This window comes from Streptomyces sp. NPDC051684 (assembly GCF_044453445.1).
Lineage (GTDB): Bacteria > Actinomycetota > Actinomycetes > Streptomycetales > Streptomycetaceae > Streptomyces.
Genome location: NZ_JBITCS010000005.1, coordinates 1 through 226,892 on the forward strand (window position 1 = coordinate 1; position 226,892 = coordinate 226,892).

Here is a 226,892-nt window from a genome sequence, read left to right on the forward strand (position 1 = left end):
GTCACCGTCACGGCGGCCGGTCACCTTGCCGCCCTCCACGGCGACCTCGGACAGCAGCGTCACCTGCGGCACACCCAGCCGCTCGGCGACCAGCGTCGGCACGATCCCGGCGGTGCCGTCCGTGGAGGCCATACCGGAGACGACCAGGTCGTAGCCGGCCTTCTCGATCGCCTTCGCCAGCACCAGCGAGGTACCGATCGCGTCCGTGCCGTGCAGGTCGTCGTCCTCCACATGGATCGCCTTGTCCGCGCCCATCGACAGCGCCTTGCGCAGCGCGTCCTTCGCGTCCTCGGGGCCCACGGTCAAGACCGTGACCTCCACGTCGTCATCGGAGTTCTCCGAGATCTGCAGCGCCTGCTCCACCGCGTACTCGTCCAGCTCCGACAGCAGACCATCGACATCGTCACGGTCCAACGTCAGGTCATCGGCGAAACCCCGGTCGCCCGTGGCGTCCGGCACGTACTTCACGGTGACAACGATCCTCAAGCTCACGCCGACTCCTCCACTGCCTGCTGTCCTACGCAGTCGTCCAACTACTTCCGCCAACGTATGGCACTCAGTTCCCTCTGTAAAGGTACCTAGTGCCAAGAGCGGCGATCCGGTGTTACGTTCCCGGCATGAGCGAGGCGCGCGAGGTCAACGGGTCACAGAAGAAGGCACCCATGCGGGAGGTGCTGGCCGAGGCGGCGTTCCAGCTGTTCACGGAGCACGGGTTCGAGCGGACGACCGTCGACGACATCGTGGCGCGGGCCGGGGTCGGGCGGCGGTCGTTCTTCCGCTACTTCCCGTCCAAGGAGGACGCGGTCTTCCCGGACCACGAGAGCTGCCTCGCCGACATGACGGCGTTCCTGGACGCCGCGAGCGACGAGAGCGACGCCGTGGACGTGGTGTGCGACGCCGCGTCCTTGGTGCTGCGCGTCTACTCCACGAACCCTGAATTCTCCGTGCAGCGCTACAAGTTGACCCGTGAGGTGCCGGGGCTTCGGACGTATGAACTGTCCGTCGTGCGGCGCTACGAGCGGACGCTCGCCGGGTATCTGCGGCGGCGCTGGGCCGATGCCGCCGACGGTTCGCTGCGGGCCGAGGTGGTGGCCGCCTCCGTCGTCGCCGCGCACAACAACGGGCTGCGCTCGTGGCTGCGTTCGGGCGGCGAGGGCGACGCCGAGGACGCGGTCGACCGAGCGCTGCGGCTCGTGCGGCGGACTTGGGGGGAAGGTGAGGGCGGTGGCGCCGCGCCCGAGTCCCCGCAGGAGGACGTCGTCGTCATGGTGGCGACCAAGGGGGCCCCGATGTGGCGGGTCATCCAGCGGGTGGAATCCGCGCTGCGGGACGACTGAGAACGGGGCCCGAAGCAAGCTGATGGTACTCAGTGTCTTTACCGGCTGGCACTGAGTGTCATACGCTGAGAGTGCGTCGAGGCACCGCCGCCCGGCGCGCGCCGGCGAGAGCGGGAGGCCGAAGGATGTCAGTGATGTCAGGGACGTTCACGAGCGGCATTGGTGTCATGGCGCCGCACGGTGCCGAGGCCGTCAAGGGAGCCGCGGGCGACGCGGACGCCGACGCGGGATTCCCCTACCAGCGCTGCCGTTGGTGCCGCACACCGTCGTTCCGGCGGCTGTTGTGTCCGGTCTGCGCGTCGAGCGAGCTGAAGACGGAGCACAGTGCGGGTCCCGGCGTCGTGGTCCAGTCCCGCGTCGTCCACCGCGGTACCGGCGTCGCGCGCAACGAGGCGCTGGTCCGCTTCCCCGAGGACTTCATCGTGCCCTGCCGCATCGTGGGCACCGCGCCGCACATGGTCTGGCTCGGCGCCAGCGTGCGCCCCGTGGCCAACGCGGCCGCCGACTCCGGCGAGGTCCTCTTCGAGCTCGAGGACGACTTCACCGTCGACTACGACCTGCGCTGACCCCGGCGACCCGCACCGGGCCCGGCCGCGCGGGCCGCCTCACCATGGAGATGGCACGTTCCTCGCCGTCGGCCCACAGGATCGTCACACTTGCCGCGAATGCCGCTCAGGAACCGTCGGCCCGCGCCGCCTCATCGGCGATCCGGTCGAACTGCGCGCCCATCGCCTCGGCCAGTGCCTGCGCCGCGGACAGCGGGCGCACCATCACCATGAAGTCGTCGATCAGGCCGCCCTCGTCGAAGTGCAGAAAGTCCGCGCCGGTGATCTTCCGGTCGCCGACCCGCGCCTCGAAGACGAGCACATGGTCCCGCCCGTCGGCGTCGCCGATCTCCCGCACGTAGCGGAAGTCCTCGAAGACGCGGGTGACGCCGCGCAGGATCGCCGCGGTGATCGCCTTGCCCGGGTACGGCTTGAACACGACCGGGCTGGTGAAGACCACGTTCTCGGCCAGCATGGCCTCGACCGCGTCGAGATCGTCCTTCTCCACGGCCGCACGGAAGGGATGCATGGGTGCCACCTCGATTCCTCGCCCACAGCTTTATAGGCAACAAGTTGAATAGGTGCGGGTGACAGTAATCGCATCGCTGTATGGTGTCCACATGTCGCTCAAGTACGCCGTCCTGTCCGCACTCCTTGAGGGCGAGGCCTCCGGGTACGACCTGGCGAAGATCTTCGACGTCTCGGTGTCGAACTTCTGGGCGGCGACGCCCCAGCAGCTCTACCGGGAGCTGGACCGGCTGACCGCCGACGGACTGATCGATGCCCGGGTGGTGCCGCAGGAACGCAGGCCGAACAAGCGGATGTTCACGCTGTCCGGGGCCGGCCGCGCCGACCTGGCCGCGTTCACGCGGCGGCAGCCCAAACCGCTCGCGCTGCGCGACGAACTGATGGTGAAGGTGCAGGCCGTCGACGTCGGCGAACTCGACGCCGTGCGCGCGCACATCGAGGAGCGCATGGACTGGGCGCGCGGGAAACTGGCCCGCTACGAGCGGGTGCGGCGGCATCTGCTCGGCGAACTCGGCGAGGAGGACTTCCTCGCCGACGGGGGGCGGATCGGCCCCTATCTGACCTTGCTGCGCGGCATCTCCTTCGAGGAGGAGAACCTGCGCTGGGGGCGGCGCGTCCTGGAGATCCTGGAACGGCGCGCCGCCCGCGCCGCTCAGCCCTCCGGCTCCCCGGAGGACGCGGGCTCCTTGAGCTGAAGCCCGTTCTCCCAGATCTTGTTGAGCGTCGTCACCAGCTTCTCGTACGGGATGCGTTGGCCGAGGACGAACACCAGGTACGCCATGCGGCTCACCATGACCGACAGGGCGTGCGCCGTCACCAGCGGATCGAGCTCCGGGTCGGCCGCGCCCGCGTCCTGCAGCGAGCGGATCAGCTTGGCGTTGCGGCGCGCGAACGCGTTGCCCCGCTCGATGCGCAGCTGCTTGAACGTCTCGTCGACCTGCGCGACCTGCTCGAAGAGCGCCATGAGGCGGGCGTTCTTCTTGTAGGCGCGCAGATATTCGCGGTTCGACGCGTCGATCATCTCGCGCGGATCGGTGATGCCGGTGCGCTCGCGCAGATGCGGGTGGAGCATCTCCTCCTGCACCTGCGCGACGAGCGCCTGGAAGATCTCTTCCTTGCTGTTGAAGTACGTGTAGAACGAGCCGGACGCGACATGTGCGGCCTTGGAGATGTCCGTGATCCGGGCGTCGAGATACCCGTCGCGCTCGAACACCTCACGGGCGGCGACGACCAGCGCGTTGCGCGTGCGGACGCCGCGGGCGCTGCGCGGTGTGATGGGTTGCTTCTGTCCGCCGTCTGCGGCCGGGGCGTGGGCAGCCAACGCGGGTCCCTCCGTTCGTGTTTCCACTGGTGGGCGAAGATTCCTCAAGGGTGTGCAGCACCCACCGGTGGCTGCGGATCGTATCAGCCGACACCCGCGAGGAACTCCAGGAGAGCGGCGCTGACTGCGCCGGCCCGCTCCTGCTGGATCCAGTGCCCCGCCCCGTCGAGCACGATGTGCCCGCGCAGATCGGTGAGCACCTCCTCAAGGCGGTCGGCGGGCATGAACCGGCCCACCGGGTCGGCGGATCCGGTGACGAACAGCGAGGGGCAGTCGACGGTGCGTCCGGCGAGGTGCTCCGTCAGCTCCCAGGTGCGGTCCAGGTTGCGGTAGTAGTTGAGGCCGCCCGTGAAGCCGGTGCGCTCGAACTCATCGACGTAGTAGGCGAGTTCCTCCTCGCTCAGCCACGGCGGCGGCGGGAACTTCTCGTCCGGGCGCTCGGCCCACTCGGCCGACCAGATCTCCCGCGTCACCAGTGTCCTGCGCACGTTCTGCGCGAGGGCGCGGTCGGCGACACCCGGCTCCTGGAACCACACCATGTAGAAGGCGTCGCCGAGCCGCCGCTGCATCACGGGCAGGGGCGCCACGGGGGAGCGGGGTGCCACCGGCACGCTCATGCCCACCACGCCGCGCACCCGCTCCGGGTGCGACAGGGCCAGCTGCCACACCACCTGCGCGCCCCAGTCGTGCCCCACGAACACCGCGTCGTCCGCGCCCACGGCGTCGAGCAGCCCGACGAGGTCCGCGCAGACGGTGAGTGTGTCGTACGCGTCGACGTCCGCGGGCCGCGAGCTGCCGCCGAACCCGCGCATGTCCGGCGCGAGCACCCGGTACCCCGCCTCGGCGAGTGCGAACACCTGATGGCGCCACGAGAAGGCCAGCTCGGGAAAACCGTGGCAGAGCACCACCAGTGGCTTGTCGGAATCGGCCGGGCCGTGCTCGAAGACGCGCAGCGAGATCCCGTTCGCTTCGACCTGCCGCGAAGCCACGCGCTTCCACTCGGTCACGGGGGCGGGGGTGGTCATCTGGGCAACTCCTCGAACTCGACGCCGGGTGACAACTTGAACAGTCCCTGTTCAAGGGCGTGTTCAAGGTATTGAAGTTGACGTTGGGTTCAAATATACAGGGGGCGGCCGCAGGGCCGCAGCGGTCGTGACATGTTCGGACGACGGAGGAGCCCCGCACGTGAATCCGCCCACCGCACAGCCCCGAAAAGGCTCCGAGCAGGCAGCCGCCGGGACACCTCCGGCGCGCGCCTCGGGCAAACTGCTCGCCGCGGGACTCATCGGCAGTTCCATCGAGTGGTACGACTTCTTTCTCTACGGGACGGCCGCCGCGCTGGTCTTCCCGCAGGTGTTCTTCCCCGACTCCTCGGCGCTGACCGGCACCCTGCTGTCGTTCAGCACCTTCTGGGCGGGCTTCGTCGCCCGGCCGATCGGCGGAGTCGTCGCGGGACACCTCGGCGACCGGCACGGCCGCAAGGCGATGGTCGTCCTGTCCATGGCGCTGATGGGCGCCTGTACGTTCCTCATTGGCTGCCTGCCGGGCGCCGGGGTCATGGGCGCCGCCGCGCCGCTGCTCCTCGTGCTGCTCCGCTTCGTGCAGGGCCTCGCCTGCGGCGCCCAGTGGGGCGGCATCGCGCTGCTGCTCACCGAGTCCGCGTCGCCCAAACGCAAGGGGTACGCGGGCACCTTCGGTCAGATGGGTGTCTCGCTCGGTGTGTTCCTCGGCAACGGGGTCTTCCTCCTCGCGAGCACCGTCACCTCGGACGAGGCGTTCATGAGCTGGGGGTGGCGCATCCCGTTCCTGGTGAGCGCCGTGCTGCTGCCCGTCGTGATGTACGTGCAGAACAAGGTCGAGGACTCGCCCGAGTTCCGGGCCATGGCCGAGCAGGCCGCCGCGAAGAGCGAGAAGGAGAAGGTCGCCCGCGCGCCCGTCATCGAGGTCGTGCGCAGCAAGTGGCGCACCGTGCTGCTCGCGGCCGGACTCCTCGCCGGTACCAACTGCCTCTTCTACATCAGCATCGCCGGTGTCATCAGCTACGCCGCGGAGCATCTCGGCCTCGACAAGGACGACATCCTGCTGGTCGCCATGCCGGTGACCGCGGTCGGTGCCCTGTTCGTGCTCTGGGCGGGCTGGCTGTCCGACCGGGTGGGGCGGCGGCCCGCCGTGCTCGTCGGGGCGGCGATCATCGTGCTCTGGGCGTTCCCGTACTTTTGGCTGGTCAACACCGGTTCGCTGCTGTGGCTCGGCGTCGCCGTCCTGATCGGCGGATTCGGCCAGTCCCTGACGTACGGTCCGCTCGCCGCCTACATCGGGGAACTCTTCGAGCCGCGGGTGCGCTACTCCGGTGCCTCGCTGGCCTACCAGATCGCCGCGCTCACCATCAGCGGCGGCACCCCGCTCATCATGACCGCGATCATCGGCGGCACCGGGGGCACCACCTGGGTGTCCGTGTTCGTCGCGGTGATGGGCGCGCTCACCTTCGGCTGTGCCTGGGTGCTGCGTGAGACCAACCCGCGTGAGGTGCGCGAGGACCCGACAGCGGTTCCGGGCGCCGTGGAAGGAGCGCGAACGTGACGACGACCGAACAGGACCTGGCGTACGCCGAGCGGCACGGGGCGGTGACCGTGGTGACGCTCAACCGCCCCGACCGGCTCAACGCCTGGACCAACGACCTGGAGGACCGCTACTTCGCGCTCCTCGACGAGGCGGAGGCCGACCCCGAGGTGCGCGCGGTCGTCGTGACCGGCGCGGGTCGCGGGTTCTGCGCCGGCGCCGACATGGCCGAACTGGAGCGGATCGGCTCCGCCGACGCGGCGAGCGAGGAGCGGCCGAAGAGGGAGCGGCCCCGCTGGTTCCCGCTGAGCCTGCGCAAGCCGCTGATCGGCGCGATCAACGGGGCGGCGGCGGGGCTCGGCCTCGTCGAGGCCCTCTACTGCGACATCCGGTTCGCGACGCCGGAGGCCAAGTTCACGACGTCGTTCGCGCGCCGCGGGTTGATCGCCGAGTACGGGATCGCGTGGCTGCTGCCCCGGATCGTCGGCCCGGCGCGCGCGGCGGACCTGCTGTTCTCGGGGCGGGTGGTGCGCGGCACGGAGGCGTACGAGATGGGGCTCGTGAACCGGGTCGTCGAGCGGGACGAGCTGCTCGACGAGGCGGTCGCCTACGCCACGGAGCTGGCGACGTGGTCGTCGCCGACGTCGATGAGTGTGATGAAGCAGCAGCTGGCCGAGGCGTTCGAGACGGACTTCGAGGGGGCGGCGCGGCGGGCCGAGACGCTCATGGAGGAGTCGTTCGGGCGGGCCGACGCGGCGGAGGGTGTGCGGAGCTATTTGGAGGGGCGGGTGCCGGCGTTTCGGCCGTTGGGTCCGGCCTGACCGTTTCGTTGCGGTCACCCCGGCGCGAGGTCGCGGGGCTCTGCCCGGGGCCCCGCGCCTCAATCGCCGGCGGGGCTTGATTTTGCTGGTCCCGCTCTGGAGCCCGTGTCGGGTTCCGAACGACACAGGGAAGGTTCCTCATGGCCAACGCCTCCGCATCCGTCTGGTCCCACGCGGCCGCCGCTCCGGACCGTGTCGCGCTCCGTGGATCGGGGTCGGTCGCCTGGACCTACGGGGAGCTTCGCGAACGTGCTGCTACGGTAAGGGAGTTGCTCGACACCCACCGCATTCGGCCCGGTGACCGGGTGCTGCTCGTCGCGCCGTCCGTGCCCGAGTTCGTCATGGCGTACTACGGGATCCTCGCCGCGGGCGCCGTCGCGGTCACCGCGAACACCATGGCCACCGAGCGTGAGTTGACGTACATGGGGCGGGACGCGGGCGTGCGGCTCGTCCTGGCGTGGCATGCGCTCGCCCCGGTGGCGCATCGCACGGCCGATGAACTGGGCGTGGCAGTCCGGGAGGTGGGGGAGGGGCTGGGTGGTTTCGGGCCCGCCGACTCCGCCCCCGAGCCGCTTCCGGTCGACGGCCGCGACACCGGCGCCCTCCTCTACACCTCCGGCACCACGGGCAGGCCCAAGGGGGCCCAGCTCACCCACGGCAATCTCGCCTCGTGTGCCGCCATCTTCCGCGACATCCACTCGATCGGCGCCGACGACCGCGCGGTCACCGGGCTCCCGCTTTTCCATGTGTTCGGGCAGGCCTGCGTGATGGGCACGACCATGCTCGCGGGCGGCTCGCTCACGTTGCTCGAACGGTTCGACGCCGGGGCGATGACCGCGCTCATCCGGCGCGACCGGCCCACCTTCATCGCGGGCGTGCCGACCATGTGGAACGCTCTGCTGAGGGCCACCGAGGAGGGGGACGTCGACTTCGCGGGCCTGCGGCTCGCCTCCTCCGGTGGGGCCTCCCTGCCCGTCGAGGTCATGCGGGCCTTCGAGGAACGGTTCGGGTGCACCATCGTGGAGGGGTACGGGCTCACCGAGACCACCGGCGCCGGCACCTGCCACCTCGCGGGCGAACCGGCCGCGCCGGGGACCGTGGGCCGCGCCCTGCCGGGCTGCGCGGTCGCCGTGCGCGACGACACGGGCGCGGACCTGCCGCCGGGCGAGGTGGGCGAGGTGCACATCAAGGGGCCCGTGGTCATGAAGGGGTACTGGAACCGGCCCGACGCGACCGGTGAGGCCCTCGACGCCGACGGCTGGCTGCGCACCGGCGACCTCGGCTCCCTCGACGCCGAAGGCGACCTGCGGATCGTCGACCGCAAGAAGGACCTCGTGATCCGCGGCGGCTACAACGTGTACCCGCGCGAGGTCGAGGAGGTGCTGTACGAGCACCCCGACATCGTCGAGGCCGCCGTCATCGGGGTGCCCGACCCGCACTACGGCGAGGAGGTCGCGGCCGTGGTCGCCCTGCGCGCCGGTGCCACCCTCGACGTGCGGGAGCTGCGGTCCTGGGCCAAGGAACGGCTGTCCGCCTACAAGGTGCCCCATCTGCTCGCTGTGGTCGACGAGTTGCCGAAGGGGGCCACCGGAAAGATCCTCAAACGCGCCATCGACCCGGCCGCCGTCAGGGCTCTCTAGAACTTGACGTCGGATTCAAGTACGGTGAGTGGCACGCACCGGGTGGGACGTAGGCAAGCGAAGGAGCGGACAGCGGGATGTTGATCAACGACAAGGTCGCGATCGTGACCGGAGCCGCCGGGGGCATCGGCGCCGCCGTGGCCCAGCGCCTCCTGGAGGCCGGCGCCCGAGGTGTGCTGCTCACCGACCTCGACGCGGCCCGCCTGGACGAGACCGTGCGGCGGCTCGCCGAGAGTCACGGGGAGCGCGTCGCGGGCCGGGCCGGGGACGCGGGTGACACCGAGCACCTGCGCGGGCTCATCGCGGCGGCCGAGGAGGGCTTCGGGCCCGTCGACCTGTACTTCGCCAACGCCGGGATCAGCGGCGGCAAGGGTCTCGAGGCGAGCGAGGAGGAGTGGGACCGCGCGCTGAACATCAACACCATGGCGCATGTGCGCGCCGCGAAGCTCCTCGTGCCGGGCTGGGTGGAGCGCGGCGAGGGCTACTTCTTCTCCACCGCGTCGGCCGCCGGCCTGCTCACACAGATCGGCTCGGCGACGTACGCCGTCAGCAAGCACGCCGCCGTCGCGTTCTCCGAGTGGCTCTCGGTCACGTACGGGGACGAGGGTGTGCGCGTGAGTTGCCTGTGCCCGCAGGGCGTCGAGACCGAGCTGCTCATGGCGGGCACCCGCTCCTCCGATCCCACGGAGCAGGCCGCGGCCCGTGCCGTCCTCGACGCGGGGAACCTGCTCAAGCCGCTCGACGTCGCCGACGAGGTGATCGCGGCCGTCGGCGACGAGCGCTTCCTCGTCCTGCCGCACCCGCAAGTGCTCGACTTCTACCGGCACAAGGGCAGCGATTACGACCGCTGGCTGCGCGGCATGCGCCGCTACCAGAAGTCCGTACGGTGACCGCGCGTAGCGCCGTCCTCTTCGACTTCGGCGGCGTCCTCACCACCAGCCTCATCGACGCCTTCGAGGACCTCGGGCGCGAACTCACCGGTGAACCCGGCCTGTTGCTGCGCCTGCTGACGCACGACGAGGAGTCCAGCGCTCTGCTCGTCGAGCACGAGAAGGGGCTCATCGGACAGCGCGCGTTCGAGGAGGGGTTCGCCGCGCGGCTGCGCGCCCACGGCGCCGACGTCGAGGCGTCCGGACTCGTGACCCGCATGCAGGCCGGGCTGCGTCCCGACCCGGACACGGTCGCGCTCGTCGCGAAGCTGCGCGCCGACGGGCACCGTGTCGGACTGCTCTCCAACTCCCTCGGCGACGACTGCTACGCGGGCTTCGACCTGCCCGCGCTCTTCGACGCCGTCACCATCTCCGGCGAGATCGGCGTGCGCAAACCCTCGCGGCGCGCCTACGCCATCGCCTGCGAACGCCTCGGCGTCGCACCCGAACAGACCGTCATGGTCGACGACCTGGAACAGAACATCACGTCCGCGGCCCGCATCGGCATCGCCGGGGTCGTGCACCGCGACGCCGCCACGACCGCCGCCGAACTCGACCGCCTGCTGGGCGTGTCGGGCCGCGTGTGACACCGTACGCAATGACTTGGGAGGAACCACTCGTGTACGAACAGTCCGCCAGGGGCAAGGAGTACCAGGACAAGCTGCTCGCCTTCATGGACGAGCACATCTACCCCGCGGAGGCGGTCTACGCCGCGCAGATGGCCGAGTCCGGTGACCCGCACTTCCACCCGCCGGTCATCGAGGAGCTGAAGACCGAGGCGAAGAAGCGCGGCCTGTGGAACCTCTTCCACCCGCACCCCGAGTGGGGCCCCGGACTCACCAACCTCGAGTACGCGCCGCTCGCCGAGATCATGGGCCGCAGCGCGGGTCTCGCCCCCGAGGCCACCAACTGCAACGCGCCGGACACCGGCAACATGGAGGTCCTCACCCTCTTCGGCACCGAGGAGCACAAGGAGAAGTGGCTCAAGCCGCTCCTCAACGGTGAGATCGCCTCCGCGTTCGCCATGACCGAGCCCGCCGTGGCCAGTTCGGACGCCAGTAACATCCAGATGCGGATGGAGCGCGACGGCGACGACTACGTGCTCAACGGCCGCAAGTGGTGGACCTCCAACGCCCTGCACCCCAACTGCAAGGTCCTCATCGTCATGGGCAAGACGGACCCCGACGGGCCCGCCTTCCACCAGCAGTCGATGATGGTCGTGCCGATCGACACCCCCGGTGTCACGATCGTGCGTGGCCTGCCCGTCTTCGGCTACCAGGACCGCGAGGGCCACGCCGAGGTCCTCTTCGAGAACGTCCGGGTCCCGGCCACCGCCCTGCTCTCCGGCGAGGGTGACGGCTTCATGATCAGCCAGGCCCGGCTCGGCCCGGGGCGCATCCACCACTGCATGCGCGCCGTCGGCATGGCCGAGCGCGCCCTCGACCTGATGATCGACCGCGCCCAGTCCCGCACGACCTTCGGCTCCCCGGTCGCCGACCGCGGCAACATCCAGGACTGGATCGCCGAGGCCCGTATCGAGATTGACATGGCGCGGCTGCTCACCCTCAAGGCCGCCCACCTGATGGACACCGTGGGCAACAAGGAGGCGCGCACCGAGATCGCCGCGATCAAGGTCGCCGCGCCGAACGTCGCGCTCAAGGTCGTCGACCGCGCCATCCAGGTGCACGGCGGTGGCGGCGTCTCCGACGACTTCCCGCTCGCCAGCATGTACGCGCACCTGCGCACCCTGCGCCTCGCGGACGGCCCCGACGAGGTGCACAAGCGGACGATCGCCCGGCGCGAGCTGCGCCGTCGGCAGAAGGAACGGGGTGAGAAGTGACCTCTTCCCTGCAAGGGAAGGTCGCCGTGGTGACCGGCGCGTCGCGGGGCATCGGCCTCGCGGCCGCCGGCGCCCTGCGCGACCGCGGCGCCCGCGTCGTGGTGACCTCGCGCGACGAGGAGCGAGCGAAGGAGGCGGCCCGTCAACTCGGCGGCGACGTCGAGGGGTTCGGGGCGCACGCCACCGACGAGGACGCCGCGCGCGCCTGCGTCGAGCACGTCGTGGAGACGTACGGCCGCCTCGACATCCTCGTCAACAACGCCGGTACGAACCCGGCGTACGGCCCGATCGTCGACCAGGACCACGCGCGCTTCGCCAAGACCATGGACGTCAACCTGTGGGCGCCGATCCTGTGGACGTCGCTCGCGGTGCGGGCCTGGATGGGCGAAAACGGCGGCGCCGTGGTCAACACGGCCTCCATCGGCGGGTTCTCGGTCGCCAAGGACGTCGGGATCTACCACGTCTCGAAGGCCGCCCTGATCCACCTCACCAAGCACCTCGCCCTCGAACTGGGCCCGAAGGTACGGGTGAACGCCATCGCCCCCGGCGTCGTGCGCACCCGTCTCGCCGAGGCGCTGTGGCAGGACAACGAGGACGCGGTCGCGGGCGCGACGCCGCTCGGCCGGATCGGCGAACCCGAGGACATCGGCGAGGCGGTCGCCTTCCTCGCCGGCGAGGGCGCGCGCTGGATCACCGGGGAGACCCTCGTCGTCGACGGCGGACAACTCGTCGGCTCGGGCCCGCTGTAACGGCGTGATGGATGGGGGTGGTCCTCCAGGTGAAGCGTGCGCGAGGATGGAGGCATGACCGCGGCCCAGCGCGCCATGACCGAACTCGGAACATGGCCGACCCTGGTAAGTGGCCCGCCCCAGTGCTCGGTTGGGCACGCGTTCCGCGCGGCGGGCCACGACCTTGTGCACTTCCATGCCGACGACTGCGCCGATCTGTACCTGACGTCGTCGGCCGTGCAGCGCCTGCTGCCCCAACTGCGGCACAACAGTGCCATCAGGGTGCAACCGGGGGCCTCCTGGATTACCGTGCTTCTCGAATGCGACACGGATGTGCAGCTGTTGCTGAGCCTGGTGAGCGTCGCACTGAAGGAACACGATGCGCACGCCTGCCCCTCACCTCCGTGTGACTGGGAGCGCTGTTAGCGACGAGAGGCGAGCGCCGATGCGCAAGATCGTTTTCATGATGGGCATCTCCCTCGACGGCTATATGGAGGGCCCCGACCGGGAGATCGACTGGCACCGGGTCGACGAGGAACTGCTCCAGCACATGAACGTCGTGTCCCGCACCTTCGGCGGCATCCTCAGCGGACGCGTGACGCACGAGCTCATGGCCGGATACTGGCCCACGGCCGACCAGGACCCCGAGGCCTCGCCGACCACCGTCGAGTTCGCGGGCATCTGGCGCGAGGTGCCGAAGATCGTGTTCTCCCGGACGTTGAAGCCGGGGCCGGGGGAGTGGCACACCACCGTCATGCCGGAAGTGGCGCCCGAGGCGATCCGCGCGCTCAAGGAGCAGCCCGGCGGCGATCTGGTGATCGACGGGGCGAACCTGGCGACGACGTTCCTCGAACACGACCTCGTGGACGAGTTCCGGGTCTACGTGCACCCGGTCCTGGTCGGCACGGGCAACCGTATGTTCCACCCCGGCAAGACCTTCGCCGACCGTCCCCTGCGCCTCATCGAGACCCACACGTTCGGGAACGGGGTCGTCCTGCTGCGGCACGAGCGGGACCGCGGATGAGGGGCTGACGGCCGAGCGACCGGGCGCGGGGATATCGCCGTGGGCGAAGCCCCGGGCGGGCCGCCGCGTGCGCTCGTACGGTGGGCGGATGAGCATCCAGGAGAGTCGCCGCCCCCGTCCCGCTCCGGCCCAGGAGCCCTTGTGGCGTGATGTCGTCGGCCTGGTGCTGCGGCGGCGCAGGCGGGCGCAGGGGCGGACGCTGCAGGACGTGGCGGACGTCGCCGGGATCTCGATGCCCTACCTGTCCGAGATGGAGCGCGGACGCAAGGAGGCGTCGTCGGAGATGCTGGCCGCCGTGGCAGGCGCGCTCGGACTCGGGCTCGTCGACGTACTCCTCCTCGCACAGGGCGAGTTGGCGCAGGCGGTGCGGCCGGTCCGGCTGGTCTCCCGCACCGGCCCCGGCGCACCGGGCCGGGGCGCGCAGGGCACCGTCTGCCTCGCCGCCTGAGCGGTCGGGCTCAGCTCTCTTCGAGGTGGCGCCGCAGCACCGGCACATGGCTGTGCTCGATGTCCTTCACCGACGTCACGAGCGTCACCCGCCCGTGCTCGGCGAGCCCGCGCACACGGTCGACGAGTTCCGCGCGCTCCGGTTCGTCCAGTTCCGCCGCGTAGCGCTCGGCGAACGCGTCGTACCGGTCCGCCTTGTCCTCGTGGTACCAGGAACGCAGCTCCTTCGACGGCGCGATGTCCTTGAGCCATTCGTCGATGTCGGCGCGCTCCTTGGAGACACCGCGCGGCCAGAGCCGGTCGACCAGCAGACGGGTGCCGTCGGCCGGGGCGGCGGGATCGTAGACCCGGCGGACGGCGAAGGATCCGGTGCCATGGTGTGCGGTCATGGCCCCATTGTGCTGCTTTCCTCCGGGGTGCGCCGTGGGTGCGGCGGCGCACCGGCGGTCGCCCGCCGTCAGCCGTTCGGCCCACGCGCGATGGCGGAGCCCGGTGTTCCGTAGGGACAGTCGAGCATGACCCAAGCACCGTACGACCCGCAGACTCCCCACCGGACGCCCGGCGGCGACGCCCCGCAGGGGCAGGGGCCGCTCGGCAGACTCGCCCAATCCGCCTGGCAGGCCGTGCTGCTCATGGGCGTCGCCTCGGTGATTCTGGGGGTGCTCGTCCTGGCCTGGCCGGGCGCCTCGCTGCGTGTGGCGGGTGTCCTGTTCGGCGTGTACCTGCTGGTGAGCGGCATCTTCCAGCTCGTCGCCGCGTTCGGTACGCACGCCACGGCCGGGATGCGTGTCATCGGCTTCATCAGCGGCGCCCTGTCGGTGCTGCTGGGCCTGTTCTGCTTCCGTGACGCGATGGAATCGACGCTGCTGCTCGCCCTGTGGATCGGCATCGGCTGGCTGTTCCGCGGCATCACGCAGACCGTCGCCGCTGCCTCCGACCCCGCCATGCCCACGCGTGGCTGGCAGATCTTCCTCGGCGTCATCACCGCGCTCGCCGGAATCGTCCTGATCGTGTCGCCGTTCGAGACCCTGGCGGTCCTCACGCTCGTCACCGGCATCTGGCTGCTCGTGGTCGGCGTCGTCGAGATCGGCACGTCGTTCGCGGTCCGCAAGCGGGCGAAGGACATCCCCGCCGGCGTGTGACCGGAGCCGACGGCACACAGCGCATACGGCGAGGGCCCCGCTGCTCCAGCGGGGCCCTCGCCGTACGCGTGCGTCTCGGGGGACGGCCCGGTCAGACGCCGACCGCCTCCTCCATCTCCTCTTCCTCTTCCTGGTCGCGCACGGACTCCCGCTTGTGCTTGTGCGCGGGGGCCGCCTCGGCGACGGCCGGAGTGCCGCGTCGGCGCTCGGCGAGGGCCGCCACGGCGATCATCGCCGCGCCCACGAGCAGCCAGGCCACCAGCGTCCAGATGTTGCGGGCGAGGTCGTGCTGCCCGAAGTAGAGCAGGCTGCGGGCGCCCTCGACGTAGCCCGCGCCGTTCCAGAAGCTGTGCAGGCCGGCGAAGAAGCCGTTCTGCAGCTCGGGCCGGAAGATCCCGCCGGAGCTGGTGAAGTTCAGCATCACGAACAGCACCATCACGCCGAGTGTCGTCCACTTCTTCAGGAACGTGTGCAGTCCCACGCCGATCAGCAGCACGCCCGCCGAATACAGCCACGTCATGCCCCACAGGCCCCACAGATGGCTGTGCGCGAGGTGGAAGACGGGCCCAGCGAACGCCGCGCCGATCAGGCTGACCACGCCGGAGGCGCCGACGACGAGCAGGGCGCGGGTGCGCATCCGCAGCGCGGCGCCCGCCCCGCCGATCACCGCCACCGAGGCGTACGAGCCGATGCTGACCGCCACGAGCAGGAAGAACAGGCCCTGGCCCGTCGGGTCGTCGTCCACCGTGGGCGCCACGTCGGTGACCTTCAGCGGCGCGCCCTGCTGGGCGGCGACCGGGGTGAAGATCTTCTCGACGGCGGAGACGGTGGTGTCGGAGCCCGCGGAGGCCACGATCAGCTCGGGCTTGCCGCCGAGGACGTAGGCGCCGTCGATGTCCCGCGCCTCGAGCTGGTCGACGGCGGCCGAGCGGGACGCCAGCGTGCGGACGTCGAGGGCGTCGCCCGCCTTGTCCTTGACCGTCTGCGCGAAGACCTTCGCCTGCGGGCCCGAGCCGACGACGGCGATCGGCATGTGGTGCGGCTCGGGCGAGGCGAAGGCGCCGAGGTAGGCGAGGCCCATGCCGACGCATATCAGAAGCGGGGTGAGCAGATGCGTCAGGACGTGGCGCAGCGCAGGCTCGCGCGTGCCGCTCATGGGCAGGACCTCCACGGATCGAATCGGTTGGCTTATACAACTCCTGGTGCAGTTGTACTTTACAACCGTGGAGGAGGTCGGAAGTCCCCGAGTGGGTGTGACCATGGCCACCCGGCGGCGAAGCGCCAGGTCAGGCGGGGCGGGGCAGCGGGCGGTCCGCAGCGGCGTGCGCCGGTGGCGCGAGCCTGCTGTCGCCGCCGTTCTCGTACGTCCGAAGACGCTCGCGCAGCGCGTTCATGCGTAGGCTCGTCTCGTACAGATAGCGGACCTTCGTCCGCATCACCCAGGGCTCGATCGGCTTGGACACGTAGTCGGCGACGCCGAGTTCGAAGGCCTTGGCGGCGAGCTTGGTGTCCTGGCCCGCGCCGGTGATCAGCATGATGGGGATGTCCTGGGTCTGTTCGAGGCGCGTCATGTAGTGCGCGACCTCCAGGCCGCTGACATCGGGCATCAGCACGTCGAGCAGGACCAGGCCGATGCCGCCGCGCAGCACCGCCTTGAGGGCGTCGTCGCCGGTGGTGGCCCGGTCGACCGGGTAGCCCAGCGGCGCCAGGGCGCTCTCCATCGCGAAAAGTGTGTCGTCGCGGTCGTCGACGACGAGGATCCTCGGCCGTGCAGCGGTGGGCATCGCCAAGCGCCTCCCCTCGTCGGCACGGCCAGCATATGCCGGAATCAACGGGAGGGAAGAGGTCGCTCAGTCCTCTCCGCGCACCAAATTCCAGTCGCTGTCACGGTCGTTGGCGCCACCGACGGGCTCGCGTGTGTCGCGTCGGGCGGCCGTGCAGGTGCGGATCCGGCCCTTGACCTCGCGCTTGGTCTCTGCGGGATGCGGGGCACGTTCCTTTGTGTTCATGATCCGATCCTTCTTCGACCGAAAATTGAGTGAGTTCGGTCGAGTTCGTTTGTAGACGGGTTTGTAGACGCCTTCGTTCGAGACCGCTGCCCGGTGGCCCGTCGGGGTCCGCCGGGGCCTGCCCGGACGTGCTCAGGCGGTCTTCGGCGCCGGCTGCTTCGCGCAGTGCGTCGCGAACGGGTGGCCCGCCGGGTCGGAGTAGAGCCGCATCTCGTTCGGGCCGCGCGCGCCACGGGTCTCCAGCGGCCGGGCGCCCAGGCCGATCAGCCGGCGCTCCACCTCGTCGAGATCCTCCTGGGCCACCAGGAAGTCGAGATGGGCCTGCTGCGAGTCGTCGGGGCGCGGCCAGCTGGGCGGGGCGGCGTTCAGGTCGCGGCGGAAGGACATCCGCATGCCCTGCTCGCCGACGACGTCGATGCGGTTGCTGCCGGGCGACGCCTCGATCTCGCCGTCCAGCAACGTCCGGTAGAACTCGGCCAGTTCCTCGGGCTCCGCGCAGTCCAGGACCAGTACTCCCGCCCGCACCAGGCTCATGTCTCCTCCTCCGTCGCACCCCCGTGGTGCGCATCGTGGCGCCGAGTACCCAGCGCGCGCGGCGCCAACCCGGGTTTCCCCGCCCCCTGGCTGGTCACCCGGCCCTCGGCAGTCCTCCCTGAACCGAGCGAAAGGGTCCCGGCATGAGCACCAAGGTCGCCGATCACGTCCTCGACCGGCTGCGCGCCTGGGGCGTGGAGCAGGTCTTCGGCTATCCGGGCGACGGCATCAACGGCCTGCTCGCCGCCTGGGGCAGGGCCGACAATCGGCCCGAGTTCGTCCAGGCCCGGCACGAGGAGATGGCGGCCTTCGAAGCGGTCGGCTACGCGAAGTTCAGCGGCCGCGTCGGCGTCTGCGCCGCCACCTCGGGTCCCGGCGCGATCCACCTCCTCAACGGCCTGTACGACGCCAAGCTCGACCATGTCCCGGTCGTCGCGATCGTCGGCCAGACCGCCCGCAGCGCCATGGGCGGCTCGTACCAGCAGGAGGTCGACCTGCACACGCTCTACAAGGACGTCGCCTCCGATTTCGTGGAGACCGTCAACGTCCCCGAGCAGCTGCCCAACGTCCTCGACCGGGCGATGCGCACCGCCACCGCGCGCCGCGCCCCCACCGCCGTGATCATCCCGGGGGACGTGCAGGAACTCGACCACACACCGCCCCCGCACGCGTTCAAGATGGTGCCCTCCAGCCTCGACCGCAGCTCGTGGACCGCCGAACCGGCGCAGGAGGCGGTGGAGCGGGCCGCCGAGGTGCTCAACGCCGGAGACAAGGTGGCGATCCTCGTCGGCCGGGGCGCGGCCGGCGCGAGGGCCGAGGTGTGCGAGCTCGCCGAACTCCTCGGAGCCGGAGTGGCCAAGGCACTGCTGGGCAAGGACGTGCTCTCCGACGAACTCCCGTACGTGACCGGGGCCTCGGGCCTGCTCGGCACCCGCCCCTCCTACGAGCTGATGCGGGACTGCGACACCCTGCTCACCATCGGCTCCAGCTTCCCGTACGCGCAGTTCCTGCCCGACTTCGGCAAGGCGTGCGGCGTCCAGATCGACATCGACCCGCACATGATCGGCATGCGCTACCCGTACGAGGTGAACCTCGTCGGCGACGCCCGCGCCACACTGCGCCGTCTGCTGCCGCTGCTGCGCCGCAACGAGGGCCGCGACTGGTTCGACGAGACCTGTGCGAGCGTGCGGCGCTGGCACGAGGTCATGGACCGCCGCGCCGCCCTGAGCGCCGACCCGATCAACCCCGAGCACGTGGCCCGCGCCCTCGACCCGCTGCTCCCGGACGACACCATCCTGACCTCGGACTCCGGCTCCGCCGCCAACTGGTACGCCCGGCACATCACCATGCGCGGAACGATGCGCGGCTCCCTGTCCGGCACCCTCGCCACCATGGGCTGCGGCGTCCCCTACGCCATCGGCGCCAAGTACGCGCACCCCGACCGGCCCGTCGTGGCGCTCGTCGGCGACGGCGCGATGCAGATGAACGGGCTCGCCGAACTCATCACCGCCGCCAAGTACCAGCACCGCTGGAGCGATCGGCGGCTCGTCGTCGGCGTGTTCAACAACCGTGACCTCAACCAGGTGACCTGGGAGCTGCGTGCCATGGGCGGCTCGCCCTCCTTCGTGCCCTCCCAGGAGCTCCCCGACGTCGACTACGCCGCGTTCGCAGGGCAGTTGGGGCTCACCGGCATCCGCGTCGAGAAACCCGGCGACGTCACCGAGGCCTGGCGCGCCGCCCTCGCCGCCGACGGGCCCGCCGTCGTCGACTTCCGCACCGACCCGTCCGTCCCGCCGATCCCGCCGCACGCGACGTGGGAGCAGATGGAGTCCACGGCGGAGGCGATCCTCAAGGGCGACCCGCAGAGCACCGACGTGGTGAAGCAGGGGTTCAAGGCCAAGGTGCAGGAGTTCATGCCGGGCGTCGGCAAGCGCGGTGACCGCTGAGAGGCACCACTGACGTAGTTTGGGGTCCGATCCGACATCGGTGGGGCCTTGCGGGCAGGGGGAGCGGCAGTGGAGACGCGGGACGACACGGGCGAGCGCTTGCGCGCGATCTGCGGCGAACTGTCGGAGCGCTTCTACGAACGGACCGATGTCGTACGGACGTTGGTGACGGCCCTGCTTGCCGGGCAGCACTCCCTCGTGCTCGGGCCACCTGGCACCGCGAAGTCCGAGCTGGCCCGCGAGCTGACCGGGCGGGTCGAGGGGGCGGCGTACTGGGAGATCCTGCTCTCCAAGTTCACGGCGCCGACCCGCATGTTCGGCCCCATCGATGTCGCCGCCCTGGCCCGCGGCGAGTACCGGCAGGTGTACGACGGCCGGGCCACGACCGCGCACATCGCGTTCATCGACGAGATCTTCAAGTGCTCGACCGCCGCACTCAACGAGACGCTGGGCTACCTGAACGAGCGGATCTACCACCCCGAGAACGGCGGCGCCCCGATCCACTGCCCGCTCATCGGCGCCATCACGGCCAGCAACGAACTGCCCGAGGGCGAGGACACCGCCGCGATCTACGACCGGCTCCTCGTACGGATCGAGGTCGGCTATCTGGAGGACCCCTCGAACTTCGCCGCCCTCGTCCGCTCGGCCGTCGGCGGCCGCGCCGAGCCGCCGGCCCGGACCACCGTCCAACTGGCCGAGCTGCGGCGGGCCGTGGCCGAGACCGTGCCCGCCGTGGAGGTCCCCGACGCCGTCGTCGACGCGGTGTGCACGCTGCGGGCCGCGCTGCGCCGCAAGGAACTCGTCGCCTCCGACCGGCGCTGGCGGCAGGCGGTCGGGCTGCTCCAGGCCTCCGCGTACCTCGACGGCAGGAACGAGGTCGCCGAGACCGATCTGTCGGTGCTCACCCACGTCCTGTGGGACTCGCCCGCCCAGCGCCCGACCGTCGAGCGGGAGGTGCTGCACCTGGTCAACCCCGACGCCAAGGAGGCGCTCGACCTGGCCGACACCATCGAGGAACTGGAGACCCAGCTCGACTCCATGGCCGGGCAGTCCCGCGAGGCACTGAGCGACTGGGTCATCAAGAAGGCCCACCATCAGCTCGCCACGGCCGGGCAGCGCCTGGAGAAGCTCCGCGAGGAGGCGGCGGGCGCGGGCCGCTCCACCGCCGCCATCGACCGGGTCACGGGACGCCGGCGCGCCGTCCGTGCCCGCATCCTCACCGAGGCGCTCGGCGTGGACGCGAGCATGGTGCGGGAGCGGGCTTGAACGGTGCCGTGGTCGCGGACCACTTCGACCGCCTGACGTGGCGCGACACCTATGAACAGGCAGCAGGTATAAGGGAGTTGGCGGTCGAGCTGACCGCGCGCCACGCGTGTGCGCAGGACCTGCTCGCCGATGTGTTCCTCGCCGCGTACAAGAAGCGGGTGCGGCTGCGCGAGCGCACCGGAACGGCGCGCTCGCGGCTGCTCAACCACGCGTTCGTCACCGCGCTCGTCGAGTCGCCGCAGTTCGTGGAGGCGCGCCGGGAGACCGTCGGCGACCCGTACGCCGCCGCGATGGCACTCCTCGCGCAGGGGCCCGCGCTGCGCGGGCTGCTGGATCGGGAGGCGGCCGAGGAGCGGACGGACGAGGCGTCGCGGCGCGAGGGCCGGGACGTCGCCGAGACAGAGCCCGGCGAGCCGACCGACCCGGGCGCTCCGGGGGCCCCAGGCGCTCCCGGTGTGCGTGCCGCCGCCCGCGCAGCCGCCGCGAAGGCCTCACGCGCCGTCCGCCAAGAGGCGTCCCTGATGCGCGCCTGGGGGCTCGGCCCCGGCGAACCGGAACGGCTGCCGTACGAGGAGCGGGCCGGGCTCGCCGAACGGCTGCGCACCGGCCGCCTCGCCGAATGGGCCGAACTCATCGGCCGTTTCCGGCAGATGGCCGCCGGTGAACGGGCCCGCAAGGTGGAGAACACCACCGGCGAACTCGTCGGCGTCACCCTCGGCGACGACTTGTCCCGCCTCGTCCCCTCCGAACTCGCGGGGCTCGGTGTGCCCGCCCTGCGCGCGGTGTTCGCCGCCCGGTACGCCGCCGGGGAGCTGATGCTCTACGACAGCCGGGGCGAGCGGCCCACCGGGCGCGGCGCCGTCATCGCGTGCGTGGACACCTCGCACTCCATGTACGAGGCGGGGCCCGGCGGCGTCACGCGTGAGGTGTGGGCGAAGGCGTGCGCGCTCGCGCTGCTCGACCAGGCCCACGCGGGCGGGCGGGACTTCGTCGGCATCCTGTTCTCCGCCGCGGACAAGGTGCGGGTCTTCCGGTTCCCCGCCGACCGGAGCGCGGGCCTTGAGGCGACTCTTGAGTTCGCGGAGACGTTCCTGGGCGGCGGCACCAGTTACCAGGCCCCGCTGGGTGCCGCCCGGGACCTTCTTGAGCGGGAGTTCGACGACGCGGCCCGCGCCCGCGGCGACATCGTGCTGCTCACCGACGACGACTGCGGTGTCACCGAGGAGTGGATGCGCGACTGGAACGCGGCCAAGCACCGCCTCGGATTCCGTGTCTTCGGTGTGGCCGTCGGTGCCCCGCGCGCCGCCGAGGCCGATTCCGTCCTGGCCGCGCTGTGCGACAACCTCCGCTCGGTGGCGGACTTCACCGACGTGCACGCCGCCGCCGACCTGTTCCGCGTGATCTGACCGGCCGGGCCGGACCGCCGGGCCGAAACCGCCGGCCCGGCAGTGATCACCGCTCACCCACCGGCTTCGGCGCGTTCACCACGTCCAGGAACACCTGGTCCGCCTCGGGCCAGCGCTCCCGCACCGCCCGCTTGATGCGCTCCAGCACGAGTTCGAGGCGCTCGCTCTCGATGCCGGGCGCCAGGTCGACGCGCGCCGCGACCAGCGTCGAGTCCGTGCCCAGCTGCATCGTGTGCAGCGCCGCCACGCAGTCGATCTCGGGCTGCGCCGCGAGGAGTTCACGGATGCCGCGGTGCAGCTCCGGATCGCCCGCCTCGCCGATCAACTGGGCACGGGCGCTTCGGCCGAGCCGGTACGCCACGTACACGAGCAGCAGGCCGATGCAGAAGGACGCGGCCGCCTCCCACTCGATCCGGCCCGTCACCATGTGCAGCACCATCCCGCCCGCCGCGAGGAGCACGCCGATCACCGCCGTGCCGTCCTCGGCGAGGACCGTGCGCAGCGCAGGGTCCGAACCGATGCCGTCGCCCGGCTGCGCGCGCACCTGGTGCACGGCCCGGGCCAGGGAACTGCCCTCCGCGACCAGTGCCACCCCGAGGACCACCAGCCCGGCGACGTAGCCGCTGCGGGACTCCTCCTGGCCGCCCGACGTCAGCGCCTCGAACGCCTGGAAGAAGGAGAAGCAGCCGCCCATCACGAAGATGCCGACGGCGGCGAGCAACGACCAGAAGAACCGCTCCTTGCCGTAGCCGAACGGATGCCTCTGGTCGGCCGGCCGCCGGCTGCGGCGCAGCGCGGCCAGCAGGAACACCTCGTTGAGGCTGTCGGCCACCGAGTGCGCGGCCTCCGAGAGCAGCGCCGGCGACGCGGCGATGAGACCGCCGACGGCCTTGGCCACGGCGATCAGCAGATTGGCGGCGAGCGCCACCAGGACGGTGATTCGGGTCCTTCGGTCGTCTTCCTCGGAATTCTTCGCGGTCACGTCAACTCGCAGGGGGTGAGTGGAGTACGGGGGGAATTCTCGGGAACTCGGCGCCTCAAGGAGGTATTCACCGTGATTCCTGTTCTGCTGGTCCTGCTGCTCGCGCTGTTGCTTTTCGGCGCGGGATTCGCCGTGAAACTGCTGTGGTGGGTGGCCATTGCCGTGCTGGTTGTGTGGCTGCTCGGGTTTGTGATGCGCAGTACGACGGCGGGTGGATCGAGGTCACGCTGGTATCGGTGGTGAGTAACCGAACCAGGTACCGATAAACCCGGGAACGAACCTTTGAAGTGCCGTCCGGGCCGCTGGGAATGATCTGCGGGAATGATCCGCGAAATCCCCGCCCGGGCGGCACTCGCGTCGTGCGATGGCGGGTTTCCCCGGCCGGGGCCTGGGTTACTCGGAAGCCCTGGAAGAACACCCATCCCCGGGAGGACGGCATGCCCGAGTTCGGCTATTTTCTGGCATCGGAGGAATTCGGGCCGCGCGAGCTCGTCGAGCAGGCCCGGATGGCGGAACAGGCGGGCTTCGACTGCCTGTGGATCTCGGACCACTACCACCCGTGGAACGAGGCCCAGGGGCAGAGCCCCTTCGTCTGGAACGTCATCGGCGCCCTGGCGGAGGCCGTGTCGCTGCCCGTCGAGACGGCGGTGACCTGCCCGACCGTCCGCATCCACCCCGCCGTGCTCGCCCAGGCCGTCGCCACCAGCGCCGTGCAGCTGGAGGGCCGCTTCCGCTTCGGCGTCGGCACCGGCGAGGCGCTCAACGAACACATCCTCGGCGGCCCCTGGCCCTCGGCCCACGTCCGCATGGAAATGCTCGAAGAGGCCGTCACCGTGATCCGAAGGCTCCTCGAAGGCGGCGAGGTCACTCACCGCGGCGAGCACTACACCGCGGAGAACGCCCGCGTGTACACGCTGCCCGAGGACCCCGTCCCGATCGACATCTCCGGCTTCGGCCCGCAGGCCACCGCGCTCGCCGCCCGCATCGGGGACGGCTACATCACCATGAGCCCCGACGAGGAGCTGCTCACCCAGTTCCGCAAGGGCGGAGGCGGCGCGAAGCCCGCCGCCGGCGGCCTCAAGGTCTGCTACGGACCCGACAGGGCGGAGGCCGTGCGCCGGGTGCACGGACTGTGGGCCAACCAGCTGTTGCCCGGCGAACTCGGCCAAGTGCTGCCCACGCCCCGCCACTTCGAGCAGGCCGAAACCCTCGTCACCGAGCGGATGGTCGACGGCGCGATGCCCTGCGGACCCGACGTCGACGAGCACGTGAGCGCCCTCGACGCCTTCGTCCGGGCCGGCTTCGACCGCGTCTACGTGAACCAGATCGGCCCGGACCAGCGGGAGTTCTTCGACTTCTACCGGACGAAGGTGCTGCCGCGGCTCAGGGACGACGTGCCGCACGGCGCGAGCAGCGGCTCGGCAGGGTGAGGCACGGCGGACGACCATGACGACCAGCGCCCCGACCTCCCCGAGCACCTGCCTTCCCGTCGAACACCTCGACGTCAGCGCCTACACGGTGCCCACCGACGCCCCCGAAGCCGACGCCACCCTCGCCTGGGACAGCACGACCGTCGTCTTCGTCGAGGCCAAGGCCTGCGGCCTGACCGGCGTCGGCTGGACCTACGCGCCGCCGGCCGCCGCCGATCTCGTCCGCCACCAACTCGCCCCGCTCGTCGAGGGTCGCGACGTCTTCGACACGCCCGCCGCGCATGTGGCGTTGTGCCAGGGCGTCCGCAATGCGGGCCGGCCCGGCATCGCGTCCTGCGCGATCTCCGCCGTCGACCTCGCCCTGTGGGACCTCAAGGCCCGCCTCATGGACCTCCCGCTCGTGCGGCTCCTCGGCGCGGCGCGGGACACCGTCCCCGTCTACGGCAGCGGCGGCTTCACCACGTACCACGACAGCCACCTGGCGGCGCAGCTCAGCGGCTGGGTGCACGGACAGCACATCCCGCGGGTCAAGATCAGGATCGGGGAGGCCTGCGGGCGCTCCGTGCCCAGGGACCTCCAAAGGGTCCGCCGTGCCCGGCAGGTCATCGGCGAGGACGCCGAGCTGTACGTCGACGCGGGCGGTGGCTACAACCGCAAGCAGGCCGTCCGCGTCGGAGAGGTGCTCGTCACCCAGGGCGTCGGCTGGTTCGAGGAACCCGTCTCCTCCGACGACCTCACCGGGCTCCGCCTCGTCCGCGACGCCCTCGTGTGCGACATCGCCGCGGGCGAATACGGCTACGACCTCCCGTGCTTCGCCCGGATGATCGCCGCGGGCGCCGTCGACTGCCTCCAGGTCGACGTCACCCGCTGCGGCGGCGTCACAGAGTTCCTGCGCGCCGCCGCCCTCGCCCACGCCCACGGCCTGGAGGTCTCGGCACACGGCGCCCCGCACGCCCACGCGGACGCGGCGGCGTCGGTCCCGAACCTCCGCCACGTCGAGTGGTTCCACGACCACGTACGCATCGAGTCGATGTTCTTCGCGGGCGTCCTGGACCCCTCGGGCGGCACGATCCGCCCGGGCGGGAACGGCCCCGGCAACGGCCTCACGCTGCGCAGCGAAGAGGTGGAGGAATACCGGGTCTCCTGAGGAGTCCTGAGATGTCTGTGGATGTCTCGATGTGTTCGGCATGGGTGCGTAACGGCCGACGCCCCGGGTACCCGGCTCGCTCCGCACCCGAGACACAGAATCCCGAGGACACGACATGCCCCAGACCAAGGGCACGAAGGACCCCAACGACGTGGTGCAGCTTCTTCTGCAGCAGCACGTCAGGATCCGCACACTGTTCGAGGAGGTGGCCACCACCAAGGGCGAGGAGCGCAAGGAGCGCTTCCACGAACTGGTGCGGCTGCTCGCGGTGCACGAGACCGCCGAGGAAGAGGTCGTGCACCCCTTCGCGCGCAAGAACATCCAGGGCGGCGAACACGTCGTCAAGGACCGGATCGACGAGGAGGAGAAGGCGAAGCGGGCCCTGTCGGCACTCGACGACATGGACCCGGACTCGCCGGAGTTCCTCGACCGGTTCGCCGCGCTGCGCCAGGACGTCCTCGCGCACGCGGACGCCGAGGAGCGCCACGAGTTCGCCCACTTCAACGAGGTCGCGGACCGCTCCAAGCTGGAGAGGCTGGGCCGCGCCGTGAAGGCGGCCGAGGCCCTCGCGCCGACCCGCCCGCACCCGGGCACGGACTCGGCGGCGAAGAACATCGCCGCGGGCCCCGTCGCCGCGGTCGTCGACCGCACCCGCGACGCGATCCGCAAGGTGACCGGCACCACCTGATCGACCACGGAGGAGGGGCACGGGGCGGCAGGATCGCGCCCCGCGCCCCTCCTCCCGTGCCTGCCACCACAACGGCGCCCCATGGCATGCGGTTTGGCGCACCGCGATCCGGCTACTCGCCCGGGGGTCCGTACGTCCTCTGGAAAGGAGCCGGGCCGGTGACCTCCCTGGCGAAGTACCCGCACGCATACGCCGAGGACTCCACGGGCGCCGACCGTGCCCTGATGACCGAACCGCCGAAGGACGATCTCGTGCGCTTCCTCGAGGACCGTTTCGCCTGCGCGCAGTCCTGTACGGAGTGCGCCCGCGCCTGCGCCCTGCTGGTCAGCTCCACCGACCTGGGGCCCGTCGCCCCGCAGACGCACGGGCCCGTGCGCACGGGCCCGTCCGAGGGCCGGGGACAGCCCGAGGCGCCGCACGGCCTGCGGCGCGCGCTGCTGCTGTGCGTCGAGGTGTGCGACGCGACCTGCCGGCTGCTGTCGGAGGAGGCACACCAGGACGAGTACGGGCTGCGGCTCCAGGTCGAGTGGTGCCGGGCCGTCGCCCTGGAGTGCGCGCACGTCTGCGACCGCACCCGCGACGCGGCCGACTGCGCCGAGCGGTGCCGGGCCTGCGCGCGGGCCTGCACGAACTTCCTCGCGACCCTCGGCTGACCCCTCTTGGCTCTCGTGGCGCTCCCGAGGTTTCTGACGTTCCATCAGTTGGCGCGGTCCCCGGCATTCCCTATTTCTGGAACGCGTTCTACTGTGTGCGCCGTCAGGCTGGCGCAAGCCGGCTCCCGGACCATGCAGTCGACCGCCAGGAGGGGCCGTGCACCTCGAATACACGCCTGAGCAACAGCAGTTGCGCACCGAGCTGCGCGCCTACTTCGCCGAGCTCGTACCTGAGAACGCGTACGCGCGCTACGAGGACCCGGCCGCGCAGAAGCGGTTCTACCGGGAGACGGTGCGCCGGCTCGGCGGCGACGGCTGGCTCGGCGTGGGCTGGCCGAAGGAGTACGGGGGCCGCGGTCTGTCCCCGATGGAGCAGTTCATCTTCTTCGACGAGGCGGCGCAGGCGGGCGTACCGCTCCCGCTGATGGCGCTCAACACCGTCGGGCCGACCATCATGCAGTTCGGGACCGACGAGCAGAAGGATTACTTCCTCCCGAAGATCCTCTCCGGCGAGCTCGACTTCGCGATCGGCTACAGCGAGCCCGATGCCGGCACGGACCTCGCCGCGCTGAAGACCCGCGCGGTCCGCGAGGACGACACGTATGTCGTGAACGGCCAGAAGATCTGGACGACCAACGGCGACACCGCCGACTGGGTCTGGCTCGCCGTGCGCACCGACCCGGACGCGCCCCCGCACAAGGGCATCACGATGCTGCTCGTGCCGACGACCGACCCCGGCTACTCCTGCACCGTCATCAACACCCTGGCCTCGCACGACACCACGGCCAGCTACTACGAGAACATCCGTGTCCCGGTCTCGCGCCGGGTCGGCGAGGAGAACAAGGGCTGGCGCCTGATCACCAACCAGCTCAACCACGAACGCGTCACCCTCGCCGCCCACGGCACCATGGCGATCCGCGCCCTTCACGACGTGCAGCGCTGGGCCATGGACACCAAGCTCGCCGACGGCCGCAGGGTCATCGACCTCGGCTGGGTCAGGAAGCGGCTCGCCCAGACCCACACCAAGCTCGACGCGATGAAGCTCCTCAACTGGCAGATGGTGAACGCCGTCCAGCAGGGCACCCTCCTTCCGCAGGACGCCTCCGCCGTCAAGGTCTACGGCTCCGAGGCACGCCGCGACGCGTACGCGTGGCTGATGGAGGTCGTGGGCGCGGCGGGCGCGCTCAAGGAGGGCAGCGCGGGGACGGTCCTGCACGGCGAGCTGGAGCGCGGCTACCGCTCCGCCGTCATCTTCACCTTCGGCGGCGGCAACAACGAGATCCAGCGCGAGATCATCTCGTGGATCGGCCTGGGGATGCCCCGGGTGCGGCGCTGACCGGGTCGTCGAAGGTGATCCGCGCGAGCACGGGAAGGTGGTCGCTGCCGGTGGCGGGCAGGGTGCGGATGCGGCCCACGTTCGCCGAGCGGGCCATGATCTGGTCGATCCGGGCCACGGGGAACGCGGCGGGGTAACTGAACGCCAACCCGCGGTCCGGCACGTCCAGCCGTGAGGTCAGCGGGGCGAGGCCGCGGTCGTCCACGGTGCCGTTGAGGTCGCCGAGGACGAGCACCGTGTCCGTTCGCTCGGCGGCTACCTCCGCGCCGAGCCTCCGGGCGCTCTCGTCCCGCCACCGCGACGCGAGGCCGCTCACGCCGATCCGGATCGAGGGCAGATGGGCGACGTACACGGCGACGTCGCGCCGCGGGGTCTCGACCACCGCGCGCAGGCCGCGGTTCCACGGCTCCGTGATCCCGGCCGGTCTGATGTCCGCCGCCCGGACGCCGGTGAGCGGGTACGTCGACCAGAGCCCGACCGTGCCGATCACCGCGTGGTGCGGATGGCTCGCGGACAGGGTGCGCTCGTACTGGGCCCGGGCCTTCGGCAGCAGTTCCTCCAGGGCGATGAGGTCGGGGAAGCGCCCGGACAGCTTGCTCGCCGTGCCCCGCGGATCGGTGTTCTCGTCACTGGCGTTGTGCTGCACCACAGTGAGGTCGTGTCGGCCGGGGCGGGGCTCGGGGAGCAGCACACCGTATTGATACGCCCAGACCGCCGTCGCCAACAGCACGACCACCATCGGGAGGCGAGCCCGGCGCAACAGTGCGAGGCCGAACAGGACGACCAGGATCACCCAGCACCACGGCAGGAACGACTCCACCAGGCTGCCCAACCGGCCCGGTGTGTTCGGTATCCACCCGTGGAAGAGCAGGACCAGCCCGGTCAGGGCGGCGAGCGCGACCAGCACCCGGCCGCGCCGCCCGGGCGCCCGTCTCTCGCCCGCAGCATCCGCCGCCGTCGCGTTGGCCCGCTCGCTCATGTCGCCCCGTTCCCTTGTCCGTTGTCCCTGCCCACCAGGACGAACCAGCCGTTGATCGAGTTCCGCGACGGCCCGGGTGCGTACCCTGCGAGCAGGAGGTGCTGTGCGACATGAGCGAAGCGGACCCCGGGCTCTTCGGACCCGACTCGGTGACCTGGCAGATGCACGCCGACCCCATGATGTGGATCGCGGGCGTGCGCGCCCTGTACTTCCAGGCGCTGCACCCGCGCGCCGTGCGCGGCGTCATGCAGAACTCCGACTTCCGGCGCGACGCCTGGGGCCGGCTCATGCGCACCGCGAGCTTCGTCGGCACCACGACGTACGGGACGAGCGAGGCCGCCGAGAAGGCCGGAGCGCGCGTACGGCGGATCCACCGCCACCTGGGCGCGACCGACCCGGACACGGGGGAGCGGTACGGCGTCGACGAACCCGAACTGCTGCTGTGGGTGCACTGCGCCGAGATCGACTCCTATCTGCACGTCACGCGCCGCTCCGGGTTCCGGCTCACCGGGGCGCAGGCCGACCGGTACATCGCCGAACACCGGACCAGCGCCCGGCTCGTCGGCCTCGACCCGCAGCAGGTACCCGGCAGCCAGGCGCAGTTGGCGGAATACTTCGCGTCCGTACGGTCGCGGCTGGCCGCCGGGCCGGAGGCGCGCGAAGTCGACGACTTCCTGCAACGGCCGCCCACCCACCTGCTGCTGATTCCCGCGCGCGAAGCCCTCTGGCGGCGCGTGGCCAACCTGGCGTACGCCTCCCTGCCGCCGTACGCCCATGAGCTGTACGGCAGACGGGCCCCGGAACCGGCCGCCGTCACGCGCCGGCTGCGCGCCACGGGCACCGCGCTGCGCCTGATTCCCGCCCGCGTGCGCTGGCAACTCCCGCCCAAACACATCCTGCGGGCCATGGGGAGACTCGGTGTCGACGCCCGTCCCGCCCCGTACAAAGTCGACAGAGGGGAAGCCATACTGGACGGGCCGGGGAGGGCGTAGCGACGCGACGGGGGCGACGGTCTCAGATGCCAGGTGTGGGGGAGACGCGGGACGGCAGGCTGATCCACGGGCGGTATCGGCTGCTCGACCTGATCGGCCGGGGCGGCATGGGCGAGGTCTGGCGGGCGCGCGACGAGTCGCTCGGCCGGCACGTCGCCGTGAAGTGCCTCAAGCCGCTCGGTCCCGAGCGGGACGAGACCTTCACGGGCGTCCTGCGGGAGCGTTTCCGCAGGGAGGCGCGGGTCGCCGCCGCGCTCCAGCACCGTGGCATCACCGTCGTCCACGACTTCGGCGAGGACGAGGGGACCCTCTATCTCGTCATGGAGCTGCTCGACGGCAAGAACCTCAGCCAGCTCCTCGACGACAACAGGAACCACCCCCTTCCCGTCGACGACATCGTCGACATGGCCGAACAGGTCGCCTCCGCCCTCGCCTACACCCACGAACAGGGCGTCGTGCACCGCGACCTGAAGCCGGCGAACATCGTGCGGCTCGGCGACGGCACGGCCAAGATCTGCGACTTCGGCATCGCCCGTCTGGGCCACGACATCGGGTTCACCGCCCGGCTCACCGGCACCGGCATCGCCATGGGAACCCCGCACTACATGTCGCCCGAACAGATCGGCGGTGATCCGGTCGACGAGCGCAGCGACCTGTACTCGCTGGGGTGCGTGCTCTACGAGGTCTCCACGGGCGCCCCGCCGTTCGACCTGGAGGACGCCTGGTCCGTGCTCGTCGGGCATCGCGACACCGAGCCCGAGGCGCCGCGCGGGCACCGGCCCGAACTGCCCGGCTATCTCGACCGGATCATCCTGGACCTGCTCGCCAAGGAGCCCGAACAACGGCCGCGCGACGCGCGGGAGCTGGCGCGGCGGATCACCGAGGGCGCGCGGTCCGGGCGCGGGACGTACGTGCCGACGGTGCGGGCGGCGCAGCTCGAGCCACGTACGGGCGCGCCCCTGGGGGAGGTGCCCGAACCTCGCGAGCCCCGGCTGCCCTCCTGGACCCGCGGCATGACCACAGGGCACAAGGCCACCGGCGGCCCCGGCCCGCGCGTCACACCCCCGGACACCGCGGCCGGGCTCTCCGGCGAGTGGATCGCGCGCGATGCCGACCGCACCCCCGCCGCTCCGGAGGCGACGGGACGCCCCACACCCGCCCCCGAACTGCTCGCCACCCTCGCCTCCCGGCACAACGCGGGGCTCAGCCTCGGCCGGCTCGGACGCTGGGCCGAGGCGGGCGAGGTGCACCGCGCAGTGGCCGCCGAGCGGGAGTTCGCCCTCGGCCCCGACCACCCCGACACCCTCGCCAGCCGCTACGAGGTCGCCTTCACCCTCAGCCGCACCGGCCGGGCCGCCGACGCGCTGCGCGAGTACCACGGCGTCGTCGAGGGGCGCGAGAGCGTCCTCGGGCCCGAGCACCCCGACACGCTCGGCGCCCGGCAGGAGGTCGCGTACGTCCTCGGAAAGCTGGGGCGGCACTTCGAGGCGCACCAGGTGTACAGCGCCGTGCTCGCCGCCAGGGAGCGGGCCATGGGCCCCGAGCATCCGGACACGCTGCGCTGCCGCCACAACCTCGCCTTCAACCTCAGCAGGCTCGGCCGACTCGAGGACTCCTACCGGATGGCCGACGAGGTCGCCGACGCGCGCGCCCGCGTGCTCGGCGCCGACCACCCCGACACACTCGTGACACGCTGCGAAGTCGGTTACGCGCTCGGCCAGTTGGGGCGGTGGAGCGCGGCTCTGCGGACGTACCAGGAGGTCGCGCAGGCCAGGGCGGGGGCCCTCGGCGGCGACCACCCGGACACCCTCGCCGCCCGCTACGAAGTGGGCATCAGTCTCGGCCGCCTCGGCCGCAGCGCGGAGGCCCTGACGCTCTACCGCGACCTGATCGACGACCGGGCGCGGGTCAGCGGGCCGCAGCACCCCGAGACGCTGCGCGCCCGGCACGGGCTCGGCGTGAACCTCGGCCGCCTTGCCCGCTGGGAGGAGGCCCTCGCGGAGGCCCGCGACGTGTGCGCGATCCGAGCCCGGGTGCTCGGCGCCGACCATCCGGACACGCTCGTCAGCCGCCGTGAGGTCGCCGTGGGCCTGGGCTGGCTCGGCCGCTGGCAGGACGCCCTCGGCGAGTACCGCGCGGTGTCCACCGCCCGCGAACGGGTCCTCGGCGAGGCCCACCCCAGCACCCTCGCCAGCCGCAACGACGAGGCCCACTGCCTGGAGCAGCTCGGTCGCACGGCGGACGCGGTCGCCCTGTACCGCAGAGTGGCGGCATTGCGGCAACAGGGCGCGCCCGGCTGACCGGCGGGACCGCCCTCTGGTCCACCGTGCGCGGCCCGTGTTACCAAGGGCCATGCCCGCACATGATCTCCGCGCCCGCTACGACACGGTCGTCGTCGGCGGTGGCCACAACGGCCTGGTGGCCGCCGCCTATCTCGCCCGCGCAGGACAGTCCGTCGCCGTCGTCGAACGCCTCGGCACGACCGGCGGGGCCGCCGTGTCCACCCGCCCGTTCGCCGGCGTCGACGCCCGGCTCTCCCGCTACTCGTATCTCGTCAGCCTGCTCCCCAAGAAGATCGTGGCCGACCTGGGCCTGCGCTTCGCGACCGCAGGACGCGACGTCTCCTCGTACACCCCGACCGTCCGCGACGGCCGCCCGACGGGACTCCTCGTGGGCGGCGGCGAGCGGCGCACTCGCGCCGCGTTTCGCGAACTCACCGGCAGCGACCGGGAGTACGAGGCGTGGACCCGCTTCTACGAGACGACGCGGCGGGTCGCCGAACGGGTCTTCCCGACGCTCACCGAACCGCTGCCCGCACGGGACGCGCTGCGCGAGCGGGTCGGTGACGAGGACGCCTGGCGGCTGCTGTTCGAGGACCCCATCGGCGTCGGCATCGAGGAGTACTTCACCGACGACCTGGTGCGCGGCGTCGTCCTCACCGACGCCCTGATCGGCACCTTCGCCGACGCCCACGACGCGTCCCTCGCCCAGAACCGCTGCTTCCTGTACCACGTGATCGGCAACGGCACGGGCGACTGGGACGTGCCCGTCGGCGGCATGGGAGCCCTCACGGACGCGCTCGCCGCCGCGGCCCGCTCGGCCGGCGCCGACCTGGTCACCGGGCACGAGGTGACCCGCATCGAGACGGACGGCGCCGAGGCCGAGGTCACGTACAGGACCGCCGACGCCGAGGGCACCGTCGCCGCCCGCAACGTTCTCGTCAACGCCTCCCCGCAGGACCTCGCCCGGCTCCTGGGCGATGCCCCGCCCGCGCCCGCGGAGGGAGCCCAGCTCAAGGTCAACATGTTGCTGAAGCGGCTGCCGCGCCTGAAGGACACCTCCGTGGACCCGCGCGAGGCGTTCGCCGGAACCTTCCACGTCGCCGAGGGGTACGGCCAGTTGGCGACCGCGCACGCCGAGGCGGCGGCCGGTTCACTGCCGAGTGCGCCGCCCTGCGAGATCTACTGCCACTCGCTGACCGACCCGACGATCCTCGCCCCGGACCTGGTCGAACGCGGCTACCAGACGCTCACCCTGTTCGGCCTGCACACCCCGGCCAGGCTCTTCGCCGCCGACAACGACACGGCTCGCGCGGATCTGCTGAAGGCCACCCTCGCCCAACTCGACACGCACCTCGCCGAACCCATCGAGGACTGCCTCGCGCTCGATGACGACGGGCGGCCCTGCATCGAGGCGAAGACCCCGCTCGACCTGGAGCGGGATCTGCGGCTGCCCGGCGGCAACATCTTCCACCGGGAGCTCTCGTTCCCGTACGCCTCCGAGACCACCGGCCGCTGGGGCGTGGAGACCGGGCACGCCAATGTGCTGCTGTGCGGGGCGGGCGCGGTGCGCGGCGGCGGGGTCAGCGGGATTCCCGGGCACAACGCCGCGATGGCGGTGCTCGGCCACTGACCCCACCCGCATGCGCGGATACATCAATCCCGCGAGGCCGTCCAGCCCTTCGCCTCGATGCGGGACGAGTCGGCCGGGCGTGCCTCGTCGAACGCCACCTCGTCCCCGTCGAGGACGCGGATGCCGTCGACGTAGGCGCCCCGGCCGACGTACAGCTGGTCCGTCGCGTAGCGCCAGCGGAGCCGGAGCGACGCCTTGGTGAAGGGGCCCAGGTCGGCGGTGAGGCGGTGCCAGGTGCGGTCGGCGTAGCCGTCGACCGAGCCCGACGGGTGGGTGTCGGCGCGGCCCGTGGTGAACGGCAGCGGTGTCCAGTTCCTGCCGCCGTCCGCCGACGTCTCCAGGAACAGGAAGTCGGAGTGCGGCTCCGTGTCCCACCACAGCTCGCACGAGAGCCGCGCCTCGTCCGAGGCGAGTCTGAGGTCCGGCAGGGTCAGCGTCGCCGACGTGGCACTCGCCATGCCCGAGAACCAGGCGGTGCGGCCGTGTTTGGGCCGCACGGCGACCGCGCGCGCCATGTTGTTGCCCGCGGCGACCCGGGGGGCGGAACCGGACCGCCAACTGCGCACCGGGTGCACCGAGTTGCCGAGGACGATGAGGAACGAGTCGGTCGTCGGGTCGAGCACGAGCGAGGTGCCGGTGAAGCCGGTGTGGCCCGCGGTGCTCGGTGTCGCCATCGCGCCCATGTACCAGTGCTGGTAGAGCTCGAAGCCGAGGCCGTGCTCGTCACCGGGGAAGTCGGTGTTGAAGTTGGTGAACATCAGGTCGACCGACTTCTGGGACAGGATGCGGGCCTTGCCGTAGCTCCCGCCGTTCAGCAGCGTGCGGCCGAGCACCGCCATGTCCCAGGCGCAGGAGAAGACGCCCGCGTGCCCCGCGACACCGCCGAACGCGTACGCGTTCTCGTCGTGCACCTCGCCCCACACCAGGCCGCGGTCCAGGCCCGACCACGGCGCGCGGGCGTCCTCGGTGGCCGCGACCTTGGGCTTCCAGGAGGCGGGCGGGTTGTAGCGGGTGCGGGTCATGCCGAGCGGCCCCGTGATCCGCTCGGGCAGCAGCACGTCCAGACGCTTGCCGGTGAGCTTCTCGACGACGAGCTGGAGCGTGATGAGGTTGAGGTCCGAGTACAGGTACGTGGTGCCCGCCGGATTGAGCAGCGCCTCCTTCCACAGGAGGGCGAGCTGCGCCTCGTGCTCGGACTCCTTGTAGAAGGCGATGTCGGGCCTGAACCCCGAGGTGTGGGTGAGGAGCTGGCGGACCGTCACGTCCTGCTTGCCGCCGCCCGTGAACTGCGGGAGGTACGAGACGACCTTCGCCTCCAGGTCCAGCGCGCCGCGCTCCACCTCCTGCACGGCCAGGATCGACGTGAACAGCTTGGAGATCGAGGCGAGGTCGAAGACGGTGTCGTCGGCCATGTCGATCTGCTGGTCCGCCGGGAACTCGACGCCCGTGTCCGTCTTGTCGTCGTAGTGGGAGTAGCGCACCGCCTTGCCGATCGGCTGGTGCAGCGCGACCGTGCCGCCGCGGCCGGCGAGCAGCACCGCGCCCGCGTACCAGGGGTGCTTCGGCGAGGGGGCGAGGAACTTCTCGGCGTCGGCGACCAGTTGGCGCAGATGGCCCGCGAGGAGCCCGGCGCGCTCGGGGGAGCCGCGCCGCAGGGTCGGCCGGGCCGCCGCGGCCTCGGTGGCGGCCGCGGCGGGCCCGGCGGGGAACGGGGCGAGGGCCAGGGCGCCGCCCAGCGCGAGCCCGGCCGCGCCGAACTGACGCCGGGTCGGGCCGGGGCCCGTGGCGCCTCTGTGTGGTCTGTCCGCTGCTTCGAGTGCTCCGCTCATGGACGAGGCCCTTCTGAAAAATACTTTCGGGATCTACCGAGTCGGATGAAATTTCTCTGTCAGCGCTGCCTCGTGTCAACACTCGTGCGGCACGACCGGCGGTGAAGAATCTGACGCTGCATCAGAAAAGGTCTTCCGTCGTCCGCCGTGCTGCGGCATCCTGCGCGCATGCAGACGGAGCTGAGCAAGAAACTGGGGATCGAGCACGCCGTCTTCGGCTTCACGCCGTTCCCTGCGGTGGCCGCGGCCATCAGCAGGGCCGGGGGCTTCGGCGTGCTCGGTGCGGTCCGCTACGCGGCCCCCGACGAACTCAAACGCGACCTCGACTGGCTCGACGGCCACGCCGACGGCATGCCCTACGGGCTCGACGTCGTCATGCCCGCGAAGAAGGTCGAAGGCGTCACCGAGGCCGACATCGAGGCCATGATCCCGCCGGAGCACCGGGCGTTCGTCCAGGAGACCCTCGCCAAGTACGGCGTCCCGGAGCTCGCCGAGGGCGAGGCGTCCGGCTGGCGCATCACCGGCTGGATGGAACAGGTCGCCCGCAGCCAACTCGACGTCGCCTTCGACTATCCGATCAAACTCCTCGCCAACGCGCTCGGTTCACCGCCCGCCGACGTCATCGCCCGCGCCCACGAGCACGACATCCTCGTCGCCGCGCTCGCGGGCAGCGCCCGGCACGCCCGCAAGCACGCGGACGCGGGCATCGACGTCGTCGTCGCGCAGGGCTACGAGGCCGGCGGCCACACCGGTGAGATCGCCTCCATGGTGCTCACCCCGGAGGCCGTGGAGGCCGTCGACCCGCTGCCGGTGCTGGCCGCCGGCGGCATCGGCAGCGGTCAGCAGGTCGCGGCGGCGCTCGCGCTGGGCGCGCAGGGCGTGTGGCTGGGCTCGGTGTGGCTGACGACGACCGAGGCCGACATGCACTCGCCGGCCGTCACCCGCAAGCTGCTCGCCGCGGGCTCCGGCGACACGGTGCGCTCGCGCGCGCTGACCGGGAAGCCCGCGCGCCAGCTGCGTACGGAGTGGACGGACGCCTGGGACGACCCGGCGGGCCCCGGGACGCTGCCGATGCCGTTGCAGGGCCTGCTCGTCGCCGAGGCCGTGTCCCGGATCCAGAAGTACGAGGTTGAGCCCCTGCTCGGCACGCCCGTCGGACAGATCGTGGGGCGGATGAACGAGGAACGCAGCGTCCAGGCCGTCTTCGACGACCTGACACGCGGCTTCGAGAAGGCGATCGACCGCATCAACAAGATCGCAGGACGGTGAGTGACCAGCATGAGTACACCCCCCAACGGCTTTTGGGCGCAGGCCACCGCGGACCCCGACCGGACGGTCATGGTGGCGCCCGACGGTGCGGAATGGACCGCGGGACGGCTGCACGCCGCCTCCAACAAGATGGTGCACGGCCTGCGCGCGGCCGGCCTCGAACGCGGCGACGCCTTCGCCGTCGTCCTCCCCAACAGCGTCGAGTTCTTCACGGCCTACCTCGCCGCCTCGCAGGCCGGCTTCTACCTCGTACCGGTCAACCACCACCTCGTGGGCCCGGAGATCGCCTGGATCGTCTCCGACTCCGGCGCCAAGGTGCTGATCGCGCACGAGCGGTTCGCCGACGCGGCCAAATCCGCCGCCGACGAGGCGGGCCTGCCCGACAGCCACCGGTACGCGGTGGGCGACGTGGCGAGCTTCCGCCCGTACACCGAACTCCTCGACGGCCAGAGCGGATCGGCGCCCGAGGACCGCACCCTCGGCTGGGTCATGAACTACACGTCCGGGACGACCGGCCGCCCCCGGGGCATCCGCCGACCGCTCCAGGGCAAGCTCCCCGAGGAGGCCTACCTCGGTGGCTTCCTGGGCATTTTCGGCATCAAGCCGTTCGACGACAACGTCGCGCTCGTCTGCTCACCGCTGTACCACACGGCGGTCCTCCAGTTCGCGGGCGCCGCCCTGAACATCGGGCACCCCGTCGTCCTCATGGACAAGTGGACGCCCGAGGACATGCTCCGCCTCATCGACACCCACAGGTGCACGCACACGCACATGGTCCCCACCCAGTTCCACCGCCTGCTCGCGATCCCGCAGGAGGTCAAGGACCGCTACGACGTGACGTCCATGCGGCACGCGATCCACGGCGCCGCGCCGTGCCCCGACCACGTCAAGCGGGCCATGATCGACTGGTGGGGGACCTGCGTCGAGGAGTACTACGCGGCCAGCGAGGGCGGCGGCGCGTTCGCCACGGCCGAGGACTGGCTGAAGAAGCCGGGGACCGTCGGAAAGGCCTGGCCGATCAGCGAGTTGGCGGTCTACGACGACGACGGGAAGCTGCTGCCCGCCGGTGAACTCGGCACCGTCTACATGAAGATGAAGACCGGCGGATTCTCATACCACAAGGACGAGGGCAAGACGAAGAAGAACCGCATCGGCGACTTCTTCACCGTCGGCGACCTCGGCGTGCTCGACGAGGACGGCTATCTCTTCCTGCGCGACCGCAAGATCGACATGATCATCTCGGGCGGCGTCAACATCTATCCCGCCGAGATCGAGTCCGCGCTCCTCACTCACCCCGCCGTCGCCGACGCCGCCGCGTTCGGCATCCCGCACGACGACTGGGGTGAGGAGGTCAAGGCGGTCGTCGAGGTCGCCGAGGGCCGCGAAGGCGGCGACGCGCTCGCGGCCGAGATACTCGCCCACTGCGAGACCCAACTCGCGGGCTACAAGCGGCCCAAGAGCGTCGACTTCATCGAGACGATGCCCCGCGACCCCAACGGAAAGCTCTACAAGCGCCGTCTGCGCGACCCGTACTGGGAGGGGCGGACCAGGGCGGTCTGAGACCGCCCCGGCCCGCGCCGTCCGTCAGCCGCGCACCCGCACCACCTTCAGAGCGGGCGACCTGAGGATGTCCTTCTCGCAGAAGCGCTCCGTGACCCACTTCTTCTTCGCGAAGAGGTGGGTCTGGTCGCTGTAGTGCGGCGAATTCGGGTTCGAGGACTGGGAGTACGTGAGGAGGGTGCGGGCCACCGGGCAGCGCCCGCCGTCCCAGCCGACGGCCTGGATGTAGCTCGACCCGGTGGTGACCTCGGTGTAGCCGCCGCCCGCCGGGTCCCACACCGGCTCGACCTTGTTCCACACGCCGAGCGACTCCGTGCCGCCGTGCACCGGGATGCGGTCGCCGCCGCGCGTCACGAACTGATGGTCGCCGAGCCGCGCGTCCGAGGGGATGTCCGCGGCCTTCAGTTCGGCCACCGCGTCGGCGAGCGCCGTCGCGAAACCGGGCGCCCCGGTGTTCAGCGTGTTCGGCGTCCGTACCGGATCCGCCGCAGAGAACGGCACCTTCCACAGCTGCGCCGCGGGCACCGCCGCCGTCAGCTTCCGCCAGACCCGGTCGAAGAGCAGGGCGCCCCGGCTGTCGGTGTTCATGGTGCGGTCCCACGCGCCGAGCACGGCACATGCCTTCGAGACGTCGACCGCCGTGCCGTCGCTGCCCGTTGCCGTACCGCCGGGCAGCGCCGCGCACGCCTTCGCCGTGTCGGCCGCCGCCAGATCACCGGCCGGCACCCGGTCGGCGAACTGCTGCCGTTGCAGGTCGGCGACCGTCAGCCTGCCCTTTTCCGCCATCCCCGCGACGTCCTCGACGGCGCCGCGCGTGCGCATCGAGCGCTGCGTGCCGATGGTGCCGAAGACCCGTTCGTAGCCGGTGATCGGCTTGTCCGCGTTGGCGAGCCAGGCGCTGTCGTTGGAGTTCTCCGCGTACGGGGCGTCCCTGAGCACCGGCATCTTCGACGGGCCGAAGATCCCCGCCTGCACCGCGTCCTTGTCCCTGCCGAGCGCGCAGTCGCTCTTCGAGCCGTCGAGGACGGCGACACCCGAGGCCGGATACGTCGCCTTGCCGAGTGGCGTCGAGCACGTCGCGGCCAGTTCGTCGGTGATCCGCGGCAGCACCTGCGACTGCGTGAACAGCGAATGGCCCGATGAGTCCGCGGCGATCGTGTTCACCCACGGCAGCCCCTGCGTGCGCCGCAGCGAGCCGAGGACGTCGGCCGTCGAACGGGCCTTGGCGAAACCGAGCGCCGTGTCGGAGGCCCGCAGGTTGACCGCGTTCGGATCGGCAAGCGCGTAGGCCGTCGTCGTGGTCCAGGGGAGCGGGAGCTGTGAGCCGAGGTTCGTGACGACCGGGCCGTAGCGGGTCCACCACTGGCTGCGGGTCACGTCGCCGCCGCCCTTCACGGGCACGGTCACGGACCGCTTCGTCATCCGCTCCTTCTTGCCGTCGACCACGTACGTCGTCGGGTCCGACGGGTCGAGGGTCAGCTGATGGAGGTTGAGCGTGACGCCTGTCGCGACCGTGTGGCTCCACGCGATGTGCGCGTTGTGGCCGATCGAGATGCCGGTGCTGCCGAGCAGTGTGCCGCCCATGACGTTCAGTTCGCCGGGGATCGTCTGCTGCGACTGCCAGAAGCGGCGGCCGCCCTGCCAGGGGTAGTGCGGGTTGCCGAGCAGCAGGCCCCGCTTGTTGGCCGTGGTCGCGCCGCTGAACGCCACCGCGTTGGAGCCCATGTCGGAGTCGTCCTGGGCGAACAACTCCCCGGCGGCGCGGGCGGCATCGGCCTTGTCGGGCTGCGGCGCGGGGCTGCCGGTCGTCGGCGGCTGCGCCGCCGTGATGCCCTCGATGCCGCGCCCCTGCCCGCCGAGCACCGCGAGCGCGAAGCCCCGCGTCGCCACGTCGAGCGAGGTCACCGGCTTCACCCAGTGCGCGCCCCTGCACGCCGGGTCGGTGATCCGGTTCTGCTTCAGCCACGCGTTGTACCCGGCCGCCCAGCCGCGCATGGAGTCCTTGACGGCGCGGCTCGGACCCGCGGGCGCGGGGGTGTCGAGCAGCTTCTCCACGGTGTGTGCCTCACGAACCCCCTTGAAGTACAGGTCACTTGAGAGATTCTTCGTCGCCGACGACAGTGATCCGTCGGGCGCCGCGTCCGGACCGAAGACGCGCGAGCGCTCGCCGCGCAGCGTCACGAACCCGTCGGCGAGCGTGCACACCTGGTCGGCGGCCTGCGCCCACCCGGTGCCGAAGCCGAGGTTCGCGTAGTCCTTGGCGACGATGTGCGGGATCCCGTACTCGGTGTAGCGGATGGTGGCGGACAGGCCGCCGCCGTGCGGACGTGCGTCACGGTCGGCCGCGGCGGACGACACCGAGGCGGTGCCGCTGAGCGCGGTCAACAGGGCGACCCAGAGGGCCGCGAGGCGTCTGTGTCCCGGGCGTGTGCGCATCGTGCTCCCAACTGCGGTGCAGACAGAGTCGGTTGAGCTGGATGAGGCGCCGTTGAGCGTATCAACAGCAGTGGTGCGGGCCACCGGGACGGCGCATCACGAACAGGCCCCGACATGGCGCGCGCAGTGCAGACGCAGCCGCCCGCACATGCGATGCTGCCCTTCCTGAAACGCTCCACAACGGCTCCCCACGGTGAGGGTGTTGCGCGTGCGTCTGACAGGCCGTGCCCGAGAGCATGGGCAGCTCGAACGCCTCCTCGCCGATCTGCGCCGCGGGCTCAGCGGTGTCCTCGTGCTGCGGGGCGACGCCGGGATCGGCAAGACCGCGCTGCTCGCCCATGTGGCCGACGAGGCCGCCGATCTGCAGGTGCTGCGCGTGGCGGGCGTGGAGGCGGAGGCGGGATTCGCCTTCGCGGCCCTGCAACGGCTGCTCGTGCCGTTCCTCGACGAACTGAAACGGCCCGGTGTGCTGCCCCCGGCCCAGCACCAGGCGCTGCGGGTCGCCTGCGGACTGGCCGACGGACCGCCGGCGGACCGGTTCCTCGTGGGGCTCGCGGTCCTCACCGTCCTGGCACAGGCCGCGAAACAGCGCGCCGTGCTGGCCTGCGTCGACGACCTCCAGTGGCTGGACCGCGACTCCTTCGACGTCCTCGCGTTCGTCGGCCGCCGCCTGCACGCCGAGAGCGTCGGCCTCGTCCTCGCCGCCCGCACCGGCGCCGACACCCCGGCGGGCCTGCCGGTCACCGAGGTCGCCGGCCTCGCGGACCCGGCCGCGCTGGAACTGCTGCGTGCGGTGGCCGCCGGGCCGCTGGACACCGGGGTCGGGCTGCGGATTGCGGCGGCGACCGGCGGGAATCCCCTCGCGCTGACCGACCTCGGCCGCGAACTGTCCGAGGAACAGCTCTCCGGCGTGTTCGCGCTGCCCGAACCGCTCCCCGTGGGCAGCGGCCTCCAGGAGCACTACCTGCGCCAGATCCGCGGCCTCCCGGCGCCGACCCGCACCTGGCTGCTGCTCGCGGCGGCCGAACCGGCCGGCGCGCCCGGCTACGTCGCGACGGCCGCCGAACGACTCGGAGTCGGCCCGGACGCCTCGGGACCGGCCGAGGCCGCGCGGCTCGTCGTGGTGCGGGCGGGCATCGAGTTCCGCCACCCACTGGTGCGTTCCGCGGTGTACGCGGGCGCCACCAGCGTCGAGCGGCGCCGCGCGCACCACGCGCTCGCCGAGGCGACCGACCGCCCCGACGACAGCGACCGGCGCGCCTGGCACCGCGCCGCCGCCGCGCCCGGACCCGACGCGGCCGTCGCCGACCAGGTGGAGCTGGCCGCCGACCTGGCCGGCGCACGCGGCGGCCACGCGGCCCGAGCCACCTTCCTGACCCGGGCCGCCGAACTCACGCCGCACGACGGGGCACGCGCCGCGAGGCTCCTCGCCGCGGCCGAGGCGGCCTTCACGGCCGGCGCGCCGCTGCAGACGAAGGTGCTGCTGGACACCGTCGACCTCGGACTGCTGGACGGCGTGGCCCAGGGCCGGGCCCTTCTGGTGCGCGCGGGTGCGCTCCACGGGCTGGCCGAGCCCGACGCGTACGCCAGGGCGGCGGAGCTGTGCCTGGCCGCGTCGGCCGCGGTCGGGGACCGGGCTCCCGAGCTGACCCGTGAGGCGCTCCTGCGGGCCGCCCAATGGACGTTGACGGCGCGGCACCGGGCGCCCGCGACGACGGCCGCCGAGGTCGCGAAGGCGGTGCTCGAACGGGTCAGGACCGAGGGTCCCGCCGACCCCCTTGACCACCTCCTGGACGCCTTCGCCGTGCTCGCGTCGGACGGCCACGAGCGGGCGGTTCCCCAACTGCGGACCGCCCTCGACGCGCTGCTGGCGGCCGACACCACCGACGACGCGATCCTGCGCGGCTACCAACTGGGCGTCTGGTACTCCAGCCTGATCTGGGACCACGAGGCCCGCGAGCGATTACTCCGGCGCGCCGACGCCGTCGCCCGCCGCGACGGTGCCCTGTGGCACCTCGACGGCATCCTGTTGTGCGCCACCATGGCCGAGACCACCCTCGGCCACCTGGCCGCGGCCGACAGCCTGGTCGCCGAGAATCAGCAGATCCGGATGGCGATGGGACTGAGCGCGGCGCAATGGCGGATCTGCCGGAACCCGGAACTCCTCGCCTGGCACGCCGACCCCGACGCCGAACCGGTGGACGACGAACTGCGGCGCTCACTGCGCAACGCCGCCGACCTCGGCAACGGCGCAATGGAGTCTCTGGTGCGCGCCGGCGTGCTGGTCCTGGCGCTCGGCCGCGGCGACTGTGCGGACGCCCGCCCCGTGGCGCACGAACTGGCCCGGCACGACGTGCTCGGGCTGCACTCCCGCCTCCTCCCGTCCGTGATCGAGGTCGGCGTCCGCAGCGGCGACCGGGCGCTGGCCACCGCGGCCCTGCGCACGCTCACGCACCGCGCCACCGCGGCCGGCACCCCCTGGGCGCTCGGCGTGCTGGCGCGCTCCCGGGCCCTGGTCGCCCCGGCCGACGCCGCCGAGCCGCTGCACCGCCGGGCCGTCGAGCTGCTGTCCCGCGCGGACACCGACGCGGACCTCGCCGTCGCGCACCTGCTCTACGGGGAGTGGCTGCGGCGGCGCAGGCGCCGCAAGGACGCACGCGAGCAACTGCGGTCCGCCCTGCGCCTGTTCCGGGACATGCGCGCCGTGGGCTACGAGGCACGCGCAGCCCGGGAGCTGGAGGCCACCGGGGAGCGCGTCGCCGAGACCCGCGCCGGGACCCCGAACCCGCTCACCCCGCAGGAACGGGCCGTCGCCCGGCTCGCCGCGGACGGCTCGACCAACGCCGAGATCGCCGCCCAACTGTTCATCAGCGCCAACACCGTCGACTACCACCTGCGCAAGGTGTTCCGGAAGCTGGACGTGACGTCCAGGCGACAACTCGGCCGGGCGCGGCCCTGAGGAACCGGCTCAGGGGTCCTGAGGAAAAGGCTCAGGACTACGCACCGCTCGTGGTCCGCGCGGCCCGGCCGCCGATGAACGATCGGGCTCCCGCACCAACCCTGCGATCGGGAGTCCCCGCATGCCCTTCGTCACCGCAGTGGACGGAACCCGGATCCACTACAAGGACTGGGGCACCGGCCGCCCCGTCGTCCTGAGTCACGGCTGGCCGCTGAACGCCGACAGCTGGGAGGCCCAGCAACTCTTCCTCGCCACCCACGGGTTCCGCGCCATCGCCCACGACCGGCGCGGCCACGGCCGCTCCGACCAGCCGTGGCACGGCAACGAGATGAACACCTACGCCGACGACCTCGCGACCCTCGTCGACACCCTCGACCTGCGCGACGTCACCCTCGTCGGCTTCTCCACCGGCGGCGGCGAGGTCGTCCGCTACATCGCACGGCACGGCACCGCCCGCCTCGCACAGCTCGTGCTGGTCTCCGCGGTGCCGCCGTTCATGCTCAGGACCGACGACAACCCGGGCGGCGTCCCGGTCGAGGTCTTCGACGCGATCCGTGCCGGTTCCCTCGCCGACCGCTCGCAGCTGTACCGCGACCTGGCCGACGGACCGTTCTTCGGTAACAACCGGTCCGGCGCCGACGTCTCCTCGGGCATCCGCGACGCGTTCTGGCACCAGGGGCTGCAGGCCGGACACCGGGGCGCCTACGAGTGCGTCGCCGCCTTCTCCGCCACCGACTTCCGCCCCGACCTGGACGCGGTGGACGTACCCACGCTCGTCATCCACGGAGACGACGACCAGGTCGTGCCGTTCGACGTGGGCGGCAAGGCCTCGGCGGCCCGGATCAAGAACGCGACGCTGAAGGTCTATCCGGGCGCTCCGCACGGCATCACGGACACGCACAAGGAGCAACTCAACGCCGACCTGCTCGAGTTCCTCGACTCCTGAGTCCCGGCTCCCGAGCCGACCACTCACCGACCCGCGCTGGGAGAAGCCATGAGCGACCCCGACACCATCGTCCTCGTCCACGGGTTCTGGGTGACCCCGAGGAGCTGGGAGCACTGGGTCACCCACTACGAAAAGCGCGGATTCCGCGTCCTCGCACCCGCCTACCCCGGCTTCGAAGCGGAGGTCGAGTCCCTCAACGCCGACACCGGGCCGATCGAGAAGGTCACCGTCCCGCAGATCATGGAGAGCCTGGAGACCCTCATCGGCGGCCTCGACAAGCCGCCCGTCCTCATCGGCCACTCCGCCGGCGGCGTCTTCGTACAGTTGCTGCTCGACCGGGGCCACGGCGCCGCGGGCGTGGCCATCTGCTCCGCGCCGACGGAAGGCGTCGCGGTGCTGCCGCTGACCCAGCTCAAGTCCGCTTTCCCGGTGCTGAAGAACCCCGCGAACCGGCACCGCCCGGTCGGCCTGACCTTCGAGCAGTGGCACTACGCGTTCACCAACACGTTCCCCGAGGAGGAGTCCAGGGCGCTGTACGAGCGGTACGCGATCCCGGCCTCCGGCGCCATCTTCTGGGAGAGCGCCCTGGCCACGCTGCGCCCCGGCCACCAGAGCACCCACGTCGACTACCACAACGGCTCCCGCGCCCCGCTGCTGTTCATGTCCGCGGAGAAGGACCATCTGATGCCGCCCAAGGTGCAGCAGTCCAACGCCCGGCACTACAAGTCGGCCGCGCTCACCGAGATCAGGGAGTTCCCCGGCATGCCTCACCTGCTGCCCGCCGCACCCGGCTGGGAGGACGTCGCCGACCAGGCCCTCGACTGGGCGCTCGCACACGCCCGTTAGCGCGCCCGCCGCGGCGGCGCGACCCGCCGCCCCGGCCCCGGTGAGCGACCCGGCACCCCGCGGATCGTCTCGGACCACCGCCTTGACCCGGCGCCCGTCACCGCACAGGATCACGCCATGACGAGGTCACCTTTCCCCAAGTTCTCGGCTCCGCTCGAGCAGGGGAGGCCCCCTTCCGAGGCTGCCGGCAGCACCGTCGACGGAGTCCTGCGCCGCAGCGCGCGCCGCACCCCGGCGCGCGTCGCCCTGCGCTACGGGCCGCGCGCGTGGACGTACGAGGAACTGGACGACGCCGTCTCCCGCGCGGCCGGCGCCCTGCGCGCCGAGGGCCTCGCGACCGGGGACCGGGTCGGCGCCTACGGGCACAACTCGGACGCGTATCTGATCGGTTTCCTCGCCTGCGCCCGCGCGGGCCTCGTGCACGTCCCCGTCAACCAGAACCTGACCGGCGACGACCTCGCGTACATCGTGCGGCAGTCCGGCACCACGCTCGTCCTCGCCGACCCCGACATCGCGGACCGGCTCCCCGGCGACGTACCGTTGCTGGCGCTGCGCGACGCGGAGGACACGCTGCTCACGCGGCTCGCGGGGAGTGCTCCGTGGGACGGGGCGGCGCCGGCCGCCGACGACCTGGTGCAACTGCTCTACACCTCGGGGACCACCGCGCTCCCCAAGGGCGCCCGGATGACGCACCGCGCGCTCGTGCACGAGTACGTGAGCGCCATCCACGCCCTCGACCTCAAGGAGACGGACCGGCCGGTGCACGCGCTGCCGCTGTACCACTCGGCGCAGATGCACGTGTTCCTGCTGCCGTACCTGGCGGTGGGCGCCACGAACACGATCCTCGACGCGCCGGCGGCCGGGCCGGTCTTCGACCTCGTGGAGGCGGGGGATGCGGACAGCCTGTTCGCGCCGCCGACGGTGTGGATCGGGCTCTCCCAGCACCCGGAGTTCGCCGACCGCGACCTGAGCGGCCTGCGCAAGGCGTACTACGGCGCCTCGATCATGCCGGTCCCGGTCCTCGAACGGCTGCGTGCCCGGCTTCCGGGGCTCGCCTTCTACAACTGCTTCGGGCAGAGCGAGATCGGTCCGCTCGCCACCGTCCTCGGGCCCGACGAGCACGAGGGGCGGATGGACTCGTGCGGTCGGCCGGTGTTGTTCGTCGAGGCGAAGATCGTCGACGACGAGGGCAAGGACGTGCCCGACGGGACGCCCGGTGAGGTCGTCTACCGCTCTCCGCAGCTGTGCGACGGCTACTGGGACAAGCCGGAGGAGACCGAACAGGCCTTCAGGGGCGGCTGGTTCAGGTCGGGCGACCTCGCGGTGCGCGACGGTGAGGGCTACTTCACGGTCGTCGACCGGGTGAAGGACGTCATCAACTCCGGCGGCGTGCTCGTCGCCTCGCGCCAGGTCGAGGACGCCCTCTACACCCACCCGGCCGTCGCCGAGACCGCCGTCGTCGGGCTGCCCGACGAGCGCTGGATCGAGGCCGTCACCGCGGTCGTGGTGCGCGGCGACGCGGAGGTCACCGAGGAGGACCTCATCGCCCACGCCCGCGAACAGCTCGCCCACTTCAAGGCGCCCAAGCGGGTCGTCTTCGTGGACGAGCTGCCGCGCAACGCCTCCGGCAAGATCCTCAAGCGGGAGCTGCGGGACCGGTTCGCGTGAGCGGTGAGCCGTGAGCGGCGTGGGTTCTTCCGCGGCTCAGCCCGTACTCATCCGCCAGCCGCGCTCCATGCGCGTCAGCTCCCGGAACCCGGCGGCGCGCATCAGCTCGAGCCGCCGGCCGTCCTCGGCGTTCTCGTAGGCGAGAAGGCGGTCCACGCCGCTCAGTCGCAGCCACTCGGCGGCCTGGGCGAGCAATTGATGCGCCAGGTCCCCGCCGTCGACGGCCGCGTCGATGTGCAGGTTGCCGATGTCGGCGAGACCGGGTGACCGGCCGATCCGTTCGGGCCGCCCGAGCGCCGTGTCCACCTCGATGAAGGCGACGGCGCGTTCACGGAAGTACGCCGTGATGCGCGTGCCGCACTCGCCCAAGGTGCGCTCGAAGGCGAACTCCCGGCACGGTCGCGGTCGGGGCAGCTCGTCGACCGGTGCGAGCAGCAGCACCTCGGTGCCGCCGGTGTGCCGGAAACCGGCGCGTCGGTGGGCCTCGCGGATGTGCGGCCACGGCCGGGGCAGTCCGCAGACGGCCGGAGCTGGGAGCGCCCCGTCGGCATGGCAGACGCGGGGCCGCGAGCGGGTGAGCTGCGCAAGGCAGGCGGCCATCAGCAGATCCGCGGCCTTCTCGGCGTCGGGCCAGAACGAGGCCGCAGGCCGGTGCACGAACCAGCTGATCTCGGCGGCATCCCGGTAGTCGGCGCCGACGGTGGCGTCGTCCCGGTAACGCAGCAGATGGGCCGCGGCGGCGACATGACGTCGTTGTTCGGCGACGAGCGTGACTCGCTCGACGACCCACGGGTCGGTGATGAACTCGTCGGGCTGCCGCTCCAGACTGCTCAGCACGGTGTTGACGGAGAGGGCGAGGCCGGGGACGACGGCGCCGACATGCGCGTTGATCAGCGCGGTCAGCTGGTCGCGGTCGGCGCGGCGAAAGGGGCGTACCTCGAGCTCGGGGATGCGAATCCTCCGGATACGGAGTGAGGTCGGAGCCCGCCGTGCGATGCGGTACGCACACCACGGTAGTGCGTCGCGCCCCCGCGGGCCACCCTTTGTCGCGGTACCGGCTCAAGGCTTCCGCTCGTCCACGATCCGCTTGATCTTTCCCACCGAGCGCTCCAGGGTCTCCGGCTCGACGATCTCCACGGACACCGTCACGCCCACCCCGTCCTTCATCCCGGCGGCGATGGCGCGCGCCGCCGCCTCCCGCTCCCGCGGTGTCGCGTCGGGCCGGGCCTCGGCGCGCACCGTGAGCGCGTCCATGCGGCCCTCGCTGGTCAGGCGGAGCTGGAAGTGCGGCGCGACGCCCGGTGTGCGCAGCACGATCTCCTCGACCTGCGTCGGAAACAGGTTCACGCCCCGCAGGATCACCATGTCGTCGCTGCGCCCGGTGACCTTCTCCATGCGCCGGAAGGCGGGGCGTGCCGTGCCCGGCAGCAGCCGGGTCAGGTCCCGCGTCCGGTACCGGATCACCGGCATCGCCTCCTTGGTCAGCGAGGTGAACACCAGCTCGCCGTGCTCGCCGTCGGGCAGCACCTCACCCGTGACCGGGTCGACGACCTCCGGGAGGAACTGGTCCTCCCAGATGTGCAGCCCGTCCTTCGTCTCGACGCACTCCTGTGCCACGCCGGGACCCATGACCTCCGACAGGCCGTAGATGTCGACCGCGTCGATCCCCGCCCGCTCCTCGATCTCGCGCCGCATCTCCTCGGTCCACGGCTCGGCGCCGAAGATGCCGACCTTCAGGGAACTGGTGCGCGCGTCGACTCCCTGGCGCTCGAACTCGTCGAGGAGCGTGAGCATGTACGAGGGCGTCACCATGATGATCTCGGGCTTCAGGTCCTGGATCAGCCGCACCTGCCGCGAGGTCATGCCCCCCGACGCCGGAATCACCGTGCACCCGAGCCGCTCCGCCCCGTAGTGCGCGCCGAGTCCGCCGGTGAACAGGCCGTACCCGTACGCCACATGGACCTTGTGCCCCGGCCTGCCGCCCGCCGCCCGGATGGCTCGCGCCACCATGTCCGACCACATCGACAGGTCGGCCTCGGTGTACCCGACGACCGTCGGGACCCCGGTCGTGCCGCTCGACGCGTGCAGGCGCCGCACCTCGGACTGGTCCACGGCGAACATCCCGAAGGGATAGTTGTCCCGCAGGTCCGCCTTGGTCGTGAACGGGAAGCGTGCCAGGTCCGCCAGGGTGCGGCAGTCCTCGGACCGCACGCCCGCCTTGTCGAACGCCTCGCGGTAGAACGGCACCCGCTCGTACACCCGGTGCAGCGTCCCGCGCAGCCGCTCCAGCTGAAGCGCCCGCAGCTCCTCCGCGCCGAGCCGCTCGCCCTCGTCCCACCAGTCCGTCGCCGTCGACGCCATCGCACGCACTCCCGAAACTCCCGACCGATCATTCGGTTGTCCTGCTGTCGATCAGTAAGGCAAGGAGTGGCCGCGGTCGTCAAGACGTACGACGCGCCGGTTGCGTCGTCAGCGGCCGACAGGGGGCTCCCAGACGTACGGCGTGGTGGTCCCGAGCGCCACGAACCCCAGGCGTTCAAGGATCGGCCGGCTGTGCGCGGACGCGTCCACCTGGACGTACGCGAAGCCGTGCTCGGCCGCGATCCGGACGCGGAAGGCGACGAGCGAGCGGTAGATCCCGCGGCCTCGCCACTCCGGGACCGTCCCGCCGCCCCACAGGCTCGCGAAGGCCGTCCCCGGATGCAGCTCCATACGGGCGGCGCTCACCGGCTCGTCGCCGTGCAGCGCCACGACCGCGGGCACGGTGGCCGGGTCCTGCGCCAACTGGCCCCGCAACTGGTGGCCGATGGCCGAGCGGTCGGAGCCGAAGGCCCGCTCGTGCACCCGCTCGACCAGCTCGATCCGTGTCTCATCGGAGACCGGGAGCAGCCGGATCCCTTCCGGCGGTGCGGAGTCGACGGGCAGCGCGGCCGTCTCCGCGACGAGCAGCGTCTCCGTCGCCTCCGACACGAACCCGGCAGCCGTGAGCCGGTCGGGAAGGTCGGCCGGGCGGTCGTGCCCGTACGTCTTCCACTCGAAGGCCCGGCCGAGCCCGCCGAAGAAGCGGACCTGCTCGGCGATCGCGGCGTCGGCACCCCGCTCGTCGAGCTTCGACCACAGCACCCCGTTCCAGCCCGCCGCCGGGCCGATATGGCGCACCACGTCACCGACGTGCTCGACGCGCGCCCCGGTCTCGTCGGGGCGTGCCCCGCGCCGCAGTTGCTCGTCGAACAGGTCCCGTACCGCCGCATGATCCATGCGAGGAACTCCAGCACCGGGTGAGAGGCACGGCAACCGAAAATCCCTGCCGCGGACCAGAACACCCTTGCTATGGTGCGCCGATGACCACGATCAAGAAGGTTCAGATCACCTTCGACTGCGCCGAGCCCGTGCGGGTCGCCCGCTTCTGGTGCGAGGTGCTCGGATACGTCATGCCGCCCGGCGCCGACCAGGACGAGGCATGGTCCCTCGCCGCCGACCCCTCGGGTGAGGGGCCGCGGCTGTACTTCCAGCGCGTCCCCGAGGGGAAGGTCGTCAAGAACCGGGTTCATCTCGACGTGCGGGCCGGGACCGGGCTGGTCGGCGACGAGCGGCTCGCGGCGCTCGAAGCCGAGGCCGAGCGCCTCTACAAGCTCGGCGCCACGCATGTCCTGACGCAGCGCGCCGACGACGAGAACGAGTCGTGCATCACGTTGCAGGACATCGAGGGCAACGAGTTCTGCCTCGACTGAGCGCGTGACCTTCTGGGCCCGCGCTCCCGTCGCGGAGGGGGGTTATCCGTTCCCCTCCGCGGCCACCTGCCGCGCCCACCGGTAGTCCGCCTTCCCGCTCGGCGAACGCTGGATGGTGTCCGTCAGCACCAGCTGCCGGGGGATCTTGTAGCCGGCGAGATGGCTGCGGCAGTGCGTCTGCACGGTGTCCAGGGTCAGTGCGTCCGCGCCGTCCATGAGCTGGACGACCGCCGCCACATGGTTCCCCCACTTCTCGTCCGGCACACCGGCCACCAGCGCGTCGTAGATGTCCGGATGGGATTTGAGGGCCTGCTCGACCTCCTCCGGGTACACCTTCTCGCCGCCCGTGTTGATGCACTGCGAGCCGCGGCCCAGGACCGTGACGATGCCACCCTCGTCGACCGTCGCCATGTCACCGAGCAGCACCCAGCGCTCGTCACCCTTCTGGAAGAACGTCTCGGCGGTCTTCGCGGGGTCGTTGTAGTAGCCGAGCGGGACGTGCCCGCGCTGTGCGATCCGGCCCACCTCGCCCACCGCGACCGGCTCGTACGTCGTCGGATCCACCACCTGCGTACGGGAGTTGACCTGGACGTGGAAGCCGGCGCCCGCGCCGGACCCGGCCGTCGCCGTGCCGTTGAAGCCGGACTCGGACGAGCCGAAGTTGTTGAGCAGCATGGTGTTCGGGACCAGTTCCTGGAACTGGGCGCGCACCGTGTCCGACATGATCGCGCCCGAGGACGAGACACTGAACATCGACGAGCAGTCCGTGCCCTTCAGTGGCCCCTTGAGTGCGTCGATGAGCGGGCGCAGCATCGCGTCGCCGACCAGGGACATGCTCGTCACCTTCTCCTTCTCGATGGTGCGCAGCACCTCCTCCGGGGCGAACTTGCGGTGGATGACCACGCGCTGGCCGAAGTTGAAGCCGATGAACGCCGTGAGCGTCGAGGTGCCGTGCATCAGCGGGGGAGTGGGGAAGAACGTGATGCCGTCACCGCCTGCCGCCACCCGCTCGGCCAGCTCCTCGGGCCGTGACACCGGCTCGCCCGTGGGGGCGCCGCCGCCCAACCCTGCGAAGAACAGGTCTTCCTGACGCCACATCACACCCTTGGGCATGCCTGTCGTGCCGCCTGTGTAGATGATGAACTGGTCGTCGGGGGAGCGCGGCGGGAAGCCGCGTTCGGCGGAGGACTGTCCGGTCGCCTCCTCGAAGTCCACCGCCTTCAGCGGTGGCGCGTCCGCCTCGGGGGCGCCCACCCGCACCAGGTGGCGCAGCTTCTCGGCGCGCGGCAGCGCCGCCGCCACGCGCGGTGTGAACTCCGTGTCGAAGACGAGTGCCGCGAGATCGGCGTCCTGGTAGAGGTAGGCCAACTCCTCCTCCACGTAACGGTAGTTCACGTTCACCGGGACGACCCGCGCCTTGACGCAGCCGAGCGCCGTCTGCAGGTACTCGATGCCGTTGTAGAGGTGCATGCCCAGGTGTTCACCGGGGCGCAGTCCGGCCGCGATCAGGTGGTGTGCGACCCGGTTGGCCGCCGCGTCCAGCTGGGCGTACGTGAGCCGGCGCTCCGCGCCCGTACCGGGGTGATCCACGTAGACGAGCGCCTCGCGGTCAGGGACCACGTCGACGACCGACTCGAACAGGTCGGCAAGGTTGTACTCCACCGCGCTCCTCCTGATCCAGGCCACATCTCCTCTTGGAGCGTCATCAGAACAGAACGGGGAGTAAGGGGGAAGGGGCTCCGCACAAGAAAACTGACTGAGTGTCAGAAAACTCTTGAACTGGCACGTGCGCTACTGCAACCTGTTCCAGGTCCGAGGCTGCGGCTGACTGGAGGACCCCTCATGGGTGGGACCGAACATCTCGACGTCCGGCGCGAGGGCGCCACGCTCGTACTCACGCTCAACAGGCCCGAGGCCAAGAACGCGCTGTCACTGCCGATGCTCGTCGGCCTCTACGACGGGTGGCTGGAGGCCGACGCGGACGACTCGATCCGCTCCATCGTGCTCACCGGGGCGGGTGGTGTGTTCTGCGCCGGCATGGACCTCAAGGCGCTCGCGGGCAAGGGGATGGAGGGCGAGCACTACCGGGACCGGCTCAAGGCCGACCCCGATCTGCACTGGAAGGCGATGCTGCGCCACCACCGGCCGCGCAAGCCCGTCGTCGCCGCGGTCGAGGGACACTGCGTCGCGGGCGGCACCGAGATCCTCCAGGGCACGGACATCCGGGTGGCGGGGGAGTCGGCGACGTTCGGGCTCTTCGAGGTCAAGCGCGGCCTGTTCCCCATCGGCGGCTCGACGGTCCGGCTGCCGCGCCAGGTGCCCCGTACCCACGCCCTGGAGATGCTGCTGACCGGGCGGCCCTACCCGGCGCCCGAGGCCGCAGCCATCGGCCTCGTCGGACGCGTGGTGCCCGACGGCGCCGCGCTCGATGCTGCCCTGGAGATCGCCGAACAGATCAACGCCTGCGGCCCGTTGGCCGTCGAAGCGGTCAAGGCATCCGTGTACGAGACCGCCGAGATGACCGAAACGGACGGTCTCGCCTCGGAGTTGAAGCGCGGCTGGCCCATCTTCGACACCGCCGACGCGAAGGAAGGCGCCCGCGCCTTCGCGGAGAAGCGGCCCGCCGAGTTTCGGCGTGCATGAGGCCCGCGACCGCGCCGTCCCGTCCCGTACGCCCATCCGTCAAGGAGGCCTCATGACATCTACCGCCCAACCAGAGGTGCTGCGCGCGCCGTTGGTCGTGGAGTTCCCGTTCACCCGCTCCCTCGGCCCCGTCCAGTCCGCCTTCCTCAGCGGTCTGCGCGACCGCACGGTCCTCGGTGTGCGGACCGGCGACGGGAAGGTCATGGTGCCACCCGTCGAGTACGACCCGGTGACCGCAGAGGAGATCCGCGACCTCGTCGAGGTCGGCGCCACCGGAACCGTCACCACCTGGTCCTGGAACCCCGAGGCGCGGCGCGGCCAGCCCCTCGGCACCTCCTTCGCCTGGGTCCTCGTCAAGCTGGACGGCGCGGACACTGCCCTGCTGCACGCCCTCGACGTTCCCGGCCCCGACGCCGTGCACTCCGGCATGCGCGTTCGCGTCCGCTGGGCCGAGGAGCGTGAGGGCGCCATCACCGACATCGCGTGCTTCGAACCGTACGACGGCGACGACACGCCCTCCCAACTCGTCCCGCACAACGGCGAGTTCGAGGACGCCGTCACCGGCATCGTCGCCCCCGCCCGCCTCGACTACACCTACAGCCCCGGCGGCGCCCAGACCCGCTACATCAACGCCCTCGCCGACAACCGCACCGTCGGCGAACGCTGCCCCTCCTGCCACAAGGTCTACATCCCGCCCCGCGGCGCCTGCCCGACCTGCGGCGTCGCCACCACCGACCAGGTGGAGGTCGGCCCCGGCGGCACCGTCACCACGTACTGCATCGTGAACATCAAGGCGAAGAACCTCGACATCGAAGTCCCCTACGTCTACGCCCACATCGCCCTCGACGGCGCCGACCTCGCCCTGCACGGCCGCATCGGCGGCATCCCGTACGACCAGGTGCGGATGGGGCTGCGCGTCGAACCCGTGTGGACGGAGGGCGGACGCTACCCGGACCACTACCGGCCCACCGGTGAACCCGACGCCGATTACGAGACGTACAAGGAGATGATCTGATGCGGCCGCCGATCCGGGACATCGCCGTCGTCGCCTTCGGGCAGACCGACCACACACGTACCTCCGACGAACAGTCGGAGGTCGAGATGCTGATGCCCGTCCTGCACCAGGTCCTCGCCAGCACCGGCCTGAAGACCAGTGACATCGGGTTCACCTGCTCGGGATCGAGCGACTACCTCGCCGGGCGCGCCTTCTCCTTCACCATGGCGCTCGACGGCGTCGGCGCCTGGCCGCCGATCTCCGAGTCGCACGTCGAGATGGACGGCGCCTGGGCCCTGTACGAGGCGTGGACCAAACTCCTCACCGGCGAGGCCGACACCGCGCTCGTCTACTCGTACGGCAAGTCCTCACCGGGCTCCGTCCGTGACGTCCTGACGCGCCAGCTCGACCCGTACTACGTCGCCCCGCTGTGGCCCGACTCCGTCGCGCTCGCCGCCCTCCAGGCGCAGGCGCTGATCGACGAGGGGCACACGGACGAGCCCGCGCTCGCCGGGGTCGCCGCCCGCAGCCGCAAGTCCGCCACCGGAAATCCGCACGCCCAACTGCGCGGGAACGTCCCGCACGGCGATTACGTCGTAAATCCGCTGCGCACCGGGGACTGCCCGCCGATCGGGGACGGCGCCGCCGCCGTGATCCTCGCCGCGGGCGACCGCGCCAGGGAGCTGTGCGAGCGACCCGCGTGGATCCGCGGCATCGACCACCGCATCGAGGCTCACAGCCTCGGGGTGCGCGACCTCACCGACTCGCCCTCCACGCGGCTCGCCGCCGAGAAGGCCGGCGCCTTCGAACGGCCCGTGGACACCGCCGAGTTGCACGCCCCGTTCACCTCGCAGGAGGTCGTCCTGCGCCGCGCGCTGGACCTCGGGGACGAGGTCGACATCAACCCGTCCGGGGGCGCGCTCGCCGCCAACCCGGTGATGGCCGCCGGGCTCATCCGTATCGGCGAGGCCGCCGCCCGCATCCACGGCGGGAACTCGCGGCGCGCGCTCGCCCACGCCACCTCCGGGCCCTGCCTCCAGCAGAACCTGGTCGCCGTACTCGAAGGGGAGGACCAGTGATGAGCAAGGCAGTCGCCAAGGAGCCGGTGGCGGTCGTCGGGATCGGGCAGACCAAGCACGTCGCCGCCCGCCGGGACGTCTCGATCGCCGGACTCGTCCGCGAAGCGGCCCAACGTGCCCTGGAAGACGCCGAGTTGACCTGGGCCGACATCGACGCCGTCGTCATCGGCAAGGCGCCCGACTTCTTCGAGGGCGTCATGATGCCGGAGCTGTACCTCGCGGACGCGCTCGGCGCCGTCGGCAAGCCGATGATGCGCGTGCACACCGCCGGATCCGTCGGAGGCTCCACCGCGCTCGTCGCCTCGAACCTCGTCGCGGGCCGCGTCCACGGCACCGTACTCACCCTCGCCTTCGAAAAGCAGTCGGAATCCAACGCCATGTGGGGGCTCTCGCTGCCCATCCCGTTCCAGCAGCCGCTGCTGGCCGGGGCCGGCGGCTTCTTCGCACCGCACGTGCGCGCGTACATGCGGCGCACCGGCGCTCCCGACGGCGTCGGCTCCCTCGTCGCCTACAAGGACCGCCGCAACGCCCTCAAGAACCCCTACGCCCACCTCCACGAGCACGACATCACCCTGGAGAAGGTCCAGGCGTCCCCCATGTTGTGGGACCCGGTCCGCTACTCCGAGACCTGCCCCTCCTCCGACGGCGCCTGCGCGATGATCCTCACCGACCGGGCGGGAGCGGCGCGCTCGTCGAAGCCGCCCGCCTGGATGCACGGCGGCGCCATGCGCAGCGAGCCGACCCTCTTCGCGGGCAAGGACTTCGTCTCCCCGCAGGCCGGCAAGGACTGCGCCGCCGACGTGTACCGGCAGGCGGGCATCGCCGACCCGCGCCGCGAGATCGACGCCGTCGAGATGTACGTGCCGTTCTCCTGGTACGAGCCGATGTGGCTGGAGAACCTCGGGTTCGCGGACGAGGGCGAGGGCTGGAAACTCACCGAGTCCGGCGTCACGGAGCTCGACGGCGACCTCCCCGTCAACATGTCGGGCGGCGTCCTGTCCACCAACCCCATCGGAGCCTCCGGCATGATCCGCTTCGCCGAGGCCGCCCTCCAGGTGCGCGGGCAGGCCGGAGAGCACCAGGTGGACGGCGCGCGAAAGGTCCTCGGGCACGCTTACGGAGGCGGCTCGCAGTTCTTCTCCATGTGGCTCGTCGGCGCCGAACCACCCACCGGATGAACGCGCGTTGACCTTCATCCCCTTCGCGGCCTGTGCGCGGCACGGACCGATCGCTAGGCTGGCGCACGGACGACGAACCGGGAGGAGCACGGACGTGGCCGAGAGCACCATCGACCAGCACCCGCTCATGGGGTGGCAGAAGCCGGACCTGGACCTCAGCAAGGCGGACTGGCGGTCCAGCAGCGGGGGCCAGGGCGATGTCCAGATCGCCTTCGTCGAAGGCTTCATCGCGATGCGCAACGGCGGACACCCAGAGAGCCCGTCCCTGATCTTCACGCCGGCCGAGTGGGGGGCGTTCGTGAGCGGTGCCCGAGAGGGCGAGTTCGACCTCACGTAGTCGTTTCACGGCTCTTTGTTCACGCAGTTCCGACGCGGGACGAACGCCCCTGTCCTGTGGCCCCCGCATTTGCGAGCCTGGCCACAGGAACAGCCGGTCAATGAGGGCGCGGCGACGCGCCCAGTGTCGGAGGCGAAGAGATCATGCCCAACCCGCACCAGCAGCCCGTCCTCGCCGCGGTCGACGGCTCCGACGACAGCCTCCGCGCCCTGGAATGGGCGCTCGCCGAGGCGGACCGGCGCGGCGCCGAGCTGCGCGTCGTACATGTACGCCAGTACGCGCCGTTCCTCCAGGCCGAAGTGCTCGTGGCGGACTTCGACGAGGAGCCGGAGAACGACACCGTCCTCGCGGAGCTGCGCAAGGACCTGGAGGGGCGCGAGGGGCTGCCGCCGCTCGAGTTCATCAGCCGCGCCGGGCTCCCGGCCGTGGTGCTGTCCGAGATGAGCACCGAGGCCCAACTCCTGGTCGTCGGCTCGCGCGGGCGCGGCGGCTTCGCCGGCCTGGTGCTCGGCTCGAACAGCGTGTCGGCGGCGCGTGACGCCGTGTGCCCGGTCGTCGTGGTGCCGAGGCCCGACCGCGAGGTGCACGGCGACGCGGCGGCGCCGGGGCCGCGCGTCGTGGTCGGCCTCAAGGCGGACGCGCCGGACCACGCGACCCTCGCGTTCGCGTTCGAGCACGCGGCCGGCGCGGGTGTCCGGCTGCAGGTCGTCGTCGCGTATCCGTGGCCGGTCCTGGCCTGGACGGCGTACGGGGACTTCACGCCCACGGCCGTCGACCAGGAGGCGACGGAGCGCGACACGCTTCGAGTGGCCGATGAGACCCTCGCGGAACTCCGTGACTCTCACCCTAAAGTCGAGGTTGAGATTTTGGTGGTGCCGGGCGACGCGGCGGGCCATCTCGTCGAGCAGTCGAGGGGCGCGGAGCTGGTTGTCGTCGGCCGCCACCGCCGCCGCTTCACCCGCCCTGCCGCGATGCTCGGCTCGGTCACGCACGCGGCGCTGCTGCACGCCGCGAGCCCCGTCGCGGTGGTCCCGCCGGACGCGGACTGAGCCCTTCAGCGCAGAACGACGCAGCCCCGCCCGGCCAGCGCGTCGAACAGGCCGGGCGCGAGGCACAGGTCGTTCCAGCGCAGATCGAGCTTCTCCAGGCAGGGCAGCTTCACCACCCACTCCGGTACCTCGCGCAGCTGGTTGCCGCGCAGGTCGAGCCGGCGCAGGCGCGGGAGTCCGCGCAGCGCGTCGGGCACGGCGGTGAACGCGTTGTCCCGCAGCTCCATCTCCCGCAGCTCGGCCAGCTCCGCCACGGACGCGGGCAGCTCGGACAGCCGATTCCCCCGCAGCCACAGCTCCCGGAGTGCGGTGAGCCCGCCGATGCCGTCCGGCAGTGCGTCGAGCCGGTTGTGCTGGGCGCGCAGCTCCACCAGTCCGGTCATGGCACCGAGCGTGGAATGCAGCGCCGTGAGCCGGTTCTCGCCGACATTCAGATACGCGAGCCGGTCGAGAGAGCCGAGTGCCTCCGGCAGCTCGGTGAGCCGGTTGTCGTGCAGATACAGGAACCGGCTCAGACCGGTGAGGTCGCCGAGCTCCGCCGGGACCGAGGTGAGCCGGTTGTGCCCGAGGTCCAGGGTGTGCAGGCCGGTCAGTGTGCCGATGCGCTCGGACAGGTGTGCGAGCCGATTGTCGGCGAGCAGCAGCACCCGCAGCTCGGGATGGCGCCACACCTCATCGGGTACGGCGTCCAGATCGCCCCGCCAGTAGTCGAGCACCCTCACGGTCATGGACGCGTACCTTAGCGCCACCGGAATCCGCACGGTTTTCGTACCGAGAATGGCGCATCACGCTCCGGCGGGGGCGCCCCGGCGTACGCTGAGGTCCCTGGAAACCGTGGTGCGCGACCGTGCCGCGGGTGGGGGTGCGCCATGGTGCGGAGCGATGGCAGGGGCCGGCGGCGGCTGTTCGAGCGGGACAGCGAACTCGCCGTCGTGGACGCGGTGTTGAACGAGCTGACCGGAATCCCGCGGGACGGCGGCGAGCCACCGGACCGGCCGCACGGCGCGCTGCTCGCCGTCGCCGCGACCGCCGGACTCGGCAAGACCAGCCTCCTCGCGGAAGTCCGCCGCAGGGCCGCAGCCAAAGGCTGCACCGTCCTGTACGCCCGCGGCGGCGACCAGGAGCAGGGCGTCGCCTTCCACGTCGCGCGCCAGCTGCTCCAGCCGCGCCTCGCGGGCGCCTCCGAAGCCGACCTGCACGCCACACTCGGCAGTTGGTACGCGATCGTGGGCCCCGCCCTCGGCCTGTGCGCCCCCACCGAAGGCGCACCACCCGACCCGCAGGGCTTGCGCGACGGCCTCGACTGGGTGCTCACCCACCTCGCCGTGCAACAAGCCCCCATGGTCCTCGTCCTCGACGACGCCCACTGGGCCGACCCGGAGTCCCTGAGCTGGCTCGCCGCCTTCGCCCCGCGCGCCGAGGAACTGCCGCTGCTGCTCGTCGTCGCCTACCGGCCCGAGGAACTCCCGGACCACGCGGAGGCCCTGCGCGGCCTGCCCGGCCGCTCGGGCCGGCGCGCCCTCGGACTCGAACCCCTCAGCGCCTCCGCCATCGCCGGACTCGTCCGCGAATCCCTCGGCGGCCACGCCGACGACGCGTTCTGCCGCGAATGCTGGGCCGTCACCGCAGGCAACCCCTTCGAGGCGGTCGAGCTCACCGCGAAGGTCCGCGACCGCGGCCTCGTCCCCACCGAGAACGGCGCCCACCTGCTGCGCGACCTCGCCGCCGCCGCGAAGGGCAGCGGCCTCGTCGCCCGCATCGAACGACTCGGCACCTCCACCGTCCGCTTCGCCTGGGCCTGCGCCGTCCTCGGCACCGAGATCGCACCCGAACTCGCCGCGAACGTCGCCGGGTTGGGATCGGAGGAGGCCGCCGACGCCACCGACCGGCTCAGGGCGGCGCGCGTGCTCAAGGGCGCGGACTCGCTCGAGTTCGTCCACCCGCTGATCGCCACCGCCGTCTACCGCGCCATCCCCGGCGCCATCCGCGTCGCCCTGCACGGACAGGCCGCCTGGACCGTCCTCGACGCGGGCCTCGGCCCCTGCGCCGCCGCCCGGCACCTCCTGGAGACCCACCCCGAGGGCGATCCGTGGGTCGTACGACAGTTGCGCGCCGCCGCGGCCGAGACCATCCGCGCGGGCGCCCCCGACGCCTCCCGCCGCTACCTCGCCCGCGCCCTGCGCGAACCCCCGGCCTTCGACGACCGCGCCGCCGTCCTCTACGAACTCGGCAGCGCCTCCCTGCTCACCGAGCCCGCCACCACCGTCAACCACCTGCGCGCCGCCCTCGAGGAACCCATCACCGACCCGGCCCTGCGGCACGGCATCGTTTACCGGCTCTCCCAGGTCCTCGCCCACACCGACCGCCTCGCCGAGGCATCCGAGACCCTCGCCCGCGAGATCCGCCTGACCGACGACCCCCGCGTACGGCTGCGCATGCAGGCCGAACAGTTCATGTGGGACGCCTTCCGCGCCGACGAACCCGACTCCCCTGCCCGCTCCCGGCGCCTCGCGAAACTCGCCGACCGGCTCACCGGTCGCGACCTCACCGAGCGCTATCTCATCGGCCTGCGGACCTGGGACGCCACCCTGCGCGGCGAGCCCGCCGACACGGTGATCCAGCACGCCGAGCGCGCGCTCGCCGGCGGACTGCGCTGGGCCGCCGACGAGGACCGCGGCTTCGAGGTCCCCGTCCTCGTCGCCATGGCCTTCCTCTACGCCGACCGGCCGGGCCGCACCGAGGAACTCTTCGTCGAGGGCATCGCCGACTTCGAACAGGCGGGCTGGCGCGGCGCCCACCTCTCCTTCGCGTACACCCTGCTCGGCTACATCCGCTACCGGCGCGGCCGGCTCGCCGAGGCCGAGGACTTCGTCCGCGCGGGCCTGCGCCTCGCCCGACGCGTCGGACCCGGCACCCCCGCCCACTGGTACGCCGTCGGCACCCTCGTCGAGGTGCTGCTCGCGCGCGGGCGTGCCCCCGAGGCCGAGCAGGTCGCGCAGGAGCACGCCTTCGGCCAGCCCTTCCCGGCCGCCGTCGTCTTCCCCGACGCACAGACCGTGTACGGCGAACTCCTCCTCGCGCTCGGCCGCACCGAGGACGCCGCCGAGGAGCTCGCCGCGGCGGGCCGCCGCCTCGACCCGCGCGGCATGCGCAATCCCGCCTGGTGCCCCTGGCAGCTGCACCTCGCCCGCGCCGAGGCCTCCGACGCGCCCGAGCGGGCCCGGGCCCTCGCCGAGGCCGCCGTCGAACGCGCCCGGCACTACGGGGCGCCGTCCGCCGTGGGCCAGGCCCTGCGCACGCTGGCCGAGGTATCCACCGGCGCCGAGCGCGCCAAGCTCTTGGAGGAGTCGGTCGCCCACCTGGAGCGCTCACCCGCGGGCTACGAGCTGGCCTGCTCGCTCGTCGCCCTCGGCGCGGAACTGCGCCGCAAGGGCCGCGCCAAGGAGGCGGCCGACCACCTCTACCGGGGGCTCGACGCGGCCGTCGGCTGCGGAGCCGACGGACTCGCCCAGCAGGCCCGCGACGAGCTGGCCGCGGCGGGACTGCGACCGCGCCCCCTGCACGGCGCCGTCACGGACACCCTCACCGCGCGGGAGCGGGCGGCGGCACGGTGCGCCGCCCGCGGCCTGTGCCCGCAGGAGGTCGCGCGGGAGCTGCGCGTGGACGAGTCCACGGTGGTGCGCCTCCTGTCCTCGGCCTACCGCAAGCTGGGCACGGACGTGAAGGGGCTGGCGGCTGCGCTGGGGGAGTAACAGCCGCCGCAGCTGCGCAAACCCCGACGCCGGGCGACGCCGCGCGCGACGTACTATGGAGCGCATGTCCTTCCTCCGCCGCCGCGCTGCGACCCCCGCGGGTCCCGACTTCGACGTCCTGGCCATGGATCCGGGCGACTGGCCGGGCAACCTGGGCGCCGGTCTGCTGCCCGCCCCCGACGGAACCTGCCAGGGTGTGTTCCTGCGCTACGACCTGTTCGGCGGCCGCGGCCCCGCGATGGTCATCGGCAACCTGCCCGAGGGCTCCCCGGCCCGCGAGGTCGGCGAGGGCGAGATCCCCTTCGAGGTCGCCCAGCTCCTGGTGGCGCTCGAGAACGACGAGGAAGTCACCGTCACCGACGTGGAGGACGTCCCGGTGATGCAGGGCGACAACCTCCTCGTGGTGCGCCGCCTGAAGCTCTCCGAGACGCGGATCTCCTGCGTCCAGTTCGACCGCAGCGACAACGTTCTGGTGACCATCGCGTCCTGGGACCGCCCGATCACGGACGACCTGTACGCGCTGCTCAAGCCGCTGCCGGCGGAGCTCTTCCAGCAGGGCTGAGCAGCACGACACATCAGCCGATCGACGGACCTACGACACCGTCGACGGGAGCACCCGCACATCCGCCGCCCGCACCCACGCGACGCGGTGCCCGAACTGGATCTCGTAGTACACGTCCTTGCCCTTGACCACCTTGTGCGACGAGGTGTCGAAGGTGGGGGAGTAGAAGTACTCGCCCCTGGTCGTCCCGCCCGTCGCATAGCGCTGGCCCGACAGCAGCTTGTACGGCAGCGGTGAGATCGCCTGCGGCGTCATCCCCGACGGGTAGGCCTCCTTCTCCGGGTAGGCCCGCCCGTACACCGGAACCTCGCTCGCGCCCGGCTTCGGCGTCACCACAAGTCCCTTGGCGGGAACGGCGGTCGGCTGCGCGGACGGGTTCTTGAACCAGGCCTTCTGGCCCAGGTACCAGATGGCCGTCCAGTCGCCCTCACGGCCCGCGACCGCGTACTGCTGGCCCGCCGAGACCCGCGACGCCATGTCGTTGACGTCGATCGTCGAGGGCTCGCCACCCGGGCGAAGGCCGATGTCCTTGATCAGCGGAGCGTCCTCACTGGGCTCCGAGTACAGGCGCACGGCGCTCGAACCGTGCGGCGCGCAGGCCACACCCGCCTTCTCGCAGCCCGTGAACTCCGGCCGGTTCTCGTCGAATTCGGGGGCGACCGTCACGAGACCGCCCTTCGGCCCGGCCGTCTGGTGGAACGGCTTGCCCATCAGGGCGAAGTAGTGCGACCAGTCCCAGTACGGGCCCGGGTCCGTGTGCATCGACGTGATCGTCGACGTCGTCGGGCCCGGCACCGTGTCATGGCCCAGGATGTGCTGCCGGTCCAGCGGGATGCCGTACTTCTTCGACAGGTACTTCACCAGGCGCGAGGACGACCGGTACATCTCCTCCGTGTACCAGGAGTCCGGCTGCGCGAGGAAGCCCTCGTGCTCCAGGCCGATCGACTTCGCGTTGACGTACCAGTTGCCCGCGTGCCAGCCGACGTCCTTGTTCTTGATGGACTGCACGATGTGCCCGTCCGTCGAACGCAGCGAGTAGTGCCACGCCAGATACGTCTTGTCCTGGACCAGCTTGAGCGTCTGCTCCCACGTCGCCTCCGTGTCATGGATGACGATGTAGTCGATGCTCTGGTCCTTCGGACGGTCCGCGAGATCGTGATTGCCGTAGTCGCCGTCGCCGAACTCCTCGTACGGCGCCGGGATCCACTCGCACGACACCGTCTTCGGGCACTCGGTCCCGCCCGCGTCCGCCTTGCGCAGGCCCATCTTCTCGATCTGCGCGGCCTGCGGCTCGGCGTCGGGCCGGGCGCGCAGGGTGACCTCCTGGCCGGCGTCCGTGGTGCGCCGCTCGCCGTCTCGGATCACCGCGAAGACATCGTTCGCGTACGTGCCCGCCGTCGCCGCGTCGTCCGCGCCGGAGAACGCCGCGACCGCCGCGTACCAGTCGGCGGGCCGGTCGCTGAGCGGCTTGCCGAGCTTCTTCTGGGCGGCCGCGAGGAGGGCGGCGCCGCCGCGAACGTTCGCCGCCGCGTCGGTGCGCAGCTGCTGCGCCGACACACCGGCGAGCTTCGCCGCCCGGGGCAACGTCCGCAGCCGCTCCGGGAGTTTGCTGTTCTCCGGCACGGCCTGGGAAGCCTTGAGCGGGGACCGGGAGTCGTCGCCGCGCGGGTCGCCCGCCGCCTCGCTGCGCCGCGTCGCGTTCGCGAGCGCCGCGCGCGCGTCCGTGAGGTGCATGGGGCCGTAGCCACCGGTGACGCTGGGCGCCCCGTCGTGCGCGTCCCACCGCGACTGCAGATACGACACCCCGAGGAGCACGCTCTGCGGCACCTTGTACTCGGCGGCCGCCGCGGCGAAAGCGTCCTGCAGCCGGGCCGAGGAGGCCCCGGACGAGGCCTCCGGAGGGGCGGCGCCGAGCAGCGGCACCAGCAGCGCCGCCACCGCGACGGTGCCGCCGGCCGTCCGGGCGCCGAGCGCGCGCCTGTTGCGTCTGCCGATGAGGGAGCGGGTCGACCGGTGCAATGGTGCCTCCAGGGGAGCACGGGGGAACGGATGGGAGCGCGGGACCTGCGGGCCGATGGTGGGTCAGTGCTATCGGCTCGCCGACGATCCGTCAATCATGCGTCGCGCAGGGTTGATTCCCCTGGATTTCCCAAGTCAACAGGCGTGTGCGGAGCTTTCGCCGATGGTGGTGCGGTCGCCTGCGGCGCGTCAGTGGTGTGAACCAATGAGTGCCCGCACACGAAGATCCGCGGTGCGCCCTGCTTCTTTCGGGCGCCCCGCGGATCTTCGTCCCCGTCAGCGAGTGCCGACTGCCGCTCGCACCGCCTTGCGGGCCATATTGCAGTCGTCGTGCAGACGGCGCAGCAACAGCCGCTGCTCCTCACCGGACGGCGCAGCACCGGGATGGGCCTGAACCGACGGTGCCGCCGGGGTCTGTTCGTGCAGGGAACGCTGCACGGCCGTCTCGTACGTGCGGATCTCCCGCGTCAGTACGAGCATCAGGTTGACCAGGAACGCGTCGCGGGAGGCCGGGCCACCGGACTGCGCGAGCTGGCTGATCTGCCGCCGCGCCACCGGGGCGTCGCCGAGCACCGACCAGAGCGTCGCCAGGTCGTAGCCCGGCAGGTACCAGCCCGCGTGCTCCCAGTCCACGAGCACCGGACCGGTGGGCGCGAGCAGCACGTTCGACAGCAGGGCGTCGCCGTGACAGAACTGGCCCATCCCGCCGCGGCCCGCGGTGTGCGCGATCCCGTGCAGCAGCTTCTGCAGGTCCCCCATGTCCCGGTCGGTGAGCAGACCCAGGTCGTGGAAGCGGTTGATGCGTGCCGCGTAGTCGAGGGGCGCGTCGAAGGTGCCCGCCGGCGGCCGCCACTGGTTGACCCGGCAGATCGCGCCGAGCGCCGCGCGCACGTCCGCCCTCGGCGGAGCCTCGGCCGGGTGGCGCTGCAGGGCCGCCACCCGGCCGGGCATCCGCTCGATCACCAGCGTGCCGTTGTCGGGGTCCGCGGCGATGAGCCGGGGCACCCGCACCGGGGGCCGGTGTCGGACGAACGAGCGGTATGCGGCTATCTCGTGCCGGATCCGCGCGGTGTAGGCGGGCGCGTGATCCAGTAAACACTTCGCGACGGCGGTGCTGCGCCCTGTCGTACCGACGAGGAGCACGGAGCGCGGGGAACGGCGCAACACCTGCACCGGATGGAACTCCGGGCAGATCCGGTGCACCGACGCGATCGCCGTGCGCAGCTGGGCGCCCTGGGGGCCGGACAAGTCGAGTCTCCCGCTGAGCGGTTGCGTGCCGATCCCCGGGGCGCGACGCGGCCGGGCGATGCCGTTCAGCGTCGGTGCCGCGGGCCGCGCGGGGTCGAGGTACGGGCCGCTCCCGCCGACCGCCGGACGGGCGGGGCGCAGCGGCCGGGGCGGGGCGGACACGGAGGACGATGCTGCGTACATGGGCGAAACAGATCCCTTCGTGTGCCAGTGAATTGCGGCGCCGTCCCGGCCCGGCCGATTCGGTACACCCTGGGGAATGCCCTGCGGCGACCGGGTCGGGGTGGCGCACTCCTACCTGACACCAGGCGTCCAAGAGCACAACAGCTGGCGCACCCTGGCGAACCCTGGCGAATAGTCGCCCTGCAACTGACAGGGGGCTACTGTCAATTTCAGCCGAGAACCTGGGGGCTTACGTGAACGGACAACCCAACACCCGCCTGAACGACCTGTTCGGCCTGGCCGGCTGGTCCAAGGGCGAACTCGCGAGACTGGTCAACCGGCAGGCCGCGGCCATGGGCCACGCGCAGCTGGCGACCGACACCTCGCGGGTGCGGCGGTGGATCGACATGGGAGAGATCCCGCGCGATCCGGTGCCCAGGGTGCTGGCGGCGCTGTTCACCGAGCGACTCGGTCGTGTCGTGACCATCGAGGACCTCGGTCTCGTCCGACACGGGCGCGTAGGGAAACGGCAAGGCGGCGGCCCGGAGGAAGCGGGCCCCGACGGAGTGCCGTGGGCGCCCGAGCGGACAGCGGCGGTCCTCACCGAATTCACGGGAATGGACCTCATGCTCAACCGACGCGGCTTGGTGGGCGCGGGCGCCGCGCTCGCCGCAGGCTCCGCACTCAGCAGCGCCATGCACGACTGGCTCCACACCGATCCGGCCCTCGTGGCCGACGCCCCCAGGACCGACGATCCACTGTCCTCTCCGGCCAACGCCGACGCGGCCGGGTTCGACCGTTACGAAGCGGCCCCCATCGGGTCGCAGGAGATCGAGGAACTGGAGCGCTCGGTCGAGGTGTTCCGGGCCTGGGACGCCTCCCGCGGCGGCGGGTTGCAGCGCAAGGCGGTCGTGGGCCAGCTCAACGAAGTCGGCGGAATGCTCTCCTACCGCCACCCCGACCATCTGCAGCGGCGCCTGTGGGGCGTCGCCGCCAATCTCGCCGTCCTCGCGGGCTGGATGTCCCACGACGTCGGCCTGGAACCCACGGCCCAGAAGTACTTCGTCATCGCCGCGCACGCCGCGCGCGAAGGCGGGGACCGGCCGCGGGCCGGCGAGGCCCTGTCGAGGGCCGCCCGCCAGAAGATCCACCTCGGGGCGCCCGGCGAGGCGCTCGACCTGATGAAGCTCGCCAAGTCAGGCTCCGGCGACCAGGTGTTGCCGCGTACGAAGGCGATGCTCTACACCATCGAGGCCTGGGCGCAGGCGTCCCTGGGCAAGGGCCAGGCGATGCGCCGCACGCTCGGTCAGGCGGAGGAGCTCTTCGTCTCCGACAGGGGCGACGTACCGCCGCCGACCTGGATGCAGATGTTCGACGAGGCGGATCTGCACGGCATGCAGGCCCTGGCCTACCGCACGCTCGCCGAGCACGACCCGTCCGCCGCGGTCATCGCGCAGCGGCACGCCCAGGAGGCCCTCGCGCTGCGCGCGGGCGGCCGCGACCGCTCGAAGATCTTCGACCATCTGTCGATGGCCTCGGCCTGCTTCATCGCCGACGACCCCGAACAGGCGGACAGGTACGCGCGGTTGGCGCTCAACTCGATGGGCTCCAACTCCTCGCACCGCACCTGGGACCGGCTGCGCGAGATGTACCGGCTCACCGGTCACTACGCGGACTACCCGAAGATCGACGACCTGCGTCAGGAGATCAAGCTGGCGCTGCCGAGGTCGACGGGGAAGCGCATCCAGGCGTAGCAGCGAATCCAGGCACGACGGCCGGAGGTCCCGGCCGCAGGCAGCACGCGTACGCCGTCAGGAACCGATCCTGGCGACGAGAACACAGGCGTCGTCCTCACGCTCGCCCCGACCGAACTCGTCCTGGAGCACCCGCACGCAGTCCTGTGCGTCACGGGCCGCGGTGAGCGGCTCGGCCAGCGCGAGCAGTCGGCCGGCGGCGGTCGAGCCACGCTGTGGCACGAGTCCGTCCGTGTGCAGGAGCAGCAGGTCCCCGGCGCGCAGGGGCTCTTCGGCCTGTCCGTAGTCGGCTCCGGAGGTGGCACCGAGGAGGACGCCGTCGGGTGGCGTGAGCGCACGCCCCGTCCCGTCGCGGAACAGCAGCGGGGCGGGGTGTCCCGCCTGCGCCCACGCCAGTGTGCGGGCCGCCGGATCGTACCGGCAGCACAGGGCGCTGCCGAGCGCGGGCTGCCCGGAGGAGTCGAGGAGGTGGTTCAGGGAGCCGAGCAGCTCGCCGGGCGGGGTGTCGCACATCGCCATGCCGCGCACCGCGCCGAGCAGCATCGCCATGCCGGACGTGACGGCCACGCCGTGCCCGGTGAGGTCGCCGACGGTCAACAGGGTGCGGCCGCCCGGCAGTTCGAGCGCGTCGTACCAGTCACCGCCGACAAGGTTGCCGACGGAGGAGGGGAAGTAGCGGGCGGCCAGATCGAGGCCGCCGGGACCGCTGTGCGGGAGCCGCAGGGAGCCACGCCACGGCGGTAGCACGGCTTCCTGCAGCTCGACCGCGAGCCGGTGCTCGGTCTGCGCGATGTGCCGCTGGCGCTGGAGCGAGTCACGGGTCTCGCTCACCGCGCGTTGGCTGCGGCGCAGTTCACTGACGTCGCGTACGACGGCCCACATGGAGGCGGTCGCACCATCGGCGTCGAGCACGGGCTCGCCCATCATGTGCACGGTGCGCGCGGAGCCGTCCGGGCGCACGACACGGAACTCCCCGTCGATCGGCTTGCCGTCGATCAGGCAGTCGGTGACCATCGCGGTGAGCTTCGGCTGGTCGTCGGCGTGCACCAGGGCGGGCAGCTCGTCGAGCGTCAGCGCCGGTGCGCCGGGGTCCCTGCCGAGGATCTGGTACAGCTCGCCGGACCAGGTGGCCTCATCGGTCAGCAGATTCCATTCGGCGCTGCCGACCCGGCTCAGCAGCGAGCCGGGCGGCGGTGTCGCGGTGACGCGCTGGGCCGGCAGGCCGGCGAGCGGGTCGGGACCCTCCCGCAGCTGCGCCAAGTGCCGGTCGAGATCGCTGAGTTGGTGTACTGCCAGCTCGTACAGGGCGCGCTGCCAGCGGGACTCGGGGTTCGTCTCGTCCGTCATCACCGATTCGCGGCGCACCGCGTCGACGTCGCCCAGGAGGCGACGCGTCTGCGAGATCAGCGCGTCGACGGCGCCACGCTCCGGCGGTTGGCCGGCGGGGCGGTCCGCGAAGGCATGGGGCGGCATGAGGAAACTCCGATGCGGGCACAGGTGGCCAGGGCTGACGGAAGGACCGCTAAAGACTTTGGCACAGGCCGCGTTGCCCCGTAAGGGATTTGGCCATACACGATGCGGTGGTGCCCACAGCATATGCCCATGTCCTTCAAGTGGCCACTTTGGTGGACCCTGTTCGAACGTCCGACCGGGTCTGGCGTATGCCGCGTTCATACGTCCGGTCATCCGTGCCCCACCGACCGACGTAGTCAAACCTACGTACGCAGCCAGGCCGCCGTGTCGGGCGGCAACTGTCCGTCGCCGTCCAGGGGGCCGCTGGTCAGCAGCACCCCTTGATGGGGTGGCAGACGGGCGGGATCCGCGCCGAGATTCACCATGCACACGAGGCCGTGTCCGCGGGCGAACGCGAGTACCCCCTGTGGCGCGCTCAACCACATCAACTCCAGTCCCTGAAAGCCCGGTTGGCAAGCTCGCAAGTGTAGTGCGCTCCGGTACAGCGACAGCATGGAGCGCGGGTCGCCCTCCTGGCTCTCGGCGGCGTACGTTCCCCAATCGGGCGGCTGCGGCAGCCAGGTCCCGCGGGTGCCCGGGTCCCCGAAGCCGTACGTCGCGCCCCGCGCGGTCCACGGCAGCGGTACGCGACAGCCGTCGCGGCCGGGGTCGACGCCGCCCGAGCGGGCGTGCATCGGGTCCTGGATGTGCGCGCGGTCCACCTCCACCTCCGGCAGCCCCAACTCTTCGCCCTGGTACAGGTACACGGAGCCGGGCAGCGCGAGCGAGAGCAGCGCCGCCGCGCGCGCCCGGCGCAGGCCGAGCGCGAGGTCGGCCGGGGTGCCGAACCGTTTGGTGGCGAAGTCGAAACGGGTGTCGGCGCGGCCGTAGCGGGTGACCGTGCGCGTCACGTCGTGATTGCACAGGACCCATGTCGCGGGGGCGCCCACCGGGGCGTGATGGGCGAGGGTGCGGTCGATGGACGCGCGCAGTTCCGAGGCGTCCCAGGGGCGGGTCAGGAAGTCGAAGTTGAAGGCGGTGTGCAGCTCGTCGGGGCGCAGATAGCGGGCGAAGCGCTCGGGGTCGGGGACCCACAGCTCGCCGATGAGGACGCCGTCGTACTCGTCCGCGACGGCCCGCCAGGAGCGATAGACGGCGTGCAGTTCGTCGCGGTCGACATAGCCGCTCGTGTCGTCGTCGCCGGCCGCGTCGGCGAGCGTGGGGTCTTTGGCGAGCAGGGCCGCCGAGTCCACCCGCACGCCCGCCGCGCCCCGCTCGAACCAGAAGCGCAGCACGTCCTCGTGCTCCTGGCGCACCACCGGATGCGCCCAGTTGAGGTCGGGCTGCTCGGGCGTGAAGAGATGCAGGTACCACTCGCCGTCCGGGACCCGGGTCCAGGTGTCGCCCGCGAACTGGGAGGGCCAGTTGTTCGGCGGCAGTTCGCCGTGCGCGCCGCGCCCCGGCCGGAAGTGGAACAGCTCGCGCTCGGGGCTGCCGGGCCCGGCAGCCAACGCGGCCCGGAACCACGGGTGCTGATCGGACACATGGTTCGGCACGATGTCCACGATCACACGGATGCCGAGGTCCCGGGCCTCCGCGATCAGCTTCTCGGCCTCGGCCAGGGTGCCGAACGCGGGGTCGATCGCCCGGTAGTCCGCCACGTCGTAGCCGCCGTCCGCGAGCGGCGAGCGGTACCAGGGCGTGAACCAGATGGCGTCCACGCCGAGCCGGGCCAGATACGGCAGACGGGCCCGGACGCCGGCGAGGTCGCCGGTGCCGTCGCCGTCGCCGTCGGCGAAGCTGCGGACGTACACCTGGTAGATGGCAGCACGGTGCCACCAGTCGTCGGCCACCACGAAGGGTCCTTTCGCGCGGGGTGTTGGGTGATCAGGAGCGGGGGCGGGTCAGCCCTTGAGGCCGCCGGCGGTCAGACCGCTCATGATGTTCCGCTGGAAGAGCAGGAAGAGGATCAGCGTCGGCACGGACGCGATGGTCAGCGCGGCGATCAGCTGGTTCTGCGGGACGCCGTTGGCCAGCGAGTAGATGCCGACGTTCAGTGTCTGCTTCGCCGGGTCCGGCAGCGTCAGCATCGGCCACAGGAAGTCCTTCCACACGCCGACCACCGCGAAGATGGAGACGACGCCGAGGATCGGCCGGGAGATCGGCAGCACCACCGAGCGCAGGGTGCGCACCGAGGAGGCGCCGTCGATGGACGCTGCGTCGAGCAGTTCCTGCGGGATCGAGTCGAAGAACCGCTTGAGCAGGAAGATGTTGAAGGCGTTGGTAACGGACGGCAGCCAGATCGCCCACGGGCTGTTCAGCAGATTCCGCTCGAAGATCGGCACGTCGAGGACCGTCAGGTACTGGGGGACGACGAGCACGGTCGCCGGGATCATCAGCGTCGCCAGCATCATGCCGAGGACGACGTTGCCGAACAGCGGGCGCAGCTTGGAGAGCGAGTAGGCGGCCGCGACGTCGAGGACGAGCTGGAAGGCGAGCGCGCCGAACGCGTAGTAGAGGGTGTTGAACAGGAGCCTCGCGAGGTCCATCACGTGCCAGGCGGACCGGTAGTTCTCCGGGTGCACGCCGTCCGGCACCAGGGTGGGCGGGGACTGGACGATCTCCGCGGTCGTCTTGAGGCCGCCGGTCACCATCCAGTACAGCGGGCCGAGGAAGACCAGCGTGAACAGGACCATGGTGAGGCCGAAGACCGTCCAGTAGAGGATCCTGCCGCGGCGCCGGCCGAGCTGGGTGGGGGAGATCAGGGTGCGGGGGCGCATCGTGTCGGTGGCCATGGGTGCCGTCTCCTCAGTCGTCCTGGGAGCGGCTGAGTCGCACGTACACCGCGGAGAACGCCGCGAGCAGCACGAGCAGGACGAGGCCCAGGGCCGCCGCGCCGCCGTAGTTGTTGAAGTTGAAGGCGTACTGGTAGATCAGATAGACGACGGTCGTGGTCGAACCCTCCGGGCCGGCGCCGTTCGTGAGCAGGAACGGCTCCGTGAAGACCTGCATCGTCGCGATGATCTGCATCAGGAACATCAGCGAGAGGATCAGCCGCGTCTGCGGGATCGTCACGTGCCAGATCTTGCGCCACAGGCCCGCGCCGTCCAGCTCCGCGGCCTCGTACAGCTCGCCCGGGATGCCCTGGAGCGACGCCAGGTAGATGAGCGTCGCGCCGCCCATGTTCATCCACGTCGCCGCGACGACGACGGACAGCATCGCGGTGTCGGTGGACTGAAGCCACTGCTGCTCGGGTATCCCGAAGACGCCGAGAACCCGGTTGAACAGGCCGTACCCCGGATCGTAGAAGTACTTGAACAGGAGCACGGAGGCGACCGGCGGAAGCATCACCGGAAGATAGACGAGCATCCTCAAGTAGCCCTGGCCGTGCCGGAATTCATTGAGCAGGACCGCCACGAGGAACGGCACGGCGAAGCCCAGGAGCAGGGCCAGGGCCGTGAACAGGAGCGTGTTGCGCCAGGCCTGCCAGAAGGCCGGGTCGTTGAAGACGTACGTGAGGTTGGACCAGCCGGCCCAGGTGGTGCGGCCGTCCTTCGTCTTCTGGAAGGCCAGCAGGAACTCCCTGACCATCGGGTACCAGGAGAAGAAGGAGAAGCAGAGCACCGCGCCGATCAGGAAGCCGTGTGCGGAGATGTTGCGCTTCACGGCGCGTGCCAACGAGCCCTTGGGTGAGGCGAGGTGGTGCCTACGTTCGGGTGGTGCGGACTGCCGGGGCTTCGCGGGCAGCGTCGGGGCCGACATGGTCACTCCTCGGATCACAGGTGGCGGCGGGACGGCTCACTGGTTGGCCAGCACCTGGTTGACCTGCTGCTCCGCGGTGGACAGGAGCTTGTCGACGTCGGCGTTCTTGTTGGTCAGGACGCCCGACATGACGTTGTCGAGCACCTTGTAGACCTCCTGCGCCTTCGGCGGCTCCGCCTTGCCGCGCACGGGGTTCGCCATGAACGGCTCGAAGTTGCGTACGGGCATGGTGGCGTTGTTCGTCCGCGACTGGAGGTCGTCCGCCTTCGTGGCGCCCGTGAAGAAGTTGGGCTGCGGCAGGCCGACGGGGAGCTTGTCCTCCTTGGTCCTGGCCCAGTCGAACTGGCCCTTGCCGGGGGTGAGCGTCTTGAAGTTCAGCCAGGCGATCGCGGCCTTGATCCTGTCGGGCGAGGACCCCTTCTTGATCATGTAGTCGTTGCCGCCGAACAGCGTCGCCTTGCCGCCGGGGATCGGTCCCATCCCGAAGTTGGCGTAGTCGGCGCCCAGTTGCTGCACCATGTACGTCACGTCGTCGGGCGCCGCGAGGAACATGCCGAGCTTGTCGGAGGCGATCTGCTTCTGCAGGTCGCCCCACTTCAACAGCTGCGTCTTGCCCATGCTGTCGTCCTTCCAGCGCATGTCGTGCAGCTGCTTGGCGACCTGCTTCCCGGTCGCGTCGTTGAACGCGGCCTTCGTGCCGTCGGAGGAGACGACGTCGCCGCCGAGCCCGTACATCGCCGCCGTGAAGTGCCAGCCGCCGGTGTTCTCCGCGCTGTACTCGCCGTATCCGGAGATGCCGCCCCCGAGCCCGGCGATCTTCTTCGCGGCCGTGCGGACCTCGGCCCACGTCGTCGGCGGCTCGTCCGGGTCGAGGCCCGCCCGCTTGAACAGCTTGCGGTTGATGAGCAGGCCCATCGTGTAGTTGCTCGTGGGCAGGCCGTAGAGCTTGTTGTCCTTCTTCAGCGCGCCGAGCACGTTGGGGTCGATGGAGTCGAGCGCCGGGACGGTCTTGTTGGTGACGTACGGGGTGATGTCCTCAGCGCCGTTGTTGTCGAGCACCTGCTGGAGATCGGTGAAGTACGTGTAGAAGACGTCCGGTTGGGACTTCGCCTTGAGTGCGGCGGTGAACCGGGCCGGCTCCTCGCACTGTCCCGCGGTCGACTTCCCGTTGATCGTCACGTTCGGGTACTTCTCGTTGAACGTCTTGACGTCCTCGATCCACTGCCGCCGCTCGGCCGCCTTCGCCTTCGGGGGCATGCAGTCGATGGTGAGCGAGACCTTGGTCTTCGGGTCGAGCGGGGCGCTCATGTCGGCCTTCGAGCCGGCGCCGCCCGCCCCTTCCCCGTCGTCCGAACTGCTGCTGGTGCCACAGGCCGCGAGCGAGGCCAGTGCGAACGCGGTGACGACAACCTTCACGGAAGTGCTTCTCATCGTGGGTCCCCTCAGGGCCTGAGCCTGTGCAGGCAGGAACGTGGAGGCCGCGGCGCCGCGGTCGGTGGGGCCGGAGCGCCGGAGCGAGCCACACTCAAGCACCGCCAACTGAAGGGCGCAAGATGTCGCGCGTATTCCGCAAAAAATGAACAGACGAATTTGTCGGGGGAGTCGGGGCGGCTCCTACGCGGCCGGGGGCGGCGCCGTGGAGCCGCGCACCACCAGTTCGGGCTCGAACAGCAGCTCACCCGGCGGCACCGTGCCGCCCTGGATCTGCGCGACGAGCAGCTCGACCGCGGCCCGCCCCATCGCCTCGATCGGCTGGCGCACCGTGGTCAGTGGCGGTTCGGTGCAGTTCATGAACGCCGAGTCGTCGTAACCGACCACCGAGACGTCGCCCGGCACGGTGAGCCCCGCACGGCGGGCGGCCCGCACCGCGCCGAGCGCCAGGGGGTCGCTCGCGCAGATGATGCCGGTGATGCCGCGGTCGATGAGCCGGGCGGCCGCGGCGTGCCCGCCCTCCAGGGAGAACATCGCCCGCTCGACCGCCGAGGCCGGGAGCCTTCCCTCCATGGCGCGGGCCGCGGCGAGTTTGCGCTGCGAAGGCATGTGGTCGTCGGGGCCGAGCACCAGGCCGATGCGCTCGTGGCCGAGCGACGACAGGTGCCGCCACGCCTGCTCCACGGCGACCGCGTCGTCGCACGCCACGCACGGGAAACCGAGCCGTTCGATGGCGGCGTTCACGAGCACCACCGGCACCTGCCGCTCGGCGAGCCGCTGGTAGTGGCCGTGCTCGGCGTCCCCCTGTGCGAACAGGCCACCCGCGAACACCACGCCGGAGACCTGCTGTTGGAGCAGCAGCTCCACGTAGTCGGCCTCCGAGACGCCGCCCTTGGTCTGGGTGCACAGCACCGGTGTGAGGCCCTGCTGGGCGAGCGCGCCACCGATCACTTCCGCGAACGCGGGAAAGATCGGATTCTGCAGTTCGGGCAGGACCAGACCGACGAGGCGGGCCCGCTCGCCGCGCAGTTGCGTCGGCCGCTCGTAGCCGAGGACGTCGAGCGCGGTGAGCACCGACTGGCGCGTCGCCTCCGAGACGCCGGGCTTGTTGTTGAGCACCCGGCTGACCGTGGCCTCGCTGACCCCGACCTTTTTCGCCACCTGAGCAAGTCTGCGCGTCATGGAGCGCAAGATTAGCGCAAGAACTTGCGTACTGTTTGCGTGATGGGGACATTCGTCGAGGCCACGGTCCGCGCGGCACGCGGCCTCAGCCGAGCACCTTCTCCTTCACCAGCTCGAGGATCCGCCGGTCCTCGTCCGGGCCGAGCCAGGCGCCGGGCGAGCCCGGGTAGGTGTCGAACAGGATGTGCGTCGCCCCGAACTCCTCCAGCGTCGCCACGTCCCGCTTGATCTGCTCGACGCTGCCGTGCCCGAGCACCCGGTCCTCCGAGTCGGGCACGTCGCCGATCATCAGCTGGACGCGCGGCGCGAACTCCGGCACGGGACGGCCCGCCTTCTCCGCCTCCTCGGCCAGGCGCGGCAGCTGCGCGCGCAGCTTGGCGACCGTCGGCATGAACGGGTGCCAGGCCTCGCCGAGCCTGCCCGCCCTGCGCAGCGCCGCCGGGGAGTCGCCGCCGACCCACACCGGCACGTGCGGGGCGGAGGACGGCGCGGGGGCGGTCCGGACGTCCTCGAACTCGACGTACTTGCCCTTGAAGGTGAACGGGTCCTGCGTCCACGAGCCGCGGATCGCCGTGAGGTACTCGTCCGTGATGGCGCCGCGCTCCTCGAACGGGACGCCCAGGACGCCGTACTCCGCCGCGGACCAGCCGACGCCCGCGCCGAGTATGAATCCGCCGTCGTTGAGCTGGTCGACATTGGCGGCGAGCCGGGCCGTGTGCAGCGGGTGCCGGTAGGGGATGACGGTGATCGTCGTACCGAGGGTGAGGCCGGGCACGCGGCCCGCGAGGTGCGCGGCCAGGGTGAACTGGTCGTAGAACGGGGCCGGATACACGGAGTGCACGTCCGGGGTGACCACGATGTGATCGGAGATCATCGCGAAGGTGAAGCCGAGGTCCCGGGCGTCCGTGGCCTGGCGCACCAGGTGCTCGGGGGTCATGCCGTCGCCGAAGTTGAGGAGATTTACGCCGTATCGCATGGGGCGAGTCTCGACGATCTTGAGGGCCCCCGTCGAATCGCCTTCGGGAATCCGGCGATTCCGGTCCCCGCGCGGTCGGCCGGGCTGGGGGCCGGCCGGTCAGCTGTGCGGGACGACCGCGACCGGGCTGGTCACATGGTGCACGACCGAGTGCGCGGTGCAGCCCAGACGGGAGACGTCGGTCCGCCGCCCCACCACCGTCAGGCTCGCCGTCGTGGCCGCCTTGAGGAGATGGTGGCCCGGCTGCCCGTAGAGAAGCCGCTCCTCGACCGGCACCTCCGGATACTTCGTGCGCCAGGTGCGCACCGCGTCCGCGAGCGAGCGGCGCAGCCGCTCCTCCTGGCGCGCGGCGTCGCCCGGCCTCGCCCCGCCCGGCTGATTGCCGCGCAGCGGCGGCAGCGTCCAGGCGTGCAGCGCGTGCAGCGGGGCGCCGCGCAGGGCCGCGGCCTCGAAGGCGTACGAGAGGAGCTCGTCGGCGGGTGCCGTCACGTCGAGCCCCACGACCACGGGGCGGAAGTCGGGCCCCTCCTGTTCGTCCTGCGGCAGCCCGCCGGCCCGCACCAGGACCACGGGGCGCGTCGCGCGCGCCGTGACGGCGAGGGCGACCGAGCCGACGAGGAACCCCGAGTAGCCCGTGAAGCCGCGGGAGCCGAGCACCAGGGTCTCCGACTCCGCCGCCGCCTCGAGCAGCGCGGCCACCGGCTGCTGGGCGCGGCGCCGGGCGATGATCTCGAGGGCGGGATGGGCGTACGAGAGCCGGAGTGCGACGACGTCGAGAACGCCCCGGTCGGGCAGGTCGACGTCCGGCATCCGGGGCGCCGGGCGCTCCGTGCCCGCTGCCTGGACGAGCCGCAGCGGCAGCCTGCGGCGCAGTGCCTCGCGCGCCGCCCAGTCCGCGGCGTGCACGCTCTCGCGCGAAGCGTCCGTCCCGACGCTCAGTACGCGACAACTGGTCATGACGGGAACCTCTCCGTGGCGGTGGCGCGGACGGTGTGCCTCCGGTGCGGGTTCCACGCCAGGCGGCGCTCACTCGTGTGGAGCACGGCCGGATCGGGTGCTCGCGGCCCCCGGTGTCCAGGACCCTCTCACCGGTCCCACCTGCACGGGGAGAGGCGAACCGGCCCTCGGCGAGGGGCCGTTCGGCCCCTGTGCCGGGGCGCCCGGGAGCGCGAGCGTGGTTCTACTCTGGCAGGGAGGTGACGATGACGACCTGCAAGAAGTTCAGGCAAGCCAAGGGCAACCCCCTGCGGCGCAGGTCGGACGCGGTCGAGGGGTGGGCGGCGCTGCTGCTCGGGCTCCTCGCCCTCCTGGTGGCGCCGCTCGCGGGCGTCGCGGCCGGCTGGGGGGCCCACGCCGACGCCGCCGGGCACGCCCGCGCGCAGGTGGCGCAGCGCCAGCCGGTGCGGGCCGAGCTGGTCGAGGACGCCCCGGACTACGTGCCGTCCCAGAGCGGCGTGCAGAACGCGGTCACCTATCCGGTCACGGTCCGCTGGAGCGAGGACGGGCGGGGCACCGTCGTGGCGAAGGCGCCCGTCTCCGCAGGCCTTGAGCGGGGCGAACACGCCACGGTTTGGCTCGACCGGCACGGCCGGGTCACCACCGAGCCCTGGGGCTCCGAGGCGATCTGGGCCCGCGCGCTCACCGCCGCCTTCCTGGTCACCGCCACCACCGCGACCCTCGCCCTGCTCGCCCGCTGCATCCTGCGCCGCGTCCTCGACCACCGCAGGATCGCGGCATGGGAGCGGGACTGGCGCCGGGTGGGGCCCGAGTGGAGCCGGCGGCACGCGTAGGGCTGGGCCACTGCTGCGGCTGGAGTTCGGCGACACCACAAAGCGCCTGCTCAGGGGCCCGACAGGCCCACCGTCAGAGCCGACAGGGCCCGGCGCCGGAGCCGTTCGGCCCCTGCCCGTACGGGCGTGGACCCGGCATCGTCGAAGTATCGCAAGGACGCCGTCCGGAGGACGCGAGGACGCCGCCGGAGCCCTGTTCCGCCGACAGCAGGGCCCCGCGTGGCACCCCCGAAGGGAAGCGTTCCCGGCCGCCGCCCGAGCCCCCCGAAGGAGGCCGCCCATGACCACCACGGCACCGCGGATGAGTCAGACCCTGCCCGAGGAGTACCGCGGCCGGCTGATGCGCTTCGCCCGCGACGTGACCTTCCCGGAAGGCACCCGGCTCTTCGACGAGGGCTCCCGCGCCGACCGTTTCTGGCTCCTGCGCAGCGGCACCGTCGCCCTCGACATGCGGGTGCCGGGCCGGCACGCCCCCGTCGTCGAGTACCTCGGCCACGGCGAACTCATCGGCTGGTCATGGCTGTTCCCGCCGTACGTGTGGCAGCTGGGCGCACGGGCCGAGACGCGGGTCAGGGCCCACGAGTTCGACGCCTTCACGGTGCGCCTCCTGTGCGTCTCCGACCCCGGCCTCGGCTCGTTCGTGGCCCAGTGGGTGGGCGGCGTACTGGCTCACCGCCTCAGCGTCACCCGCACCCGCCTGCTCGACCTCTACGCCCCCTACGGATCGGGGGCCGCGTAGCACCGACGACGGGCCGCCAGGGCCAGGTGAACGGTACCGTTCGGCCCTGGCGGATCAGTCCGTCCGGCCCCAGGATCTAGACGGGTTCGCACCTACCCGCCTGGGTAACACCACATCCGAGGGGGCCGTATGTCACAGCCACGTACTTTCTCAGCGGACCGGCCCATACGCATCCTGCTGCTCGACGACCACGAAGTGGTGCGGCGCGGCCTGCGCGACCTCCTCGGCGCGGAACCCGACATGACCGTCGTCGGCGAGGCCGCCACGGCCGCGCAGGCGATCGCGCGCGGCCCCGCGCTCCGCCCCGACGTGGCCGTGCTCGACGTGCGGCTCCCGGACGGCGACGGCATCACGATCTGCCGCGAACTGCGGGTCCTCATCCCGGACGTGAGCTGTCTGATGCTGACGTCGTTCGACGACGACGACGCGCTGCTCGACGCCATCATGGCCGGCGCGGGCGGCTACGTACTGAAACAGATCAAGGGCTCCGATCTGGTCTCCGCGGTGCGCACCGTCGCCGCGGGCGAGTCGATGCTCGACCCGGCGACGACGGCCCGGCTGATGCGCAGCCTGCGCGGCCCGGAACAGGGCGGGCCCAACGAGCCCGACACCGCGGGGGCGCCCGTGCCCGAGGGCGTGGAACTGACCGAGCGGGAGCGGGACATCCTCGCGCTGGTGGGGGAGGGGCTCACCAACCGGCAGATCGGGGCGCGGCTCTTCCTGTCGGAGAAGACGGTGAAGAACAACATCTCCCGACTGCTCGCCAAGTTGGGCGTGGAGCGCAGGATCCAGGCCGCCGTGATCGCGACGAAGCTGCCGCAGGACAGGTACCGGCCGTGACCGCCACCGGCTCACGCGCCCTGCGGCGGTGAGGCGAGCGGCACCGTCCACTCCAGGAGGGTGCCGCCCTTGTCCCGCGCCGTGGCCGTCAGCGCTCCGCCGCGCCGGGCGGCGCGGGCCGCGAGATTCGCGAGACCGCTGCGATGCCCGTCCGACTCCGTGGTGATCCCCACGCCGTTGTCCGCCACGGTCAGCGTCAGCGAACCGCCGCGGACCACGAGTGCCACGTCGGAGGAGGACGCGCGTGCGTGCCGGGCCACGTTCGTGAGCGCCTCGCCGAGCACGGCCAGCGCGTCGTCGGCGCAGGGCCCCGGCACATCCGCGTCGATCAGGCCCTCCATCCGCAACGACGGTGTGAAGCCCAGTACTTGGGCCGCGTCCTCCACGGCCCGTACGACCCGCACCCGCAGCCCCGATCCGGTCGGCGGCGCGCCGCGCTCACGCAGGCCGAAGATCGTCGACCGGATGATCTTGATGGTGGTGTCCAGGTCGTCCACGGCCCGCAACAGGCGCTCCGCCGCCTCCGGATGCTGCACGAACCGCTGCGCGCTCTGAAGCGTCATCCCGGTCGCGAAGAGCCGCTGGATCGCCAGGTCGTGCAGGTCCCGGGCGATCCGGTCCCGGTCCTCGAGCAGGCTCATCTGCTCCGCGTCCCGCCGCCGGTCCGCGAGTTCCAGGGCGAGGGCCGCCTGCCCCGCGAACCCGCTCAGCGGTATCAACTCGGCGGCGGAGAACGGGGGGTGCTCGGCCTTGCGGGCCAGCATCAGCACCCCGCGCACCCCCTCCGCCGTGCCGATCGGGACCGCCACGGCCGGCCCGAGACCGTCCCAGCGGTCCGGCTGATAGGTGATCCGCGGGTCCTTGCGGATGTCGTCCGACGTGACCAGCTCGTCGGCGGCGAGCGCCGCCCCGGCGAAGGTCCCCTCGCGCGGCAGCGTCACATCGCTGTGGGCCTGGGCGCGTTCGCCGAGCGCCAGCATCTCGTGCAGCCGGTGATCGCCGGGGACGAGCAGCGCCACCACCCCGAGATCCGCCGCGGTGATCTCCCGCGCGCGGTCCACCATGAGACGCAGCACCTCCGCCTCGTCGGCGCCCGACAGCAGGCTCCCGGTGAACTCGGCGCTCAGCTGCAACCAGCGCTCGCGAAGCCGCACCTCTTCGTACAGGCGCGCGTTCTCGATCGCCACGCCCGCCGCGGCGCCGAGCGTCTGCAGCACCGCCACGTCCTCGTCGTCGAAGTCGCCGCCGCCGCGCCGCTGCGTCAGGTACAGATTCCCGAACACGCCGTCGCGGAGCTGGATCGGCACCCCGACGAACGTGTGCATCGGCGGATGGTGCCGCGGGAAGCCCGCGGACGCGGGGTGGTCGGAGAGTTCGGAGAGCCGCAGCGGCTCCGGGTGCCGGATCAGCTCGCCCAGCAGCCCGTGGCCCGACGGTAGATCGCCGATCACCGCGCGCAGCTCGTCGCTGATCCCGACCGGCAGGAACTGCGACAGCTTGCGCCGGTCCTCGCCGATCACCCCGAGCGCGCCGTACTCGGCGTCCACCAGGACCACGGCCGCCTCGACGATCCGCCGCAGCACCTGGGAGAGGTCCAGCTCCTGCCCCACCGACAGGACCGCCTCGAGCAGCCCTTGCAGGCGGTCCCGGGTACGGCGGACCGCGCCGATGCGTACCTGGAGTTCTTCGAGCAGTTCGTCGAGCCGCAACCTCGGCAGTGGGCCCGACCCCCGTGCACCGTCCTCGGCCATCCGGCCTCCGTGGGGCCTAGGTGAGGTGTCGTTTCATACTCAAGGTAGCGGCTGTTCGCGCCCGTATGACCTGCTTCGTCAGACCCCGGACGGTGGAACGGGGGAGTCCGCCGAGGGCGGGACGTGCAGAGCGGCGATCTGGGAACGGGAGGTGAAGCCGAGCTTGGTGAGGATGTGCTCCACATGGGAGTCGATCGTCCGCTTCGACACCACGAGCTTCGCCGCGATCTCCCGGTTGGTGCGTCCCTCGCCGACCAGGGCGGCCACCTGCCGCTCGCGGGGCGTCAGCCCGTCGGTGGGGCCCGAGCGCTGCGGCGGCACGTCGGGGGACGGCGCCGACTCGTCGTCGAGCGCCAGGTCAAGGACGAAGTCGAACGGGAGCGCCGCGCCCTCCTCGAACGAGTTGTGGTACCCGTCGGCACCCAGCACCTCGCGGGCCAGGTCCGCGGCGTGGTCGTGCAGTCCGTGCAGCACGGGGAGGCCGAACCTGGCCTCCTTCGCGGCCCGGCGCCACAGCGCGTCCGCCGCGCCCTGCAATGCGGCGACCCGCTCGAAGCGTCGCAGCCGCGCCGCGTGCCAGGCCAGGCCCTCCATGAAGTGGGCGAGCCCCATCAGGTCGTGCAGCGCCGCCTTGCTGCGGATGCCCTCGCGGGCGCACTCCACGGACCCCTCGGGATCGCCCTTCAGCCACAGGCCCACGCTCTTGACCCACAGGGCCCAGCTGCGCGCCCACTGCTCGCCCGGATGCGCGGCGCCGCGTGCGAGCGAGTCCTCGCACCAGGCGATGCCCTTGTCGTGGTCGCCCGTGATGATCAGCATGAACCCGGCGTAGAAGCCCAGCATGAGCAGGCCGGTCTCGTCGCCGAGCGTCGTCATCCGGGCCCGGGCCTCGTCGAAGTCGTCGGCGCAGCCCTCCATTTGACCGAGGAAGTAGCGGCGGTGCGCCTGGAAGGCGAGCGTCCACGCGGCGCCCAACCGGTCGCCGATCCGCGCGGCGACCTGCTCGGCCTCCTTCAACAGCGCCTCGTTCTTGCCCCGTTCCCCCTGGATGTCCATGTACCAGCTGATCAGATACAGCGCCTTGACCCGGTGCGGTGTCTCGTCGCGGCAGCCGTCCAGGGTGCGGCGCAGCCAGTAGCGGCCCTCGGTGAGCAGCCCGGTCGCGTGCCAGTAGCCCCACAGCGCCGTCGCCATCTCCAGGCCGTCGCAGTGCAGCCGGGGCGTGGCCAGGCAGTACTCCAGGGCGACCCGGACATTGGCCTGGTCCCGCACCAGCGCCCGCAGCAGCGGGATCTGCGCGTCCCCCGTCCACTCCTGGTCGAAGGCGCGGGCCGCGTCGAGGAAGTACTCGAGGTGGCGGCGCCGGGCCCACAGCAGCCGCTCCGCCGCCGTCGACAGATCGTGGCTCCAGCCGATTGCCGTACGCAAGGTCTGATGGCGCGGCACCGAAGTGCGGCGCCCTCCCGTGAGCAGCCGGAACCGGTCGTCGAGCCGCGCCAGCATCTCGTCGAGGGAGAGCACGCGCAGCCGGGAGACCGCGAGTTCGATGGCCAGTGGGATCCCGTCGAGCCGGCGGCACAGGGCCAGCACGTCGGACCTGTTGTCCCCGCTCACCGTGAACCCCGGCACCGCCGCGGACGCACGGTCCGCGAACAGGGCCAGCGCGTCGCACTCGCACTCGCGCTCCGCCCCGGCCGCGGGCTCCGGCATGCTCAGCGGGCCGATCGCCAAAACGTGCTCGCCGGGCACGTCGAGCGGCTGCCTGCTGGTGGCGACGATCCGCAACCGGGGCGCGCAGCGCAACAGTTCGTCGCAGAGCACCGCGCACGCGTCGACCAGATGCTCGCAGGTGTCGAGGAGCAACAGCAGCTCGCGATCCTCCAGATGGTCCGCGATCACCTCGATGGCGGGCCGCGCCGCCTGCTCCGGCAGATCGAGCGCCGCCGCCACCGCGTTGGCGAGCAGCGCCGGGTCGCGCAGCGCGGACAGCTCCACGAGCCGTACGCCGTCGGGGTACCTGCCCCGCAAGTCGCGCGCCGCGCGCACCGCGGTCCGGGACTTGCCGACGCCCCCGGGCCCGGTCAGCGTGACGAGACGGGCCCGCGTCAGCACGTCCGCGATCTGGACCAGCTCCCTGCGCCGCCCGACGAAACTGGTCGTCTCGGCCGGCAGTTCGCCCGGCGTGCGCCGGGTGGGACTGGGGTTCATTACGGGGCTCACCTCGTGCGGTGCGAAGATGCGGCGACTGCCGTCGCCAGGCTAGGCCGAAGCGGGTCCCGGCGAACCTCTTTCGCGGGACGACCACCCGAACGGGACGGGACGGATGGGTAGTTCGCGTAAGCCTCGTTGAGTAGTCGGCGCAAGTCCCGCGATTTCCGCGCGCACTTCGGGGAAACCGTCACACGGAGCGTCCGGCTGACTACACTTCCGGGAACGCCACGGCTGTCGCGCGGCCGACGAGCGCCCCACCGGCACAACCGGAGCAGAGACCTCCGGCCCTCCCGAAAGGCCCCTATGACCGCCCGCCCGTCGTCGACCACCTTGCCCGAGACGTTCGGCACCCTCGGCGTCAGCGCACGGCGACTCGCGGCGGGCACGGGAGCGGAAGGCGGTGCGGGCGGCGATCTGCACGGCATCGTCGACACCCCGTACGGGACGCGGCTGCTCATCGGCGACGTGATGGGCAAGGGTGCCGAGCTGTCCCGCACGGCCGACACGGTCCTGCGCACCTGGGAGCGGATCGCCCGCGTGCAGCGGACGTTGGAGGTGCTCGCGGTGCGTCTGCACTCGCTGGTCGCGCACTCCGAGGAGCCCGACCGGTTCGTCACCGCCACGCTGGTGACGGTCGCCCCCGACGGCTCCGCCGAGGTGGTCTGCTGCGGGCACCCGCCGCCCCTCCTGATACGCGCCGGGGCGGCGGTCCCGGCCGCCGTGCCCGCCCCGGCGCCGCCGCTCGGCCTGCTCGACCTCGCGCACGGCTGGTGCGGCGCGGAACAGATATCCGCGGCCTCCTGGGACCGCATGCTGCTGCACACCGACGGTGCCACCGAGGCCCGCGACACCGAAGGCGAGTTCTACCCCCTCGCCGAGCGCGCCACCGAGCTGAGCAGACTTCCGCTCGCCCCGTTCACCGCGGCCCTCTCGGCGGACCTGCTGCACCACGCCGGAGGCCACCTCCAGGACGATGCCACCTTGTTGGCGCTGGAGCCGGTGGACTCCTGATCGTCCGCCCGACACACGGCGTCGTGAGAATTCGTTGCCCCCGAACCAGTTTTCGTCTCCCGTGACAGGGGAGACGGAGGGCGGACCGTGTGACAGCAGACGACGACGGAAGGGAGTGGCGGACCATGCTCCTCGCCCATCCCGCCCTGTTGACCGACCTCATCCGCGAGTACGAGATGCTCAGCGCGCTCGACGCCGACGAAGGCGGGCCCGCCGCGCAGCGCCGGCTCGACGACGTCGGATACAGCCTCTGTGTGGCCACCGGCACCAGCGACGTGGACGCCGCGCTCGTCGCTGCTCGGCACCGGCTGCCCGGGGCGCGCGTGCACGACGACTCGGCGCTCTCCGCGCGACGACGCAGGACGCCGCATATCCGGCGGCACCGGTGAGTGAGGGGCGTCGGTGGGCCTAGGGCCTGTCGTTTGGACAAGGCCGGGCTCGCGGGGCCTGGCACGCACGCTCGCGGCGTTGTCGTCGGTCGACGACGCTCCGCGTCGCCTCCCTCCTCCGCCTTGCGATCGCACGCACCAGGCCCCGCTCCCTGATCCGGCCTGATCCAAACGACAAGCCCTAGAGCCTGTCGACGCTGCCGAAGTCCACCGTGCTCCGGTCGATGTGGGGCGTGGGCCGCTGGGTCGTGCTGTCGGTGCCGCCGGACGTCGTGATGACACCGATGGCGATGGCGGTCGCGGCGACACTGCCGCCGAGCGTGAGCCGGGAGCGCGTCGAGCGCCGCTTGTGCCGCGCCGGGCGGGCGCCGCTCGGGTAGGGGAGGTGGGTCATCGTCGTGCCTCGGTCTCGGTGCGGAGGTACGGGGGAACGACCCAAGGCTAGGAGCGCGGTGCCGGGCCGCGGGGCGGACCAAGGTCCCTGATGCCGGGGCGTTGGTCCCGAGCGGCCGGGCCGACGGGAGCGTCAGACCGCCAGTGTGCCGCGGCCCGTGGTCTGCTCCTCGAGCACCTGCTGGGCCTGTGAGGCCGACGACTGCCACAGCGTCGTCACCGGTTCCCACACCCGCACGCCGGTCGGCGAACCGAGGGTCAGTGCCTGGAAGCTGCGGCCCTCGTGATCGGGGACCGCGGCGACGGTCACGAACATGACGGCGGGCGCCTCGTCCTTGGCGTCCTCCGCGTCGGACACCGACAGGACCGCCGCGTACGCCGTGTCGTGCGCGGCCAGCGTGCGACCGGCGTGCGGCACCAGCGGCAGCGGCAGCGCCGCCCCGTCCAGGTCTCCGTATGTGACCGTCGGGACGCGGTCGACGAGGCAGGTCTTCGAGGAGTCGTTGCGCACGCTCAGCTTCAGGATGTCGGCGTTGTCGTCGGAGGGCTGGGCGCGCACGGTCACATCGTTCTCGCCGCAGCGCGCGAGCACGGCGGGTGCGGCGGGTGCGGCGGGTGCGGCGGAGCCGGCCGCCCCCGCGGTCGGCGCGGCGAGTGCGGTCAGGGCGAGGGCGGCGACGCAGGCCGCCGCGGCGTGACGCGTGACGTGACGAGCGCGCATCGGAAGTCCCCAGTCCGTGGTTGGTCCGTCGTGGTCATTCACCGCCGCCAAACGAATGAAATGCGGCGAATACCGGCATACGACCCTAACGCGAATGTGTGATCGGGGCCATGTCGTCGAGTGGGGGGTGCACTGCGCGCAAGGTTTGCACGGTGTGCAAGAATCATGCCCGTGACCGTGTCCGACCAGCAGCCGAGTGCCCCCGCCGAGGGGCTGCGCGCGCGCAGGCGCCGCCAGACGCGCACCGAGCTGCACGCGGCCACGGTCCGACTGGCCCGCGAGCGCGGCTTCGCGCAGGTGACGGTCGAGATGATCAGCAAGGAGGTCGGCGTCTCACCGCGGACCTTCTTCAACTACTTCCCCAGCAAGGAAGCCGCCCTCTTCGCCCTGCCCGGCACCGTGCCGCCCGCACTCGCGGACCGGTTCGCCGGGGGAGCGGGGAACGGGACCGACGCCGTGCTGCGCGACCTCGGCGACATCCTCGCCGACCACCTCCAGGAAGCGGCCCCCGAGCCGCAGGAACTGGAGGACCTGCTGCGCATCGCGGAAGGCGTGCCCTCGGTCCTCGCCACGTTCCTCGCCCAGTGCGAGGCGGTCGAACGGGACCTCGCCGGGCTCATCGCCCGGCGCACCGGCACCCCGCCCGACGGCGCGGCGGCCGAACTGCTCGCGGGAGTCGCCATGGCGACCGTGCGCAGCGGGATCAAGCGGTGGCAGCAGTCGAGCCCCCACGCCGACGACGACGCCGGGATCGCCGACCGCGTACGCGAATCGTTCGACTCGCTGCGCACGCTGCTGGGACCGGCCGCCGTGCAGTAGGCGCGCCACCCGTGTGACCACCTCCCCCTCGCGGTCACCCCCGGATCTCCCCGCTCCCTCTTCTCCCCGCCCGGCACCACCGAAGCACCCGTACGCGGCAACCGCTCTCCCCGCCGCAGGGTCAGCCCTGTTCCACTCCACCCGCACACCACATCGGAGAACACCGCAATGACGCACGCCCCCGCTTCCGAGGGCATCGACTCCGGCCCCGACCCGGCGGCCGCCGGGCTCGAAGGGACCGAGGAGAGCACGGTCAAGCCGCACAACTTCGGCCTGATCTTCGCCGCGCTGATGCTGACCATGCTGCTCGGCGCGCTCGACCAGACCATCGTCTCGACCGCCCTGCCGACCATCGTCGGCGAGCTCAACGGCATCGAGCACATGGCCTGGATCACCACCGCGTACATCCTCGCCGCCACCATCGGCATGCCGGTCTACGGCAAGCTCGGCGACCTCATGGGCCGCAAGAACATCTTTCTCGCGGGCATAGCCCTGTTCCTGGTGGGCTCGGTGGTCTGCGGACTCGCCCAGAACATGGGCACGTTGATCGCCGGCCGCGCCCTCCAGGGCCTCGGCGGCGGTGGCCTCATGATCACCTCGCAGGCGATCATCGCCGACCTGGTGCCGCCGCGTGAGCGCGCCAAGTACATGGCCCCGATGGGTGCCGTGTTCGGTCTCTCCTCCGTCGTCGGGCCGCTGCTCGGCGGTTGGTTCACCGACGAGCACTCCTGGCGCTGGGCGTTCTGGGTCAACCTGCCGCTCGGCATCCTGGCCTTCTTCGTCGCCGCAGTCGCGATCAAGCTGCCGCGCAAGGCCGTCCAGGTCACGCTCGACTACCTCGGCACCGCGCTGATGGCCGCCGCCGTCACCTGCACCGTGCTGTTCGCGAGCTGGGGCGGCACGCAGTACGAGTGGTCCGACCCGCTCGTCATCGGTCTCGGCATCGGTGCCGTCGTCGCCTGGGTGCTGTTCTTCTTCGCCGAGAAGCGCGCCGACGAGCCGGTCATCCCGCTGCACCTGTTCCGGTCGCCGATCTTCAACGTCGCCACCCTGCTCGGCATGATCGTCATCGGTCTCGGCATGTTCGCGATCGTCGGCTACATGCCCACCTACCTGCAGATGGTCTACGGCAAGTCGGCCACCGAGTCCGGGCTGCTGCTGATCCCCATGGTCGTCGGCATCATGGGCACCGCCCTGCCGTCCGGCGCGATCATGTCCAAGACCGGCAAGTACAAGATCTACCCGATCGCCGGTACCGCGATCATCATGCTCACCGCGTACCTGATGTCGACGCTCGACGTGTCCGACCCGGTCTGGCTGGTGTGCGTGTACGTCGGCCTCGCGGGCGCCGGTGTCGGCCTGATGATGCAGACCCTCGTGCTCGCCGTGCAGAACGACTTCCCGGCGGCCGAGGTCGGCACCGCGACGTCGGCGAACAACTTCTTCCGGGAGATCGGAGCGACGCTCGGCACCGCCGTCGTGGGCGCCGTGTTCGCCAGCCGCCTCACCGACCAGCTCGCGACGAACCTGCCGGCCGCTGCCGCCGCCAAGGTCGGCGACAGCGACTCGCTGACGCCGGCGCTGGTCCGCGCCCTGCCGGCCGACCTGCGCGACACGGTCGTCAACTCCTACCAGGAAGCGCTCGTCCCGATCTTCCTGTACCTGTTGCCCGTCTTCGCCGTCGGCCTGGTCCTCGCCTTCGTCCTGAAGGAGAAGCCGCTCGCCGACAACGCGGACTGGCACGCGGAGAACGCGGGTCCCGCGGTGGACAAGGAGCCGGAGCCGGTCGGCTGACCTCGGCCCCTGCCCCGAACGACCCGTGCCCCCGCCGCGTTCTCCGGAGCGCGGCGGGGGCACAGCCGTCCCGTGGGCGTGGTGTTCCGCGCGCGCCGCTTCGCCGAACGGGCGGGCGCGGCCTGCGACATGCGCATCGCCTTTACGGCCACTATGGGGTGGCGCACTGCCACGACACGACACCACGGAGGAACGCGAGAGATGGCCGACGCCGAAGTCCTGGCCGCCCACTTCGAGGAGCACCGACCGCGGCTGCGTGCCGTCGCCCACCGCATGCTCGGCTCGTCCGCGGAGGCCGACGACGTGGTGCAGGAGGCGTGGCTGCGGCTCAGCCGCACGGACGGGGCCGAGGCGATCGACAACCTCGCCGCCTGGCTGACCACGGTCGTCTCCCGCATCTGCCTCAACGCGCTGCGCGCCCGTGACACCCGCCGCGAGGACCCACTGGAGGTCCAGGAGCACGAGAGCGAAGGCCCCGTCGACCCGGCGGACGAGGCGGTCGCGGCCGACTCCGTGGGGCTCGCGCTCATGGTCGTCCTCGACCGGCTCGCCCCGGCGGAGCGCCTGGCCTTCGTGCTGCACGACCTGTTCAGCGTGCCGTTCGAGGAGATCGCGCCCATCGTCGAGCGCGGCCCCGCCGCCACCCGCCAGCTCGCCAGCCGGGCGCGGCGCCGGGTGCGCGACGCCGATCCGCGCGCCACGGAGGAGGCGGACCGTGAGCGGCGCCGCGAGGTCGTCGAGGCCTTCCTCGCCGCGACGCAGGGCGGTGACTTCGAGGCGCTGCTCACCGTGCTCGACCCGGACGTCGTGGTCCGCTCGGACGCCGCGGCGATCGCCATGGGCTCGGAGCCGGAGGTGATCGGCGCGCGGGCCGTGGCCTCCCTGTACGCGGGCCGTGCCAAGGCCGCCCGGCTCGCGCTGCTCGACGGTGCGGCGGGCGTGGTGTGGACGCACGCGGGCACCCTCAAGGTCGCCTTCGCCGTCGAGGTCGACCTCACGACGGACCCGCCCCGCATCACCGGTATCGAACTCGTGGCGGACGAGAAGCGGCTGGCGTCGATGGACGTGGTGCCTCTGCGGCGGCGCAGGAGCCCCGACCCGGGCGGTCAGCCCTCGGAGGGCGCCGAGTAGCACCGCACGGTCACCGACGTGCCCGGCCCCCACCGCTGTTGCCCCTCTCCGAGGAACCGCCACCCGAGCCGCTCGTACAGCGCGATCGCGGCGCGGTCGGTGGTGACGACGTCGAGCACGGCCAGGGCGCCGCGCAGGCACGCCTCGCGCGCGGCCCGCTCCAGGAGCGCCGCGCCGAGCCGGTGCCCGCGCGCGGACGGCGCGACGAACAGCCGCCCTACGACGGCGACGGACGTGTCCGAGGGCACGAGGGTGGGGGCCACGTCCCCCGAGGCGGGCCGGGCCAGCAGGACATGCCCGACCACGCGCTCGTCCCGACATCCGACCCACGCACCCATGGTGTCCGCGCCACGCAGCCAACCCTCGGGATCATCCGGCCAGTTGACGGGGTACCGGTCCGCGTGGTGCACGTCGCGCAGGACCCGCGCGCAGACGGTCAGGTCGCGGTCCCGGCGCGCCCTGAAACACGTACCGTCGTTCACATCCACCCACCGTTCCGCCACGAGCCCATGTGCGGCATCGAACCACACGCTCCTCATGCGCTTGTCCGCCCCGGCCCACCGGGCTAGCGTGCCGTCGTGGATCACTTCTCGCGCTCATGGGCCGCGCTGCGTGCCGCGGTTGCCGGCCTCCCCGAGCAGGCCTTCGAGCAGCCCTCGGGATGCACCGGCTGGCTGGTGCGCGACCTGGTGTGTCATCTGGTCATCGACGCGCAGGACGTCCTGATCACCCTGGCCACGCCCGCGTCCACGGAGCCGACCGTCGATGCGGTGACGTACTGGCACGTGGCCGGTGAGCCGCCCACCGGCGATGACCCGCTCGACGCGCTGACGGTCCGGCTCGCCGCCGCCTACCAGGACCCGGCGCTGCTCACCTTCCACCTCGACGACGTCGGGTCCGCGGCGGGGCGGGCGGCCCAACTCGCCGACCCGGATGCCCGCGTGAGCACGCAGGGGCAGGTCCTCACGGTGGGTGACTACCTCACCGCGTACGTCCTGGAGTGGACCCTGCACCACCTCGACCTGATCGCCCATCTCCCGGAGGTGCCGGGGCCGCCCGTGGAGAGCCTCGCCCGGGCGCGGGTGCTCCTTGAGGGGATCGCGGGAGCCGCGTTCCCCGCGTCGTGGCGTGACACGGACGTGCTGCTCGTCGCGACAGGTCGCCGACCCGCGACGGAGCGGGAAGCAGGCGAACTCGGCACGCTGGCGCGGACGTTGCCGCTCGTGATCGGCTGACGGGACCGAGCGGTTCGCCGCCGGGTCCGAGTCTTGAGCCTCGAACCAGGGCGCCGGCCCCGGCCACGGCGAGCCGGCACGGCGGGCCGCCTGACGTCGCGCCGCGCGGGGGAGAGCGCAAGGCGCGCCGCACCTCGTCGGTGCGGCGCGCCCCATGTCATGCGACCGGCCCTGTCACGCCAGCGACAGGAACAGCTTCTCCAGCTCCTCCTCGCTGAGCGGCGGCTGTTCGCCGTCCGCCGCGGTCATGCAGTCCCGCATGCCGGAAGCGATGATCTTGAATCCGGCCCGGTCGAGGGCGCGCGAGACGGCGGCCAGCTGGGTGACCACGTCCTTGCAGTCGCGGCCCGCCTCGATCATCGCGATGACACCGGTCAACTGCCCCTGCGCACGGCGCAGCCGCTTCAGGACCGCGTCCATCGCCTCCGGGTTGCCCGTGCCGCTCATGAGCGCAGGGCCGCGCGGGCCGTGTCGAGGGCGCCCGGCGCGGGCCGGTTGAAGGGGAGCTTGCCGAGCATCGCCGCCATGCCGCACGTGTTGCTCACGCCGGAGTAGACGAGGCCGGAGGCGATGCCCGCGGCGAGCAGCCGGCACTTCGGGGCGCGGCGGCCGAGCGCGAGGCCGAGCAGGACCAGCGAACCGGCGGCGAACCTGACCTGGCGGTCCATCGCCCACGCGGCACGCTCGGGGCGCGCCGCGGTGTCGACCGGAAGTCCCTCGGCGGTCCAGGCCTGCGTGCCGCCGTCGAGCCCGACGGCGTCGACGCCGGCCTCCGCGAGCTTCGCGCAGGCGGCGGCGGAGCGCTGCCCGGCCGCGCACACGACGACGATCCGGCGGCGCCCGGCCGCGTCACGCAGGTCGGGCAGCAGCTCGTCGATGAGGTCCGCGGGCACATTGAGGGCGCCGGGCACGTGCCCCGACGAGTACTCGGCGGGTGCGCGCACATCGAGGACGAGGGTGTCGTCGGCGGCCCTGCCGTGCAGTTCGGCGGGGGCGAGGGTGGTGCTCATGTCTCTCCTGTCTCCCTGGTATACCCCCGAGGGTATCAGCGTGTACCCCCGTAGGTATGTGACCCGATCGGCCGGGCAAAGTCCCACCGAAAGCAGGACAAGGGATGTCGGTATTCCCGGACATGCTCGTGAGAACGAGCTGAACGGCCACGACAACGGGAGACGCCCATGCCTGACAACCTCTACCCGGCGACCGACGAACAACCCCTGCGCGGCAAGGTCGCCCTGGTCGCGGGCGCCACCCGCGGCGCAGGCCGCGGCATCGCCGTCGAACTCGGCGCGGCCGGCGCCACGGTCTACGTCACCGGCCGCAGCACCCGCGCCCGCCGCTCCGAGTACGACCGCCCGGAGACCATCGAGGACACCGCGGACCTCGTCACGGCCGCCGGCGGCCACGGCATCGCCGTCCCCACCGACCACCTCGAACAGGACCAGGTCCGCGCCCTCGTCGAGCGCGTCGACCGCGAACAGGGCCGCCTGGAGATCCTCGTCAACGACATCTGGGGCGGCGAGAACCTCTTCGAATGGGACACCCCCGTCTGGGAGCACGACCTCGACAACGGGCTCAGGCTGCACCGCCTGGCCGTCGAGACGCACGCCGTCACCAGCCACTACGCGCTGCCACTGCTGCTGCGCACGCCCGGTGGCCTGGTCGTCGAGGTCACCGACGGCACGGCCGAGTACAACAGCACGAACTATCGCGTGTCCTTCTTCTACGACCTGGCGAAGAACTCCGTCCTGCGCATGGCGTTCGCCCTCGGCCGGGAGCTCGGCCCGCGCGGGGCCACCGCCGTCGCCCTCACCCCCGGGTGGATGCGCTCGGAGATCATGCTCGGTCACTACGACGTCACCGAGGAGAACTGGCAGGACGCGGTGCGGGTGCAGCCGCACTTCGCCATCTCCGAGACGCCCCGCTACACCGGCCGCGCCGTCGCCGCGCTCGCCGCCGACCCGGACGTCGCCCGGTTCAACGGGACGTCCCAGTCCAGCGGCGGCCTCGCCAAGATCTACGGATTCACCGACCTCGACGGCAGCAGGCCCGACTCCTGGCGCTACCTCGTCGAGGTGCAGGACGCGGGCAAGCCCGCCGACGTCACGGGGTACCGCTGACGGTCACGCCCGGCCGCTCAGCCCTCGTCCGGATCGACGGCCCTGGCGGGCCAGATCCCGCTGCCGCCGCCGCGCCACTCGACGACGTCCGGGTCGTCGAGCGGCGCGTCCGCGAGTCCGGCGCGCCGCAGGAACTCCGCGACGTCGGCCACGGAGCGGGCCACGCCCACGCTCTCGCCGCGGATGGTGACCTGCCGTCCACCGGGCTGACCCACGTGCACGACAACTGAGGGGAATCCGTCGAATCCGTCCATGCCCTCAGCCTGGTGGCGGCGGGGGAGCGCCGCACCTCCAGGGCCCAAGGCTTCTGATCAGCTCGCACGGTCTGCGAGAATCCACCCCATGACAACGGCCATCGTTCCAGGTCTGGTCCTCGGCGACCGCAGCCCGCGCACCGCGACGCGGGAGCTGAGCCGCCGCTGACCCCTGCGCTCGCCCGGTGACCGTCACCGGGCCGCTTCCCGCTCCTCGCCGCAGTGCGCTTCGTGCCCCGCACGTTCCACTTCGAGGAGTTCCCACGGTGACCGTCCTGACCTGGACCGAACCCGATACCGACACCACCCGTACCGTGCCCTGGCGCGCGCTCGGCGGCGGACGGCCGCCCCGGCGCGTCCTCGTCGCCGACGACCGGACCCGCGCGCGGGAGGCCTACCGGCACGCCTGCGAAGGCACCGCGCTGGTGTGGCGCGGCGACTACCACGGCGCCCGACAGCTGCTCGGCGCCCTCGGCCGCCGCGTCGAGAGGGCGCTGCCGCCCGTCGACGGCTTCCACCAGCACCGCAGGAACCGCGCCCACCGCGCCCGCGTCCTCGGCATGCTCCTGGTCGTCCTCGGCGCCGACCACGGCCTCGACCTGCGCCGCGCCCCCGACGTGCGTCGCGCGTGCACCGAGGCCTACGGGCCCGCCCCCGGCACCCCCGGCGTCGTGCCGCTGCGCGAACTGCTCGGCGTGCTCGGCGCGCACGAGTGGCGCCGCACCGGCGTGCCCGTGGCCGCGCTCGACGGCGACCGCATCCACCCGCACTACGGAGTGTTCGCCCCGGTCAGGGGCGAGTACGTCGACCTGGTCCGCGCGGCGGAGCTGCCCCGCGGCGCGGTCGGCGGCGTCGCCTTCGACCTCGGCACCGGCACGGGGGTGCTCGCCGCCGTGCTCGCCCGGCGCGGCGTCGGCCGGGTCGTCGCCACGGACGCAGCGCCGCGCGCCCTCGCCTGCGCCCGCGACAACGTCGACCGGCTCGGGCTCCCGGACCGGATCGAGGTGAGCGAGGCGGGACCCTGGCCGTCGCACGGCCGCGCCAACCTCGTCGTCTGCAACCCGCCGTGGCTCCCGGCGCGCCCCACCTCACCCCTCGACGAAGGCGTGTACGACCCCGACTCGCGCATGCTGCGCGGCTTCCTCACCGGGCTCGCGGGCCGCCTCGCACCCGGCGGCGAGGGCTGGCTGATCCTCTCGGACCTGGCCGAACTCCTCGGCCTGCGCGGCCGCGACGAGCTCACGAACGCATGCGCCGCCGCGGGCCTGCGCGTCGCGGGCCGGGTCAACACCCGGCCGCGCCATCCGCGCTCCCGCGACCGCACCGATCCGCTGCACGCCGCGCGCGCCGCGGAGACGACATCGCTGTGGCGATTGGTTCCGACGGGGGAGGCCACCATGCGTGCATGACGGTGAATCAGGCGTGGCGGGGTGGGGCCAGAGGGGCAATGCGGGGTAAAGGGGTCAGGTCGTACTCGATCCGACATCCGCTCGACGGAGGTACTCCATGGCCCCGCACGCCCGTCTTCGCCGCCGCCACGCGGTGGCCGCGGCCGCCCTGCTGATCACCACGCTCGCGGGGGCAGTGCCCGCGGGGGCCGGAGCGGCGGAGGGCAGATCCGCTCCGGCCCCGGGCCAGGAGGCCGTCAAGGGCAGGGGGACCAACCTGCTCGTCGCCGGCCTCGACCGGCGCAGCGGGATGTCCCGCGAGGAGATCCAGCAGCTGCACGTCGGCGGCCAGCAGTGCGGCTGCACCGACGTGCTGATGCTCGTGCACATCGCCGCCGACGGCCGCCGCCTCAGCGTCGTCTCCCTGCCGCGCGACTCCTTCGTCCGCTTCGCCCGGCACGACCACCCCACGCACAGCGGAAAGATCAACGGGGCGTACGCCCACGGGGGCCGGGACCTGACCGTCCGTACGGTCGAACGCGCCACCGGCCTCCGCGTCGACCACTACATGGAGGCCGACTTCCGCGGGTTCGTCGAGGCCGTCGACGACCTCGGCGGAGCCGAGGTGTGCAGCGACAGGCCGCTGCGGGACGAGAATTCGGGACTCGACCTGGCCGCGGGCATCCATGATGTCGACGGCAAGCACGCCCTGCGCTACGTCCGCGCCCGCCACCTCAACCCGCCCGGCGACCTCGGACGGGTGCGCAGGCAACAGAAGCTGCTGCTCGGCATGTTGGCGCGGCTCTCCGACGCGCAGGTCTTCAAGGACCCGATGGCGACCGCCCGTACGGCCCGCGCGCTGATGTCGCACGTACGCACCGACGGCCACACGGACGTCCGTACCCTGACGTCCCTGGCGTGGAAGCTGCGCGACCTCACGCCGCGGCAGACCGAGTTCGCCACCGTGCCCATCTCCAACTTCGACTACCGGGACCCCACGTGGGGTTCGTCGCTGCTGTGGGACGACAAGCGGGCGAAGCGGATGTTCGGGGCGCTGCGCGCGGACCGGCCGCTGACGTCCACCCGGAAGTCCGGCGGCCCGGTCCCGGTCGGCATGCCTCCCCAGGAGACCAAGGTGAGCGTCGACGACCCGCGCGTCGCCGCCGGGCTGCGCGAGAGCGGCTTCGACGTGACCGAGGCGCCCGCGCCCGGCAGCCGCCCGAGCGGCCCCACCGTCGTGACGTACGATCCTGAACGCGCCCGCTTCGCGCCCTCCCTGGCGGCCGCGCTCCCCGGCGCGAAGCTGCGCCCCGTGGCCGGATTCGGCCCGGTCTTCCGCGTCGCCGTCGGGAGCGGTGATCGCGGTGTGACGCAAGTGACGTACGACCGCAGCATGGTGGAAGGCGCCCCGGTCACCGGCGACCGGCTGCGCTGCGGGCACTCTTCGGGCAAAAAGAGCTGAAAACCGACCGCTGCGGGGCCACTTGAGGTTCGGTGACGGGAGCGCGACGCTCCGTGTTGCGGTTACGGTTCTGCTGTGGTGATCAACGCGCAAGGCAACAACGAGGCACATTCCACCGAGCCGGGCACGGCGCTGCTCCTCGCGGCCGCGCCCGCCGGCAAGGCGGGCCTCATCGACGCGGTCTCCGTGCTGCCCACGCTCGCGGCGGTGCCGCCGGGCGTGCTCACCGGCACGGCGGCGGCGTCCGTCGTCGAAATCGCGGACCCGCTCGACCCGCAGGCCGTCCTCACCCGCCTGCGCACGGCTGCCGCGCAGCCCGGCCCGCTCCACCTGTACGTCGCCGGTCAGCTCCATCTCGACCACCGACAGCGCCTGTTGCACCTGGCCCTCGCCCGCACCACCCCGTCGACGCTGCGCTACACGGGGCTGCCCTGGCACTGGCTCACCGGCGAACTCACCCGGCGCCGCCCGCACACCACGAGCGTCGTGCTCGACCTCGTCGCCGACGCGGAGGCCTACAAGCACGTCGGAGCGGGCGGCCTGGGCCTCGGCCACGGCACCAGCGTCTTCGGCCGGGTGCTGCCGCCCCCGCCCCGCCGTACCACCCTCGCCCCCACCTACCTCCGCGCCTACGCGGACATCTGGCGCACGGGCGCCCGCCCCACCCCGCCCGACCTCCACGAGACGGCGGCGGCCCACGCGGGCCCGGCGGAGGCGTTGTTCGTGGCGCTGGGGTCGGGGTACGTGTCCGCGGGAGCGCCTACCGGCGCGGGGGCGGGTGCGGTTCCGGCGGCTCCGGTGGCTCAAGTTGCCGATCCGGCGCCGACCTCGCCTGGCGCTACGGGGGCGCCGTCTGGTCCTGTGCCGGGGCCGGACCCGGTGGCGGCGGGGGGAGCGGATACCTGGGCAGGTCCGGCCCCGGCCCCGGTGCCGGACTCGGGTCAGGACCGTCCCTCGGCCGCTGGCATGTCCTCGGCTGACTCACCGGGTACGGGGCCCGTCCCCGCGTCGCCTTCGGCTTCGGGCGGGGCGGCGACGCCGGGGCCGGAGTCCGTCTCGGGGGCTCTCGAGGCTTCGGACACCGGTAGGGCGGCAGTTTTGGGCCGGGCCACCGGCACGGCCCCGGCCAGGGGAGCGGCGCCGGGTTCGAGGCCCGCCCCCGTCTCGGCTTCGGCGCCGATATCGGCCGCGCGACCGGCGTCGGGTGCTGAGCCGGTCCCGGTGGCGACGCCGATCCCTGTCGCGGTACCGGCGGCGACGTCGAACTCCGGCCCGATCGCGGCCCCGGCCGCGCCTTCGGGGCCGGTCGCGCCTCAGCCCGCGGTTCCTGTGACCGCCGCGGCAGCCACGTCGGCTCCGCTTCCGGCGCCGACCTCCGGCCCCGATCCGGCGCCGACCTCCGGCTCCGATCCGACGCCGACCTCCGGCCCCGGCCCGGCGCCGACCTCCGCCCCTCCGCCGGCTCCCGCTCCTGCGCCGGCCCCGGCCCCGGCTCCTGCCCAGGCCCCGGCTCCGGCTCCTGCTCCGGACCCGAGTCACGCGCAGGTCCCCGCTCCGATGGCTGCCCCCGCGCCCGCCCCGACCGTCCAGCTCGGCAAAGCCCCGGCCCAGACCTCGACCCAGGCCCAGTTCCCGGCTCCGAGCCCCGTCGCCCCGCCCCCGGTTGCCGCCCTGCGTTCCGTCCCGCCCAACCCGCCGGCCCCCGCGCCGGCGGCGCACGCCATCCCGCCGATGCCCACCACCGCGCCCGCTCAGCCCGCTGCCCCCGCCCAGGCCGCCACGCCCGCTCAGCCCGCCGAGCCCGACCCGCACGCCCTGTTGCTCGCCGCCGTGCAGGCGGGGCGGCACGGGGAGGCCGCGTCCATCGCCGCCGCGTGGGAAGGGGAGGCGCTGCGGGTGCACGGGATGCGGTCCTCGCAGGTCGTGCACTGGATGGAGGTGCGTGCCGACCTCGCACGCCTTGCCGATGAACCGGGGCGCAGCTGCGAGTTGTGGATCGCCGTGGCGCACGCCCGGATCGCGCGCGGCGAGGCACCCTCCGACGAGGACGTGGAGGCGGCCGTCGACCGCGCCCACCACCAGTTCGAGCAGGTCCGGGACCCGGAGCGGGCCCGCGGGCACGCCGCCGGTCTGACCGCCCTGCGGGAACAGGTGCCGGGCCGCCGCCCCGGAGCCCTCGACGCGATCAAGCGCCGGCTCGACGCGCTCAGCGACCCGACCCGCAAGGCCTGACCCCACCGGCGCTCAACAGGCCCGCCGCACATACCCCTTCGTGCCGGCGGGCCGCACGTCCATGTCGCGCAGCACGATCGAGAGCCGGTCGCCCCACGCACGGCAGGCCCGGTCGAAGTCGGCCTTGCGGTACTCCACGGCGAAGACCCGGTCGTCGTACGCCGACGCGTACCCCCGGCACTCGTCGTGGGCCTGGCACTCCTCCGCCACCGCGAAGTCGAACCCGATGTCGCGGCGCTTCGGTAGGAGTTCCGCGGTGTTCTTCTGCCCGACCGCGAGCCCGGCCCCGTGCGCCCGTTCCGTGAGGAGCCGCGCGAACGCGACCGCGTCGGAGGCGTCGAGCAGTCCGTCGGAGCGTTCGTAGGAGTCGAGGTTGTCCGGTTCGACGGCCTGGTAGCCGTCGTCGGCGCAGCCGCCGATCCAGCCGCCGACGATGTTCGCCAGACGGCCGCGCTTCGCCTTCGTGGAGATGTCGAACAGCGGCTCGTCCCAGTCCTCGTCGACCACCAACTTCCCCTTGGCGTTCCGCAGCAGCAGGTCGTCGTGGTGGGCCCGCCACCACTTCACCGCGCCCGGCTGGGCCTGGAACGCGTTGACGTAGCAGACGTTGTAGAGCCCGCGCGCGGGCGCGTCCCCGCGGTCCCGCGACACGGCCCGCACCCCCGTGGGCGGCTTGTACGCGCCGCCGATCTGGTAGTCGAACCGCGCGTCGGGCGTCGGCCGTTGGACGCGCGGGGAGCGGCCCCCGGACTCCGGTGACGAGCAGGACGACACGGCGAACGCGGCGGTCAGGGCGAGGCACAAGGCCGACAGACGTCGGGAAGCCGGACGGAAGATCATCGTCGCAGCCTAGAACGAGAGACCCGCCCCACCCTTCACAACGGGCGCCGGAAACACACCCGGTCCTGCCCGGGACCGTCGTAGTCCGTACGCACCGCGACCCCGTCCACCTCCCGGTCGCCCGGCTCCACCACGAACCCCAGCGTCCGGTGGAAGGCGATCGACCCGGTGTTCCCCGGCGAGGTGATGGCCCGCACGTCCTTGCGTCCGGCCCGCTCCGCCCGGCGGAAGAACTCCTCGTACAGACCTCGCCCCACACCCGAGCCGCGCAGCGCCGGGTCGACCCCCACGAAGTGGATGTACGCGGAGGCGTCGTCATCGGCGGCGTACAGGCCCACGAGGAACGCCCGCACACCGGAGGCGTCCCGCGCCACCAGGCTGGTGCCCGCGAAGAACTGGAGGAACAGGCGGGGGAGCAGCAGCGACAACTCGCGCGCCTCCTGCGGCGTGCGCGAGTCGCCCCACCACTCCTGGACGCGTCGGACGAGCACGGGGTGGTCGTCCTCGCGCGCCGCGCGCACCTCGGGCATCGACGTTCCTTTCGCCTGGATTCGGCACGGACGGTTCGAACGGTCACCGAGCGGTACCGGTCGTGACACACCTCACGCCCCGCCGCGGCACCGCCGGGAACAACCCAGCCACCCGGTCCGTTGAACCAGACGTGGACACGGATGGAACAGTGTCCCCGGGCCCAACCTATCGCCCGCAGGGAAGATCGTTCGGCTGAAGCCCTGCGGAGCCCTCCGCCGAGAGGCGACCGCCATCCGTGTCCCACCCAGAGCCGCCCCGGCCGTGGTCCCCCGTCACGGCCGGGGCTTCCTTCTTGGCCGCCAGAAGGGCCCTAGAGTGCGCCCATGACGCGCTTCCACGAGACCAAGCACCGGCTCGTCACCACCTTCCAGCGGCACGTCGCCAACCCCGTGACCCGGCGCCTGCCGTCCCAGGTCCTCCTGGAGACGACCGGGCGCACGTCGGGTGCTCGCGCGCCGCACCCCGGTCGGCGGGCGGCGCGTCGAGGGGGCCTTCTGGCTGGTCTCGGAGTTCGGGTTCAAGTCCCAGTACGTACGCAACATCCAGGCCGATCCCCGGGTCCGCGTCCGGCTGCGCGGCCACTGGCACAGCGGCACCGCGCGCCTGCTGCCCGAGGACGACGCCCGCGCCCGCCTCGCGACCCTGCCGCGTCTCAACAGCGCCGCGGTCCGCGGCCTCGGCGTCGACCTGCTGACCGTATGTGTCGAGCTCGACGACTGACCTGGCATGATCGGGGGCATGGCAGAACGTGTGATCGCCGCGTGTGACGGCGCGTCCAAAGGAAACCCCGGACCCGCGGCGTGGGCCTGGGTCGTCGCCGACGGCGACGAGAAGCCCGTGCAGTGGGAGGCCGGCGCGCTCGGCACCGCGACGAACAATGTCGCCGAACTCACCGCCCTGGAGCGGCTGTTGAGTACGGTCGCCGCGGATGTGGCGCTCGAGGTCCGGATGGACTCGCAGTACGCGATGAAGGCGGTCACCACCTGGCTGCCCGGCTGGAAGCGCAAGGGCTGGAAGACGTCGGCGGGCAAGCCCGTCGCCAACCAGGAGCTGGTGCAGCGGATCGACGCGCTGCTCGAGGGCCGCGCGGTCGAGTTCAAGTACGTGCCCGCGCACCAGGTCGACGGCGACCCGCTGAACGACTTCGCGGACCGCGCCGCCAGCCAGGCCGCCGTCGCCCAGCAGGACGCGGGCAGCGCGCTCGGCTCGCCCGAGCCGCCGCCGTCCGGCCCCTCCTCGGCCAAGCCGCCGCGCGCGAAGGCGGCGTCCGGCGGCAAGCGGACCGCGTCCGGCTCCTCCTCGCGCACCCTCAAGGCGAAGTTCCCCGGCCGCTGCCGCTGCGGTCGCTCGTACGCCCAGGGCGAGGACATCGCCAAGAACCCCGACGGCTGGGGTCATCCGGAGTGCCGCACGTCGGCCTGAGCGACACCGACACACGAGGAGGGGCCCGGCGCAGCTCGCGCCGGGCCCCTCCGCATGTCCTACGTGGTCAGGTGCTGACCCGTACGTAGTCCACGACCAGCTGCTGCGGGAACTGCGTGCCGGAATCCGGGTCGCCCGGCCAGTCGCCGCCCACGGCGAGGTTGAGGATCAGGAAGAACGGCTTCTCGAAGACCCACTGGTTGCCGCCCACGTCGGCGGGCGTCCGGGTCTGGTACACCGTCCCGTCCACGGACCAAGTGATCTTGTTGGGCGTCCAGTCCACCGCGAACGTGTGGAAGGCGTCCGCGAAGGCCGCGCCGCCGGGCAGGGAGTAGCCCGCACCGATCCCGCCGGAACCGGAGTAGCCGGGGCCGTGGATGGTTCCGTGGACCGTCGAGGGCTCGAAGCCCACGTTCTCCATGATGTCGATCTCGCCGCAGTTGGGCCAGCCGGCCGAACCGATGTCACTGCCCAGCATCCAGAACGCGGGCCAGATGCCCTGCCCGCGCGGGATCTTCATGCGGGCCTCGACGTGGCCGTGCGTCGTCTCGAACTTCCCCGACGTGTTGAGGCGCGCCGACGTGTACTGGCATGTCCCGTACCAGCACTGGTAGTTGGAGGGATTCTCCTTGCGGGCCGTGATGACGAGGTTGCCCTGGCCGTCGAGTGCGGCGTTGTTGTTGCCCGCCGTGTAGAACTGCCGCTCGTGGTTGTTGACGTTGTCTCCGGTCTCGGTCTGCCACTTCGCACCGTCGACCGCCGAGCCGGCGGGCCCGTCGAAGTCGTCGGAGAAGGTGACCGCCGTGGTGTGCGCGTCGCCGTCGGCGTCGGCGGCGTTCGCCGTGGGAACGAACGCCGCGGCGACGCACAGCAGGGCTGCCGCGCCCAGCGGGAGTCTGCGGCTCAGCGGGCGGAGTGAACTGCGCATGGGGCATCACATCACTTCGGGTAGGGGGGTCGTGCCGTCCCGCGGCACGCCAGAAAGTGAAGGCAGGAACGCTGCGCTTGATGTGTTCCGTTCAAGAGTTGATTTAAGGGGTGGGGCCAAGGGGCGTCAAGGGACTGCGCGAAAGTCCGTACCAGAGTTCCCGGTTAGGGTTTACCGACGATCTTCGAGCCAGGGGTGATGTGAGCATGTTGCGGTGCGCGGTACTCGACGACTACCAGGGCGTCGCCCGTGAACTGGCCGACTGGGACCGCCTGTCGGACCGCGTCGACGTCACGTACCTCAATCGGTATGTCGACACGCACGACGAGCTGGTCGCGCTGCTCGGCGACTGCGAGATCGTCGTCGTGATGCGCGAACGCACCCCGTTCCCCGCCGAGTTGATCGCGCGGCTGCCGAAGCTGCGGCTCCTCGTCACCTCGGGCATGCGCAACGCGTCCATCGACCTCGACGCCGCCGCCGCGCACGGTGTCACCGTCTGCGGCACCGCCAGCAATCCCGAGCCGCCCGTCGAGCTGACCTGGGCCCTGATCCTGGGCCTCGCCCGCGGTGTCCTCACCGAGGGCGGCAATCTGCGCGACGGCGGCCCCTGGCAGTCCATGCTCGGCGCCGACCTGCACGGCCACCGGCTCGGTCTGCTCGGCCTCGGTAAGATCGGCGCACGCGTGGCGCGCGTCGGCGCCGCCTTCGGCATGGACGTCACGGCGTGGAGTCAGCACCTCACCGCCGAACGGGCGGCGGAGGCCGGTGCCACCCTCGCCGCCTCGAAGGAAGAACTCCTCGACACCAGCGACTTCGTCTCCGTCCACCTGGTCCTGGGCGAGCGCACCCGCGGCCTGCTCGGCGCCGACGAACTGCGCCGGATGCGCCGCACCGCCTACCTGGTCAACACCTCGCGCGCCGCGATCGTCGACCAGGAGGCGCTGCTGCGGGCGCTGCGCGAGGGCTGGATCGCCGGCGCGGGCAGCGATGTCTTCGACACCGAGCCGCTCCCGGCCGACCACCCCCTGCGCACCGCCCCGAACTTCCTCGGCCTGCCCCACCTGGGCTATGTCACGCGCCGCAACTACGAGGGCTTCTTCCAGGGCGCCGTCGGGGACATCGAGGCGTATCTGGCGGGGAGCCCCGTGCGCACGCTCGGCTGACCTCGGCTCAGCCGCGGACGAACTCCCGCAGCTCCTGTGCGAGGTGCGGGAACTCCTCCAGCACGGCCCCCGTCGCGAACTCGTGGTCCGCGTAGTCGAAGCCCGGTGTGACGACCTCCGCGACCAGGCCGTGCCGGGCGTCGCCGAGCAGGTGCGAGGCCTTCCAGTGGCCGCCGGGCACCAGCAGGAAGCGTTCGTCGTGCGGGCCGAGGACGGCGCGGTCGAGGGTGCCGTCCGGGGTGAGCGTCACGTACTCCAGAGGGCCGCCGTCGATCAGGAAGTGCAGGATGTCGCTGCGGTTGCGGTGCAGCAGACCGCTGGGCCGGCGCTCGTCGAGCAGGTAGTAGATCGACGTCGCCGAGGGGCGGGGGCCGTGCGGCGTCGACAGCTCGTGCGGGCTCGTGTAGACGCGGCGGAAGTGGCCGCCCTCGCCGTGGGGCTCCAGATCCAGCTCGCGCTGCCAGTCGCGCACGGTCGCTCCTCAGGGTGGAACATGGGTGGGTGGTCAAGAGTAGAGGGCGCGGGGCCGGGAAGCCCCGGGCGCACGAGCACCGTGCGCTGTCGCCCGCGCACCCGCCGTGACCTGCAACTCCGTGGTGAATCCCGGGAGTTGGCATGGCAGACTGCGGGCAGGTCACACGCATTGGCCTGCCCGCACAGCGACGTTGGAGAGTCTCCATGACGGCACCTGCTCCCCGGCCCCGTATCGACACCAGCCAGGCGCACCCCGCGCGGGTCTACGACTGGTTGCTGGGCGGGAAGGACAACTACCCCGTCGACGAGGCCGTCGGCGAGCAGCTGCCGCCCGAGGCGCGGGACGCGGCGCGGCAGAACCGGGAGTTCATGCACCGCGCCGCCGCCTGGCTCGCCGGGCAGGGCGTCGACCAGTACCTGGACATCGGCACCGGCATCCCGACGGCGCCGAACCTGCACCAGATCGTGCAGCGCGTCGTCCCGAGCGCCAAGGTCGTCTACACCGACAACGACCCGATCGTGCTGCGGCACGCCCAGGCGCTGCTCGTCAGCAGCCCCGAGGGTGCCACCGACTACATCGAGGGCGATGTCCGCGAGCCGGACGCCATCCTCGAACACGCCCGCACCGTCCTGGACTTCGACCGGCCGATCGCCCTGTCGCTGATCGCGCTGATGCACTTCGTCCCGGACGACGAGGAGGCGTACGGCATCGTCTCCAGGCTGGTGTCCGAGCTGCCGCCGGGCAGCCACCTGGTGCTGTCCAACGCCTCCTGCGACATCTTCCCCGAGCTGGTCGAGAAGGTCGTCGCGCAGTACGCGGCGGCCGGGATCGAGCTGGGCTTCCGCACCCACGAAGGGGTGGCGCGGTTCTTCGACGGGCTGGACATGGTCGAGCCGGGCCTGGTCACCGCCACCGAGTGGTTCCGCGGTGAGCCCGCACCCGAGCCCGAGCCGTCCGGCATCTACTCGGGCGTCGGCCGGATCTCCTGACTCACGCGAGTGGCGGCGCGCCGTTGAGCCGGGCCGACAGCTGGTGCGCCGCCGCGACCACCGCCTCCGCGACCTGCGGCAGCGCCTCCGGCGGCAGCCGGAACACGGGCGCCGAGACATTGACGGCCGCCACCACGTCGCCCCGGTGATCGTGCACCGGGACCGCGACGGCGGTCAGGCCCGGCTCCATCTCCTCCGCCGCCACTGCGAAGCCGCGCACCCGCTCCGCGCGCAGCCGCTCCAGGACGGCGGGGGTGTCACGGGGCGCCGCGTCCGTGCCGGGCAGCGGCGCCCCGTCCTCGGTCGTCAGGAGCGCCGCCACCTGGTCGTCCGGCAGCCCGAACAGCAGCGCGCGCCCCGCCGACGTGCAGTTCAGGGGCGAGGTGCGGCCGATCCACTCGTGCGCCTGGAGGCCGCGTGAGGTGCGCTCGGTGAGTACGGTCACGACGCCGTGCCCGGACAGCACCGTCAGATAGGCCGGCTCCCCGACGCGGTGCACCAGATCCCGCAGCACCGGCGGCGCCTCCCCGTAAAGGCGTTCCTCGCCCGCCGACGAGGCCAGCGCGAGCAGCTGCCAGCCGACGCGATAGCGCAGCGTGCGCGGGTCCCGCTCCAGGAACCCCTCCTGCGCCAGGACCTTCAGGGTCCGCGACACCTGTGTCTTCTCCCGGCCCACCGCCTGGGCCACTTCCTGTACGCCCATGGGGCCCTGCGCGAGCGCGCGCAGCACGTCCAGCGCGCGGTGCACGCTGCTCAGGTTCTCCGCTGCCATGACGCAAGCGTGCCACAGCGGCGTGCGTATACAGCAACTCGCATTGTTCCATTCGCACGCACCGCCCTATGGTCGATCCACATGTGCGGAATCGCAGCCATACACAGCCATCACGGAAGTCTCGACACCGAGTGCGCCGACGCGGCGCCGGAGGGCATGCTCGACCGGCTCGCCCACCGCGGACCCGACGACAGCGGGACCCGGACGGTAGGCGGCCACAGCTGGCTCGGCCACCGCCGCCTGTCCATCGTCGACCTCGACGGCGGACACCAGCCGCTCGGCGGCACGGACGGAGACGACGACTGGTCCCTCGTGTGCAACGGGGAGATCTACAACCACGGAACACTGCGCGAGGAACTGCCCGCCGAGGCCTTCGGCTCCTCGTCCGATTCGGCGGCGGCGCTCGCCGTGCTGCGCACGGACGGGCCCGCGGGCCTGCTCCGGCTGCGCGGCATGTGGGCGCTGTGCGCGGCCGCACCGGGCGGCCGGTTCGTCGCCGCCCGCGACGCCATCGGCGTCAAGCCCCTGTACTGGGCGCGCACGGACACCGCCGTGCACTTCGCCTCGGAACTGCGCGCCTTCGACCCCGACGTACAGCCCAACGCCGAGATCTTCCCGCCCGGCCACTGGTGGACGCCCGAGGACGGCCTGCACCGCTTCGCGGAGCCCGTGCCCGAGGTGTCCGAGACCTGGGGCGGGGTGCCCGAGCAGGTCGTCGAGAAGGCCACCTTCGAGTCCGTCGCCGACTCCGTCCGCCGCCACCTGATGGCGGACGTCGAGGTGGGTGTGTTCCTGTCCGGCGGGCTCGACTCCAGCCTCGTCGCCGCGGTCGCCGCCGACGCGTACGCCCGCCAGGGCCGCCGCCTCAAGACCTTCGCCGTCGGCACGGAGGACTCTCCGGACCTGCTCGCCGCGCGGGACGCCGCCGCGTTCCTGGGCACCGAGCACCACGAGGCGGTGCTCGACGCCGAGGCCGCGGCGCGGGTTCTCGACGAGGTGGTCGGGTGCGTGGAGTCCTTCGACGCCAGCCTGATCCGCAGCGCCGTCCCGAACTGGTTCCTGTCCGAACTCGCCTCCCGGCACGTCAAGGCGGTCCTCACGGGAGAGGGCGCCGACGAACTCTTCGCCGGCTACGGCTACTACCACGAGCAACACGCCGCCCCCGAGGAACTGGACGCCGAACTGCGCCGCACCATAGGCGCGTTGCACGGCCTCAACCTCCAGCGCTGCGACCGCGTCACCATGGCCCACGGCCTGGAGGCACGCGTCCCGTTCCTCGACCGGGACGTCATCGCACACGCCATGTCACTGCCCGCACCCGTCAAGGCACTTGAGGCCGACGGCATGGAGAAGGGCCACCTGCGCCGCGCCTTCGCGGGCTGGCTCCCCGAGCACCTGCTGTGGCGCCGCAAGGAGCAGTTCGGCACGGGAAGCGGCGCCGAGAGCGTCCTGAGCCCCCTGTGGAACAGCCGCATCACGGACGAGGAGTTCGCGACGGCCACCACCGAGGACGGGGCCCCCGAACTCCGCAACAAGGAGGAACTCGGCTACTACCGAACGTTCCGCGCCGCACTGCCGGGCGTCCGCCCGGAGTCGGTACTGACGCGGTTCGCGACGGCGTAGCTCTTAGCCGAGCAGGCCGCGGGCCGCTGCCACCGCCTGCTCGGCGTAGCCGCGGCCGAAGAGCACCGCGTGGACCAGGAGGGGGAAGAGCTGGTGGAGCGGGATGCGGGCGTGCCAGTCGGCGGCGAGTGGCGCTGTGCGTTCGTAGCCGTCGAGGATTCGGTCCAGGTGTGGCGCGCCGAAGAGGTGCAGTATCGCCAGGTCGGTCTCGCGGTGGCCGCCGTGCGCGGCCGGGTCGATGAGCCGGGCCGCGCCGTCCGCGCCCCAGAGCAGGTTGCCGTTCCACAGGTCGCCGTGGAGGCGGGCGGGCGGCTCGACGGGACCCGCGAGGTCGGGCAGTCGCTCGCAGACTCGCTCGATCGGCCGCGCCTCGGTGGGGGAGAGGTTGCCGGCGTCGACGGCGGTGCGCAGGTAGGGCAGCACACGGTGGTCGGCGTACCAGTGCGGCCAGTCGTCGCCCGGCACATTGCGCATGGGGGCGAGGCCGATGTACGCGTCCGTCGGCCCGTCGGGCGGCGCGGCGCCGAACGCCGGGGCTCCGCAGGTGTGCAGCCGCGCCAGGTCTGCGCCGAACCGCACCGCGGCGTCCGGGCTCGGCCGTCCCTCGTCGACCCGGTCGACGACCAGGAAACGCTCGTCGCAGCCGTGCACCGTGGGCACCGCCACAGCTTCGGCCGCCGCGAGCCACCGCAGTCCGGCCGCCTCCGCGCGCACCGCGGCGGGGCTGTCCGCGTGTTTCACCACGACCACGCGGCCGTCGTCGAGGGTGATCTCGGCGAGGTGGGAGGAGAGACGGCGCTCGGCGGTGACCGGGCGGCCGGTGAAGCGGGTCGCGGCGGCTGCTGGTTCCGACATGACTCCCAGCGTAGGACGGCCGCGCGGCCGTTGACGTGACACACGGCCCGCTGATCTGCTGCGTTGATCGGCGCGGGGCTCGATTCGGATCCCGGTCAACGTACGGAACGAGGCGAACGCGGATGAGTACCACGGCAGTTGCTCCCGTCCTGGTCGTGCAGAACACCAGGAGCGGCGGCCCCGGCCGGGTCGGTGACTGGCTGCGCGAGGCGGGCCTCGCGGTGGAGGTACTGCGGCCGTACGCGGGTGAGGTGTTGCCCGAAATGCTCGACGGCAGGCCGCTGCTGGTGCTGGGCGGTGGCTTCCTGCCGGACGACGACGCCCGCGCACCCTGGCTGCCCGCCGCGCGCCGCCTCGCCGCGCAGGCGCTCGACGGCGGCACGCCCGTCCTCGGTATCTGCCTCGGCGGTCAACTCCTCGCCCAGGTGGCGGGCGGACGTGTGCGGGGGAGTCACGGACGGCCCGAGTACGGCAGTACGCGCATACGGCTGCGGCCCGAGGCTGCCGACGACCCGCTGCTGCACGGGTTCGGCGGCACGGTGCCCGCGATCGAGCGGCACATCGACCAGATCACCGAACTGCCGCCGGGCGCCGCCTGGCTGGCGTCCACCGAGGCCTGCCCGCACCAGGCGTTCCGGGTGGGGGAGCGGGCCTGGGGCGTTCAGTTCCACCCCGAGGCCGACGCCGCGCGGATCGCCGGATGGGACCCCGAGCCCCTGGCCCGGCAGGGCTTCGACCGGGGCCGGCTGCACGCCGCGGCGGTGGCGGAGGAGGCTGCGGCCGTCGCGGTGTGGGCGGAGGTCACACGGAGGTTCGCTCGGGTGTGCGCGACGACGCCGTAAACGGCGGGGCGGCGGGCGCCGACGCAGTGGTCCTGCGCCGTGCCACCGACGCGACGACGGTGGTGAGCACGCCCGCGAGCAGCCCCCAGAACGCGGACCCGATGCCGAGCAGCGTCACCCCGGAGGCGGTCGCGAGGAACGTGACGACGGCCGCCTCCCGGGACTTCGGGTCGGACAGCGCGCCGGCCAGGGCGGACTCGATCGTGGCGAGCATGCCCACTCCGGCGACCGCCAGGACCAGCGCGTGCGGCATCGCGCCGAGCAGTGAGGCCACCGTCGCGCCGAGCAGGCCGACGCACAGGTAGAAGACACCCGCCCACACGGCCGCGAGATAGCGCCGCTTCCGGTCGGGGTGCGCCTCCTCGCCGGTGCAGATCGCCGCGGTCAGCGCCGCGAGGTTGAGGCCGAACGCGCCGAACGGCGCGAGCACCGCCTGTGCGACACCGGTCCAGGTCAGGACGGGCGAGATCGGCACCTCGTACCCGGACGTGCGCAGCACGGCGACACCCGGCAGGTTCTGCGAGGCCATGGTGACCACGAACAGCGGCACACCGACGCTGACGAGCACCTTCCAGTCGAGCTCCGGAGTCGTGAACACCGGCTGCGCGAACGACAGTTGGACCCGCTCCAGGTGCCAGCCGCCGGTGAGGACGGAGGCCACGACGCCACCGGCGAGCGCGACCACCACGGCGTAGCGCGGCAGCACCCTGCGGGCGAGGAGATACAGCGCGAACACCGGGAACGCGATCCCGAAGTGCCCGCCCATCTGCGCGAAGAGTCCCGTCCCGAAGTGCAGGAGCACACCCGCGAGCAGCGCGGAGGCGAGCGGCACCGGGATCCGGTCCATGAGCCGGGCGAACCACCCCGTCAGTCCGCTCACCACCGTCAGCACGGCACTGAACACGAACGCGCCGACGGCCTTCTCCATGGACACCCCGCTCAGGCTCGTCGCGAGGAGGGCGGCCCCCGGTGTCGACCAGGAGGTGAGCACGGGCGCCTTGTTGCGCAGTGAAAGGCCCACGGTGGTGACGGCGATGCCGACGCCGAGCGCCAGCATCCACGAGGACGCCTCCCGCGCGTCCGCCCCGGCCGTCCGCGCGGCGGTGAACACGATGGCGGCCGCGCTGGTCACTCCGACCGTGGTCGCGATGAGCCCCGCCGCCACGGCCGAGGGTGGTGCGAGGGCGCGTATGCGGGCGAGCGAGGGCATGCGGGTGTCACTTCCGGAGGCAGGGGGAGGCAGGATGGGGCGAGCGCACAACGCGTTCCATGAACGGAACGTTCTGTTTGTGGAACACTAAGGACGCGAATGGCGACACGTCAACACGCGCCGACGAGCGCGGGAGGGGGCCGGCCGATGGGGCTTGGTGATGAAGTGGGGCGCAGGCTGAAGCGACTGCGCGCGGGCAGCGGCCTGTCGCTGTCCGAACTCGCGCGCCGCTCGGGCGTCGGCAAGGGCACGCTCTCCGAGCTCGAGACCGGCCGCCGCAACCCCACCCTCGAAACCCTCTACGCCCTGACCACCGCGCTCGGCCGACCGCTCAGCGCGGTCCTGGACGACCCGCCCGGCGCGGCGGCCGGTGTCTCCGGGAGCGCGGTCACCGCGGTCCTCATCGAGCGGTACGAGGACGCGGACGCGGCCACCGACGTCTTCCGCGTCACCATCACCGAGGGCGCGACCCAGGAGTCCGCGGCGCACGTCCCGCGCACCACGGAGAGCCTGATGGTGCTCTCCGGGACGGCCGTCGTCGGCCCGCCGGACGCGCCCACGACCGCGGGGCCGGGCGGTCACGCCCACTGGGCGGCCGACGCCCCGCACATCTACTGCGCGCCGGACGGTGAGGTCCAGGGGATCCTCTTCGTCCGCTACCCGAAGGCCGGCTGACGCCTGGAGTCAGGCGGCGTGCGGCGCCTGCGAGGGCTCGCCGCCCCGCAGGTCCGACACGTCGATCGAGTCGTCCTCGGACGGGGTCTTCTTCGGCACCGGCTTGCCGTAGTCGGTCAGCGTCATCGACAGGGACTCGCCGGAGCCCTTCTCGGTGGCGCGCACCAGCCGGTGCGGCTCGTCGGCGGTGACGTAGAGAGTGATGTGCCCCTTGCCGTCGCCGGAGGGTGTCAGCGGCACCACCTCGGTGCCCGCGAGCTTCTTCTGGTCGCCCTTCGTGAGCTCGTCCTTGGTGGCGCGGTCCGAGCCGTCGCCGAGGCGCTCGCGGAAGGAGTCGAGGTCGCAGGTGCCGGAGAGCGTGTCGAGCATCGGGTCGTCGGTGGTGCCGTGCACGTAGCGGTCGCCGATCAGGTCGGCGGCCAAGTCGCCGCTGCGGCCCGGGAGTTGGGTCTTCCAGAACGTGGCGTCCGGTTTGATCCACACCTCGTCCCCGCGCTTCACGAGATCGACGCTGCCGCCCTTGGCGCCGCCGGTACCCATGCGCAGGTCGCCCGTGCAGTTGCCCTTCTCGTCGAGCCGCAGGTCGACCAGCGCCGGGGTGCGGCTGTCCTTGTCGTCCGAGTCGTTCTTCATCGTCAGATGCAGCGACTTCGCGTCCAGGAGTTCCTTCTTCGCCGCGTCGGCCAGCTCCTGCGCGTTCTTGTCCTTGGCGTCGCCGTCATCGGCCACCGCGGGGCCCGCGGAGAACAGGCTCGCGCACACGAACGCCGCGGCGACGGGAGCGCGAGCGGCCCGGTGCAGCCGGGTCGGGGTCGGTCCGGCCATGACGCCACCTCGCCTTCCCGGACGCGCCACACGCCCGAAACACCCATAAATTGTACGTTCCGCGGGGTGTGGGTGTCCTGCGCGGAGCGCCTGGACGCGGGCCGCGAGGCGGCCGTGCCCGTCAGTCGTCCTTGCCGCACACCCGCAGCCCCACCGGCGTCCCGCACGGAAGGTGACCGTGGGTGGCCACGACCCCCTTGCCGGTGCCGTTGTCGACGGCGTACGCGAGGAAGCTCGAGGCCAGCGAGTCCGCCGGCGGGCGCCCGAAAGTGTACGCGTACTCGATCTCGCGGTACGGATAGCCGCCCGCGTCGAGCCGGTCCGGGTCCGGGGTGTGGCCGTCGAGCGTGAGGCGGTGCAGGCCCTTCGGCGCGTCCGGCGGCGACGCGGCGCGCAGCTCGCTGTAACCGAGGGCACCGGGCGTGCGGGCCACGGTGTCGAGGACCTGCTCCGTCGAGTCCAGCTCGCAGCGCAGGACGCGCGCGCCGGTGCGGGCCGTGCGGTTGACGCAGTCGTCCGAGGACGCGGGCGGCTCGTCCGCACCCGCGAGCACCCGCGCCGTGAGCGCGGACCGGGTGCCCGAACCGGAGGTGCGGCTGACCAGGACGACCGGCAGATCGGGCCCGCCCAACTGCGACCAGTTGCGGATCTCGCCCCGGTAGACGCGCCGTACATCGGCCACGGACAGATCGGTGAGACGGACGTCGTCGTGCGCGACGAGCGTGAACAGGGACACCGCGATGCGGCTCTCGCTGAGCCGGGTGTAGCTCGCGGGGCGCGGCCCGTCGGAGAACGCGATGACCCTCGCGGTGCTGCCCGACTCCGCGCCGGACAGGGCGAGTTCGCGCACTCCGGTGCGGCTGCCGCGCGCCGCGACCGTGATGCGCGGCTCGTCCCCGCAGTGGCCGCGGTACTTCTGCGCCAGCTCCTCCAGCACCGGGGCGAACGCCGTGGAACCCGTGAGGCGGAGCCTGCCCGACTCGCAGTCGTCCGGCAGCGGCGACGGTGTGAACAGCGGCAGGGTCGCCGCCGCGATGAGCGCGAGGCCGAGCGTGACGGTCGTCCAGCGGGCCCGGCCACTGAACACCGGTGGCTTCTCGTCCGGCGTCAGGCTGTGGTTCTCGTGCAGCTTGCCGTCCTTGATGTCACCGGTGACGGCGACCTTGTCCCCTTCGTTGCCGCCCGTGAGCAGCACCAGGATCTTGTAGTACGCGCCCGGCTTCAGGGGGACCTTGGGGATGCGCAGTTTGCCGGGTGTCTCGATCAGCAGACCCGGCCTGCGCTCGAAGTAGCCCGACAGGTTGGAGTGTTCCTCGGGCAGCGTGACATCCAGCGTCTGAATGCTGCGCCCGGCGAACTCGGCGGTGAGCCCGTAGTGTTCCGACGCGTCGATGTAGTCGCCCGTGTCGACGTGCCGGGAGCCGTCGTTCTCGATCCGCAGCAGCACGAGGGTGGCGTCGTGCATCTCGGGCAGGTCGGTGAAGAGCCCGAGCCGCGCATCCGCCGCCCCTGTCGGGCCGTGGTGCCCTATGGCGATGTCCATCTGCTTGCGGAACCCGACCCGCCTGCTGCGCCGCGCGCGGCGGTCGGCGGCGAACGGCGTGACGATGGACACCACGCCGATCAGCAACCCCACGGCGGTGAAGGCGATCTCGAGCCATCCCATGTGCGCGAAGATACGGACCCGCGGGGCCGGGCGAGGGGGCCGGGCACCGGACTTCGCCCACAATTCGTCGCCCGTTCAATGTCTCCGTCGGTCCCCGTCAGGGGTGAACACACCGCCGTTCCGCCGTACCGTCGCCCGGCACTCGCGCCCCGTTGTGTCCACCACGTTTATCCACGCCGCAGCGGGCTACGCGCACACCGGACGGACGTCGACGAGGCAGCGCTGTCGTACGCGGACGGCGCACGCCGGGACGGATGGGCATGAGCAGCGGATTCACGGGGTCCGACGGCTACGGACAGGACCCCTTCGGCGACTTCTTCTCGCGGTTCCTCGGCAGTGGCCGACGGCAGATCGACATCGGCAGGCTGATGAGCGGTCCGGCCCGCCAGCTCGTCGCGACGGCCGCGAACTACGCCACCGAGCGCGGCCGGGGCGATCTCGACACCGGGCACCTGCTGTGGGCGGCGCTCTCCCTCGAACCCACCCGCAGTCTCGTGACGCGGGCCGGCGCCGATCCCGACCGGCTGGCGGGGGAGATCGACCGGCACGCGGGCAGCGGCGAGCCCAGCCGCACCCCGCAGTCCCTCTCGGTGACGCCGGCGGTCAAGCGGGCCCTGCTCGACGCACATGTGATCGCGCGCGAGTCGGGCGTCGCCTACATCGGCCCCGACCACATCGTGTTCGCGCTCGCCGCCAACCCCGACTCGGCGGCGGGCCACCTCCTCAACCAGGCCCGCTTCACCCCGGACCCGGCGCCGCAGGGCCCGCCTCCCGGCTCCGCCGAGACCCGCCCCGGCGGCCAACAACCGAGGACCACGGCGCCCACCCCCAACCTGGACCGCTTCGGCGAGGACCTCACCGACCGGGCCCGCCAGGGCCGCCTCGACCCGGTCATCGGCCGCGACGAGGAGATCGAGCAGACCGTCGAGGTGCTCTCCCGCAGGGGCAAGAACAACCCCGTGCTCATCGGCGACGCGGGCGTCGGCAAGACCGCGATCGTCGAGGGCCTCGCCCAGCGCATCGCCGAGGGCGACGTGCCCGAGACGCTCTGCGGGCGCCGCCTCGTCTCGCTCGACCTGTCGGGCGTCGTCGCGGGCACCCGCTACCGCGGCGACTTCGAGGAACGGCTGAACGGCATCATCGACGAGGTGCGTGCCCACCCCGACGAACTCATCGTGTTCATCGACGAGTTGCACACCGTGGTCGGCGCGGGCGCCGGCGGCGGCTCCGAGGGCGGCTCGATGGACGCGGGCAACATGCTCAAACCCGCCCTGGCACGCGGCGAGTTGCACGTCATCGGCGCCACCACCCTGGAGGAGTACCGGCGGCACATCGAGAAGGACGCCGCGCTGGCCCGCCGCTTCCAGCCGATCCTCGTGCCCGAGCCGTCGACGGCCGACGCCGTGGAGATCCTGCGCGGACTGAGCGACCGCTACGAGGCACACCACCAGGTCCGGTACGCCGACGAGGCGCTGCTCGCCGCCGTCGACCTCTCCGACCGCTACCTCACCGACCGCTTCCTGCCGGACAAGGCCATCGACCTGATGGACCAGGCCGGCGCCCGCGTCCGGCTGCGCGACCGCACCAAGACCACCGACGTACGCGCCCTGGAACGCCAGGTCGACGACCTCACCCGCGACAAGGACGAGGCCGTGGCCGCCGAACAGTACGAGCGGGCCACCGAACTACGCGACCGCATCGGCGAGTTGACGAGCAGGATCGAGGGCGCGCGCGAACCCGACCCCGGCGACGGACACATCGTCGAGGTGTCCGCCGAGGACATCGCCGAGATCGTGTCCCGGCAGACCGGCATCCCCGTCGCCAGCCTCACCCAGGAGGAGAAGGAGCGCCTCCTCGGCCTCGAACAGCATCTGCACGAGCGGGTCATCGGCCAGGACGAGGCCGTCACCGCCGTCGCCGAGGCCGTCCTGCGCTCCCGCGCCGGGCTCGCCAGTCCCGACCGGCCCATCGGCAGCTTCCTCTTCCTCGGCCCCACCGGCGTCGGCAAGACCGAACTGGCCCGCGCCCTCGCCGAGGCCCTGTTCGGCAGCCAGGACCGTATGGTCCGGCTCGACATGAGCGAGTTCCAGGAGAAGCACACCGTCTCCCGGCTTGTCGGCGCGCCGCCCGGATACGTCGGCCACGAGGAGGCCGGGCAGCTCACCGAGGCCGTGCGCCGCCACCCGTACTCGCTGATCCTGCTCGACGAGGTGGAGAAGGCACACCCCGATGTCTTCAACACACTGCTCCAGGTCCTCGACGACGGCCGGCTCACCGACGCGCAGGGCCGCACGGTGAACTTCACCAACACGGTCATCGTGATGACCAGCAACCTCGGCTCCGAGGCCATCGCCGGACGCGGCGCCGCGCTCGGCTTCCGCACCGACGACTCCGCCGACGAGACCGCACGCCGCGAACAGGTGCTCCGTCCGCTGCGGGAACACTTCCGCCCGGAGTTCCTCAACCGCGTCGACGAGAGCGTCATCTTCCGGCGGCTCAGCACCGAACAACTGGCGCGCATCACCGACCTCCTCCTCGACGAGACCCGGCGCCGCCTGCACGCCCAGGACATCACCATCGAATTCGCCCCCGAGGCCGTCGAATGGCTCGCCCGGCGCGGCCACCAGCCCGAGTACGGGGCGCGCCCGCTGCGCCGCACCATCCAGCGCGAGCTGGACAACCGGCTCTCCCGAATGCTCCTCGACGGCGAGATCGAGGCGGGCGGCCGGATCCGGGTCGAGGCCGCGGACGGGGAGCTCACCATCCGGTCGAAGGAGACGTAACCCCTGGTCGCGTACGACGTTGATGCGCGCGAGGCGCGGACATCCGGCTCCGCGCACACGTCGTACGAGACACAGGGAGTCACCCATGCGGGACACCATGCGGGCCGCCGCCAAGAAGACCTTCGCCTCGCTCGCCGCGGCCGTCGCCGCCCTCGGCTGCGTCATCGCGGTCGGCCAGCCGGCCGCCGCCGACGGCAAGTGGTGCAACAACTCCGTGTGCATCGAGACCTACGACTCCGGCACCTACCTGGGCCGCGTCGAGGTGTCCGTCGTGAACACCAACCAGCCGAACCGGATCTCCGCCCGGGTGTGGACCACGAACGGCTGGTCCGCCAACACCAAGGTCGAGGACGTCGCCGCCTTCCGCACCTACCGCGACCAGGCGTACCCCCAGCGCCACTTCCCGGCAGGCACCCGGCTGTGCGCCGAGGGCTTCAGGGGCGGCGCCAGCGTCGGCCTGCCGTGCGTGACGATCACCGACTGACCCGTCTCGGCGCCAGCCAGCGGAGGAGTACCGCCGAGCAGAGCGCGGCGAACGCGCACCACGTGGAGATGAACTCCCAGCGCCACAGCGCCGCGCACACCGCCGCGGCGAGCGCCGCCAGCACGCCGAGCAGGACCAGGATCCGCTCGCCCGACAGCAGCAGCGAGCCGATCGTCGCGAGCAGATAGCCCGCCAGCAGCCACCCGGCATGCGGCAGCCCGATCGCATAGCCCATGGTGTGCCCGCGGACCTCGGCGGTCACCGTGCTCGTCGCCAGGACGTACCCGAGCACCCCCGCCGTCACGACGCCCGCCGCGAGCGGCACGAGCAGCCGGCGGCGGGCGTGCGCGGGCGTCGCCCACCACACACCGGCCGGCACCCACAGCGGCAGCAGCGGCAGCGCGATCACCGCCCACGCGACGACGGCGGGGCCGCTGCCACCGCCGTCGTTCCAGATCACCGCCTCGATGATCTGATGCGCCCCGAGCAGCAGCGGCAGCGCCGCGAGCGGCACGGCCCGCGGCCGGGTGCGCACCGCCCGGGTCACGCACCCCACGCCCACGGCGGTGACCGCGCCACCCGCTACCAGATCGGCCGTCGCACTCCAGCACATGCGACCACGCTACGTTTCCGGGGGCCGCGCGGCGCGTCGTGGGTGCACCGCGCCCGTCAGGGCCGGACGTTGTCCCGCGCCGCCGGATCGGGCTGGATGTTCTGGTTGTTGCGGAACACGTTGTCCGGGTCGAGGGCCGCCTTGACTCGGGCGAGGCGGGCGTAGTTGCCGCGGTAGCTCGCCCGCACCCGCTCCTGCCCCTCGTCCATCATCATGTTCACGTAGGCGCCGCCCGCCGAGTACGGGTGCAGGGCCTCGAAGTAGTCGACCGTCCAGCGCCGCAGGAGGTCCGCGTTGGCCGGGTCCGGGTCCACGCCCGCGAACACGCTCGCCCAGCGCGCGTCCCGGTAGCTGAACGCGGTGTCGGACGGGCCGGCCTCGTGAGCGGCACCGTCGATCGGGTACAAGTGCATCGTCGACTGCATGGACGGCGTCTGCGGCCCGAACTTGGCGTGCAGCTCCACGGCCTCGTCCGGGATCTCCTTGACGAAGTCGGCCCGCCAGTACCACTGGTCGCCCGGCGGGTACAGGCCGTCGAACATCGACTGCATCGCCGGATGCGGCATCGGAGCGACCGCGTGCAGCAGCGGCGCGGACACCTCACCCAGCAGCGGCGCCATGGCGCGATCCGCCGCCTCCGGATCCCCGGACGTGTGACACCACACCACCCCGCACACCTTCCGCAGGTGCAGCTCCTCGGGGAACGGCGGCGCCGGCGGCACCGACCCGTACAGGAAGAAGGCGTTGACGTCGCGGGGCGCGGAAGGCAGGAAGTCCCGGTAGGCGGCGAGGGTTTCGGCGCCCTGCTCGGCGGGCCAGAAGGTCGGCCCGGCCACCACGGTGCTCACGTCGTGCAGCCGGAACGTGAAGGACGTGACGGCGCCGAAGTTGCCGCCGCCGCCCCGGATCGCCCAGTACAGGTCCGTGTTGGTGTCGGCGTCCGCGCGCACCGGCGTACCGTCGGCGAGGACGACCTCCGCAGCCATGATGTTGTCGACGGTGAGGCCGCAGCGCCGGGTGAGGTGGCCGAGGCCGCCGCCGAGCGCGAGGCCGCCGACGCCGGTGGTGGAGATGATGCCGCTGGGCGTGGCCAGGCCGTGCTCGTGCGTCGCCGCGTCGACCAGGCCCCAGGTGGCGCCGCCGCCCACCGTCACGGTGCGGGCCGCCGCGTCGACCTCGACGGAGTTCATGGGCGCCAGGTCGGCGACCACACCGGCCTCGCAGGTGCCGAGCCCCGCGCCGTGGTGGCCGCCGCCCCGCACCGCGAGCGGAAGGTCGTGCCGGCGGGCGAAGGCGATCACCTTCGCCACGTCGTCCGTGTCGGCGCAGCCCGCCACGAGCGCGGGTCGCCGATCGATCATCGCGTTGTAGACGGCGCGGGCCTCCTCGTACCCCGAGTCGCTGGGCCCGGTCAACGTCCCTCGGAAACCGGTCAGTTCGCGGCGCGCCGCCTGTGCGGGTGTGCTGGTCATGCGATCCCCCGTGTCGAGTGGGTGTCGTCCGCCCCGTTCTACGGGCGTTGCGCACGGCCAAGCATGCGTGGCGGTCACCCACCTCGGGCGCGGCGGGTACCTACGTTTCGTCGGCCGCCGTGAGGCCGATCTCCACCGCCCGCTGCGCGGCCCGGCGCCGGGTGGGCGCGTCGAGCTTCTCCAGGACGGCGCGCACGTGGTTGTCGACCGTGCGCACGGACAGGACGAGACGTGCGGCGATCTCCGCGTTGGTCAGCCCTCCCATCAGGAGCCGCACGACCTGGAGTTGACGACTGGTCAGTCCTGCCGGATTGCCGCGCGCCGCCGCGTACGGGCCGCGGGGGACGTGGCGCACGCCCAGCTCGCGCAGCTCCGCGCGGACCAGGCGGGCCAGTGGCGCGGCGCCCAACGCGTCCAGGGTGGCGAGCGCGCTCAGCTTGACGGCCGGGTCGGGGCTCTGGGCGAGCGCGGCCGCCTCCTCGTACGGGCAGCCCGCCGTGTGCCACAGTTCGGCGGCCTTGTCCCACTGGCCCGCCGCCTGGAGCGCGTACGGGTGGGTCCCGCCGTCCGCCGGCGTGGGCCTGCCCGCCCGCGCCAGCCAGTAGCCGAGCTCGTGGCGCTGCGGCGCGGCGAGCCGACGGGCCCGCTCGTGCACCGGTCCGGCGGCGGCGAGCACGCCCGCCGGGTCCCCGCGCAGCCACGCGGCCTCCGCGCGGGCCGCCGCGACCGGGCCGAGGCGCTGCAGCTCGTCGGTGCCCACCGCGATCCGCCAGGCCTGGTCGAGCAGTTCACCGCCGCCGGGCTCGCCGCGCCGCACCCGCACGCGGGCGAGGACCGTGAGCGCCGGGCAGCGGGCGGGCGGGAAGACGTCGGCGCCGAGCCGGGCATAGCGCTCGGCCTGCGCCCACTCGCCCGCGGCGAACTTCCGCAGCGCCAGCTCGACGTGCAGGTAGGTCAGGAAACCCAGGTGCTCGGCCCGGTCCGCGAGGTCGATGGCGGGGGAGAGGTGCCGGTCCGCCTCGGCGAAGCGGAGGTCGTCCAGGAGCGACCAGACGATGTTCGCGTAGGCGCGGCACGCGTGCTCCACCTCGCCCGAGTCGAGCGCCACCGCCAGGCTCTCCTCCAACTGCCGCTGCCCCAGCGGGTCCCCGTCCCGCCAGCGTGCCGAACCGACGTTGTTGAGCGCGTGCGCGAGGATCGCCGGATCGCCCGCCCTGCGGGCCAGCGCGATGGCCCGCTCGCCGTACTCGACGGCCTGGGCGTACGCGTCCGCCAGCATCCGCAACTGCGCCGTATTGCTGAGGGCGAGCGCCAACAGCCGGTCGTCACCGGCCTGTTCGAGCACCGCCAGGGCCTCGCGTGCGGCCGACTCCGCCGCCTGCGCGTCGCCCGCCCACCAGTGGATCCGCGACAGCCAGCGCAGATCCGCGCCGAGCGCCCGCGGCTCGCCGAGACCGCGGCGCAGCTCCACGGCGTCGCGCTGCGCGGTGACGGCGGCGTCCGAGTCGCCGATGGTGTAGCTCTCGACCGCGTACTGCTCCAGCAGGTCGGCCAGCTCGGCGGGACCGTAGCGCCCGCGTCCGCGCAGGACCAGGCGCAGATGCGCGGCGGCCTCCCGGTGCGCGCCGGCCCGTGCCGCGTCGCGTGCGGCCCGGGGCCCGTAGCGCGCCACCGCGTCGAGGTCGCCGGCCGCCGCCGCGTGGTGCACGAGCCGGGAGCGGTCGGCGTCCGGCGCGGCCACCAGGGCGGCGAGCACCGCACGGTCGAGCGCGATGCGGCGCGCCGCGGGCAGCGAGTCGGCGACGGCGCGGCGGATGATCTCGTGCCGGAACGCCACCCGGTCCGTCGCCACCGTCAGCAGCCCGCCCTGTTCGGCCGCCGCGAGCGCCGCGCAGCCGCCGGGCAGCAGGGCGTTCACCAGGGGCAGCTCGACCGCCGACGGCACCACGGCCAGCTGTTCGAGGGCGTCCCGCGCGGCGTCGTCGAGGCGGCGAAGGCGGGCCAGGACCGCGTCGACGACGGTGGGCGGGACCACGCCCGTGCCGCCCGCGGCCAGCACCTCGGCGACGAAGAACGGATTCCCCGACGTCGCCGCGTACACCTGGGCCGCGTCGAGTCCGGCCGCGGCGCACAGGCTGCCGACGGCCGCGCGGGACAGTGGGGCGAGCGGCAGCCGGTGCACGCGGGCCGCGCCCGACACCTGGCCGAGCAGCTGGCGCAGCGGATGGCCGCGCCCCAGCTCGTCGTCCCGGTAGGTGAGCACGAGCACGGCGGGCAGCCGCTCGATGCGGCGCACCAGATACCGCAGCGCGTCAAGCGAGGCCTCGTCCGCCCAGTGCACGTCCTCGACGACGAGCACGGCGGGATGCGGGGCGCCGGCCAGCTCGGCGTGCAGCGCCTCGTAGATCCGGTGCCGGTCGCCCGCGTCGCGTACGGCGCGGGTCAGATCGGCGCCGACGCTGCCGACGAGATCGCGCAGCGGGCCGAGCGGGCGGCCGGTCGCCAGGTCGTCACAGTGTCCGACGAGGAGGCGGGCGGCGGGTGGCAGCACGGTGGGCAGAGCCCGGACCAGGGACGACTTTCCGATTCCGGCCTCGCCGAGGACGAGCGTGACCGAACCGGCCCCGAGTGCCGCGTCCCGGGCGGCGTCGGCCAGTCGCCCCAGTTCGAGATCCCGCTCGAGGATCCCCCCGTCCATTGGGAGACCTTCCCACCGGGCGGCGTCTGCCGGGAGGTGGGACCGGGGCGGATACGCACATCGCCGGACGAGGGGCGGGCGATTGCACGGGGTGTGTACCGAGCCCGCCCCGGTCGCCGGCTGCGTGTAAGGCTCATGTATATTCTTTCCATATGCATCTATCTCCGGGGTCCGTCGACGTCCCCGACGCCCAGCGCATCGAAGGCGCCGCCCGAGGGCTCCTGCGAGGGGTCGCCCAGCTCGGTCAAACCCTTTTCAGGGAAGGCGAGTTCGGGCTCACGCGGAGCCAGGTGGCCCTGCTCGACGCGCTGGACGGCGGGCCGTGCCGGGTGACCGGGCTCGCCGCCCGCACCGGTATGGCGCAGCCGCGCGTCACCGTGCTCCTCCAGAAGCTGGGGGAGGCCGGGCTCGTCGAGCGGCGGCGCTGCGAGGACGACCGGCGCGCCGTCGAGACCTCGCTGACGCCCGCGGGGCGCGCCCTGCTCGAAACGGGGCGGCAGCGGATGGCCGCGGCCCTGCTGACCGCGCTCGAAGGCGGAGCCGTCGACGACCCGGAGCGCGCGGTGTCCACCGCGCGGGATGCGCTGAACATCCTGTTGAACGCCATGGAATCGGAGGCCAGTTGACCACCCCGGGCACCCTGCCGGACCAGCACACCGCCACGAGCGACGCCCCACCGGGAGCCGACCTCGCACCCCATCGGGTCGCCGGGCCCCGCAGATGGTGGGACTGGGTCCTCGCGGCCGACCCCGGACTCGGTCAGCTCCAGACCGGCTGGCGCACCCTCGTCGCCATGGTGACCGCGCTCACCGTCGGCTACGCGATGGCCGAGGCGCTCGGCATCCCCGACATGATCGGCATGATGGTCGCCGGGATGATGGGCCTGATGAGCGCCTTCGCGGTCGCCGAGAACACCTGGGACCGTCTCGCCCGCGCGATCCTGTGGATGCCGTTCCCGTACACCGCCGCGCTGTGGCTGTGCGCGACCATGAACGGCGAGCGCGTGCCGCAGATGGTGCTGATGGTCGCGGCCCTCGCCGTCACCTTCCTGCTCGCCAGGTTCGGGGCGATACCGCTGGTCACCGGCATGATGCTGTTCAACGGCATGATGGTCGGAATGCTCGCGGGCATCCCCGTGGCGCTCGTCGGCAAGGCCTTCGCGGTCGCCCTGGTGTCCGCCGCCGCCGTCCTCGTGACGCGGCTGCTGCTGTGCTACCCGATGCCCCGCGAGGACCTGCTGCGCACCCAGCGCGCCTTCGTCGTCGAGGCGCGCCGCGTCGCCGACGCCGCCGTGGACGCCGTCGACCCCGACGCCGACCAGGAGCGGGCCGTGCGCCGCATGAGCCGCTCGCTGCGCCGCCTCAACATCACCACCGTGACCATCGACGGCCGCCTCGCCCAGCCCGAGGTCGCCGCCGACCCGGACGCCGCCGAACTCCTGCACCGGCACCTCTTCGACGCCGAGCTCGCACTGCGCGGCATCGGCCAGGCCGTCCAGGAGCTGACCCGGCTGCCCGTCCCCGAGCAGCTGCGCGAGGCGCTCGCCGTCGGCCTCGTGCTCGCCCGCGACACCCCGATACGGGAGGCCGAGGGCCTCCAGCCGGCCGCCGCCCACATCCAGGAGCGGGCCGAGGTGGTCCTCGCCGACCCGGCCGCCTCCTCCGAGGACGTGGAGGCCGCGGTGCTCGCGCGCCGCGTCGGCCACCTCCTCGACTCCCTCGCCCGTGCCCTGCACAACTGGCTCACGCTCGGCGCGAGCGCCGTCGCGGGCAAGGCCGAGGTCCCGTTCAAGCCGACCGTCGCCCTGGAGAACAACAAGCTGCCCGGCTCGGCCGGCCCCACCCGGCGCGTGCTCGCCGGGACCACGGAGTCCGGCTGGCGCCGCGCCATCCCGTACATCCGGGTCCCCGCGCACGCCGCCGTGGCCGCCGCGATCGTCGTCCCGATCTCCGACGCCATCGACCCGCACCGCTTCTACTGGGGCCTGGTCGGCGTGATGATCACGCTGTTCGGCACCAACACCACGCACGAGCGGCTGCGGAAGTTCGGCCACCGCATGGTCGGCACCGTCGTCGGCGCGGTGCTCGGCATCCTCCTGGTCCACCTCATCGGCCAGGGACACGTCTACTGGACGCTCACGGTCATCGTCGCCGGACTCACCTTCGGCGCCTGGGGCATGGCCCGCGCCTACGCCTGCTGGGTCGTCGGCCTCGTCATCGCCCTGTGCCAGCTGTACGCGCTGTCGACGCCCGAGAGCGGCATGGACCATCTGCTGGGGGAGCGGCTCCTGGACAACGGCATCGGCGTCCTCGTCGCCACCGCCTGCGCCGCCCTGATCTTCCCGCTGGCCCGCCGCACCGTCGTCCAGGAAGCCGAGCGCGGCTACGTCGACGTGCTCGCCCAGGTCGTCGCGCAGGTCGAGCAGCGCTGGACGCGGCCCGACACCCCGGTCCGGCTGCGCGGGGCCGCGCGCGCCGTGGACGCCGCGCTGCTCCAGGTGCAGGCCGTCGCCAAGCCGCTCGTCCGGATGCCGGTGGGCGTCAGCGGCCCGGCCGCCGAGCACCGCGTCGCCCTGCTGACCTCCGCGACGGGCCACGCCCGCGCGCTGGCCTCGGCCGCCGACGTAGACGTGGACCTGCCGCCCCGGCTCGTCGAGCGCGCCCGCCTCGTCACCGCGACGGTCACCGCGTCCCTCAAGGAACTCGACCGGTTCTTCGCGACCGGCGAGCCCGAGGGCACGTACCGCAGGGTGAGCCCGCTGCTCAGGGAGCTGCGCGCCGAGCTGGCCCCCGCCAGGTCGGGGCAGCGCGCCCAGCGGCTGCACACCGCGCTGCGCGAGCTGGACGCCCTCGACGAGACCCTGGCCGCCTACGCCGAGCAGGCCGGCCTGCCGGTTGCCACCGGGAACGGCGCCGCGCAGCGGCCCGCCTCGCCCATGCAGCGCCGCACCCGCGCCGTGATGGCGGCCTGGGGCGAACCGCGGCCGGAGCCGCAGGCGCAGCCCCGGCCGGTGCCCGCGCCCAGGCCCCAGCCGCAGGTCGCCCACGCGCCCCAGCAGCGTCGTGAACCGGCCCCCGTGAGCCGGGCCCGCCTCACCGGCCGGGTGGAGTGCGCCGAGCACCCCGAGGGCTGCCCCGCCTGGATCACCGTGATCAGCGCCCGCGGCAAGCGGCTCGCCAAGGCCGCGGTGAACCAGGGGAGTTACACGGTGGAGGGGTTGCCCACGGGCACCCACACCCTCGTGATCTCCGCGTCCCGGCACACCCCGCGCGCCGAACTGGTCAGCGTGGAGGACCCGTTGGACGCCGTACGGCACGACATCAGACTGTCGCACTGAGGTCTGTTCACCGGCTCTGACGCCTCGCTGCTGCATTCGAGGGAACCGGGGACGCGCGGGCGCGCGTGTCCCCGCTTCCCGCCCCGACGTCCGCTAGTCGTGGTCGTGTCCTGTACACCGGCCAAGGAAGCGACTACCTGATGACGTCCCTGGAGAGCGCGGCGGCGAGCGCCGAGGCACCGGATTCGGAGACCGCCCACGCGCGGCAGCCCGGTGCGGTGGTGATCAAGTGGCTGACCACCACCGACCACAAGACCATCGGCTCGCTGTATCTCATCACTTCGTTCGCGTTCTTCTGCGTCGGCGGCATCATGGCGCTCTTCATGCGCGCCGAACTGGCCCGCCCCGGCATGCAGATCCTGTCGAACGAACAGTTCAACCAGGCCTTCACGATGCACGGCCTGATCATGCTCCTGATGTTCGCGACACCGCTGTTCTCCGGCTTCGCGAACTGGATCATGCCGCTCCAGATCGGTGCCCCCGACGTCGCGTTCCCGCGACTGAACATGTTCGCCTACTGGCTGTACCTGTTCGGCTCGCTGATCGCCGCCGGGGCGCTGCTCACCCCGCAGGGCGGCCCGGACTTCGGCTGGTTCATGTACGCGCCGCTGTCGGACGCGATCCACACGACCAGCATCGGTGCCGACCTGGGCATCATGGGCCTGGCCTTCTCCGGCTTCGGCACCATCCTCGGCTCGGTCAACTTCATCACCACGATCATCTGCATGCGCATGCCCGGCATGACGATGTTCCGGATGCCGATCTTCACGTGGAACGTGCTGCTGACCGGTGTGCTGGTCCTGCTGGCCTTCCCGGTCCTCGCCGCCGCGCTGTTCGCCTTGGAGGCGGACCGCAAGTTCGGCGCCCACGTCTTCGACGCGGCCAATGGCGGCGCGCTCCTGTGGCAGCACCTCTTCTGGTTCTTCGGCCACCCCGAGGTGTACATCATCGCGCTGCCGTTCTTCGGCATCGTCTCCGAAGTGATCCCGGTCTTCTCGCGCAAGCCGATCTTCGGCTACTCGGGCCTGGTGGGTGCCACCATCGCGATCGCCGGCCTGTCCATCACGGTGTGGGCGCACCACATGTACGTCACCGGCGGTGTGTTGCTTCCGTTCTTCTCCTTCATGACGTTCCTGATCGCCGTGCCAACGGGCGTGAAGTTCTTCAACTGGATCGGAACGATGTGGAAGGGCTCGCTGTCCTTCGAGACACCGATGCTGTGGTCGGTGGGCTTCCTCGTGACCTTCCTGTTCGGCGGCCTGACCGGCGTCATCCTCGCCGCGCCGCCGCTGGACTTCCACATCTCGGACTCGTACTTCGTGGTGGCGCACTTCCACTACGTGGTCTTCGGAACCGTCGTCTTCGCGATGTTCGCCGGCTTCCACTTCTGGTGGCCGAAGATGACCGGCAAGATGCTCGACGAACGGCTCGGCAAGATCACCTTCTGGACGCTGTTCGTCGGCTTCCACGGCACGTTCCTGGTGCAGCACTGGCTGGGCGTCGAGGGCATGCCGCGCCGGTACGCGGACTACCTCGCGGCCGACGGCTTCACCGCCCTGAACACGATCTCGTCCATCTCCGCCTTCCTGCTCGGCCTGTCGATGCTGCCGTTCTTCTACAACGTCTGGAAGACGGGCAAGTACGGCAAGAAGGTCGAGGTCGACGACCCGTGGGGCTACGGCCGCTCCCTGGAGTGGGCCACCTCGTGCCCGCCCCCGCGGCACAACTTCCTCACGCTGCCCCGCGTCCGCTCCGAGTCCCCGGCGTTCGACCTGCACCACCCCGGCGTCGCCGCCCTCGACCAGGCCGAGAACCGGCACGAGGACGCATCCGCATGAGCAGCACCGAGCACGACGTGAGCGCGGGAATTCAGCAGATGGAGGGCTATCTGCTGTGGAACTCGAAGGTCACCGAGGCCCATGCGCAGGCCGAGGCGTTCACCGACCGGCTCGACTGGCTCACCGGGGCGCAGCGCGAGGAGGTGCGGCGCGTCTTCGTCGAGGAGCGCCTCGTCTTCCACAAGGCCGCGCTCGGGCAGATCGTGGCGCGGGCCGCGGAGCTGCGCACCGAGTACGAGACGCGCTACGAGCGACTGAAGGCACGCTGCGTCGGCCTCTGCGGCGGCGTCCTCGTCGGCCTGATGGGCCTGGCGTCGCTGGTCGCGCTCAAGTGACGTACGTGCACGTGCTCCAGTGCCGTACGTACGGGTGCCCAGGTGACGCGGCCGCGCGGGCTCACCTGTAGTACGTCGTCGGGCGTGTGCCCAGTGAGCCTGGCCTGCTGAACCCAGCGGGCCAGGCTCATTCCTGTCGCGGCGGCGAAACGGCTCGGCAGGCGCGCGGGCGGAGGAGCCCGAGGCGGTCAGTCCACCGCGAACGAGGGGCTGAGGCCGCGCGCGTCGCCGTTGCGGCTCTTGAGCTCGATCGCGTAGCCGTCGCCGGCCGGCACGTTCGGCAGCACGGTGGACGTCTGGCTGCGCGGCGCCGCGGTCAGCTGCGAGGCGAGCTGTACGACGCGGTCCGTGCCGCCCCGGACGAGCCACATGTCCAGCTTCTGGCCGGTGGGGTTGTTCCAGGTGACGAACATGCTGGCGCCCGTGCTGTGCACGGAGTCCGCCGCGGGCTCCGTGACGGTCAGTGCCTGGGCCGGCTCGGCCAGGGGCGCGAAGGCCAGGAGCGGAGCGGCGGCGAGAGAGAGGAATCCGGTGCGGCGCATGCGACGACCTCGTTCCGTCGGATCGGTGGGACAGATGATGGACAGTTGCGGATGGTGATCATTGATGGACCGAGAGTGACGGTCGGTCACAGGTTTCCTTCCCGGGGCCGTCGTCGAGCCCAAGCATTCGACCGTCATCCCCGCCCCATGAGGGACGAATCCGTCCGCGAAATGGGCGTGTCGGCAGGACAGATCCGGCGTGCGGGCGCATCATCGCGTACGCGCGCGTGGCCTCCCGAAGCGGCCGGGCGGCGCGGACTGGTGCACGCTGGATATGTGACACGGAGCACGGAGGCGAGGTGACGCGGCATGACCGAGCGCAGCGACGACTCGGCCATGGGCGACGAGGTGTATCAGCCCTCGGGCCCTGACGTGCGGGACGACGAGGGCATCCTCGAGGTCGAGGACACCCTCAACGACCGCGGCGTGGACCCGTACGACGAGGGATGGTCGCCGCCCGAGCGCCCACTGGCCGTCGAGCACAGCGGCAACACGGCCGCGGAGCGGCAGGCGGGCGAGACGCTCGACGAGCGCCTCGCGGAGGAGCGGCCCGATCCCGTTATCGACGCGTACGAGGCGCTGGAGTCCGGTGAGGAGGACGGTGACGGCGACGGCGTGGGCGATCTGCGCGACGGCGAGGGCGAACCACTGGACTCAGAGGTGGGAACGCGCCGCGCGGGCCGCCTGATCGCGCCCGACGAGGGCGCCCACGAGGACGCCGAGAAGGACATGCTGGCTCAGGATGCCGGGTACGGCGGGGGAGCGGCATCGGCCGAGGAGGCCGCGGTGCACGTGGTGGACGACGACGAGCTCTGAGGTCCGTACGGGCCGGGCCCCCGGTCAGTGACCGAGGGCAGTCGCCGTCAACATCAGCGCGGCCGCGGCGAACGCCGTCACCAGCGCGAGGATCGGCGGGCCGAGGGCGACGTCCCCCGTCACCATCCGCCGCGCCGTGATGCCTATGCAGACCATGCCGATCCCTCCAAGGACCATGGCTACGAAGATCAGCACAGCAGACCCCTCCTCCTCACGAACCCCGCTTGTGTGTTCGGATCACATCCTCGCCCGGCGAGCCGCACGTCGCACGTGGGACGTGCGCCGTTCCGTACCCCGTAGCCTGGGACGTCTCGCACTTTCGCCCCAGGGGGACCGGTATGGACAGCACGGCGTGGATCGTTCTCGGCACGCTCGCGGCCCTCGCGATGCTGGTGGCCGCCGCGGTGCTCCTGGTCCGGGTCTTCAAGGCGCGCCGCCTGCTCATCGACGCCGGCATCCCGCTGCACAACAAGGCGCTGTTCTGGGCCGCGGTCGCCTACACGATCTCCCCGGTCGACCTGCTGCCCGACCCGATCTACCTCGACGACATAGGGGTGCTGCTGGTGGCCCTCAAGATGCTGCACAGCGCCGCGCACAAGGCGGGCATCGGCACAGGCGAGCGCCGGACCCCCACTGCGTGAGGCCCGGCGCCGGAGGAGCGGGCGGGGTCAGACCGCCGCGCCCGGAGCGTCGTTGAGCACGGCAGTGCCCGCGCCCCGCTCGCCGAGCTGGGCGGTCGGCACCTTCGCCGTCTCGCGCGCCGTGAGCCCCGCCACCACCGGAGGCACGCACAGGGCCGCCGTGAACAGGGCCACCGCGCCCCAGTTGTCGCCGCCCGGACCCGCGATCTGCGCCGCGAACGTCACCGCGAAACCGGAGATGGCGAAGCCGATCTGGGTGCCGATCGCCAGGCCCGAGAGCCGCACGCGGGTCGGGAACATCTCGCCGTAGAAGGCCGGCCACACGGCGTTGGCCGCGCTGTAGACGACACCGAAAGCCAGGATGCCGAGCACGAACGTCAGCGCGTACGAGCCCGTGGAGATCGCCCACAGGTAGCCGAACATCAGCAGCGCGCTGCCCGCCGCGCCCGTCAGGAACACGGGCCGCCGTCCGATGCGGTCGGCGAGGCGGGCCCACAGCGGAATCGCGCCGAGCGCCACGAGGTTCGCGAGCGCGCCGACCCAGAGCATGGCCGAGCGGTCCATGCCGACCGCGTCGCTCGTCGCGTACGACAGCGCCCACACGGTGAAGATCGTGCTCACGGAGGCGACGAGCGCGCCGCCGATCACGCGCAGCACGTCCACCCAGTGGTCGCGGAAGAGCACCGCGAGCGGCAGCTTGGCGACCTCGCCGGACTCGGCCTTGCGGGCGAACTCGGGCGTCTCGTCGAGCGAGCGCCGGATGACGTAGCCGGCGACGGCGACACCGAGGCTCAGCCAGAACGGAACGCGCCAGCCCCAGGACAGGAGCTGGTCCTCGGGCAGCGCCGCGATCGGCAGGAAGACGATGGTGGCCAGGAGCTGCCCGGCCTGGGTGCCGTTCAAGGTGAAACTCGTGAAGTACGCGCGCCGGTCCTCCGGCGCGTGTTCCAAGGTCATCGAACCGGCGCTGGACTGCTCGCCGGCGGCCGAGATGCCCTGGAGGATGCGGCAGAGCACCAGCAGCAACGGCGCGAATCCGCCGACCTGTTCGCGGGTGGGCAGACAGCCGATCAGGAACGTCGACAGGCCCATCAGGACCACCGTGAACACCATGATCTTGCGGCGGCCCAGGCGGTCGCCGATGTGGCCGAGGAAGAACGCGCCGACGGGCCGCGCGGCGTACGCGACACCGAAGGTGGCGAGCGAGAGCAGGGTGGCGTCGGCCGGATCGGACTCGTCGAAGAAGACCTTCGGGAAGACGAGCGCGGCGGCGCTGCCGTAGATGAAGAAGTCGTAGTACTCGAGGGCACTGCCGCTCCAGGCGGCGAATGCCGCCTTGCGGGGCTGGCCCTGTGGTGCGCGCGGCGATGCTGCGGGGACGGACACGCGGGCTCCTTGAGGGCTGGGTGGATCAACCCGGCGGACCGGAGTCGGCCGGGTTAATTAACCCACTGGATAGTTAGTACCGGATGGCCAGCGATGTTGCGCCGGTGTTTCCCGCCTGTCAAGAGGTCGAGACGAGGACGTATGCGCCGATCAGTGCGTGTCGCCGCTCCCCGTCAGGTACGCGATCACCATGTCGCCCAGCATCGTGCGGTAGTGCTCGCGGCGGTCCCGGGCCGTCAGGTCGCGGCCGAACAGGGCGCCGAACGTATGCCGGTTGGAGACCCGGAAGAAGCAGAACGAGCTGATCATGGCGTGCAGATCCACCGCGTCCACGTCCGCCGTGAAGACGCCGTCCGCCCGGCCCGCCTCCAGGATCCGGCCGATCACGTCGATCGCGGGCGAGTTGAGCGAGCCGATCGTCTCGGACGCCGTGATGTGCTCGGCGTCGTGGATGTTCTCGATGCTCACGAGGCGGATGAAGTCCGGGTGCTGCTCGTGGTGGTCGAAGGTCAGCTCGGCGAGCCGGCGGATCGCGGCGACCGGGTCGAGGTCCTCGACGTCCAGGTCCCGCTCCGCGTGCCGGATCACGGCGTAGCTGCGTTCGAGCACGGCCGTGAACAGCTGTTCCTTGCCGCCGAAGTAGTAGTAGATCATCCGCTTCGTGGTGCGGGTGCGGGCCGCGATCTCGTCGACGCGGGCGCCCGTGTACCCGGCGCGGGCGAACTCCTCCGTGGCGACCTTGAGGATCTCGGCCTTGGTGCGCGCGGCGTCGCGGATGCGCCCCGAGGGCCGGGCCGGCTCTTCGACAGTGGTCATCCGGCGATTGTAGGAGCCGTGCCGGGGCCGGTTCGGATCAGTCCCTTCCCAGGAGGGCGTAGGACTTGATATGAGTAACGAACCAGTTCGTACATTAGCTCGCCGCTCGGCCAGGAGGACCCCGTGCCCCAGGACTCTCCCCAGGACTCTTATCTCGTCGGTCTGATCGGCGAGGGCATCGGCCCCTCGCTCTCCCCGGACCTGCACGAGCGGGAGGCGGACCGGCAGGGCCTGCGGTACCTGTACCGGCGGCTCGACCTCGGCGAACTCGGCGTCCGGCCCGAGGACGTGGGGGAGCTGCTGCGGTCCGCGCGCACCGTCGGGTTCGACGGCCTGAACGTCACGCACCCCTGCAAGCAGCTCGTCATCGAGCACCTCGACGAACTGTCGCCGCAGGCCGCCGCGCTCGGCGCGGTCAACACCGTGGTCTTCGAGGGCGGCCGCGCCATCGGCCACAACACCGACGTCACCGGGTTCGCCGCCTCCTTCGCCCGCGGGCTGCCCGAGGCCCGCATGGAGCGCGTCGTCCAGCTCGGCGCCGGGGGAGCGGGCGCCGCCGTCGCGCACGCGGTGCTCACCCTGGGCGCCGGCCGCATCGTGCTCGTCGACGCGCTGCCGGAGCGGGCCGCCGCCCTCGCGACCTCCCTGAACCGGCACTTCGGCGAGGGCCGCGCGGTGCCCGCCGGCCCTGACGAGCTCGCCGCCCACCTCGCCGAGGCCGACGGCATCGTGCACGCCACCCCCACCGGCATGGCCGCCCACCCCGGCCTCCCGCTCCCCGCCGAGCTGCTGCACTCCGGCCTGTGGGTCGCCGAGGTCGTCTACCGGCCCCTGGAGACCGAACTCGTCCGCACTGCCCGCGACCTCGGCTGCGCCGTCCTCGACGGCGGCGGCATGGCCGTCTTCCAGGCCGTCGACGCGTTCCGCCTCTTCACCGGCCGCGAGCCGGACGCCGCCCGAATGCTCACCCACTTCGCCGAACTGGCGGGGGCGGAGGGCACGCTGCAAACAGCCACATCAACCCTTGGCACCGACTGAGCCGATCAAGCCTCTGCGCCGATTGAGCAGCGGGGTACGGGGCAGAGCCCCGATCTTTTCAACCCCGCCGCCGCCCGCCCCGCCGCCGCCCGCCCCCTCCGGAAGGAGCCCCGTGCGAACCTCCATCGCCACCGTCTCGCTCAGCGGATCGCTCACCGAGAAGCTCACCGCCGCCGCCCGCGCGGGCTTCGACGGCGTCGAGATCTTCGAGAACGACCTGCTCGCCAGCCCCCTCACCCCCGAGGACGTCCGCGACCGCTGCGCGGACCTCGGCCTGAGCATCGACCTGTACCAGCCGATGCGCGACATGGAGGCCGTGCCCGAGGACGTGTTCGCCCAGAACCTGCGGCGCGCCGAGCACAAGTTCCGCGTCATGCAGCGCCTCCGCACCGACACCGTCCTGGTGTGCTCCAGCGTCTCGCCGCTCTCCGTCGGCGACGACGCGCTCGCCGCCGACCAGCTGCGCCGACTCGCCGAGCGGGCGAGCGACTTCGGTGTCCGCGTCGCCTACGAGGCACTCGCCTGGGGCCGCCACGTCAACACGTACGACCACGCCTGGCGCATCGTCGAGGCCGCCGACCACCCTGCGCTCGGCACCTGCCTCGACAGCTTCCACATCCTCGCCCGCGGCGCCGAGGGCAAGGACCTCGAAGGCATCGAGGACATCCCGGGCGACAAGATCTTCTTCCTCCAGCTCGCCGACGCGCCGTTGCTCGACATGGACGTCCTGCGGTGGAGCCGCCACTACCGCTGCTTCCCGGGCCAGGGCGACCTCGACGTCGCGGGCCTGCTGCGGCACGTGCTGCGCGCCGGATACCGGGGGCCGCTGTCGTTGGAGATCTTCAACGATGTGTTCCGGCAGGCCGAGGCGGGACCCGCGGCCGTGGACGCGCTGCGCTCGCTGCTCGCCCTCCAGGAGGCCGTGGGTGTGCAGGACGTGGTCGCGCAGGGCGAGTTGCCCGCCCCGGTCGTTCCCACCGGCGTCGCCTTCACGGAACTCGTCACCCCCGACGTCGCCCCGGCCGCCGACCTCCTCGCCGCTCTCGGCTTCACCCGCACCGGACGTCACCGCGGAAAGCCGGTCGACCTGTGGGAGCAGGGCGAGGCCCGCGTGCTGCTCAACACCGGGCCCGCCGCCCGCCGCGACGGCACCGTCCTCGCCGCCGTCGGCCTGGAGTCCCCCGACCCGGCCGCCGCCGCCCGCCGCGCCGAGGCGCTGCTCGCCCCGGTCCTGCCGCGCCGCCGTGGAACCGGCGACGTACTCCTCGACGCGGTCGCCGCGCCCGACGGCACCGAACTCTTCTTCTGCGCCACCGATCGCCCCGAACTGCCCAGCTGGATCCGGGACTTCGAACCCACCGGCGAGCGGCCCGCCGAGACCGACATCACCGGCGTCGACCACCTCCAGCTCACCCAGCCCTGGCACCAGTTCGACGAGGCCGCCCTGTTCCACCGCAGCGTGCTCGGCCTCGAACCACGGGCGAGCGTCGACGTCGCCGACCCGTACGGACTGCTGCGCAGCCGCGCCGTCGCCACCGCCGACGGCGCCGTCCGCATCGCCCTCGGCGCGGGCCCCGGACCCGGCGAGGACCAGGATCGCGCCCAGCACATCGCCCTCGCCACCAGCGATGTCGTCGCGGCCGCCCGTCGCTTCCGCGCGGCGGGCGGGGAGCTGCTGCCGATGCCGGGCAACTACTACGACGACCTGGCCGCCCGCTTCGAGTTCGCCCGCGGCGAGCTGGAGACCTACCAGGACCTCGGCATCCTCTACGACCGCGACGCCCATGGGACCTTCCGCCACTGCTACACCCGCACGGTCGGCCGGGTCTTCTTCGAACTGGCCCAGCGCGAGGACGGCTACGAGGGATACGGGGCGCAGAACGCGCCGGTCCGGCTCGCGGCGCAGCACGCGCCGAACTAGGGCCTGTCGTTTGGATCAGGCCGGGCTCGCGGGGCCTGGCACGCACGCTCGCGGCGTTGTCGTCGGTCGACGACGCTCCGCGTCGCCTCCCTCCTCCGCCTTGCGATCGCACGCACCAGGCCCCGCTCCCTGATCCGGCCTGATCCAAACGACAAGCCCTAGCGGATCAATCCTTGAAGCGTGCCGCGATCTCCTCCAGGCGGGCGTGGTGCCGTTCCCAGTCCAGCGGGGGCAGGCTGTCGTTGTCCTGGCGGTAGCCGGCCAGGCCGTCGAGGCCCTCGCGGAGGATGTCGGCCTGTCCGGCATGGCGCTGCGTGTCGGACAGGACCCGTACGAGGACGTGGTGGAGCGTGACCTGGCCCCGCTCCTTCGGCCACCACGGGACGGTGCCGAGGGTGTCCAGGGACAGCTCACGCACCGAGGCGTCGCAGTGGGTCCAGGCCCGCCGGTAGCGCTCGACGATCTCCTCGCGGGACTCGTCGGCGGTCGCGAACATGTCGGCGTTCTCGTCCTCGCCGTCCTTGAAGTCGGGCAGCGGCTCGCCGTGCGCCCGGCCGAAGGTGTCGCAGAGGTAGCCGAGCTCCACTCCGGCCAGGTGTTTGAGCAGGCCCAGCAGGTTCGTGCCCGTCGGTGTCAGCGGGCGCCGCACGTCGTACTCCGAGAGCCCGTCGAGCTTCCACACGAGCGCGTCGCGGGCGTCCTGGAGGTAGTGCAGGAGATCGTTCTTGTGATCGATGTCGGTCATGCGCCCACTCTGCTGCCCCGGTCGGGTTGGGAACAGGGATTTTGGGGTTCTCGACAGGCAGTGAAGCACCGCATGGGATTCGATGGACGGGATGGGACACGAGCCGCAAGCCTCCGCGCACGATCCGCTGACCGCACTCCTCGACGGCGTGCGGCTGCGGCTGCGCGACCTGAACGACGGCGAGCCCGCCTCGTACATCCCGGAGCTGGGCCGCGTCGACCCGCGCCTGTTCGGCGTCAGCCTGTGCACCCTCGACGGGCAGGTCTACGGGAGCGGGGACACGGACGTCCGCTTCACCGCGCAGTCCGTGTCGAAGCCCTTCGTGTTCGCGCTCGCGCTCGCCGACCACGGCCTGGAGAACGTCCTGGCCCGGGTGGGCGCCGAGCCGAGCGGCGAGGCGTTCAACTCGATCCGGCTCGAACCGGGCACGGGCCGGCCGCCGAACCCGATGGTCAACGCCGGTGCCATCGTGACCAGTTCGCTCGTCGCGGGTGATACCCCGAAGGCCCGCTTCGACCGCATCCTGGACGGGCTCAGCGCCTTCGCGGGGCGGCCGCTGACCGTCGACGAGGCCGTGTACGCCTCCGAGTGCGCCACCGGCGACCGCAATCGGGCCCTCGCCTACCTCATGCACAACGCGGGCTCGCTCACCGGCGATGTCGAGGCGGAGCTCGCCGTCTACTTCCGCCAGTGCTCCGTCCTCGTCACCTGCGACGACCTCGCCGTGATGCACGCGACCCTCGCGGGCGGCGGCATCAACCCGGTCACCGGGGAACGCGTCGTCGCGAGCCGGCACGCCCAGCACGTCCTCGCCGTCATGGCCACCTGTGGCATGTACGACGCGTCGGGGCAGTGGATGCTGCGGGTCGGCATGCCCGCCAAGAGCGGGGTGTCCGGCGGGATCGGTGTCGCGCTGCCGAGCCAGTTCGGGATCGGCGTGTTCAGCCCGCCGCTGGAGGAGAAGGGCAACAGCGTGCGCGGCATCGCCGCCTGCCACCTGATCTCCGACCAGTTCGGCCTGCACCTGATGCGGGCCACCGCCCCGGAACGCAGGCCGCTGCCGCCCCGCTCCCTGCACCCCACGCCGCTGCGGTCCCTGCGGCACCGCACCCGCGCCCAGCGGGCCGCCCTCGACGCCCGCGCCCAACGCATCCGCGTCCACGTCCTCCAGGGCGACCTCGACTTCGCCACCGCCGAGCAGACCCTGCGCGCCGCCCTCGACCTCCCGGACGCCGTCGGCTGGTTCGTACTCGACCTCACCCGCGTCGGCCGCGTCGAACCCGTCGCCGCCGACCTGCTGCGCGGCCTCGCCGACGAGCTGCGCGCCCGCGAGCTGCGGATGGTGCTCGCCGATCCGGACGAACGGCAGGCCATGACCCGCACCACGGACGAGTTCCCCGACCTCGGCCGGGCCCTGGAGGCCTGCGAGGACGAGCTGCTCACCGGGATCGGGCTCGACCCCGATGTCTCCGTGCCGCTCGCCGACTGCGACCTGTTCGGCGCGGCCGACACCGGGCTGCGCGCCGCCCTCGCCGAGGCCTTCGACACCCTGGACCTCGCGGCGGGCGAATCGGTCGCGCCGCCGCAGACGGCGCCGCTCGACCGGATCGTGCTGTGGTACGTCGAATCCGGGCGGCTGTCCGTGTGTGCCGAGACCACCGACACGGTCACGTCGACGCGCCGCACCTGGTCGGCGGGCCCCGGCGCCGCCCTCACCCCCGCCGACTTCCCGCCCGGCCGCACCCGCAAGGTCTTCGCCGAACGCGACACGCGCTGCCGAACCCTCACCGCCGCGGGCTTCCGGCGGCTGCGCGAGCGGGAGCCCGACGCGGTGGCCTTCCTGGAGCGGGCACCGCTGGAAGGCGCGGAGACGGTGGACCGCGGGGATGTCACCTGACCCATAATGGGCCGCATGACCGACGCGGAGAGCGGGCCCAACTCGACGGTGTCAGACCGGAGTTCGGTGGTGATTGTCGGCGCGGGGCCCGCCGGCCTCACCCTCGGGAACATCCTGCGGGCCGCGGGCGTCGACTGCGTGGTCCTGGAGTGCGAGACCCGTACGTTCATCGAGCGGCGGCCGCGGGCCGGTGTCATCGAGGAGTGGGCGGTCCGCGCCCTCGACCGGCGCGGCCTCGCCACACAGCTGCTCAAGCACGCGGAGCGGCACACGGCCTGCGAGTTCCGATTCGCCGGTGAGCGGCACCGCTTCGGCTACACCGACCTGACCGGCCACCACCATTTCGTCTACCCGCAGCCGCTGCTCGTGACCGACCTGGTACGCGAGTACGCCGACGTACGCGGCGGAGACATCCGCTTCGGCGTCCGCGACATCCGCCTGCACGACCTGGAGGGCGAGCTCCCCTCCGTCTCGTACACCTGCGGCGACACCGGTCAACGGCGGCTGCTGCACTGCGAGTTCGTCGCCGGGTGCGACGGGGCCCGCGGGGTAACGCGCGAGGCGATCCCCGCCGGCCGGGTCCGCGTCGCGCGGCACGACTACGGCATCGGCTGGCTGGCGCTGCTCGCGCAGGCGCCGCCGTCGGCGGACCGCGTCCTGTTCGGCATGCACGAGGAGGGCTTCGCCGGTCAGATGCCCCGCAGCCCCGAGGTCACCCGCTACTACCTGCAGTGCCCGCCCGGCGACGACCCGGACGGCTGGTCGCACGAACAGGTGTGGACGCAGCTGCGCAGCCGACTCGCCGCACAGGGCGCCGAGCCGTTGGCCGAGGGCGAGTTGTTCGAGAAGCGCGTCCTCGACATGCACGACTACGTCACCGAACCCATGACGTACGGGCGGCTCTTCCTGGCCGGGGACGCCGCCCACCTCGTCGCCCCCATCGCGGCGAAGGGCCTCAACCTCGCCCTGCACGACGCGTTCCTCCTCGCGGACGCGATCGTGGCGCACCGGGCGGGTGACGGCAGCGGGCTCGACGGATACGGTGCGGCCTGCCTGCGGCGGGTGTGGGACTACCAGGAGTTCTCGCAGTGGCTGTCGGAGGTCTACCACGGCGCGTCGTTCGGCGACCCGTTCCGGACCGGCACGACGCTGGCCCGGCTGCGCCGCCTGTTCACGTCGCGGGCGGCGGCGACGGCGTTCGCCGAGCAGTACCTCGGGTCGGCGGAGGGGTACTGACCCACGGGCGCGGCGGCACCGGTGCCTTCGTGTACGACGCCGGTGCCGCCGCGCCCGGACCGGGCGGAGCGCTCAGCCGGCCCGCAGCGTGCCGTCGAGCAGCGGCAGCAGCCGGTCCCAGTGGCGCTTCAGCGCGTCCGCGTCGAAGGCGGACGTGTCGGCCATGGTGAAGCCGTGGACACTGCCGGGGTAGAGCTCGATGGAGTGCTCGACACCGGCGGTCTCGAAGGACTCGTTGAGCGCGGCGACGGCCTCGGGTGCCAGGTCGCCCTCGGCGAGGCCCAGGTGCACGCGGGCTGCGACCTTGTCGGCCGACAGGTGCGCGCTGTCGGGGGCGTCGGTGACGAGCATGCCGGGGTGGAATCCGGCGACGGCGCCGACCTTGTCGGGGCGGGCCGCGGCGGTGCGCAGCGCGAGGGCGGCGCCCATGCAGTAGCCGGTCGTACCGATGGAGCCTTCGGCGACCTCGGGCTGGGCACAGAGGAAGTCGACGTAGGCCTCGGCGTCGCTGAGGGCGCGCTCGGCGGTGTGCTCCTGGAGCAGTGGCATCAGCTTGCCGAAGATCTCCGGCCGGTTCTCCTCGCTGATGTGCTCGGGAAGCTCGACGACGGGGGAGGCCCCGCGCCGGTAGTAGACGTTGGGCACGAGCACGTAGTAGCCGTGCCCGGCCAGCTCGCGGGCCAGCTCCTCGATCACGGGCCGCACGCCGAAGGCGTCCATGTAGAGCAGTACGCCCGGGTGCCGCGCGCCGTCGTCGGGGAAGGCGGCGAACGCGTCGGCCCGGCCGTCCGCGGTGGGAATCTGCACTGTCTTGCTGGTGGTGATGGCGGATCATCCTCCCTGGAACACTGATATCAGTGCACAGTACAGCTGCCCGCCGGGGCGTCTCACCGCACGGGGTGCCCGGGGTCGGGTGCTCCGTGGCTGTGCCGCTTGCTCGCCCAGAAGACGGCGCGGGCCGCCCTTATCCGCTCGGCCTGCCGGCCGGGGTCGAGGGCGGACTTGAGGGCGGTGCGCAGGAGTTCGGGGTCGACCAGCCTGCCGCTGCCGTCCGGCGGTGTGCGCCACAGGAACGAGTGGTGGCGCACCCCCGTGATGCCGTCGGCGTCGGGGGAGGGCATCGACAGATCCTCGCCCGCGGTGAGCATCCGGACGTCCTCCGTCTCGGGCCAGGCCACGGCGCCGGCGTCGGGGCGCGTGAGGATGTAGAACACCGGGCGCGGCTTGGCGTGCTCCTCGAGCACCGGCACGGCGTCCGCCTCCTCGCCCAGCTCCCACAGCACCGTCAGACCGAGCGGCTGCTGCACGCGCAAGGCGTCCCAGCCGTGACCCGCCGGGAGCTTCGCCAGAAAGGGCGACTGCTCCCATGCGGCATATGCCTCGCTCGGCTTTCGGTGACAGGAGGCCAACCACTGCGCTCCGTCCATTGGGTGACCATACGTCAACTGGCCTGTCTGGTCAGCGGATTCATCAATCCGGAGAACTCGCTCCGTGAAGATCTGGCCATGGCTGCGAAGTCGGGAGAGGATCGCGCTGCTGGCACATGCCGGAACGTGTGGGCGGGAACGGCGCGCGGGACTCCACGTCAAATGTGCTGTTCTGTGTAGATAATTCCGTCATGCCAGAAACTCTCGACACAGTGGACGAACCCGTCCCCGAACGCCACGCTTCTTGGCTGGAACTGTTCTTCGACCTGATCGTCGTCGCGGGGGTGGGACAGCTGGCCCATCTGCTGCACACCGGGCCGACGTGGGCGGAGCTCGGCGAGTACGGTCTGCTGTTCCTGGCGTTCTGGTTCACGTGGGTGATGTTCACGATGTACGGGAACGTGGCCCAGGACCGGGCGCGCACCCTCGTCGTCATTGTCGCCATGTTCGGGATGGCCGTGATGGCCGCGGCCGTGCCGGGGGTGCGGGAGTCGGACGAGAAGGCGTTCGCGTTCGCCCTCGCCTACGTGCTGGTGCGCGTCATGGCCTCCCGCGCGGCGAATCGGCCGGGAAAGGTCGTCGTCGATCTGCCGATCCTCCAGCTCAGCGGCGGCCTCGCGCCGTGGATCGTGTCGCTGTGGGTCGGCGGGGACGCCCGTCTGTGGCTGTGGGCGCTGGGCCTCGCCATCGACGTGTTCGTGATGGTCCGGGTCTCGCGGGGTGTGATGCAGGAGGCGGTCGACGAGCGCTGGGCCCAGGGCAAGGAGCGCGTGCGGCGCCGCCTCGAACAGGAGGAACGCAGGAGTGACGCCGGACGCCCCGCCCGCGGCATCGGCGAGCGCGGTCGCCGGGCCCTGATGAAGCCCGAACTGGTGACCGCGGACCTCACCCATCTCTCGGAACGCCTCGGCCTGTTCGTGCTGATCGTCCTCGGCGAGGGGCTCGTCCAGTCCGTCGACGCGGCCGGGGAGGCGGAGTGGAACGGCTCGGTGCGGATCGTTGCCGTGGGCGCCTTCGCCATCCTGGTCCTCGTGTGGGCGCTGGCGCTGCTCGGGGGCGCGCACGGGCTGCCGCTGCTGGTCCCGGAGGCGCTCGCCGTGCACCTGGTGCTGCCGCTGCACTGTCTGTTCGCGGGGTCGGTGGCTGCGCTCGCGGCGGTGCTCGGCAGGGCGGTGGCCGACGCGGACGGCGCCCTGCCGGGCCCGGCGCGGATGCTGCTCGGCGTCGTCGTCGCGCTGATCCTGCTCACCGCGGCGGTGTGCGCACGGGCCGCCGGCCGGGGATGGCGGTGGACGGCGGGAGCCGTGGCCCCGGCTCTGGTGGTGGCGGGCCTGCTGGTCGTGGGTCAGGGCCCGTCGGTGTCCGAGGGCCTCGGGACCGGGCAGGCGGTCGTGCTCGCGGTGGTCGCGGTCGGCTGGCCGGTGGTGTGGCGCGCCCGGTACGGAGCCGAGGTGCCCGCCACGACCGGCTGAATCGAGGCCCGGCCGTGACGGGCGCGGCAGCGCCGCACGCGCTCAGGCCGGGGACACCAGCCACGCCGCCGTGTCGCGCGGCAGGGCGCCCGCCGAGAGCGGGCGGCCGTGAGGAGCGGGGGCCGGTCACGACGAGGGTGGAGGGGGGAGCGATTCCTCGGCCAGGTTCACCACGCACACCAAGTTCCCTCACCGGAACGCGAGATGGGGTGATCCGGGCGCGGAGGGCCACTGTGTGTGGGATCAGGGGCCGGAAGGATGCGGCGCAGGCGCGGTGCCCGGCGGTACAGGGCGAGCGTCGAGCCCGGGTCCGCCTGTTGCGCGGCCACCGTGAACGGCGCCCAGTCGGCGGGCTGGGGCAGCCAGGTCGCTTCGGGTGCCGCGCCGCTGAATCCGTACGGCGCCGCCGTGCCGGACCAGGGGAGCGGGACGCGCGCGCCGTCGCGGCCCCGCTCAACGCCCGTGTTGCGACCGGTGGTTGATAACGCCGACCGTCGCCAGCAGGGCGAGGACCGCCACGGCGAACCAGGTCATCGCCGAGGTCGCCGTCAGCCGGAGCGTGGCGAGGCCGAGGGCGACGGCCGGTCCGCTCAGCCCCAGATAGGCGACGAGGAACAGTCCCGCGAGCGCCTCGCCGCGCCGGGCGGGCGCCGCCATCGCGACCACGGCTCCGACCGCCGCCTTGAACAGCAGCCCCGCCCCGATGCCCGCGACCGCGCCACCGATCAGGAACGTCGCGAGGTCGGCGGTGTGCATCCCGGCCACCAGTGTGAGGAAGCCCGCGCCCTGCGCGAGCAGCCCCAGCGTCGACTTCGTCCGCGGCGCGAGGCGGGTGGTGAGGATCTGGGCGAGCGCCGCGCCCCCGAACACCAGGAGCGAGATCGCGCCGGCCAGCAGGTGTGACGGGTGGCGCAGCGAGTGCGCGACGAACCCCGCCGCGATGGAGGAGAACAGGCCGAACACCGCGAAGGACGCGAACGCGGTGACGGCCGCGGCCACGTACCCCGCCCGGTCGCCGTGGTCGGCGCTCACCCGCTGCGGCCGGTAGCGCGGCCTGACCGGCAGCTCGCGCACCGTCTCCGGGGTGCGCGACAGGGCCACCGCCACGGCCACGAGGAGGACGGCGAACACGAGATACGGCAGTCGCAGCGGAGCGGTCACGTACTGCGCGAGGAACCCGGACACCAGCGGGCCGATGCCGAGTCCGCCGATGTTGGCGGCCGTCGCCACCGTCTCGAAACGCTGCGGGGAGGCGCCGGGACGGTGCGCGGCGTGCAGTTCGGCGAGGTGGGCGGTGGCCGTCGCGCTCAGCATGCCGATGCCCAGGCCGCTCACGAACCGGGCGACGAGCAACACGGGCAGCGCCGGGCTCGACAGGAACAGCAGGGCGGCGACGAACTCCAGGCCAAGCGCCGGAAGCAGGATCTTCTTGCGCCCCACCCAGTCCGACACATGACCGGCCAGCATCAGGCTGACCATCACGCCCACCGCGTACACGGCGAAGACGACGGTCACCGTGAAGGTCGAGAAGCCGTCCCGCTCCTCGTACAGCGGATACAGGGGAGTGGGCACCGTCGAGAAGGCCATCGACGTGAGGAAGGCGAGCGCCACCGTCCAGAAGCCGATCCCGTGGCGGCGCTGCACCACGGTGGGCCGGGGCACGTGGGAGGAGGTGGACGGGGTGCGGACGCGCGTCGGCGTGGCCATGCGGCAGGTGTCCGTTCGGCTGAGGGGGTGCGGGCGGGCACGTCCCACTGTCCGCCCGCCCAGCCATCGCGTCCAACGAATCTTCGAGCTTGTGACGATCGCGATCACAGATGATTGATGCGATGGTCGACGAGTGGAACTACGGCATCTCGAGTACTTCGTGGCAGTCGCCGAAGAGCAGAACTTCACCCGCGCGGCGGCCCGTTTGCACCTCGTCCAGTCCGCGGTCTCCGCCGCGGTCAAAACGCTGGAGCGCGAACTGGACGCCCGGCTGCTCGACCGCAACTCCAAACGGGTGCTGCTGACGGACGAGGGTCGCGCGCTGCTGCCGCGCGCCCGGATCGTCCTCGACGCCGCGCGCGACGCCGCCGACGCGGTGGCCGAGGTGCGGGGCGCGCTGCGCGGCACCCTGCGTCTGGGCACGCTCACATCGATCCGGCTGATCGATCTTCCGGGCCTGCTGGGCGAGTTCCACCGTCGCCACCCGGGCGTCCAGGTGCAGATCACCGTCGCCCCGACCGGCTCGCAGGGTCATCTCACCGCGCTCGCCGAACGCCGCCTCGACCTGGCCCTCGTGTCCCTGCCCGGGGCAAGTCCGGCCGAGGTCGAGCTGACGCCGCTGGCCGGCTCGACCCTCGACCTCGTGGTGCCGGCCGGCCATCCGCTCGCCGGGCGCGACAGCGTGGCGATCCGCGAACTGGCGGGGCTGCGGTTCATCGACTGCCCGGTGGGATACGGCAACCGGTCCGTCGCCGACCGCGCCTTCGCCGCGGCGGGCGTCCCGCGGCAGGTCACCATCGAGATCACCGACCTCGCGACCAGCGCCGACTACGTCAGGGCGGGACTCGGCGTGGCCCTGGTGCCGCGCTTCCTCGCCGACACCGCGCACGGACTGAGCGTGCTGCCGGTGACGGACGCGGACCTGGGCTGGACGCTGTACCTCGCGACCCCGGCCGACCGTCCGCCGAGCGCCGCGGCCCGCGCGCTCACGAACCTGCTGCGGATCTCGGCCGCCGCGACCGCATGACGACGCGAAGACGGTCTTGAGACGCCGCTGGCATGTGCCATACGTTTGAAGGTGCCGAGGGGGGTTACCCTCTCCAACGCCCCTGGTCCCCGGGCGACTTGACTGAAGGCGCCACAGTCGCATCGCCGACAACGCGACTGTGGTACTCCGTCCGAAGTGTGCCGACTGGGGCTTCCTCCCGCGGCCCCGCGGCGGCATCGGGCGGAACGGGCGAGGAAGCGCGTGCAGGGGAGCAGTGCTTTCTCGTGGGTGACCCCCGCCGATGTTCGCACTCGATTTCCGGCGGGGGCCATCGCTGTCCTCGAGCGGCGGCCGGGCGGGCGTCAGTGGCCGAACGCCTCCTGCAGCCACCAAGCGCCTTCGTCGCGCGTCGTCTTGGCGTCGATCACCATCGGCCGGTCCGGCGCGGCGAGCCAGTCGGTGAGCGGGGCGAGGTCCTCCGGCCCCGTCACTGTCAGGGCCGCGCAGCCGTGGCCGCGGGCGAGGGCCGCGAGGTCCGTGTCGGGGAACGTGACCGTGGACAGGGCCGCCGCTTCTCCGGGGTGGCCGAAGTGGTGGACCTCCGCCCCGTACATGGCGTCGTTGTAGACCACTACCAGGAGTGGCAGGCCGAGGCGCACGGCCGTCTCCAACTCCGAGACACCCATGAGGAATCCGCCGTCCCCGCAGGCCGCCACCGGGAGGCGGTCGGGCCGCGCGAGCGCGGCGCCGATCGCCGTGGACAGGCCCAGGCCGATCGACTGGAACGCCTGCGTGAAGCAGAGCCCGTACTGATCGGGCACGTCGAGGTACATGCTCGGGTAGCCCATGAAATTGCCCGAGTCGACGGCGACGGTGCGCTCGGCCGGGAGCAAGCCGTTGAGTGCCAGGGTGAGCGTACGAGGATCGATGCGGCCGTTGCCCGAGGAGTCCGCGAACGGGACCTGGGGCCAACTCCCCTCCACTGCAAGGTGCTTGGCGACGTCCGGCGTGCGGTAGCCCGTCGCCGCCGGTCCGTCCGCCAGGATCGAGGCGACCTCGTGTGCCGTCTCGGTGACACCGCCCCACAGACCCAGGTCGATGTGCCGAGTACGCCCGAGGGCATCGCGGTCGACGTCTACCTGGACGACCTGGGCGGTGTCCGAGATGAGGCGCCCGTGCCGCATGGTCCACATGTTCAAAGCGCAGCCCCAGCCCACGATCAGGTCGGCGCCCGAGATGAGCTCGGCGGCCAGCGGCGTGGAGAATCCACCCGCCACGTCCACGCACCACTCCTGCCCCGGCCGCCCGTTGAACAGACCGCGCGCCACCGCCGACGTCGCGAGCAGCGCGCCCGTCCGCGAGGCGAGCGCCGCGAGCGCCTCCCCGGCCGCACCGGACCGCGCACCGCGGCCGGCCACGAACACCGGCCGTTCGGCGCGGCGCAGCAACTCGGCGAAGGCCTCCGCGTCGGCGGCGGCCGGGCGCGGCAGACCCGGTGCCGGGCGGCGCCGAGGCGGCACCGCGTCCTCGGGCAGTTCCTCGTCCTGTACATCGATGGGGACGTTGAGGACCACCGTGCGGCGCTCCTCGGCGCACAGCCGGTACGCGCGCGTCACGTCGTCAAGCGCCGTGCGCGCGGAGCGGACCCGTGCCGACACCGCCCCGACGCCCTCGGCGATGGTCGGCTGATCGACGTGGAAGTTCGAGGTCCGCTCCGTCGCCTCCGCCGTCACGACCAGCAGCGGAGTGCGGCTCTTGGCGGCCTCGGCCACGCCCGTCAGCGCGTTGGTGTAACCGCAGCCCTGGTGCACGGTCAGGACGGTGACCTCGCCACTGGTGCGGGCATGCGCGTCGGCCATGACCGCCGCGCCGCCCTCGTGCCGGGCCGCGACGAAACGCGCGCCCGCCGCCACGAGCGCACCCGTGACATGGAAATTGCCGCTGCCCACCACACCGAACGCGGTGCGCACACCGAGCCGGTGGAGCTCACGGCCGATGGCTTCCCGTACGAGCATGCTCACTTGCCTTCCGCGGCGGGCACCAGCGCCAGCACGCGCGTCGGGCTGCCGGAGCCGCCGACGATGCGCAGCGGAGCGACCACGAGCACCGCGCCGACGGGCGGAAGCTCCCCGACGCCCCGCAGCTGCGTCACGCCGTACTTGCCGTTGCCGAGCATGAAGTGGTGCACGGGGAAGGGCGGTTCGAAGCGGAACGCTTGCCCCGCGTCCGTGCCGACGGTCTCCACGCCGATCCCCACGATGCCGGTCTCCTCGGCCACGTAGCGGGCGCACTCGGCGGTGAGGCCCGGCGTGTGCGGGCCGTTCTCGTCTGCGTTGAGGAAGGCCTCCTGGTCGTCGGAGCGGGCGTCCCAGCCGGTGCGGTACACCAGCCAGCCGCCCTCGGGCAGCGCGCCGTGCTCCCGCTCCCACGCCTTGAGCTCGTCGAGGCCCAGCAGATGATCGGGGTCCTTGGCACACTCGGCCGACTTGTCCACGACCGCGGCGGGCCCCACGAGCCGTGCCGCCGGCACACTGCCCACGTCCTCCAGGTCACGGCCGGACGACCAGTGCACCGGGGCGTCGAAGTGGGTGCCCACGTGCTCGCCGGTGTGGATGTGGTTCTGGAAGGAGATCTCGCCCGGGTCGTCCCAGTCGTTGAGCCGCTCCAGTTCGAAGCGGGGTATCGGGTGCATCGGCTCGGGCAGCGGCAGGATCGGCGTCCCGGACGACAGCGGAGCGGTGAGATCGACCACCCGGAGCGAACCGTCGGCGAGCGAGGCGATCAGGTCGGTGGCGGCGGAGGTGTGCGGACGTGATGTCATGGCGGACATCATCAATCCTCCGGGTGCCGGAGCGATACCTCCCCCCACACGGAAGTACGGAGTACAGCAATGAGCAACGAGCCCGCGTCCGCACAGGACTCAGCGGCCACGCCCTTCTCGCGGGCCCTGCTGCTCGAAGAGTTCGGTGTGCCGCCGCGGCTCGTGGAGCGGCCCGTCCCCGCGCGGGCGCCCGGACACACCCTCGTCCGGATGAAGGCGGCGACCGTCGCGCACCTGGACCTGAACGTGCTCGACGGGCAGTTCGGCATCCTGCCCGAGCTGCCCTCCGCACCCGGTACCGAAGGCAGCGGCACCGTCCTCGCCTCCGCCGCTCACCCCGAGGGCGCCCTCGTCCGCGTGCGCGGCGAAGGGCTCGGCCTCAGCCGGGAGGGCGCCTGGGCGCAGCACGTCCTCGTGCCCGACGGCGCCGTCGAGGTCATGCCCGAGGGCATCGACGCCACACTCGCGTGCAGCTACTTCTCACCGGTCGGCACTGCGTGGGCCGCCGTGCACCCCGTCGGCCGGATCGAGGCGGGCGAGCGGGTCCTCGTCACCGGGGCGTCCGGCGCGGTCGGCGCCATGGCCGTGCAGCTCGCCGAGCGGGCCGGGGCCGAGGTGACCGGCGTCGTCGGCCGCGAGTCCAAGCTCGCCCACGTCCCCGGCGCCGCGAAGGCGGTCCTCGCCGCCGACCTCTCGCGGGAGACCGCCGGCGGACCGGTCGACGTGCTGATCGACACGGTCGGCGGGGACATCCTGCGCGACGCGCTCGCCGTCGTCGGGCCGCGCGGCCGCGCGGCCCTCATCGGCTACACGGCGGGCCGCGAACTCACCGTCGACCTCGCGGACTTCCTCCTCGCGGACGTCGCCCTGCTGCCCGTCAACATGATCCACCGTGGTCCGGAGGTGGCCGCCGAGGTCGACCGCCTGCTCCCGGACCTCGCGTCCGGCGCGCTGAGCCTCCCGTACGAGCGGTACGGGATGGATGAATTCGCCGAGGCGGTACGGCGGTTGCGTGCCGGTGAGGTCGTCGGGAGGGCGGTCATCGACCTCGGGTGAGCCGCGGGCCCGGCCGACCCCGCCACCGGGCGGGTGCGGCCGGGGCAGGACTCAGCCCATGCTCTTCGCGCCGTCCAGGGACTCGCGGATGATGTCGGCGTGGCCCGCGTGCTGCGCGGTCTCGGCGACGATGTGGATCAGCACGCTGCGCACGGACCACTCCGCGCCCGGCTCGGTCCAGGGAGCCTTGGGCAGCGGCCACCTGCGGTCCAGATCGGGCAGGGTCCGCACCAGCTCGTCGGTCTCCGCGGCCACCTTCTCGTACTCGGCCAGCACGCCCGCCAGCGTCTCCTCGGGCAGCAGCCGGAAGTCGGCCGCCCGCGCGGCCCAGTCCTCCTCGGTCATCGCGGTGAAGTCCGGCATGGCGGAAGGGCCTTCGAGCATGAAGCCGATCCAGCCCCGCTCCACCGACGTGACGTGCTTGATCAGACCGCCCACACACAGCTCGCTCGCCGTCGTCCGCTGCCGGGCCTGGTCGTCCGTCAGATCCCGCGCGGTGAAGCCCAGGAAGTGCCGCTGCTTGGCCAACGCCTGAAGAAGGTCGGCGCGTTCGCCGGTGACGATGGGGGCGCTGGTGGTCGACTCGCTCGTGGTCATGGTGTACGCCTCTCGCGTGGAAGTGCCCGGTTGCTGTTCGGTGTCGTCACAGTAGTCAGCAAGTAGGTCAGTTCGTGTCCTACTTGGACCGCCTCGGGAAATTCGTATCGCCTCATCCGTCCACGGCCGTCCGGCACGCCAGATGCAGGGCCAGACGCTCGTCCGGATCGGCGAGGTCCACGCTCAGGAGTTGCTGCACGCGGGCGATGCGGGCCGCGACCGTGTTGCGGTGCACGCCGAGGACCGCGGCCGTCTCGGCCGTGGAGGACTCCGCGTCGAGATACGCCGTGAGGGTGCGTACAAGGTCGCCGGGCTCGCCGGCCAACGGTTCGAGCAGGGATCGGGCCGCGGGCTGGAAGGTGTCCGTGCGGGTCCAGGCGAGGAGCAGCTGGGCGAGGCCGAGGCGGTCGACGTGGAAGAAGCGCCCGCTGGTCTCCCGGCCCTGCGCCAGGCGCGCCGCGTCGGCCGCCTCGCCAAGGCTGCGGGCGATGCCGGCCGGGCCCGGATGGGCACGGCCGACCCCCACGTACGCGTGCACCACCTCCGGCAGGCGGCGCTGCACGCGGCGCACGGCGGCGGCGTGCCGCTCGATGTCGCCGGCCGACGGTTCCTGGTCGGCGCTGGTCCAGGCGGACCAGCCGTCGCCCTGCTCTACGACCTGCGCGGCGAGCCGCTCCGCCGCGAACGCGTCGGTGACCTCGGCGCGCAGGCCCGCCACGTCCACGTCGGGCCCGGTGCCGATCCGGATACCGGTGTGCCAGCCGTCGAGGCGCCAGCCGAACTCGACCGCGTGCCGGCGCACCGCGTCCGGGATCTCGCCGCCCGCCGGACGCAGCAACTCGCCCAGCAGCGACGTGCGGTGACGGGCGCTGCGCTCCAGGTCGAGGCGGCGCAGCGCGAGCCGTTCCCGTACGGCGCCCGACGCGACCTCCAGGGCGGCCGCCACCGCGTCGGCCTCCGGGGCGAGCCGGGCGGGCAGGCGCACGGCGAGCCGGGGACGCGCGCGTTCGGTGCCGACGGGATGGGTGAGGAGGTGTGCGCCGCCGGTGAGGCCGAGGGGGCGGGGGAGCGGCGGTCCGGTCAACTGGCGTGCCACAGTGCCCTGTTCGGTGTGTTTCACGGTGTCCGGGTCGCCCGCCAGGCGTCGGGCGTCGGCGGTGATCAGGGCGACCGGTCGGCGCAGCAGGGCGCCGAGGTCGGTGAGCAGCGCGTCCACGGTGTCGTCCGCGCGGGCACACACCTGCGCGGTGCGCAGCGCCGACTCGGCGCGCAGCAGGCCCGGTTCGGCGGTCATCCGCTCCAGGGCGAGGTACGAGGCGAGCGGGTCGGGCGAGCCGAGGACGGGCAGCCGCAGTCGCTCGGCGAGCAGCGTCGACGACATGCGCAGCGCCGACACCCCCGGAACCAGCAGCGCCGCGACACCCGCGCCGTGCGCACGGCGCAGCAGTGCGTCGAGCCGCCAGTCACCGCGCTCCGCGCCGCCGAGCAGCACGAGGAGCCGACCGGCGGGCTCCTCGGAGAGCGGGTGCGTCAAGTCCTGTGCGGCTACGGGGTTTTGGACGACGCGGGTGTCCTCGGGTCCCGCGAGGAGGGTGACGTCGTGCCATGTCGGGTGGGCGAGCATGGCGGAGAGGGGAACGCCGCCGTGGGATCCGCTTCGGGGCGTACCGGTCATCGCGTGGCCGCCTCGAATCCGACGACTGCCGAGTCCAGGCCGAACGCGCGGGGCGACACCTGCGGCTCCGTGTCGGGCCGTCGCCAGAACGCCGGGCCCGGCAGCGTTGCCGCGACGACCTCCTGGCCGGGACGGACCCGGTCGATGGCGAGGGGCAGTGCCGTGCGGCGGTCCAGGAGGCAGATGACGTCGGGGACGGTCGCCGCGACCTCGCCGTCGCGCAGGGCCAGCAGGATCTCGTTCTCGGTCTCAAGGCGGACGACCGCGCCGGACGTCGCGTCGGTGACCGTGACGCTGCCCCGGCCGAAGCCGGGCCCCTCGCTGCGCGCGACCTCCCGGATCCGGCCCGCCGCGAGCACCCGGCAGTCGAGCGCCCTCTCCACGGCGTCCCGGTCGGGGCGGTGCGGGAGTGCGGCGTGCGCGCGGCCCAGGGCGAGGGCCCGCGTGAGGGAGCCGTCCACGCAGGCGTTCCGCACCTCGCTCAGCCGCACCGGGGCGAGCGCGAGCGCGGCCCAGCCGCCCGCCGCCGCGAGGAAACCGCGCACGGTCCGCTCCAGGCCGCGGGCGTCCGTGCGGTCCACCACCAGGATCTGGCCGCCCGGTTCCGCCAGCGCGCACGGGGTGACCGGGAGGCCCCGCACCGCCCAGCTGAGCTGGTCGAGGCGGGGGAGGGCGCGACCCATCAGGTCCACGTCGACGACGGGGAGGCCGAGGTCGAGCGCGGCCAGCAGCACCGTGAGCGCGTTGGGGCCGCCGGCCTCCACGGCCATCAGGGCGTCGGGGTCGGGGCCGGCGGTCCAGCGGGTGACTGCGGTGATCGCCTCGCGGAACTCCTGGCCGTTCGGGAGCTTCTCGCTCAGCACGTTCACCGCGCCCACGACGCCGACCGGGACGATCACGGGGTCGTGGGTACCGGGTTCGTGCCAGGTCACCGTGCCGGTGTCGCCCAGCGCGCGGCGCAGCATCGACGCGAAGGCCGCGGCGTCGCCGCCTCCGCCGCAGCCGAGGACGTTCACGCCGGTGACCAGGGGGTCGACGTCGGCGGAGGTGATCGTTTGTGGCACGTCGACGATTCTCGCAGCGTGGGCGTCTCCCTGCGTCTCGGGGCTCCGCCCCGGACCCCGCTGCTCAATCGCCGCAGGGGCTTGATGCGCGCACCCGCCGCAGAGGTCGACTCAAGATGCGGGCAGCCGTTCCTCCAGCGGGTGGAAGTCGTACGGGAGGTCGAAACAGGCGGGGCCGAAGACCTCCAGGGCCTCCGGGGTGCGCATGATGTCCGGGGCCGCGATGCCGATCACCGTGACCCGCTGGCCGTAGCGGAGCGCCTCCGTCGTGATGGGTTCGCCGGTGTCCGCCTCCAGGACGCAGACCAGGTCCGGGACCACGCAGATCGGCTCGCCGTCGCGCAGCGCCGCCAAGTGCTCGTTCTGGAAACGCAGTTCGAGCGCAGAGTCGCCCTCGAACGCCGCGAACGTGGCACGGCCCCGCGCGAAGCCGCCCTCCGTGCGCCGCTCGACATCGGTCACCTTGCCCCGGAACAGCACCCGCAGGTGACCGTAGATCGTGCCGGCCACCGCCTCGCCGAGCGCCTCCACCGGGTCGCGGTGCGCCTCGCGCGCCTCACGGACCGCCCGGCCGAGCGCCAGCGCGAGGGACAGCGTGCGCGGCACCGCGGTGCGCTTGAGCTGCTCCCCGGTCATCGAGTACTCGGCGATCGCGGCGCCGCCACCGAGCCCGACCGTGACCCGGCGCGCCAGGTCCTCCAGGCGCTTGGTGTCCTCGCCGGTGTCGAACACGCAGGTCTCGCCGTGCTCGCCGGCCATCGCGAGCGGCGAGGCCGGGATCCCGTAGACGTGGAAGGTCTCCATCTGGAGCTCGGGGAAGGCACGGCCCATGCCGTCCGCGTCGACGACCGGGAGCCCGGTGCGGGCCGCGACGATCAGCGGGATGAGTGAATTGCTGCCGCCGCATTCGATGGGCATCGTCGCGTCCGCCGTGCGGCCCGTGAACGCCTCCAGGGCGCGCAGCGCGGCCACCGGCTCGTCGGCGCCCGGCAGCTTTTCGACCATCACGGTCGGCGCGCCCATGCACGCGACCGGGACGACGAACGCGTCGTCGGCGACCTCGTCCGGGTCGAGGACGGTCACGGGACCGTGCTCGCGCATCGCCTCGCGCACCAGCAGGCGGCCGATGGTCGGGTCGCCGCCGCCTCCGGTGCCGAGGATCGCGGCGCCGCGCGCCAGGTCGTCCAGCTGCTCGGGGCCCAGGGTCCAGCTCATGTGCTCGTGCTCTCCTTACGTGGGTGGGGGCGGGGTCAGCCGACCTGTTGCAGGTCGCCCACGGCCTTGCAGCGGATGCGGGTGGCGTTGCCCGGCAGGTAGGGGACGGGGACCTCGTCGAACTCGACGATCCGCACCCCGGACGGGTTCGCGCCCGCCGCGACGGCCCGGTCGACCGCCTCCTGGCGCGCCTCGTCGAGCACGCTCTCGCGGAGCCCCGCGTCGATCGCGTAGACGCGGTCGACCTCGCCGCCGACCTGTGCGATGGCCGCGCCGATGGCGTTGGCGACCGCGAAATGGTCCGGGCGGTGCACGGCCCCGGAGCCGGGGAGGGTGTCGGGCAGCAGCACGGAACCGCCGCCCACCGCGACGACCGGCAGCGGCTCGGGCGAGGTCCGCATCGACTCGACCGCGCGCGCCACGTCGGCGGCGATGGTGTCAAGGGCCTCCTTGACCACGCGCGCGTCGAGGTGGGCGACGGCCGAGCGGTCACCGATGTCGGTGAGCCCCGCCGCGACCGCGACATCGGTGGCGGTCAGCGTGGAGCCGCCGAACACCAGGGCCTCGTCCGTGAGCCGATAGCCGACCGAGCGCGGGCCGACCGTGACCCGGCCGCTGTCCGTCGCGACCAGCGAACCGCCGCCGATGCCGATGCTGTGCACGTCCGGCATGCGGAAGTTGGTGCGCACCCCCGCCACGTCCACGGCCGTCCCCGCCTCGCGCGGAAAGCCCTGCGTGAGCACGCCGACATCGCTCGTCGTGCCGCCGACGTCGACGACCGCGCAGGTGTCGAGGCCGGAGAGGACCGCGGCGCCGCGCATCGAGTTCGTCGGGCCGGAGGCGAACGTGGCGACCGGGTAGCGGCGGGCGTACTCGAGGTCCATCAGCGTGCCGTCGTTCTGGCTCAGGTACAGCGGAGCGGTGATGCCGAATCCGGCGACGGCGCCGGCGAGGCCGTCGACGATCCCGGCGGCCAGCTCGCGCAGCGCCGCGTTCACGGCGGTGGCGTTCTCCCGCTCCAGGAGGCCGATGCGGCCGATCTCGTGCGACAGCGAAAGGGCCACGTCCGGGCCCAGCTCGGCACGGAGGATGTCCGCCGCACGCACCTCGAACTCGTCGCTGACCGGCGAGAAGACCGAGGAGATCGCCACGGACCTGACGCCGTGCGCGGCCATGTCCGCGGCGTGCCGGCGCAGCTCGTCCTCGTCCAGGTCGGCGATCTTCCGCCCGTCGAACTCGTGCCCGCCGTGCGCCAGGTACGGCCGTCCGGCGACGGCCCGGGTCAGGCGCTCGGGCCAGTCCACGAACGGGGGCAGCGCGGACGTCGCGGGCAGGCCGAGGCGCAGCGCCGCCGTCGGGGCGAGGCCACGGGCCTCGACGAGCGCGTTGAGGAAGTGAGTGGTGCCGATCATCACGGCGCCGACCGCCGCCGGGTCGAAGGCGTGCTGCGCGCGCAGCGCCTCCAGCGCGGACACGATGCCCGACGTGACGTCCTGGCTGGTCGCGGACTTGGTGGTGGCGAGCACCCGCGGTCCTTCGAGCAGGACGGCGTCGGTGTTGGTGCCGCCGACATCGATTCCGATACGCACGGAACTCTCTCCTTAGCGGGAGGCGCCGCTGGAGGCGGCGGGGAGGTGAGGGGGCTGGGAGGCGGGGGAGTCGCCCTGGGGCGCTTCGCCCCGGTCCCCATCGGACACCGGCGCACCGGCTCCCATGTCGCGGGACACACCGACGCCGCGCACCAGACCGAGCCGGCCCAGGGCGATGTAGGCGACGAACGCGAAGACGACCGAGTTGATGCTGGGCAGGCCCCAGTCGACGAACTCGCCGACGCAGAAGGCGAGCACCCACACGACGAGCGTCGCCGGCACCCAGGTCGGCGCGGTCGTGGGCAGTGTGCCCGCGGCCCGCGAGGCCTCCAGGTCGCCGCGCCACCGTTTGACCACGAAGTATTCGGCGATCATCACGCCCGCGATGGGCGGGAAGGCGACGCCGAGCAGCGTCAGGAAGTCGGCGAACCGGTCGAGGATGCCGACGGCCGCGAGGAGGCTGCCGACGACGCCGAGCAGGACGGTGACGGTGGCCCGGTTCACCTTGCGGCCGAATACCGACTCGATGAAGTTCACGACGCCGAGGCCCGAGCTGTACAGATTCCAGTCGTTGATCTTCAGCGCGCCCATGATGACGACGAGCGTGCCGACCCAGCCCACCGAGGACACGGCGATGGCGGTCACGTCGGCGGAGCGGGTGGCGTGCGCGAGGAGGACACCGGCGAGCCCGACCACGTACTCACCGAGCGAGATGCCCACCACGATCTGCTTGACGACGTCGGCGGTGGTGCGGTTGAAGCGCGTCATGTCGGGCGTGATGATGGCGCCCGCGATGGCGCCGCCCGCGACGAGCGTCGTGCCCTGGACCAGGGAGAGGTGCGGGCCGGGCGGCGCCGAGGCGACCAGGTGGCCGAGGTCGTAGCGCGTCAGCTCGTGCACCGTGGACCAGCCGACGAGCAGCAGGAACGCGGGCACGGTGACGTACGCCGCCCAGTTCATGGAGCCGAAGCCCCACAGCACGACGGCCGTCACACCGAGCCCGAACAGGACCGACCACACGGGCGCGGGGAACACCCCGACCAGCCCGGCGAGCGCGTCGGCCGATATCGCGGACTGGATGCCGAACCAGCCGATGAGGCTGAGCGCGATGGCGAGCCCGATGAGCGAGGACCCGACGCGGCCGAAGCCGGTCCAGCGGGCGAGCACGGACGTCGGAAGTCCGTCCCGTACGCCGATGATCCCCACGAAGATCGAGAGCACCTCGACGATCACCGAGCCGAGGGTGAGCGCCCAGAACGCCGTCCAGAAGTCCATCCCGAAGCCCAGCGTCGCCCCGAGCACGAACTGGCTGAGCCCGGAGATCTGCCCGAAACGCTGGAGGGCTACGGACCACCAGCTGTAACGGGCGGTGGTGGGCACTCTGGTCAGGGCGTGGTCGTCCACCCCGACGGCGCGTGCGGCGGCCATCGAACCTCCAAGCGACTGCGGTTGCCCGCACGCTACGGCGGCCGCCGCACGGGCGGGGTGGGCGCAGTGCCCGGTGGGACGGAGGTGGCTGTGCAGAGTGCACGGTGAGGTTTCGGGGTGTGCCAGGGGCGCATGCCTCGCGGCTCGGGCTCAGGGAGCGTGGTTCAGGGGCGACGCCCCGTGCAGCCCACGATCCGGTCGATCAGTGGCGCGTCGGCGGGTGTCTCGACCGGCGGCCCCCACAGCTCCGGCAGGGGCGCCGCCGCCACGAAGCCGGAGACGTGGTCGTGGCAGGCGCGCAGCGTCTCCTCGGGCAGGTCGAAGGGCTGCCCTGTGGCCCGGGCCAGGTCCCAGCCGTGCACCACCATCTCGGTGAGCGCGACCTTCCCCCATGTCACGTTCGGCAGCGTGAACCCCGGCCCTTCCGTCTCGCCCTGCCAGGCCTCCGGGTCGTCCCAGGCGTCTCCGAGCGCCCGCACGCTCTTCTCCGTGCTCTGGCGCCAGTCACCCGGCTCCGCGGACCCGGGCGTCTCCTTGCGGGCGAAACCGGTGAACGCCCGCGCCGCGTCGTCGACGTGGGCGATGAGCTCGCGCACGGAGTACTCGGTGCAGGGGGTGGGATCAGACAGCTGCTCGTCGGTCACCTTGCTCAGTACCTCGGTCATCCGGCCGCAGGCCGGCTTCAGGTCGATCACGGAAGGTCCTCCTCGGGTGGCACGCGGTGCTGATACTGGTGCAGACCGTTCCGAGGGCCCGAACTCATCGGCACGCCCGGCGTGTTGTATGTGAGGCTGAGGCCATGGATCCGACGCATGGCGAACTCCGCGACAGGCTGCAGACCGACCGCCCGCACTCCGCCCGGGTGTGGAACTACCTTCTCGGCGGCAAGGACAACTACCCCGTCGACAGCGAGGTCGGCGAGGCCATCCTCGCCACGTTCCCCGAGTTCGCCACCGTCGCGCGGCTGCAGCGGCAGTTCCTCGTGCGGGCGGTGCGGTTCCTGGCGGGAGAGGCGGGCATCCGGCAGTTCCTCGACATCGGCACGGGCCTGCCCACGGCCGACAACACGCACGAGGTGGCCCAGCGCATCGCCCCGGACAGCCGGATCGTGTACGTCGACAACGACCCGCTGGTGCTGACCCACGCGCGGGCCCTGCTCACCAGCACCCCCGAGGGTGCCTGCGCCTACCTCGACGCCGACGTGCGGGACCCGGAGCGGATCCTGACCCAGGCGCGCGAGACCCTGGACTTCGACAGGCCGATCGGACTGACCCTGCTCAGCATCATGGGGCAGCTGTCCGACGAGGACCGCCCCGCGGAGGTGGTGTCCGCGCTGCTCGACGCGCTGCCGTCCGGCAGCTACGTCGCCCTGACCGACGGCACGGACACCAACGACGCGCTGAACAGGGCCGTCGCCGGCTACAACGAGCAGTCGGTGCACACCTATCATCTGCGGTCACCGGAGCGGATCGCCGCGTTCTTCGACGGCCTCGACCTCGTGGAGCCCGGAGTCGTGCACACATCGGCCTGGCGCCCGGACCCGGACGCCCCGCGGCCCGAGGCGTCCGCGGTCGAGGCGGCGATGTGCGGGGTGGGACGCAAGGCGTGAGGGTGTCCCGGAGGTGGAGCGCTACTTGCGCTCCACCTCCACGAAGGCCAGCGGGTCCTGGCCCGCGTTGACGACCTCGTGCTCGCTGCCCGCCGACCGCGCGTAGGAGCGCCCCGCGTGCAGCTCGTTGCGCGTGACCGTGCCGTCCGGGGTGATGACATCCGTGTGGCCGTCCGTCACCGGCACCACCACGTAGTCGTACTCGTGCACATGGCGGCCGGTGCTCTGCCCCGGCTCGAAGTCCCAGCGGGTGACCCGCGTGCGCTCGTCCTCGTGCTGCACGGTGGCGCGGGCGGTGGTGGTCATGGTGTGCGCTCTTTCCTCCGGAGACATGGTGGCTCGCAGGCTAGCCGGTTCACACCGCGAAGAGCTGCTCCAGGTCGGCGAAGGCCTTGAACTCAAGGGCGTTGCCCGCCGGGTCGAGGAGGAACATCGTCCACTGTTCGCCCGGTTCGCCCTGGAACCGTACGTAGGGTTCGATCACGAAGTCCGTGCCGGCGGTGGTGAGCCGCTCCGCGAGCCGCTGGAACTCCGGCACCGGCAGCACCAGGCCGAAGTGCGGCACCGGTACCTCGTGCCCGTCGACGGGGTTGGTGCCCGCGCTCCTGTCGCGAGGTGTCCCGTCGCCGACCTGATGGGTGACCACTTGGTGGCCCCCGAAGTTCCAGTCGATCCACCGGGTGTCCGAGCGTCCCTCGGGGAAGCCGAGCACCTTGCCGTAGAAGTCGCGGGCAGCCGCGAGATCGTCGACCGGGATGGCGAGGTGGAAGGGTGCCAGCGACATCGGGAACTCCTTGTGCGTCAGGTGGGCCGGGGCCCAGAGATCCCTGTCCCGGTGGGCGATTCGGTATGCGTGACTACGTCACTCAACGCAGGGCCGCCTCCTCCTCGTCCTGGGTCTGCGCCGCTCCCGGCCGGGGCGCCGGCACCGACACCAGCGGTGGCTCGGTCGCACACGGCCGGGACCGGGCAAGGGCGCTGAGGCCGAAGGTGAGTGCCGCGTTCAACACCACCGTCAGCAGGCCCGCGTTGACCCCACCCAGGTCGGGTTCCAGCACGTAGAGGACCAGGGACGCGGCGACACCCGCGATCATGCCGGTCGCCACCGCCCAGGCCCGCACCCGGCGGAAGAACAGCAGGGCGAACCAGCCGGGGATGAGCTGGCCGAGCAGGTAGTACGTCAGGTTGAGCACGGTCAGCATCAGCGACGAAGCGGTGAGCGTCAGGACGGCGGCCGAGACGAGGAACACCGCGACCGCCAGCGTCGTCCACCGCCGCTGGGCCTCCGGGCGCAGGTTCGGCGCGAGGTTGCGGGAGACGATGCCGCCGATCGACAGCGCCGTCACCGCGAGCACCAGCACCCCGGACAGGCCGGCTCCGCCCGCGACGACACCCACCAGCCAGTCCGGCAGCACATCACGGACGACGTCCATGAACACCGTGTTGGGATCCGCGACATGCTTCCCGGCCGTGTACGCGAAGTAGGCCGTGGCCACGAGGAACGGGTACATCAGCATGTACGACGGCATCCACACCGTCGAGGACTTGATGGCCCGCTCGGAGCGCGCGGTGAAGATGTAGGCCGCGGAGAAGCCGAGGTAGAAGGTGACCGCCTGGAAGACGATGGTGGTCAGCGCGAACACCATCGGGCTGCCCGCCATCGTGACCTGCGCGCGCGGCACCGCCGCCGGATCGGTGACCGCCTCGACGCCGCCGCCCGCGACGAGCGCGGCGACACCCGCCGCCACCACGCCGAGCACCATGAGCCCGTCCTTGAGGATGGACACGAACGCCGGGGATCGGACCCCGGAGACGGCGACGTACAGGAACGCCATGACGCCCGCGAGGATCACCGCCTGCACCGGCGTGATCGGCAGACCGAGCGCCGTCAGCACCACCTGCATGCCGATGAACTGGTACTGGCCCCAGGGGACGAGCGCCACCAACAGGGCGAACGCCGTGATGAGTTCGAGGCCGCGGCTGCGGAAGTGGCGGCCGAACACGTCGGGGATGGTCATCGCGTCGTAGCGGACACCGGCCCGCCAGATCAGCGGCGCCACGTAATAGCCGAGCGGATAGGCCAGCAGGATGTAGCCGAGGAACCAGACGCCGTAGCTCGCGCCCTTGGCGTAGATGCCGGCCGGGAAACCGATCATCGTGCCGATGCTGTAGACCTCGCCGACCGCGAGGAAGTACAGCAGCCACGGCGGGAACGACCGGCCCCCGACGAGGTACTCGCTGATGGACACCTTGCGGATGCCGCGCCGGGCGCTGAACGCCACGAGGACCGAAAGGACCATGATGACGAAGAAGACGGTGGCGATCACCGGGACACCTCTTCCGATTCCGAGCCGTTCGGTGTGTCCTCGGGGTAGTGCTTCCGGTCCATCCGCCACGCCAGCTTCAGACAGAGGCTGGTCAGGGGGAACCAGGCGAACACCCACAGGAACAGCAGGGGGATGCCCGCCACGTACACGTCCGTGTTCGCGAGCAGTGGCATGACGACGAGGAGCGCGAACGCGGGGACGCCGAGGCCCAGCCACAGGCTGCGCGGCAGTCGGCGGGTGGGTTCGGTCGGTGGTGAACTCATCGCGTGCCTCCGGGAGTTCGCTCCCATGCGACGTCGCCGCCGATGACCGTCGCCTCGACCGTCAGATCGCGCAGGCTGCGCTCGCCGCCCGCGGTGGGGTCCTCGGACAGGACCGTGACGTCGGCCAGCTTGCCCGGCTCCAGGGTGCCCTTGCGGTCCTCCTCGAAGGCCAGCTTCGCGGCCTCGCTGGTGTAGGCGCGCAGCGCGGTCTCCGCGTCGACCCGCTGCTCGGGGCCGAGCCGATGCCCGTCACGTGTCATGCGGTCGACCGCGCACCACATGCCCTCCAGCGGCGGCACGGGCACCACGGGCGTGTCCGAGTGCAGGCCGAACGTGACACCGTGGCGGCGCGCGGAGGCCAACGGGTCGATACGGGACGCCCGTTCGGCGCCGAGGAAGCGGTCGCGGTGCCGGTCGCCCCAGTAGTAGACGTGCTTGACGAAGAACGAGGCGTGCACCCCCGCCCGCGCCATGTCCGCCAACTGCCGCTCGCCCGCCATCTGGCAGTGCTCGATGCGGTGGCGCCGGTCCGCGGACTCCGGGTCGAGCCCGAGCTTCTGGTACGCGTCGAGGATGGCCTGGATCGCGCCGTCGCCGTTGCCGTGCACGGCGACCTGCCAGCCTGCCTCGTGCAGCGTCGCGATCCGCCGGGACAGGTCGTCCGGCGGGAAGATCAGCAGCCCGTGCTTGTCCGGGGCGCACGCGTAGCCGTCCGAGACGCACCCGGTCAGGCCCTGGATCGAGCCGTCCGCCCACATCTTGACGCCGGCCACCCGGAACGCGTCGTCCCCGAGCCCCGCGACGGCCGACTCCACCGGGCTCAGGCGCCCCTCGGCCAGCTCCGGGAACAGGTCCTGCACGAGATACGCCTGGACGCGGTTGCGGAAGCGGCCGGTGAGCCGGGCCCTGCGGTAGGCGTCGAGTTCGCCGGGACCGCCCATCAGGCCGAGCCCGGTGTCGTGGACGGTGGTGACACCCGCCGCCAGGTACGCGTCACCGGCCCGGCCGAGGGCGTCGGCGAGGTCGTCGATGTCCGGGTGCGGCATGCCCGCGTACGCGGCGAAGGCGGCGGTCTCCGCGAGGACGCCGGTCGGCTCGCCCTTCGCGTCGCGGACGATGACGCCGCCGACCGGATCGGGGGTGTCGCGGGTGATGCCCAGGCGTCCGAGGGCCGCCGAGTTGAGCACACAGAAGTGGCCCGAGATGTGTTGCAGACACACCGGATGCTGCGGCGAGACCGGGTCCAGGTCGGTGCAGGTGGGGTGCCGGTCGTCGGCGAGGAGTGTGTCGTCGTAGCGGTAGCCGCGGATCCACTCGCCGCGCTCGGTGTGTCCGGCGGCCTGCTCCACGCGGGCCACGATGTCGGCGATCTGGTTGTTCGGCGGACTGCCCGCGTCGACCTCCGCGGCGAGGGTCAGGCCGAAGAACGTGGGGTGGTTGTGGGTCTCGATGAACCCTGGCACCGCGCACTGCCCGCGCAGATCGCGCAGCGTCGTGGCGGGACCGGCGAGCGTCAGGATGTCGGCGTCCGAGCCGACGGCGAGCACCTTGCCGTCGCGGGCCGCGAGCGCGGTACCGGTGTGCCCGGCGCGGTCCAGGGTGCGCACGGTGCCGCCGTACAGGATCGTGTCGGCGGCGTGCAGGGGATCGGCGGGGCGGGAGAGCGGACTCGGCACGGATGATCACCACCAGGGGAGAGGGACGCAGGAGAGAGGGACGGGGGCGCAGTCCGGGGCGCCCGCACCGACAGCGGGCGCCCCGGAGGTGGCCGCAACAGCGATCAGACGTAGTCCCGGTACTTGTCCAGGTGCCTGACCGGCTTCGACAGGGCGTCGCGGCGGAACGGGTCGCCCAGCTCACGGGTGGTCATGACCTCGATGACGGTGGTGCGTCCCTCGTTCATCTGCGCCGCGACCGCCTTGCTCAGTGCCGGGCCGACGTCCTCGAGCCGGTCCACGATCACGCCGTCGGCGCCCATCGCCTGGGCGATCCCGGCGAAGGACTCGCTCTCCAGCTCGCCCGCGACGAACCGGCGGTCGTAGAAGTCGACCTGGTTCTTCTTCTCGGCCCCCCACTGCCGGTTGTGGAACACCACCGCGGTGACCGGGATGTCGTGCCGCACCGCTGTCATGATCTCGCCCATGCTCATGCCCCACGCGCCGTCGCCCGCATAGGCGACCGCGGGGCGCTCGGGCGCCGCCAGCTTGGCACCGATGATCGTCGGCAGGGCGTAGCCGCAGTTGCCGAAGGACATCGGGGCGAAGAAGGACCGGGGTTCCTCGAAGCGGAGGTAGCTGTGGGCGATCGAGTTGATGTTCCCGATGTCGGTCGAGACCATCACCCGTTCCGGCAGCGCCTTTTCCAGCTCGCGCAGCACCTGGCGCGGGTGCAGCCAGGAGCCGTCCTCGCCGTCCTGCTCGGCGATCATGTCGAGGCTGTACGGGTCCGTCTCGTGGATCCAGCCGTCCAGCTCCTTCTCCCAGGCGTCCTTCTCCGCCTGGATGGTCGCCGAACGCCGGGCGCGGGTCTGCTCGCAGACGAGGTCACGGCCGTCGAGCCGGTGCACGAGGGCCTCGGCCGCGGCGCCCGCGTCCCCGCAGATCCCGACCTCGATCTTCTTGACGAGTCCGAGCATCCGGTGGTCCGCGTCAATCTGGATGATCTTGGCGTCCTTGGGCCAGTACTCCATCCCGTACTGCGGCAGTGTGCCGAACGGGCCGAGCCGGGTGCCGAGCGCGACCACCACATCGGCCTGCGCGAGCAGCTTCATGCCGGCCTTGGAACCCTGGTAACCGAGCGGCCCGCACCACAGCGGGTGGCTCGCGGGGAACGAGTCGTTGTGCTGGTAGGAGTTCACGACGGGCGAGCCGAGCCGTTCGGCCAGCGCCTTCGCCTGCTCGACCGCGTCGCCCATGACCACGCCGCCACCGGAGATGACGACCGGGAACTCGGCCTCGGCGAGCAGCCGCGCCGCCTCCTCCAGGCTGCGCTCGCCGCCCGGGCCGCGGTCGAGCCGGGACGGGCGCGGGATCTCGGCCTCGATGTCCCCGTAGAAGTGGTCGCGCGGGATGTTGAGCTGCGTCGGGCCCAGTTCGCTCATCGCCCGGTCGAAGGCGCGGCCCGTCAGCTCCGCCATCCGGCGCGGATTGTTCACGTGCGCCTGGTACTTGGTGAACTCCTCGAACATCGGCAGCTGGTTGGTCTCCTGGAAGCCGCCGAGCCCCATGCCCATCGTGCCCGCCTCGGGCGTGACGACGACGACCGGTGAGTGCGCCCAGTAGGCCGCCGCGATCGCCGTGACGCAGTTGGAGATGCCCGGCCCGTTCTGGCCGATCACCACGCCGTGCCGGCCACTGGCCCGCGCGTAGCCGTCCGCCATGTGGCCCGCGCCCTGCTCGTGCACGACCGGGATCAGCTGGATGCCGGCCGGTGCGAAGATGTCCATCGCGTCCATGAAGGCCGAACCCATGATGCCGAAGATGTCCTTGACGCCGTGCGAGACGAGGGTCTCCACGAACGACTCGGATGGGGTCATCCGTTGCACGCCGGCGGCCACCTGGCGGCCGTCCTCGGTCGTGAACTGGGGTTGGGGCGCACTGCTGGTCATGGAGTTTCCACCCTTCGACGTGCTGTCGGTCCTGGTGCGGGGTGGCGCATGTTCGGTGGGGGAGAGCGAATTCCGGGATCCGGTACGCGGTGTTCCCAAAAGCGGGACACGTCGAGGACCGTAGAGCGGGCGTCTCGGCAGCGTCAACCGTGCGTACCGAATTCCGGGACGGGCTGCTACGTTCAGGGGCTCAGTAACTGGCAGTCACCGCAGGAGAGTTGAGGATGGTGCACATGGAGGACGGAACGCCGGCCCTGCGCCTGTTCGCCCTGCTGGAACACATCGCCCGCACCGACCGCCTGGTCACCCTGACCGAGCTGGTCGCCGAGACCGGCCTGCCCAAGCCGACCGTGCACCGGATGCTGCAACAGTTGGAGGGCGCGGGCCTCCTCGACCGGCAGGGCGACGGCCGCCGCTACGGCGCCGGCGGACGGCTGCGCACGTTCGCCGAGGACCTGCTCAGCCACGGCACCCACCACGCGGCGCGGCACGCGGTGCTGCGTCACCTCGTGGACGAGATCGGCGAGACCTGCAATCTGACGGCTCCGGCCGGACCGGAGGTCGTCTACCTCGACCGCGTCGAGACCCCGGAACCGCTGCGGTTCGCGCTGCGGCCCGGGTCCCGCGTGCCGGTGCACTGCAGTGCCAGTGGAAAGCTGATCCTCGCGTTCCTGCCCGCTGTCCAGCGCCGCAAGATCCTCACCGCGGCCCCGCTGAAGGCGTTCACCGCACGTACCCGCACCGACCCCGACGTCCTGGAGGCGGAGCTGGAGCAGGTGCGCAGGGACGGATTCGCCCTGGACGACGAGGAGTTCCTGCCCGGCCTGGTGTGTGCCGCGGTGCCGGTGCCGCGTCGGCCGGGCGACGATCCGTCGGCGTCGCGGGTGCGTCAGTGCGTGGCGCTCCAGGCGCCCGTGGTGCGGGTCGACGTGGAGCGGGCCGTGAAGCTGGTGCCGGCGCTGCGGCAGGCGGCCGAGCGGATCGCGCGGATCGAGGCGGACTGAGGCGGGCGGGCCGAGATGAGCCGGCCGGAGCCGGCGGCCCGTGTCTCACGTCGGTGGCAGCAACTCCCGTACCACCTCGCCCAGGATCGCGATCCCCGGCTCGATGACGTCGGCCCGTGGCGCCGCGAAGCCGACCCGGAAGTGCCGCAACGCATCGGGGTCCGGGCCGTCGAGGAAGAAGATGTCACCGCGCTCGATCAGCACACCCCGCTCGCGCGCCCGCCGCACCAGCTCCCGGCAGTCGAGCCCCCGCGGCCCCGACATCCACAGGCTCGCCCCGCCCGGCGCCGGTGAACTCGGCCACGGCAGCGACGCGTTCACCGCGTCCCGCATGAGCCGCCACTTCCTGCCGAGGCGCGCCCGGCTGCGCCGCACCGCCCACTGGTAGTCGCCCGACTCGATCAGCAGGCCGAGCGCCCGCTGCAGATGACCGGAGGGATGCCGCACCGAATAGCGGCGCAACTCCCGCAGGTGCGCGACGAGTTCGGCGGACCCGACGAGATAGCCCAGTCTGAGGCCCGGCGCGAGGAACTTGGAGAACGTGCCCAGGTACACCACCTGCCCCGTGGCGTCCTGCGACTTGAGCGCGGGCGTGGGACTGCCCGCGTAGCGGAACTCGCTGTCGTAGTCGTCCTCCACGACGACCGTCCCCGCCTCCCGCGCCGCCGCGAGCAGCGCGCGCCGTCGCGCCGGGCCCAACGTCACGTTCGTCGGATGATGGTGACTGGGCGTCACATGCAGCAGGTCGACGCCGCGCAGGGTGTCCGGCGGGCGCAGCCCGTCCGCGTCCATCGGCAGCGGGTGCAGCCGCGCCCCGGCCCGCAAGAAGATGTGCCGCGCGTCCAGATACCCGGGGTCCTCCACGGCGGCCACCGAGCCGGGACCGAGCAGTGCCCGCCCCAGCAGATCGAGCCCCTGCTGCGAGCCGATGGTGATCAGCACCTCGTCCGTCTCCGCGGCCACCCCGCGTGCGGGCAGCAGATGTGAACGGACCATCTCCACCAGCAGGGGATCGTCGTCCGCCACGCAGTCCTGCAACGACCAGGCGGCGTGCGGCCGGTCGAGCGCCCGGTTCAGGGCGCGCGCCCAGGCCCGCGCCGGGAACGCACGCGTGTCGACCTGCCCGGCGGGAAACGGATACGGGTAGCGCGCCCAGTCGTGATGCTTCTCGATGTGCGGAAGCTCGTCCCCTTCGCGCCCGCGCAGCCGCCCCGACCAGTCGAAGCCGTGCTCCTGCGGGGGCGCGGGATCCGGCTCCGGACGCAGCGGCATCCTCGGGTTGACGAAGAGGCCGGACCGGGCCCGGCTCTCCACGAACCCCTCGGCCACCAGCTCCTCGTACGCGGCGGTGACCGTGTTGCGGGACACCCCCAGCTCCTGGGCCAGCAGCCGCGAGGACGGCAGCCGCCCGCCCGCATCCAACCGCCCCGACGCGATGCCGTGCTCGATGGCCTGCCGCACCTGCCGGTACAGCGGCTCCCCGCGGCCCCGCTCGATCTCGATCAACGTACGTGGCATGTACCGCCTCCGTCTCGCCGTCGGCCTGGCACCCTCAGCGTGCACGCAACTGGACCTGTTGCGGTCACCGCCTCGTTCGGCACGGTAGCCGTGGTGGCCCCGGCGCACGAGAGTGCCCGGCCGAAGCCACCCACTTCGCAGGCGCTGCCCAGACGTCGCAGCCTGCGCCCCAACTCGTGTCGAGCGCGCCGCACCACGCCTGTCGCACCGCGTCCGTGCCGCCAACCGGGCCGGACCAGAGGGGAGTCGCACCGTGAGGATCGGTATTCCGCGGGAAGTCAAGAACAACGAGTTCCGCGTCGCCCTGACCCCCGCCGGGGTCCACGAACTGACCGCACACGGCCACACCGTCACCGTCGAGGCGGACGCGGGGGCCGGTTCGTCGCTGCCCGACGCCGACTACGCCGAGGCCGGCGCCCGGGTCCTGTCGGAGGCCGACGACGTATGGGCCGGGGCCGACCTGGTCCTGAAGGTGAAGGAACCGGTGGCCGAGGAGCACCACCGGCTCAGCGCCGACCAGATCCTCTTCACCTACCTCCACCTCGCAGCCTCCCGCGCCTGCACCCAGGCACTGCTCGACGCCGGTACCACCGGAGTCGCCTACGAGACGGTGCAGGCCGCCGACGGCTCGCTGCCGCTGCTCTTCCCGATGTCCGAGGTCGCGGGCCGGCTCGCGCCACAGGTCGGCTCGTACCACCTGATGCGGGGCGGCGGCGGGCGCGGCGTCCTGACGGGCGGTGTCTCCGGCACTCGCCCGGCCCGCGTCGTCGTCATCGGCGCCGGAGTCGCGGGCATGAACGCCGTCGCCGTCGCCACCGGCATGGGGGCGGACGTCGTGCTGCTCGACACCGACCTGAACAAGCTGCGCGCCGCCGACCGGATGTACCAGGGCCGCATCACGACCCTCGCCTCGAACCGGCTCGCCCTCGAACAGGCCGTGCTCGACGCCGACCTGGTGATCGGAGCCGTCCTCGTCCCCGGCGCCAAGGCACCCCGCCTCGTGAGCAACGACCTCGTCGCCCGCATGAAGCCCGGCGCCGTGCTCGTCGACATCTCCGTCGACCAGGGCGGCTGCTTCGAGGACACCCGGCCCACCACCCACGCCGACCCCGTGTACCGGGTCCACGACACCCTCTTCTACTGCGTCGCCAACATGCCCGGCGCGGTCCCGCACACCTCGACCCACGCCCTCACCAACGCCACGCTGCCCTACGTGCAGGCCATCGCGGACCACGGACTGCGCGCCGCCGCGGCCGGCGACCCGGCGCTCAAGCGGGGCATCAACACGCTCGGCGGTCGACTCACCTACCGGCCGGTCGCCGAGGCCCACGACATGAAGCACGTCGACGTCGACCAAGCCCTGCTGTGACCACCAAGGCGTACGCGAACGTGACCGCGAAGGAGCGCACCATGCCCCAGGACCCCACCCTGCGTGTCAAGGCCCAGCGTCACCTCGGCCCGCACTTCACCCGCAAGGACAGCTGGTACGACACCCCGCCGCCGGTCTACGTCCGCGGCGAGGGCTGCTACCTCTACGACGACGAGGGCAGGCGCCACCTCGACGGCCTCTCCGGACTGTTCTGCGTGAACATCGGCCACGGCCGCGGCGATGTGGTCGCCGCCGGTGCCAAGCAGATGGAGACCCTCGCGTACTCCACCAACTGGGGCGCGGCCCACCCGCCCGCCATCGAGGCCGCGAGCCTGATCGCCGAACTCGCCCCGGGCGACCTGGACGTGACGTACTTCGTCAACTCCGGTTCGGAGGCGGTCGAAACGGCCATCAAGTTCGCCCGGCAGTACCACCGCTCGCAGGGACAGCCACAGCGCACGAAGATCATCAGCCGGTCGATGGCGTACCACGGTGTCACTCTGGGAGCCCTGTCGGTGACCGGCCTCCCCAAGATCCGCGACCCCTTCGGCCCACTCCTCCCGGGCATCCGGCACGTCCCCAACACCCTTGGAGTCAGCGGAGATTGCGGCCCCGCGGCGGAACTCGACTGCGTCCGCGCCATCGAGCAGGCCATCGCAGAGGAGGGCCCGGAGACGATCGCCGCCGTCTTCGCCGAACCCGTGCAGAACGGCCGCGGCGCCCTCGTCCCGCCCGAGGGCTACTGGCGCGAACTGCGCCGCATTTGCGACCGGCACGGCATCCTGCTCGTCGCCGACGAGGTCATCTGCTCCTTCGGCCGGCTCGGCCACTGGTTCGGCAGCGCCGCCGAGGGCGTCGTCCCCGACCTGATCACCTTCGCCAAGGGAGCCACCTCCGGGTACGCCCCGCTCGGCGGCGCCATCGTCCGCGAGCCCCTGGTCCGCGGCCTGTACGACTCGCCGCTCGGCGGCACGTTCACGCACGGAGCGACCTGGGGCGGGCACCCGGTGTCCACGGCGGTCGCCGTCGCCAACATCGGCGCCATGCGCGCCGAGGACGTCCCCGGCAACGTACGGGAACTGGGCCCGACCCTGCGGGCCGGACTCGACGAGATCGCGGCACGCCACCCGGTCGTCGCCGACGTCCGTGGCACCGGCTTCTTCTACGCGGTCGAGTTCACGGCCGACCGGGACAGCGGCCGGGAGTTGACCGAGGACCAGTCGACACGGATCCTGCGCGAGGTGCTGCCGGACGCGATGCGCCGCACCGGGGTGATCCTGCGGCCCGACGACCGCGGCGCGACGATGCTGATGGTGGCTCCGCCGCTGGTCGCGGACCGGGCGGTGCTCGGCGAACTCCTCGAAGGGGTGGAGGAAATGGTGACCTCGGTCGCCCGCGCCGTGGCCTGAGCCCTCGTTCGTTTCGACCGTGTGAACGCTTCGTTGAACACGCCCGACCGGGCCTTCGGGTGTGCCAAGACTGTCCGTCGGCGCCGCATGATCATCACGTCGCGGCGCCGCCGGGCGGGCCCACGCCAGACGTACGGAGGAAAGAGGCGGACGTGACGGACACCAGCGACAGAACCCTGCGGGGCGACGACGGCACGACCGAGCCCTCCGGCGGTCCCGGGCTGCGCAGCGCCCTCAAACAGCGCCACATGACCCTGATCGCGATCGGCGGTGTCATCGGCGCCGGACTCTTCGTCGGCAGCCGCGTCGTCATCCAGGACACCGGGCCCGCCGCCGTGATCTCCTTCGCGCTCGCCGGCGGACTGGTCATCCTCGTGATGCGGATGCTCGGCGAGATGGCGGTGGCCCGCCCCGCCGTCGGCTCCTTCCACGCCTACGCCCGGCTCGCCCTCGGGCCCATGGGCAGCTTCACCATCGGTTGGCTGTACTGGTACTTCTGGGTCAACGTCGTGGCCCTCGAAGCGGTCGCGGGTGCCGAACTCGTCCGCGCCTGGCTCCCCGGACTCCCGCTCTGGACGATCAGCCTCGCCCTGATGCTGATCCTGACGGCGGTCAACATGCTGTCGGTGAAGACCTTCGGCGAGTTCGAGTACTGGTTCTCGTCGATCAAGGTCGCCGCGATCACGGTGTTCCTGGTCGTGGGCCTCGTCTTCGTGGTCGGCCTGTGGCCGGGCGCGCACGACGCGGGCGGCGTCGACAATCTCAGCGCGCACGGCGGCTTCCTGCCGATGGGCCTCGGGCCGGTCCTGACCTCCGTCATCCCGGCCGTCGGCTTCTTCACCGGCGCCGAGATCGCCGCGCTCGCGGCCGCCGAGTCCGCCGAACCGGGCCGCAACGTCGCCCGCGCGACCCGCTCCGTCGTTCTGCGTGTCCTGCTCTTCTACGTGGGCTCGATCTTCCTGGTCGTCGCGATCGTCCCGTGGAGCTCCGACAAGCTGAACGGCGGACCGTACATCGCGGCCCTCCAGGAGATCGGCATCCCCGGCGCGGACACCCTGATGCGGATCCTGATCCTGATCGCGGTCCTCTCCTCGCTCAACGCGGGTCTGTACTCGGCGTCCCGCATCGTCTTCGCGCTCACCCGCGAGGGCGAGGCACCCCGCGGTCTGACCAAACTCAGCCGCAGCGGAGTCCCGCGCCGCGCCATCCTCCTCGCCACGGTCCTCGGCTACGTGGCCGTCGTCTTCGCCTACGTCTCCCCGGACACGGTCTTCTCCTTCATCGTGCACTCCTACGGAGCGGTCGCCCTCTTCGTCTACCTCCTGGTGGCCCTCTCCCAACTCCGCCTGCGCAAGCGCCTGGAACGCGAGGACCCCGACTCCCTGACCCTCAAGATGTGGGGCTACCCGTACCTGAGCTGGTTCACGATCGGCGCGATGGTCGTCGTCATCGCCGCGATGGCGATCCTCCCGGCCACCCGCGCGGACTTCGCCGCCAGCCTCCTCACGGTCGTGGTCGTCCTGGCGTCCTACGCCCTGTTGAGCAGGCGCCGCCGCGCCCAGGCGGCGGGGCTTGACCTCAAGTCCGATTGAGCTTCTACGTTCGCTCCATGAAGACACTCGTACTGGGAAGGACGCCCGCCAGGGTGACCGAGGTGCTGTCTACGCTGCACGCGGACGGCTTCGAAGCGGAGGGGGTGAGCACGGACGACGAGGCACGCGAGCTGCTGGAGACCGAGGCGTTCGGAGTCCTGATCATCGGCGGGGGAGTGGGACCCGACTCCCGTACGGCGATCAAGGCCCTGGCGGCGAAGCACGGGGTGCTGCGGGTCATCGACGGAGCCCTGACGGCACCGTTCGACGCGTACGTGCGGCGGGAGTTCGAGCCGCTGATCCGGGAGGCCGCTAAGTTGGGGAGCGAGCCCGCGCCGTCCGGGTGATCGGCCGGGGCCGGTGGGGCTCGTGACGCACTTCGAGGAGGCCGGGTGAGCAGTCGTCGTGTTCTGCGGGAGGCCCGCACCATCGACCCCGCGTCCATCACTGAGCAGTACCTGGACCGGGTCCTCGCACTCCCCGGAGGCGTCGGGACGCTCCGCGTCGAGCTGGACTTCGAGAAGGTCACCGACTGCTTCCAGCTCTACGCGGCGGCCCTCGACCCCGCCGGGTTCCTGCGCGGACATGTGCAGTGCCCCGGCGACCCCGGACCCCGCCGGCTGTCCTTCGAGGTGGGAGAGGGGCACGCCGACCTCGGATGCCACGCGGGGCCGCTGCCCGCCGGGGAGTGGACCGTCCGCATCGACCTCGACCGGTTCACGCAGGGCGGGAGTTACGAGCTGCGGGTGTACGTGGGCGATGCGGAGGCCGATGCCGTCGCTGTCGCACCCGTAGTGCGTGCGCGAGAGGAGGGGGCGGCACCGGCGCCCCGGTCGTGGCTTCGCGGCGAGCTCCACTCGCACTCCCTGCACAGCGATGGTTCCGCCGGCCTTCCCGCCCTCCTCGACGCCGCCCGCGCCGCGGGGCTGGACTTCCTCGCCGTCAGCGACCACTTCACGTCGAGCCACTGGGCGGAACTCGCGAGCCTGGAGGAACAGGGGGCCGCCGACGGCCTCGTCCTCCTCCGCTCCATCGAGCTGACCTCCCACTTCGGCCACGCGAACCTGCACGGACTGTCCCGCTGGCCCGGCACCTACGTCGACGCCGACGGCTGGGACTTCGCCGACGCCGCCCGCGAGGTGCACGCCCAGGACGGACTCGTGGGGGTCAACCACCCCTTCAGCGGCCGCCAGGCGTGGCGCAGGGACGACCACACCTGGGACGACGTCGACCTCCTGGAGATCGACAACTTCGGTCAGGGCGCCAACAACGACGCGGCCGTCGGACTGTGGGACCGGCTGCTCGGCGCGGGGCACCGCATCACCGCCGTCGCCGGCACCGACTGCCACCACCCCCAAAAGCCCGAACACCGGCTCGGCCAAGTCACCACCGTCGTCCGGGCCGAGCGCAGCCGCGAGGGCATCCTCGGCGCGCTGCGGACGGGCGAGGCGTATGTGTCGCGCGGAGCCGGACTGCGGCTCTCCGCCCGGACCGACGACGGGGAGTGCGGAATGGGCGGGACCGTGCCCGTGCCCCCGGGCGGGCCCCTCCACCTCGACGTGGAGATCGACACACCTCGCCCCGCCGTCCTGTTCGTCCTGCGCGGCGGACTGCTCTGGCACATGGAGCCGGTGCCGGCCGAGGGGCCCGCGCACCTCCGCGTGAGCGACCCGCGCCCGCTCCCCGGCCCCTACCGCGCCGAACTGCACGCCGCCAGCGACGACCCGTACTTCTGGGCCTCGTGCAACCGCTCGCACGCCTCCTCGCTCGCCGTCTCCAATCCCGTGTGGGTCACCGCCACGACCGCCGCATCACCCCGGTTCCGGCGCAGGACGCAGCTGCCGCAGCCACCTCTCCGTCCGGGTGAGGTGCGCGCCCGCCGCCGCTGACGCGGCGGTCGGGTCGTGGGCGGCGAGTGCGTCGATGAGTGCCTCGTGGCCCTGGTCGCTCGCGGCGCGGACCGCGGCGCCCTGGTCGGAGCCGTACACGTTGTAGTGGCGACCCCGGGAGCGCAGGACGCCGGCGAGCGCGGCCAGGGTCTCGTTGCCGGAGGCCGCGCAGATCGCGGTGTGGAACTCGTGGTCCAGGTCGTGGAGTTCCTGCTCGTCCTCGGTCGCGCTCAGCCGCGCCTGCAGCTCCCGCAGCCGCGCGATCACCCGCCCGTCGGCCCGCGCCGCGGCGAGCGCCGCCGCCTGACACTCCACGGCGCGGCGGGTGTCGAAGAGCTCCAGGATGCCGTCGAGGGGCAGGACGTCGACCATCGCCGCGAAGCCCGCCAGCATGTGCGCCGGACGCAGCGCGGAGACGAACGTGCCCGCGCCGTGCCGGGGTTCGAGCATCCCGAGCGCCGCGAGCGAGCGCACCGCCTCGCGCAGCGAACCCCGTGACACGCCGAGCCGGGCGCACAGGTCGGGCTCCGGCGGCAGCTGCGCGCCAGGAGTCAGCTCACCGCTCGCGATCATCGCCCGCAGCCCGGCTGCCGCCGTGTCGGTGGCCGTCATCGTCCTGCCCCCTTTTGTCCTCGCACCGTCCGAGGAGTCGTCCGATGAATCCGGCAGCGGACCGTGAGGAGGATTCCTTCGATTCGCAACCGCCCCTGTTCAGCGAGCAATTTACCGCCTACGGTCCTGCGGGTACCACTCGATCGGACACAGTCATCGGATGACTCGCGGAGTGACATGTCTTCTCACCCCCTCGACGCCTGGGCGCTCGACCCCGACGTACGCCACCTCAACCACGGCTCCTTCGGCGCCGTGCCCCGTGTCACCCTCGACGAGCTGCGGGCGCTGCGCACGGAGATGGAGACCAATCCGTGCCGGTGGTTCCGCGGCCTCCCGGAGCGCGTGGCGCGGGCCCGCACGGACATCGCCCGGCACCTGCGGGTCGCCCCGGACACGCTCGCGCTCGTGCCCAACGCCAGCGCGGGTGTCAGTACGGTCCTGAGCTCCCTCGACCTCCCCGCGGGCAGCGAGGTGCTGCTGACGGACCACTCCTACGGCGCCGTCACCATGGGGGTGACACGGGCCGCCGAGCGGGCGGGCGCACACGTACGGACCCTGCACATCCCGCTCGACGCGACCCCCGTGGAGATCGCCGCACACTTCGCCGACGCCCTCGGTGGCACCGGCGCGCCGACCTCCCTCGTGGTCGTCGACCAGATCACCTCCGCCACCGCCCGCCTCTTCCCGGTCGCCGACATCGCCGCGCACGCCCACGCGGCAGGCGCCCTCGTCCTCGTCGACGGGGCGCACGCGCCGGGCATGCTCGCCGACCCCCTCGCCGACGCGGGCGAGGCCGACTTCTGGGTGGGCAACCTGCACAAATGGCCCTGCGCGCCCCGCGGTACCGCCGCCCTCGTGGCACGCGGCGCCCTGGCGCAACGCCTGCACCCGCTGACCGACTCCTGGGGCGCGCCCCACCCGTTCCCCCAGCGTTTCGACCAGCAGGGCACGGTGGACCTCGCCCCCTGGCTCGCGGCGCCCCGCTCCCTGGAGTTCGTCGAGGAACGCTTCGGCTGGGACGCCGCACGTCGCCACATGGCGGAACTGGCCGGGGAGGCGCAGCAGTTGCTCGCGGAGGCCCTGGGTGTGGACCTCGCCCCGGTCGGCGGCAGCCCGGCCCCCGCCATGCGCCTCGTGCCGCTGCCCGACGGCGTGGCGGCCGACCAGGAGGCCGCCCACGCGCTGGGTCGCCACCTCGCCGACACCATCGGCTGCGAGACGGCCGTCACCACCTGGAACGGCCGCGGCTTCCTCCGCCTGTCCGCACACCTCTACAACGACCGCAAGGACTACGCGTACCTGGCCGACCAACTGCCGACGGCGCTGGCCGCGACCGCCTCGTAACCCCACGTCCCCTCCCGAAGGGTCAGTCAGCGTGCGCACCAAATCCATCGAGGCGACCCTGCGGGACGCCGAACGTCCCACCACCCGGCTCGCCCGTTCCCTGGGGCCGCTCCAGCTCACCATGATGGGCATCGGTGTCACGATCGGCGCCGGCATCTTCGTCCTCACCGGCACCGCGGCCGCCAACTACGCGGGCCCCGCCATCGCCCTGTCCTATCTGCTGGGCGCGCTCGCCTCCGCCCTGGTGGCGCTCTGCTACATGGAGTTCGCGTCCACCGTGCCGGTGGCGGGCAGCGCGTACACCTTCGCGTACGTCTCGCTCGGCGAGCTGGTGGCCTGGCTGATCGGCTGGGACCTGATCCTCGACATGACGATGGGCGCGGGGGCGGTGGCCAGCGGGTGGGCGCAGTACGTCGCCGACTTCCTCGCCACGTTCGGCCTGCACCTGCCGTCGTCGATCGTCGGGCCCGACGCGGTGGTCAACGTACCGGCCGTCCTGGTCATCCTCGTCCTCACCGCGATCCTGGCCTCCGGCGTCCGCACCACCGCGCGCGTCAACACGGTCATGACGCTGGTCAAACTGGCCGCGATCGTGGTGTTCCTGTGCGTCGGCGTGTTCCACATCGACGTCGCCAACTGGTCGCCGTTCATACCCGATTCGCGCCCGCCGGGCGGTCACGGGGACTTCTGGGAGCAGCCGCTGCTCGGCTGGGCGGGCATCAGCACCAACGCCACGTTCGGCTTCGCCGGCATCCTCACCGGCGGGGCGATCGTCTTCGGCGCGTACTCCGGGTTCGACATCATGGCCAGCAACGCGGAGGAGGCCAAGCGGCCCCAACGCACACTCCCCATCGCCCTGATGGCGACGGTGGCCGTGTGCGCCACCCTCTACGTCGCCGTGTCCCTCGTCATCACCGGCATGCGCGCCTACCCGCACCTGAACACGGGCGCCCCGGTGACCGCGGCGCTCGCCTCTGTCGGCGCGGACTGGGCGGTGCGGGTCGTCGGCATCGGTGCCATCTGCGGGCTCACCACCGTCGTCATGATCATGCTGCTCGGGCAGAGCCGCGTCTTCCTCGCGATGAGCCGCGACCGGCTGCTGCCCGAGTGGTTCTCCCACGTCCATCCCGTCACACGCAGCCCGCGCCGCATCACCTGGACGCTGGGCCTGATGGTCGCGTTCATGACGGCGGTCCTGCCCATCCAGGACCTCGCCGAACTCGGCAACATCGGCATGCTGACGTCGTTCGTGGTCGTCTGCGTCGGCGTGATGTACCTGCGCCGCACCCGGCCCGACCTGCCGCGCGGCTTCCGCACACCATGGGTCCCGGTCGTCCCCGTCGTGGCGCTGCTGCTGTGCCTGGTCCTCGTCGGCAGCCTGCCGCTGATCACCTGGGTGCGGTTCCTGGCGTGGATGGCGGTGGGTCTGGTGATCTACGGAGCGTGGGGGCGCCACAACAGCCGCGTCGGCAAGGGGGAGTTGACCGACGCGGCCGCGGCTCAGGCCGCGGAGCCGGAGGCGACCCTGCGCGAGTAGCCGTGCCCGACCAACCAGGACACGCTCGGCCGCCCCGGCGGGTCGGCCAGGATTTCCGGCTTGACCTTGTACTGGATGCCGTACCCGGCCTGGGCGAAGGCCGGTGCGGTGGGGCCGCCCTGCTGCGCACCCCGCTGCCCGAAGACGCCGCGAACCGGGTCGAGTTCGACGGATACCACCCCAGCGGGGGCACCGACGTGGGCGAGTTGCTCGCCTCGTTCTGGGACCCGGTCGGCGGCTGGCACTACCCCTGCGCCGAGGGATTCGCGCGGGAGGTCGGTCGGCTCGGGGCGGCCGGGCACGGGCGCAGCACTGTCCGACGCGCCCGCGACCCCGGACCTGCCCATGCCGCCCGCTCCACCCGACCCACCCACGTGATCCGTTCGTCCCCGTCCGGGTCCACCGCGATCCGCAACGAGTGCCGCAGCGCCCGGAACCCCGTACGGGCCCGATGCAGCCCCTCCGCGCCGATGACCGGATCGGCGCGCGCCAGGACGAGGAGCCGATGCTCGAAGTCTTGCCAGGTCACGACGGAGTCGCCGTCGGCGTCCAGGGCGGCGAAACGGCGCGCCGTGTCGGCGTCGGCCGGTTCCTCGCTCGGCATGGCCGGCTCCTTTCACACCTGGCGCGGGTCACTTCACACATGGTCACTGGGCACTGGTGGTGATGATTCGTCACTTTGCGCGGACGTGCCAGGTGGTGGCACCCCTCCGAAGATTCGCGTGCCGCGCCCATTGACGCCCGGTCGGAGAGCGCGCCATGCTCCCGGCATCGCGTGTTATCGATAACACGATCTTGAGCCCGCCTGAGGGAGCCGCCCCATGACAGGCCGTCAACCGTCCATCGGTCCCGCCCGTCCAGCCACGCAGCCCGGCCGGCGCGCCGTCCTGCGGGCGGCCGCCGCCGGCGCCGTCGCCACCGCGTCGGCGCCGCTGCTCACGGCGTGCGGCACCGCCGCAGGACAGCCTCCCGGCAAGGTGGCCCTGCACGGCGACAACCAGACGTTCGCGCCGCCCATCAAGGCGGCGGGGCAGGCGATGCGCAAGGTCGACGGCATCGAGCTCGTGCCCGAGGTCATCCCGTCCCTGGAGTCGTTCGAGCAGGTCGTCAAGTCCTCGCTGCGCACCAACAAGACGCCGGACATGCTCAAGTACTGGTCCGGCTACCGGCTCCAGGACCTCGCCCGCACGGGCGGCATCGAGGACCTGTCCGACCCCTGGGAGGGCGCCGTCCGCAGGGGCTGGGCCGACCCGGCGCTGCGCACCGCGCTCAGCTACCGCGGCCGCGTCTACGGGCTGCCGATGAACCTCGCGTACTACGTGTTCTTCTACAACCCGGAGGTCTTCCGGGACAACGGCCTGAAGAAGCCCGCGACCTGGGACGAGTTCCTGCACGTCGCCGACCGCCTCAAGCGCGCGGGCATCACTCCGCTGCACGCGACGACGGCCGGCCGGTGGCCCGCGTTCATCTGGTTCCAGGAGATCCTCACCCGGCAGAACCCACGGTTCTACGAGGACCTCCTGAACGGCCGCGCCCGCTACACCGACGAGCCCGCCCGGCAGGCCATGCGCACCATCGGATCCTTCGCCGACAAGCACTGGTTCACGTCCCTGGACATGGACCACTCGACGGCCGCGGCGCGCGTGGTGCACGGCAAGGTCGGCATGGTGGCCTGCGGCACCTGGCTCGGCGGCACCTTCGCGGGCGTCGGCGGCAAGCCCGGCAAGAACGTCGACGCGTTCGTGCTGCCCATGCAGAACACCCGCGTGCGCCCCGCCGTGGTCTTCGAGACGAGCGCGCTGGTGTGCACGGTCCGCGGACCCGACCGCGCGGAGGCGCTGCGCGCCGCGGGCGCCTGGACCCACCCGAAGGTCATGAAGGCCTTCTCGCACGCGTTGCAGGACGGCTGCCCCAACCCGGCCGTGCCGCCCGCGAACGCGACGATCGACGGTGTCACCCGCACCGTGCGCGAGACGAAGGCCCGCAAGCTCAACCGCTTCTGGGAGCTGGGCCCGCCCGAACTCGTCGAGTCCACGGTCGACGACCTCGCCGCCGCCCTCATCAACCCCTCCTCGTACCGGTCGGCGCTGCGCACGATGCAGGAACGCGCCGACGAGGCATGGCCGGTGTGGCGGGAGGCGGAGGCGGCATGACCGAGACCGTGCGCACGACCGCACCCGTCGAAGCCACCAAGGTGACACCGCCCCGCCGCCGGATCCCCACCCGCACACCCCACCCGGCGGGCGGCGGCCACAAAGGCACGGGACGGCTCGGCGGGCCCCTGACCGGGGTCCCGTGGGCCCTGCCCGCGCTGCTGTTCGTGGGTGTGCTGCTCGTGTACCCGTTCCTGCGCAGCATCTACGGCAGCTTCTTCGAGGACAACGGCTTCACCAGCCACTTCACCGGACTCGACAACTTCACCCGGCTCGCCGACGACCCCATCTTCGGCCGCTCGCTGCTCAACACCGTGATGTGGGTGGCGGGCACCCTGCTGCTCCCGGTCCTCGCGGGACTCGCCCTCGCCGTGGCCACGCACCGGATGCGCTTCGGGCTGATCGCGCAGACCGTCGTCGTGCTGCCGTACGCGGTCTCGGGCGCCGCGACCGCCGTGCTGTGGAAGTTCATCCTCACCTCGGAGGGCTCCCTCAACCAGGTCCTCGACGCCGTCGGCCTCGGCTCGCTGGCCCAGCCCTGGCTCCTGGAGTGGCCGCAGAACACCCTCTCCATGATCGTGGCCAGCACCTGGCAGGCCACGGGACTCAACGTCGTCCTCTTCGCCATCGGCCTGCGCGCCATCCCGCGCGAGACCGTCGAGGCCGCGGAGCTCGACGGGGCGCGGGGCTGGCGGATGTTCCGGCACATCACCCTGCCCCAACTGCGGTCCGTGACCGTGGTGGTGGTCGGCATGGCCATCGTCAACAGCCTCAAGGCCTTCGACATGATCTGGGTCCTCACCCAGGGCGGACCTGCCCGCTCCTCCGAGACCCTCGCGCTGACCATGTACCGCGAGGCCTTCCGGCTCTTCCACATCGGCTACGGCTCAGCGGTCGCCCTCGTCCTGTCCGTCATCGTCGTCGCCTCCTCGTGGCTGTATCTGCGCAGGCAGCTGCCCGAGACGTCCCCGCGCTGACCCGAGCCGTCCGACAAGGAGTGACACCCGTGGGAAAGACCCTCCGCAATCTCTTCGTCGCCGGCTGCGTGGTGCTGTGGCTGGTCCCGCTGTACCTGCTGGTCGTGAACGCGCTGACGCCCGTCGGCTCCTACACCGGCAACGCGGAATGGACGCCGAACGGCTTCGCGCTGTGGGACAACCTCGTCACCGCCTGGCGCGACGCGGGCATCGGCGAGAGCTTCGCCGGTTCGCTGCTCTACGCGGTGGTGTGCGGCGCGGCCGCCGTGCTCGTCGCCGCCATGGCCGCGTTCGCGGTGGTGGTACTGCCCATCCCCAAGCCCGCGTTCTGGTTCTGGCTCATCTACTCGGGGACCCTCTTCCCGCTGCAGATGTTCCTCGCCCCGCTGTTCGGCATGTACGCCGACGGCAATCTCTACGACACCCGGCTCGGCCTCATGCTCATCTACGTGGCGTGGTCGATCCCCTTCGCCTTCTTCCTCATCCGCAACCAGATGACCACGATGCCGCCCGAGGTGACCGAGGCCGCGATGCTCGACGGCGCCTCGTTCCGGCGGATCTTCTGGCGCATCCATGTCCCGCTGATGGGTTCGAGTCTCGCGGCCGCGTTCATCTTCCAGTTCACCGCCGTCTGGAACGACCTGCTGTTCGGCATCACCCTCAGCCGCACCCCCGACGTCCAGCCGGTGATGGCCGCCCTCACCAGCCTCAACAACGCCTATGCCTCGTCCGGGCCGCCCGTCATCCTGGCCGGCGCGCTCATCGTCTCCCTGCCCACCCTCGTCGTCTTCCTGACGTTCCGCGGCCTGTTCCTGCGCGGTGTCACCGCTTCCGCACTCTGAACTCCTCTCCCCACACCTCGACTTGGAGAAGTCCGCATGACCACACGGGCCCTCGTCCGCACCACCGACTGGGACAACGACCGCATCCGGGAGAGCCTGCGCGGCTCCGTCGTGAGCGCCGAAGGCAGCCTGTCCGGCAGCCCGTTGAGGCTCACCGTCGAGCCGCTGATGCGCCGCGCGGAGGGCGGCGGACTGTTGCAGTCGCTGCGCGTGGAGGCGGTGAACGGCGGCGCGATCCCGGCCGAACTCACCGTGCGCACCGAGTCCGGAACAACGCTGCCCGCCGAGCGCATCGCGGGCCCGAACGGCTCCGTGCGCCTGCTGCTGCCCGCCGTGGACACCGCGCAGCGTGTCACCGTGGTGTCGTCGCAGCAGGACGGCATCGACGTCACCCTCGCCCCGCAGCGCGAGTGGACCATCCACCTCGTGCACCACTCGCACCTCGACATCGGCTACACCGACCCGCAGGGCAAGGTCCTCGCCGAACACCTCTCGTTCCTCGACTCCTGCCTGGAACTGACGCAGGCCACCGACGACTGGGCGCCCGAGTCCCGGTTCCGCTGGTGTGTCGAGTCACTGCTCTCCTTCCAGCAGTGGGCCGAGGCCCGACCCGCCGAGCAGGTCAAGGAGTTCGTCCGGCGGGTCAAGGAGGGCCGCATCGAGCTGACCGCCCTGCCGTTCAACCTGCACAGCGAGACCTGCTCCACCGATGAGCTGCACGAACTCCTGCGCCTCGCCCACCAGGTGAGCGACGAGCACGGCGTCGAGTTCACCTCGGCCATGCAGACCGATGTGCCCGGCCATGTCGTCGGCATGATCGACGCGCTGAGCGCCGCCGGCGTCAAGTACCTGTCCGTGGCGCACAACTGGGCCGGCCGGTCCGTGCCCCATCTGGTCGGCGGAGAGAAGCTGCCGCGCCTGTTCCGCTGGCAGGCGCCCAGCGGCAACAGCGTGCTCGTCTGGATGACCGACACCCCGCACGGCCTCGCCTACATGGAAGGACCGCTGCTCGGCTTCGACACCGACTACTCCTCCGTCGACGACCTGCTGCCCGCCTACTTGACCTCGCTGGCCAGCAACCCGTATCCGTACCGCGGGGGAGTCTTCGGCTGGGCCATGGACGAGAAGGAGATCAAGCGCGAACCCTACCCGTGGGACGTCCTGCACCTGCGCGTCCAGGGCAAGTTCGGCGACAACGCGCCGCCGCGCCGCGTCATCGCCGACACCGTGCGCCGCTGGAACGAGACCTGGGCCTACCCGCAGCTGCGGCTGTCGCGCAACGAGGACTTCTTCACCGACGCCGAGAACCGGCTCGGCGACGAGATCCAGACCTTCGAGGGCGACTGGACGGACTGGTGGGTCGACGGCGTAGGCTCCGGCGCCCACCCGCTGTCGATGGCCCGCACCGCCCAGTCCGTCGTCGCCGACGCGCAGACGCTCGGCACCTTCGCCGGCGTCCTGGGCGCCACCGGTGCGGCCGACGACACACGTGACTCGGCCGGTGTGTACGAGGCGGTGTCCCTCTTCGACGAACACACCTGGGGCGCGGGCGACCCCTGGACCCACGGTCACGACCACGGCCACTCCGGCGAGCAGCAGTGGCACTGGAAGTACGGCCAGGCCGTGCGCGCCCGCGACGACGGCCAGTCCCTGCTGAACCGTGCGAACGCCCGCCTCGGCCAGCGCCTCGCCCGGCCCGCCGACACCCCGGCCGCGTACCACGTGGTGAACACCTGCTCCTGGCCGCGCACCGAGGTCGCGGAGATCTTCCTGCCCGAGTCCAGCGTCCCGCTCGAACAGGCCGTGACCGTGCACGACGCCCGCAGCGGCGCCCAGTTGACGCACGAGGAGCGGCCGCAGGACAACGAGGAACACCGCGACGCGGGCCGCTTCCTGCTCGTCCGCGTCGACGACGTGCCGGCCGCCGGTTCCGTACGCCTCGACGTCCGCGCCGCCGACACCACGGGCGGCGCCGTACAGGAGACGACGGCCGCGAAGGGCGCCACCGGCTGGAACCCCACCGGCGGCAGCGAGCGCGAGAACCCGGCCGACACCGCCGCCGCGGCGTACGCCCACGCGGACCCGCTGTTCCTGGAGAACGAGCACCTCGCCGTCCGCGTCGACCTCGCCCGCGCGTGCATCGCCTCCGTCATCGACAAGTCGACCGGCCGCGAACTCGTCCGCGCCGACGCCATCACCGGCTTCAACGCCTACATCCACGACAGCTACACCACGTCCGGAGGCTTCAACCACAACTCCAGCCGCACCACGGCCTCCGACCGCCTCGAACACCTCGGAAACCGCTCGGTCGCCCCGCCCGCCGCGCTCATCGCCCGCCGCGCCACGGCCACCGCCGAGACCCTCACGTACGAGACACGGCCGCCGGGCGCCAACCGGGTGCGCACCACGCTCACGCTGCCGCGCGGCGTCGGCCGCCTCGACATCGAGAACCAGGTCGACAAGGACGCCACCCTCGGCAAGGAGAGCGCCTACTTCGCGTTCCCCTTCGCCTTCGGGACACCCACCGTGCGGATGGAGGCCTCGGGCGGCGCGACCGGCAACGACCTCCCCGTGGTCCCCGGCTCGGCGCTGCACATGCGGGCCGTGCGCCGCTGGATCACGCTCCAGGAGGACGATCTCGCCGTCGGCTGGGCCACGCAGGACGCGCCGCTCGTCCAGTTCGGCAACATCGCCCTGCCGTACGCCCCGTTCCCCAAGACGATGAACCACGACGAACCGGCCACCGTCTACTCGTGGATCCACAACAACCTGTGGGACACCAACTTCCCCAGCGAGCAGGCCTTCGAGTTCACCTTCCGGTACTCGCTGTCCTGTGCCACCGGCGCCGACGTCGCGGGACTCGGCCCGCGCACCGCCGCCGGCACCTCGCGGCCGCTGCACGCCGTGCGGGCCCGTGGCGCCGTCAGCGCGGACGCCGCCGACCAGCTGGCCTTCGCGACTGTCGGCGACCCGCGCGTACGGCTCGTCGGCGCCACCACCCCGGACGCCGAAGCGGCCGTGCTGCTGCGCCTGCAGTCCTTCGCCGAGGAACCCGTCGCCTGCCCGGTGCGCGCGCTCTTCCCCGTCGCCTCGGCGCGGGTGGCCGACTACCACGGGCGGCCGGGGGAGGAGCTGACGACGGCGGACGGCGAGGTGACGGTCGACGTCCCGGCGCTCGGCACGACCGCCGTGCTGTTCCGGCGCTGACGACGGCGATCCCGCGCACCCCTGCGTAAAGGAGACTCTGTGTACCGGCACGACCCGCGTTACGCCCCCGCTCCCGACGCCGTCCTCACCGCCGGCTGGAGGCGGGTGGCGGCACAACTCCCGTCAGGTTCCGCCGTATTGGCGATCGACGGGCCGCCGTCCGCCGACTGGGACGCGCTCGCCGCACACCTGACGGGTGCGACACTGCTCGACGTACGGAGCCACTACGCACCCCCGGCGCGGATCCGCGCCCGCGTCGGCCACCCGGAGGGCGCGGACGACCCCTACTTCCGCAGGCTCGCCGAGAACCCGCTCGACGACCTCTTCGACACCGTGCCCACACCCCAAGTCCCCACCGAGGGAATCCTCGTCGTGTACGGGCCGGGCGCCGCGCTCGTCGAGCACGACCTGCTCTGGTACGCCGACGTGCCCAAGCGGTACGCGGAGGCCGCCACGGTCGCGGGCGCCCCGGGCAGCAACCTCGGCCTCCCGGACGAGAAGCCGGACCTGAGGCGGCTGTTCTACACCGACTGGCCCATGCTCGACCGGCACCGCGACACCCTCGCCCCCCGCGTCGACGGCTGGCTCGACCTCCAGGACCCCGCCCACCCGGGCTGGCTCGACGGCCGCGGCCTGCGCGCCACCTGCACCGCCCTGGCCCACCGGCCGGTCCGCACCCGCCCGTTCTTCAACTCGACGCCCTGGGGCGGCCATTGGGCACAGAGTGAACTCGGCTTCAACCCCGACGCCCGCAACACGGCGCTCGGCTACGAACTCATCGCACCCGAGGCGGGCATCCTCGTCGGGACCGGCCCCGAGGCGCAGGTCGAGGTGCCGTTCCAACTGATGTGCGCACTGGAGCCGGACCGGGTCCTCGGCGAGGAGGCACACGCCCGCTTCGGCACCTCGTTCCCCATCCGCTTCGACTACCTCGACACCGTCGGGGGCGGCAACCTCTCGCTGCACTGCCACCCCCAAGAGACGTACATGCGCGAGAAGTTCGGCTGGCACTACACCCAGCACGAGACGTACTACATGACCATCGGGAGCCCCGACACCAAGGTGTTCCTCGGCCTGCGCGAGGACACCGACGTCGACGCCTTCCGCAAACAGGTCGAGGCGGCGGCAGGACAGGGCACACCCATGGAGGTCGAGGACCACGTCCACGCCTTCCCCGCCGAACAGGGCCAGTTGTTCCTCATCCCCGCGGGTACCCCGCACGCAAGCGGCGCCGGCAACCTGGTCCTGGAGATCAGCGCCACCCCGTACCTGTACAGCCTGCGCTTCTACGACTGGCTCAGGCCCGACACCGACGGCAACCCCCGTCCCCTCCCGTACGAGCACGGCTTCGCCAACCTGGACACCGCACGCCGCGGCGAGGCCGTCGCCCGCGACCTCGTACAGGAACCACGCACCCTGCGCGAGGGGGACGGCTGGCGCGAGGAGCTGCTCGGCGCGCTGGACGAGATGTTCTACGAGGTGCGCAGGTACGTGCTCGAACCGGGCGCCGAGGCGCAGGACGACACCGCCGGGCGCTTCCACGTACTGAACGTGGTGGACGGCGCCGGCGTGACCCTGCACACCGAGGCCGGTGACACCCACGAGCTGGCCCACGCCGAGACACTCACCGTGCCCGCGGCCGTCGGCCAGTACCGGCTGCGCGCCGCCGGCGCAGGTCCCGTACGGGTCGTGAAGGCGCTCGTCCGGTGATCCCGGTCATCGAGGTCGGCGGCACCCATGTCACCGCCGGCCTCGTCGCCCCGGCCGACGGTGCGGTCCAGCGGCGCACCCACCGGCCGCTCGACCCGGGCGCCCGCGCCGAGGGCATCCTCGGCGCGGTGTGCCGCTGCGCCGACGCGCTCGATGCCCCGGCGGGGGCCGTATGGGGCGTGGCTCTGCCCGGCCCCTTCGACTACGCGCGCGGCATCGGACTCTTCGCGGGCGTCGGCAAGTTCGAGGCGCTGTACGGGGTGGACGTGCGGGCCGCGCTGTTCGCGGGCATGGCACGGCGACCGGGCCGGATCGTCTTCCTCAACGACGCGCACGCGTTCCTGCTGGGGGAGTGCTCGACGGGAGCCGCCGTCGGACACACCCGCGTAGTGGGCATCACCCTCGGCACGGGCGTCGGCTCGGCCTTCCTCGCGGACGGCCGCATCCTCTATCACGGCCCCGGGGTGCCGCCCGAGGGACGCATGGACCTGACCACCGTCGACGGCGCACCGCTGGAGGAGTCCGTGTCCCGCCGCGCCCTCCTGGCCCGGTACGGCGACCCGGGCGCGGACGTGCGCGACATCGCCGAACGGGCCCGCGCGGGCGAGCGGCCCGCCCGACGCGTCCTCGACGAGGCGTTCGGGACACTCGGCGCCGTCCTCGGCCCGCGCCTCGCCGCGTTCGAGGCGACCGCCCTCTTCGTCGGCGGCTCGATGGCCGGATCCTGGGACCTGGTCGCACCCGCCCTGCACACCGGTCTCGCCAAAGGCGGCTGGACACCCGACGCGGCCGACGTGAACGGGCGGCCTCCCACGCGGCATACTCGTGCGATGCGCCCCGCCGCCCTCGCCGGCGACGCGGCGCTGCTGGGCGCGGCGCGCGCGGTCGCGGCCCGGGACACGAACCGTAGAGAGCCGGGGTGGTAGCGGCCACCCGGACCGGCAAGGGGGAAACATTGGGCACGTCCGGCGCCGCCAAGGACCCGCGTCCCACGGTGCGGGACGTCGCACAGCGGGCGCGGGTCAGCGCCATGACGGTCTCGCGGGTGCTGCGCGACGACCCCAAGGTGCTGCCCGCCACCGCGGAGCGGGTGCGCGCGGCGGCGGCCGAACTCGACTACCGCCGCAATGAGATGGCGCGCAGTCTGCGCCTGGGCAGCGGCACCGGCCTTGTCGGACTCGTCGTCACCAACCTCGCCAACCCCTTCTACTCCCGGCTCGCCCTCGGCGTCGACGCCGTTGTCGGCGGGCACGGCCTCAAGACCGTCATCGGCAACACGGCACACGACGTCGACCGCGAACGCGACCTCGTCGAGGACCTGGTGGCCCGCCGCGTCGACGGCATCATCGTGGTGCCCGCCGACGACGACCAGCGCCACCTCGCCGCCGCCGCGGCCGGTGGCGTGCCCGTCGTCGTCGCGAGCCGGCCGCCGAACGGCTTCGACGCCGACTGCGTCCTCGTCGACGACCACGGCGGAGCCCGCACCGTCACCCGCGAACTGCTTGGCGCGGGACACCGCCGCATCGGCTTCCTCGGCTCGCCACCCGCCGTCTACACGGGCGGGGAACGCCTGCGCGGCTTCACCGACGCGCTCGCCGAAGCGGGCATCCAGCCCGAACCGCACTACGTGCGCCTCGGGCAGCAGCAGACGGCCGAGGCGACCCGCGCCGCCGCCGACCTGCTGGCCCTTCTTGAGCCACCGACCGCGCTGTTCTGCTCCAACAACCGCAACACCATCGGCGCCTTCCGTGCCATCAGAGCCGCCGGAGCCCCCACGGCGCTCGCGGGATTCGACGACTTCGAACTCGCCGACGTGCTCGGGCTGCCGCTGACCATCGCCGCGTACGACAGCGACGAACTCGGCAAGGAGGCGGGCCGGTTGCTCGTCTCCCGGCTCGGCGAGCGGGCCGCGGAGCGCGGCAAACAGGGCGGCCCGGCCGCCGCCGCGCGACGCGCGGTGGTGCCCACGACCCTGGTCCACTACGGCTAGGGTCGAAGGCCCGCCCCACCCCGAAGGATCCGCCGCCGATGCCCGACACCCCGCAGGCCCCCGTCATCCACGGCAACGAGCCCGGCTCGTTCGCCCGCAGCGTGCTCGCCGAGCGGCACCCCGCGCTCATCGAGAAGGTGCGTGCCGCCTTCCCGTACGGCCCCGCGCAGCACCGCGCCCTGGACGCGCTGCTGCGCAACACCGCGGACGGTGTGATCGAGCCGCTGGGCGAGGGAGCGCAGGACCGCGAGCGCTGGGACGCGTGGGGGAGCGAATGGTTCGGGTCGTCGTGGTTCGACGCGCCGTTCCTGTGGGCGGAGAGCTACTTCTACCGCCAACTCCTCGGAGCCGTCGGGTACTTCGGTGAGGGCGACGGTGTCTGGCGGGGCGTCGACCCCTTCCAGCCGTTCAAGCGGGCCGAACTCGGCAGCCCCGAGACGGACGCCGAGCTGGGCGCGGTCGACTGGCTCGCCTCGGTGTCCCTGGCCGAGCAGGAGCGCGGCCTGCTGCTCGGGTCGCTGTGGGGCAACCGCGCCGACCTCGGATTCCGCGTCACCGCCGACGGCGCCGAACCGGGCGCGGACACCCAGCTCGTCGCCGACGACTCCGAGGCGCTGTGGGCCGCGCTGCCGCGGGGCGGTGGCGCCTGGGTGAGCCTCGTCGCGGACAACGCCGGGCGGGAACTCCTCGCCGACCTGCTGCTCGTCGACCACCTGCTCGCGCACGGGCGCGTGGCGCGCGTGACCGTGCAGCTCAAGCCGCATCCGTACTACGTCTCCGACGCCATGACGGCCGATGTCGTCGACTGTGTGCGGCGGTTGCACCGGGCCGGCGGCGCGGCGGCCGAGGCCGGCGGCCGGGTCTGGGCCGCGCTGGGCGACGGCCGGATCACTCTCCGCGCACACTCCTTCTCCTGCTCGCCGCTGCCCTACGCCGAGATGCCCGACGACCTGCGCGCCGAGTTCGCCGCGACGACCCTCACCGTGCTCAAGGGCGACCTCAACTACCGGCGCCTGGTGGGGGACCGTATGTGGGAGCCCACGACGCCGTTCGCCGAACGGACCACGTACTGGCCGACCCCCGTGGTCGCGCTGCGCACCCTCAAGTGCGACGTGATCACGGGCATCGAGGCGGCCACCCGAGACGCGCTGGACGCCGCCGAACCGGACCAGAAGTGGCGGGTCAGCGGCGCCCACGCGCTCGTACAGGCGCGCATGTGAGGTCGCGCGGGTGACAGTGACGGGTCAGGCCGCCGCCCGCTCCAGCGTCTCCAGCGAACGGCCCGCCGTCTCCCGCACGAACGTCACCGTGAACGCGAACGCGAGGACGCAGATGCCCGCGAAGAGCGCGAAGGCGGTGCCCGCCCCGGCCGTGAGCAGTACGGGGAAGACCAGCGAGACGGCGAAGTTCGCGGCCCAGTTCGTGCCCGAGCCGACACTCACGCCGACGCTGCGCACCCGTAGCGGGAACAGCTCCGGCAGCATCACCCACAGCAGCGGCGCCCAGCTCAGCGAGTACGCCACCTTGAAGACGGCGAGGCTTGCGACGGCCGCGACCTGGCCGAGCGTCTGGTGCAGCAGCCCCAGCGAGAACACCGCGCACAGCGTGCTCATGCTCACGATCATCAGGACGAGCCCGGTGAGCAGCAGCGGCTTGCGTCCGACCCGGTCGACCAGACGTCCCGTCACAAAGGTCGTGACGATGGACAGGACACCGAGCCCCACGCTGTTGAGCAACGCCGCGGAGTCCCCGAAACCGGCCGCCTTCAGGATGGTCGGCGCGTAGAAGACGATCGTGTTGGAGCCGATGATCTGCTGGATCACCGCCATGGCGACGGCGATGCACAGACCGCGCCGCACCCGGCGGTCGGCGAACAGCTCCCGCAGACGGCCCTGGCGCTCGTGCGAGCCGTGCGCGGCGGCACGGATGTCCGCGAGCTCCGCGTCCGCCTCCTCCTCGGTGTGCAGGCGAAGGAGCACGGTGCGCGCCTCGTCCTCGCGGCCGTGCGCGACGAGCCAGCGCGGTGTCTCCGGCTGCGTCCACATCCCGGCGAACAGCACGGCGGCGGGGACGATCGCGAGCCCGAGCATCCAGCGCCAGGCGCCCGCGTCGGACAGCAGGTAGGAGATGAGGTACGAGACGAAGATGCCGACCGCGATCATCATCTGGTTGAGCGTCGACACCCGCCCGCGGATGGCGGTCGGGGCCAGCTCGGAGAGATAGCTGGGGATCACGGACGAGGACAGGCCGACGGCCACACCCGTGATGACCCGAAAGGCGATGAGGATCCAAGGGCCGGTGGCCACCGCCATGCCCAGCGCGCCCGCGCCGAACACCACGGCCGTGCCGAGCATGACCGGGCGGCGTCCCCAGCGGTCCGTGGCGGGCCCGGCCGCGAAGCAGCCGGCGATGGCGCCGATCATCAGCGAGCTGACGAACGCGCCCTGCATCCAGGCGCTCAGCCCCAGGTCACGGGTGAGGAACAGCTGGGCACCCGCCACGATCCCCATGTCGTACCCGGACAGCAGACCGCCGAAGGCGCCGCAGAGATAGAGCAGAAGCGTGCGGCGTGAACGGACATCCGCGCTCGGTGCGTCGGACACCGAGGTCCTGGTGACGGCAGGCATGACGAGCTCCCTTGCTGGTCGGCTCCGCCTCATTAGCGTCAACACTCCGACGAAAATCAAGGGGTAACGACCAGCGGTTTTGATTTCTGTCGTGAGTCTTGACGAAAATGCGCGGGACGGGGGAATATCCGACGCATGGCAGTGGTCAACGCAGCGGACAAGAACCCCACCGTGCTGCGCCAGTTGCGGTTCGGGAACGTGGAGCGGGTCCTCCAGGTGCTGCGCAGGCAGGGCCCCAGCAGCAGGGCCGACGTGGGCGCCGCAACGGGGCTCTCACGGACCACGCTCTCCACCATCGTCGGGCGGCTGCTCGCCGACGGCGTCGTCACCGAGGAGCCCGCCGGGCCGCCCTCGGGCCGCGGCCGACCGGTGCACCGGCTCACGCTCAACCCGCGCTCCGCCCAGGCGGTCGGCATCGAGGTGGGCCGCGAGCGCATCACGGTCGCCATCGCCAACGCGGCGCACGAGGTGACCGCTTTCGCGGGCACCCACCAAGCACAGCGCTCCGGCGCCCGTGAACAGGCGCCCGCCGCGCTCGGCCTGCTGCGCGAACTGGCTGCCCGCGAAGGCATCGACCTCGCCGGACTCGGCGGCGTCGGCATCGGCACACCGGGCCCCGGAGACACCACGGACCGCCGGCAGACCGTCGCCGACGCCGTCTCCGAAGCCCTCGACGTGCCGGTCCTCGCCGACAACAACACGCGCCTCGCCGCTCTCGGCGAGGCCATCTGGGGCGCGGCCCGCGGCGCGGGCGACGCCCTGCACCTCACGCTCTCCTATGGCATCGGCGGCGGCCTCGTCGCCGGCGGCCTGCTCTTCCGGGGCGCCCAGGGCGCCGCGGCCGAGATCGGACACATCAGCGTCGACGCCGACGGGCCGCGCTGCTGGTGCGGCGGGCAAGGCTGCCTGGAGCAGGTGGCCGCGGTGCCCGCGCTGCTGCGGGCGGCCGGGCGGCGCAGCTGGGAGAGGTTCGCGGAGGCGTTCGCGACCGGAGCCGACACCGAGCGCGCCGTCGTCGAGCGCGCCGCGCTCGCCGTCGGGCGTGCGCTCGCCGCCGCGTCCAGCACCGCCAACCCGCGCCGCATCGTGCTCGGCGGCGAGGTCGCGGACCTCGGCGCCGACTTCCTCCGCCCCGTCGAGGACGCCTTCCGCCGCTACACTGCGACCCGCGTCCACGACGGCGTGGAACTCGTCCCGGCCGCGCTCGGGGAGCGTTCCGGCGCGCTCGGCGCGCTCGCCCTCGTCTTCCACGAGTCACCGCTGCTCGCGGGGTACGCGACGGCGGACGCGGTGGCCGCCGCGTCGCCCGGGGCGTCGTTGGGCGCGGAGCCCGGCGCGGAGTCCACCGGGGAAGCCGCGACCCACGCCTCGTAGTACCTGCCCTGAACCGAGACACCCCCTCGTACGATCCGAAAGGCACCGCCGTGCGCCACAACATGCTCTTCCTGATGACCGACCAGCACCGGGTCGACACCCTCGGGGCCTACGGCAATCCGCACGTGCGCACCCCGAACCTCGACCGGATCGCCGCCGAGGGCACCCGCTTCGACAGTTGCTACACACCCACCGCCATCTGTACCCCGGCCCGCGCCAGCCTGCTGACCGGCGCGGCACCCTTCCGGCACAAGCTGCTCGCCAACTACGAGCGCAACGTGGGTTATCTGGAGGACCTCGCCGACGGCCAGTTCACCTTCGCCGAGCAGCTGAAGGGCGACGGCTACAACCTCGGCCTGATGGGCAAGTGGCACGGCGGCGTCCAGCGCACCGCCGCCGACTACGGTTTCGAGGGCCCGAACCTGGAGGGCTGGCACAACCCCGTCGACCACCCCGACTACCTCGCCTACCTCAAGGAGCGCGGCCTGCCCGAGTACGCGATATCCGACCGGATGCGCGGCACCACCCCGAACGGCAGCCCCGGCAACCTCCTCGCGGCCCGCCTCCACCAGCCCGTCGAGGCCACCTTCGAGTACTACCTCGCCACCCGCACCATCGAGATGCTGCGCCGCTTCGCCGAGGACGAGCGCGGCGGCGAGGGCAATCCGTTCTTCCTCGCCACCCACTTCTTCGGCCCGCACCTGCCGTACATCCTGCCGAACGAGTACTTCGACATGTACGACCCCGAACTCGTCGAACTGCCCGCCTCCATGGCCGAGACCTTCGCGAACAAGCCGCCCGTGCAGAGCAACTACAGCAAGCTGTGGGCCTTCGACACCATGCCGCTGGCCGCCAGCCGCAAGCTGATCGCCGCCTACTGGGGCTACGTCACCCTCATCGACGAGCAGATCGGCCGCATCATGCGGGCCGTCCGCGACCTCGGCCTCGACGAGCGCACTGCCGTCTGCTTCACCGCCGACCACGGCGAGTTCACCGGCGCCCACCGCCTGCACGACAAGGGTCCCGCCATGTACGAGGACATCTACCGGATCCCCGGACTGCTCCGTGTCCCCGGCGGCGCGGCCGGCCAGGTCCGTGACGAGTTCGTCTCCCTGACCGACTACACGGCGACGATCCTCGAACTGGCCGGCGCCGACGCCGCCCCGGCAGTCGACAGCCGCAGCCTGCTCCCCATCGCCCGCGGCGAGCACCCCGAGTGGGACGAACACCACCTCGCCGAGTACCACGGCCACCACTTCCCGTACCCTCAGCGCATGCTGCGCACCCGCCGCTACAAGCTCGTCGTGAACCCCGAGTCCCACAACGAGCTGTACGACCTCCGGGCCGACCCGGACGAGCTCCAGAACCGCTACGAACACCCGGAACTGCACGACGTGCGAACGCAGTTGATGCACCGCCTGTACCACCTGCTGCGCGACCGCGGCGACAACTTCTACCACTGGATGACGCCGATGTACGACGTGCCGACCGACTACGACACGACGCTTTCCGCGTTCGAGTCGGAGGGCGTGGCCCCGTGAGCGACTGCACTCCTGACCCGGCCCCCTCCTGCTGCGCGCCCTCCCGCGAGGGCGGCCCGGAGGCGACCGGCACGGGACCGGTCGCGCTCACGCTCGCACCCCGCGAACAACCGGCCTACGACACCCGCGTCGAGCTGCCCGGCGGCACCTTCCGCATGGGCAGTGAGGACGCGGACGCCAACCCCGGGGATGCGGAGGGCCCGGTGCGCGAGGTACGTGTGAAGCCCTTCGCCATCGATGCGTACGCCGTCACCACCGCCCGCTTCGCCGCGTTCGTCGAGGCGACCGGACACCGCACCGAGGCCGAACGCTTCGGCTGGAGCTATGTGTTCGCCAAGTTCCTGCCCGGCCACCTGCGCAAGATCTCACCGCGCCCGGACGCCACCCCGTGGTGGTGCGGCGTCGAGGGCGCGACCTGGCGCACACCGGAGGGCCCCGGCAGCGACCTCGAAGGCCGCTGGGACCACCCCGTCACCCATGTCGGCTGGGCCGACGCCGCCGCCTTCGCCAAGTGGGCGGGCGGCCGGCTGCCCACCGAGGCCGAGTGGGAGTACGCGGCGCGCGGCGGCCTCGACCAGGCCCGCTACGCCTGGGGCGACGAACTGACCCCCGGCGGCGAGCACATGTGCAACATCTGGCAGGGCACGTTCCCCACCAAGAACACCGCCGAGGACGGCTACGCGGGCACCGCCCCCGTCCACGCCTTCCAGCCGAACGGCTACGGCCTCCACAACGTCGCGGGCAACGTATGGGAGTGGAACGCCGACCTGTGGGAGCGGGGCGGCGACCCGAACACCCGCGTCATGCGCGGCGGCTCGTACCTCTGCCACCACTCGTACTGCAACCGCTACCGCGTGGCCGCCCGCACCTCGAACACCGCGGACAGCACGTCGGGCAACACCGGGTTCCGGGTGGTCTACTCGGCCTGAGCCACGTACTCCACGGTGACCTGCTCCGCGTGCGGCGCGAGCAGGTCGCGCAACTCCTCGGCCGCCGCCTTCAACAGGTGCCCGTCGCGCTCCGCCGCCACCGTCTCCATCAGGAACGCGACCCGGGTCGAGTCCTCGGTGACGCAGGTGCGGTGTGCGTCGCGGTGGTTCCAGTGGCGGGTCAGGACGCCGGTGGCGTCGGCGTAGATGATCTCGCCGGGCTTGGGGTGCTCGACGGTGTCGGGCTCGCCGAGCGGGGTGAACTCCTCGGTGCCGTCGGCGTAGCTGATGTCGACCACGTCACCCGTCACGTGGTCGAGGTCGAAGGCCCCGGCGGGCAGGCCGTGGCGTACGGAGACGACGTTGTAGGAGTCGACCGCCGGGTTGATGCGCGGCAGCGCGCCCTTCTTCGCCATGCGGCGGCCGAGCGCGTCGACGCTGGGCCGGATGCGGCGCGGGTTGGTGCCGAAGGCGCGGTACGCGGTGTGCCACGCCTCGATGCGGGGGTCGGACTCGTCGGCGGGCTGCCAGGACCCGTCGGCGAGCTCGCGCTCCAGGTCGTCGAGGGCCGTGACCGTCGCGGGCCAGGGCTCGTGGCCGCGCAGTCCCGTGGCCGTGACCACGGCGATCAGGGTGTCGGGGAAGGCGTCGGCGACGGCGGACGTGAGGTGGAAGGCGGGCATCGGGCTGCTCCGTATCTGGGGGAGGGATGGGGGAGAGGGGTCAGGTGAGGGCGAGGAGGCTGACGGCCACGGCGGCCGTGCCCAGGCCGACCAGCTGCCCCCGGTGGATGCGCTCCGCCAGCACGCCGCGTGCCAGCAGCACCGTACCGGCCGGGTAGAGCGCGGTGATCACGGCGACGACGGCGAGATCGCCGCTGCGCGCGGCCAGCAGGAAGAGCAGATTGGCGAGCGAGTCGAGCACACCGGCGGCCGCGGAGATCCCGTACGCGGGCTTCTCCGCCCCGAGCCGCTTGTGCAGGACGCCCGCGGCGCCCAGCGTGACGAGCGACGATACCGCCCTGCCGACGATCAGCGGCGCCACGCCACTGTCCGACGGCGCCTGGTGCAGACAGACCAGCTGGAGCGCGATGGCGGCGCCCGCCCCGAGGGCGAGCAGCAGTGCCGTGCGCGAGGGGCGGGACGAGCCCGCGCCGCTCCGGGCGCTGACCAGGACCACGGCGACGAGCGCGAGCGGCAGACCGACGAGCCCCGCCGTGGCGAGGTGCTCGCCCTGCAGCAGCCCCACGGAGACCGGCAGCGCCGCGGACACCAGCGCCGTCACCGGGGACAGCACGTTCATCGGGCCGATGGCGAGGGTCTTGTAGAGCAGCGCGAACGCGACGGCCGAGGCGACACCGGAAGCCACGCCCCAGCCCACGGCGGCGGGCGAGAACGAGGCGCCGAGGAACGGCCACAGCAGCAGCTCCACGGCGAGACTGGCGGGCGCGGCGACCATCACCGTGCGCAGCACATGGGCCTTGCGGGCGCCGAGACCGCCGAGGAAGTCGGCGCATCCGTAGGCGAGGGAGCTGCCCAGGGCCAGCAGCAGAGCGATCACGAAACGGTCCCTTGTCATCAAGCGGGGCATTCGGAGTATTCAGTGGAACGACTAGAACGTACAACGAAACGACCGTGACGTGTCAACCGAGTGACCGGGCGGTACATTCCACTGACCCGCTGATGACGACCGTGGAAGGTGGCCGGGTGACCGAGACCGAGACAGAGGCGGCCCTGCGCACGCTCGCGCGCAACGTCAGGACGGCCCGCGCCCGCGCGGGCCTCTCCCTGGACGAGCTCGGCCGCCGGGCGGGCGTGAGCAAGGGCGCCCTGGTCGGCCTGGAGAAGGCCCAGGGCAATCCGAACTTCGCCACGCTGGTGCGGCTCGCCGACACGCTCGGCGTCTCGGTGTCAGCCCTCCTCGAGGGCCCGGCCGACGGGCGCGTGCGCGTGGTGTCCGCGGACGCCGTGATGCCGCTGTGGGCGGGGGAGCAGGGCGGCGAGGCCCGCCTCATGCTCACCACCACGGGACCGTCGCCCGTCGAGGTGTGGCGCTGGCGCCTGGAGCCGGGCGATGAGTACCCGAGCCACCCCCACCAGGCCGGAGTGGTGGAGACCGTCAGCGTGACCGAGGGCAGCATGACCCTCGTCGTGGACGGCGCCGAACACTCCGTGGCCGCCGGGCAGACCGCCACCTTCGACGGGGACGCCGCGCACTCCTACCGGGGAACGGGCGACGCGACCTGCCACCTGATCATGACCGTGCAGCTGCCGCCGGGGTCATAGGCACCACCTATCCGGGGCATCGATTTTTGGTCGTGGACCTCCGCGCACGCAAACCGCTTCACTGACACGGTAGTTGGGGCGGCGCCGGACGGGCCCGGCGCCGTACTCCTGGAGCCGAGCCGCCGCGTGCTGCGCGACCTGGCCGCCGTACGCGAACGGGCCGCCGCCCTGACCGGAACCGGCAGCGGAACCGTCGAAGTGGCCACCATGCCCTCACCCGGCATCGAGCCCATGGCCACGCTGATCCACCGCTTCGCCCAGCTGCACCCCGACGTCACCATCAGCACCCGCGCCGCCTTCACCCCCGAGGAGACCGTCGAACTGGTCCGCAGCGGCGCCTGCGAACTGGGGGCTCGGCGCCGACAAGCCGGTGACCGCGCCCGGCATCGACATGCTGCCCGTGGAGGCGCAGCCGTTCGTCGTCGTGGGCGCCGCCGACGGCCCCTTCGCCGACGGCGCCGTGCTGCACCCCCAGGACCTCGCCGGGCACAAGCTGATCGCCTCCCGCCCCGGCAGCCTGATGCGCGGCATCGTCGACGACATCACCGCCCGCGGCGGGGACACCGAGATCGTCGCCGTCGTCGACCACCGCACCTCCATCCTCCCGCTCGTGCTCACCGGCGTGGGCGTCGCCGTGCTGCCCGCCGCCGAGTACCCGGACGTGGAGACCGAGAGCGTCCTGGTCGACGCCATGTCGGCGAAGTTCGTGCTCAAGCCCGAGGACCTGTCGGTCGTCGTCGCCTCCAACCTCAACGCCGAGCGGCGCTTCCCGAGCATGTTCGAGCCGGTGCACGGCTCGGCACCCGACATCGCCGGGCAGGGCCTCGCCAACCCGATCGGCGCGGTCGGCAGCGCCGCGCTGATGCTGGAGCAATTCGGCCTGCCCGACGAGGCGGCGCGCCTCAACAAGGCCATCGAGACCGTCACCGGAGCCGGCGTCCTCCCCCGTGACGTCGGCGGCACCGCCACCACGGAGGAGGTCACCAAGGCGCTGATCGACGCCCTGGCCGTGCCGTCGCCTACCAGCTGATCCCCGCCGCGACCGGCCGGTGGTCGCTGCCTGTCGCGGGCAGTACCCAGGACCTGTCCGCCGTGACGCCCCGGATCAGGATCTGGTCGATGCGCACCACCGGGAAGTCCGCCGGATAACTGAAGCCGAAGCCGTCCCCCGCCTCATCCTGGGCCGAGTCCAACTGCGAGGTGAGGCCCGCGAGGGCGCGGTCGTCCGTGGAGCCGTTGAGGTCGCCGAGCAGCACCACCCGCTCGCCGTCCTCGGCGGCGATCGCGTCCGCGAGGGCCTGTGCGTTGCGGTCCCGGCTGTCCGTCCAGAAGCCGCCGCGGGGCATGACGCGCACCGAGCCCAGATGGGCCACGTACACCGCCACCGGCCCCCGGTCCGTGGTGACCGTGGCCCTCAGCGCCCGGTTGGAGGGCAGCTTCTCGGCGGCCGACTTGGCGGCACCCAGCGGTCCGACGTCCTGCTGGAGGTCGACCGGTCCGGTGTCCGACAACGGCAGCCTGCTCCACAGCCCGACCGTGCCCTGCACCGTGTGATGCGGATAAGCCGCGGCCAGCTCCTTCTCGTACGTGCCCCGGGCCTGCGCCGTGATCTCCTCGAGCGCGAGCACATCGGCTCCGGAGGCCGCCAGGGCGTGGGCCGTGCCCGCCGGATCGCGGTTGCCGGCGCCGACGTTGTGGCTGACGACGGTGAGGTCACTGTCGGCGGCGTGCGCCTTGTCGCCGAGGACGCCGCCGAACAGCCCCGTCCACACCACGGCCGGCAGCAGCACCGCCACCACCGCGGACGCCGAGCGCCGCCACAGCGCCCCGACCAGCAGCACCGGCACGAGCAGGCCGAACCACGGCAGGAAGGTGTCCAGCAGGCTGCCGAGGCCCCCGCGGTCCGTGACGTGCGCGTGCAGCAGCAGAAGCAGCCCGAGCAACAGGGCGAGGCCCGCGAGCACCCGGCCGCGCTTCCAGGGGCCGGGGCGGGAGAGGGCGCGGATCGACCGGATCGTCCGTACGCGCTTGCTGTCGGTCACTTCCGCATCCTCGGGTCCTCGGTGGGGTCGGCATAGGGGGCCGGGCAGCCGTGATAGGCGGCCTCGGGCCGGAGTTCGTAGTGCCATGGCTCGTTGCCGTAGATCTGGCAGAGCCCGTACGCGGCGCCGTGCTCGGACAGCCACGTCGTCGCCTCGGAGCGTCCGAGGTCGACCGCGTCGCCGGACACGTGCGGTGAGGTGTCGGCGGTGGCCACCCATTGGGCTGCCTCGGACTCCGAGCCGTACTTGGAGACCGCCTCGTCGAGCAGCCGGTTCTGGTACTCGGGGGAGCGCCAGCCGCTGTTGACGTAGAACGTGAGTCCCTTGCCAGAGGCGTCCGTCGCCGCCCGGCGCAGGGCCTTGAGCAGGTCCGGGTCGAGCTCGCCGACGGCCGGGGTCGTGTCGTCGAAGACCGTCACGCCGTCGGGGACCACGCCGTCGGCCTCGCCCACCGCGTTCTGCCCGCCGCGCTGCCGCGACTCCATGGGAGCCGGCGCCGAGTCCGACGAGTGTGTCGGCGTCGGGGGAGCCTTCGCCGGCGGCGAGGCCGACGAGGACCGGGGCGACTGGAGGCCGAGGACCGTGGCGACCACGGCCGCGACGACGACGAGGCCGATGGCGAGGAGCGACAGATGCTTCGGTCGGGCCGTGGGAGTGTGAGTCATGCCGCCAGTCAAGGCAGCGCGATGTTGCCAGAACGTCTGCGCTTTTCGATATGCCGCCGATACACGCCGACTCGTAGCGTGAAGGTCATGCGAGTGCTGATAGTCGAGGACGAGCGGTACCTGGCGGAGGCCGTGCGCGACGGGCTGCGCCTGGAGGCGATCGCCGCCGACATCGCGGGGGACGGGGACACCGCCTGGGAGCTGCTGAGCGTCAACACCTATGACATCGCCGTCCTCGACCGAGACATCCCCGGGCCCTCCGGCGACGCGATCGCGGGGCGCATCGTGGCCTCCGGCAGTGGCATGCCGATCCTCATGCTGACCGCGGCCGACCGCATCGACGACAAGGCCTCGGGGTTCGAACTCGGCGCCGACGACTACCTGACGAAGCCGTTCGAGCTCCAGGAACTCGTGCTCAGGCTCCGGGCGCTCGACCGCAGGCGCGGCCACAGTCGGCCGCCCGTGCGGGAGATCGCGGGCGTACGCCTCGACCCGTTCCGCAGGGAGGTCTACCGCAACGGCCGTTTCGTCGCGCTGACCAGGAAACAGTTCGCCGTGCTCGAAGTCCTCGTGGCCGCCGAGGGGGGCGTCGTCAGCGCCGAGGAGCTCCTGGAACGGGCGTGGGACGCGCACGCCGACCCGTTCACCAACGCCGTCCGCATCACCGTCTCCGCCCTGCGCAAGCGGCTCGGTGAACCCTGGATCATCGCCACCGTGCCGGGCGTCGGCTACCGCATCGAGGAGCGGGAGGAGCGCGATGGATAGGGAGCCCGGCGCGAGCGTCCGCCTCAAGCTGACCCTGAGCTACGCCGCGTTCCTCATGGTCGCCGGTGGCCTGCTGCTTGCCGCCGTGGGGTTCTTCCTCGTGAGCGAGGGGTGGCTGCAAACCAACGGACAGGGGGCATGGCGAGCGACTCCGGGCACCACCTTCGTGCGCGGGTTCGCCCCGCTGGCGGCCTGGGTCATGCTGTTCCTCCTGGTGTTCGGCCTCGCGGGAGGATGGTTCCTCGCCGGACGCATGCTCGCCCCGCTGCACCGCATCACGGACGCCACCCGCGCCGCCGCGCACGGCTCGCTCTCCCACCGCATCGGCCTGGAGGGCCGGAGCGACGAATTCCGTGAACTGGCCGACGCCTTCGACATGATGCTCACCGAACTGGAGGCCCACGTCGCCGAACAGCGGCGCTTCGCCGCCAACGCCTCCCACGAACTGCGCACCCCGCTCGCCGTCTCGAAGTCGCTCCTCGACGTGGCCCGCGCCGACCCAGACCGCGACATCGGCGAACTCGTCGACCGGCTCAGCACCGTCAACACGCGGGCGATCGATCTCACCGAGGCCCTGCTCCTGCTCAGCCGCGCCGAGCAGCGCGCCTTCACCCGCGAGGACGTCGACCTGTCCCTCCTGGCGGAGGAGGCCGTCGAAACGCTCCTCCCGCTGGCGGAGAAGAGCGGCGTCGCCCTCGAAACCCGCGGCGACATCGCCCGCGCGTCCGGATCGCAGCCGCTCCTGCTGCAACTGGCCACGAACCTCGTGCACAACGCGATCGTCCACAACGTGCCCGAGCGGGGCACCGTGTGGATCACCACAGGCGTCCGCCCCGGCGCGGCGGTGCTCACGGTCGAGAACACCGGCGAGTCGCTGCCCCCCGATCTGGTCGCCACCCTCACCGAACCCTTCCAGCGCGGCACCGAACGCATCCGGGGCGACCACCCCGGCGTCGGCCTCGGCCTCGCCATCGTCCGCTCCATCACCCGCGCCCACGACGGCACGCTCACCCTCACCCTGCGTCCCTCCGGCGGCCTGCGCGTCACCGTGGAACTCCCGGCCACCGGCATGTGAGGTCGGCCACCGAAGCCGTCCCGAGGGCCAGTAACGGTCAAGAACCCCAGGTCACCGTGTCATCATTCGATGACATCGCTTGATGACATGAATGGGAAGACCTTGCAGCCCTCCATATCAGTGCCCGCGCCCAGCGCTCCGCCGCTCCGCCACCCCCGCGCCCTCGTGCCGGTGCTGGTCAGCCTCGGAATGCTGGTGGCCGTCGTCAGCAGCCTCGGCGCGCCGCTGATCCCCACCATCGCCGCCGAGGACCACGTCGCCGTCTCCACCGCGCAGTGGGCGCTGACGGTCACCATGCTGGTCGGCGCCATCGCGACCCCCGTCATGGGACGGCTCGGCGACGGTCCGCACCGCAAGCGCGTCATCCTCGGCGGACTCGCCGCCGTCTTCGTCGGCAGCCTGCTCGCGGCGCTGCCGCTCGGGTTCGCCTGCCTCCTCGCGGGCCGGGCGCTGCAGGGCGTCGGCATGGGGCTCGTGCCGCTGGCCATCGCCACCGCGCGCGACGCGCTGCCGCCCGAGAAGGCACGGAGCGCGGTGACCACCCTGTCGCTGACCACCGCGGCGGGCATCGGCCTCGGCTACCCGATCACCGGACTCTTCGCGGAGTACCTCGGCATGTACGCCGGATTCTGGTTCGCGCTCGCCACGGCCGCCGCCGCGTTCCTCGCCGCGCTCGTCGTCGTGCCCAAGCCGCCGCACCGGCCCAGCACCCCGATGGACGTGCCCGGCGCGCTGCTGCTCGCCGGCGGCATGGCGGCGCTGCTCCTCGCACTCGCCGAGGGGGAGCGGTGGGGGTGGCTGTCCGCGCGGCTGCTGGCCCTCGCGGTCGCGGCGGTGGTCCTCCTGACCGGGTGGATCGCGCACTCGGCGCGCTCCACGCACCCCCTCGTACGGGTCCGCCTGGTCAAGGACCGGGGCGTCCTCGTCGCCAACCTGACCACCATGGTCGGCGGCGTCGGCACCTACCTGCTGATCTCCCTGGTGACCCGGTACGTGCAGACCCCCGAGTCCGGCGGCTACGGCTTCGGCGCCTCCATCGTCGTCACCGGACTGCTGCTCGTGCCGTTCTCCGCGGCCAGCCTGGTCACCGGGCGCCTGGTGCGGGCGATGGGCCGGGCCGCGACGCCCGCCCGGATGCTGCCGCTCGGCTGCCTGCTCTCGCTCGGCTCGCTCGTCTGCTTCCTGCTCGCCCGCTCCAGCCTCTGGGGCATCGGCGCGATGATGGCGCTCGCCGGACTCGGCGTGGGCGTCACCTTCGCCGTCACGCCAGGACTCATCGTCGGCGGCGTGCCCGCGGCGGAGACCGGCAGCGCGATGAGTTTCAATCAGGTCGTGAAGTACATCGGCTACTCGACCGGCAGCGCGCTCAGCGCCGTCGTCCTCCAGGCCTCCACGGCCCCGGGCGCCACGCTCCCCACCGACGACGGCTACCGCAACGCGGGACTCGTCGGCTGCGCCGCGTTCCTCGCCACCGGTGTCATCGCCGTCGCCCTCACCCGCGGCGGCGCCCGACCGCGGCCCTCCCTCGTCGCGGCGGGCGGCGCCCCCGAGGCCCGCACCGAACCGAGCCGTACATGACCGGCGAGGCACCCGACCGGCGCCGCAGCAGCGCCCGCAGCCGCGAGGCGCTGCTGCGCGCGGCCACCGAACTGTTCTCCGAGCGCGGCTACGACCGCACCACCATCCGCGAGATCGGCGAACGGGCCGGCGTCGACGCCGCCCTCATCTCCCGCTACTTCGGCAGCAAGGCGCTGCTCTACGTGGAGGTGCTGCGCGCCGAACACGGCGACGCCGCGCCGGACGACCTCCTCACCGGGCCCCGCCTGCGCGAGGTCGCCGACCGCGCCGAGCGGCGCGGTCCCGTGCCGCTGCTGCGCGTAGCCGTGCAGCCCTCCAGCGACCAGGCCGCGCAGGACGCCGCCCGCGCCGCCCTCCAGGCCCGGCTCGTCGAGCCGCTGCGCGCCCGTTTCACCCGCGAGGGCCGCGACCGGCCCGGACTGCGCGCCGACGTCCTGGTCGCCTCCGTCGCGGGCGTCCTACTCGCCCGGCACTCCGGCGCCTTCGACGACCTGGCGGACGCCGACCTCGACACGATCGTCGACGTACTCCTGGAGGCGTGGGGCGACCGTTGACCCCGCGCCTTTCACCCGGATGGCGGTATTCAAACCGCCTCGCTCTGCGCCGACCGCCAAGGCGCGTGAGCCTCGCAAGTAACTGACCGTACTTTCGAGGTGGTGGAGATGCAGGAGATGCAGACGAGAGCTCTCGTTTCGGAATTCCTCGGCACGTTGCTGCTGGTGTTCTTCGCCGTCGGATCAGCAGTCCTGGGAGCCCAGTTCATCGGCACCCTCGGCATCGCCCTCGCCTTCGGCTTCACGCTGCTCGCCCTGGCGTACGCCCTCGGCCCGATCTCCGGCTGCCACGTCAACCCGGCCGTGACGCTGGGCATGCTCGTCGCCCGCCGCATCGACGTGGCGACCGCCATCCGCTACTGGATCGCCCAGTTCGTCGGCGGCATCGTCGGCGCGGCCCTGCTGTTTCTGCTCGCCAAGCAGGTGCCGGGCCTCCAGACCAAGGGGGCGTTCGGCTCCAACGGCTACGGCGACCGCTCCGACGTGCACATCAACGTCGGCGGCGCGTTCCTCGCCGAGGTCGTGCTCACGTTCCTCCTCGTGTTCGTGGTGCTCGCCGTGACCCACCGCGTGGCCGTGGTCGGCTTCGACGGACTGCCCATCGGCATCGCCCTCGCCGTGATCCACCTCGTCGGCATCCCGCTCACGGGGACGTCCGTCAACCCGGCGCGCAGCCTCGGCCCGGCGATCTTCGCCGGTGGCGACGCGCTGTCCCAGCTCTGGCTGTTCATCGTGGCGCCGCTCGTCGGCGGCGTGCTCGCGGCCCTCGTCCACCAGCTCACCCACCCCTCGGGCGAGGAGCGCACCATCGCCGACGAGGCGTCAGCGGCCTGAGAGCCTGTGAACAGGCTCTGAGCGAGCACCGCGGCCGTGTGCCCGTGACGATCACGGGTACCCGGCCCGGGCCGAGCAGGAGCAACGGCCCCGACCGAAGGGAGCGGCCGTGAGCGGGAAGGACCGGCTGCGGACCTACCGAGGCCCGAAGGGGCCCTCCACCGACCCCCACGACAAGCGGCTCGCCCTCCCCACTGAGGACCACCCCCTCGACTACCGCGACTTCGAAGGGGTGATCCCGCACGACGAGTACGGCGGCGGCACCGTCATCGTCTGGGACCGGGGCACCTACAGCCCGGTCGCCCACGACAAGAAGAACCGGACCGTGCCGTTCGACGAGGCGCTGGAGAACGGCCACGCCACGTTCGATCTGCACGGCGCGAAACTCCGCGGCCGCTACGCGCTCACCCGCTTCGAGGGCCGCGACGACAAACCCACCTGGCTCCTCGTGCGCAAGGGAACGGGCGGCAGCGGCGGCACCCCCGACCCCCGGCGCGCCCGCTCGGCCCAAAGCGGCCGCACCCTGCGCCAGGTCGCGGAGGAGGCCGAGGACGGCGACGCCGCATGACCGGCCTCCTCGACACCCTCCCGCCCGCACTGGAGAAGCGGGTCCGAGACGCGGTGCCCGGCGTGGAACTCGCGGCCTCCCCGATGCTCGCGACGCTCACCGACCGCCGCGAGTTCGCGAAGGGCTGGATCTTCGAACGGAAACTGGACGGCATCCGGGTCCTCGCCGTCCGCGAGAACGGCCGCACCACGATCCGCTCCCGCTCGGGCCGCCGCCTCGACGCCACCTACCCCGAGATCGTCGAGGCCCTCGACGCGCAGGATGCCGCGGACTTCACCCTCGACGGCGAGATCGTCGCGTACGCCCACGGCCGCACCGACTTCTCCCGCCTCCAGCAGCGCATGGGCCTGACCAGACCCCGGGACGTCGCGGCGAGCACCGTGGCGGTGAAGTACTACGTGTTCGACCTGCTGCGCGTCGACGGCGCCGACGTCCGCCGACTGCCCCTGCGCACCCGTAAGTCCCTGCTCCGCCAGGCCCTCACCTTCACCGATCCCCTCCGCTTCAGCACCCACCGCAACGAGGGCGGCGCCGAACTCCTCGCCGATGCCTGCGCGCGCGGTTGGGAGGGACTCATCGCCAAGCGGGCCGACAGCACGTACCAGCCGCGCCGCTCCGGCGACTGGCTGAAGCTGAAGTGCGCCCACGGCCAGGAGTTCGTCGTCGGCGGCTTCACCGAGCCCACCGGCAGCAGGGAGGGCATCGGCGCCTTGCTGATCGGCTACTACGAGGGCGACCGGCTGCGCTACGCGGGCAAGGTCGGCACCGGCTTCGACCGTCGCACCCTCCTCGCCCTGCGCGCACGCCTCGACGAACTCCACCAACCGCGCTCGCCGTTCACCGACCGCGTCGCCGAACGCACCGCGCACTGGGCGCGCCCACGGCTCGTCGCCCAGATCGAGTTCTCCGAATGGACCCGCGACGGCATGCTGCGCCACCCCCGCTACCAGGGACTGCGGGACGACAAGGACCCGACCGGCGTCGTCAGGGAGCACACGTGACCACGGCCGACGACAAGAAGGTGCTGCGCACCCTCCTCGACCGCGAAGGGAGGACCTACGCCGCCGAGGCGGGCATCCGCCTCAAGAACACCCCACAACCCCTGTACCGCACACTCGTCCTCGCGAGCCTGCTCAGCGCCCGCATCCGGGCCTCGGTCGCGGTGGCCACGACCCGCGCCCTGTACGACGCGGGCCTGCGCGACCCGCGCGCCATGGCCGAAGCGACATGGCAGCAGCGCGTCGACGCGCTGGGGGAGGGCGGCTACCGCCGCTACGACGAACGCACCGCCACCCAACTCGGCGACGGCGCCCGCATGCTGCTCGACGACTGGAACGGCGACCTGCGCACCATGCGCGAGCAGGCGGACGGCGACGAGTCACAGATGCGCGCCCTGCTCCGGAGAACCCCCGGCCTCGGCCCGACCGGAGCGAGCATCTTCCTGCGCGAGGTCCAGGACGTCTGGCCGGAGTACGCCCCGTTCCTGGACGCCAAGACCCTCCAGGGTGCGGAACGCCTGGGTCTCCCGAAGAACCCCACCACCCTGACCCGCCTCGTCGGCGACACCCCGCGCGCCGAACTGTCCGCGGCCCTGGTGCGGGCGGCGCTCGACAAACACGTGGTGGAGGTCTGCCTGGAGCGGGCGGCCTGAGTCCTGAGAACGGACAGGAGGGCATAGATACAAGCTTGTATCTATGCCTGCTAGGGTCCAGCACATGCCCCGGACCCAGCCTCGCCAGACGAAACCGACGTCGGCGGCCACCACCGTCTACGCCGTCACCAAGGAGCTGATCCTCACCGGTGAACTGCCCGGTGGCAGCCTCATCAGCGAGGGCGAGATCGCCGAGCGGGTGCAAGTGAGCCGGACCCCCGTACGGGAGGCGTTCCTGCGGCTGGAGTCCGAGGAACTGCTGACGCTGCACCCCAAGCGCGGCGCCGTCGTCGTGCCCGTCCCGCCGGGGGAAGCGGCGGACGTGCTGGAGATGCGGCAGGCCGTGGAGCAGTCCGCCGCCGAACGCATCGCGCGCGTGGGGCTCACCGCCGAGCACGAGGAGCGGCTGCGTGAACTCGTCGCCCGCCAGCGGGAGTTGGCGGGGGTGGGGGACGTACGTGCCTTCGCCGTCGCCGACGAGGCATTCCACCGGGGTGTCGTCGAGGCCTCGGGCAACGCGATCGCCGCCCGCTTCTACGAGACCCTCGGCGACCGGCAACGCCGCATGAGCGTCTCCGCGCTCGGCCACCGCCCCGAGCGGCTCCCCGGCCTCGCCGAAGAGCACGAGGCGCTCCTCGACCACCTGAGCGCCCGGGACGACGCCGCCTTCGCCGAGGCACTGCGCACGCACCTCGCCACGACGCACGGCCCCCAGCACTGAACGACCCCGCACCCCTCCACCCCTGAAAGAGCCCTGCCCTCACGATGCTCGACACGCACACCACCCAGCAGCCGGCCGCATCGGCTGCTTCCGTACGCCCCGGCCAGTGGCGGACCGTCGCCGCGGCGATGTTCGTCTGCGGCTGGGGCGGCAACCAGTTCACGCCGCTCCTGCTCATGTACCGCGAGCTCGGCGGCTATTCGACGCTCAGCGTCGACGCCTTCCTCGGCGCCTATGTCGTCGGCCTGGTCCCCGGACTGCTGCTCGCCGGGCCGATATCCGACCGGCGCGGACGACGCCCCGTGATGATCGCCGGTACCGTCGCCTCCATCCTCGCGAGCCTCGTCCTGTGCTTCGGCGAACACAGCGCCTGGCCCATCTACGTGGGCCGTCTGATGACCGGCGTCGCCGTCGGCATCGCCATGGCGGTGGGCAGCAGCTGGGTCAAGGAACTGTCGACCGGCGCGGACGCCGGTGCCGCAGCGCGCCGCGCCTCCCTGTGCCAGACGGCCGGTTTCGGCCTCGGTGCGGGCGTCGCCGGCGCCCTCGCCCAGTGGGGCCCCTGGCCGATGGTGACGCCGTACGTCGTCCACATCGTGCTCACCGCCGCGGTCCCGGTGCTCCTGCTGCGCATCCCGGAGACGCGGACCGCGGTGCGCGGCGCGGCGGGCTCGCTGCGCGACCTGCTCCGCGCACTCGCCGCGGACCTGCGCATCCCCGCTCCCGCCCGCCGCCGCTTCCGCTGGGTGGTCGTCCCGATGGCGCCCTGGGTGTTCGGCGCCGCCGGACTCGCCTACGCCGTCATGCCCGAGCTCGTCGACAACCGGGTCGGGCACTGGGGCCTCGCCTACGCGACCGCGCTCACGGTCCTGACCCTGGGGACCGGCGCCGCGGTGCAGCCGCTGGCCAAGTGGCTCGACGCCCGTGCGCGCGGCGGCCGGGCACCGGTCGCCGCCATGTCCGTGATGCTCCTCGGCACCGTACTGTGCGCGGTCAACGCCGCCGTGCTGTCGCCCTGGTTGGCCGGGGCCGCCGCCGTCGCGCTCGGCGCCGGATACGGCATCGCCGTCGTCTCCGGGCTCCTGGAGATCCAGCGGATGGCGGGGCCCGACGACCTCGCGGGCCTGACCGGCATCTACTACACGCTCGCCTACGCCGGCTTCCTGCTGCCCACCGTCCTCGCGACGCTGTCGGCGTGGCTGCCCTACTCGGTGATGCTCGCCGCGGTCGCCCTCGTCGCCCTCGGCTGCCTCGTGCTGGTCACCGTCGGCGGGCGCGCCACGCGGGAGGTCAGCGCCCCGGCTCGTACGTGAGCTGCTTGACCTGACGTACGAACAGGGCGCTCTCCACGGACCGCACGCCGTCGAGCGCCCCGACGGCCTCGCTCACGTACGTGTACAGCTCGCGGGTGTCGCGGTGCACGGTCGCGGCGAACACCCCGGCCACCCCGGTCACCGCCGCGGCGAACCGCACCTCGGGGTGCGCCGCGAGCGACTCGCCCACGGAGGCGAGCGCGGACGGGACGACGGTCAGCCACAGCGCCGCCATCACGGCGCGGCCGAGCGGTTCGTGGGTGTGCTGCACGTCGAAGTAGAGGACGCCGCTCGCCCGCAGCCGGTCCAGACGGCGCTTGACGACCGACTCCGACTGCCCGGTGGCTGCCTGGAGTTCGGTGAGCGCCACCCGGCCGTCCCGGCGCAGCAGCGCGAGGAGCGTCTCGTCGACCTCGTCGGGGACCGGCGGGGGAGCGGAGGGTTCGGCGGACGGCGCCCGCAGCGCCGCCTCCTGCTCCGCGTCCAGCGCGTTGATCTTGTTGAGCCAGCCGACCGGGCCGCCGTAGAAGGGGTGCAGCACGCACTGCGCGGTGGCCGAGGTGACGAGCGGTGTGCGCTGGAGACGGGCCAGCAGGAGCTCGTCCTCCTGACCGCCGCGCGGCTTGATCGAGGTCAGCACTTCCGTTCCGCCCGAGAGCAGTCCCACGTACGACGTGTCCGGGCGCCGCGCCAGAGCCCCCGCCAACTGCTCCGCGCCGTCCGGGGCGCAGCGCAGCCGGACCAGCCAGCTGCTGCGCCCGAGCAGCGCCTCGTCGGTGACGCCGATGACCCGCAGGCCCACGCTCTGGCGCAGCCGGCGAAAGCGCCGGGCGACGGTCTGGTCGGAGACGCCGAGCACGGCCGCGATCCGGCTGAACGGGGCCCGCCCGTCTAGCTGCAGCGCCTGCAGCAACTGCAGGTCGAGTGCGTCGAGCACGTGCGGCTCCGGGGGCGTTGTCGGGTGCGTGTGGGCTTACGCGTGATCGTAAAGGAGCCGGGCGGGGCGGCGTGCGGCGGCGCCTTCGGAAAACGCGCGAGCCCGGGACCGCCGACGCGGTCCCGGGCTCGTCACGTTCCCCTCAGCCGTGCGGGTGCGCGAGGTCCAGGTCGAGGGCCTCCACCGCGCGGCCGTTCACGGAAATCGACCGCGTCGAGGCCGGGTAGCCGCTGGCGACCAGTGAGTACTCGCCCGCGTCCAGATCACCGAAGGCGTACGCGCCGTCCGAGCCGGTGGTCGAGGTGCCCACCACGTTCCCGGCCGCGTCGAGGAGCGTCACGCGCGCGTCGGACAGCGGCCGCAGCTCCGCCTTCGTACGGATCCGGCCCTCAAGACGCACGCCCGGCCGCAGCGCGATGTCCGGCTGGACGGTGGCGGACCTGGTGGCCCGCGCCGCGACGGCGGTGGGCCGGAACCCCTCGGCGGCCACGGAGATCGTGATCTCGCCCTCGGCGATGTCACCGAAGACGTAGCTCCCCGAGGCGTCGGTGGTGCCGGTCGCCAGGACGTCGCCGCGGGCGTCCGTCACCGTGACGACGGCGTGGGCGACGGGGAGGGCGTCGTCGGCGCCGACGACCTTGCCGGTCATGCTGCCCGCACCGGAGAGCAGGATGTCGTGCTCCGTCGGGCGGTCGGCGAGCACGAGGTTCGTCGCGTGCGGGTGGTGGCCGTCCGCCGTCGTGATCAGCACATGGGCGCCGGGACCGGGAACGGTCACGCGGTAGTGCCCGTCGGCCCCGGCGACGGCGCGGGCGAGCTGCCGGCCGGTGGGCGAGATGAGGGTGAGCACGGCACCGGCGAGTCCCGTGCCCGACGCGTCGCACACGGTGCCGGAGAGCGCGGGCGCCTCCGCGGCGGCGGTCTCCACCTCCACCGTCTCGGGCGCGGGTGTCGGCCGGGGAGCCGCTTTCGGGCGCCGCAGCAGCACCGCGCCGACCAGCGCCGCGAGCACCGCCAGCGAACCGGCCACGATCAGGCACAGCTGCATCCCGTCGAGGAACGACTCGGACAGCGCGCCGAGCGCCCGCCCCCGCTGCGCCCCGAGGTCCAGCTGGGCGACCGCCCCGAGCCCCTGCGCCTCGGCCGCACCGACGATCCGCTCCGCCGCGGACCCGGTGACCCCGGCATCCGCCAGGTGCTCGCCCAGCGAACCGGTGGACTTCGACGTGAGGAGCGCGCCGAGGATCGCGGGACCGAGCGCGCCGCCCACCTGCCGCAGCGCGTTGTTGCCCGCCGCGGCCATGCCCGCCAAGTGGTGCGGCACGGACGACACGGCGGTCGCCGTCATGGGGGTGACGACGAGACCCATGCCGAGCCCGAGCAGGGCGAGACGCCAGGTCATCGGGCCGAACGAGGTGTCGGCGGTCAGCGACGTCAGCGAGAACAGCGCGCCCGCCGTGCACAGCAGGCCGACACTGATCAGTACACGGGGCGAGATCCGGTGCATCACACGCCCGGCCGGCGGGCCGACGAGGAAGCACACCCCCGTCACCATCAGCAGCCGGTACCCGGCGTCGAGGGTGTCGAGGTGCTGCACCATCCCGAAGTAGAGGCTGAGCACGAAGAAGAACCCGATGAGCCCCATGAAGGTGATCATCGCGATCAGGCTCGTCGCGCTGAATCCGGCGCTGCGGAAGAGCTTCAGGTCGAGCATCGGACTGGCGCTGCGCCGTTCGAAGACGACGAAGGCGATCAGGCCGACCACGGCGAGCCCGAGGGCCACCAGCACGCGGGTGTCCGTGAAGTCGCCGGCGCCGCCCTCGATCACCCCGTACACGAGCGCCGTGATCGCGACCGTGGCGGTGATCTGCCCCGGCCAGTCGAGCGCCCGGGCATGCGGGGCGCGGGAGTCCGTGACCAGCCGGGCGGCGACCGCCATGGCCAGCAGCGCCACCGGTATGGACGGCAGATAGATCCAGCGCCACTCCTGGTGGGCCAGGATCACGCCCGAGATCAGCGGGCCGACCGCCAGCGCGGCCATCAGCGACGAGGCCCACAGGCCGACGAACTTGCCGCGTTCCCGCGGGTCGGGAACCGCCTGGCTGATCATGGCGAGCGTCGTCGGCAGCAGGGCGGCCGCGCCGATCCCGGCCAGCGCCTGACCGGCCCACACCACCTCGACCGACTGCGCGCACAGCGCCGTCGCGGCGCCGATGGCGGTGAACGCCAGGCCCGCCTGGAACACCTTCTTGCGTCCGTGCACATCGCCGAACACGCCCGCCGTGAGGATGAGCGCCGCCATCGGCAGGACGAACGCGTCGGACACCCAGGACAGCTCGGATGTCGACGCTCCCAGCGCGCGCTGGATCGCCGGGAGACTCACCGATACGGAGGTCACCGGCAGATAGGCGACGAACACCCCGACACAGGCCATGACGAGGGTGACGGCCCGCCGCTCCTGTATTCCGTTCGCCGTTGTCGCCACGTTCACGAAGACCCTCTCCTGCGGCGCAGGGCGCCGCGCTCGACTTTCCGACCTGGAGCACCCTCCGTCCTCGGGCGGCATCGAGGCCAGCCAGGGTCGCCGAACCCCGGAAAACCGATGCGGGGGTGCCCGGATTCACGGATTTCCGACAAGCGGCAGGGCATGCACGCGCATACGAGGAGGGCCCCGGCGACATATCGCCGGGGCCCTCCTCGTATGCGCGTGCTGCGGTCAGCCCGCCACCGCGTCAGGTTCGGCCGCGGCCTGCACCGCCCCGCCGGTGAGCCGGTTGACCGCGTCCTGCATGTGCGCGTCAAGGAGCGTGAGGAGGCGCTCCTCGTCCTCGGCGCGCATCGCCCGGATCAGCTCCGCGTGCTCCTCGACCAGTGCGTCCGGGTCGGGGTGGTCGTCGGTGAGGACCGACAGGCACATCCGGGTCTCCACGAACAGGGTCTGCGCGATGCGCTGCAGGCGCGGGCTGCCGGACTCCGCGACCAGCACCTGGTGGAAGTCCATGTCGGCGGCGCTCAGCGCCGCGTCGTTGCCGCGTCGGGCCGCCGACTCCATCCGGCGGTGCGCCTTCTCCAGGTGGTCCGCGGTGGTCTGCGGGTCGTGCTGAAGGACGAGGCGGCAGGCCGCGGACTCCATGGCCGTGCGCGCCAGATAGATGTCGCGCACGTCGTCCTCGTCGAGGCGGGTCACGAAGACGCCGCGATGCGGTGCGCTGACGGCGATGCCCTGCTGCACGAGGCGTTGCAGCGCCTCTCGCAGCGGGCCCCGGCTGACGCCGAGCTGGCCCGCCAGCTCGGCCTCGCCCAGCTGGGTGCCGGGCGCCAGGGTGCCGTCCATGATCGCTTCGGTGAGCTGGGCGGCGATGACGGTCGCCGCGGGTTCACGCTTGACCGGTCGCAGTGTCTTCGCAGTGGCCATATTCAGTTCGGTCCTCTGATCGGCGCGGCCGCCGCTTCAGGCGGTCGCGGGTGTCGGCGAATGGGGGGTGCGGGAGAGCCGGAACAGCGAGCCGAGACCCTCGCGGGGCGTCCCGTCGCCCGCGAGCCGCAGTCCCTCCCAGGCGGTGACCTGGTTGGCCGTCAGGACGGGCTTGCCGACGGCCTCCTCCAGGTCGTCGAGCCAGGCGGCGCTGTGCAGCGCCGTGTCCGGCAGCAGGATCGCCTCGGCGTACGGGTGGTCGTTCTCCCGCGCCAGCTCGATGACCTGCTCGCGGCCGAGCGTGCCGACCTCGGCGGCGGTGATGATGCCCTGCCCCGACACCGAGACGACCTCGGAGCCGTGGTGCTCCAGGAACCGGACGAAGTAGCCCGCCACATCGTCCGGGTACGTCGCGGCGATGGCCAGGCGGCGCACCCCGAGCGCCTGCACGGCGTGCGCGAAGGCGAAGGACGTCGAGGAGGCCCGCTCGACCGGCAGGCCCGCCGCCTCGGCGAGCTCGGTGACCTGCTTGCGGGCTCCCTCGGGGCCGAAGATGAAGCTGGCGCTGGTGCACGCCCAGACGACCACGTCCTGCGGCTGGGCGAGCAGCTCACCCAGCGCCGCCTTGAGGCGGTGCGTGGAACCCATCTCCAGGAGGTCGTCCACCCGGTGCGCGTCCACGCCGATGTCCGTGTGGACGAGCGTGAGCCGGGCGCCGCCGCCGATCATCCGCTCGAGGCGCGGATAGTCGTCCTCAGCGGAGTAACCGGGGTACAGGAACCCGACTCGGGTGGTCATCTCGCTCATACGTCTGATGTCCTTTCGTGCAGGCAGTGTACCGGGGATCCGGTCAAATGTAGATTGTTGACAGTGTGAAGAGCGGCAGCGCCACGGTGTGGCGCTGCTCAGGGGCTGCTCAGCCGAGGTCGAGGTCCGCGGCCGGTTCGTCCGGGGGAGCGGCCGCGGTCGCCTCGGGGGCGGCGATCTGCTCCCAGTCGGCGGCCTCCCGTACGACGGCCGCCGCGGCGGCGGGCGGCGGCGGGGCGATGCCCCGGCCCTGGTAGGGCGCGAGCGCCGCGCGGGCCGCCGGGTCGATCAGCGACTGGTAGTCACCCGCCGCGCGGGCGCCCGCGTGCCGCAGCGCGGACCACATCGTGACCTGGTTCGCGGAGATCACCGGGATCCTGAGCTCCGCCTCCAGCTGCGGGATCACGTCGTACGTCGCCAGATTGGTGCAGCTGATGAAGAGGCAGTCCGCGTGGGTCAGGTCCGCCGAGCGGGCCAGTTCCACCACGTTGCGATAGCCGACCTTCCAGATCTCCCCGGTCAGGCCCATGTACTGGCGCCCGACCACCTCCACGCCCGCCTCGCCCATGAAGTCGGCGAGCGAGTCCGTCAGGGACGCCGTGTACGGCGTGATGACGCTGACCCGGCGCGCTCCCAGCTCACCGAGGGCCTCCAGGAGCGCCCCGGACGTGGTCACGGACGGCGCGCCGCCGCCCGCTCCGCTCATGGACACGCACATCGCGCGTTCGTGTGCGGTGCCGCCGACGAAGCTGCCGGATGTGCAGGCGTACGCGTAGGACGCGGGGCGTACCGCGTCGAGCGCCATGACGGCGTTGTGCAGGGTCTCGTGCTCGCTGATCAAGCGAGCCATGTCCACGCTGACCTCCACGGGAACGTACGGGGTGCGGGTCAGGTGGAGGGAGATCTCCTCGGGGGTCCAGCGCCACAGCTCACGATCGAGCGCGAAGTCGAACGGGGCGACTACGCCGATGCCGAGCTGGGGGACGGGTCCGCCGAAGGTCGTGATGTCCAATGCAGGGCCCCTTCGTGGCTGCACGCGTGCGGGACAGGGTCCGTACGCCTGAGGTGGACGTGAGATGGCAGGTGGTGCGAGGGGAGCGGTGTTTTGCCGGGCGGGTCACGGGTAGCAGAGTGGGTCCGCGGTTCGCCTGTAGATTGTTGACAACGTAAAGATCGGCTGCTTAGCGTGTCAATCCCCTACGCGGGGCGGCTCGTTCGTCGTGGTGAAAGCCTCGGTAAAGAGCCGGGGAATTCAGCCCAGGGGATGGCCCTTCCCCAGCCCTCACGGGGCTTTCGTTCCTCCATGGTCAACCCTCCAACCGCACCTCGCATACCGTCCGCTCCAACCGTCGCCGCCTCCGTCGCGCGACCAGAAGGACCGCCGTGCCGAAGACCGAGAAATCCCGCGTCCTGGTGCTCGCCGACCACCGGCCGAACGGCCTGGAGGAGGTGGCCGCCCACGCCGAGCTCGTCTGCATCCCCGAGGACCGGCTCGCCGCCGAACTGCCGCACGCCGACGCGCTGTTGGTGTGGGAGTTCGGCACCGAGGCGCTGCCCGGCGCCTGGCCCGAACGGGGCGGTCCGCGCTGGGTGCACACCGCGAGCGCCGGAGTCGACCGGTTGATGTTCCCCGCCCTGCGCGACTCCGACGCGATCCTCACGAACTCGCGCGGCGTCTTCGAACAGCCCATCGCCGAGTATGTCGCGGGCCAGGTCATCGCCCTCGCGAAGGACTTCGCCGGCACCTACGACCGCCAGCGGGGCCGCGTCTGGCAGCACCGGGTCACCCAGCGGGTCTGGGGCACGCGCGCCGTCGTGCTCGGCGGCGGGCCCATCGGCCGGGCCGTCGTGCGCACGCTGCGCGCGCTCGGTATCGAGACGGACCTGGTCGGCCGCACCCGCAGGGAGGGCGACCCCGAGGTCGGCACGGTGCACGCCTTCGACGAGCTCGACGGCCTGCTCGCCCAGGCCGACTGGGTGGTCTGCGCGGCGCCGCTCACCGAACAGACCCAGGACCTGTTCGACGCGGCCACGTTCGGCCGAATGAAGCGCGGCGCCCGCTTCGTCAACGTGGGCCGCGGCCCGATGGTCGTCGAGAAGGACCTCCTGACCGCCCTGGAGGAGGGCCAACTGGGTGGTGCGGCGCTCGACGTGTTCCGCGAGGAGCCGCTGCCCGCCGACAACCCGCTGTGGGATGCCCCGAACCTGCTGGTCTCCCCGCACATGTCGGCCGACACCGACACCTGGCTCGACGACCTCGCCGAGGTCTTCGCCGACAACTTCACGCGCTGGCGCGCGGGCCGCCCGTTGCGCAACGTCGTGGACAAGGAACTGGGTTACGTACCGGTCGCGGACGCCCCGCGGTCCGCAGCACAGGAGGGCACCCGATGACCAGCACCACCGACGCGACCGCCACGCCCGACGCGAGCACCCCGGCTCCCCAGGAGCCGTACGCGCTGACCGCCACCGAACTGCTCGCCGCGTACGAGAGCGGCGACCTCTCCCCGGTGGAGGCCACGGTCTCCGTGCTCGACCGCATCGAGGCCGTCGACAGCAAGCTCAACGCGTTCTGCCTGGTGAACCGCGACGAGGCGCTGGCCCAGGCGCGGGCGAGCGAGGAGCGCCGCCGGCGCGGCGAGAGCCTCGGCCTCCTGGACGGCGTGCCGACGTCCATCAAGGACCTGATGCTCACCAAGGGCCACCCCACGCTGCGCGGCTCGCTGACCATCGCGGCCGACCGCGAGTGGGACGAGGACGCGCCGTGCGTCGCCCGGATGCGGGACCAGGGCGCCGTGTTCGTCGGCAAGACGACGACGCCTGAGTTCGGCTGGAAGGGCGTCACCGACAACCCGCTGACCGGGGTCACCCGCAACCCCTGGGACCCGTCGACCACGGCGGGCGGCTCCTCGGGCGGTAGCGCGTCGGCCGTCGCGGCGGGCATGGCCCCGCTGTCCATCGGCACGGACGGCGGCGGCTCGGTGCGGATCCCCGCCGCGTTCTGCGGCATCTTCGGTATGAAGCCCACGTACGGGCGGATCCCGCTCTACCCGGCGAGCCCCTTCGGCACGCTCGCCCACGCGGGCCCCATGACCCGCACCGTGGAGGACGCGGCCCTCCTGATGGACGCCGTGACCGGCTTCGACAGCCGCGACTGGTCGGCCCTGGAGGCGCCGCGCCACGGCTACCGCGCCGCCGTCACCGAGGCCCTCGCCGACGGCTCCCTGCGCGGACTGCGCATCGCCTACGCGCCGACCCTCGCGGGCGCCCCCGTGGACCCGCAGGTCGCCGAGCGCGTCGCCGCCGTCGCCCGGCTCCTGGCCGACCTCGGAGCGGATGTCGAGGAGGCCGACCCCGGCTTCGGCGACCCCGTGGAGGCGTACCACACGCTCTGGTTCTCCGGCGCCGCCAAGGTCGTCGAGCACCTGAGCCCCGAACAGTTCGCCCAACTGGACGCCGGGCTCCAGGAGGCGTGCCGCGAGGGCGCCGCGAAGAGCGCGCTCGACTATCTGGGCGCCGTCGACACGCGCATGGCGCTCGGCGTGCGCATGGGGCGTTTCCACGAGACGTACGACCTGCTGCTCACGCCCGCGGTGCCGATCCCGGCGTTCGAGGCGGGTGTCGAGGTGCCGGCCGGCAGCGGCCACAAGCGGTGGACCGGCTGGACCCCGTTCACCTACCCCTTCAACCTCACGCAGCAGCCCGCCTCCACGGTGCCCTGCGGCGTCACGAGCGCGGGCCTGCCGGTGGGTGCGCAGCTGGTCGCCGCGCGCCACGGCGACGAGCTGGTGCTGCGCGCGTCGGCGGTGCTGCACGCGGCGCTGCGCGGCTCCGGGGTGGTGGGCACGGCACCGGTCGGCTGAGGTGGTGCGGGTCGAGGGGCGGACCACCGGCCAGTCCTGCCCGTAGTGTTGCCCCGTGATTCTGCCCACGATCCGCGACCCCCGCTTCATCACGCTGCGCCGCGGAGGGTCGCTCACGGACGACGACCATCACCTCCTGGCCCTCTGGGCGGCCGACTGCGCCGAGGCCGTGCTGCCGCTGTTCGAGGCGGTGGAGCCGCACGACCTCCGGCCGCGGCAGGCCGTCGAGCAGGTCCGGGCGTGGACGCGCGGTGAGATCAGGATGTCCGACTCCCGCTCGGCGGGCGGTCACGCCATGGCCGCGGCGCGGGTGCTGAGCGGCGCCGCCCGGCACGCAGCCTTCGCGGCGGGCCAGGCGGCGGTCGTCGCACACGTCGCCGCGCACGAACTGGGCGCGGCGGCGTACGCGATCAAGGCTGTGCGCGCGGCGGCGCCCAAGGCTGAGGCCGAGGAGGCGGGCCGGGCCGAGTGCCGCCGGCAGCGGGCCGCGCTCCCGGACGCCATTCGCGACCTCGTCCTGGACGACCAGCGGTTGCGCAACGACATCTGCTGGTCGGTCTTCGACTGCTGACGGCTCCCGCGGGCTATCGGGGGTCGTCTCCCGCATGCTTTAATAAATGAACGAGCATTTATTAATGGAGGGTGTCGGAGATGGCACGTCCCCGAGGTGTCGAGGACGCGGTGATTCTGCGGGCGACCACGGAGGTCATGGGCCGGGAGGGACCCGCGGGGCTCACCTTGGCCGCCGTGGCGCGCGAGGTCGGCGTCGTGCCGGGCACGCTGGTGCAGCGCTTCGGGTCCAAGCGCGGTCTGCTCCTGGCGCTCGCCGACCAGTCCGAGAAGAACGCCGGCGACCGGGCCGAGCGCGTACGGGGCTCCCACGCGTCGGCGCTCGGGGCACTGGTGGAGCTGACGGTGGAGTCGGCGGCCGTGCTGGCCACGCCGGAGCGCTTCGCCAACCACCTGGCATTCCTGTGCATGGACCTCGGCGACCCTCAGCTGCACGAGAGCGCGCTGGCCGTCCACCGTACGCAAGGGCGGTTGATCGAGGAGTTGCTGACGGAGGCGGCAGGCACGGGCGAACTCCGGGCCGCGACCGACACCACCGCACTCGCCCGCACCATCCAGGCGATCACCGCGGGTGCGGGCCTGACCTGGGCGCTCGAACGGGAGGGCGCGCTCGGGCAGCGGCTTCGTCAGGAGCTCGACGCCGTACTCTCCCCGCATCTTCCGACAGGCGCAGCCACCACCGATCCGGAGGAATCATGACGACCGATGCACGTCCACTCGCGGGGCGCACAGCCCTCGTCGCCGGCGGCACAAGGGGCGGCGGACGCGGCATCGCCGTCGAACTCGGCGCCGCGGGCGCCACGGTGTACGTCACCGGCCGCAGCAGCAAGGAGGGACGCTCCGACCTGGACCGCCCGGAGACCATCGAGGGGACGGCCGAGCTGGTGACCGCCGCGGGCGGCCTCGGTATCCCCGTCCGCACCGACCACAGCCGCCCCGAGGAGGTCCGGGCTCTCGTCGACCGGATCGACGAGGAGCAGGACGGGCGGCTCGACATCCTGGTCAACTCGGTATGGGGCGGCGACTCGTTGACCGACTGGGACCACCCCATGTGGGAGCAGGACCTGGACAAGGGTCTGCGACTGCTGCGGCGGGCGGTGGAGACCCACATCATCACCATCCGGTACGCGCTGCCGCTCATGGTCGCCCGCAAGAGCGGCCTCGTCGTGGAGGTCACGGACGGCAACACCGCGCGCTACCGGGGCACGCTCTTCTACGACCTCGCGAAGTCCGCGGTCATCCGCCTCGCCGTCGCCCAGGCCGAGGAACTGCGGCCCCATGACATCGCGGCCGTCGCCGTCACGCCCGGATTCCTGCGCTCGGAGGCCATGCTGGAGGGTTTCGGAGTCACCGAGGCCAACTGGCGCGAGGGCGCCGCCCGCGACCCGCACTTCGCCTACTCCGAGACCCCGGCCTACCTCGGCAGGGCCGTCGTCGCGCTCGCCGCCGACCCCGACGTCATCGCCAAGTCCGGGCAGGCGCTGGCCACCTGGGGTCTGTACAAGGAGTACGGGTTCACCGACGCCGACGGCACGCAGCCGGATTTCGAAGCGCACTGGGCGGAGGCCCTGGAGGGGGAGTACGGGCCTCTGGGGGACCCGCTGTAGCCGGGACCCGGCGGCATGAGAAAGGGGCGGGCCCCGGAAGACCGGCCCGCCCCTTTCGGTTCTGCCCGGGTGTCTACTCCGCGCGCTTGAACTGCAGCGACTCCCCGACAGCCCCCGCCCGCCACAGGTCCTGGCAGGCCTCGGCGAGCCGGTCGAGGCCCTCGGTGATCGTGCCCCAGACGATGCCGGGGACCCAGCCCTGGTCGCCGTTGATGAGGAGGTTGTTGCGCTCGTAGAACAGGGCGAGGTCGACGACGATGTCGCGCTCCGCGTGCGCCGCCTGGTTGCCCTGCTGTTCGGCGGCGGCCTCGTAACCGTAGGAGGCCGTGCTCATCTGGGTGTTGGAGAACGTGAAGTAGCACAGGTCGCCGGGGATCGGCGTGATCGTCGGGTTCTCCAGCGGGGGCTCCTGCGGGGCGAAGGCCGGTACGAGCGTGTAGATCTCGTTGCGCGCGTACTTCGCGTGGTAGACGTCGCTGCCCAGCGGCAGGGCGTTCCAGATCGCCTCGCAGGTGATCGGGGCGCGGTCGTCGAGCAGCTTGGCGGTGGCGGTGACGCCGCGCTTGGGCAGGGAGACCTCGATGAAACGGTCCATGAGTGTCGTCGCTCCGGTCTGATCGGTGATCAACGTTGGGGAAAGGTAGGTCGGTCGGGCCCGTCCGTCAGCCGAGCGGCATCGCCAGATAGCGCGTCTCCAGGAACTCGTCGATGCCGACCCGGCCGCCCTCACGGCCGAGGCCCGAGGCCTTCACACCGCCGAACGGGGCCGCGGGGTTGGAGACGACGCCCTTGTTGAGGCCGACCATGCCGGTCTCCAGGCGCTCGGAGAGCCGGAAGGCGCGCTCCAGGTTCTCCGTGAACAGGTAGGAGACCAGGCCGTACTCGGTGTCGTTGGCCGCGGCGACGACCTCGTCCTCGTCGGTGAAGGTGAGGATCGGGGCGACCGGGCCGAAGATCTCCTGGCTCATCAGGGCGGATTCGGGGGAGACGCCGGTGAGGACGGTCGGGGTGTAGAAGTAGCCCTCGCCCTCGGCACGTTCGCCGCCCGTGAGGACCTTCGCGCCGCGCTCGACGGCGTCGGCGACCAGCTCCTCGACCTTGCCGCGGCCGTCCTCGTCGATCAGCGGTCCAACCGTGACGCCGTCCTCGGTGCCGCGGCCGACCGCGAGCGCGGCCATTCGCGCGGAGAGCTTCTCGGCGAACTCGGCGGCCACCGACTCGTGCACGTACAGGCGGTTCGCGGCCGTGCACGCCTCGCCGATGTTGCGCATCTTGGCGGCCAGCGCGCCCTCGACGGCCTTGTCCAGGTCGGCGTCCTCGCACACGATGAACGGCGCGTTGCCGCCCAGCTCCAGCGAGACCCGCAGCACGTGCTGGGCGCTCTGCTCGATGAGCAGGCGGCCCACCGCCGTCGACCCCGTGAACGACAGCTTTCGGATGACGCCGCCGCGCAGCAGCGGCTCGACGACATCGCCTGGGCGGGAGGTGGTGAGCACGTTCAACACGCCCGCGGGCACGCCCGCCTCGGTCATGATCTCGGCGAGCTTCAGCATCGTCAGCGGCGTCTGCTCGGCGGGCTTGATGATCATGGTGCAGCCCGCCGCGATCGCCGGGCCGATCTTGCGGGTGCCCATCGCAAGGGGGAAGTTCCACGGTGTGATCAGCAGGACCGGGCCGACCGGGCGCTTCATGACGACGAAGCGGTCCTTGCCGTCGGGGGAGGCCTGGTAGCCGCCCTCGATGCGGACGGCCTCCTCGGCGAACCAGCGGAAGAACTCGGCGGCGTACGCCACCTCGCCGCGCGCCTCCGCGAGCGGCTTGCCCATTTCGAGGGTCATCAGGAGCGCCAGCTCGTCCTGGCGCTGCATGATGAGCTCGAAGGCGCGGCGCAGGATCTCGCTGCGCTCGCGCGGGGCGGTCGCGGCCCAGGACTCCTGCGCGGCGCCCGCCGCCTCGGCCGCGGCGCGCGCGTCCTCCGCGCCCGCGTCGGCCACGGTGCGCAGCTCACGGGCGAGGGAGGGGTCCTCGACGCCGAAGGTGGCGCCGGACGCGGCCGGGCGCCAGCTGCCGCCGATGAACAGTCCGTCCGGCACGGACGCGACGACTGTCCGCTCGCGGTCTGTCTGCTGTTCGGTCACTGCACTCACTTCGACTCCCGTGGTTTGGAACTCCCGGCCCGGCTCACTCGTGGACAGCCGCGGAATTGCATGCTTGCATGAGTGTAGGTTGTTGACAATCCTACGACGCAGCCCGATGTTGATCTCCGTAGAAGATCCGCGAAATCCGTGACATACCGCGGTCACCGAGCGAGGAGTCGTCCATGAGTGCCTTGTCCCCCGTCCTCAAGCAGGCCACCCCCGTCCTGGCCGAACGCGGCGAGGGCGTCCGTCTCTACGACGAGTCCGGCCGCGCCCACCTGGACTTCACCGCCGGCATCGGCGTCACGTCCACCGGGCACTGCCACCCCAAGGTGGTCGCCGCCGCGCAGGAGCAGGTCGGCAAGCTCATCCACGGCCAGTACACGACGGTGATGCACAAGCCGCTGCGCACGCTCAGCGAGCGCCTGGGCGAGGTGCTGCCGAACGGGCTCGACTCGCTCTTCTTCGTCAACTCTGGTTCCGAGGCCGTCGAGGCCGCGATGCGCCTCGCCAAGCAGGCCACCGGTCGGCCCAACATCGTCGCCTTCCAGGGTGGCTTCCACGGCCGCACGCTCGCCGCCGCGTCGATGACCACGTCGGCCACCAAGTTCCGCTCCGGCTACGGCCCGCTGATGTCGGGCGTCGCGCTCGCGCCGTTTCCCAACTGCTTCTACTACGGCTGGGACGAGGAGACCGCGACCAAGTTCGCGCTGCGCGAGCTGGACCAGCTGCTCGCCACCGTCACCACGCCCGCCGACACCGCCGCGTTCATCGTGGAGCCGGTCCTCGGCGAGGGCGGCTACGTACCCGCCAACACGGCGTTCCTGCGTGGCCTGCGCGAGCGCGCGGACCGGCACGGCATCCTGCTGATCATCGACGAGGTGCAGACCGGGTTCGGCCGCACCGGCAAGTTCTGGGGCCACGACCACTTCGACGGCAATCCCGACATCGTCGTCACGGCCAAGGGCCTGGCCAGCGGCTTCCCGCTGTCCGCGATCGCCGCGTCCGAGGAACTGATGTCGCGTGCCTGGCCCGGCTCGCAGGGCGGCACCTACGGCGGCAACGCGGTGTCGTGCGCCGCCGCCATCGCCACGCTCGACGTCATCCAGGAGGAGAAGCTCGTCGAGAACGCCGCCGAGCGCGGCGCGCAGCTCTTCGCCGGGCTGCGCGAGGTCGCCGAGTCCTACCCGGTCGGCGGGCAGGGCGGCATCGGCGACGTGCGCGGCCTCGGCCTGATGGCGGGCATCGAGTTCGTCAACGCCGAGGGCGAGCCGGACGGCGCCACCGCCGCCCGTGTGCACGCCGCCGCGTCCGAGCGCGGTCTGCTGCTGCTCACCTGTGGCACGCAGGGCCAGGTCGTCCGGATGATTCCGCCCCTCGTCGTGAACGGCGAGGACATCGACGAGGGCCTGCGGCTGTGGCGCGAGTCGGTCGCGGCGGTCCTCGGCTGACACCTCCGGCGGGAACCGGGGGCCACGTCGCCCCCTGAGGCCCACTGTCGCCCCGGCCGGCCGCCGCCGCGTCGGGGCGACAGTGCGTCAGAGGATGGTGGGGGCACGGCCGGGTCTCGGATGCCCCGGCCCGTGCCGGGGTCCCGGTGCTCTGTGCCGCCGGACGACGGTGTGTCGGATGGTGGTGGGGGCACGGTCCGGTCCTGGAGGGCCCGCTCCGCCCACGTGCCGGGGTCCCGGTGCTCTGTGCCGCCGGACGACGGTGTGTCGGATGGTGGTGGGGCACGGTCCGGTCCCCGAGGCCCCGCCCCGTCCACGTGTCGAGGCCCCGGTGCTCCGTTCCGCCGGGGCGACCCAGCCTCGCCCGCGCCGTGGCGACCACGCCCGCGCTCGCGCCGGGCGCCCGCCGCACCCCTCGCGCCGGGCGCCCGCCACCCCGTGATCCCGCAATTCCGCCACCCCGCCGCAGCGATCTTGAGACCCTCACCCCCAGCAGCACCACGCCGCCCGCCAGAAGGAGCCACCATGTCCGCCCCCGTCGCCACGACCGGATCCGCCGCGCCCCGCCCGGACGCACCCGACCCGGCGACGTTGCAGGAGCTGGAGCGCGCGCTGCGGGAGGCCGTGCCGCACGGCGAGGTCGCCTTCGGGAAGCGGCGGCGCGCCGAGTACGCGCAGGACGCCTCCGTGTACCGGCAGGTGCCCGCGGCCGTCGTGCTGCCCGCCGACACCGACGAGCTGGCCGCCGCGCTCGCCGCCTGCCACGGCCTCGACGTCGCCGTCACGCTGCGCGGCGCGGGCACCTCCATCGCCGGACAGGCTGTCGGCGACGGCGTCGTCATCGACACCTCCCGGTCGCTGAACCGCATCCTCGACATCGACGCCGAGGCGCACACCGCCCGCGTCGAACCCGGCGTCGTCCTCGACCGCCTCCAGGACGCCTGCAAACCGCACGGCCTGCGCTTCGGCCCCGACCCCTCCACGCACGCCCGCTGCACCATCGGCGGCATGATCGGCAACAACGCCTGCGGCACCCACTCGGTGGCCTGGGGCCGCACCGCCGACAACATCGTCGAACTCGAAGTCCTCACCTACGACGGCGAACGCATCCGGCTGCGCTCCCTCGACGCCGACGAGTTGCAGCACGTCATAGACGAGGGCGGTCGCACCGGCGAGATCCACGCCCGCCTGCGCGACCTGCGCGACCGGCATCTGGCCATGCTCCGCACGGAGTTCGGCCGCTTCCGCCGCCAAGTGTCCGGCTACAGCCTCGAACACCTCCTGCCCGAGAAGGGCTTCGACCTCGCGGCGGCGCTGGTCGGCACCGAAGGCACCTGCGCGGTCGTCGTCTCGGCCACCGTCAAGCTCGTCGACCTCCCGGCCCGCCGCACCCTCGTGGCCCTCGGCTTCTCCGACCTGCCCGCCGCGGGCGACGCCGCCCGCCACGTCCTGCGCCACGAACCCATCGCCTGCGAGGGACTCGGTGGCGACCAGGTCGCCGCGCTCCGCCGCAACGTCCCCGACGCCCGCCCGGAGGAAATGCTCCCCGAGGGCGCCGGCTGGCTGCTGTGCGAGATCGGCCACACGGACCCGACGCCCGACCCGGCGGCTGAACGAGCCCGCGCCGAGGCCCTGTTGAAGGACACCGGAGCGGTCGACATCCGTCTCGTCCAGGACCCCAAGGAACAGGCCGCCCTCTGGCGCATCCGCGAGGACAGCTCGGGCCTCGCCACCCGCGCCCCCGACGGCTCCGAGGCCTGGCCCGGCTGGGAGGACTCCGCCGTCCCCGTCGAACACCTCGGCGACTACCTGCGCGACCTGGCCCAACTCCTTGAGAGCCATGGCCTCCAGGGCACCCCGTACGGCCACTTCGGCGAGGGCTGCGTGCACATCCGCATCGACTTCGACCACGCGACGGCCGAAGGCGTGCGGACCTTCCGTACGTTCATGAAGGACGCCGCCGAACTGGTCGCGAAGCACGGCGGCACGCTCTCCGGGGAGCACGGCGACGGCCAGGCCCGCGCCGAGTTCCTGCCGCTGGTCTACAGCGAGGAGGCGGTGCAGGCGTTCAGCGAGTTCAAGGCGGTCTGGGACCCGGAGAACCGGCTCAATCCCGGCATCCTCGTCCACCCACGCCCCGCCGACGAGCGCCTGCGCATCACGGCGGGCCACCGCCCCACGCTCTCCCTGACGACGACCCTGGCCCTCGAAGAGGACGGCGGCGACCTGTCCAAGGCGCTGCGCCGCTGCGTCGGCATCGCCAAGTGCCGCACCGCGTCCGGCGGCGTGATGTGTCCGAGCTACCGCGCCACCGGGGACGAGAAGGACTCCACGCGCGGGCGCGCACGCGTGCTCTACGAAATGGTGCAGGGCGACGTCATCACCGACGGCTGGCAGTCCGAGGAGGCCGCGGACGCCCTCGACCTCTGCCTGTCCTGCAAGGGCTGCAAGAGCGACTGCCCCGTGGGCGTCGACATGGCCTCCTACAAGGCGGAGTTCCTGCACCACCACTACAAGGGCAAGCGCCGCCCCGCCTCCCACTACGCACTCGGCTGGCTGCCCCTGTGGTCGCACCTCGCCGGCTTCGCGCCGGGCCTCGTCAACGCGGTGACGCGCAACAAGAAGGCCGCCACCCTCCTCAAGAAGGCGGGCGGCATCGCCCTGGAGCGCCCGGTCCCGCCCTTCGCGGGCCGCCGCTTCCGTACGAGCTTCAAGAGGCGCCGGAACGCGCCGGCGCCCGGCAGCCGGGGCAAGGTCCTCCTGTGGCCCGACACCTTCACCGAGTTCATGTCCCCGGAGGTGGGTCGCGCGGCCGTCCTCGTCCTCGAACACGCCGGCTTCGAGGTGGTCCTGCCGCCCGACCGCCTGTGCTGCGGCCTCACCTGGCACACCACGGGCCAGCTCGACATGGCCAAGAAGGTGCTGGAACGCACCCTCAAGGCCGTCGACCCCTACCTCCAGGAGGGCATGCCGCTCATCGGCCTGGAGCCCAGCTGCACCTCCCTGTTCCGTACGGACGCCACGGAGCTGTTCCCGGACGACCCGCGCGCGAAGCGACTCGCCGCCCAGACCGTGACCCTCGCCGAACTCCTGGACCAGCGCGCCCCCGACGTCGACTTCGGCCGCCTCGACGACGTCACCGCCCTGACCCAGACCCACTGCCACCAGCACGCCACCCTCGGCAGCAAGGCGGAGGACCGGGTGCTCGCCCGCGTCGGCGTGGACAGCGGCCGCCTCGACTCCGGCTGCTGCGGCCTCGCGGGCAACTTCGGCTTCGAGGAAGGCCATTACGACGTGTCGGTCGCGGTCGGCGAACAGGCCCTCCTCCCGGCCCTGCGCGAGGTCCCCGACGACACGGTGGTCCTCGCGGACGGCTACAGCTGCCGCACCCAGATCACCCAACTGTCCGACCGCCGCCCGCGCCACCTCGCGGAACTTCTCAGGGACGCACTGAAGACGCGACGCGGCAACTGACCGCTCCGCCGACCGCGCGGCGTCGGCTTCGCCGGGGTGACCCGGAGAGGCGCGGCGCCGCGGGGGACCGGTGTCCCGGACTCAGCCGGGAGCGGACAGGAAGTCCTCGACCGCGGTGGCGAATTGCTCCGCGGCGTCATGGTGCACCACGTGCCCGGCGGACAGCTCGACGAGTCGAGCTCCGCCGGCGTGCCGAACGATCATCTCGCGGGCGTGGTCGGCAGCCAGCTCGTCGCTGCGTGTTCCCCGGATCAGGAGAGTGGAGCAGGCCACCGCCGTCCAGTCCTGCCAGTGCCGCCCGTTGAGCGCCTTCTGGGAGGCCACCGTGTCCTCGATGCCGAACGAGTACTCCCACCCGTCGCCCGCGTTGCGGAAGGAACACTCCAGGTGGGCGGCCGTCGAGCCCAGCGATTCCACCAACTCCTCGCGCGACGAGGCACGACGGGGCAGGTCCAAGGTGTAGGACCAGTCGCTGTCCACGACCGCGCCGATGTCCTCGACGATCAGGGCCGAGACCCGCTCCGGCCACCGGGCGGCGTACTGATAGGCGTTCACGCCGCCCAAGGAGTGGCCCAGCACCGCCACCGCTCCAAGACCGAGATCGTGGTGGAAGGCGGCGACGTCGCCGACGTAGTCGTCCCGGAGGTAGCTCCCGGCACGATCGGACTCGCCGTGTCCGCGCTGGCCGTTCTATTGACAACAATTGGACTGTTGGCAATCGCTGAGCATGAGATCAGGTGCGCGGAATGTTTGGCAAGGCTTTTGCGGAACTCGGTCGACGTGCGAGTCTTGCGTTCTCCGAGCCCGGCCGCCGGCACCCGGAACGTCTCCCGCAGCCCCCACGCGCACACCGCCAGGACGAGCGCCGCCGCCGCGGCGACGCCGAGCGGGCGGTGTCAGAAGTGGCTGAAGCCCTGGGTGGCGGCGTGGGCCGGGGTGCCGACCGCGTAGTCGAGTGCGCCGCCCGCGACATCGAGACCGACGGTGAAGAGGGTGCCCCACTGTTCGTGCGTGGGCTTCGCGGCGTCAGGGCGCATGCACACGACGGCGTCGGCGCCCTCGCTCCCGCACAGCGCCGAGGCCCGCTCGGCGGGCGCGAGCCCGGGCAGCGCGGCGCGTACCGCCCGCAGGTGGGCGAGGCGCTCGGCCGTCGAGGAGTCACCGGGGCACACATCACCGGCCGCGAGTTCCGGGTCCAGGAAGTGGTTGGTGTGCAGCAGCCAGCCGTCCTCGCCCGGCCGGACCACGGCGAGGCCGCGCGGGGACAGTTCGAGGCTCGCGGCGCCCTCGGCGGTGACGACGGTGAGCGAGGTGGACGCGGTCACCCGCGCCGAACCGGCGATCTCCACGGCCTGGTCGAGGCTGTCGGCCTCGTCGAGGACCCGGCGCGCGACCGCGTGCACGGGGACGCCGCCGCCCTCGCCGTCGGCGCGGTGGAAGAGGATGTTGAAGTG

Annotated in this window: 201 protein-coding genes and 4 pseudogenes (1 of these 205 running past the window's edge); 116 read left to right on the plus strand and 89 right to left on the minus strand. The window is 72.2% G+C overall.

The window, feature by feature from the left end; all coding sequences use genetic code 11:
- A partial coding sequence (locus ACIA8D_RS07625) for an electron transfer flavoprotein subunit beta/FixA family protein (protein WP_399229691.1) occupies positions 1-492 on the minus strand: 492 nt, incomplete at its 3' end.
- A gap of 125 nt (positions 493-617) precedes the next feature.
- Here ACIA8D_RS07625 and ACIA8D_RS07630 point away from each other — a divergent pair.
- Both ACIA8D_RS07630 and ACIA8D_RS07635 read left to right on the plus strand, forming a co-directional pair.
- Positions 618-1,337 (plus strand): TetR family transcriptional regulator, encoded by a 720-nt coding sequence (locus ACIA8D_RS07630; RefSeq protein ID WP_399229693.1) that lies wholly within the window; start codon positions 618-620, stop codon positions 1,335-1,337.
- A 167-nt stretch (positions 1,338-1,504) separates the two neighbouring features.
- A complete protein-coding gene (locus ACIA8D_RS07635; protein ID WP_399230175.1) occupies positions 1,505-1,903 on the plus strand; it encodes a Zn-ribbon domain-containing OB-fold protein in 399 nt (132 codons plus the stop codon).
- 106 nt (positions 1,904-2,009) lie between these two features.
- Here the strand turns inward: ACIA8D_RS07635 and ACIA8D_RS07640 are convergent, their stop codons facing one another.
- Complete coding sequence (locus ACIA8D_RS07640; RefSeq protein WP_399229695.1) at positions 2,010-2,411, minus strand: nuclear transport factor 2 family protein; 402 nt, start codon at positions 2,409-2,411, stop codon at positions 2,010-2,012.
- A gap of 91 nt (positions 2,412-2,502) precedes the next feature.
- Here ACIA8D_RS07640 and ACIA8D_RS07645 point away from each other — a divergent pair, with 91 nt between their 5' ends.
- Positions 2,503-3,105 carry a PadR family transcriptional regulator gene (locus ACIA8D_RS07645; RefSeq protein ID WP_399229696.1) on the plus strand — a complete coding sequence of 201 codons (603 nt, stop codon included), beginning with the start codon at positions 2,503-2,505 and terminating at the stop codon, positions 3,103-3,105.
- Here ACIA8D_RS07645 and ACIA8D_RS07650 read toward each other — a convergent pair.
- On the minus strand, positions 3,063-3,731 hold the full coding sequence (locus ACIA8D_RS07650) for a TetR/AcrR family transcriptional regulator (protein WP_399229698.1): 669 nt from the start codon (positions 3,729-3,731) through the stop codon (positions 3,063-3,065). The genes ACIA8D_RS07645 and ACIA8D_RS07650 overlap by 43 nt on opposite strands.
- Positions 3,732-3,814: 83 nt before the next feature.
- Positions 3,815-4,756, minus strand: a complete 942-nt coding sequence (locus ACIA8D_RS07655) for an alpha/beta fold hydrolase (protein WP_399229700.1) — start codon at positions 4,754-4,756, stop codon at positions 3,815-3,817.
- A 160-nt stretch (positions 4,757-4,916) separates the two neighbouring features.
- On the opposite strand from ACIA8D_RS07655, the gene ACIA8D_RS07660 reads away from it, so the two are divergent.
- The 10 genes from ACIA8D_RS07660 to ACIA8D_RS07705 all read left to right on the plus strand — a co-directional run bounded on the left by ACIA8D_RS07660 (position 4,917) and on the right by ACIA8D_RS07705 (position 13,720).
- Positions 4,917-6,311: an MFS transporter gene (locus tag ACIA8D_RS07660; protein WP_399229701.1), complete on the plus strand. Its 1,395-nt coding sequence runs from the start codon at positions 4,917-4,919 to the stop codon at positions 6,309-6,311.
- Positions 6,308-7,111: an enoyl-CoA hydratase-related protein gene (locus ACIA8D_RS07665; protein ID WP_399229703.1), complete on the plus strand. Its 804-nt coding sequence runs from the start codon at positions 6,308-6,310 to the stop codon at positions 7,109-7,111. The genes ACIA8D_RS07660 and ACIA8D_RS07665 overlap by 4 nt, the downstream gene beginning before the upstream one ends.
- Positions 7,112-7,251: 140 nt before the next feature.
- The gene (locus tag ACIA8D_RS07670) at positions 7,252-8,751 is read left to right on the plus strand and encodes an AMP-binding protein (protein ID WP_399229704.1); all 1,500 of its coding nucleotides are present in this window, start codon (positions 7,252-7,254) and stop codon (positions 8,749-8,751) included.
- Between the two features lie 77 nt (positions 8,752-8,828).
- Complete coding sequence (locus ACIA8D_RS07675) at positions 8,829-9,641, plus strand: SDR family oxidoreductase (RefSeq protein WP_399229706.1); 813 nt, start codon at positions 8,829-8,831, stop codon at positions 9,639-9,641.
- Positions 9,638-10,267, plus strand: a complete 630-nt coding sequence (locus ACIA8D_RS07680; RefSeq protein ID WP_399229708.1) for an HAD family hydrolase — start codon at positions 9,638-9,640, stop codon at positions 10,265-10,267. The genes ACIA8D_RS07675 and ACIA8D_RS07680 overlap by 4 nt, the downstream gene beginning before the upstream one ends.
- A gap of 11 nt (positions 10,268-10,278) precedes the next feature.
- Positions 10,279-11,520 (plus strand): acyl-CoA dehydrogenase family protein, encoded by a 1,242-nt coding sequence (locus ACIA8D_RS07685; RefSeq protein WP_399229710.1) that lies wholly within the window; start codon positions 10,279-10,281, stop codon positions 11,518-11,520.
- On the plus strand, positions 11,517-12,269 hold the full coding sequence (locus ACIA8D_RS07690) for an SDR family oxidoreductase (RefSeq protein WP_399229711.1): 753 nt from the start codon (positions 11,517-11,519) through the stop codon (positions 12,267-12,269). The genes ACIA8D_RS07685 and ACIA8D_RS07690 overlap by 4 nt, the downstream gene beginning before the upstream one ends.
- Before the next feature lie 54 nt (positions 12,270-12,323).
- Entirely contained in the window at positions 12,324-12,674 is a 351-nt protein-coding gene (locus ACIA8D_RS07695) for a luciferase family protein (protein WP_399229713.1), read from the plus strand.
- A gap of 19 nt (positions 12,675-12,693) precedes the next feature.
- On the plus strand, positions 12,694-13,272 hold the full coding sequence (locus ACIA8D_RS07700; RefSeq protein WP_399229714.1) for a dihydrofolate reductase family protein: 579 nt from the start codon (positions 12,694-12,696) through the stop codon (positions 13,270-13,272).
- Positions 13,273-13,360: 88 nt separating this feature from the next.
- Positions 13,361-13,720, plus strand: coding sequence for a helix-turn-helix domain-containing protein (locus ACIA8D_RS07705; protein WP_399229716.1), 360 nt, complete (start codon positions 13,361-13,363; stop codon positions 13,718-13,720).
- A 10-nt stretch (positions 13,721-13,730) separates the two neighbouring features.
- Here ACIA8D_RS07705 and ACIA8D_RS07710 read toward each other — a convergent pair whose 3' ends face one another.
- Positions 13,731-14,108 carry a DUF488 domain-containing protein gene (locus ACIA8D_RS07710; RefSeq protein WP_399229717.1) on the minus strand — a complete coding sequence of 126 codons (378 nt, stop codon included), beginning with the start codon at positions 14,106-14,108 and terminating at the stop codon, positions 13,731-13,733.
- A gap of 126 nt (positions 14,109-14,234) precedes the next feature.
- Here ACIA8D_RS07710 and ACIA8D_RS07715 point away from each other — a divergent pair, with 126 nt between their 5' ends.
- Positions 14,235-14,861: an HdeD family acid-resistance protein gene (locus ACIA8D_RS07715; RefSeq protein WP_399229719.1), complete on the plus strand. Its 627-nt coding sequence runs from the start codon at positions 14,235-14,237 to the stop codon at positions 14,859-14,861.
- Between the two features lie 91 nt (positions 14,862-14,952).
- Here ACIA8D_RS07715 and ACIA8D_RS07720 read toward each other — a convergent pair whose 3' ends face one another.
- The 4 genes from ACIA8D_RS07720 to ACIA8D_RS07735 form a co-directional block, all read right to left on the minus strand.
- Positions 14,953-16,017 (minus strand): hypothetical protein, encoded by a 1,065-nt coding sequence (locus tag ACIA8D_RS07720; RefSeq protein WP_399229721.1) that lies wholly within the window; start codon positions 16,015-16,017, stop codon positions 14,953-14,955.
- Positions 16,018-16,147: 130 nt separating this feature from the next.
- Positions 16,148-16,645 carry a two-component system response regulator gene (locus tag ACIA8D_RS07725; protein WP_399229723.1) on the minus strand — a complete coding sequence of 166 codons (498 nt, stop codon included), beginning with the start codon at positions 16,643-16,645 and terminating at the stop codon, positions 16,148-16,150.
- Between the two features lie 66 nt (positions 16,646-16,711).
- Positions 16,712-16,870 carry a hypothetical protein gene (locus ACIA8D_RS07730; protein WP_399229725.1) on the minus strand — a complete coding sequence of 53 codons (159 nt, stop codon included), beginning with the start codon at positions 16,868-16,870 and terminating at the stop codon, positions 16,712-16,714.
- 132 nt (positions 16,871-17,002) lie between these two features.
- Entirely contained in the window at positions 17,003-17,404 is a 402-nt protein-coding gene (locus ACIA8D_RS07735; RefSeq protein ID WP_399229727.1) for a VOC family protein, read from the minus strand.
- A gap of 143 nt (positions 17,405-17,547) precedes the next feature.
- Between ACIA8D_RS07735 and ACIA8D_RS07740 the strand changes: the two genes are divergently transcribed.
- From ACIA8D_RS07740 to ACIA8D_RS07750, 3 genes are all read left to right on the plus strand, one after another.
- A complete protein-coding gene (locus tag ACIA8D_RS07740; RefSeq protein ID WP_399229728.1) occupies positions 17,548-19,350 on the plus strand; it encodes a thiamine pyrophosphate-requiring protein in 1,803 nt (600 codons plus the stop codon).
- A gap of 69 nt (positions 19,351-19,419) precedes the next feature.
- Positions 19,420-20,616 (plus strand): AAA family ATPase, encoded by a 1,197-nt coding sequence (locus tag ACIA8D_RS07745; protein WP_399229730.1) that lies wholly within the window; start codon positions 19,420-19,422, stop codon positions 20,614-20,616.
- Positions 20,613-22,022, plus strand: a complete 1,410-nt coding sequence (locus ACIA8D_RS07750) for a VWA domain-containing protein (RefSeq protein WP_399229731.1) — start codon at positions 20,613-20,615, stop codon at positions 22,020-22,022. Before ACIA8D_RS07745 ends, ACIA8D_RS07750 begins: the two co-directional genes overlap by 4 nt.
- Before the next feature lie 46 nt (positions 22,023-22,068).
- On the opposite strand, the gene ACIA8D_RS07755 is transcribed toward ACIA8D_RS07750, so the two are convergent.
- A complete protein-coding gene (locus ACIA8D_RS07755) occupies positions 22,069-23,016 on the minus strand; it encodes a cation diffusion facilitator family transporter (protein WP_399230176.1) in 948 nt (315 codons plus the stop codon).
- Between the two features lie 60 nt (positions 23,017-23,076).
- Here ACIA8D_RS07755 and ACIA8D_RS07760 point away from each other — a divergent pair, with 60 nt between their 5' ends.
- From ACIA8D_RS07760 to ACIA8D_RS07785, 6 genes are all read left to right on the plus strand, one after another.
- Positions 23,077-23,247, plus strand: coding sequence for a hydrophobic protein (locus ACIA8D_RS07760; protein ID WP_266724941.1), 171 nt, complete (start codon positions 23,077-23,079; stop codon positions 23,245-23,247).
- Between the two features lie 194 nt (positions 23,248-23,441).
- A complete protein-coding gene (locus tag ACIA8D_RS07765; RefSeq protein ID WP_399229733.1) occupies positions 23,442-24,434 on the plus strand; it encodes a TIGR03557 family F420-dependent LLM class oxidoreductase in 993 nt (330 codons plus the stop codon).
- A 16-nt stretch (positions 24,435-24,450) separates the two neighbouring features.
- Positions 24,451-25,581 (plus strand): enolase C-terminal domain-like protein, encoded by a 1,131-nt coding sequence (locus ACIA8D_RS07770; protein ID WP_399229735.1) that lies wholly within the window; start codon positions 24,451-24,453, stop codon positions 25,579-25,581.
- Between the two features lie 115 nt (positions 25,582-25,696).
- Positions 25,697-26,269, plus strand: a complete 573-nt coding sequence (locus ACIA8D_RS07775) for a hemerythrin domain-containing protein (protein ID WP_399229737.1) — start codon at positions 25,697-25,699, stop codon at positions 26,267-26,269.
- A gap of 224 nt (positions 26,270-26,493) precedes the next feature.
- Positions 26,494-26,922: a ferredoxin gene (locus tag ACIA8D_RS07780; protein ID WP_399230178.1), complete on the plus strand. Its 429-nt coding sequence runs from the start codon at positions 26,494-26,496 to the stop codon at positions 26,920-26,922.
- 157 nt (positions 26,923-27,079) lie between these two features.
- Complete coding sequence (locus ACIA8D_RS07785) at positions 27,080-28,258, plus strand: acyl-CoA dehydrogenase family protein (protein ID WP_399229739.1); 1,179 nt, start codon at positions 27,080-27,082, stop codon at positions 28,256-28,258.
- Here the strand turns inward: ACIA8D_RS07785 and ACIA8D_RS07790 are convergent.
- Positions 28,215-29,237, minus strand: coding sequence for an endonuclease/exonuclease/phosphatase family protein (locus tag ACIA8D_RS07790; RefSeq protein ID WP_399229741.1), 1,023 nt, complete (start codon positions 29,235-29,237; stop codon positions 28,215-28,217). The two genes, ACIA8D_RS07785 and ACIA8D_RS07790, sit on opposite strands and share 44 nt — an antisense overlap.
- Positions 29,238-29,347: 110 nt before the next feature.
- Here ACIA8D_RS07790 and ACIA8D_RS07795 point away from each other — a divergent pair, with 110 nt between their 5' ends.
- Genes ACIA8D_RS07795 through ACIA8D_RS07805 form a run of 3 tightly spaced genes read left to right on the plus strand, consistent with a single transcriptional unit; the run spans position 29,348 to position 34,141 of the window.
- Positions 29,348-30,229: an oxygenase MpaB family protein gene (locus ACIA8D_RS07795; RefSeq protein ID WP_399229743.1), complete on the plus strand. Its 882-nt coding sequence runs from the start codon at positions 29,348-29,350 to the stop codon at positions 30,227-30,229.
- Positions 30,230-30,255: 26 nt separating this feature from the next.
- Positions 30,256-32,529, plus strand: coding sequence for a tetratricopeptide repeat protein (locus ACIA8D_RS07800; protein ID WP_399229745.1), 2,274 nt, complete (start codon positions 30,256-30,258; stop codon positions 32,527-32,529).
- Positions 32,530-32,581: 52 nt separating this feature from the next.
- Positions 32,582-34,141, plus strand: coding sequence for a phytoene desaturase family protein (locus ACIA8D_RS07805; RefSeq protein ID WP_399229747.1), 1,560 nt, complete (start codon positions 32,582-32,584; stop codon positions 34,139-34,141).
- 23 nt (positions 34,142-34,164) lie between these two features.
- Here the strand turns inward: ACIA8D_RS07805 and ACIA8D_RS07810 are convergent, their stop codons facing one another.
- Complete coding sequence (locus ACIA8D_RS07810; RefSeq protein ID WP_399229749.1) at positions 34,165-35,970, minus strand: serine hydrolase; 1,806 nt, start codon at positions 35,968-35,970, stop codon at positions 34,165-34,167.
- A gap of 168 nt (positions 35,971-36,138) precedes the next feature.
- On the opposite strand from ACIA8D_RS07810, the gene ACIA8D_RS07815 reads away from it, so the two are divergent.
- Both ACIA8D_RS07815 and ACIA8D_RS07820 read left to right on the plus strand, forming a co-directional pair.
- Positions 36,139-37,239 (plus strand): NAD(P)H-dependent flavin oxidoreductase, encoded by a 1,101-nt coding sequence (locus ACIA8D_RS07815; RefSeq protein ID WP_399229750.1) that lies wholly within the window; start codon positions 36,139-36,141, stop codon positions 37,237-37,239.
- Between the two features lie 9 nt (positions 37,240-37,248).
- A complete protein-coding gene (locus ACIA8D_RS07820; protein ID WP_399229752.1) occupies positions 37,249-38,799 on the plus strand; it encodes an acyl-CoA synthetase in 1,551 nt (516 codons plus the stop codon).
- A 24-nt stretch (positions 38,800-38,823) separates the two neighbouring features.
- Here ACIA8D_RS07820 and ACIA8D_RS07825 read toward each other — a convergent pair whose 3' ends face one another.
- The gene (locus ACIA8D_RS07825) at positions 38,824-41,235 is read right to left on the minus strand and encodes a penicillin acylase family protein (RefSeq protein ID WP_399229753.1); all 2,412 of its coding nucleotides are present in this window, start codon (positions 41,233-41,235) and stop codon (positions 38,824-38,826) included.
- A 208-nt stretch (positions 41,236-41,443) separates the two neighbouring features.
- Between ACIA8D_RS07825 and ACIA8D_RS07830 the strand changes: the two genes are divergently transcribed.
- The 4 genes from ACIA8D_RS07830 (at position 41,444) to ACIA8D_RS07845 (ending at position 47,654) form a co-directional block, all read left to right on the plus strand.
- On the plus strand, positions 41,444-44,194 hold the full coding sequence (locus ACIA8D_RS07830; protein WP_399229755.1) for a LuxR C-terminal-related transcriptional regulator: 2,751 nt from the start codon (positions 41,444-41,446) through the stop codon (positions 44,192-44,194).
- A gap of 121 nt (positions 44,195-44,315) precedes the next feature.
- Positions 44,316-45,140, plus strand: coding sequence for an alpha/beta fold hydrolase (locus ACIA8D_RS07835; protein ID WP_399229757.1), 825 nt, complete (start codon positions 44,316-44,318; stop codon positions 45,138-45,140).
- Positions 45,141-45,188: 48 nt separating this feature from the next.
- Positions 45,189-45,986, plus strand: coding sequence for an alpha/beta hydrolase (locus ACIA8D_RS07840; protein ID WP_399229758.1), 798 nt, complete (start codon positions 45,189-45,191; stop codon positions 45,984-45,986).
- 117 nt (positions 45,987-46,103) lie between these two features.
- Entirely contained in the window at positions 46,104-47,654 is a 1,551-nt protein-coding gene (locus ACIA8D_RS07845; protein ID WP_399229759.1) for an acyl-CoA synthetase, read from the plus strand.
- 36 nt (positions 47,655-47,690) lie between these two features.
- Here the strand turns inward: ACIA8D_RS07845 and ACIA8D_RS07850 are convergent, their stop codons facing one another.
- The 3 genes from ACIA8D_RS07850 to ACIA8D_RS07860 form a co-directional block, all read right to left on the minus strand.
- Positions 47,691-48,605: an N-acetyltransferase gene (locus ACIA8D_RS07850; protein WP_399230180.1), complete on the minus strand. Its 915-nt coding sequence runs from the start codon at positions 48,603-48,605 to the stop codon at positions 47,691-47,693.
- 108 nt (positions 48,606-48,713) lie between these two features.
- Complete coding sequence (gene paaK, locus ACIA8D_RS07855; RefSeq protein ID WP_399229760.1) at positions 48,714-50,015, minus strand: phenylacetate--CoA ligase PaaK; 1,302 nt, start codon at positions 50,013-50,015, stop codon at positions 48,714-48,716.
- A gap of 108 nt (positions 50,016-50,123) precedes the next feature.
- A complete protein-coding gene (locus ACIA8D_RS07860) occupies positions 50,124-50,912 on the minus strand; it encodes a GNAT family N-acetyltransferase (protein ID WP_399229761.1) in 789 nt (262 codons plus the stop codon).
- A gap of 83 nt (positions 50,913-50,995) precedes the next feature.
- Here ACIA8D_RS07860 and ACIA8D_RS07865 point away from each other — a divergent pair, with 83 nt between their 5' ends.
- Entirely contained in the window at positions 50,996-51,385 is a 390-nt protein-coding gene (locus ACIA8D_RS07865) for a VOC family protein (RefSeq protein WP_399229762.1), read from the plus strand.
- Positions 51,386-51,427: 42 nt separating this feature from the next.
- Here ACIA8D_RS07865 and ACIA8D_RS07870 read toward each other — a convergent pair whose 3' ends face one another.
- A complete protein-coding gene (locus tag ACIA8D_RS07870; RefSeq protein WP_399229764.1) occupies positions 51,428-53,047 on the minus strand; it encodes an acyl-CoA synthetase in 1,620 nt (539 codons plus the stop codon).
- A 180-nt stretch (positions 53,048-53,227) separates the two neighbouring features.
- Here ACIA8D_RS07870 and ACIA8D_RS07875 point away from each other — a divergent pair, with 180 nt between their 5' ends.
- From ACIA8D_RS07875 to ACIA8D_RS07900, 6 genes are all read left to right on the plus strand, one after another.
- Positions 53,228-54,028: a crotonase/enoyl-CoA hydratase family protein gene (locus ACIA8D_RS07875; RefSeq protein ID WP_399229766.1), complete on the plus strand. Its 801-nt coding sequence runs from the start codon at positions 53,228-53,230 to the stop codon at positions 54,026-54,028.
- Between the two features lie 52 nt (positions 54,029-54,080).
- On the plus strand, positions 54,081-55,043 hold the full coding sequence (locus ACIA8D_RS07880) for a Zn-ribbon domain-containing OB-fold protein (RefSeq protein ID WP_399229767.1): 963 nt from the start codon (positions 54,081-54,083) through the stop codon (positions 55,041-55,043).
- Positions 55,043-56,101, plus strand: a complete 1,059-nt coding sequence (locus tag ACIA8D_RS07885; RefSeq protein ID WP_399229769.1) for a thiolase domain-containing protein — start codon at positions 55,043-55,045, stop codon at positions 56,099-56,101. The genes ACIA8D_RS07880 and ACIA8D_RS07885 overlap by 1 nt, the downstream gene beginning before the upstream one ends.
- A complete protein-coding gene (locus ACIA8D_RS07890) occupies positions 56,101-57,279 on the plus strand; it encodes a thiolase domain-containing protein (protein ID WP_399229771.1) in 1,179 nt (392 codons plus the stop codon). Before ACIA8D_RS07885 ends, ACIA8D_RS07890 begins: the two co-directional genes overlap by 1 nt.
- Positions 57,280-57,373: 94 nt before the next feature.
- Entirely contained in the window at positions 57,374-57,616 is a 243-nt protein-coding gene (locus tag ACIA8D_RS07895) for a DUF397 domain-containing protein (protein WP_327658884.1), read from the plus strand.
- Between the two features lie 143 nt (positions 57,617-57,759).
- Entirely contained in the window at positions 57,760-58,665 is a 906-nt protein-coding gene (locus ACIA8D_RS07900; RefSeq protein WP_399229774.1) for a universal stress protein, read from the plus strand.
- Between the two features lie 5 nt (positions 58,666-58,670).
- Here ACIA8D_RS07900 and ACIA8D_RS07905 read toward each other — a convergent pair whose 3' ends face one another.
- A complete protein-coding gene (locus ACIA8D_RS07905; protein ID WP_399229776.1) occupies positions 58,671-59,393 on the minus strand; it encodes a leucine-rich repeat domain-containing protein in 723 nt (240 codons plus the stop codon).
- Positions 59,394-59,534: 141 nt separating this feature from the next.
- On the opposite strand from ACIA8D_RS07905, the gene ACIA8D_RS07910 reads away from it, so the two are divergent.
- Both ACIA8D_RS07910 and ACIA8D_RS07915 read left to right on the plus strand, forming a co-directional pair.
- Positions 59,535-62,417 (plus strand): ATP-binding protein, encoded by a 2,883-nt coding sequence (locus ACIA8D_RS07910; protein WP_399229778.1) that lies wholly within the window; start codon positions 59,535-59,537, stop codon positions 62,415-62,417.
- A gap of 64 nt (positions 62,418-62,481) precedes the next feature.
- Positions 62,482-62,979: a hypothetical protein gene (locus ACIA8D_RS07915; protein ID WP_306319468.1), complete on the plus strand. Its 498-nt coding sequence runs from the start codon at positions 62,482-62,484 to the stop codon at positions 62,977-62,979.
- 30 nt (positions 62,980-63,009) lie between these two features.
- On the opposite strand, the gene ACIA8D_RS07920 is transcribed toward ACIA8D_RS07915, so the two are convergent.
- Together ACIA8D_RS07920 and ACIA8D_RS07925 are read right to left on the minus strand one after the other, a co-directional pair.
- Positions 63,010-64,974, minus strand: a complete 1,965-nt coding sequence (locus ACIA8D_RS07920; RefSeq protein ID WP_399230182.1) for an N-acetylmuramoyl-L-alanine amidase — start codon at positions 64,972-64,974, stop codon at positions 63,010-63,012.
- Positions 64,975-65,274: 300 nt separating this feature from the next.
- The gene (locus ACIA8D_RS07925) at positions 65,275-66,429 is read right to left on the minus strand and encodes an aminoglycoside phosphotransferase family protein (RefSeq protein WP_399229780.1); all 1,155 of its coding nucleotides are present in this window, start codon (positions 66,427-66,429) and stop codon (positions 65,275-65,277) included.
- A 233-nt stretch (positions 66,430-66,662) separates the two neighbouring features.
- On the opposite strand from ACIA8D_RS07925, the gene ACIA8D_RS07930 reads away from it, so the two are divergent.
- A complete protein-coding gene (locus ACIA8D_RS07930; protein WP_399229782.1) occupies positions 66,663-68,162 on the plus strand; it encodes a hypothetical protein in 1,500 nt (499 codons plus the stop codon).
- Positions 68,163-68,219: 57 nt separating this feature from the next.
- Here ACIA8D_RS07930 and ACIA8D_RS07935 read toward each other — a convergent pair whose 3' ends face one another.
- The 8 genes from ACIA8D_RS07935 to ACIA8D_RS07970 form a co-directional block, all read right to left on the minus strand.
- Entirely contained in the window at positions 68,220-69,635 is a 1,416-nt protein-coding gene (locus ACIA8D_RS07935; RefSeq protein WP_399229784.1) for a PP2C family protein-serine/threonine phosphatase, read from the minus strand.
- Positions 69,636-69,877: 242 nt separating this feature from the next.
- Positions 69,878-71,470, minus strand: a complete 1,593-nt coding sequence (locus tag ACIA8D_RS07940; RefSeq protein WP_399229786.1) for a glycoside hydrolase family 13 protein — start codon at positions 71,468-71,470, stop codon at positions 69,878-69,880.
- Positions 71,471-71,518: 48 nt separating this feature from the next.
- Positions 71,519-72,394, minus strand: coding sequence for a carbohydrate ABC transporter permease (locus ACIA8D_RS07945; RefSeq protein ID WP_399230184.1), 876 nt, complete (start codon positions 72,392-72,394; stop codon positions 71,519-71,521).
- A gap of 28 nt (positions 72,395-72,422) precedes the next feature.
- Positions 72,423-73,376, minus strand: a complete 954-nt coding sequence (locus ACIA8D_RS07950; RefSeq protein WP_399229788.1) for a carbohydrate ABC transporter permease — start codon at positions 73,374-73,376, stop codon at positions 72,423-72,425.
- Between the two features lie 36 nt (positions 73,377-73,412).
- Positions 73,413-74,807: an ABC transporter substrate-binding protein gene (locus ACIA8D_RS07955; protein ID WP_399229789.1), complete on the minus strand. Its 1,395-nt coding sequence runs from the start codon at positions 74,805-74,807 to the stop codon at positions 73,413-73,415.
- 183 nt (positions 74,808-74,990) lie between these two features.
- A complete protein-coding gene (locus tag ACIA8D_RS07960) occupies positions 74,991-75,989 on the minus strand; it encodes a LacI family DNA-binding transcriptional regulator (protein WP_399229790.1) in 999 nt (332 codons plus the stop codon).
- An 85-nt stretch (positions 75,990-76,074) separates the two neighbouring features.
- Entirely contained in the window at positions 76,075-76,965 is an 891-nt protein-coding gene (locus ACIA8D_RS07965; RefSeq protein WP_399229792.1) for a TIGR03619 family F420-dependent LLM class oxidoreductase, read from the minus strand.
- A gap of 99 nt (positions 76,966-77,064) precedes the next feature.
- Positions 77,065-77,922 (minus strand): universal stress protein, encoded by an 858-nt coding sequence (locus ACIA8D_RS07970; protein WP_399229794.1) that lies wholly within the window; start codon positions 77,920-77,922, stop codon positions 77,065-77,067.
- A 245-nt stretch (positions 77,923-78,167) separates the two neighbouring features.
- Here ACIA8D_RS07970 and ACIA8D_RS07975 point away from each other — a divergent pair, with 245 nt between their 5' ends.
- The 3 genes from ACIA8D_RS07975 (at position 78,168) to ACIA8D_RS07985 (ending at position 80,334) form a co-directional block, all read left to right on the plus strand.
- Positions 78,168-78,755, plus strand: a complete 588-nt coding sequence (locus ACIA8D_RS07975) for a hypothetical protein (protein ID WP_399229796.1) — start codon at positions 78,168-78,170, stop codon at positions 78,753-78,755.
- A 280-nt stretch (positions 78,756-79,035) separates the two neighbouring features.
- Positions 79,036-79,494 carry a Crp/Fnr family transcriptional regulator gene (locus tag ACIA8D_RS07980; RefSeq protein WP_399229798.1) on the plus strand — a complete coding sequence of 153 codons (459 nt, stop codon included), beginning with the start codon at positions 79,036-79,038 and terminating at the stop codon, positions 79,492-79,494.
- A 129-nt stretch (positions 79,495-79,623) separates the two neighbouring features.
- Complete coding sequence (locus ACIA8D_RS07985; protein ID WP_399229800.1) at positions 79,624-80,334, plus strand: response regulator; 711 nt, start codon at positions 79,624-79,626, stop codon at positions 80,332-80,334.
- A gap of 11 nt (positions 80,335-80,345) precedes the next feature.
- On the opposite strand, the gene ACIA8D_RS07990 is transcribed toward ACIA8D_RS07985, so the two are convergent.
- Both ACIA8D_RS07990 and ACIA8D_RS07995 read right to left on the minus strand, forming a co-directional pair.
- Positions 80,346-82,085 (minus strand): GAF domain-containing protein, encoded by a 1,740-nt coding sequence (locus tag ACIA8D_RS07990; protein WP_399229802.1) that lies wholly within the window; start codon positions 82,083-82,085, stop codon positions 80,346-80,348.
- Between the two features lie 78 nt (positions 82,086-82,163).
- Positions 82,164-84,293: a LuxR C-terminal-related transcriptional regulator gene (locus ACIA8D_RS07995; RefSeq protein ID WP_399229804.1), complete on the minus strand. Its 2,130-nt coding sequence runs from the start codon at positions 84,291-84,293 to the stop codon at positions 82,164-82,166.
- A gap of 306 nt (positions 84,294-84,599) precedes the next feature.
- Between ACIA8D_RS07995 and ACIA8D_RS08000 the strand changes: the two genes are divergently transcribed.
- Complete coding sequence (locus ACIA8D_RS08000; RefSeq protein ID WP_399229805.1) at positions 84,600-85,307, plus strand: PP2C family protein-serine/threonine phosphatase; 708 nt, start codon at positions 84,600-84,602, stop codon at positions 85,305-85,307.
- Between the two features lie 89 nt (positions 85,308-85,396).
- The gene (locus tag ACIA8D_RS08005; RefSeq protein ID WP_399229807.1) at positions 85,397-85,696 is read left to right on the plus strand and encodes a DUF5133 domain-containing protein; all 300 of its coding nucleotides are present in this window, start codon (positions 85,397-85,399) and stop codon (positions 85,694-85,696) included.
- A 181-nt stretch (positions 85,697-85,877) separates the two neighbouring features.
- Here ACIA8D_RS08005 and ACIA8D_RS08010 read toward each other — a convergent pair whose 3' ends face one another.
- Both ACIA8D_RS08010 and ACIA8D_RS08015 read right to left on the minus strand, forming a co-directional pair.
- A complete protein-coding gene (locus ACIA8D_RS08010; RefSeq protein ID WP_399229809.1) occupies positions 85,878-86,090 on the minus strand; it encodes a hypothetical protein in 213 nt (70 codons plus the stop codon).
- A 132-nt stretch (positions 86,091-86,222) separates the two neighbouring features.
- Positions 86,223-86,810: a DUF4232 domain-containing protein gene (locus tag ACIA8D_RS08015; RefSeq protein WP_399229811.1), complete on the minus strand. Its 588-nt coding sequence runs from the start codon at positions 86,808-86,810 to the stop codon at positions 86,223-86,225.
- A gap of 165 nt (positions 86,811-86,975) precedes the next feature.
- Here ACIA8D_RS08015 and ACIA8D_RS08020 point away from each other — a divergent pair, with 165 nt between their 5' ends.
- The 3 genes from ACIA8D_RS08020 to ACIA8D_RS08030 all read left to right on the plus strand — a co-directional run bounded on the left by ACIA8D_RS08020 (position 86,976) and on the right by ACIA8D_RS08030 (position 90,554).
- Complete coding sequence (locus ACIA8D_RS08020) at positions 86,976-87,629, plus strand: TetR/AcrR family transcriptional regulator (RefSeq protein ID WP_399229812.1); 654 nt, start codon at positions 86,976-86,978, stop codon at positions 87,627-87,629.
- A gap of 168 nt (positions 87,630-87,797) precedes the next feature.
- The gene (locus tag ACIA8D_RS08025) at positions 87,798-89,423 is read left to right on the plus strand and encodes an MDR family MFS transporter (RefSeq protein WP_399229814.1); all 1,626 of its coding nucleotides are present in this window, start codon (positions 87,798-87,800) and stop codon (positions 89,421-89,423) included.
- A gap of 201 nt (positions 89,424-89,624) precedes the next feature.
- Positions 89,625-90,554, plus strand: coding sequence for a sigma-70 family RNA polymerase sigma factor (locus ACIA8D_RS08030; RefSeq protein ID WP_399229815.1), 930 nt, complete (start codon positions 89,625-89,627; stop codon positions 90,552-90,554).
- Here ACIA8D_RS08030 and ACIA8D_RS08035 read toward each other — a convergent pair.
- Positions 90,530-91,036 carry a GNAT family N-acetyltransferase gene (locus ACIA8D_RS08035; RefSeq protein WP_399229817.1) on the minus strand — a complete coding sequence of 169 codons (507 nt, stop codon included), beginning with the start codon at positions 91,034-91,036 and terminating at the stop codon, positions 90,530-90,532. The two genes, ACIA8D_RS08030 and ACIA8D_RS08035, sit on opposite strands and share 25 nt — an antisense overlap.
- Positions 91,037-91,132: 96 nt before the next feature.
- On the opposite strand from ACIA8D_RS08035, the gene ACIA8D_RS08040 reads away from it, so the two are divergent.
- Positions 91,133-91,789 carry a maleylpyruvate isomerase N-terminal domain-containing protein gene (locus tag ACIA8D_RS08040; RefSeq protein WP_399229819.1) on the plus strand — a complete coding sequence of 219 codons (657 nt, stop codon included), beginning with the start codon at positions 91,133-91,135 and terminating at the stop codon, positions 91,787-91,789.
- 174 nt (positions 91,790-91,963) lie between these two features.
- Here the strand turns inward: ACIA8D_RS08040 and ACIA8D_RS08045 are convergent, their stop codons facing one another.
- Positions 91,964-92,236 (minus strand): metal-sensitive transcriptional regulator, encoded by a 273-nt coding sequence (locus tag ACIA8D_RS08045; protein WP_399229821.1) that lies wholly within the window; start codon positions 92,234-92,236, stop codon positions 91,964-91,966.
- Positions 92,233-92,799, minus strand: coding sequence for a rhodanese-like domain-containing protein (locus ACIA8D_RS08050; RefSeq protein ID WP_399229822.1), 567 nt, complete (start codon positions 92,797-92,799; stop codon positions 92,233-92,235). Before ACIA8D_RS08050 ends, ACIA8D_RS08045 begins: the two co-directional genes overlap by 4 nt.
- Positions 92,800-92,967: 168 nt before the next feature.
- Between ACIA8D_RS08050 and ACIA8D_RS08055 the strand changes: the two genes are divergently transcribed.
- Positions 92,968-93,909 carry an SDR family oxidoreductase gene (locus ACIA8D_RS08055; RefSeq protein WP_399229823.1) on the plus strand — a complete coding sequence of 314 codons (942 nt, stop codon included), beginning with the start codon at positions 92,968-92,970 and terminating at the stop codon, positions 93,907-93,909.
- 17 nt (positions 93,910-93,926) lie between these two features.
- Here the strand turns inward: ACIA8D_RS08055 and ACIA8D_RS08060 are convergent, their stop codons facing one another.
- Positions 93,927-94,163 (minus strand): hypothetical protein, encoded by a 237-nt coding sequence (locus ACIA8D_RS08060; RefSeq protein WP_399229825.1) that lies wholly within the window; start codon positions 94,161-94,163, stop codon positions 93,927-93,929.
- A 266-nt stretch (positions 94,164-94,429) separates the two neighbouring features.
- On the opposite strand from ACIA8D_RS08060, the gene ACIA8D_RS08065 reads away from it, so the two are divergent.
- The 3 genes from ACIA8D_RS08065 to ACIA8D_RS08075 all read left to right on the plus strand — a co-directional run bounded on the left by ACIA8D_RS08065 (position 94,430) and on the right by ACIA8D_RS08075 (position 99,245).
- On the plus strand, positions 94,430-95,572 hold the full coding sequence (locus tag ACIA8D_RS08065) for a methyltransferase (RefSeq protein WP_399229827.1): 1,143 nt from the start codon (positions 94,430-94,432) through the stop codon (positions 95,570-95,572).
- A gap of 97 nt (positions 95,573-95,669) precedes the next feature.
- The gene (locus ACIA8D_RS08070; RefSeq protein ID WP_399229829.1) at positions 95,670-97,013 is read left to right on the plus strand and encodes an LCP family protein; all 1,344 of its coding nucleotides are present in this window, start codon (positions 95,670-95,672) and stop codon (positions 97,011-97,013) included.
- A gap of 75 nt (positions 97,014-97,088) precedes the next feature.
- Positions 97,089-99,245: a hypothetical protein gene (locus ACIA8D_RS08075; protein ID WP_399229831.1), complete on the plus strand. Its 2,157-nt coding sequence runs from the start codon at positions 97,089-97,091 to the stop codon at positions 99,243-99,245.
- Positions 99,246-99,257: 12 nt separating this feature from the next.
- Here ACIA8D_RS08075 and ACIA8D_RS08080 read toward each other — a convergent pair whose 3' ends face one another.
- On the minus strand, positions 99,258-100,085 hold the full coding sequence (locus ACIA8D_RS08080; protein WP_399229833.1) for an endo alpha-1,4 polygalactosaminidase: 828 nt from the start codon (positions 100,083-100,085) through the stop codon (positions 99,258-99,260).
- A 35-nt stretch (positions 100,086-100,120) separates the two neighbouring features.
- On the minus strand, positions 100,121-100,615 hold the full coding sequence (locus tag ACIA8D_RS08085; RefSeq protein ID WP_399229835.1) for a GNAT family N-acetyltransferase: 495 nt from the start codon (positions 100,613-100,615) through the stop codon (positions 100,121-100,123).
- Positions 100,616-100,939: 324 nt separating this feature from the next.
- Between ACIA8D_RS08085 and ACIA8D_RS08090 the strand changes: the two are divergent.
- Both ACIA8D_RS08090 and ACIA8D_RS08095 read left to right on the plus strand, forming a co-directional pair.
- Positions 100,940-101,336 (plus strand): annotated as a pseudogene (locus ACIA8D_RS08090) (nitroreductase/quinone reductase family protein).
- A gap of 6 nt (positions 101,337-101,342) precedes the next feature.
- Positions 101,343-102,038: a ribonuclease H gene (locus ACIA8D_RS08095; protein WP_399229837.1), complete on the plus strand. Its 696-nt coding sequence runs from the start codon at positions 101,343-101,345 to the stop codon at positions 102,036-102,038.
- Between the two features lie 67 nt (positions 102,039-102,105).
- On the opposite strand, the gene ACIA8D_RS08100 is transcribed toward ACIA8D_RS08095, so the two are convergent.
- On the minus strand, positions 102,106-102,966 hold the full coding sequence (locus ACIA8D_RS08100) for a family 16 glycosylhydrolase (RefSeq protein WP_399229838.1): 861 nt from the start codon (positions 102,964-102,966) through the stop codon (positions 102,106-102,108).
- Positions 102,967-103,172: 206 nt separating this feature from the next.
- Here ACIA8D_RS08100 and ACIA8D_RS08105 point away from each other — a divergent pair, with 206 nt between their 5' ends.
- Positions 103,173-104,129, plus strand: coding sequence for a D-2-hydroxyacid dehydrogenase family protein (locus tag ACIA8D_RS08105; RefSeq protein WP_399229840.1), 957 nt, complete (start codon positions 103,173-103,175; stop codon positions 104,127-104,129).
- 7 nt (positions 104,130-104,136) lie between these two features.
- On the opposite strand, the gene ACIA8D_RS08110 is transcribed toward ACIA8D_RS08105, so the two are convergent.
- Positions 104,137-104,601 carry a cupin domain-containing protein gene (locus ACIA8D_RS08110; RefSeq protein ID WP_399229842.1) on the minus strand — a complete coding sequence of 155 codons (465 nt, stop codon included), beginning with the start codon at positions 104,599-104,601 and terminating at the stop codon, positions 104,137-104,139.
- A 206-nt stretch (positions 104,602-104,807) separates the two neighbouring features.
- On the opposite strand from ACIA8D_RS08110, the gene ACIA8D_RS08115 reads away from it, so the two are divergent.
- Positions 104,808-105,593 carry an SAM-dependent methyltransferase gene (locus ACIA8D_RS08115; RefSeq protein WP_399229844.1) on the plus strand — a complete coding sequence of 262 codons (786 nt, stop codon included), beginning with the start codon at positions 104,808-104,810 and terminating at the stop codon, positions 105,591-105,593.
- Between the two features lies 1 nt (position 105,594).
- Here ACIA8D_RS08115 and ACIA8D_RS08120 read toward each other — a convergent pair whose 3' ends face one another.
- Entirely contained in the window at positions 105,595-106,365 is a 771-nt protein-coding gene (locus ACIA8D_RS08120; RefSeq protein WP_399229847.1) for an IclR family transcriptional regulator, read from the minus strand.
- An 81-nt stretch (positions 106,366-106,446) separates the two neighbouring features.
- Between ACIA8D_RS08120 and asnB the strand changes: the two genes are divergently transcribed.
- Positions 106,447-107,988, plus strand: a complete 1,542-nt coding sequence (gene asnB, locus ACIA8D_RS08125; protein WP_399229848.1) for an asparagine synthase (glutamine-hydrolyzing) — start codon at positions 106,447-106,449, stop codon at positions 107,986-107,988.
- A gap of 3 nt (positions 107,989-107,991) precedes the next feature.
- On the opposite strand, the gene ACIA8D_RS08130 is transcribed toward asnB, so the two are convergent.
- A complete protein-coding gene (locus ACIA8D_RS08130; protein WP_399229850.1) occupies positions 107,992-108,843 on the minus strand; it encodes a fructosamine kinase family protein in 852 nt (283 codons plus the stop codon).
- A 122-nt stretch (positions 108,844-108,965) separates the two neighbouring features.
- On the opposite strand from ACIA8D_RS08130, the gene ACIA8D_RS08135 reads away from it, so the two are divergent.
- The gene (locus ACIA8D_RS08135) at positions 108,966-109,685 is read left to right on the plus strand and encodes a type 1 glutamine amidotransferase (RefSeq protein ID WP_399229851.1); all 720 of its coding nucleotides are present in this window, start codon (positions 108,966-108,968) and stop codon (positions 109,683-109,685) included.
- On the opposite strand, the gene ACIA8D_RS08140 is transcribed toward ACIA8D_RS08135, so the two are convergent.
- Positions 109,645-110,895, minus strand: a complete 1,251-nt coding sequence (locus ACIA8D_RS08140) for a benzoate/H(+) symporter BenE family transporter (RefSeq protein ID WP_399229853.1) — start codon at positions 110,893-110,895, stop codon at positions 109,645-109,647. The two genes, ACIA8D_RS08135 and ACIA8D_RS08140, sit on opposite strands and share 41 nt — an antisense overlap.
- A 147-nt stretch (positions 110,896-111,042) precedes the next feature.
- Between ACIA8D_RS08140 and ACIA8D_RS08145 the strand changes: the two genes are divergently transcribed.
- On the plus strand, positions 111,043-111,570 hold the full coding sequence (locus ACIA8D_RS08145; protein WP_399229855.1) for a helix-turn-helix domain-containing protein: 528 nt from the start codon (positions 111,043-111,045) through the stop codon (positions 111,568-111,570).
- Between the two features lie 9 nt (positions 111,571-111,579).
- Here ACIA8D_RS08145 and ACIA8D_RS08150 read toward each other — a convergent pair whose 3' ends face one another.
- Together ACIA8D_RS08150 and ACIA8D_RS08155 are read right to left on the minus strand one after the other, a co-directional pair.
- Positions 111,580-112,395: a hypothetical protein gene (locus ACIA8D_RS08150; protein WP_399229857.1), complete on the minus strand. Its 816-nt coding sequence runs from the start codon at positions 112,393-112,395 to the stop codon at positions 111,580-111,582.
- 121 nt (positions 112,396-112,516) lie between these two features.
- Positions 112,517-114,061, minus strand: a complete 1,545-nt coding sequence (locus ACIA8D_RS08155) for a PstS family phosphate ABC transporter substrate-binding protein (protein ID WP_399229859.1) — start codon at positions 114,059-114,061, stop codon at positions 112,517-112,519.
- A 260-nt stretch (positions 114,062-114,321) separates the two neighbouring features.
- Here ACIA8D_RS08155 and ACIA8D_RS08160 point away from each other — a divergent pair, with 260 nt between their 5' ends.
- Positions 114,322-116,844, plus strand: a complete 2,523-nt coding sequence (locus ACIA8D_RS08160) for an ATP-dependent Clp protease ATP-binding subunit (protein WP_399229861.1) — start codon at positions 114,322-114,324, stop codon at positions 116,842-116,844.
- Between the two features lie 85 nt (positions 116,845-116,929).
- Positions 116,930-117,328 (plus strand): hypothetical protein, encoded by a 399-nt coding sequence (locus ACIA8D_RS08165; RefSeq protein ID WP_399229863.1) that lies wholly within the window; start codon positions 116,930-116,932, stop codon positions 117,326-117,328.
- Here ACIA8D_RS08165 and ACIA8D_RS08170 read toward each other — a convergent pair.
- The 3 genes from ACIA8D_RS08170 to ACIA8D_RS08180 form a co-directional block, all read right to left on the minus strand.
- Complete coding sequence (locus ACIA8D_RS08170) at positions 117,318-117,941, minus strand: DUF6629 family protein (protein ID WP_399229865.1); 624 nt, start codon at positions 117,939-117,941, stop codon at positions 117,318-117,320. The two genes, ACIA8D_RS08165 and ACIA8D_RS08170, sit on opposite strands and share 11 nt — an antisense overlap.
- Before the next feature lie 56 nt (positions 117,942-117,997).
- Positions 117,998-119,413 (minus strand): FAD-binding oxidoreductase, encoded by a 1,416-nt coding sequence (locus tag ACIA8D_RS08175; protein ID WP_399229867.1) that lies wholly within the window; start codon positions 119,411-119,413, stop codon positions 117,998-118,000.
- Positions 119,414-119,513: 100 nt separating this feature from the next.
- On the minus strand, positions 119,514-122,111 hold the full coding sequence (locus ACIA8D_RS08180) for an ATP-binding protein (RefSeq protein ID WP_399229868.1): 2,598 nt from the start codon (positions 122,109-122,111) through the stop codon (positions 119,514-119,516).
- Positions 122,112-122,263: 152 nt separating this feature from the next.
- Between ACIA8D_RS08180 and ACIA8D_RS08185 the strand changes: the two genes are divergently transcribed.
- From ACIA8D_RS08185 to ACIA8D_RS08200, 4 genes are all read left to right on the plus strand, one after another.
- Positions 122,264-122,737, plus strand: a complete 474-nt coding sequence (locus ACIA8D_RS08185) for a MarR family winged helix-turn-helix transcriptional regulator (RefSeq protein ID WP_399229870.1) — start codon at positions 122,264-122,266, stop codon at positions 122,735-122,737.
- Positions 122,734-125,448 carry an FUSC family protein gene (locus tag ACIA8D_RS08190; RefSeq protein WP_399229872.1) on the plus strand — a complete coding sequence of 905 codons (2,715 nt, stop codon included), beginning with the start codon at positions 122,734-122,736 and terminating at the stop codon, positions 125,446-125,448. Before ACIA8D_RS08185 ends, ACIA8D_RS08190 begins: the two co-directional genes overlap by 4 nt.
- Positions 125,449-125,588: 140 nt before the next feature.
- Positions 125,589-127,286: a cytochrome c oxidase subunit I gene (gene ctaD / locus ACIA8D_RS08195; protein WP_399229874.1), complete on the plus strand. Its 1,698-nt coding sequence runs from the start codon at positions 125,589-125,591 to the stop codon at positions 127,284-127,286.
- Complete coding sequence (locus ACIA8D_RS08200) at positions 127,283-127,621, plus strand: hypothetical protein (RefSeq protein ID WP_399229876.1); 339 nt, start codon at positions 127,283-127,285, stop codon at positions 127,619-127,621. The genes ctaD and ACIA8D_RS08200 overlap by 4 nt, the downstream gene beginning before the upstream one ends.
- 188 nt (positions 127,622-127,809) lie before the next feature.
- On the opposite strand, the gene ACIA8D_RS08205 is transcribed toward ACIA8D_RS08200, so the two are convergent.
- Positions 127,810-128,163 (minus strand): Ser-Thr-rich GPI-anchored membrane family protein, encoded by a 354-nt coding sequence (locus ACIA8D_RS08205; protein ID WP_399229878.1) that lies wholly within the window; start codon positions 128,161-128,163, stop codon positions 127,810-127,812.
- Between the two features lie 309 nt (positions 128,164-128,472).
- Here ACIA8D_RS08205 and ACIA8D_RS08210 point away from each other — a divergent pair, with 309 nt between their 5' ends.
- Positions 128,473-128,979 carry a DUF5709 domain-containing protein gene (locus ACIA8D_RS08210; RefSeq protein WP_399229880.1) on the plus strand — a complete coding sequence of 169 codons (507 nt, stop codon included), beginning with the start codon at positions 128,473-128,475 and terminating at the stop codon, positions 128,977-128,979.
- 24 nt (positions 128,980-129,003) lie between these two features.
- On the opposite strand, the gene ACIA8D_RS08215 is transcribed toward ACIA8D_RS08210, so the two are convergent.
- A complete protein-coding gene (locus ACIA8D_RS08215) occupies positions 129,004-129,174 on the minus strand; it encodes a hypothetical protein (protein ID WP_399229881.1) in 171 nt (56 codons plus the stop codon).
- A gap of 143 nt (positions 129,175-129,317) precedes the next feature.
- Between ACIA8D_RS08215 and ACIA8D_RS08220 the strand changes: the two genes are divergently transcribed.
- Positions 129,318-129,620 (plus strand): YkvA family protein, encoded by a 303-nt coding sequence (locus ACIA8D_RS08220; protein ID WP_399229883.1) that lies wholly within the window; start codon positions 129,318-129,320, stop codon positions 129,618-129,620.
- Between the two features lie 27 nt (positions 129,621-129,647).
- Here the strand turns inward: ACIA8D_RS08220 and ACIA8D_RS08225 are convergent, their stop codons facing one another.
- Both ACIA8D_RS08225 and ACIA8D_RS08230 read right to left on the minus strand, forming a co-directional pair.
- Positions 129,648-131,006: an MFS transporter gene (locus ACIA8D_RS08225; protein WP_399229885.1), complete on the minus strand. Its 1,359-nt coding sequence runs from the start codon at positions 131,004-131,006 to the stop codon at positions 129,648-129,650.
- Between the two features lie 150 nt (positions 131,007-131,156).
- The gene (locus tag ACIA8D_RS08230) at positions 131,157-131,822 is read right to left on the minus strand and encodes a TetR/AcrR family transcriptional regulator (RefSeq protein WP_399229887.1); all 666 of its coding nucleotides are present in this window, start codon (positions 131,820-131,822) and stop codon (positions 131,157-131,159) included.
- Between the two features lie 123 nt (positions 131,823-131,945).
- Between ACIA8D_RS08230 and ACIA8D_RS08235 the strand changes: the two genes are divergently transcribed.
- Complete coding sequence (locus ACIA8D_RS08235; protein WP_399229889.1) at positions 131,946-132,860, plus strand: shikimate dehydrogenase; 915 nt, start codon at positions 131,946-131,948, stop codon at positions 132,858-132,860.
- 112 nt (positions 132,861-132,972) lie between these two features.
- Positions 132,973-134,781 (plus strand): TIM barrel protein, encoded by a 1,809-nt coding sequence (locus ACIA8D_RS08240; protein ID WP_399229891.1) that lies wholly within the window; start codon positions 132,973-132,975, stop codon positions 134,779-134,781.
- A 166-nt stretch (positions 134,782-134,947) separates the two neighbouring features.
- On the opposite strand, the gene ACIA8D_RS08245 is transcribed toward ACIA8D_RS08240, so the two are convergent.
- A complete protein-coding gene (locus tag ACIA8D_RS08245; RefSeq protein ID WP_399229893.1) occupies positions 134,948-135,526 on the minus strand; it encodes a DinB family protein in 579 nt (192 codons plus the stop codon).
- Between the two features lie 91 nt (positions 135,527-135,617).
- Between ACIA8D_RS08245 and glsA the strand changes: the two genes are divergently transcribed.
- The gene (glsA, locus tag ACIA8D_RS08250; protein WP_399229895.1) at positions 135,618-137,423 is read left to right on the plus strand and encodes a glutaminase A; all 1,806 of its coding nucleotides are present in this window, start codon (positions 135,618-135,620) and stop codon (positions 137,421-137,423) included.
- 15 nt (positions 137,424-137,438) lie between these two features.
- Complete coding sequence (locus tag ACIA8D_RS08255; RefSeq protein ID WP_399229897.1) at positions 137,439-138,659, plus strand: 4-hydroxybenzoate 3-monooxygenase; 1,221 nt, start codon at positions 137,439-137,441, stop codon at positions 138,657-138,659.
- Positions 138,660-138,731: 72 nt separating this feature from the next.
- Here ACIA8D_RS08255 and ACIA8D_RS08260 read toward each other — a convergent pair whose 3' ends face one another.
- Together ACIA8D_RS08260 and ACIA8D_RS08265 are read right to left on the minus strand one after the other, a co-directional pair.
- On the minus strand, positions 138,732-139,466 hold the full coding sequence (locus tag ACIA8D_RS08260) for a dienelactone hydrolase family protein (RefSeq protein ID WP_399229898.1): 735 nt from the start codon (positions 139,464-139,466) through the stop codon (positions 138,732-138,734).
- An 80-nt stretch (positions 139,467-139,546) separates the two neighbouring features.
- Positions 139,547-140,086 (minus strand): hypothetical protein, encoded by a 540-nt coding sequence (locus ACIA8D_RS08265; protein WP_399229900.1) that lies wholly within the window; start codon positions 140,084-140,086, stop codon positions 139,547-139,549.
- 191 nt (positions 140,087-140,277) lie between these two features.
- Here ACIA8D_RS08265 and ACIA8D_RS08270 point away from each other — a divergent pair, with 191 nt between their 5' ends.
- Positions 140,278-141,558 (plus strand): low temperature requirement protein A, encoded by a 1,281-nt coding sequence (locus ACIA8D_RS08270; protein WP_399229902.1) that lies wholly within the window; start codon positions 140,278-140,280, stop codon positions 141,556-141,558.
- A gap of 453 nt (positions 141,559-142,011) precedes the next feature.
- Here the strand turns inward: ACIA8D_RS08270 and ACIA8D_RS08275 are convergent, their stop codons facing one another.
- Positions 142,012-143,265 carry an MFS transporter gene (locus tag ACIA8D_RS08275; protein WP_399229904.1) on the minus strand — a complete coding sequence of 418 codons (1,254 nt, stop codon included), beginning with the start codon at positions 143,263-143,265 and terminating at the stop codon, positions 142,012-142,014.
- A 133-nt stretch (positions 143,266-143,398) separates the two neighbouring features.
- Between ACIA8D_RS08275 and ACIA8D_RS08280 the strand changes: the two genes are divergently transcribed.
- Positions 143,399-144,292 carry a LysR family transcriptional regulator gene (locus ACIA8D_RS08280; protein WP_399229906.1) on the plus strand — a complete coding sequence of 298 codons (894 nt, stop codon included), beginning with the start codon at positions 143,399-143,401 and terminating at the stop codon, positions 144,290-144,292.
- 323 nt (positions 144,293-144,615) lie between these two features.
- Here the strand turns inward: ACIA8D_RS08280 and ACIA8D_RS08285 are convergent, their stop codons facing one another.
- Together ACIA8D_RS08285 and ACIA8D_RS08290 are read right to left on the minus strand one after the other, a co-directional pair.
- Entirely contained in the window at positions 144,616-146,268 is a 1,653-nt protein-coding gene (locus ACIA8D_RS08285; protein WP_399229908.1) for a thiamine pyrophosphate-binding protein, read from the minus strand.
- 2 nt (positions 146,269-146,270) lie between these two features.
- On the minus strand, positions 146,271-147,074 hold the full coding sequence (locus tag ACIA8D_RS08290; protein WP_399229910.1) for a cyclase family protein: 804 nt from the start codon (positions 147,072-147,074) through the stop codon (positions 146,271-146,273).
- Positions 147,075-147,143: 69 nt separating this feature from the next.
- Here ACIA8D_RS08290 and ACIA8D_RS08295 point away from each other — a divergent pair, with 69 nt between their 5' ends.
- Complete coding sequence (locus tag ACIA8D_RS08295; RefSeq protein WP_399229911.1) at positions 147,144-148,130, plus strand: zinc-binding alcohol dehydrogenase family protein; 987 nt, start codon at positions 147,144-147,146, stop codon at positions 148,128-148,130.
- A 51-nt stretch (positions 148,131-148,181) separates the two neighbouring features.
- Here ACIA8D_RS08295 and ACIA8D_RS08300 read toward each other — a convergent pair whose 3' ends face one another.
- The 7 genes from ACIA8D_RS08300 to ACIA8D_RS08330 form a co-directional block, all read right to left on the minus strand.
- Positions 148,182-148,727, minus strand: coding sequence for a DinB family protein (locus ACIA8D_RS08300; RefSeq protein WP_399229913.1), 546 nt, complete (start codon positions 148,725-148,727; stop codon positions 148,182-148,184).
- A gap of 112 nt (positions 148,728-148,839) precedes the next feature.
- Entirely contained in the window at positions 148,840-150,351 is a 1,512-nt protein-coding gene (locus ACIA8D_RS08305) for a PucR family transcriptional regulator (RefSeq protein WP_399229915.1), read from the minus strand.
- A 47-nt stretch (positions 150,352-150,398) separates the two neighbouring features.
- Positions 150,399-151,466, minus strand: coding sequence for a DUF917 domain-containing protein (locus ACIA8D_RS08310; RefSeq protein WP_399229917.1), 1,068 nt, complete (start codon positions 151,464-151,466; stop codon positions 150,399-150,401).
- A 111-nt stretch (positions 151,467-151,577) separates the two neighbouring features.
- A complete protein-coding gene (locus ACIA8D_RS08315) occupies positions 151,578-152,681 on the minus strand; it encodes a DUF917 domain-containing protein (RefSeq protein ID WP_399229919.1) in 1,104 nt (367 codons plus the stop codon).
- Positions 152,682-152,716: 35 nt separating this feature from the next.
- A complete protein-coding gene (locus tag ACIA8D_RS08320) occupies positions 152,717-154,270 on the minus strand; it encodes a hydantoinase/oxoprolinase N-terminal domain-containing protein (protein WP_399229920.1) in 1,554 nt (517 codons plus the stop codon).
- A gap of 12 nt (positions 154,271-154,282) precedes the next feature.
- Positions 154,283-155,698 (minus strand): purine-cytosine permease family protein, encoded by a 1,416-nt coding sequence (locus ACIA8D_RS08325; RefSeq protein ID WP_399229922.1) that lies wholly within the window; start codon positions 155,696-155,698, stop codon positions 154,283-154,285.
- A gap of 164 nt (positions 155,699-155,862) precedes the next feature.
- On the minus strand, positions 155,863-156,393 hold the full coding sequence (locus tag ACIA8D_RS08330) for a TIGR03086 family metal-binding protein (protein WP_399229924.1): 531 nt from the start codon (positions 156,391-156,393) through the stop codon (positions 155,863-155,865).
- A gap of 104 nt (positions 156,394-156,497) precedes the next feature.
- On the opposite strand from ACIA8D_RS08330, the gene ACIA8D_RS08335 reads away from it, so the two are divergent.
- Positions 156,498-157,307 carry an SAM-dependent methyltransferase gene (locus tag ACIA8D_RS08335; RefSeq protein WP_399229926.1) on the plus strand — a complete coding sequence of 270 codons (810 nt, stop codon included), beginning with the start codon at positions 156,498-156,500 and terminating at the stop codon, positions 157,305-157,307.
- A 21-nt stretch (positions 157,308-157,328) separates the two neighbouring features.
- Here ACIA8D_RS08335 and ACIA8D_RS08340 read toward each other — a convergent pair whose 3' ends face one another.
- From ACIA8D_RS08340 to xsc, 6 genes are all read right to left on the minus strand, one after another.
- Complete coding sequence (locus ACIA8D_RS08340; protein WP_399229928.1) at positions 157,329-157,613, minus strand: cupin domain-containing protein; 285 nt, start codon at positions 157,611-157,613, stop codon at positions 157,329-157,331.
- A gap of 49 nt (positions 157,614-157,662) precedes the next feature.
- On the minus strand, positions 157,663-158,091 hold the full coding sequence (locus ACIA8D_RS08345) for a VOC family protein (RefSeq protein ID WP_399229930.1): 429 nt from the start codon (positions 158,089-158,091) through the stop codon (positions 157,663-157,665).
- Between the two features lie 82 nt (positions 158,092-158,173).
- On the minus strand, positions 158,174-159,634 hold the full coding sequence (locus ACIA8D_RS08350) for a sodium:solute symporter (RefSeq protein ID WP_399229932.1): 1,461 nt from the start codon (positions 159,632-159,634) through the stop codon (positions 158,174-158,176).
- Entirely contained in the window at positions 159,631-159,897 is a 267-nt protein-coding gene (locus ACIA8D_RS08355; protein ID WP_399229934.1) for a DUF3311 domain-containing protein, read from the minus strand. Before ACIA8D_RS08355 ends, ACIA8D_RS08350 begins: the two co-directional genes overlap by 4 nt.
- Positions 159,894-161,573 carry an amidohydrolase gene (locus ACIA8D_RS08360; RefSeq protein WP_399229936.1) on the minus strand — a complete coding sequence of 560 codons (1,680 nt, stop codon included), beginning with the start codon at positions 161,571-161,573 and terminating at the stop codon, positions 159,894-159,896. Before ACIA8D_RS08360 ends, ACIA8D_RS08355 begins: the two co-directional genes overlap by 4 nt.
- A gap of 104 nt (positions 161,574-161,677) precedes the next feature.
- On the minus strand, positions 161,678-163,504 hold the full coding sequence (gene xsc, locus ACIA8D_RS08365) for a sulfoacetaldehyde acetyltransferase (protein ID WP_399229938.1): 1,827 nt from the start codon (positions 163,502-163,504) through the stop codon (positions 161,678-161,680).
- A gap of 233 nt (positions 163,505-163,737) precedes the next feature.
- On the opposite strand from xsc, the gene ACIA8D_RS08370 reads away from it, so the two are divergent.
- Complete coding sequence (locus ACIA8D_RS08370; protein ID WP_399229940.1) at positions 163,738-164,508, plus strand: IclR family transcriptional regulator; 771 nt, start codon at positions 163,738-163,740, stop codon at positions 164,506-164,508.
- A 45-nt stretch (positions 164,509-164,553) separates the two neighbouring features.
- Here ACIA8D_RS08370 and ACIA8D_RS08375 read toward each other — a convergent pair whose 3' ends face one another.
- Positions 164,554-166,026 (minus strand): PLP-dependent aminotransferase family protein, encoded by a 1,473-nt coding sequence (locus ACIA8D_RS08375; RefSeq protein WP_399229942.1) that lies wholly within the window; start codon positions 166,024-166,026, stop codon positions 164,554-164,556.
- Between the two features lie 253 nt (positions 166,027-166,279).
- Between ACIA8D_RS08375 and ald the strand changes: the two genes are divergently transcribed.
- From ald to ACIA8D_RS08400, 5 genes are all read left to right on the plus strand, one after another.
- Complete coding sequence (gene ald, locus ACIA8D_RS08380) at positions 166,280-167,395, plus strand: alanine dehydrogenase (protein WP_399229943.1); 1,116 nt, start codon at positions 166,280-166,282, stop codon at positions 167,393-167,395.
- Positions 167,392-168,804 (plus strand): aspartate aminotransferase family protein, encoded by a 1,413-nt coding sequence (locus tag ACIA8D_RS08385; protein WP_399229945.1) that lies wholly within the window; start codon positions 167,392-167,394, stop codon positions 168,802-168,804. The genes ald and ACIA8D_RS08385 overlap by 4 nt, the downstream gene beginning before the upstream one ends.
- Before the next feature lie 152 nt (positions 168,805-168,956).
- Entirely contained in the window at positions 168,957-170,396 is a 1,440-nt protein-coding gene (locus ACIA8D_RS08390; RefSeq protein ID WP_399229947.1) for an amino acid permease, read from the plus strand.
- A gap of 17 nt (positions 170,397-170,413) precedes the next feature.
- Positions 170,414-170,743 carry a hypothetical protein gene (locus ACIA8D_RS08395; protein ID WP_399229949.1) on the plus strand — a complete coding sequence of 110 codons (330 nt, stop codon included), beginning with the start codon at positions 170,414-170,416 and terminating at the stop codon, positions 170,741-170,743.
- A gap of 45 nt (positions 170,744-170,788) precedes the next feature.
- Complete coding sequence (locus ACIA8D_RS08400) at positions 170,789-172,285, plus strand: CehA/McbA family metallohydrolase (RefSeq protein ID WP_399229951.1); 1,497 nt, start codon at positions 170,789-170,791, stop codon at positions 172,283-172,285.
- Here ACIA8D_RS08400 and ACIA8D_RS08405 read toward each other — a convergent pair.
- Positions 172,208-172,897 (minus strand): FadR/GntR family transcriptional regulator, encoded by a 690-nt coding sequence (locus ACIA8D_RS08405; RefSeq protein ID WP_399229953.1) that lies wholly within the window; start codon positions 172,895-172,897, stop codon positions 172,208-172,210. The two genes, ACIA8D_RS08400 and ACIA8D_RS08405, sit on opposite strands and share 78 nt — an antisense overlap.
- Before the next feature lie 177 nt (positions 172,898-173,074).
- Here ACIA8D_RS08405 and ACIA8D_RS08410 point away from each other — a divergent pair, with 177 nt between their 5' ends.
- Entirely contained in the window at positions 173,075-174,241 is a 1,167-nt protein-coding gene (locus ACIA8D_RS08410; RefSeq protein ID WP_399229955.1) for an aminotransferase class V-fold PLP-dependent enzyme, read from the plus strand.
- A gap of 31 nt (positions 174,242-174,272) precedes the next feature.
- Positions 174,273-175,778, plus strand: coding sequence for an APC family permease (locus ACIA8D_RS08415; RefSeq protein WP_399229956.1), 1,506 nt, complete (start codon positions 174,273-174,275; stop codon positions 175,776-175,778).
- On the opposite strand, the gene ACIA8D_RS08420 is transcribed toward ACIA8D_RS08415, so the two are convergent.
- The gene (locus tag ACIA8D_RS08420) at positions 175,742-175,957 is read right to left on the minus strand and encodes a hypothetical protein (RefSeq protein WP_399229958.1); all 216 of its coding nucleotides are present in this window, start codon (positions 175,955-175,957) and stop codon (positions 175,742-175,744) included. The two genes, ACIA8D_RS08415 and ACIA8D_RS08420, sit on opposite strands and share 37 nt — an antisense overlap.
- Before the next feature lie 65 nt (positions 175,958-176,022).
- Entirely contained in the window at positions 176,023-176,382 is a 360-nt protein-coding gene (locus tag ACIA8D_RS08425; RefSeq protein ID WP_399229960.1) for a hypothetical protein, read from the minus strand.
- A 217-nt stretch (positions 176,383-176,599) separates the two neighbouring features.
- Between ACIA8D_RS08425 and ACIA8D_RS08430 the strand changes: the two genes are divergently transcribed.
- The 8 genes from ACIA8D_RS08430 to ACIA8D_RS08465 are packed head-to-tail and all read left to right on the plus strand — an operon-like array spanning position 176,600 to position 187,877.
- On the plus strand, positions 176,600-177,931 hold the full coding sequence (locus tag ACIA8D_RS08430; protein ID WP_399229961.1) for an ABC transporter substrate-binding protein: 1,332 nt from the start codon (positions 176,600-176,602) through the stop codon (positions 177,929-177,931).
- Positions 177,928-178,908 (plus strand): carbohydrate ABC transporter permease, encoded by a 981-nt coding sequence (locus ACIA8D_RS08435; protein ID WP_399229962.1) that lies wholly within the window; start codon positions 177,928-177,930, stop codon positions 178,906-178,908. Before ACIA8D_RS08430 ends, ACIA8D_RS08435 begins: the two co-directional genes overlap by 4 nt.
- 29 nt (positions 178,909-178,937) lie before the next feature.
- The gene (locus ACIA8D_RS08440) at positions 178,938-179,750 is read left to right on the plus strand and encodes a carbohydrate ABC transporter permease (protein WP_399229964.1); all 813 of its coding nucleotides are present in this window, start codon (positions 178,938-178,940) and stop codon (positions 179,748-179,750) included.
- A gap of 36 nt (positions 179,751-179,786) precedes the next feature.
- The gene (locus tag ACIA8D_RS08445) at positions 179,787-182,957 is read left to right on the plus strand and encodes an alpha-mannosidase (protein ID WP_399229966.1); all 3,171 of its coding nucleotides are present in this window, start codon (positions 179,787-179,789) and stop codon (positions 182,955-182,957) included.
- 39 nt (positions 182,958-182,996) lie between these two features.
- Positions 182,997-184,667 (plus strand): class I mannose-6-phosphate isomerase, encoded by a 1,671-nt coding sequence (locus ACIA8D_RS08450; protein ID WP_399229968.1) that lies wholly within the window; start codon positions 182,997-182,999, stop codon positions 184,665-184,667.
- Complete coding sequence (locus ACIA8D_RS08455; protein WP_399229970.1) at positions 184,664-185,593, plus strand: ROK family protein; 930 nt, start codon at positions 184,664-184,666, stop codon at positions 185,591-185,593. The genes ACIA8D_RS08450 and ACIA8D_RS08455 overlap by 4 nt, the downstream gene beginning before the upstream one ends.
- 29 nt (positions 185,594-185,622) lie before the next feature.
- Positions 185,623-186,657, plus strand: coding sequence for a LacI family DNA-binding transcriptional regulator (locus ACIA8D_RS08460; RefSeq protein WP_399229971.1), 1,035 nt, complete (start codon positions 185,623-185,625; stop codon positions 186,655-186,657).
- Between the two features lie 38 nt (positions 186,658-186,695).
- Positions 186,696-187,877 (plus strand): damage-control phosphatase ARMT1 family protein, encoded by a 1,182-nt coding sequence (locus tag ACIA8D_RS08465; RefSeq protein WP_399229973.1) that lies wholly within the window; start codon positions 186,696-186,698, stop codon positions 187,875-187,877.
- A 24-nt stretch (positions 187,878-187,901) separates the two neighbouring features.
- Here the strand turns inward: ACIA8D_RS08465 and ACIA8D_RS08470 are convergent, their stop codons facing one another.
- Entirely contained in the window at positions 187,902-189,284 is a 1,383-nt protein-coding gene (locus ACIA8D_RS08470) for a sugar porter family MFS transporter (protein WP_399229975.1), read from the minus strand.
- A gap of 135 nt (positions 189,285-189,419) precedes the next feature.
- Between ACIA8D_RS08470 and ACIA8D_RS08475 the strand changes: the two genes are divergently transcribed.
- From ACIA8D_RS08475 to ACIA8D_RS08485, 3 genes are all read left to right on the plus strand, one after another.
- Complete coding sequence (locus ACIA8D_RS08475; protein ID WP_399229977.1) at positions 189,420-190,658, plus strand: ROK family protein; 1,239 nt, start codon at positions 189,420-189,422, stop codon at positions 190,656-190,658.
- 62 nt (positions 190,659-190,720) lie between these two features.
- Positions 190,721-192,199: a sulfatase-like hydrolase/transferase gene (locus tag ACIA8D_RS08480; RefSeq protein WP_399230185.1), complete on the plus strand. Its 1,479-nt coding sequence runs from the start codon at positions 190,721-190,723 to the stop codon at positions 192,197-192,199.
- Positions 192,196-193,128 (plus strand): formylglycine-generating enzyme family protein, encoded by a 933-nt coding sequence (locus ACIA8D_RS08485; protein WP_399229979.1) that lies wholly within the window; start codon positions 192,196-192,198, stop codon positions 193,126-193,128. Before ACIA8D_RS08480 ends, ACIA8D_RS08485 begins: the two co-directional genes overlap by 4 nt.
- On the opposite strand, the gene ACIA8D_RS08490 is transcribed toward ACIA8D_RS08485, so the two are convergent.
- Positions 193,116-193,811, minus strand: a complete 696-nt coding sequence (locus ACIA8D_RS08490) for a B3/4 domain-containing protein (protein ID WP_399229981.1) — start codon at positions 193,809-193,811, stop codon at positions 193,116-193,118. The two genes, ACIA8D_RS08485 and ACIA8D_RS08490, sit on opposite strands and share 13 nt — an antisense overlap.
- A 40-nt stretch (positions 193,812-193,851) precedes the next feature.
- A complete protein-coding gene (locus ACIA8D_RS08495) occupies positions 193,852-194,688 on the minus strand; it encodes an EamA family transporter (RefSeq protein WP_399229983.1) in 837 nt (278 codons plus the stop codon).
- Positions 194,689-194,834: 146 nt separating this feature from the next.
- Here ACIA8D_RS08495 and ACIA8D_RS08500 point away from each other — a divergent pair, with 146 nt between their 5' ends.
- Entirely contained in the window at positions 194,835-195,413 is a 579-nt protein-coding gene (locus tag ACIA8D_RS08500) for a helix-turn-helix domain-containing protein (protein ID WP_399229984.1), read from the plus strand.
- A 96-nt stretch (positions 195,414-195,509) separates the two neighbouring features.
- Positions 195,510-196,443, plus strand: a pseudogene (locus tag ACIA8D_RS08505) (isocitrate/isopropylmalate family dehydrogenase); the annotation flags it as partial.
- Here ACIA8D_RS08505 and ACIA8D_RS08510 read toward each other — a convergent pair.
- Positions 196,433-197,542 carry an endonuclease/exonuclease/phosphatase family protein gene (locus ACIA8D_RS08510; protein ID WP_399229986.1) on the minus strand — a complete coding sequence of 370 codons (1,110 nt, stop codon included), beginning with the start codon at positions 197,540-197,542 and terminating at the stop codon, positions 196,433-196,435. The pseudogene ACIA8D_RS08505 and the gene ACIA8D_RS08510 overlap by 11 nt on opposite strands.
- Positions 197,452-198,120: a M15 family metallopeptidase gene (locus tag ACIA8D_RS08515; protein WP_399229988.1), complete on the minus strand. Its 669-nt coding sequence runs from the start codon at positions 198,118-198,120 to the stop codon at positions 197,452-197,454. Before ACIA8D_RS08515 ends, ACIA8D_RS08510 begins: the two co-directional genes overlap by 91 nt.
- A gap of 87 nt (positions 198,121-198,207) precedes the next feature.
- Here ACIA8D_RS08515 and ACIA8D_RS08520 point away from each other — a divergent pair, with 87 nt between their 5' ends.
- The 10 genes and pseudogenes from ACIA8D_RS08520 (at position 198,208) to ACIA8D_RS08565 (ending at position 207,179) form a co-directional block, all read left to right on the plus strand.
- On the plus strand, positions 198,208-198,885 hold the full coding sequence (locus ACIA8D_RS08520; RefSeq protein ID WP_399229990.1) for a response regulator transcription factor: 678 nt from the start codon (positions 198,208-198,210) through the stop codon (positions 198,883-198,885).
- Positions 198,878-199,960 (plus strand): sensor histidine kinase, encoded by a 1,083-nt coding sequence (locus tag ACIA8D_RS08525; RefSeq protein ID WP_399229991.1) that lies wholly within the window; start codon positions 198,878-198,880, stop codon positions 199,958-199,960. Before ACIA8D_RS08520 ends, ACIA8D_RS08525 begins: the two co-directional genes overlap by 8 nt.
- A gap of 171 nt (positions 199,961-200,131) precedes the next feature.
- Positions 200,132-201,538: an MFS transporter gene (locus ACIA8D_RS08530; protein ID WP_399229993.1), complete on the plus strand. Its 1,407-nt coding sequence runs from the start codon at positions 200,132-200,134 to the stop codon at positions 201,536-201,538.
- The gene (locus tag ACIA8D_RS08535; protein WP_399229994.1) at positions 201,535-202,092 is read left to right on the plus strand and encodes a helix-turn-helix domain-containing protein; all 558 of its coding nucleotides are present in this window, start codon (positions 201,535-201,537) and stop codon (positions 202,090-202,092) included. The genes ACIA8D_RS08530 and ACIA8D_RS08535 overlap by 4 nt, the downstream gene beginning before the upstream one ends.
- 117 nt (positions 202,093-202,209) lie before the next feature.
- Positions 202,210-202,926 (plus strand): MIP family channel protein, encoded by a 717-nt coding sequence (locus tag ACIA8D_RS08540; protein WP_399229996.1) that lies wholly within the window; start codon positions 202,210-202,212, stop codon positions 202,924-202,926.
- Between the two features lie 127 nt (positions 202,927-203,053).
- Positions 203,054-203,494: pseudogene (locus ACIA8D_RS08545) on the plus strand (DNA polymerase ligase N-terminal domain-containing protein); the annotation flags it as partial.
- Positions 203,491-204,495: a non-homologous end-joining DNA ligase gene (ligD, locus tag ACIA8D_RS08550; protein WP_399229998.1), complete on the plus strand. Its 1,005-nt coding sequence runs from the start codon at positions 203,491-203,493 to the stop codon at positions 204,493-204,495. The pseudogene ACIA8D_RS08545 and the gene ligD, both read left to right, overlap by 4 nt.
- Entirely contained in the window at positions 204,492-205,145 is a 654-nt protein-coding gene (locus tag ACIA8D_RS08555) for an endonuclease (RefSeq protein WP_399230000.1), read from the plus strand. The genes ligD and ACIA8D_RS08555 overlap by 4 nt, the downstream gene beginning before the upstream one ends.
- Before the next feature lie 64 nt (positions 205,146-205,209).
- The gene (locus ACIA8D_RS08560; protein WP_399230002.1) at positions 205,210-205,866 is read left to right on the plus strand and encodes a GntR family transcriptional regulator; all 657 of its coding nucleotides are present in this window, start codon (positions 205,210-205,212) and stop codon (positions 205,864-205,866) included.
- Between the two features lie 44 nt (positions 205,867-205,910).
- Positions 205,911-207,179: an MFS transporter gene (locus tag ACIA8D_RS08565; protein ID WP_399230004.1), complete on the plus strand. Its 1,269-nt coding sequence runs from the start codon at positions 205,911-205,913 to the stop codon at positions 207,177-207,179.
- Here ACIA8D_RS08565 and ACIA8D_RS08570 read toward each other — a convergent pair.
- The 5 genes from ACIA8D_RS08570 to ACIA8D_RS08590 all read right to left on the minus strand — a co-directional run bounded on the left by ACIA8D_RS08570 (position 207,157) and on the right by ACIA8D_RS08590 (position 213,350).
- Positions 207,157-208,116 carry an Lrp/AsnC family transcriptional regulator gene (locus ACIA8D_RS08570; protein ID WP_399230006.1) on the minus strand — a complete coding sequence of 320 codons (960 nt, stop codon included), beginning with the start codon at positions 208,114-208,116 and terminating at the stop codon, positions 207,157-207,159. The genes ACIA8D_RS08565 and ACIA8D_RS08570 overlap by 23 nt on opposite strands.
- Positions 208,117-208,258: 142 nt before the next feature.
- Positions 208,259-210,607: a DHA2 family efflux MFS transporter permease subunit gene (locus ACIA8D_RS08575; RefSeq protein WP_399230007.1), complete on the minus strand. Its 2,349-nt coding sequence runs from the start codon at positions 210,605-210,607 to the stop codon at positions 208,259-208,261.
- 225 nt (positions 210,608-210,832) lie between these two features.
- Positions 210,833-211,531: a GntR family transcriptional regulator gene (locus ACIA8D_RS08580; RefSeq protein WP_399230008.1), complete on the minus strand. Its 699-nt coding sequence runs from the start codon at positions 211,529-211,531 to the stop codon at positions 210,833-210,835.
- A gap of 36 nt (positions 211,532-211,567) precedes the next feature.
- The gene (locus ACIA8D_RS08585) at positions 211,568-212,329 is read right to left on the minus strand and encodes a decarboxylase (RefSeq protein WP_399230187.1); all 762 of its coding nucleotides are present in this window, start codon (positions 212,327-212,329) and stop codon (positions 211,568-211,570) included.
- 118 nt (positions 212,330-212,447) lie between these two features.
- Complete coding sequence (locus tag ACIA8D_RS08590) at positions 212,448-213,350, minus strand: decarboxylase (protein WP_399230010.1); 903 nt, start codon at positions 213,348-213,350, stop codon at positions 212,448-212,450.
- A 371-nt stretch (positions 213,351-213,721) separates the two neighbouring features.
- Here ACIA8D_RS08590 and ACIA8D_RS08595 point away from each other — a divergent pair, with 371 nt between their 5' ends.
- The 5 genes from ACIA8D_RS08595 (at position 213,722) to ACIA8D_RS08615 (ending at position 218,375) form a co-directional block, all read left to right on the plus strand.
- Complete coding sequence (locus ACIA8D_RS08595) at positions 213,722-214,729, plus strand: D-2-hydroxyacid dehydrogenase (protein ID WP_399230011.1); 1,008 nt, start codon at positions 213,722-213,724, stop codon at positions 214,727-214,729.
- Positions 214,726-216,198 carry an amidase gene (locus tag ACIA8D_RS08600; protein WP_399230013.1) on the plus strand — a complete coding sequence of 491 codons (1,473 nt, stop codon included), beginning with the start codon at positions 214,726-214,728 and terminating at the stop codon, positions 216,196-216,198. Before ACIA8D_RS08595 ends, ACIA8D_RS08600 begins: the two co-directional genes overlap by 4 nt.
- 55 nt (positions 216,199-216,253) lie before the next feature.
- Positions 216,254-216,769: a putative immunity protein gene (locus tag ACIA8D_RS08605; RefSeq protein ID WP_399230015.1), complete on the plus strand. Its 516-nt coding sequence runs from the start codon at positions 216,254-216,256 to the stop codon at positions 216,767-216,769.
- Between the two features lie 80 nt (positions 216,770-216,849).
- Positions 216,850-217,467, plus strand: a complete 618-nt coding sequence (locus ACIA8D_RS08610) for a TetR/AcrR family transcriptional regulator (protein WP_399230016.1) — start codon at positions 216,850-216,852, stop codon at positions 217,465-217,467.
- Positions 217,464-218,375, plus strand: a complete 912-nt coding sequence (locus ACIA8D_RS08615; protein ID WP_399230018.1) for an SDR family oxidoreductase — start codon at positions 217,464-217,466, stop codon at positions 218,373-218,375. The genes ACIA8D_RS08610 and ACIA8D_RS08615 overlap by 4 nt, the downstream gene beginning before the upstream one ends.
- 73 nt (positions 218,376-218,448) lie before the next feature.
- On the opposite strand, the gene ACIA8D_RS08620 is transcribed toward ACIA8D_RS08615, so the two are convergent.
- Together ACIA8D_RS08620 and ACIA8D_RS08625 are read right to left on the minus strand one after the other, a co-directional pair.
- A complete protein-coding gene (locus tag ACIA8D_RS08620) occupies positions 218,449-218,970 on the minus strand; it encodes a DUF3830 family protein (protein WP_399230020.1) in 522 nt (173 codons plus the stop codon).
- A gap of 67 nt (positions 218,971-219,037) precedes the next feature.
- Positions 219,038-220,522: an NAD-dependent succinate-semialdehyde dehydrogenase gene (locus tag ACIA8D_RS08625; protein WP_399230022.1), complete on the minus strand. Its 1,485-nt coding sequence runs from the start codon at positions 220,520-220,522 to the stop codon at positions 219,038-219,040.
- A gap of 173 nt (positions 220,523-220,695) precedes the next feature.
- Here ACIA8D_RS08625 and ACIA8D_RS08630 point away from each other — a divergent pair, with 173 nt between their 5' ends.
- Together ACIA8D_RS08630 and ACIA8D_RS08635 are read left to right on the plus strand one after the other, a co-directional pair.
- Entirely contained in the window at positions 220,696-221,964 is a 1,269-nt protein-coding gene (locus ACIA8D_RS08630; RefSeq protein WP_399230024.1) for an aspartate aminotransferase family protein, read from the plus strand.
- Positions 221,965-222,489: 525 nt separating this feature from the next.
- Positions 222,490-225,438 (plus strand): FAD-binding and (Fe-S)-binding domain-containing protein, encoded by a 2,949-nt coding sequence (locus ACIA8D_RS08635; protein ID WP_399230026.1) that lies wholly within the window; start codon positions 222,490-222,492, stop codon positions 225,436-225,438.
- Between the two features lie 81 nt (positions 225,439-225,519).
- Here the strand turns inward: ACIA8D_RS08635 and ACIA8D_RS08640 are convergent.
- Positions 225,520-226,110, minus strand: a pseudogene (locus ACIA8D_RS08640) (alpha/beta fold hydrolase); the annotation flags it as partial.
- A 224-nt stretch (positions 226,111-226,334) separates the two neighbouring features.
- Positions 226,335-226,892 carry the 3' portion of a C45 family autoproteolytic acyltransferase/hydolase gene (locus ACIA8D_RS08645; protein ID WP_399230027.1) on the minus strand. It continues 504 nt past the right edge of the window, so only the last 558 of its 1,062 coding nucleotides appear in the window; the start codon falls outside the window, past its right edge; it ends in the stop codon at positions 226,335-226,337.

What these genes read in the sequence shown, in the direction of transcription:
- ACIA8D_RS07630 (WP_399229693.1), top strand. Translation starts at nt 618, where the DNA reads ATGAGCGAGGCGCGCGAGGTCAACGGGTCACAGAAGAAGGCACCCATG.
- ACIA8D_RS07635 (WP_399230175.1), top strand. Translation starts at nt 1,505, where the DNA reads ATGGCGCCGCACGGTGCCGAGGCCGTCAAGGGAGCCGCGGGCGACGCG.
- ACIA8D_RS07640 (WP_399229695.1), bottom strand. Translation starts at nt 2,411, where the DNA reads ATGCATCCCTTCCGTGCGGCCGTGGAGAAGGACGATCTCGACGCGGTC.
- ACIA8D_RS07645 (WP_399229696.1), top strand. Translation starts at nt 2,503, where the DNA reads ATGTCGCTCAAGTACGCCGTCCTGTCCGCACTCCTTGAGGGCGAGGCC.
- ACIA8D_RS07655 (WP_399229700.1), bottom strand. Translation starts at nt 4,756, where the DNA reads ATGACCACCCCCGCCCCCGTGACCGAGTGGAAGCGCGTGGCTTCGCGG.
- ACIA8D_RS07670 (WP_399229704.1), top strand. Translation starts at nt 7,252, where the DNA reads ATGGCCAACGCCTCCGCATCCGTCTGGTCCCACGCGGCCGCCGCTCCG.
- ACIA8D_RS07675 (WP_399229706.1), top strand. Translation starts at nt 8,829, where the DNA reads ATGTTGATCAACGACAAGGTCGCGATCGTGACCGGAGCCGCCGGGGGC.
- ACIA8D_RS07685 (WP_399229710.1), top strand. Translation starts at nt 10,279, where the DNA reads ATGACTTGGGAGGAACCACTCGTGTACGAACAGTCCGCCAGGGGCAAG.
- ACIA8D_RS07695 (WP_399229713.1), top strand. Translation starts at nt 12,324, where the DNA reads ATGACCGCGGCCCAGCGCGCCATGACCGAACTCGGAACATGGCCGACC.
- ACIA8D_RS07700 (WP_399229714.1), top strand. Translation starts at nt 12,694, where the DNA reads ATGCGCAAGATCGTTTTCATGATGGGCATCTCCCTCGACGGCTATATG.
- ACIA8D_RS07705 (WP_399229716.1), top strand. Translation starts at nt 13,361, where the DNA reads ATGAGCATCCAGGAGAGTCGCCGCCCCCGTCCCGCTCCGGCCCAGGAG.
- ACIA8D_RS07710 (WP_399229717.1), bottom strand. Translation starts at nt 14,108, where the DNA reads ATGACCGCACACCATGGCACCGGATCCTTCGCCGTCCGCCGGGTCTAC.
- ACIA8D_RS07715 (WP_399229719.1), top strand. Translation starts at nt 14,235, where the DNA reads ATGACCCAAGCACCGTACGACCCGCAGACTCCCCACCGGACGCCCGGC.
- ACIA8D_RS07720 (WP_399229721.1), bottom strand. Translation starts at nt 16,017, where the DNA reads ATGAGCGGCACGCGCGAGCCTGCGCTGCGCCACGTCCTGACGCATCTG.
- ACIA8D_RS07725 (WP_399229723.1), bottom strand. Translation starts at nt 16,645, where the DNA reads ATGCCCACCGCTGCACGGCCGAGGATCCTCGTCGTCGACGACCGCGAC.
- ACIA8D_RS07730 (WP_399229725.1), bottom strand. Translation starts at nt 16,870, where the DNA reads ATGAACACAAAGGAACGTGCCCCGCATCCCGCAGAGACCAAGCGCGAG.
- ACIA8D_RS07735 (WP_399229727.1), bottom strand. Translation starts at nt 17,404, where the DNA reads ATGAGCCTGGTGCGGGCGGGAGTACTGGTCCTGGACTGCGCGGAGCCC.
- ACIA8D_RS07740 (WP_399229728.1), top strand. Translation starts at nt 17,548, where the DNA reads ATGAGCACCAAGGTCGCCGATCACGTCCTCGACCGGCTGCGCGCCTGG.
- ACIA8D_RS07765 (WP_399229733.1), top strand. Translation starts at nt 23,442, where the DNA reads ATGCCCGAGTTCGGCTATTTTCTGGCATCGGAGGAATTCGGGCCGCGC.
- ACIA8D_RS07770 (WP_399229735.1), top strand. Translation starts at nt 24,451, where the DNA reads ATGACGACCAGCGCCCCGACCTCCCCGAGCACCTGCCTTCCCGTCGAA.
- ACIA8D_RS07775 (WP_399229737.1), top strand. Translation starts at nt 25,697, where the DNA reads ATGCCCCAGACCAAGGGCACGAAGGACCCCAACGACGTGGTGCAGCTT.
- ACIA8D_RS07780 (WP_399230178.1), top strand. Translation starts at nt 26,494, where the DNA reads ATGACCGAACCGCCGAAGGACGATCTCGTGCGCTTCCTCGAGGACCGT.
- ACIA8D_RS07790 (WP_399229741.1), bottom strand. Translation starts at nt 29,237, where the DNA reads ATGAGCGAGCGGGCCAACGCGACGGCGGCGGATGCTGCGGGCGAGAGA.
- ACIA8D_RS07795 (WP_399229743.1), top strand. Translation starts at nt 29,348, where the DNA reads ATGAGCGAAGCGGACCCCGGGCTCTTCGGACCCGACTCGGTGACCTGG.
- ACIA8D_RS07800 (WP_399229745.1), top strand. Translation starts at nt 30,256, where the DNA reads ATGCCAGGTGTGGGGGAGACGCGGGACGGCAGGCTGATCCACGGGCGG.
- ACIA8D_RS07805 (WP_399229747.1), top strand. Translation starts at nt 32,582, where the DNA reads ATGCCCGCACATGATCTCCGCGCCCGCTACGACACGGTCGTCGTCGGC.
- ACIA8D_RS07810 (WP_399229749.1), bottom strand. Translation starts at nt 35,970, where the DNA reads ATGAGCGGAGCACTCGAAGCAGCGGACAGACCACACAGAGGCGCCACG.
- ACIA8D_RS07815 (WP_399229750.1), top strand. Translation starts at nt 36,139, where the DNA reads ATGCAGACGGAGCTGAGCAAGAAACTGGGGATCGAGCACGCCGTCTTC.
- ACIA8D_RS07820 (WP_399229752.1), top strand. Translation starts at nt 37,249, where the DNA reads ATGAGTACACCCCCCAACGGCTTTTGGGCGCAGGCCACCGCGGACCCC.
- ACIA8D_RS07825 (WP_399229753.1), bottom strand. Translation starts at nt 41,235, where the DNA reads ATGCGCACACGCCCGGGACACAGACGCCTCGCGGCCCTCTGGGTCGCC.
- ACIA8D_RS07835 (WP_399229757.1), top strand. Translation starts at nt 44,316, where the DNA reads ATGCCCTTCGTCACCGCAGTGGACGGAACCCGGATCCACTACAAGGAC.
- ACIA8D_RS07840 (WP_399229758.1), top strand. Translation starts at nt 45,189, where the DNA reads ATGAGCGACCCCGACACCATCGTCCTCGTCCACGGGTTCTGGGTGACC.
- ACIA8D_RS07845 (WP_399229759.1), top strand. Translation starts at nt 46,104, where the DNA reads ATGACGAGGTCACCTTTCCCCAAGTTCTCGGCTCCGCTCGAGCAGGGG.
- paaK (WP_399229760.1), bottom strand. Translation starts at nt 50,015, where the DNA reads ATGGCGTCGACGGCGACGGACTGGTGGGACGAGGGCGAGCGGCTCGGC.
- ACIA8D_RS07860 (WP_399229761.1), bottom strand. Translation starts at nt 50,912, where the DNA reads ATGGATCATGCGGCGGTACGGGACCTGTTCGACGAGCAACTGCGGCGC.
- ACIA8D_RS07865 (WP_399229762.1), top strand. Translation starts at nt 50,996, where the DNA reads ATGACCACGATCAAGAAGGTTCAGATCACCTTCGACTGCGCCGAGCCC.
- ACIA8D_RS07875 (WP_399229766.1), top strand. Translation starts at nt 53,228, where the DNA reads ATGGGTGGGACCGAACATCTCGACGTCCGGCGCGAGGGCGCCACGCTC.
- ACIA8D_RS07880 (WP_399229767.1), top strand. Translation starts at nt 54,081, where the DNA reads ATGACATCTACCGCCCAACCAGAGGTGCTGCGCGCGCCGTTGGTCGTG.
- ACIA8D_RS07885 (WP_399229769.1), top strand. Translation starts at nt 55,043, where the DNA reads ATGCGGCCGCCGATCCGGGACATCGCCGTCGTCGCCTTCGGGCAGACC.
- ACIA8D_RS07890 (WP_399229771.1), top strand. Translation starts at nt 56,101, where the DNA reads ATGAGCAAGGCAGTCGCCAAGGAGCCGGTGGCGGTCGTCGGGATCGGG.
- ACIA8D_RS07900 (WP_399229774.1), top strand. Translation starts at nt 57,760, where the DNA reads ATGCCCAACCCGCACCAGCAGCCCGTCCTCGCCGCGGTCGACGGCTCC.
- ACIA8D_RS07905 (WP_399229776.1), bottom strand. Translation starts at nt 59,393, where the DNA reads ATGACCGTGAGGGTGCTCGACTACTGGCGGGGCGATCTGGACGCCGTA.
- ACIA8D_RS07910 (WP_399229778.1), top strand. Translation starts at nt 59,535, where the DNA reads ATGGTGCGGAGCGATGGCAGGGGCCGGCGGCGGCTGTTCGAGCGGGAC.
- ACIA8D_RS07915 (WP_306319468.1), top strand. Translation starts at nt 62,482, where the DNA reads ATGTCCTTCCTCCGCCGCCGCGCTGCGACCCCCGCGGGTCCCGACTTC.
- ACIA8D_RS07925 (WP_399229780.1), bottom strand. Translation starts at nt 66,429, where the DNA reads ATGTACGCAGCATCGTCCTCCGTGTCCGCCCCGCCCCGGCCGCTGCGC.
- ACIA8D_RS07935 (WP_399229784.1), bottom strand. Translation starts at nt 69,635, where the DNA reads ATGCCGCCCCATGCCTTCGCGGACCGCCCCGCCGGCCAACCGCCGGAG.
- ACIA8D_RS07945 (WP_399230184.1), bottom strand. Translation starts at nt 72,394, where the DNA reads ATGCGCCCCCGCACCCTGATCTCCCCCACCCAGCTCGGCCGGCGCCGC.
- ACIA8D_RS07950 (WP_399229788.1), bottom strand. Translation starts at nt 73,376, where the DNA reads ATGTCGGCCCCGACGCTGCCCGCGAAGCCCCGGCAGTCCGCACCACCC.
- ACIA8D_RS07955 (WP_399229789.1), bottom strand. Translation starts at nt 74,807, where the DNA reads ATGAGAAGCACTTCCGTGAAGGTTGTCGTCACCGCGTTCGCACTGGCC.
- ACIA8D_RS07960 (WP_399229790.1), bottom strand. Translation starts at nt 75,989, where the DNA reads ATGACGCGCAGACTTGCTCAGGTGGCGAAAAAGGTCGGGGTCAGCGAG.
- ACIA8D_RS07965 (WP_399229792.1), bottom strand. Translation starts at nt 76,965, where the DNA reads ATGCGATACGGCGTAAATCTCCTCAACTTCGGCGACGGCATGACCCCC.
- ACIA8D_RS07970 (WP_399229794.1), bottom strand. Translation starts at nt 77,922, where the DNA reads ATGACCAGTTGTCGCGTACTGAGCGTCGGGACGGACGCTTCGCGCGAG.
- ACIA8D_RS07975 (WP_399229796.1), top strand. Translation starts at nt 78,168, where the DNA reads ATGACGACCTGCAAGAAGTTCAGGCAAGCCAAGGGCAACCCCCTGCGG.
- ACIA8D_RS07980 (WP_399229798.1), top strand. Translation starts at nt 79,036, where the DNA reads ATGACCACCACGGCACCGCGGATGAGTCAGACCCTGCCCGAGGAGTAC.
- ACIA8D_RS07985 (WP_399229800.1), top strand. Translation starts at nt 79,624, where the DNA reads ATGTCACAGCCACGTACTTTCTCAGCGGACCGGCCCATACGCATCCTG.
- ACIA8D_RS07990 (WP_399229802.1), bottom strand. Translation starts at nt 82,085, where the DNA reads ATGGCCGAGGACGGTGCACGGGGGTCGGGCCCACTGCCGAGGTTGCGG.
- ACIA8D_RS07995 (WP_399229804.1), bottom strand. Translation starts at nt 84,293, where the DNA reads ATGAACCCCAGTCCCACCCGGCGCACGCCGGGCGAACTGCCGGCCGAG.
- ACIA8D_RS08000 (WP_399229805.1), top strand. Translation starts at nt 84,600, where the DNA reads ATGACCGCCCGCCCGTCGTCGACCACCTTGCCCGAGACGTTCGGCACC.
- ACIA8D_RS08010 (WP_399229809.1), bottom strand. Translation starts at nt 86,090, where the DNA reads ATGACCCACCTCCCCTACCCGAGCGGCGCCCGCCCGGCGCGGCACAAG.
- ACIA8D_RS08015 (WP_399229811.1), bottom strand. Translation starts at nt 86,810, where the DNA reads ATGCGCGCTCGTCACGTCACGCGTCACGCCGCGGCGGCCTGCGTCGCC.
- ACIA8D_RS08020 (WP_399229812.1), top strand. Translation starts at nt 86,976, where the DNA reads ATGCCCGTGACCGTGTCCGACCAGCAGCCGAGTGCCCCCGCCGAGGGG.
- ACIA8D_RS08025 (WP_399229814.1), top strand. Translation starts at nt 87,798, where the DNA reads ATGACGCACGCCCCCGCTTCCGAGGGCATCGACTCCGGCCCCGACCCG.
- ACIA8D_RS08030 (WP_399229815.1), top strand. Translation starts at nt 89,625, where the DNA reads ATGGCCGACGCCGAAGTCCTGGCCGCCCACTTCGAGGAGCACCGACCG.
- ACIA8D_RS08045 (WP_399229821.1), bottom strand. Translation starts at nt 92,236, where the DNA reads ATGAGCGGCACGGGCAACCCGGAGGCGATGGACGCGGTCCTGAAGCGG.
- ACIA8D_RS08050 (WP_399229822.1), bottom strand. Translation starts at nt 92,799, where the DNA reads ATGAGCACCACCCTCGCCCCCGCCGAACTGCACGGCAGGGCCGCCGAC.
- ACIA8D_RS08055 (WP_399229823.1), top strand. Translation starts at nt 92,968, where the DNA reads ATGCCTGACAACCTCTACCCGGCGACCGACGAACAACCCCTGCGCGGC.
- ACIA8D_RS08060 (WP_399229825.1), bottom strand. Translation starts at nt 94,163, where the DNA reads ATGGACGGATTCGACGGATTCCCCTCAGTTGTCGTGCACGTGGGTCAG.
- ACIA8D_RS08070 (WP_399229829.1), top strand. Translation starts at nt 95,670, where the DNA reads ATGGCCCCGCACGCCCGTCTTCGCCGCCGCCACGCGGTGGCCGCGGCC.
- ACIA8D_RS08080 (WP_399229833.1), bottom strand. Translation starts at nt 100,085, where the DNA reads ATGATCTTCCGTCCGGCTTCCCGACGTCTGTCGGCCTTGTGCCTCGCC.
- ACIA8D_RS08085 (WP_399229835.1), bottom strand. Translation starts at nt 100,615, where the DNA reads ATGCCCGAGGTGCGCGCGGCGCGCGAGGACGACCACCCCGTGCTCGTC.
- ACIA8D_RS08095 (WP_399229837.1), top strand. Translation starts at nt 101,343, where the DNA reads ATGATCGGGGGCATGGCAGAACGTGTGATCGCCGCGTGTGACGGCGCG.
- ACIA8D_RS08100 (WP_399229838.1), bottom strand. Translation starts at nt 102,966, where the DNA reads ATGCGCAGTTCACTCCGCCCGCTGAGCCGCAGACTCCCGCTGGGCGCG.
- ACIA8D_RS08105 (WP_399229840.1), top strand. Translation starts at nt 103,173, where the DNA reads ATGTTGCGGTGCGCGGTACTCGACGACTACCAGGGCGTCGCCCGTGAA.
- ACIA8D_RS08115 (WP_399229844.1), top strand. Translation starts at nt 104,808, where the DNA reads ATGACGGCACCTGCTCCCCGGCCCCGTATCGACACCAGCCAGGCGCAC.
- ACIA8D_RS08120 (WP_399229847.1), bottom strand. Translation starts at nt 106,365, where the DNA reads ATGGCAGCGGAGAACCTGAGCAGCGTGCACCGCGCGCTGGACGTGCTG.
- asnB (WP_399229848.1), top strand. Translation starts at nt 106,447, where the DNA reads ATGTGCGGAATCGCAGCCATACACAGCCATCACGGAAGTCTCGACACC.
- ACIA8D_RS08130 (WP_399229850.1), bottom strand. Translation starts at nt 108,843, where the DNA reads ATGTCGGAACCAGCAGCCGCCGCGACCCGCTTCACCGGCCGCCCGGTC.
- ACIA8D_RS08135 (WP_399229851.1), top strand. Translation starts at nt 108,966, where the DNA reads ATGAGTACCACGGCAGTTGCTCCCGTCCTGGTCGTGCAGAACACCAGG.
- ACIA8D_RS08140 (WP_399229853.1), bottom strand. Translation starts at nt 110,895, where the DNA reads ATGCCCTCGCTCGCCCGCATACGCGCCCTCGCACCACCCTCGGCCGTG.
- ACIA8D_RS08145 (WP_399229855.1), top strand. Translation starts at nt 111,043, where the DNA reads ATGGGGCTTGGTGATGAAGTGGGGCGCAGGCTGAAGCGACTGCGCGCG.
- ACIA8D_RS08150 (WP_399229857.1), bottom strand. Translation starts at nt 112,395, where the DNA reads ATGGCCGGACCGACCCCGACCCGGCTGCACCGGGCCGCTCGCGCTCCC.
- ACIA8D_RS08155 (WP_399229859.1), bottom strand. Translation starts at nt 114,061, where the DNA reads ATGGGATGGCTCGAGATCGCCTTCACCGCCGTGGGGTTGCTGATCGGC.
- ACIA8D_RS08160 (WP_399229861.1), top strand. Translation starts at nt 114,322, where the DNA reads ATGAGCAGCGGATTCACGGGGTCCGACGGCTACGGACAGGACCCCTTC.
- ACIA8D_RS08165 (WP_399229863.1), top strand. Translation starts at nt 116,930, where the DNA reads ATGCGGGACACCATGCGGGCCGCCGCCAAGAAGACCTTCGCCTCGCTC.
- ACIA8D_RS08170 (WP_399229865.1), bottom strand. Translation starts at nt 117,941, where the DNA reads ATGTGCTGGAGTGCGACGGCCGATCTGGTAGCGGGTGGCGCGGTCACC.
- ACIA8D_RS08175 (WP_399229867.1), bottom strand. Translation starts at nt 119,413, where the DNA reads ATGACCAGCACACCCGCACAGGCGGCGCGCCGCGAACTGACCGGTTTC.
- ACIA8D_RS08180 (WP_399229868.1), bottom strand. Translation starts at nt 122,111, where the DNA reads ATGGACGGGGGGATCCTCGAGCGGGATCTCGAACTGGGGCGACTGGCC.
- ACIA8D_RS08185 (WP_399229870.1), top strand. Translation starts at nt 122,264, where the DNA reads ATGCATCTATCTCCGGGGTCCGTCGACGTCCCCGACGCCCAGCGCATC.
- ctaD (WP_399229874.1), top strand. Translation starts at nt 125,589, where the DNA reads ATGACGTCCCTGGAGAGCGCGGCGGCGAGCGCCGAGGCACCGGATTCG.
- ACIA8D_RS08200 (WP_399229876.1), top strand. Translation starts at nt 127,283, where the DNA reads ATGAGCAGCACCGAGCACGACGTGAGCGCGGGAATTCAGCAGATGGAG.
- ACIA8D_RS08205 (WP_399229878.1), bottom strand. Translation starts at nt 128,163, where the DNA reads ATGCGCCGCACCGGATTCCTCTCTCTCGCCGCCGCTCCGCTCCTGGCC.
- ACIA8D_RS08210 (WP_399229880.1), top strand. Translation starts at nt 128,473, where the DNA reads ATGACCGAGCGCAGCGACGACTCGGCCATGGGCGACGAGGTGTATCAG.
- ACIA8D_RS08220 (WP_399229883.1), top strand. Translation starts at nt 129,318, where the DNA reads ATGGACAGCACGGCGTGGATCGTTCTCGGCACGCTCGCGGCCCTCGCG.
- ACIA8D_RS08230 (WP_399229887.1), bottom strand. Translation starts at nt 131,822, where the DNA reads ATGACCACTGTCGAAGAGCCGGCCCGGCCCTCGGGGCGCATCCGCGAC.
- ACIA8D_RS08245 (WP_399229893.1), bottom strand. Translation starts at nt 135,526, where the DNA reads ATGACCGACATCGATCACAAGAACGATCTCCTGCACTACCTCCAGGAC.
- glsA (WP_399229895.1), top strand. Translation starts at nt 135,618, where the DNA reads ATGGGACACGAGCCGCAAGCCTCCGCGCACGATCCGCTGACCGCACTC.
- ACIA8D_RS08255 (WP_399229897.1), top strand. Translation starts at nt 137,439, where the DNA reads ATGACCGACGCGGAGAGCGGGCCCAACTCGACGGTGTCAGACCGGAGT.
- ACIA8D_RS08265 (WP_399229900.1), bottom strand. Translation starts at nt 140,086, where the DNA reads ATGGACGGAGCGCAGTGGTTGGCCTCCTGTCACCGAAAGCCGAGCGAG.
- ACIA8D_RS08270 (WP_399229902.1), top strand. Translation starts at nt 140,278, where the DNA reads ATGCCAGAAACTCTCGACACAGTGGACGAACCCGTCCCCGAACGCCAC.
- ACIA8D_RS08275 (WP_399229904.1), bottom strand. Translation starts at nt 143,265, where the DNA reads ATGGCCACGCCGACGCGCGTCCGCACCCCGTCCACCTCCTCCCACGTG.
- ACIA8D_RS08285 (WP_399229908.1), bottom strand. Translation starts at nt 146,268, where the DNA reads ATGCTCGTACGGGAAGCCATCGGCCGTGAGCTCCACCGGCTCGGTGTG.
- ACIA8D_RS08290 (WP_399229910.1), bottom strand. Translation starts at nt 147,074, where the DNA reads ATGACATCACGTCCGCACACCTCCGCCGCCACCGACCTGATCGCCTCG.
- ACIA8D_RS08295 (WP_399229911.1), top strand. Translation starts at nt 147,144, where the DNA reads ATGAGCAACGAGCCCGCGTCCGCACAGGACTCAGCGGCCACGCCCTTC.
- ACIA8D_RS08300 (WP_399229913.1), bottom strand. Translation starts at nt 148,727, where the DNA reads ATGACCACGAGCGAGTCGACCACCAGCGCCCCCATCGTCACCGGCGAA.
- ACIA8D_RS08305 (WP_399229915.1), bottom strand. Translation starts at nt 150,351, where the DNA reads ATGCTCGCCCACCCGACATGGCACGACGTCACCCTCCTCGCGGGACCC.
- ACIA8D_RS08315 (WP_399229919.1), bottom strand. Translation starts at nt 152,681, where the DNA reads ATGAGCTGGACCCTGGGCCCCGAGCAGCTGGACGACCTGGCGCGCGGC.
- ACIA8D_RS08325 (WP_399229922.1), bottom strand. Translation starts at nt 155,698, where the DNA reads ATGGCCGCCGCACGCGCCGTCGGGGTGGACGACCACGCCCTGACCAGA.
- ACIA8D_RS08335 (WP_399229926.1), top strand. Translation starts at nt 156,498, where the DNA reads ATGGATCCGACGCATGGCGAACTCCGCGACAGGCTGCAGACCGACCGC.
- ACIA8D_RS08340 (WP_399229928.1), bottom strand. Translation starts at nt 157,613, where the DNA reads ATGACCACCACCGCCCGCGCCACCGTGCAGCACGAGGACGAGCGCACG.
- ACIA8D_RS08345 (WP_399229930.1), bottom strand. Translation starts at nt 158,091, where the DNA reads ATGTCGCTGGCACCCTTCCACCTCGCCATCCCGGTCGACGATCTCGCG.
- ACIA8D_RS08355 (WP_399229934.1), bottom strand. Translation starts at nt 159,897, where the DNA reads ATGAGTTCACCACCGACCGAACCCACCCGCCGACTGCCGCGCAGCCTG.
- xsc (WP_399229938.1), bottom strand. Translation starts at nt 163,504, where the DNA reads ATGACCAGCAGTGCGCCCCAACCCCAGTTCACGACCGAGGACGGCCGC.
- ACIA8D_RS08370 (WP_399229940.1), top strand. Translation starts at nt 163,738, where the DNA reads ATGGAGGACGGAACGCCGGCCCTGCGCCTGTTCGCCCTGCTGGAACAC.
- ACIA8D_RS08375 (WP_399229942.1), bottom strand. Translation starts at nt 166,026, where the DNA reads ATGCCACGTACGTTGATCGAGATCGAGCGGGGCCGCGGGGAGCCGCTG.
- ACIA8D_RS08395 (WP_399229949.1), top strand. Translation starts at nt 170,414, where the DNA reads ATGAAGACACTCGTACTGGGAAGGACGCCCGCCAGGGTGACCGAGGTG.
- ACIA8D_RS08405 (WP_399229953.1), bottom strand. Translation starts at nt 172,897, where the DNA reads ATGACGGCCACCGACACGGCGGCAGCCGGGCTGCGGGCGATGATCGCG.
- ACIA8D_RS08410 (WP_399229955.1), top strand. Translation starts at nt 173,075, where the DNA reads ATGTCTTCTCACCCCCTCGACGCCTGGGCGCTCGACCCCGACGTACGC.
- ACIA8D_RS08425 (WP_399229960.1), bottom strand. Translation starts at nt 176,382, where the DNA reads ATGCCGAGCGAGGAACCGGCCGACGCCGACACGGCGCGCCGTTTCGCC.
- ACIA8D_RS08430 (WP_399229961.1), top strand. Translation starts at nt 176,600, where the DNA reads ATGACAGGCCGTCAACCGTCCATCGGTCCCGCCCGTCCAGCCACGCAG.
- ACIA8D_RS08435 (WP_399229962.1), top strand. Translation starts at nt 177,928, where the DNA reads ATGACCGAGACCGTGCGCACGACCGCACCCGTCGAAGCCACCAAGGTG.
- ACIA8D_RS08445 (WP_399229966.1), top strand. Translation starts at nt 179,787, where the DNA reads ATGACCACACGGGCCCTCGTCCGCACCACCGACTGGGACAACGACCGC.
- ACIA8D_RS08465 (WP_399229973.1), top strand. Translation starts at nt 186,696, where the DNA reads ATGCCCGACACCCCGCAGGCCCCCGTCATCCACGGCAACGAGCCCGGC.
- ACIA8D_RS08470 (WP_399229975.1), bottom strand. Translation starts at nt 189,284, where the DNA reads ATGCCTGCCGTCACCAGGACCTCGGTGTCCGACGCACCGAGCGCGGAT.
- ACIA8D_RS08475 (WP_399229977.1), top strand. Translation starts at nt 189,420, where the DNA reads ATGGCAGTGGTCAACGCAGCGGACAAGAACCCCACCGTGCTGCGCCAG.
- ACIA8D_RS08480 (WP_399230185.1), top strand. Translation starts at nt 190,721, where the DNA reads ATGCTCTTCCTGATGACCGACCAGCACCGGGTCGACACCCTCGGGGCC.
- ACIA8D_RS08490 (WP_399229981.1), bottom strand. Translation starts at nt 193,811, where the DNA reads ATGCCCGCCTTCCACCTCACGTCCGCCGTCGCCGACGCCTTCCCCGAC.
- ACIA8D_RS08510 (WP_399229986.1), bottom strand. Translation starts at nt 197,542, where the DNA reads ATGGCACTACGAACTCCGGCCCGAGGCCGCCTATCACGGCTGCCCGGC.
- ACIA8D_RS08515 (WP_399229988.1), bottom strand. Translation starts at nt 198,120, where the DNA reads ATGACTCACACTCCCACGGCCCGACCGAAGCATCTGTCGCTCCTCGCC.
- ACIA8D_RS08520 (WP_399229990.1), top strand. Translation starts at nt 198,208, where the DNA reads ATGCGAGTGCTGATAGTCGAGGACGAGCGGTACCTGGCGGAGGCCGTG.
- ACIA8D_RS08525 (WP_399229991.1), top strand. Translation starts at nt 198,878, where the DNA reads ATGGATAGGGAGCCCGGCGCGAGCGTCCGCCTCAAGCTGACCCTGAGC.
- ACIA8D_RS08535 (WP_399229994.1), top strand. Translation starts at nt 201,535, where the DNA reads ATGACCGGCGAGGCACCCGACCGGCGCCGCAGCAGCGCCCGCAGCCGC.
- ACIA8D_RS08540 (WP_399229996.1), top strand. Translation starts at nt 202,210, where the DNA reads ATGCAGACGAGAGCTCTCGTTTCGGAATTCCTCGGCACGTTGCTGCTG.
- ligD (WP_399229998.1), top strand. Translation starts at nt 203,491, where the DNA reads ATGACCGGCCTCCTCGACACCCTCCCGCCCGCACTGGAGAAGCGGGTC.
- ACIA8D_RS08560 (WP_399230002.1), top strand. Translation starts at nt 205,210, where the DNA reads ATGCCCCGGACCCAGCCTCGCCAGACGAAACCGACGTCGGCGGCCACC.
- ACIA8D_RS08565 (WP_399230004.1), top strand. Translation starts at nt 205,911, where the DNA reads ATGCTCGACACGCACACCACCCAGCAGCCGGCCGCATCGGCTGCTTCC.
- ACIA8D_RS08580 (WP_399230008.1), bottom strand. Translation starts at nt 211,531, where the DNA reads ATGGCCACTGCGAAGACACTGCGACCGGTCAAGCGTGAACCCGCGGCG.
- ACIA8D_RS08585 (WP_399230187.1), bottom strand. Translation starts at nt 212,329, where the DNA reads ATGACCACCCGAGTCGGGTTCCTGTACCCCGGTTACTCCGCTGAGGAC.
- ACIA8D_RS08600 (WP_399230013.1), top strand. Translation starts at nt 214,726, where the DNA reads ATGACCAGCACCACCGACGCGACCGCCACGCCCGACGCGAGCACCCCG.
- ACIA8D_RS08610 (WP_399230016.1), top strand. Translation starts at nt 216,850, where the DNA reads ATGGCACGTCCCCGAGGTGTCGAGGACGCGGTGATTCTGCGGGCGACC.
- ACIA8D_RS08615 (WP_399230018.1), top strand. Translation starts at nt 217,464, where the DNA reads ATGACGACCGATGCACGTCCACTCGCGGGGCGCACAGCCCTCGTCGCC.
- ACIA8D_RS08620 (WP_399230020.1), bottom strand. Translation starts at nt 218,970, where the DNA reads ATGGACCGTTTCATCGAGGTCTCCCTGCCCAAGCGCGGCGTCACCGCC.
- ACIA8D_RS08630 (WP_399230024.1), top strand. Translation starts at nt 220,696, where the DNA reads ATGAGTGCCTTGTCCCCCGTCCTCAAGCAGGCCACCCCCGTCCTGGCC.
- ACIA8D_RS08635 (WP_399230026.1), top strand. Translation starts at nt 222,490, where the DNA reads ATGTCCGCCCCCGTCGCCACGACCGGATCCGCCGCGCCCCGCCCGGAC.